Consider the following 228,558-nt stretch of genomic DNA (forward strand, 5'->3'; position numbering starts at 1 on the left):
CGCCACGCTGCTCGTCGACCAGAAGCCGGTCGTGGTCGACCGTTCCGGCGAGAAGGTGGCGCGCACGCACTGGGACATGCTGCTCGAGCGCCGCACCATCCCCGAGCTCGAGGAACTGCTCGAGGAGCGCCTGCAGTGGCTGCGCGCCCGTCGCGGACAGGCGCAGAAGACCGCTTCCTGACCTGACGTCAAACCGACGCCGGCTCGTCCCCCGACGGGCCGGCGTCTTCGTCGTCCGGAGTCGCGCGGCGTGCGCGGCGCCGCGCGAGCACGCCGGCCGCCACGAGACCACCGAGGGAGAGCACGAGGATCATCGCGGGCACCCACTCGCCGAGCACGACGGCCGGGGTCGCGCCGGTGCGCAACGGGACATCCGTCACCATCGCACCCGGCTCGTCGGCCGGCAACGAGTCGATGGTCGAACCGTCGGCCAGCATCACCTGGCTCGTGCCGACGGTCGAGATGTTGACCACCGACCGGCCGGTCTCGATGGCGCGCAGTCGCGCGATCGCGAGTTGCTGGAGGTTCTCGTCGGTGCCGCGGAAGTCGGCGTTGTTGGTCTGGAACAGGTAGAGTTCAGCGCCGTCACGCGCACCCTCCCAGATGACGTCGTCGTAGATGACGTCGAAGCAGATAGCGAGTCCCGCGATCGCATCACCGAGGTCGAACACCGGCGTCTCGGTGCCCGGCGAGTAGCCGCGCTGCACCAGCGAGATCAGGTCGGGCGCGAAGAGCATGTAGAAGTCGCGGTCGGGAATGTACTCGCCGAAGGGCACCGGATGCCGCTTCGAATACCGGTCGACGGCGCCCTCGCCCGCACGCCACAGCAGCGACGTGTTGAAGAAGCGCAGGTCGTCCTCCTGCGTGCCCTCGACGGTCACCGTGTTCACGACGAACGGGGCATCGTCGAGGCGCTCCGCGATGGAGTCGAGCAGCCGCGCGGTCGCCTCGTCTCTCGTCGGATCGATGTCGACCGAACCCTCGGGCCAGAGCAGCACGTCGACGCCCTCCTCGTCGAGGATCGGCACGGTCGCCTCGACCTGGCTCTCGAGCACCTCGCCGCGCTCGCGCTCATCGAAATACCCCGCCGGTCCGTTGCCCTGCACGCTCGCGACGCGCAGTTCGCCGGCGGCCTGCGTCGGCCACGCCGGCAGCACCACGGCCACGACGGTGACCACGACGACCGGCAGCAGGGTGCGCAGGTCGCGCCACCGGGCGAGGCGCACCCACTCGATGACCGCCGCCGTGATGAAGACCATCACGAAGCTGAGCCCGAGCTGGCCGACCCACGACACGGTCTCGGCGAACGGGCTCAGGGCCTGGCTGTGCGCGGCACGCGCCCACGGGAATCCGCCGTACGGAATGGTGCCGATCGCGATCTCGCGCGTGGTCCAGAGGCCCGCGACGAGGGCCGGGAGGGCGACGAGCCGCATCCAGCGCCCACCGACCCCCCGCGGCAGCCATCGGTACGCCAGCGTGATCGCGAGCCCGCCGACCGCGACGAAGAGGGCCTCGAACAACGAGAGCGCGAGCCACGGCACGGGCCCGAGGTACCGGCTCGTCCAGTCGACGTGCACGAGGTAGAAGGTCGCGCCGAAGAGGTAGCCGACCAGGAGTCCGCCCCACGCCGACCGGCCGACCTGCACGAGCAGCGCGAGCGCGATGCCGACGAAGGCGAGCGGCCAGATGCCGACATCGGGGAACGCCCAGTCGTAGACGAACCCGGCGAGCACCGCGGTCGGCACGGCCGCCCACCACGGCAGCAGCGGGCGGGCGTTCAGGGGCACGGAATCAGCCTAGGCGAGCCGCCGGATGCCGCCGACCACCCGGGTGCGAGGCATCCGCACCCGGGTGATCAGGCGACCGCGCCGTCGATGACCACGCCGCGCCGTACGGCGTCGATCGCCGCACGCGCGGCCGAACCGAGCGGGGCGTCCGCGACGATCGAGATCTGGTCGAGCAGGTCGATCACCTGCTTCGTCAGGCGCACGAAATCGCCGGCCGCCAGATCGGTGTCCTCCAGCACGCTGCCGAGTCCGGCGCCGCTCGCCCACGACCACATGGCCTGCGCGAGCGCGGGCGAGGGCGCCTCGCTGCCCGTCAGCCGGTGGTCGCGCTCGAGGTCGTCGAGCATCGACCACGCGTCGCCGGTCTTCTCGAGCGCGCCGCGGAAGCGGCCCTTCGGCAGCCGGTACTCGACGCCGCGGTCGTCGCGGCGCGGCTCGTAGACGAGGGAGGCGGCCATCGCCGCGAGGCCGGCGGCATCGAGTCCGTCCCAGAGGCCTCGGCGCAGGCACTCGGCGACGAGCAGGTCCCGTTCGCCGTAGATCCGCTTCAGCGTTCGGCCGGCCGCGGTGGAGACCAGCTCGCCCTTCGCGTCGCGCTCGAGGTAGCCGAGCTGCTCGAGCACCTCGGTCACCCGGTCGAACCGCTTCGCGACCTGTCCGGTTCGGCTGCGGATCTGGCCCTGCAGCTGGTCGTGCTCCTTCTTCAGCCGCCACCAGCGCTCGGCCCACCTGGCGTGCGCCTCGCGCTCCGCGCAGCCGTGGCACGGATGCGCGCGCATCGCCTTGCGGACGCCGTTCAGCTCGCGCTGGATCCGCTCGCGCTGCGCGTGCGTCGGGTTGCCCTTCGATGCCTGCCGCTCGAGCTCGCCGATGCGTCGGCGCAGGCCCGAGTACTCGCCGAAGTCGCCCAGGTGGCAGGTCATCGCCTGCTCGTACCCGGCCATCGACTCCTCCTGCTTGCGAAGGGTGCGGGCGAGGTCGACGACCGCGCGGTCGGCCTGGAACTGCGCGAACGAGAGCTCGAGGATCTGCCGCGTGCGCTCACGGCCGAACTGGTCGATCAGGTTCACGGCCATGTTGTAGGTCGGCTTGAAGCTCGAGTTCATCGGGTAGCTGCGCCGTGACGCGAGCGAGGCCACCGACTCGGGGTCGAGGCCGTCGACCCAGTGGATCACCGAGTGGCCCTCGACGTCGATGCCGCGCCGGCCGGCACGACCCGTGAGCTGGGTGTACTCCCCCGGCGTGATCGGCACGCGCGCTTCGCCGTTGAACTTCTCGAGCTTCTCGAGCACGACCGAACGGGCCGGCATGTTCACGCCGAGCGCGAGCGTCTCGGTCGCGAAGACGACCTTCAGCAGCTTCTCCTGGAAGAGCTCCTCGACGATCTCCTTGAACGCCGGCAGCATGCCGGCGTGGTGCGCGGCCACCCCGCGCTCGAGGCCTTCGAGCCACTCCCAGTAGCCGAGCACGGCGAGGTCCTCGTCGCGCAGGAGGCGCGCACGAGCCTCGACGATCTGCCGGATCGCGTCGCGTTCCGAGGCATCCGTCAACCGGATGCCGCTGCGCAGCACCTGGCGCACCGCCTGGTCGCAGCCGGCCCTCGAGAAGATGAAGACGATCGCGGGCAGCAGGTGCTTGGCCTGGAGCATGGCGATGACCTCGGGCCGGTCCATGCGCGCGCCCTGGTCGGGGCGGTGGAAGCGGCCGCGGTCGCCGCCGCGCCGGCCGCGCTGCGACCTCGCACCGATCGACCGGCCGCCACCGCCGGCGTTGCCGCGAGCGAGCTGGCGGAGCTCGGGGTTGACTCGGTGGGTCGCGGCCTGCCCGCTCGAGTCGAACAGGTCGATGAGCTTCTGCCGCACGAGCACGTGCTGCTCCAGCGGCACCGGGCGCTCCTCGGAGACGATGACGTCGGTGTCGCCGCGGACGGCCTGCAGCCAGTCGCCGAACTCCTCGGCGTTCGAGACGGTCGCGCTCAGCGAGACGAGCCGCACCTCCTCGGGGAGGTGGATGATGACTTCCTCCCACACCGCGCCGCGGAACCGGTCGGCGAGGTAGTGCACCTCGTCCATCACGACGAAGGCGAGCCGGTCGAGCAGCGGCGAGTCGGCGTAGAGCATGTTGCGCAGCACCTCGGTCGTCATGACGACGATGCGCGCGCTCGAGTTGATGTTGGTGTCGCCGGTGAGCAGGCCCACCTGGTCGGCACCCCAGCGCTCCGCGAACTCCTGGTACTTCTGGTTGGAGAGCGCCTTGATCGGTGTCGTGTAGAAGACCTTCTCGTCGGTCGACTGCATCGCGAGGTACACCGCGAACTCGGCGACGACGGTCTTGCCGGCACCCGTCGGCGCTGCGACCAGCACGCTGCGGCCCTCGTCGAGGGCGCCGCAGGACGCGAGCTGGAAGGGATCGAGATCGAAGCGCTGCACGGCGGCGAACTCCGCCAGCCTCGGCCGGTTCCGCTGCTGTCGCGAGAGGGCGTAGCGCTCCGCCGGACTGAGGCTCATGGGTCAAGCCTAGACACGCGGCACGACCGCGGCCGCCGAACGCCGCGCGGGCGAGCGCCGGCTAGGAGAACTCGGCGCCGAACTCCTCGCGCTGGCGCTTCGCCACGCGACGGTCGTGGGCGTGCGCGATCCCCCATGCGGCGAAGTAGAGCCCGATCATCGGCACGGCCAGCAGGAACATCGACACCACGTCGGCCGAGGGCGTCGCGAACGCCGTGAACAGCACGATCACGAGCACGGCGACGCGCCACGACTTGATGATCGACGCCGCGCTGAGAACGCCCATGACGTTCAGCAGCACGATGAACACCGGCACCACGAACGCCACGCCGATCGCGACTACGAGCTTCAGCACGAAATCGATGTACTCGCGCGCGGTGAGCAGCGACATCGACCCCTCGGGAACGAAGCTCGTGAGGATCTTCACGATGTTCGGCAGCACGAACCACGCGACCGCAGCCCCAGCGAAGAACAGCGGGATCGCGCTCACGAAGAACCACAGCGTGTAGCGGCGTTCGCGACGGTTCAGGCCGGGCACCAGGAACGCGAAGATCTGGTACAGCCACACCGGCGACGAGAGCAGGATGCCCAGGGTGAACGCGATCTGCAGCTTGAGGTCGAACGCGCTCGCGAGGGTGGGGAACACGAGCGCGGTCTCGACGTCGTCGCCGCGGGCCTCGGCGACCCGCGCCACCGGCTCCTGGATCGCGTCCCACACGAACAGCTCGTTCAGGATCCAGCCGGCGACCATGCCGACCACGAGCGCCGCCGCGGAGATGAACAGGCGCCGACGCAACTCGATGAGGTGCGCGGCGAGCGACATCCGCTTCTCGCGGTTCTTCTCGCCGCGCGGCTTCACGGCGGTCACGCGCGTCAGGCGGAGGAACCCGGGTCGGTGGTGCCCACCGACTTGGGCTTCTCCTCGGAGGCGACCGTCGTACCGGTCTTGCCCGAAGCCGCGGTGCGGTCGGCGTCGTCATCGGCGTCGGCCTTGCCGGCGTCGGGACGGACCTCGTTCTTGAGGATCTTCATCGACTGGCCGAGGCTGCGCGCGAGCGCGGGGAGCTTCGGCGCGCCGAACAGCAGCAGGATGACCACGAGGATGATCAGCGCGTGCCAACCGGTGAAGCCTTGCCACATGGGAATTCGTCCAATGCTCAGATGGGCGTTGTCGGCACAGTCTAACCCGTCGGGGTTGCGGGCCTCCGCTCGCGGCGGACGTCTGCCGGTCAGACCTCGTAGGCCGCGAGTCCGGCGGCCGCCCAGTCGGCCACCACGGCGCGCGCCTCGGGCGGCTCCACCACGGTGACGAGGCCGGGAAGCCCGGCCACGAGGCGCTTCAGCCCGTGGTGGTGCGCGACGCGCAACGTGACCCTGAGTCGGTCGCCGACCCGCTCTTCACGCGCATCGGCGAGGTAGTCGGCGATCAGCGGCAGCGCCTCGGGCGCCACATCGACGACCACATCGAGATCCGTGTCGGAGCCGTGGAAGAGCGTGTCGGAGAGCACCCGGTCGGAATGGTCGTCGACCGGTAGGTCGCTCACGACGAGCCCGCTCATGCGGTCGACCCGGAAGTTGCGCAGGTCGTCGCGCACGTGATCGAACGCCTGCAGGTACCAGTCGGGCCCGAGCGACGCGATCCTGAGGGGGTCGACCCGCCGCCGCGCCTGCTCACCGAGCGCGTTGCGGTAGTCGAACTCGAGCTGCCGCCCCTCGGCGACGGCCCTCCGGGCGACCTCGAGCGTGGCATCCGCCTCGGATTCGGCGACCGCGAGCCGCGTGGGCGTCGACGACGCGCCCGCGGTGAGCTTCGCGAGCAGCGAGTCGAGTTGTGCCCGGCCGGCGTTCTCGGGCGTGGCCGAGAGGTACTGGAGGCCGGCGATGAGCGCGGCCGCCTCGCGCGCCGAAAGGCGAGGCGCGTCGTCGATGGCCACGTGGTGCACGATCACGATGACGCCGTCGTCCTCGAAGGAGTCCCAGTCGATGTCGAAGAGGTCGTTGGCCTGGTACGTGCCGGTCGCGCCGGGCAGCCCCGACGTCGCGATCAGCCGCACCGCGTCGCGCACGTCGGACTCCGCGACGCCGAAGTGCTCGGCCGCGGTCGCCACGTCGACGACGCGCTGCTCGAGCAGGTACGGCACGAGCGAGAGCAGGAACACGAGCTGGTCGGGCGCCTTGCGTCCCTTCGAAGCAGCCATCAGCCCGCTCCCCCGCCGTGGGCGGCCGCGACCCGCGAGAGACGGTCGCGCACCGCGTCGGCCAGTTCGTCGGGCGCGAGGACGCGCACTTCGGGACCGTAGCTCGCGAGCTCGTCGGCGAACACGGCGGCGTCGGTGTAGTGCAGCCGGATGACGCCGGAATCGTCGTCGCGCAGCACCGCGCGGCGGCCGAGTCGCACCTCGGCGTCGCTGCCCGAGCTCACCGCGAGGTCGGCGACGTTCGCCTGGCGGAGCGCCTCGAGTTCGGCGAGGATGCGGTCCTGGATGTCGGGCTCCGGCGCCTCGACCACCGGGCCGGGCACGGGCTCGACCGGCGCGATGATGCGCGAGAGCAGGAAGGTGCGCGGCGCCTCGACGCCGTGGTCGAAGCCGTGCAGGTGCCAGCGCCCCTCGTGCAGGACGATCGCCCACGGGTCGACGGTGCGCTCGCGCGGCTCGGCGGATCCGGGCTTGAAGTAGCGGAACCGCACACGCTGGCGCCGGTCGAGGGCGCGCCGCAGGGGCTCGAACGCGGACTCGCGCACCCGCAGCCGAGGTGCGTACCCGATGACGGGGTCGCGCGGCTCGACGCCGAGGCCGCGGAGCTTCGTGAGCGCCCGCTGCGAGTCGTCGGAGAGGGATGCCTCGCGCCATACCTCGGCCGCGAGGCCGAGCAGGGCGAGTTCGTCGGGCGTGAAGCGCACGGATTCGGGCAGCTCGTAGCGGCCCTTCGGGATGCGGTAGCGCAGCGACTGGTTGTCGCCGGGCCGGTCGGGCGACTCGATGGTCTCGAGCGGGATGCCGCGGTCGCGGATGGCGTCCTTGTCGCGCTCGAACTGGCGCTCGAGGTTGTCGTTCGGGCCGCCGTCGACGTACTTCTCGGCGTAGCCGCGCACGGTCGAGAGGATGTCGCCCTTCAGCAGGCCCGACTCGGTCGCGACCAGCGCGAGCACGAGGCTGAACTGCCGGTCGACCGCAGGCACCGGCTTCGACCGGTGCTCCGTCGGCTCCCCCGCAGCGTTCACAGGTGCGATCCTACTGGGCGTCGAACCCGACGCCGACGGCGTCGCGACCCATTGCGCGGCCCGCGAACGGCGGGTCAGAGCACGCCCAGGATGTCGATGACGTAGAACAGCGTCGCGTCGCCGGCCGCCTCGCCACTGCCGCCGGCGCCGAAGCCGTCTTCGGGGGCGACGATGACGCCGACCTGCGAGCCGACCCGCTGGCCCTCGACGGCCTTGGAGAGGCCGGGGATCTGGCTGGAGCCGTCGCCGACGACGAAGGACGTCGGACCGCCGGTGGCCCAGGTCGAGCCGTTCGACAGCACCTCGCCGGTCTGCCAGTCGACGCCGGTGTACTGCACGAGCACCTCGTCGCCGTCTTCGACGACCGCGCCGGAGCCCTCGCGGAGCACCTCGACCTCGGTCTGCGCCGGCGGGTCGGACGAGGGCACCGTGATGCCGGGCCGCCCGTCGGGCGCGAGCACGACGGCCGGGAACCCGTCGCGCGTCAGGCGCGGGGTGCCGTTCGCCCGTGAGGGGAAGACATCCATGACGTCGAAGACGGCGACCGCGCCGGTGGCCGGCTCCTGCCCGGTCTGCGGGTTCGCGGCGTCGGCCGGCGGCACCGCGACCACGACGCGGGATCCCTCGTTGGCGCACGTGAGACCCGTGCGGAAGCCCGCGAGCGTCTTGCCCTCGTTGAGCGTCAGCAGCACCGCGTCGTCCTCGAAGCCGATGGTCTGGAGTTCCTCGCCCGACTCCGCGTCGTACAGCGAGGCGGCCACGCGCACGGTGTCGCCGTCGCGCACCGGCTCGCCGTCGCCCTCGATGACCACGGTGCACTGCGTCTCGTCGGGCGTGATGGGCGTCGGGAACTCGACCCGGGGCGGCTCGCCGAAGTCGCCCGTGACCTCGATGGCCTCGGACGAGGCACCGGGTGCCACGGCCGGTTCGGGCGCGGTCGCGCAACCGGTGAGCGCGACGGCGACCAGGCCTGCGGTGGCGATGAGCGCGAGAGACGAACGCACGGATCCTCGATTCGTGGGGAGGGACGCGGAACGGGCCTTGAAAGCCTACCCGGCTTCGCCGGACGGCTCGTCACGGGAGTCGACGGGCGCCGCCTCGACGGGCGCCGGGCCATCGGGCGCCGCGCCGTCGGGCTCGTCGCGCGCGAGCGCGGCCGACTTGCCCGCGACGCGAACGCGCTTGCGCAGGCTCTTGTCGCTGACCGACCGCTCGCCGAGCGCACCCGGCGTCCACGCCTCGACGTCCTCATCGCTGAACTCGGTCTTCGACGGGCGGCGCTTGAGCTCGGGCAGCACCGTGTCGGGTGCGAGCCGGCGTGCGGTCAGCAGGAAGCCGGTGTGCGCGATCATGCGGTGGTCGGGGCGGACGGCCAGGCCCTGCACGTGCCATCCGCGCACCATCGTCTCGTTCGCGATGGGCTCGGTGTACGAACCGCTCGCACGGAGCGCCTCGGCGACGCGGGAGAGTTGCGTCGCCGTGGCGACGTAGCAGAGCACGACGCCGCCGGGCCGCAGGGCCTCGCCGACGGCCGGCAGCACCTCCCAGGGCGCGAGCATGTCGAGCACGACCCGGTCGACGGATGCCGCTTCCACGGTGTCGGGCAGGGTGTCGGCGAGGTCGCCGAGCGTGATCGACCACTGGTCGGGCACGCGACCGTGGAAGGTCTCGACGTTGCCGCGCGCGACGTCGGCGAACTCGGCACGACGCTCGAAGGAGTACAGGCGACCGGCCTCGCCGATGGCCCGCAGCAGCCACAGCGACAGCGCGCCCGAGCCCACGCCCGCCTCGACGACGGTCGCGCCCGGGAAGATGTCGGCCTGCGCGAGGATCTGCGCCGCGTCCTTCGGGTACACGATGGCCGCGCCGCGCGGCATCGACATCACGAAGTCGCTGAGCAGCGGTCGCAGGGCGAGGTACTCGATGCCGACCTCGTTCGCGACGACCGAGCCGTCGGGCAGGCCGATGATCACGTCGTGCGCGATGCCGCCCTTGTGCGAGTGGAACACCTTGCCCGGCTCGAGCGTGATCGTGTGCAGCCGCCCCTTCGGACCGGTCAGCTGCACGCGGTCGCCCACACGGAACGGACCGCTGCGCTCGCCTCGTCCGCCGCTCACGCGGAGACCTCTCCCTCTCGTGCGGCGCGGGTGCGCTCTCGCGCGGTTCGGGTGCTCGCGAGCAGCTCCGCGAGGTCGGCCGGGGTGCGCCCGGCGAGCGTCGCCCAGAGCGCGTCGTGAGCGGTGCCGGAGAGGTCGACGATGTTCGGCACGCCGAGCGCGACGGCACCGGATGCCGCGGCCGAGGTCACCCCGGCCGGCGAGTCCTCGATCGCGACGCAGTCGGCGATGTCGACGCCGAGCCGCTCCGCGGCCGCCAGGTAGGGCTCGGGGTGCGGCTTGGGGTCGGCGACCTCGTCGCCGGCGACGATCACGTCGAACGCCTCGAACGGGATCGCCCGCGCCACGTCTTCAGCCATCGAGCGCACCGACATCGTCACGAGCGCGGTCGGCACGGATGCCTCGCGCAGCGCCTGGAGCAGCTCGCGGGCGCCGGGTCGCCACGGCAGGCCGTCGGCGACGAGGCGGGCGCGCACCCGATCGGTCAGCCCGTAGACGATCTCGTCGGGTTCGAGGTCGACGCCGCGGCGACGGAAGAGGTCGGCGGACTCCCAGAGCCCCATGCCGACCACCTGCCGCGCGTCGTCGTGCGTCCATTCGATGCCGAACGAGGCGAACATCTCGGTCTCGGCGTCCATCCAGTAGGGCTCGGTGTCGACGATCGTGCCGTCCATGTCCCAGAGAACGGCGGCCGGAAGGGGTGCGGTCACAACGGGCAAGTCTACGGGCACGGCCTATTGTGGGGGTGAGCCCCGGAGCCTCCGGGGCGGGAAGCAGGGCAGGGCGTGCAACAGCCGACCGGATTCGGGAGCGGCAGGCTCCTCGTCGTCGCCTTCGAAGGCTGGAACGACGCCGGCGAGGCGGCCTCGGGCGCTGCCCGCCTGCTGGTCGATCGGCTCGAGCTCGTGGAGATCACGGCCGTCGACCCCGAGCTCTACTACGACTACCAGTTCAATCGGCCCATGGTCGCCTCGGGCGACGACGGCCGCCGCCGCATCGAGTGGCCGGGTGCGGCCCTGATGGGCCCCGGCGCGATCGCGCCCGAACCCGACGGACCCGATTCGGTCACGGGCCCGGGTGCCGCCGCGCTCCACGTCATCATCGGCGCCGAGCCGGCCCGCAGCTGGAAGAGCTTCGCCGCCGAGCTCATCGACGCAGCCCTCGCGGCGGACGTCGAGGCCATCGTGTTCCTCGGTGCGATGCTCGCCGATGCCCCGCACACGCGACCGCTGATGGTGTTCGCGTCGAGCGACAACCCCGAGGTGCGCCAGTCGCTCGGCGTCGAGCGCTCGACGTACGAGGGGCCGGTCGGCATCCTGAGCGTGCTCGCCGATCAGGCCGAGCGCGTGGGCATCCCGACCGTCTCGCTCTGGGCTTCGGTGCCGCACTACGTGCACAACGCGCCGTCGCCGAAGGCCGTGCTCGCGCTCCTCGCGAAGCTCGAGGAGCTGACCGGCCTGTCGATCCCCCGCGGCAGCCTCGAGGCCGACGCCGCCGCCTGGGAGGCCGGCGTCGACGCGCTCGCCTCCGACGACGAGGAGATGGCCGGGTACATCGCCCAGCTCGAGCAGGCGCGCGACGCCGTGGACGCCCCCGAGGCCAGCGGCGAGGCGATCGCCAAGGAGTTCGAGCGCTACCTGCGCCGTCGCGGCGACGGCCGGGCCGACGGGCGGCCCGACGGCCGCGGCGGCGACGAGCCGTGGCGGCCGCCGACGGGCGGCTGACCCGGCCTACGGCTGGATGACGCCCGTCGCGAGCAACCACATCACCAGTCCGCCGAGCACGATCCGGTAGATCACGAACGGCAGGAAGCTCCGCTTGGAGATGTAGTTCATGAAGAACGCGATCACGAGCAGCGCGACGACGAACGCGACGAGCGTCGCGGCCCCGGTCTCGAGCGGGCCGTAAACCGACGGCTCGCCCCAGCTCTTGAACAGCTGGTAGAAGCCCGAGCCGAACACCGCGGGGATCGCGAGCAGGAACGCGTAGCGAGCCGCGGCGGCCCGCTCGTACCCGAGCAGCAGTCCGGCCGTGATCGACCCGCCCGACCGTGAAACGCCGGGTATCAGGGCGAGCGCCTGCGCGAAGCCGAACACCACGCCGTGGCCGATCGTGAGCTGGTCGAGCTTGCGGCGCTTGGCGCCGGCCCAGTCGGCGAGGCCGAGGATGATGCCGAACACGATGAGCATCGTCGCCACGATCCACAGCGAGCGGAACGTGGTCTCGATCTCGTCCTGGAACAGGATTCCGAGCACGACGATCGGGATCGAGCCGACGATGATGAGCCATCCCATGCGCGCATCGGGGTCGTTGCGGGGCACCCGCCCGGTGAACGAGCCGAACCAGTGCGAGATGATCCGCACGATGTCGCGCCAGAAGAAGACCACGACGGCCGCTTCGGTGCCGATCTGGGTGATCGCGGTGAACGCGGCCCCGGGGTCTTGGGCTCCGGGCAGGAACTCGCCGAGGATGCGCAGGTGCGCGCTCGAGGAGATCGGGAGGAACTCGGTGAGCCCCTGGACGAGGCCGAGGATCAGGGCTTCGATCACGTGCGGGTTCTGCCTTCCGCCTCCGCCGGGGCGGAGGACGCTCTCGGCCGCGAGCGCGGCTGGGCGATCAGTAGTCGAGGAGCAGGTCGCGCAGGACCCGCCTACCGAAGGATAGTGCGTCGAGCGGAACCCGCTCGTCGACGCCGTGGAACATGGCCGGGAAGTCGAGGTGGTCGGGCAGGCGCAGCGGCGCGAACCCGTAGCCGCGGATGCCGAGCCGGCTGAGCGACTTGTTGTCGGTGCCGCCCGAGAGCAGGTACGGGAACACCGGGGCGCCCGGGTCGTGCGCGCCGAGGGTGCGGCGGACCGCGTCGACGAGTGGCCCGGAGGTCGGCGATTCGAGGCCGACGTCGCGGTGCACGATCTCGATGTCGAGGTCGTCGCCGATGAGCCGGCGCACCTCGGCGAGCACGGCGTCCTCCTCGCCCGGCAGGGTGCGGATGTCGATGAGCGCCTCGGCGCGGTCGGGGATGACGTTGTGCTTGTAGCCCGCGGTGAGCCCCGTCGGATTGGTCGTCGTGCGAAGGGTCGCCGTGATGAACCCCGACGCGGAGCCGGTGGCGAGGGCGAGCTCGTCGGGCGAGGTCTCGGCGGGATCCCCCCCGAGCACCTTCGCGATCTCGCCGAGCAGCTCCTCGGTGGTGTCGGTCAGCCGGACCGGCCACTCGGCCTTGCCCAGGCGCGCGACGGCCGCCGCGAGCTTCGTGATCGCGTTGTCGCGGATGAGCCGCGACCCGTGTGCGGCGACGCCGCGGGCCACGAGCCGGATCCACAGCAGGGTCTTCTCGCCCGTCTGCAGCAGGTACGCGCGACGGCCGCCGACCGTGATCGAGTAGCCGCCGACCTCGCTGATCGCCTCGGTCGCGCCGGCGAACAGCTCGGGGTGCCGGTCGACGAGCCAGCTCGCGCCGTACGAGCCGCCCGCCTCCTCGTCCGCGAAGTACGCGACGACGATCTCGCGCTCGGGAAGCCGGCCCTCCCCCAGGATGTCGCCGAGCGCCGTGAGCATCATGGCGTCCATGTCCTTCATGTCGACGGCGCCGCGGCCCCACAGCATGCCATCGCGGATCTCGCCCGCGAACGGATCCACGCTCCAGTTGCGCGCGTCGGCCGGAACGACGTCGAGGTGGCCGTGCAGCACGAGGGCCGGCTTGTGGGGATCGCGCCCGGGCACCCGGGCGACGACGCTCGTGCGCCCCGGCTCGGATTCGAACATCGCAGGTGTCAGGCCGAGTCCGCGAAGTCGGGCCTCGACGTACTCGGCGGCCTCGCGTTCGCCGTTCGAGCGGCCCTCGCCGAAGTTCGAGGTGTCCATGCGGATGAGGTCGCGCGCGATCGCGGCGGTCTCCTCGAGTTCGGTCGGGTCGTGGGTGACGGATGCCTCGGCCATGCCCCCACGGTATCGTCAGCGCCGTCCGACCCGGGTGGTCCGAGTGCCTCCCGAAACCGTGCTAATGTCTTCTACGGCCGCTGAGAGATCAGCTGCCGGACACACGCGCGGGTGGCGGAAATGGCAGACGCGCTAGCTTGAGGTGCTAGTGCCCGTATAGGGCGTGGGGGTTCAAGTCCCCCCTCGCGCACGATGTGTCGAAAGGCCGGATCGGATGATCCGGCCTTTCGTGTTTCCGGGCGATCTGTCGGGCGGCCCCGTCCTGGCACGATACTCACCTTTCGGTGGCTACCGCACGGAATAGTGGGTACTTGCGGGCTCCGCAGTGCGATCGCAGGGTGGAGGCATGACCTCTCCTGTGACTGTGCTGGGGCTCGGCCCCATGGGGCAAGCCATCGCCCGTACGCTGCTCGCCGCCGGGCACGACGTGACCGTCTGGAACCGCACGCCCGAGAAGGGGGTGCAGCTCGCCGAGCTCGGCGCGCGCGTCGCGCCGAGCTCCGCCGCGGCGATCCGCCGCAGCGGCATCGTGCTGGTCTCGGTCCGCGGGAACGACGTCGCGCGAGACATCCTCGAGCGCGCCGATCTCGCCGACGCGCGCCCGCTCATCGTCAACCTCAGCTCCGACACCCCCGCGTCAGCCCGCCGGCTGGCCGCCTGGACGGCGAGCCAGGGCTCCGGATATCTCGGGGGGACGATGCTCACCCCGTCGGTGCTCGTGGGCCGGCCGGGGTCGACCGCGGTCGTCGGCGGCGACCGCGACGCCTACGAGGCGGCTCGGCCGACGCTCGAGGTCATCGCGCCCGAGCTCACCCTCGCCGGCGACGACCCGGGCGCCGTCGCGGCGCTCGACCTCGCGATCCTCGACGCGTTCTGGACGACGGTCGCGGGCTGGAGCCATGCCGTGGCGCTCGGCCGGGCCGAAGGCCTCGACCCGATCGCGCTCACCGATCGCCTCACCGCGATCGTGCACCTGGCCGCGCAGGTCGGTGCCGGGATCTCGCGCGACGCCGAGGCGGGCGAGTACCCCGGCGACGTCTCCACGATCGCCTCGGCGCGCACCTCGCTCGCGCACATCCTCGGCGCCAGTCGGGACTCGTCGATCGACACGGCCCTCCCCACCGCCATCGGAGGGCTGTTCCAGCGCGCGGTCGACGAGGGCCACCAGGCCGACGGACCATCGCGTCTCGTCGCGACCATCGAACAGGCGTCGACCGATGCCGGGCCTGCCGAGTCCTCGAGACCCGTGGACCTGCTCGCCCGCTGAGCACGGGCAGCCGGCGAGGGCGCCCGAGTGCGGGGACGTCTCCGCGCGGCCGGGCCACGGGACCGGGCGAGGTCCGCCGCTCGGACCGGAATGTGGACGGCTGGCCTGGCGGACTTGCCGCATTCGAACGAATGTTCGAAACTGGAGCGGTGACCCTCACCGCTCCGCAGTCCCCCGGCACCCGGCTCGACCGGGTCGGCGAACTGCAGTCGCGGATCCGCGGCATGGAGTCGCGGCGGCTCGACTCGAAGGCGGTGCCGACGCATCCCGCCCTCTCGAGCATCCTGCCCGGAGGCACCCTGCGCGAGGGCACGGTGGTGCAGGCCCCGGGTTCGACGAGCCTCGTGATGACCCTGCTCGCGGGTCCGTCGGCGGCCGGCCGCTGGGTCGCGGTGAGCGGCATCCCCGAGTTCGGGGTCGAGGCCGCGGCGCGCCTGGGCATCGCGCTCGAGCGGCTCGTGCTCGTCCCCGACCCCGGCCGGCAGTGGCTCACGGTCGCGGCCGCCCTCGCCGACGTCATCCCCGTCGTCGCGGTGCGCCCGGCTGCGCGGCTCTCCCCAGCCGAGGCAGCCCGGTTCCAGGCCCGGCTCCGCCAGCGCGGCACCGTGCTCGTCTCCGACGGCGAGTGGCCCGGCGCCGACACCGTGCTCGAGGTCGGCGCGAGCGCCTGGAGCGGGCTCGCGCTGGGCCACGGCGCCCTGGCCGAGCGCGAGCTGACCGTGCACACCGGGGGCCGCGGGTACGGGCGCTCCTCCGGCGCCCGGCTCCGACTACCCGACCGGACCCTCGGCGCCTCCCTCGCGCCGGTGCCGGTGAGCGGCGAACCGCTCGGCGAGGTCCGGCATGTCGACTTCCGGAGGGTCGGATGACCGATCCCGCCCGCACCATCGTCTTGTGGTGCCCCGACTGGCCGGTCTTCGCCGCGGCCCACGAGCTCGGCGTCGACCCCTCGGCTCCCATCGCGCTGACCGCGGGGGGCGCTGTGTTCGCGTGCTCGGCCGCGGCCCGGCGCGAGGGCGTGACGCGCGGCCTGCGACTGCGCGAGGCGCAGCTGCGGTGCCCCGCGCTCGTCGTGCTGCCCTACGACGCGGCGCTCGACGCACGGGCGTTCGAGCCCGTCGTGCGCCGTGTCGAAGAGGCCGTGCCCGGTGTCCAGCTGATCAGGCCGGGCACGCTCGCCACGCGCGCCCGCGGGCCCGTGCGGTACTACGGGGGCGAGCAGGAGGCCGCCGAGGCGCTGCTGGCCACCGTGGCATCCGCCGGCGTCGACCAAGCGCGGGTGGGCGTCGCCGACGGTCCGTTCGCGGCCGAGCAGGCCGCTCGCGGCACCCGCACCTCGCCGGTCGGCATCGTGGCGCCCGGGGCATCCGCGTCGTTCCTCGCGCCGCTGCCGGTGCGGCTGGTCGTCGAGCCGCGCATCGCGACCCTGTTGAAGCGACTGGGCGTCGCGACCCTCGGGGAGTTCGCGGCGCTGCCCGAAGCCGATGTCCGCCGCCGGTTCGGCGCCGCGGGCGCCTTCGCCCACGACCTCGCGTCGGGCCGCGAGGCGACCCGCGTCACGGCGCGCACGCCACCGCCCGAGTTCGCCGTCGAGCAGGAGTTCGAGCCGCCGCTCGACCGGGTCGACCAGCTCGCCTTCGCCGTCCGGGTACGGGCCGAGGAGTTCATCGACCGCATGCGGGCCGTGCGGCTCGTGTGCACGGCCATCCGGGTCGAGCTCGACGACGAGCGCGGGGGGCACGTCTCGCGCGAGTGGCTGCATCCGCGCTGGTTCACGGCGGCCGACGTGATCGACCGCATCCGCTGGCAGCTCCAGGGCACCGGTGATGCCACGACCGGCCTCGCCTCGCCGGTCGTGCGCGTGCGGGTCGTGCCCGAACGCGTCGACTCGACCGGCAACCACGAAGAGGGCCTCTGGGGCGGCGGCCCCGACGAACGGGTGCACCACGGGCTCACGCGCGTGCAGAGCATGCTCGGCCACGACGCCGTGGTCACACCCGCCATCGGCGGGGGCCGGCTGCTCGCCGACCGCCAGGTGCTCGTGCCGTGGGGCGATCGCGCCCCCGACCGGGTCGAAGCGCCGTGGCCGGGCAGCCTGCCGGCGCTCGCGCCCGCGAGCGTGTTCCGCGAGCGGCCGCCCGTGACGCTCGTCGACGCCGCGGGTGCGACGGTCGCCATCGACGAGCGCGGCGCGGTCACGGCGACGCCGGCCGCGTTCGCACCCGCGGGCGGCGCGCCCCGGGCCGTGCAGGCGTGGGCCGGCCCGTGGCCCGTCGTCGAGCGCTGGTGGGACGCCGAGCATGCCCGCCGCGTGCACCGGTTCCAGATCGTCGACGCCGACGGCTGCGCCTGGCTGCTCGTGCGCGACGCCGACGGCTGGCAGGCCGAGGCGAGGTACGACTGATGACGGTATCGAATGAGATCACGTCATCCGATGCATTGAATGCATCGATGCGATCGAGGCAACGATGAATCGAGCGCACTGATGGGCTGGAACAATCCCGAGATCCCATGGTCGGAGCTCGAACGGCAGCTCTCCGACCGCCGCCGACCGGGTCCAGGCACGGGTGCCGGCGGAGACGGAGCCGGATCGAAGCTCATCGCCGACGGCGGCGACAGTCCCGCATGGAGCCGCAAGCGCCATCCGTACAAGCCGTCGGCCGACCTGCCGCCGGTCGAAGGTCCGACCGTGCCCTACGCCGAACTGCACGCCCACTCGGCGTTCAGCTTCCTCGACGGCGCATCGATGCCCGAGCAGCTCGTCGAGGAGGCGCACCGGCTCGGCCTCTCGGGTCTCGCGGTCACCGATCACGACGGCTTCTACGGCATCGTGCGCTTCGCCGAGGCCGCCGAGAGCTTCCCCGAGCTCACCACGGTCTTCGGCGCCGAGCTCTCGCTCGGCCTCACCCGGCCCCAGATGGGCGCGGCCGACCCCGAGGGCGACCACCTGCTCGTGCTCGCCCGGCGCGAGGAGGGCTACCACCGGCTCGCGTCGGCGATCACGGCCGGCCAGCTGGCGGGCGGCGAGAAGGGCCGTCCGGTCTACGACCTCGAAGCGCTCGCCGAGCAGTCCGCCGGCGAATGGCTCATCCCGACCGGGTGCCGCAAGGGGCGGGTGCGGCGCGCGCTCGCCGCCGAGGGGCCCGACGGCGCGTGGCGCGAGCTCGACCGGCTGTCCGCCCTCTTCGGCCGCGACCGCGTGGTCGTCGAACTCTTCGACCACGGGCATCCGACCGACCAGCCCGACAACGACCTGCTCGACGAACTCGCCGCCAGGGCGGGCATCCCGGTGATCGCGACGAACGCCGTGCACTACGCGACGCCGCCCGAGCACCGGCTCGCGCAGGCGCTCGCGGCCGTGCGCGCCCGGCGCAGCCTCGACGAGCTCGACGGCTGGCTCCCGGCCTCCGACGGGCAGCACCTGCGATCGGGCGCCGAGATGGCCGCCCGGTTCGCGCGCTACCCCGGCGCCGTCTCCCGGACCGTCGGCATCGCCGAAGACCTCGGGTTCCGGCTGCGCAGCGCCCGGCCGAAGCTGCCGCGACAAGAGGTGCCCGAAGGGCACTCGCCCATGAGCTGGCTGCGCGAACTCGTCTGGCGCGGGGCATCCGAACTGTACCCGGGCGTGCCCGACCACGTGCGCGAGCGGCTCGAGCAGGAGCTCGCGGTGATCGAGCAGAAGGACTTCCCCGGCTACTTCCTCATCGTGCACGACCTCGTGCACGAGGCCCGGCGGCGGGGCATCCTGTGCCAGGGTCGCGGCTCAGCCGCGAACTCGGCCGTCTGCTACGTGCTGCGCATCACCGCGGTCGACTCGATCTTCTTCCGGCTGCCGTTCGAGCGATTCCTCTCGGCGCTTCGCGATGAAGAACCCGACATCGACGTCGACTTCGACTCCGACCGGCGCGAGGAGATCATCCAGTACGTCTACGGCAAGTACGGCCGCCGCAACGCCGCGCAGGTCGCGAACGTCATCAGCTACCGGCCGAAGGCCGCGGTGCGCGACATGGCGAAGGCGCTCGGCTACTCCACCGGCCAGCAGGACGCGTGGTCCCGCCAGGTCGAGCGCTGGGGCGCCGTCGTCGAGACCGACGACCACGACATCCCGGCGCCCGTGATCGAACTGGCCGAGCAGGTGCTCACCTTCCCCCGCCACCTCGGCATCCACTCGGGCGGCATGGTGCTCACCGACCGGCCCGTCGGCGAGGTCGTGCCGATCGAGCATGCGCGTATGGAGAACCGCACCGTGCTGCAATGGGACAAGGACGACTGCGCCTGGATGGGCCTCGTCAAGTTCGACCTGCTGGGCCTCGGCATGCTCGCCGCGCTGCAGTACACGTTCGACCTCATCCGCGACACGACCGGCGAGCAGTGGGAGCTCGCGAGCCTGCCGAAGGAGGAGGCGGCCGTCTACGACATGCTCTGCCGGGCCGACTCGATCGGCGTGTTCCAGGTCGAGTCGCGCGCGCAGATGGGCACGCTTCCCCGGCTGAAGCCCCGGTGCTTCTACGACCTCGTCGTCGAGATCGCGCTGATCCGCCCGGGGCCGGTGCAGGGCGGTGCGGTGCACCCCTACATCCGGCGGCGCACGGGCGAGGAGAAGGTCGGCTACCTGCATCCGAAGCTGGAGCCCGTGCTCGAGCGCACGCTCGGGGTGCCGCTGTTCCAGGAGCAGCTCATGCAGATGGCGGTCGCCGTCGGCGACTGCACGGCCGCCGACGCCGACCTGCTTCGCCGGGCGATGGGCTCCAAGCGCGGCGTCGAGCGCATCGAGAAGCTGAAGGACAAGCTCTACGCGGGCATGGCGAGCAACGGCATCGACCCCGAGACCGCCGACTCCATCTACGAGAAGATCCAGGCGTTCGCGAACTTCGGCTTCGCCGAGAGCCACGCCCTCAGCTTCGCGCTGCTCGTCTACGCGAGTTCGTGGCTGAAGCTGCATTACCCGGCGGCGTTCCTCGCGGCCCTGCTGCGCGCGCAGCCGATGGGGTTCTACTCGCCGCAGACGCTCACCGCCGACGCCAGGCGGCACGGCGTCGAGATCCGCCGCCCCGACATCCAGCGTTCGGGCGTGCACGCCCGCCTCGAGCCGGTCGACGGGCGGGCGGATGCCTCCGGCGCGGCCGCCGGGCCCAGCGGCATGCCCGGCTGCGCCGACGCCGTGCAGCCCCCGGTCGGCCCCTTCGACCGCGAGGCACCCGACCGCTCGGCCGAGCACCGCCGCGACGCCCGGTTCGCCGTGCGGCTCGGCCTCGCCGACGTCTCCCAGATCGGCACGTCGCTCGCCGAGTGCATCGTCGCCGAGCGCGGCCGCGGCGGGCCGTTCCGCGATATGGCCGACGTCTCCCGCCGGGTGGGGCTCGAGGCATCCCAGCTCGAGGCGCTCGCCGCGGCCGGCGCGTTCGCCTCGTTCGGGCTCGACCGGCGGCGCGCGCTGTGGATGGCGGGCGAGGCCGCCCAAGACCGTGCGGAGTATCTACCGGGCTCGGTGGTGGTCGTGCAGCCGCCGCTGCTGCCGATGCTGACGCCGACCGAGCAGGTGGTCTACGACCTCTGGGCGACCGGCATCTCCCCCGACGACCACCCGATCCGGCACATCCGCGACCGGCTCGACGAGCGCGGGGTGATCCGGGTCGACCTGCTGCGTGCGCACGAGCCGGGCCGGCGCATCGAGGTGGGCGGCGTCGTCACCCACCGCCAGCGGCCCGCGACCGCGTCGGGCATCACCTTCCTGAACCTCGAGGACGAGTCGGGCACGGTCAACGTGATCGCGGGCGTCGGGGTGTGGACCAGGTACCGGCGCGTCGCCCGCGAGGCGCCCGCGATGATCGTTCGCGGCATCCTCGAGCACAGCCGCGACGGCATCGTGAACCTCGTCGCCGACCGCTTCGAGTCGCTCACCGTGTCGGCACCGCACCGATCGCGGGACTTCCGTTAGCCTCGTGCGGTGCCCGCACCATTCGACTCCCCAGGCCCCGACCGCTACGGCAGCGACGTGCTCGCCGGTGACTGGCGCGCCCGTGGCCGAACGCAGATCCCCGAGGTGCCGGTCGAGCGCGACCTCGTCGTCGAGCTCGCGGCCGACGGCTACTGCGGGGCGGTCGTCGGGGTGGAGAAGGGGCACGTGGTGCTGGAGGACCGGTTCGGCAAGCGCCGCCTGTTCCCGCTCGGCCACGGCTTCCTCATCGACGGGCGCGCCGTGCGGCTCGTCGCGCCGGCGCCCGCGGCCCGGGCTGCCGGCGGGGCCGGAGGCGGTGCCGGCGGCGGTGCCGGCGGGGCGGCGGGCCCTGGTCGCGTGCGCACCGCGTCGGGGTCGTTCATGGTCGACGCCGGGCCCGCGAAGGTGGCTCTGCCGAGCCGCATCTTCGTCGAGGGACGGCACGACGCCGAGCTGGTCGAGAAGATCTGGGGCACCGACCTGCGGGTCGAGGGCGTCGTCGTCGAGTACCTCGAGGGTGTCGATCGGCTCGAGGAGATCCTCGATGAATTCCGTCCGGCCCGAGGCCGCCGCGTCGGCGTGCTCGTCGACCATCTCGTCCCCGGCTCGAAGGAGCAGCGCATCGCCGACCAGGTCGCCCGCGGCCGCCACGGCGCGCACGTGCTCGTCGTGGGGCATCCGTTCATCGACATCTGGCAGGCCGTGAAGCCCGCACGGCTCGGCCGCGAGGCGTGGCCCGTGATCCCCCGCGGCACCGAGTGGAAGCACGGCGTGTGCGAGGCGTTCGGCTGGCCGCACGCCGACCAGGCCGACATCGCACGCGCATGGCAGCGCATCCTCGGCCGCGTGCGCGGCTACGGCGACCTCGAACCCGCGCTGCTCGGCCGCGTCGAGGAACTCATCGACTTCGTCACCGAGCCGCAGGGCTGACTCGGAAGCCGGCGGCGCCGTCGCGCGAGCGATCGCCGCTCAGGCGATCGTGGTCCCGAAGGCGAGGCCCAGGCCGTAGGTCACCGCGGCGGCGCCGAGACCGATGCCCAGCTGGCGGAGGGCCCGCTTCAGGGGCGACGCCCCCGAGAGCACGCCGACGGTCGCGCCCGTGGCGAGCAGCGCGACGCCGACCAGTACCGCGGCGGTGAGGATGGCGGAGACCCCGGCCATGCCGAAGATCCACGGCAACACCGGGATGAGCGCACCGGCGGCGAAGAAGCAGAAGCTCGAGACCGCCGCCGAGAGCCCGGTGCCGAGCGCCTCGTCGTCGTGCTCGAACGTCGGGATCGCGTCGGTCGGGGCCACCGACGCGCCCGCCGCCTGCACGCGTGCGATCGACAGCGCGGCCTGCTCGATCGCCTCGTCGGAGTCCATGCCGCGCGCGCGATAGACCAGCGCGAGCTCGTTGGCGTCGATGTCGAGATCCGCGAGCGCCTCGCGAGCGGTCGGGTCGGGGGCGGATGCCTCGAGCAGCTCCCGCTGCGAGCGCACCGAGACGTACTCCCCCGCGCCCATCGAGAGGGCGCCCGCGAGGAGGCCGGCGATGCCGGTGAAGAGCACGACCGGGGCGGGCACCCCCGTCGCGCCGATGCCCAGCACGAGCGCGAGGTTCGAGACGAGTCCGTCATTGGCGCCGAACACGGCCGCGCGGAAGGTTCCGGCGAGCCGGCGCCGACCGCGTGCGGCGAGGCCGCGCACCACCTCGCCGTGGATGCGCTCGTCGGCGGCCATCGCCGGGGTCGCGTGGGGATCCGTCGAGTAGGGCGATCGCCCTTCGGCGCGCTGGGCGAGGGCGAGCACGAAGATCGAGCCGAAGCGGCGCGCGAGCGCCGCCAGCGTGCGGGTGCGGAGGTCGGCCCGCGGGATGCCGGCGTCGTCACCGCCGAGCAGCGCGAGCCAGTGCGCCTCGTGACGGCCTTCGGCGGCGGCGAGGGCGAGCAGGATCTCGCGCTCCTCGCCCTCCTTGCGGGCGGCGAGCTCGCGGTACACCGCACCCTCCGCCCGCTCGTCGGCGAGGTAGCGGCGCCACCTGGCGCGGTCGGCGTCGGTCGCGTTCGCCGGCGCCCCGCCGGGCGCGGATGCCCCGCCGTTCGTGCTTCCGTTGCTCATGGTGCTCCCATCGACGGGCGCTCCGGGAGTGGCCGGTGCGCCCGCTCCATCACGTGGTCGGCCGCGAACGGCCTCAGCCACGATAGCGACGGTACGGGCGCGGAACGGCTGGTTCGCCGCGATTGGCAGCATTTCGGAGCGCCGAACCGTTCCAGCCGAGTCGACCCGGTTCGCAATTCAGGTCGGGAGGCGTGTCGCGTCGGGTACCGGACCGCGTTCTCGCCCGTGACGGCACGACACGCCCGTACCGACCTGAATTGCGAACCGGTGCGGATGCCTGGGGCGCGGGGCGCCCGCGAGCCGTGCGGTCCGCCGAGCAGGCGGATCAGCCGATCAGGTGCTGCCAGCCGTCGCCCTCTGCGTGCTCGAAGATCAGGTTCGTCTCGGTGTGCGCGACGGCCGGGTGGCCGGTCAGGTGCGCGAGCACGAACTCGCGCAGCTCCTCGGCGTCGCGCGCGGCGACGTGCAGCAGGTAGTCGTCGGCGCCCGCCATGTGGAAGACGCCGAGCACGCCCGGCAGGTGCGGCACCGCCGACCGGAACGCGTCGATCTCGGATCGATCGTGCTTGACCAGACGCACGGCGATCAGGGCCTGCAGCGAGACCCCGACCGAGGCCAGGTCGACGTCGACGTGGTAGCCGCGGATGGTGCCGAGGCTCTGCAGGCGGCGCAGCCGCAGCGAGACGGTGGACTCGGCCACGCCGATCTCTGCGGCCAGCGCGGCTCCGGAGGCCCTGGCGTTCGACGAGAGCGCCGTGAGCAGCGCGCGGTCGACGCGATCGAGGTCGGGGGTCTGCGCCATTGAAGGGCCTTTCGGGTCGGCGTGGAGACGGTGAGGTCATCCTGCGTCACGATCGAAACGATCTGCAACACCGCTTGCGCATTGTTGCAGATCCTCTCGCTTCCGTCGCGACGGCCACGAGGCCGAGCGATGTCATGACGGGTGCGAACCCGAGGATCGCGACGGTCACCGGCCGGCACGGTCACCGGCCGGCAGGGTCATCGGCCGTCCGGCTCAGCGGCTGGCGAGGCGCTTGCGGAGCAGTTCGATGCGCGACTGGAGCTGGGTGACCGTCGCCTGCGCCACCGGCGGGCCGCCGCACACCCGGCGCAGTTCGGCGTGCACCTGCGAGTGCGGCTCCCCCGTGTGCCTGGCCCAGAGCCCGACGAGGCTGTTCAGCAGCGCGCGCTGCTCCTTCAGCGTGCGGTAGAGCGCGACCGGCTCGGCCGAGGGCTCGTCGTCGACCGTCTGCCGGCGCCGGTCGCTCGCGCGCCGTGCCTGGCGGGCCTGCCGATGCCGCAGCAGCTCGGCGACCTGTTCGGGTTCGAGCAGGCCAGGCAGGCCGATGAAGTCGAGCTCCTCGTCGCTGCCCGGCTCGGCGAACGTGCCGAAGTCGGTGCCGTCGAACACGACGCGGTCGAACGTGGCGTCGGAGGCGACGGCCTGCCAGGTGAACTCCCCCGCCTCGTCGGACGCCTTCTCTTCACGGTTCGCCGATTCGAGCAGCCCGTCGTCGAGGCCCGGGTCGTCGTCGCCGTCACCCGTGCGCCGATCGAGGGCGTGATCGCGCTCGCGCTCGAGCTCGCCCGCGAGTGCCATGAGCACGGGAACGTTGGGCAGGAACACCGAGGCCGTCTCACCGCGACGTCGTGCGCGCACGAATCGGCCGATCGCCTGCGCGAAGAAGAGTGGCGTGGCCGAACTCGTCGCGTAGACGCCGACCGCGAGGCGGGGCACATCGACGCCCTCCGACACCATGCGCACCGCGACCATCCAGCGGCTGGTGCCGGCGGAGAACTCCTCGATGCGCTCGCTCGCCTCCTTGTCGTCGGAGAGCACGACCGTGACCTTCTCGCCCGAGATGCCCTCGAGGATGTCGGCGTACGCACGGGCGACCGTCTGGTCGGTGGCGAGCACCAGTCCGCCGGCGTCGGGGATCCCGTGACGCACCTCGGTCAGGCGGCGGTCGGCGGCCTGGAGGACGGCGGGTATCCACTCGCCCGTCGGCTCGAGGGCGGTGCGCCACGCCGAACTCGTGATGTCCTTCGTGTTGTCCTCGCCGAGCCTCGCCTCCATCTCGTCGCCGGCCTTCGTGCGCCAGCGCATGTGGCCCGCGTAGACCATGAAGAGCACGGGTCGCACGACCCCGTCGGCGAGGGCGCGGCCGTAGCCGTAGTTGAAGTCGGTCTTCGAGAGCCGAACGCCGTGCGCGTCGGGCTCGTAGTGCACGAACGGGATGGGCGCCGTGTCGCTGCGGAACGGCGTGCCGGTGAGCGAGAGCCGCTTCTCGGCCGGCTCGAACGCCTCGCGGATGGCGTCGCCCCACGAGAGCGTGTCGCCGCCGTGGTGCACCTCGTCGAGGATCACGAGGGTGCGGCCCGAGAGGGTGAGCTCGCGGTGCAGTGCCGGCCGCATCGCGACCTGCGCGTAGGTGACCGCCACGCCGTGGTAGTGCCGGGCGCTGCGGCCGTGGGCGTTGCGGAAGCCGGGATCGAGCCGGATGCCCGCGCGCGCCGCGGCGTCCGCCCACTGCCGCTTCAGGTGGTCGGTGGGCGCGACCACGGTGATGCGGTCGACGATGCGCCTCGCGCGCAGTTCGGCCGCGATGCGCAGGGCGAAGGTCGTCTTGCCCGCGCCCGGCGTCGCCGCGGCGAGGAAGTCGCGGGGCAGCTCTTCGAGGTACTGCTCGAGCGCCTCGGCCTGCCAGGCGCGCAGCTTGCCTGCGGTGCCCCACGGCGCACGTGCGGGGAAGGCCGGTGAGAGATGCTCGGCGGCCGAGGTGCCCGGCTGATGGCCGGAGGGGGTCGCTGTGCTCACTGTCCAGCACTGTACCCGACCCGGCCGACACGACCGGGAGCGCCCGGGCGCGGCATCCGCCCGACGCGTTGCAGAATGGAGGGATGGTCACCCAGATGCATCCGTGGTCCCGCTACGTCGCACTCGGCGACTCGTTCACCGAGGGCATCGGCGACCCCGAGCCCTCGGTGCCCGGCGGGCACCGCGGCTGGGCCGACCGGGTCGCCGAGGTGCTTTCGCAGGGCACCGAGGACTTCGCGTACGCGAACCTGGCCGTGCGCGGCAAGCTGATCCAGCAGATCATCGACGAGCAGATGGAACCGGCGATGGCCCTGCGGCCCGACCTCATCACGATCTCTGCGGGCGGCAACGACGTGATCCGCCCGCGCACCGATCCCGACGAGATCTCGGCGCGCTTCGAGTACGCGATCGACCGGCTCTCGCGCGACCATGCGACCATCGTCATCTTCACGGGCGTCGATGTGGGCTTCTCCCCCGTCTTCCGCGGCATCCGCGGCAAGGTCGCGATCTACAACGAGAACCTGCGCGCGATCGCCGCGAAGCACGACCTGCTCGTCGCCGACCAGTGGGCGCTCACCGAGATCCAGGACCAGCGCTTCTGGGCCCCCGACCGGCTGCACCTGAACACGCTCGGCCACCACACCGTGGCGCGCATGGTGCTCGACGCGCTCAACGTCCAGAACTCGCTCGAGCCGCTGAAGCCCGAGCCGCTGCCCACGAGCACCTGGCGCCAAGCGCGCGTGGGCGACATCGCGTGGGCGCGCGAGTACCTCGTGCCGTGGGTCGTGCGGCGCATCCGCCACCAGTCCTCCGGCGACTTCGTCACGCCGAAGCGGCCGGATGCCGGCCCGTACGCAGTCGGCGCGGCACCGCGCGACTGAACCGCGCACCAGGCGGCGCGATGGTCACCGTGAGCGGCTGCGCCGCAGACGGCGCCTACCGCGCGTCCGCGCTGAGCGCGCCCGGGTTTCCGAGCCGCCACCACACGCCCGGGTCGACGACCGACTCGTCGAGCAGCAGTGGGACCTCGATCACCTGGCCGCCGGCGCGCACCGTCGCGGTGCCGACCTGCGCGCCGGCGTCGGCGAGGGCGACGGGATCCGCGACGACCTCCACGTCGACGGGCGTGTCGCTCCAGACCAGCACGGATGCCCCGTCGGCGGCGTGTGCCGTGACCGTCTGGCCCCACGCGCTGGTGTACTCGGCGAGGGTCGTGCCGGCCACCAGCGCCTCGACCTCGTGGAATCCGGGCGCGACGCTGTCGAGGAGCGACGCGACCTGGTCGCGCAGGCGCGCGTGGGTCTCCTGGCCGAGGACGACGCCGACGACCGTGACCGTCGAAGACCCGACCTGGTAGTCGGCGGAGAACAGCAGGTTGGCCGCGTCGTCGGTCGTGCCGGTCTTGATGCCGTCGACGCCGTGGCTGCCGAGCAGCTTGTTCGAGTTCTCGACACGGCCGACGCCGGGCAGGTCGACCGCCTGTTGCGCGACGATCCCGGCCAGGGTGGGGTTGGCGAGGGCGAGCTCGCCGAGCTCGACGAGGTCGCCGGGGGTGCCGACGTTGTCGAGCGAGAGTCCGCTGGCGTCGGCGATCACGATGCCGGTGAGGCCCTTCGCCGCGAGCCAGGCGTTGGCGGCCTCGGTGTAGGCGGCCTCCGAACCGAACGCCCAGTTCGCGATCGAGATGGCGTAGTTGTTGCCGGAGGGCAGCATCAGGGCCTCGAGGCTCTCGACGAGTGAGAGCGTGGTGCCGGGAGAGACCGGCGCGACCGAGCCGTTCTGCGCGACCATGTCCCAGTAGATGTCGACGTCGGCGTCGGTGTACTCGATCGCGGGGCCGCCTTCCCCGGGTGCGACCGGGTGCTGTTCGAGCACCACGAGTGCGGTGACGACCTTCGCGATGCTCGCGATGGCCATCGAGGCCTGCGACTCGCTGGCGGCGAGGAGCCCGTCGAACCCGACGGCGCCGACGGCGAACTCGCCGGTGCCCGGCAGCACGAGCGGTTGCACCGCCTGGGAGACTGGCGCAGGATCGGTGATCGTCGCGGCGATGGCGGGCACGGGCGCGCCGAGCGCGTTCGACACGTAGACCCCGCCGCTCACCAGGAGCGCGAGCACCACGGCGAGCACGCTGCCGACGACGATCCGGCGCCGCCGGTACATGCGTCGCCGAGCCTCCGACGCGGCAGCGCCGGCGCCGGTACCCGTACCGGTACCGGTCCCACCCGACGCGCGGGCGGGCCGGGCGGGCTCGGAGCCGGTCGGTGCGAAAGCGGTGGGGGCGGGCGGTTGCGACATCACTGCGAGCCTAGACGCGCTCGCCGAGTGCGTAGAGCACCACGGCCGCCGCGGCGGCCACGTTCAGCGAATCCACGCCGTGGGCCATGGGGATGGTGACGATGACATCGGCCGCCTGCAGCGCGTGCCGGCTCAGGCCGTCGCCCTCCGCGCCGAAGACGAGGGCGAGTCGCTCGGGCGCGCGCGCCGCGAGGTCGCGCAGCGAGACGGCGTCGTCGGCGAGGGCCAGCGCGGCGGTCGTGAAGCCGTGCTCGGCGAGCAGGGCCGACGTCTCGCGCCACTCGCCGACGCGGGTCCACGGCACCTGGAAGACGGTGCCCATGCTCACGCGCACGCTCCGCCGGTACAGCGGGTCGGCGCACCGCGGCGTGACGAGCACCGCGTCGGCCCCGAGCGCCGCGACGCTGCGGAAGATCGCGCCCACGTTCGTGTGGTCGACGATGTCCTCGAGCACGACCACCCGGCGGGCGGTCGCGAGGAGGTCGGCCGGGTCGGGTTCGGCTGGGCGCTCGAAGGCGGCGAGCGCACCGCGGTGCACGCGGTACCCGGTGATCGCCTCGAGCTGGTCGGCATCGGCGAGATGCACCGGGATGTCGAAGGGGGCGAGCACCGGCTCGAGCCCCGCGAGCCACTTCTCCTCCATGAGCACCGATCGCGGGCGATGGCCGGCGGCAATCGCCCGTGAGATCACCTTCGCCGATTCGGCGATGTACAGCCCGCGTTCCGCCTCGGTCGCTCGACGCAGCGAGACATCCGTCAACGCCGCGTAATCGGCCACCTCATCGGATGCCGCGTCGGCGACCCGTTCGATCCGCATGTCGTCCTCCCCCTCAAGCCTGCCAGTCCGCCGAAACATTCCGGTAAACCGCGACGTTTACACTCAGGGAATCGGCGATCGGAGGCGCGCGTGACGAACACCCTGACCGAGCAGGTCGCCGGCGACCTGCAGGCGGCCGTCGAGCTCATGACCGGCTCGCGCGTCGCCGTGCTCACGGGCGCCGGCGTGAGCACCGACTCCGGCATCCCCGACTACCGCGGCGAGGGCGCCCCGCAGCGCACGCCGATGACGTTCCAGACCTTCCTCGGCTCCGAGCGCGCCCGCAAGCGCTACTGGGCGGGCAGCCATCTCGGCTGGCGCACGTTCGGCACCGCCGTGCCGAACGACGGCCACCTCGCCCTCGCGGCGCTCGAACGCGCCGGCGTGGTCACCGGCGTCGTGACCCAGAACGTCGACGGCCTGCACCGCCGCGCCGGCAGCGCCCGGGTCGTCGAACTGCACGGCACCGTCGGCCGGGTCGTGTGCCTGACCTGCGGGCAGTTCTACGCGCGCGAGTCGATCGCCGACCGGCTCAGCGCCCTGAACCCCGAGATCGACCTCGACCAGGCGATCCGCCCGGCGCCCGACGGCGACGTCGAGGTCGACGACGTCGATGCGATGCGCCTGCCCGAGTGCACCGTGTGCGGAGGCATCCTGAAGCCCGACGTGGTGTTCTTCGGCGAGTTCGTGCCGGGCGAGACCTTCGAGCAGGCCGCTTCGATCGTCGGCGGCGCCGACGTGCTGCTCGTCGCGGGCTCCTCGCTGGTCGTGAACTCGGGGATGCGGCTGCTCGAGATCGCGCGACGCCGGCGCACGCCGATCGTGGTCGTGAACCGAGGGCTCACCAAGGGCGACAGCCGCGCCGCGGTGAAGATCGACGCGGGCGCGACCGAGACGCTGACCGCGATGGCGGCCGCGCTCGGCGCCTGAGCGCGCTCGCGCGCTCAGCCTCGCCGCGAGCGCCCGCGGCCGCGCTCGCCGACCGTGCGGCGCATGAGCTCGAGCAGCCGCTCGGCCGACGACGCCCACGTGTACCGTGAGGCCTGCGCGAGCGAGGCCTCGGAGCGGCGCTCCCACTCCCCCTCGGCCTCGAGCGCGGCGATGGCGCGCACGAGGGCGTTCGGCTGCTCGGCGTCGAAGTACAGTGCCGCGTCGCCGCCGATCTCGCGGAAGATCGGGATGTCGTTGACGATCACCGGTGTTCCCACCCGCATCGCCTCGACGAGGGGTATGCCGAACCCCTCGGCGCGGCTGCCGTGCACGAGCGCCGTCGCACCCGCGAGGAGCTTCGCGTACGCGGCATCCGTCACGCCGTCGTGGAAGACCAGGCGCGCCGTCGGCGCGAGCCGCGTGAGCCGGTCGCGCTCGACCTCGCTGATGCCACTGAGCAGGTGCAGCTCGTGATCGGGCAGGCTCGCGACCGCGCGCACGAGCGTGTCGACGTTCTTGTACGGCATGTACGAGCCCATGTAGACGAGGCGCCCACCCGTCGGACGGGTTCTCGGCAACGGGGGCACGGGGAGGTCGTCCGCCGCGTTCGGGATCACGGTGAGCGGGCGCTTCGTGAGCCGATGGTCGCGGATGAGCCCCGCGGTCGTCTCGGAGACGGTGACGACGGCGTCGGCGCGGTTCAGCAGGACGCGCTGCGGCCACCACGCGAGGTGGTAGAGCCGCCACAGCAGCCGCACCGGCGCGGGCAGGTCGCGCGGCGGCGTGCGGTTCTCGTAGTAGATCAGGTCGTGGAGCGTGAGCAGCAGCGCGTAGTCGCGCCCCCACGAGCCCATCGTCTGCATGGGCGAGAACACGATGTCGGGCCGCAGCTTGCGCACCTGGAGCGCGACGAACGGCTCGCGCGGGCTCGTGGGGCCGGTGACCAACTGCCACGGCAGGTCGGGCAGCAGCTCGAGCTGCCGGCGGTCGCTGATGAGCATCGTCACCGGATGCCGCTTCGCGAGCTCGCCCACGATGCCCGCCGTGAACCGGCTGATGCCGTCGTGCCGCCCGATGCGCGTGTACCGGCAGTCGACGACGACCTTCACGCCGTCGCCCCCGTCGCCTCGGCGTCGGCGCCCAGGAAGCCTCGGATGTGCTCCGCCGCCTCGACGGGCTTCTCGTAGTGGATCAGGTGGCCGACGCCGTCGATCTCGACGAGCCGCGCATCGGCGAACCGCCCGACGAGGGCCCGCTGGGCCTCGATCGGCGTGATGTCATCCTGCACCGCGGCGACCAGCAGGGTCGGAACCGGGATGTCGCTCGCGTACTGCCGCACGTCGTTGCCCACCGAGGCCCGGAACGCCTCCAGCAGCATGTCGCGATCTGCGAAGACCGAGAAGTAGCGGTCGTGCTGGTCGTGGATGAATCGCCGCAGATCGGCGTCGCGGGTCTTCGCCATCGTCGTGCTCATGACGCGCACGATGAGCCCGTTGCGCAGCAGCGCGAAGCCCGCCCGCGACGGCAGCGCCGCCGCGGAGCGGTAGTAGCCGACCGCAAGGCGGGTCATGATGCCGCGCGGGCCCTCGAGCGCCGGCGCGCCGATCGGGTTCACGAGGATCAACCGGTCGGGCCGCAGCCCGGACGCGACGGCCGCCGACGCCACGATCGACCCGAACGAGTGGCCGAGCAGCGTGAACGAGGCGCCGGCTCCGAGGCCGACCGCGTCGAGGAAGGCCGCGAGCCACTGCGCGTATCCGTCGATGTCGTGCGACCGTCCGCGCAGCGGATCGGACTCGCCGAACCCGGGCAGGTCGGGCGAGACGACGCGGAAGCCCCGCAGCTGCGCGACCACCGGCTCCAGGCCGTGGTGGTCGCCGCGGAACCCGTGCACGAGCACGATCACCGGTTCACCGGGTGTGCCGTACTCCCACCAGGCCGCCGACGAGCCGAGCACCTCGACGGTGCGCCGGTGCACGGGGATGCGCTCGAGCGCGGCGGCGTAGGGCGAGGCGGTCATCGATCCCAGTCTAGGCGGCGACCCCGCGTGCCTCGGCGTGCCCCGCGCGCCCATGACGGTGGCCGCTCATATGGTGACGACATGCACGAGACCCCCGCAGCCTCCTGGGCCGACACCCTCGCCGTCTTCGACCTCGAGACCACGGGCATCGACATCGACACGTGTCGCATCGTGACCGCCCATGTCGGCGTCATCGGCCCGAGGGGTGAGGTGCTCGAGCAGCGTCAGTGGCTCGTCGACCCCGGCGTCGAGATCCCGACGGCGGCGACGCTCATCCACGGCGTGTCGACCGAGCGCGCCCGTGCCGAGGGCCTCGCCGCCGCGCAGGCGGTCGCCGAGATCGGCGAGACGCTGGCGGATGCCACGCGCCGGGGCCTGCCGATCGTGGCGTACAACGCGAGCTACGATCTCTCGGTGCTGCGGCGCGAGGCCGAGCGCTACGGCCACGACCCGCTGGCCGGCCCCGAGCACGTCGTCGACCCCCTCGTCATCGACAAGGCCGTCGACCGGTACCGGCGCGGCAAGCGCACCCTCACCGCGGCGTGCGCCCACTACGGCGTGGAGCTCCTCGACGCGCACGACGCCGGCGCCGACGCGATCGCCGCCGGCCGCGTGGCGCAGGCGATCGCCCGTGCGTATCCCGAGCTCGCGGCCATCGCGGTCGCCGATCTGCACCGGCAGCAGGTCGAGTGGTGCCGCGACCAGGCGGTGCGCTACCAGGAGTGGCGCCGCATGAACGGCGAACCCGAGTTCACGACCTCGGGTGCATGGCCCGTGCGCTGAACCGTACCCGGGTACGACGAAGGGGCGGACGACCGGAGTCGTCCGCCCCTTCGCTGCGGCTTACTTGCCGAAGCTCTTGAAGCGCTGGTTGAACTTCTCGACGCGACCGGCCGAGTCCATGATGCGCTGCTTGCCCGTGTAGAACGGGTGCGACTCACTCGAGATCTCGACGTCGATCACCGGGTAGGTGACACCGTCGAGGTCGATGGTCTTCTCGCTCGTCACCGTCGAGCGGGTGAGGAACGTGGCGCCCGAGGCGAGGTCGCGGAAGACGACGGCGTTGTACTCGGGGTGGATGTCGGTCTTCATGGAGACTTCCTTGTTGATCGGATGGAGTGGTCGGCCCCGGTTCGGCGCGGGCGCCGCATGGGGAAGCTGGAGGCCGTCGGGCCAACAAACGAGTTTAGCAGATGTGCGCCGGTGGCACGTCAGGCGGCGCGGGCGACGTAGCGCCCGCCCTGCTCGCTGAGTTCGATCGACAGGCCGAACGTCTCGGTGAGGTTCTCGGACGTGAGCGCCTCGGCGAGGGGCCCGGCCGCGACGACGCCGCCCTGCTTCAGCAGCAGCGCGTGCGTGAAGCCGTGCGGGATCTCCTCGACGTGGTGCGTGACCATGACGATGGCCGGCGAGGCACTCGACGACGCGTAGCCGCCGAGCAGGGTCACGAGCTCCTCGCGCGCGCCGAGGTCGAGGCTCGCGGCCGGCTCGTCGAGCAGGAGCAGCTCGGGGTCGGTCATGACTGCCCGCGCGATCTGCACGCGCTTCTGCTCGCCGTCGGAGAGGCTGCCGAACCGGCGGTCGGCGAAGCCCTCGAGACCCCATTCCGAGAGCACGCGCTGCGCGCGGCGCTCGTCGATGGCCTCGTACTCCTCGTTCCACCGGCCCGTCACCGAGTACGCGGCGGTCAGCACGACGTCGATCACGGTCTCGTTGCGCGGGATCTTGCGCGCCATCGCGGTCGAGGCGAAGCCGATCATCGGGCGGAGCTCGAACACGTCGACCTTGCCGAGCGACTCGAGCAGCACCTCGGCCGAGCCCTTCGTGGGGTGCATCGCGGCCGCGGCGATCTGGAGCAGCGTCGTCTTGCCGGCGCCGTTCGGGCCGAGGATGACCCACCGCTCGTCTTCGGCCACGCTCCAGTCGACCCCGTCGAGGATCGTGTTGCCGTCGCGGACCACCGACACGTCGCGGAACTCCAGAACCGTACTCGCCATGCGTCCCATGCTATCTGGACGGGAAGACCGGTCCGGTTCACCCGGTCAGCGCGCGAGGACCCCGGAGTAGACCTCGAGGGTGCGGGCGGCGATCCGGTCCCAGGCGAAGAGCGCCTCGGCGCGCCGGCGTCCGGCCGCGCCCATCGCCGCCGCCCGTTGCGGGTCGGACACGACCTGCGTCAGTGCAGCGGCGAGGTCGGCGACGAACCGGTCGGGATCCAGCGGCGTCCCGGTGCCGTCGTCGGCCTGCTCGATCGGCACCAGCACGCCGGTGACGCCGTCGTCGACGACCTCGGGGATGCCGCCCGTGGCGGTGCCGACGACCGCGGCCCCGCAGGCCATCGCCTCGAGGTTGACGATGCCGAGCGGCTCGTAGACCGAGGGGCACACGAAGGCGGTGGCCGCGGTGAGCAGCGCGGTGAGTTCCGTCCGCGGCAGGTGCCGGTCGATCCAGACCACCCCGTCGCGGTCGGCGCCGAGCGCCTCGACGAGCGAGGTCACCTCGGCGAGGATCTCGGGGGTGTCGGGGGCGCCGGCGCAGAGCACGACCTGCACCTCGGGCGGCAGCAGCCGGGCGGCTCGCAGCAGGTACGGCAGGCCCTTCTGCCTCGTGATGCGTCCCACGAAGACGACCGAGGGCCGCCCGGGGTCGACCCCGAGCGCACGCACGGCATCGGCATCGTCGACCGGACGCCAGTCGTCGAGGTCGATGCCGTTGTAGACGACCTCGACCTTCGACGCGTCGATCGACGGGTACGAGCGAAGGATGTCGCGGCGCATGCCGTCGCTCACGGCGATGACCGCGTCCGCGTCCTCGAAGGCCGCCTGCTCGACCCACGAGGAGACCCGGTAGCCGCCACCCAGCTGCTCGGCCTTCCAGGGGCGCAGCGGCTCGAGGCTGTGCGCGGTCACGACGTGCGGGATCCCGTGCAGCCGCTTCGCGGTGAAGCCGGCGAAGTTGGCGTACCACGTGTGCGAGTGCACCAGGTCGGCGCCCGCGGCATCCTGCGCCATCTCGAGGTCGGTGCCGAGCGTCGCGATCGCGGCGTTCGCATCGGCGAGCCCACCCGGCGTCGCGTACGCGGTCGTGCCCGGCTCGTCGCGAGGGTCGCCGAAGCAGCGGACGGCGACGTCGATCTCGCGGCGCAGCGCGCGCACGAGCTCGGCGACGTGGACGCCGGCACCGCCGTAGACCTCGGGTGGATACTCGCGGGTGAGCAGGTCGACGCGCATGCCCTCAACCTAGCGCAGCGGCTCCCGCGTGGACGGTGCGCTACCACGGTCGTCATCGGGCGACAATGCGCCCCATCCGGTCCCCCGCGCTGACTACGCTTGGGGCCATGGTTGCGCGCAAGGTGTTCGGCATCGTCCTCGCCGGTGGAGAGGGAAAGCGCCTCATGCCGCTCACCGAGGATCGCGCGAAGCCCGCGGTGCCGTTCGGCGGCCAGTACCGGCTCGTCGACTTCGCGCTCTCGAACCTCGTGAACTCGGGGCTGCGCCAGATCGTCGTGCTGACCCAGTACAAGTCGCACTCGCTCGACCGGCACGTCTCGCAGACGTGGCGGCTGTCGGGCATGCTCAACGCCTACGTGGCATCCGTGCCGGCGCAGCAGCGACTCGGCAAGCGCTGGTTCTCGGGGTCGGCCGACGCGATCCTGCAGAGCCTGAACCTCATCTACGACGAGCAGCCCGACATCATCGTCGTCGTCGGCGCCGATCACGTGTACCGCATGGACTTCAGCCAGATGATCGACGCGCACATCGAGTCGGGCGCCGCCGCGACGGTCGCCGCGATCCGCCAGCCCATCGCGCTGGCCGACCAGTTCGGCGTGATCGAGGTCGACGAGAAGCGCCCCGACCGCATCGCCCGCTTCCTCGAGAAGCCCAAGGACCCGGTGGGCCTTCCCGACGCGCCCGGCGAGGTGCTCGCCTCGATGGGAAACTACGTGTTCGACGCCGACGCGCTGATCGACGCGGTGCTCCGCGACGGCGAGCAGACCTCGTCGAGCCACGACATGGGCGGCGACATCATCCCGTCGTTCGTGTCGCAGGGGGCCGCGGGCGTCTACGACCTCAAGCGCAACGACGTGCCGGGCTCGACCGACCGCGACCGGTACTACTGGCGTGACGTCGGAACGATCGACTCGTTCTTCGAGGCGCATCAAGACCTGATCTCGGTGCTGCCCGTCTTCAACCTGTACAACCGCGAGTGGCCGATCTTCAGCCAGCAACTGAACTCGCCGCCTGCGAAGTTCACGCGCGATGCGCGCGGCTCGCTCGGCACCGTGATCGATTCGATCGTGTCGCTGGGGTCGGTCATCTCGGGCGCGCACGTCGAGCGCAGCGTCCTGGGCCCGTGGGCGATCGTCGGATCGGGTGCGCACGTGGCCGACTCCATCCTGTTCGACCGGGCCCGCATCGAGGCCGGCGCGACCGTGCAGCGCGCGATCCTCGACAAGGAGGTCGTGGTCGAGGCGGGCGCCCGCATCGGCGTCGACCGCGCCGAAGACCTCGCCCGCGGGTTCATCGTCACCGACAGCGGCATCACGGTCGTCGGCAAGGGCTCGCGAGTGCGAGCCGGCGCGTGAGCGCCGGGTTCCCGGTCCGCGCCCGCGGACCGCTCGTCGTGCTGGACGCCGATTCGACGCTCATCCGCGAGGAGGCGATCGAGCTGCTCGCCGACGAGGCGGGCAGCCTCGAGCACGTCGCCGCCGTCACCGAGCGCGCGATGCGCGGCGAGCTCGACTTCGCGGCGAGCCTTCGCGAACGCGTCGCCACCCTGCGCGGCGTCGACATCGCGGTGTTGCCGAGGGTGCGCGAACGGATGACGCCGACGCCGGGCATCGAGGCGCTGGTGCGGGGCGTGCACGCGGCCGGCGGTCGCGTCGGCGTCGTCTCCGGCGGGTTCCACGAACTGCTCGATCCGCTCGCCGAGCGGCTGGGACTCGATTTCTGCCGGGCGAACCGGCTCGCCGTCGACGGCGATCGCCTCACCGGCGAGGTCGAGGGGCCGATCATCGACGCAGACGCGAAGGCGGCGGCGCTGGCCGAATGGGCCGAGGCGAGCGGCATCCCGCTCGCCAGCACCGTGGCAGTCGGCGACGGGGCGAACGACCTGCGCATGCTCGCGCGCGCCGCGCTCGGCGTCGCGTTCTGCGCGAAGCCCATCGTGCGGGCCGAGGCCGACCTGGCGATCGACCGACCCGACCTCTCGTCGGTGCTGCCGCTGCTGGGGCTGCCGCGGGGCTGAGCGCCGCTGCGAACGCAGGCGAGCGCCGCTGCGAGCGCCGGCGGTGGCGGCGGCTTAATGCCCCATGCCGAGGCCGCCGTCGACCGGGATGACGGCACCCGAGATGTAGCCCGCGTCATCGCCGGCGATCCAGGCGACGACCTTGGCGACCTCCGCCGGCTCCGCGTAGCGACCGGCGGGGATCGACTTGCGGTACTCCTCCTGCAGCTCCGGCGAGAGCTCGTCGGTCATGTCGGTGCGGATGAACCCGGGCGCGACGACGTTCGCGGTGATGCCGCGCGCACCGAGCTCGCGTGTGAGCGAGCGGGCCATGCCGACGAGGCCGGCCTTCGAGGCCGAGTAGTTGACCTGGCCGGGCGAGCCGTAGAGGCCCACGACGCTCGAGATCAGCACGACCCGGCCGAAACGCGCCTTGAGCATGCCCTTCGACGCGCGCTTGACGACGCGGAACGCGCCCGTGAGGTTCGTGTCGACGACCTGCTCGAAGTCATCCTCGCTCATGCGCATGAGCAGCGTGTCGCGCGTGATGCCCGCGTTCGCGACGACCACCTCGACGGGTCCGAGCTCGGCCTCGACCTCGGAGAAGGCGCGGTCGATGGATTCGGCGTCGGTGACGTCGGCGCGCACCGTGAGCGTGCCCGCAGGGCCTTCGCCCGATCGCGCGGTCACCGCGACGCGGTGCCCCTGCGCGACGAACTCCTCGGCGATCGCGTAGCCGATGCCGCGGTTGCCTCCGGTGACCAGAACGGTACGGCTCGTCGTCATGGCTGGGCTCCACTCACTCTCGGGATCTCGGCGGCCGGCGCGCGGCCCGTCCCAGTGTATGGGGTGTCCCGAAGGGGCATCCGTCGCGGCGAAGCCGACGTAGGCTTGATGGAGAGGAGCGCCGCACTGCCCCGGCGTCGACGATGAACCAGCACACCATCACCACGCTCCCGCCCTCGCCCGAGGACGAGCGTCGGTCGCGCATGATCAAGTACACGGTCGCCATGTCGATCCGCGTCGTGTGCATCTTCCTCATGCTGTTCGCGCAGGGCTGGTGGCTCGCGGTCTGCGCCGCGGGCGCGATCTTCCTGCCCTACGTCGCGGTGGTGCTGGCCAATGTGGGCGGCGGGCGCGGCCAGGCGGTCGAGCGGCCGGGTGCGATCGTCCCCGTGGCGCCGACTCCCGGCATCGGCGACGTGCGCGACGAGACGGCGGATGCCCCGGGCGCCGGGCCGCACTCCCCCGATGCCGGTGCAGCCGACGGCGGCGCCGACGACGGCTTCGGCGCCGACCCCGACGCCGGCGAGGGCACGCGATGATCGGACTGCCCGGCACCGCCCCCGAGGCGGACACCTGCTCGCGCGCCGGATGCCGCGAGTCCGCGACCTGGCGGGTCGACTGGCGCAACCCGCGCATCCACGACGAGACGCGGACGAAGACCTGGCTCGCGTGCGACGAGCATGTCGACTACCTCCGCGACTTCCTCGCCTCGCGCTCGTTCCCGGTGGCCGTGGAACGCTTCGGCGCCCAGGAGGCGGGCGCATGAGCCGCTGGGGATTCCTGCGCTCGCCGCGCTGGGCCGGCTACCTGGCTCTCGTCGTGGTCTTCGCCGTCGCGTGCTGCGCGCTCGGCACCTGGCAGCTCAACCGGCGCGCCGAGGCCCTCACCGAAGTCGCCCGCATCGACGCGAACTACGACGCCGAACCCGTTGCCGTCGCCGAGGCGCTGCCCGATCCCGCCGGCTTCGATCCCGACCAGCGCTGGCAGGTGGTGGCCCTGTCGGGCCGCTACCTCGCCGACGAGGAGGTCGTGATCCGCAACCGGCCGTTCGCGGGCAGCTCGGGCTTCGAGGTCGTCACCCCGCTCGAGCTCGACGACGGCACCGTGTTCTTCGTCGACCGCGGCTGGATCCCGCAGGATTCCGACGGGCGGCCGAGCGGGTACGCGGCACCAGAACCGGGGCACGTCGAGATCACGGCCCGGCTGAAGGCCGGCGAGGGCACGATCAACGGCCGCACCGCGTCGGGCGACGAGCTCGCGACCATCGACCTCGACGAGCTCGCCGAACGCGTCGGCGAACCGAGTTACACGGGCGCCTACGGCATCCTCGTGCAGACCGGTGCCGACGCCGAGGAGCCGCCCATGGCCGCCGCGCGGCCGATCCGCGACGAGGGACCGCACCTCTCGTACGCGCTCCAGTGGTTCGTGTTCGCCCTGCTCGCGTTCATCGGGCTCGGCTGGGCGGCCAACCAGGAGCGCAAGGCGCTCGCCGAGGCATCCGGTGCCGGTCACCCGGCCGAGCGCGCGCCGAAGCCGAAGCGGACGCCGCGCGAGCGCAGCGATGCCGACGTCGAGGACGAGATCCTCGACTCGCGCTGAGCGCGTCCGACGGGTCTGCGCCGGCGCTCGCGCCCCGGCGCGCGTCACGCGAGCTCGATGAGCTCCTGGTACTCCGCGCTCCAGTGGTCTTCCACGCCGTCGGGCATGATGAGCACGCGCTCGGGGTTCAGCGCCTCGACCGCGCCCGGGTCGTGCGAGACGAGTACGACGGCGCCCTCGAAGTGCGCGAGCGCGTCGAGGATCTCGCCGCGGCTGGCGGGGTCGAGGTTGTTGGTCGGCTCGTCGAGCAGCAGCACGTTGGCGCCCGAGACGACGATCATCGCGAGCGCGAGGCGCGTCTTCTCGCCGCCCGAGAGCACGCCGGCCGGCTTGTGCACGTCGTCGCCCGTGAACAGGAACGAGCCGAGCACCTTGCGCGCCTCGGTCTCGGTGAGGTTCGGCGACGAGCTCACCATGTTCTGCAGCACCGTGCGCGCGACGTCGATGGTCTCGTGCTCCTGCGCGAAGTAGCCGATGCGCAGCCCGTGGCCGGGCTCGATCCTGCCGGTGTCGGGCTGGTCGACGCCCGCGAGGATGCGCAGGAGCGTCGTCTTGCCCGCGCCGTTCAGCCCGATGATCACGACCTTCGAGCCGCGGTCGATGGCGAGGTCGACGGCCGTGAAGATCTCGAGCGAGCCGTAGCTCTTCGAGAGGTCGCTCGCGGCCAACGGCGTGCGACCGCACGCGGCGGGTGTCGGGAAGCGCAGCTTCGCGACCCGGTCGACGGCGCGAACCTCCTCGAGACCCGCGAGCAGCTTCTCGGCGCGCGCGACCATCTGGTGCGCCGCCGCGGCCTTCGACGCCTTCGCGCCGAACTTCGCCGCCTGCAGCTGCAGCGCGCCGGCCTTCTTCTCGGCGTTCGCGCGTTCCTTCTTGCGGCGCTCCTCGTCGGCGGCGCGCTGGCGCAGGTAGTGCTTCCAGCCCATGTTGTAGATGTCGATCACCGAGCGGTTCGCGTCGAGGTAGAAGACGCGGTTCACGACCTCGCCGACGAGTTCGACGTCGTGGCTGATCACGATGACGCCGCCCTTGGAGTTCTTCAGGAACTCGCGCAGCCACACGACCGAGTCGGCGTCGAGGTGGTTCGTCGGCTCGTCGAGGATCAGCGTGTCGGCGTCGGAGAACAGGATGCGCGCGAGCTCGATGCGTCGGCGCTGACCGCCGGAGAGCGTCTTCAGGGGCTGGTCGAGGATCCGGTCGGGCAGGTTCAGGTTCGAGGCGATCGACGCAGCCTCGGCCTCGGCGGCGTAGCCGCCCAACGCGGTGAAGCGGTCGGTGAGGTTGCCGTAGCGCTTCATCGCCTTCTCGGCGACCGCCTGGTCGGGCGAGCCCATCTGCTCGGACGCCTCGCGCATGCCGAGCACGAGGGAGCCGAGCCCGCGCGCATCGAGGATGCGCGTGCGAGCGAGCATCTCGGGGTCGCCCGAGCGCGGGTCCTGCGGCAGGTACCCGATCTCGCCCGAGCGGTCGATGCGCCCGCCGGTCGGCAGGGTCTCCCCCGCGAGGGTCTTCGTGAGCGTGGTCTTCCCGGCGCCGTTGCGGCCCACGAGGCCGATCTTGTCGCCCGGGGTCACCCGGAAGTTCACCTGCTCCATGAGCAGGCGGGCGCCCACGCGGATCTCGAGATCGTGGACGGCGAGCACGGTGGTCCTCCGGGGATTCGGTGGGGTCTGGGTTTCGTGCCGAGCGGCACAGCCTCCCAGTCTATCTTCCGCGCCGCCGGTTCGGCGCAGCCGCGCATGTCCGCGGCATCCGGCAGACTCGCAGCATGACGGATGCCTCCCCTGATGCGCCCGCCCCGGCGCTGCGCGCCGCTCGACTCGCCGCGCACGGCCTTCAGGGCGACGGGTTCGCCTCGCCGGCCGACGCCGTCGAGCGCCTCGTCTGCCTGCAGGCGCAGGATCTCGCCGCGGCGAAGTGGGTGCTCGGCGCACGCGTGCCGGGCACCGACGAGGCCTCGATCGACGCGGCGATCGAGTCTCGAGCCCTGCTGCGTTCATGGCCGATGCGGGGCACGCTCCACTTCGTCGCGCCGGCCATGCTGCGCCCGATCCTGCGCCTGACCTCGGCCCGGCTCTTCCAGCGGGCTGCGAAGACCCGCCGCGACGAGGGCATCGACGACGACGTACTCGCGGCCGCGCGGCGGGTCGCGGTGCGCGAGCTCGAGGGCGGCCGGGCGGCGACCCGCGATGAGCTGCAGGCCGCGTGGTCGGCCGCCGGCATCGAAGTGGCCGGCCAACGCGGCTACCACCTCATCTGGCACCTGGCCAACGAGGGCCTCATCTGCTGCGGACCGGTCGAGACGAGGGCCAGGCAGCGCTTCGTCCTGCTCGACGAGTGGTCGCCGGCCCGCACCGACGAGCCGGAAGACGTCGACGAGATCCTCGCTCGCCTCTTCACCGGCTACGCCCGCGGCCACGGTCCGGTCTCGGTGCGCGACTTCGCCTGGTGGTCCGGGCTCACGCTGACGCAGGCGCGCGCCGCCCGCGAGGCCGCCGGCGACGCCGTGGTCGAGTTCGACGCGGAACGCCTCGTCGCCGCCGACGCAGCGCCGCATCGGGGTGACCCGAGCGGTCGGTTCGTGCTCGCGCCGTTCGACGAGTACTTCCTCGGCTACGGCGATCGCAGCGCCTTCTGCTCCCCCGACGATGCGTTGCGGGTGGTGCCCGGCAAGAACGGGCTGTTCCTGCCGATCCTCGTGGCCGACGGCGAGGTGGTGGGCACGTGGCGCCGGTCGCCCGCACGGCGCGGTGCCACCGGCGTCGAGGTCGCGCCGTTCCGTACCGGCCTCGAGGTGGAGGAGTTCCGGCCCGCGTTCGAGCGCTGGGCGGAGTTCTGGCAGACCGGGCTCGGCGAGATCACGCGGGCGTGACGAAGGGCCGGATGCCCTGGGCCCACGGGCGCGGGGCATCCGGCCCTTCGATCATCGTCGCCGGACTACTGCTGGAGCGCCGCCTGCAGTTCGAGCGTGATGGTGACCTTGTCGCCGAGCAGCACGCCGCCGGTCTCCAGGGTCGAGTTCCAGGTGAGGCCGAAGTCCTCGCGGTTGATCTCGGCCTTGGCCGTCGCGCCGCCCTTGTAGTTGCCGTAGGGGTCGCCGCCGAAGCCACCGAACTCGAAGTCGAAGGTGACCGGCCTGGTGATGCCGCGGATCGTGAGATCGCCGTCGACCTTGAAGTCGCCGCCCTCGACGCGCACGCCGGTCGAGACGAAGTCGATGGTGGGGTAGGTCTCGGCGTCGAAGAAGTCGCCGGTGCGGAGGTGCCCGTCGCGGTTGGGCTCGTTGGTGTTCACCGACGCGACCTCGGCCGATGCGGTGACGCTCGACTCGAGCGGGTTCTCGGCGGTCGTGAACGTCGCGGTGAAACGCTCGAACTTGCCCTTGACCTTGCTGATCATGAGGTGGCGGATCTGGAAGCCGACCTCGCTGTGCGAGGGGTCGATGGTCCAGGTGCCGACGCGGTAGCCGGGGATCTCGATGGTCGAGGCGGTCGTGGTCATCGTGCGAACTCCAAAGGGTCGTGTCTGGTGGTCGTGGTCGGTGCGGCTGACGCCACACCCATGCAAACGCATGGAGACCTCCAGACTATTCCCGACCCGGCCGACGCGTTGCAACGCGAGGCAACACAGCCTCGCGTCGCATGGACAGCACCCGTGTCGCCGCCTCGTCCAGGCGCGCCTCGGGAATCCGCCCAGACCGCACGGCCTCGGCGATCGACGCCGACAGACCCGCGACCGAGATGCCGAACGTCGACGGGTCGGCCGGCAGCACGTACAGCAGCAGGTCGGTGCCGGCCGCGACCGCTCGCACGGCGTTCTCCCCCGGATCGGCGTACTCCGCCAGTCCGTTGTGCTGCAGCATGAGCATGTCGTCGGAGACCACGACGCCGTCGAAGCCGAGCTCCTCGCGCAGGATCCGGTGCCACTCGGCCGAGAGCGAGGCCGGTGCCGCGTCGACGGCCGGGTAGGCGAGGTGACCGGTCATCACGAGGTCGGCGCCGGCCTCGATGCCGGCTGAGAACGGAAGCGCCGGCCCGGCGCGCCACTCGTCGATCGTGAGCGGCGCGACCGGGACCGAGGCGTGCGAGTCGCCCGGCGCCGCACCGTGGCCGGGGAAGTGCTTGAGGGTCGAACCCGCGCGGCCGGCCTCCCCGGCCACCGCTGCGGCCACGCGGTCGGCGGCGGATGCCGGATCCGTGCCGAGCACGCGATCGGAGATGAACGAGTTCGCGTCCCCCGTCACGTCCGCCACGATGCCGAAGTTCACGTCGATGCCCGACTGGGCGAGCAGGTCGCCGCGGCGCGCGAACGCCGCCTCGGCATCGGCGGGCGCCAGCGCGCGCAGGTCGGGCGCCGCCGCGGCGTCGTCCCACGGCAGGCGCTGCACGATTCCGCCCTCCTCGTCGATGCCGATCAGCGTGCGAGCCTCGGGATCGACCTGCACGGCGCCGGTCAGCGCCGCGAGCTGCTCCGGCGATGCGGGGATGTTGTCGCCCATCAGGATGAGACCCGACACCCCCTGCTCGACGAGGGTGCGAAGCGGTGCGGGGTCCGTGCCCGGTGCGTGCACCATCAGCAGCGCGGCAGCCTTCTGCTCCAGCGTCATGGAGGCCAGCCGGGTCTCGACCCAGGCCGCGACGGGGTCCACGGGTGCCGGGGCGGGCGATGGCGTACGCGGCGAGGGCGCCGGGCTCGAGGCATCCGTGGCGCCCGAGGAGACGCCGCCGGCCGCGCACCCGGAGCCGGCGAGCACCGCCGCGACGACCACGGCGCCGAGGAAACGCTGCACCGACACGGGCGTCGAGTCTACGCTGCGTGTCCGCCCGGCGGCCGGGCATCCGCTGGGTAGACTCGCCGGGCCCGGGGAGGGGGTGCGCGATGCTGTTCGATCGACGGATGCCACGACCCCGCGCGCTCGCGGCCGGTCTCGCCGTCGCCGCCGCGCTCGGCCTCGTCGGCCCATGGTCGCCGCTGGTGGCGGGCAGTGCCGCGTTCGCCGAGGACTACCCGACCTGGGACCAGGTCGAGGCGGCGAAGGCGGACGTCGCGTCCCGCGAGGCGGAGGCCACCCGCATCGACGGCCTCATCCGAGGGCTCGAGGTCGAGGCCGCCCTGCTGGGCGACGCCGCCGTCGAATCGGCCGCTCGGGCCGCCGATGCCGAGCTCGCCCGACAGGCGGCGGCCGACGAGGCATCGCGGCTCACCGCCGCAGCAGACGCCGCGGCTGCGGCGGCAGAGGAGTCGTCGCGCCGCTTCGGACGCACGGCCGCCCTGCTCGCGCGGGCCGGCGGCGCGGACACCACACTCCAGCTGCTCTTCGCATCCGGCGACTCGCAGGAGGCGTCGGAGGACCCATCCGAGGTGCTGGCGGGGCTCGGGCTCGCGGCACGCGTCGCCGACCTCTACACGGGCGTCGCGCAACGCGCGGAGGTCGAGCGCGCGAACGCCGCCGCCCTGCGCGCCCAAGCCGACGTCGCGGCGGGCGAGCGCGATCGACTCGCGGTCGAGGCCGCAGATCGCGCCGTTGCGGCCGAGGCCGCCCACGAGGCCGCGGAGGCCCAGCTCGCGGGGCAGCGGCAGACGCTGGACACGCTGTACGCGCAGGTCGCGAGCCTGCGCGACCGCACGGTCGACCTCGAGCGCCGGTACCAGGTCGGCGAGCAGGCGCGGCAGGAGGCCGCCGCACGCGAGGCTGCCGCTCGCGAGGCCGAGGCCGCCGCCGCCGGCGCGATCGGCACGGCGCCCCCGCCCCCGGGGGTGATCGTCGATCCCGCCGGCGCCAAGGCGTATGCGCGCAGCGCGGTCGCCCGCTACGGCTGGGGCGACGGCGAGTACCAGTGCCTCGTCCTGCTCTGGACGCGCGAGTCGAGCTGGCGCGCCGACGCGTACAACGCGTCGAGCGGGGCCTACGGCATCCCGCAGTCGCTGCCGGGCAGCAAGATGGCGGCAGCGGGTGCCGACTGGCGCACCAACGCCGCCACGCAGATCGAATGGGGACTCTCGTACATCTCCGCGCGCTACGGCGCACCCTGCGGCGCGTGGGCGCACTCCGAGCGGGTCAACTGGTACTAGCGGTACAACTGGAACCGTGATGGATGCCGCCGGACCCGAGATGGATGCTGCTGAGCTCGCGGCCTTCCGCCGGCACGCGGGCGACGCGACGCTGCTCGCGGGCGGCGCCGCCGCCATCCTGCTCCAGCTCGCCGACCCGCGCGTCGCCCGCGGCGTCGCGCGGCACAGCGCGTTCCGATCCGACCCGCTCGCGCGACTGCGGGGAACGCTCGACTACGTGTACGCCGTCGGCTTCGGCGACGAGCCGCTCGTGCGCGCCGCGGTCGCGGAGGTCAACGCGCGCCACCGTCCCGTTCGCGGCCCGGCCGAGGCATCCGCACCGGCGTACTCGGCGTTCGACCGCGACGCGCAGCGCCACGTCGCCTCGACGATCCTCGCCGTCGCGCTCGACCTGGAGGAACGCGTCGGCGGCCCGCTCGAGCCGGCGACCGCCGACCTCCTCGTGCGCGGCTACGGCGCCCTCGGCGCCAACCTGCAGGCGAGCCCGGCCGGGTGGCCCGACTCCCGTGCCGCCTTCGATGCCTGGTGGCGGCCCCGTGTCCTCGAGCTCGAGGTGGGCCGTGAAGCGCGCGAGGTCGCGCGCGCCCTCCTGGTGACACCGAACCTGCCCCGCTGGATGCGTGCCGGGCTCCCGCCACTTCGGGTCGTGACCGCCGCCCTCCTGCCCGAGCCGGTGCGCAGCGCCTACGGCTTCCGGCTCACCGCCCGCGCTGAGCGGGTCGCCGACGGATGGTTCGACGCGCTCGCCGCGGCGAGGGCCGTCGTGCCCGCGCCGATCCGCCGCGCACCGATGCGGAATTCCCTCCGGCGGGTGCGCCGACGCACCCGGTACGCTGAGAGCGGGATCGGAACATGACCGAACACGCGCACCGGGGGGAACCGCTCGACCCGATCGATCGAAGAATCGTCGCGGAACTGAGCCGCGACGGTCGCCTCTCCGTGCGCACGCTCGCCGAGCGCGTGCACATCTCCCGCACGGCGGCACACAACCGGCTCTTGCACCTCCAGCAGCGCGGCGTGATCACCGGCTTCGGTGCCCAGATCGACCGTCGCGCCATCGGCCTCTCGATCTCGGCGCTCGTCGTGGTCAGGGTCGGCGACGTGCCCTGGGAGGGCCTCGCCCGGACGCTCGCCGCTCTGCCGTTCGTCGAGAAGGTCCAGGCGGTGTCGGGTGACCTCGACCTGATCCTGACCGTCAGCGCGCCCGACCACGAGCAGCTCAGCCAGGCGATTCTGCGGGACATCCAGGAACTGCCCGGCGTCGTGTCGACGCGGTCGCACCTGATCCTCGCCGAGGTACCCGGGCGTCCGCCGGCCCAGGCGCTCGACGTCTGGCGTAAATGAGGTCGGTGCCGGTCTGCAGCGGCGCTGCGACGGCGCGTCGCCGCGGCGAGCTGGGGACGCCGGCCTAGAAGAACTCGTCGGGCGTGCCCGCTGCGCGCTCGACATCGCGCGTGTCCTGACCGGCGCCCTTCAGCTTCGACACCGCCACCCGCAGGCCCGATTCCATCTGCGCCGCCCACGCGTCGGATTCGCGAGCGGTCACCTCGGCGGCACGTGCGCGAGCCTCGGCCGCCTCGGCGGCCTCGTGCGCGTCGCGCACCTGCCGCAGCGCGAGGCTGATGCCGTAGTAGGCCGCGACCATGGTCGCGATCGGGGCCGCGATGACCGCGAGGGCGCTGATCGCCGCGCCGGTCGGGCTGAATGCGATGAGCAGGGCGAACGCCAGGAAGAGCACGACGATCGCGACGAGCACCACGAGCATGAAGCGCAGGTCCCGGCTCCAGATCGACGGCGCAGCCTGGCGCGTGGTGGGTGCCGCCTCGGCGACCGGAGTCGGCTCGCCGTGCTCGGCCCCAGCGCCGGCCTCGGGTACGGTGCTGAAGATCTCCGTGGGATCCCCTGCCGTGGCACCCTGTGCCGTGGTGGACGGTCGAACCTGTGCGTCTGACATGAGCCTCCTGCTCCCCCGTGCTCGGACCACCCCATTCTGTGCCGCGTTCGGGGGACGGTCAAGCGGGCGCGCGGCGCGGCGCGAGTCGGCTCCGGTCGTATGCCGCCGGCGGAATCCGGCGACGTTCACGCTCGATCCGACGGGTGCCGGGGGTCTCCGGAGTGTCGGCGCGCGACGATACGCTCGAGCCCGTGCACCGTCCCCCGGCCCTCCCTCGACCTCGCCGCAGCCACTCCACCCGGGCGGTGTCCGTCCGATGATGGGCGTGAACCACGCGATCACCGGCGCCGCCGCCTGGATCGCGCTCACCGGCGCGGTGCCGTACCTCACGACTGGCGCGCTCCCCCTCGATCCGATCGGCGTCCTGGCCGGCGCCGCCGTCTGCGCCGGTGCGGCACTGCTGCCCGATGCCGATCACCACAGTGCGACGATCGCGCATTCGGTGCCCGTGCTCGGGCGCTTGGTCACCCGCGCGATCGGCGAGGTCTCCGGCGGCCACCGGCACGGCGCGCACTCGCTGCTCGCCGTCGGCGTGGCCGCGCTGCTGGCCTGGGCGCTGACCCTGCTCACGGTGCCGCTCGACGGGTTCGGCCCGGTCGCGATCGGCGCGGGCGTCGGGACGGCCGCGCTCGTGTGCTTCGGCCTCAAGGCGCGCGACTTCGTCGACCGATGGTCGACCGCCTGGCTGCTGGGCATCGCCATGGGGCTCTTCATCGTCGTCGTGGTGCCCGAGCAGATCGAGTGGTTCCCGGTCGCGGTCGCACTCGGCTACGCCGTGCACCTCGCGGGCGACGCCCTCACGACGGGCGGCCTCCCCGGCCCATGGTGGCCGTGGGTTCCCCGACCTCCGGCGGCGTTCGCCGAGGTCCCGGTGCTGAACCGCGTGTGGATGCGCAACGGCTACGTCGCCCTCCCCCTGCTCGGCGACACGGGTTCGCGTCGCGAACGCGCCTTCGGCGCGCTGCTCACGATCTACGTGAGCGTCGCCTCGGGCTACCAGTTGCTGCTCGGCATCGGCATCGACCCGCTCTCGATCGTCTGACGCGGATCCCCGCCGAAGGGTCGCGGTGCCCGCGCCGCGGTGTCAGGATCGACGCATGGACACGTGGAGTGACGACGAACTCGACCGCATCGGCACCGCGGAGGAACTGCGCATCTCCTCGCGGCGCAGCGACGGCAGCTTCAGCAAGCCGATCACCATCTGGGTCGTCAGGGTGGGCGACGACCTCTTCGTGCGCAGCGCCTATGGCGCCGACAACCCCTGGTTCGCCAACGCCCGCCGCCGCGGCGCCGGCCGCATCTCCGCGGTCGGCGTCGAACGCACGGTCGCCTTCGAGGATGCCTCGGATGCGTCGGCCGAGGCGATCGACGCGGCGTACCACGCGAAGTACGACCCGGTGAGCAGCCCGCGCATCGTCGCCACGGTCGTCGGCGAACGAGTGCACCCGCTCACCATCAGGCTGGTGCCGCGTTCGGAGTGAGCGCGGGCACCGGCGCCATCACGCGTCGGTCGACTGGTCCATGACGTAGATCGCCAGGCCTGCGGGGTCGCGATAGGTCGCTTGGAAGCCGCCCGGTATCTCCATCGGCGCCTCGATCACCTCGAGCGCCGCGGCGTGCTCCTCATGGAAGCGCGCGACGCTGTCGACGACGAAGACCGGCCCCGCCGGAGCATCCGGATCGTTGGCGTCGAGCATGAGCTGCACATCGCTGCCGGGAAGGCCCAACGCGACGGTCGTGTCACCCTCCCTCCAGATCTCCTCCGCGCCGAAGACGTCGCGGTAGAGCGAGAGCGAGGCCGGCAGGTCGGCCGTGGGCGCGAACAGGAACTCGAGCTTCATGACGGTTTCCTTCGTGTCGTAACGTGATTTCTTCTCAGCATAACGTCATTATGGAACCATGCGCGAGTGGATTCCGATATCGACCTCACCGAAAGGACGGCTCGTCCTGGAGGCCGCCCGGGCATTCGGGACGCGGCCCTACGACGAGGTCACCGTGACCGACCTGTCGCGTGCCGCCGAGGTCACCACCGGTGCGCTCTACCATCACTTCGAGGGCAAGCAGGGCCTCTACGGATTCGTGCGTGCCGACATCGAACGCCGCCTGCTGGACCGCATCGAGGGCGCCGCCGCCGCGATGGCCGACGACGATCCCTCCGCACGACTGTCGGCGGCGATGACGGTCGGCTTCGAGTACGCGGTGCGCGGCGGGTTCCTTCGCCTGCTCGCCGATCCACCGCGCACCGGCGACACCGACGAGCTCGCGGAGGCATTGGGAGGCCTGTGCGTGCCGGCCTCGGCCCAGCTCGGCGTCATCCTCGCTGCGGCGTGGCGGGCAGCTGTCGGCGCGGTCGCGGGCGGGACGGATGCCGACGCGGTTCGCGAGGCGCTCGAGCGCCTTCACGTCACTTGCGCGAGCGCCGACGACGGCCACCCGATCGGCGCAGACGAAGAAAGCCCCCGGCCGACGGCCAGGGGCTTTCAAGATGTCGGAGAACCGACGTGGTGGATCTGAGGGGACTCGAACCCCTGACCCCCTGCATGCCATGCAGGTGCGCTACCAGCTGCGCCACAGACCCGTTCGTTTCCGCTCTCGCGGCAACGGATTCAAGATTACACCAGCGGGAGCCGGGAAATGAAATCGAGGCGACCTCACTGCGAGGCGTCGGTGGCGGATGCCTGGACCATCGGCTCGACGGGGATGACGGGGCAGTCGAGCCACAGGCGTTCGAGGCCGTAGTACATGCGGTCCTCGCGGTGGAAGACGTGCACGACGAGGTCGCCGAAGTCCAGCAGCACCCAGCGGCCGTTCTCGCGGCCCTCACGGCGCGCCGCCTTGGCACCGGCCTCGACCAGGCGGTCCTGGACCTCGTCGGAGATGGCGAGCACCTGGCGTTCGCTCGTGCCGGTGACGAGCAGGAAGACATCGGCGAACGGCGTCGGCCCGGAGACGTCGAGGGCGACCAGGTCTTCGCCGCCCTTCGCATCGGCCGCGCGTGCGGCGACCGCGGTGAGTTCGAGGGCGTGCGAGGAGGCGGTCATGCGGTCCTTTCGGGACGGTGCGTGCGGCGCAGGACGGCCGCTCGAGTCGATGCGAGCGTGGCGCGCATCAGAAGAGTCCGAACACCGCGCCGGCGATGAGCGTGGCGACGACGCCGAGGGTGAGCACGCCGGCCGTGATGGCGAGCACGAGCGGAGTGTTCATGCCCTCCTTCTTCGGCGGGGTCATCATGGTGCGGGCCGGCGCCTGCGTGCTGATGGCGCGCGTGGCCGAGACGGGCGCGACACCGGTGCCCGCCGTGTCCTCGACCTGGTCGAAGAGCCGGTCGACGTCGCTCGAGTCGATCTGGCTCGGATGGATGCCGGTCGCACCGTAGCTGCGCGGGAGGTCGATCGAGCCCGTCACGATGATCTCGCTGGACGCACCGTTCGGCTGGCCGATGGGCCCCTGGTTGGGCAGGGTCGGCAGGATCAGCGCGTTCGTCGTGGTGGGCACGCCGTGGGCGGCGCCCCCGCCTCGCGAGAGGATCTGGTCGTAGGGCTCGGGGCGTTCCTCAGGCAGGTCGAGCTGGCTCGTCCAGTGGCCGACCGGCTTCGGAGCGGCGACGGGCTGATCGGCCCGCGCGGCTTCGGTCGCCGGGTGCGGGGCAGGCGCACGCACGGGCGCGGGCGGAAGCGACGCTCCGGGCACCGCCGGGCGGATGGGCTGGGGCTGGGGCTGGCCGGGGGCCTGCTGCGGCGTGCGCTGCGGGCCGGGCTGCTGAGATCCCGGCATCGGTGCGCCGGGCATCGGCGCGGCTGGAAGCGGCGATCCCTGTGCCGTGGCCGGTCGCGGCCCCGGAGCGGTCGGGTGCCCCGGTGAGCCGCCCTGCCCGGTGCCGCCGAAGACCGCGTCGACACCGTCTTCGTCGTCGTCGATCGCGTCGGCGCCGAGGCCGTGCGAATCGATGAGGGCGCGGAGTTCGCGCCGCGTCAGCGTGCGCTCGGGGGTCTTGCCGGTCTTGGGCGCCGGGTTCGGCTCGGCGGCGGCCTGGCGCGACGTCGGCTGCGGCGTGTCGCGCGGCACGAACGGCGAGGCGCCCTGCTGAGGAGCGGGAACCCCCTGTTGCGGCGCTGGTGCGGCGATCGGACCGCCGAACGGCGAACCCTGTGCGCCGGCTGCGCCGCCGGCCGACATCGGCGAGTACGCGGGCGCAGGCGCGGCGGCGGGCGTCGGAGCAGCGGAGGGCCGAGCGGGCGCGGCTGCCGGTGCCGCGAACGCGGGCGGCTGCGGGGCCGGCGCGACCGGGAAGCTCGGCGCAGGCGCGGGAGCCGGCGCGGGCTGGGCCTGCTGGGCGGGAGGGGTCGCCGAATCGGTCTGCAGCTCCTGCAGACGCTCGCGCTCTCGCATCTCGCGACGCGTGAGCGGCGGTTCCTGCGACGACGTCATTCGACACTCCGGTAGAGATGGTGCTTGGAGATGTACTGGACGACCCCATCGGGCACCAAGTACCACACCGGGAAACCCCGGCGCACCCTGCTCCGGCAATCGGTCGACGAGATCGCAAGCGCCGGAACTTCAAGCAAGCTTACGTGCTGCTCCGGCAAACCTGAAACGTTGAGCACATGTCCCGGTCGACTCACAGCCACGAAGTGCGCGAGCTCCCAGAGCTCCTCGACGTCGCGCCAGGAGAGGATCTGGGCGACCGCGTCGGCACCCGTGATGAAGAACAGGTCGGCATCGGGCCGCTGCCCGCGGATGTCGTTCAGCGTGTCGATCGTGTAGGTCGGCTTCGACCGGTCGATGTCGACGCGGCTGACCGTGAAACGGGGGTTCGACGCCGTCGCGATCACCGTCATGAGGTACCGGTGCTCGGCCGGCGTCACCACCTCCTTGTAGGAGGGGCGCCCCGTGGGCACGAACATCACCTCGTCGAGGTCGAACGACTGCGCGACCTCGCTCGCCGCCACGAGGTGGCCGTGGTGGATGGGATCGAACGTCCCGCCCATCACCCCGACCCGTGGCCGGCGAACTGCGCCCGTCATCGAACGAACTGCCGGCTCAGTGGCCCGCGTGCTCTTCCTCGCCGTGGCGCGCGGCGTACGCCTCGGACTTGAAGCGGTGCCGGTTGGCGACGTCGCGGTAGGACGCCGTGACGAACCCGAGCGCGATGAAGATGACCAGCGCCACGACGCCGTACAGCACGGGCTCCATCGGCAGTTCGCGTGCGTGCACCGTCTCGGTGAGGACTACGGTCGCCAGGCTCATTGAGCGGTTCCTTTCGTTCTCGCACCGGTATGGGGCTCGCGGCGCGCATCGGCCAGTCTAGCGAGGTCAGGCGCGCACGTGACCCGCGCCGCGCACGATCCACTTGGTGCTGGTCAGCTCGGGCAGCCCCATCGGCCCGCGCGCGTGCAGCTTCTGGGTGGAGATGCCGACCTCGGCGCCGAACCCGAACTCGGCGCCGTCGGTGAACCGGGTCGACGCGTTCACGATGACCGCGGCCGCGTCGACCTCGTTCAGGAAGCGCTCGGCGTTGCCGAGGTCGTTGGTGACGATCGACTCGGTGTGCCGGGTCGAGTACCGGCGGATGTGCGCCAGCGCGTCGTCGATCGAGTCGACGACCGCGACCGAGAGGTCGAGGCTCATGTGCTCCGTCGCCCAGTCTTCGTCGGTTACGGGCAGCGCCGTGGGTCGAAGTGCGCGCACCCGGTCGTCGCCGTGCACCGTCACGCCGGATGCCTCGAGCCGGTCGAGCACGGGAGGCAGCAGCCGATCGGCGGCGGCGCGGTGCACCAGCAGGGTCTCGAGCGCGTTGCAGACGCTCGGGCGCTGCACCTTGGCGTTGTGCACGAGGTCGACCGCCCAGTCCTCGCGCGCGCTCTCGTCGAGGAACATGTGCACGACGCCGGCCCCGGTCTCGATGACGGGCACCTTCGCCTCGTCGACCACGGCGCGGATGAGTCCCGCGCTGCCGCGCGGAATGAGCACGTCGACGTAGTCGCGCGCCTGCATGAGGTGCCGGGCACCGGCCCTGCCGTAGTCGTCGACGGTCTGCACCGCGTCGGCGGGGAGCCCGGCCGCCTCGAACGCGTCGCGCAGCACGGCGATGAGCACCTCGTTGGTGCGCTCGGCGGCGGTGCCGCCGCGCAGCACGACGGCGTTGCCGCTCTTGAGGGCGAGCGACGCGATGTCGATGGTGACGTTCGGGCGTGCCTCGTAGATCGCGCCCACGACCCCCAACGGCACGCGCACCTGGTCGATGCGCACTCCGCTCGGCAGCGACCGGCCCGAGACCGTCTCGCCGACCGGGTCGTCGAGGCCGACCACGTCGATCACGGCGTCGGCGAGGGCGCCGATGCGGCGTTCGTCGAGGGCGAGGCGGTCGAGCAGCCCGTCGCTGAGGCCGGCCTCGCGGCCGGCGGCGAGGTCGGCGGCGTTCGCGGCTTCGATGTCGGCGGCGCGCTCGCGCAGCAGCCGCGAGACGTGCCCGAGCGCGGCATCCTTCTGCGCGGTCGTCGCCGTGGCGAGCCGGTAGGAGGCCTCCTTCGCCGCGGCGAGCCGGGCATCGAGGACATCGGGGTCGAGGTCGGGGTGCGCCATGGCACCAGCTTAGGAGAGCGCCCTCGCCTCGCCGGCCGTGTGACGGCGGGCGGCGGGCTCGAACCACGTGCCGAGCTGCTCGCGCCCCTCGAGCGCGTCGGCGACGAGGGCCGTGGCGGTGATGAGCACGGCCGTGCCGGATGCCGCGGCGATGCGGGCGGCCGAGACCTTGGTCTCCGCTCCCCCGGTGCCGACCCCGGCGCGACCGACCGAGCCGATCTCGACGCCCGCGAGCGCGTCGCCGAACGCCACGTTCGCAATGCGCTCGGCGCCCGGCAGGTGCGGGGGCTTCGTGTAGAGGGCGTCGACGTCGGAGAGGAGCACGAGCAGGTCGGCGCCGATCAGCTCGGCCACGAGTGCCGCGAGCCGGTCGTTGTCGCCGAACCGGATCTCGTGCGTCGCGACCGTGTCGTTCTCGTTCACGATCGGGAGGATGCGAAGGCCGAGCAGGCGCTCCATGGCGCGCTGCGCGTTCTGCCGGGGCGTCTGGTTCTCGAGGTCGCCCGCGGTCAGCAGGACCTGCCCGGCGAGGATGCCGTGCCGGTCGAGGCTCGTCTGGTACCTCCACATGAGCACGTTCTGGCCGACCGCCGCCGCAGCCTGCTGCGTCGCGAGATCGGTCGGCCGGCCCTCGAGGTCGAGGAACGGGATCGCGGTCGCGATCGCCCCGGAGGAGACGAGCACGACCTCGGTGCCGCGGGCGTGGGCTGCGGCGAGGGCGTCGACCAGTGGGTCGATCTGCCCGGCGTTGTCGCCGCTGACCGACGAGGAGCCGACCTTGACCACGATGCGGTTCGCGGTGAGGATGTCTGCCGGCCTGCGCGGGGTCACTTCCCGGTCTCCTCCTGATCGGTCTCGTCGTCGGCCCAGATTCCGGCCTCGCGCTCGCGCTGGAGCTCGGCGCGCGCCTCGGCCTTGGCGTCCATGCGCTCGTGGTAGTCGACCTTGCGCTCGGCACGCGTCGCGCGACGGTTCTCGTCGAGCCGCGCGTCGGTGCCGCGCGGAGCGGTCATGAGTTCGGCGGTCGAGGTGAGGGTCGGCTCCCAGTCGAACACGACGCCCGACCCCGCGCCGATGACGACGGTGGACCCGGCCACCGCGCCGGCCCGCACGAGCTGGTCCTCGACGCCGAGGCGGGCGAGCCGGTCGGCGAGGTACCCGACGGCCTCGTCGTTGGTGAAGTCCGTCTGCGCGACCCAGCGCTCGGGCTTCGCGCCGAGCACGCGGTACAGCGTTCCGTAGCTGCCGCCCTCGGCACGCACGACGAAGCCCTGGTCGTTGACGGCCTTGGGCCGCATGACGATGCGCGGGGCGGCGGGAGCCGCGGCCTGCTCGAGCCGGGCCCGGTCGACGAGCTCGCCGAGCGCGAAGCCCAGCTGGCGAAGGCCCTCGTGCGACACCGTGGAGATCTCGAACACGCGGTACCCGCGCGACTCGAGTTCGGGTCGCACGAAGTCTGCGAGCTCGCGCGCCTCGGGAACGTCGATCTTGTTGAGCGCCACGAGCTGCGGTCGCTCGAGCAGCGGGACCTGGCCCTCGGGCACCGGGTAGGCCGCCAGCTCGCCGAGGATGACCTCGAGGTCGCTGATCGGGTCGCGTCCCGGTTCGAGCGTGGCGCAGTCGAGCACGTGCAGCAACGCCGAGCACCGCTCGACGTGGCGGAGGAACTCGAGGCCGAGGCCCTTGCCCTCGCTCGCGCCCTCGATGAGGCCGGGAACGTCGGCGACCGTGAACCGGTGGTCGCCGGCCTCGACGACGCCGAGGTTCGGGTGCAGGGTCGTGAACGGATAGTCGGCGATCTTGGGCCGTGCCGCCGACATCGCGGCGATGAGGCTCGACTTGCCGGCCGACGGGAACCCGACGAGGGCCACGTCGGCGATCGTCTTCAGCTCGAGCGTGACCTCGCCCTCGAACCCGGGCGTACCGAGCAGCGCGAAGCCGGGCGCCTTGCGCTTGGTCGACGCGAGCGCCGCGTTGCCGAGCCCGCCCTGGCCGCCGGGCGCGACGATGAAGCGCATGCCGGGTTCGGTCAGGTCGGCGAGTTCAACGCCGGTTTCGTCTTTGACGACCGTGCCGACCGGCACGGGCAGCTCGACGTCCTCACCCATCGCTCCCGACCGGTTGTCGCCCATGCCGGGCTGGCCGTTCGGCGACGTGCGGTGCGGGCGCCCGTGGTACGCGAGCAGGGTGGTGACCTGCGGGTCGGCGACCAGCACGATGTCACCGCCGTCGCCGCCGTTGCCGCCGTCGGGGCCGGCGAGCGGCTTGAACTTCTCACGCCGCACGGACACGCAGCCATTGCCTCCGTGTCCGGCCTTGACGAACAAGCGGACTTCATCCACGAAGCTGACCATGCCGTTGCCCTCCCCTCTGCACTGCTCGAATTGTCTGGAAAACACGTGAGGGCGAGCCGAAGCCCGCCCTCACGCGATCGATCGATCGGCTATTCGCCGGCCGCCACGATGTTGACGACCTTGCGGCCGCCCTTGGCGCCGAACTGGACGGAGCCGGCCTCGAGCGCGAACAGCGTGTCGTCGCCACCGCGACCGACACCCGCGCCGGGGTGGAAGTGGGTGCCGCGCTGGCGGACGATGATCTCGCCGGCCTTGACGACCTGGCCGCCGAAGCGCTTCACGCCGAGGCGCTGCGCGTTCGAGTCACGACCGTTGCGAGTGGAGCTCGCTCCCTTTTTGTGTGCCATGTCAGTCTCTCCTTGCCGAGGCGCGTTACTTGATGCCGGTGACCTTGACGCGCGTGAGCTCCTGACGGTGGCCCTGGCGCTTCTTGTAGCCCGACTTGTTCTTGAACTTCTGGATCACGATCTTCGGGCCACGGAGGTCGTTCAGAACCTCAGCCGTGACCGTGACCTTCGCGAGCGACTTGGCGTCGGAGGTGATCTTGTCGCCGTCGACGAGGAGGACGGGGACCAGCTGGACCGTTCCGTCCTTGTCGGCCTTGATGCGATCCATCGTCACGATGGTGCCGACCTCGACCTTCTCCTGCCGACCGCCGGCGCGCACTACTGCGTAAACCACTACTCGTACCTATCTCTGGGGAGCCGGGGCTCCGTCTGTCTGATGGGGATGTCACTGCGCGAGACCCCAGCGGGAAGGAGGGTCGTCTGCCAGAAAACTGTGCGTGCGCGCCGGGATAAGCGGCGGCACCAACGGTCGAGTTTACCGGATGCGGGGTACCCGGTCAAACGCGGGCCACCGGCGCGTCGCCACGCGGTCGTGCCTAGACTCGCGGTCATGACCGTGCTCATCGACCCGCCGCTCTGGCCGAACCACGGCACGGTGTGGGGACACCTCGTGAGCGATGCCTCACTCGACGAGCTGCACGCCTTCGCACGCCGCGTCGGCCTGCCGTCGCGCTCGTTCGACCTCGACCACTACGACGTCCCGGTCGAACGCTACGAGGAGCTCGTCGCCGCGGGCGCGACGCCGGTCGGAGCCCGGGAGCTCGTCCGTCGCCTCGCCCGCAGCGGCCTTCGCGTCACGCCGAAGCAGCGACGCGAGCGCTCAGGACTCGGATGACCCCGACGCCGGCTCGTCGGACCCTGCGGCCGCGCTGCGCTCGGCGTCGATGCGCAGGATCACGGGGGCACCGCCGGCGGTGCTGACCGCCGCGGTCGAGACGCGCCGGCTGCGCGCACGGCCCTCGCCGGGCTGCTTGGGCGCCGGAAGGGCGTCGAGCACCGACCCGAGCAGCGAGTCGGGGTCGACGACCGGCCGCTGCCGCTCGCGCGGTGCCGGCAGGTCGGGAAGCTCGGGCAGGTCGACCGCCGCCGGCTCGGCACCGGCCGCGCCGGCGACCTCACCGGAACCGCCGCGGTTCGCCGCGGCCGGCTCGCCGCTCGCGGCGGGCTGCGCCGGCGCGGCGCCGACGGCACCCGCGTCGTCGCCACCCTGATCGGATGCCTCGCGCGCCGTCGTCTCGAGGACGGTCACGGTCTGGCCCTTCGAGGCCCGACGGCGGCCGCGACGGCCGCTTCGCGGACCCGACTCGGTGGCCGCCGCGGCGGCCGGGGCATCCGTCGCCGGTGCGCCGCCCGCGTCTGCGGCGGGTGGGTGCGCGATCGTGGACGCCGCGATCTTGGCCAGTGCGTGCTTGACGTCCTCGGTGATCTCGTGGGCGCCGGGGTGCGGCGTCTTCTCGGGCTGGGCCTGCGGCTCGCGCTGCTGCGGCTGCTGCTGTCCGCCGCGGCCGCGACGACGCTCGGGCTGCTGCTGCGGGCGGTGGCGCAGGATCGGCTCGTGGTGCACGATGATGCCGCGACCGGCGCAGACCTCGCACGGCTCGCTGAACGACTCGAGGAGGCCCAGGCCGAGCTTCTTGCGGGTCATCTGGACGAGGCCCAGCGAGGTGACCTCGGCCACCTGGTGCTTCGTGCGGTCGCGCGAGAGGCACTCGACGAGCCGGCGCAGCACGAGGTCGCGGTTGGACTCGAGCACCATGTCGATGAAGTCCACCACGATGATGCCGCCGATGTCGCGCAGGCGCAGCTGGCGCACGATCTCTTCGGCGGCCTCGAGGTTGTTCTTCGTGACCGTCTCCTCGAGGTTGCCGCCCGATCCGACGAACTTGCCGGTGTTGACGTCGACCACGGTCATGGCCTCGGTGCGGTCGATGACGAGGGAGCCGCCCGAGGGAAGCCACACCTTGCGGTCGAGGGCCTTCTCGATCTGCTCCGAGATGCGGAACTCGTCGAACGAGTCGCGCTCGCCGGCGTACGCCTCGACGCGCTCGAGCAGGTCGGGCGCGACGGCGCGGAGGTAGCGCTCGATCGTCTGGCGCGCCTCGTCGCCCTCGATGATCATCTTCTGGAAGTCCTCGTTGAAGACGTCGCGGACGATCTTGACCAGCAGGTCGGGCTCGGAGTGCAGCAGCGCCGGAGCCTGCACCTTCTCGAGCTGTGCCGAGATGTCGGCCCACTGCGCGGTGAGGCGGTTCACGTCGAGGGTGAGCTGCTCGTCGGTGGCGCCCTCGGCGGCGGTGCGCACGATCACGCCGACGTTCTCGGGCAGCACCTCTTTCAGGATCTTCTTCAGCCGCGCGCGCTCGGTGTCGGGGAGCTTGCGGCTGATGCCGTTCATCGAGCCGTTCGGCACGTACACGAGGTAGCGGCCGGGCAGCGACACCTGGCTCGTGAGGCGGGCGCCCTTGTGGCCGACCGGGTCCTTCGTGACCTGCACGAGCACGCGGTCACCGGGCTTCAGCGCGAGCTCGATGCGACGCGGCTGGTTCTTTTCGCCGTTCTCGGCTGCGGCGTCCCAGTCGACCTCGCCCGAGTACAGCACGGCATTGCGGCCGCGGCCGATGTCGACGAACGCGGCCTCCATGCTCGGCAACACGTTCTGCACGCGGCCGAGGTACACGTTGCCGATGAGCGACGCGTCCTGGTTGCGGGCGACATAGTGCTCGACGAGCACGCCGTCCTCGAGCACGCCGATCTGGATGCGGCCGCCCTTCTGTCGCACGATCATCTGGCGGTCGACGGACTCGCGGCGAGCGAGGAACTCGGCCTCCGTGATGATCGCGCGCCGTCGGCCGGCGTCGCGGCCGTCGCGACGACGCTGCTTCTTCGCCTCGAGTCGAGTGGACCCCTTCACCTTCTGGGGCTCGGTGATGAGTTCGGGCTCGCGCGGCTTGCGCACGCGGACGACGGTGTTCGCCGGATCGTCGGACTGGCCGCGGGACTCCTCGCCGCTGCGGCGGCGCGTGCGGCGCCGCACGCTCGACGCCGACTCCTCGTCGTCATCGCCGGGCGCGTCGCGATCGGGGCGCGCGTCGCGCTCGGGCCGCTCGACGACCTTCAGGACGGGCGGCGCGCGGAAGATCAGCGAGGTCGTCGTGAGACCGTCGGGGATGGGCTCGAACTCGGGGCGGTCGGGCTCGGTCGCGGCTTCCGCCGCGTCGGCCTCGGCGCCCTCGGCGCTCGCGGGACGGTCGGCCTCGGTCGCGGCATCCGTCGCCGGGTCGGCCTCGGTCGCCGCACCCGCGCGCGGCTGCGTGGTCGCCTGCGTCGGCGAAGCGGATGCTCCGGCCGTCGCGTCATCGGCCGTCGACGCGGCCGCGGGGCTCGCGTCGGTCGGTGCGGGCTCCGGCGGATTCACCGGCTCCGGCGCGTTCGCGGCGCCTGCCGAGAGGTGCTTGCCGCGGGCGCGACGCCCGCCGAAGAGCCCGCCGCGCCGCTTGGGCGCCTGGCCCCCTTCGCCTGTCTCGTTCTTGTGCTGGTCGTTGCCTTCCACCATCTCTGGTGCACTCCTATGCCGGTCGCGACGGCCGCGCCGCCGGTCCCGGTACTCCTCGGAGCGGTTCCGTGCGTGGCGCGGTCCCGCCAAACTTCTCGTGAGCTCCCGGCCGTCGGCCGGGTCGCTTCTCTCTTCGCGGTGCGTTCACCGCCGGTGCGGATGCGGGGCATCCTTGAAAGCCTTCGTCGGCGTCGTGCCGGGCGCGGCCCGGACGACTCCTTCGATTATCGCACGATCGCACCGGGGTCACCGGAACCGCCATGCCCGCCGTGCCATAATCCGAGCATGGCCGACTCCCCCAGCCCCGCCGGCAAGCGCGCGCTCGGCGTGTTCCTCCTCATCGCGGGGGCCCTCGGCCTCCTGGCCGCGTGGGAGCTGTCGATCGAGAAGGTGCTCACGCTCGCCGACCCGTCGCACGTGCCCAACTGCAACGTCGGGGTGCTGGTCGGCTGCAGCACGAACCTCGCGTCGTGGCAGGGGTCCGTCTTCGGGTTCCCGAACCCGTTCGTCGGCATGATGGCGTGGCCGGTCGTGATCACCATCGCCGTCGCGCTGATCGGCGGGGTGCGCTTCCCGCGCTGGTTCTGGCTGGGCTTCAACGTCGGCGTCGCCGGAGCGCTCGCCTTCGTGGGGTGGCTGATCTTCCAGAGCATCTACGTGCTCGACGTGCTGTGCCCGTGGTGCATGCTCACGTGGGCGGTGACGATCCCGACCTTCTGGGCTGTGACGCTCGACAATCTCCGCGAGGGACGCATCCCCGCGAGCCCGCGCATCCGGCGCCTCGCAGCCGCCTGGTATGGCTGGATCCCGCTGATCACGGTGGTCTGCTACCTCGTGGTCATCCTGCTCGCCCAGGCGCAGATGAACGCCATCCCCCGGGTGCTGCTCGACCTGCAGAACCTCTGACCCGTCACGGCGGCCGAGGAGCGCAGCTCCCCGACCGCCGCGAGTCGGCCGTCGGATCAGGCGAACCAGAGCGCGAGCTCGCGCTCGGCCGACTCGACCGAGTCCGAGCCGTGCACGAGGTTCTGCTGGACCTTCAGGCCCCAGTCGCGACCGAAGTCGCCGCGGATGGTGCCGGGTGCCGCCGTGGTCGGGTCGGTCGTGCCCGCGAGCACGCGGAAGCCCTCGATGACGCGGTTGCCGGCGACGCGCATCGCGACCACCGGGCCCGACTCCATGAACTCCACGAGCGGCTCGTAGAAGGGCTTGCCTTCGTGCTCGGCGTAGTGCTTCGCGAGGAGTTCCCGGTCGGCCTGCACGAGGCGGATGTCGACGAGCGAGTAGCCCTTCGCCTCGATGCGGCGCAGGATCTCGCCGGTCAGGTTGCGGGCCACGCCGTCGGGCTTGACGAGGACGAGGGTCTCCTCGATCGCGGTGGTCATGGCGTTTCCTTCCCGGCCGCGTCGAACGCGGCCTTGTCTCGATCGATGCGGGCGCCCGTGATCATCGCGTACGCCCAGATGCCGCCGAAGAGTGCACCGACGAAGAACATCGCCGGATTGAGCAGCCCCGACAGCAGGATCAGCGCCTGGACGGCCCAGCCGAGGCCGTACGCCCAGGGAAACCGCAGCAAGCCGATGGTCGCGACCATCAGCACGATGCAGATGCCGCCGGCGACGAGGATCGCCCAGCGCGGCAGGTCGAACGGCGTCTCGCCGTCGACCGCGAGCCCCCACAGCACGAGCGCCGCGAGGAACACGACGATCAGCTCGAAGCCGAGCACGATCGACGCGAGGCTGCGGCGCACCGAGCGCGGCGCGGGCGGCGGCGTCGGGCCGGATGCGTCGGTCGCGCCGGTCGCGTCGGACCCGTCGCCGCTCATGCGCGGCCCCATCCGCGGTCATCGGCGTAGGCGAGCGCCTCGCCGACGAGCGTGATCGAGCCGGCCACGACGACGCCGCGGCCGGGTTCGGCGGCGGCCCAGTCGCGGGCGGTCTCGATCGCCTCCTCGAACCGGTCGACGACCTGCACCCGGTCGGGGCCGACGACGGATGCCGCGACGGCGCCGAGCTCGTCGGCGCCGACGGCGCGGTCGGACTCGCTCTGCGTGACGAGGAATCGCGCGCCGGTTCGGGCGAGCTCGCGGACGATGCCCGGCGCATCCTTGTCGGTGAGCACGCCCAGGACGATCACCAGCTCGGCGAAGTCGAAGTACTCCTCGAGCGAGGAGGCCAGCGACTCGGCGCCGTGCGGGTTGTGCGCGGCGTCGACGATGATCGTCGGGTCGCTCGCGATCCGCTGCAGGCGCCCGGGCGAGGTCGCCGCCGCGAGCCCGCCCTGCACGACCTCGTCGGCCAGCCGCACCGTGCCCGCGCCGAGGAACGACTCGACGGCGGCGATGGCGAGGGCCGCGTTGTCGGCCTGGTGACGGCCGGACAACGGCAGCGCCAGGTCGCGGTACTCCCCGGCGAGCCCGCGGACCGACACGACCTGCCCGCCCACGGCGACCTGGCTGTCGAGCACCGCGAATCCGCCGCCCTCGACCTCGAGGCTCGCGTCGCGCGACTCGGCGACCTCGGAAAGCACCTCGAGCGCCTCGGGGCGCTGGAACGCGGTGACGACGGATGCCCCGGGCTTGATGATGCCCGCCTTGGTGCGCGCGATCTCGGCCACGGTGGAGCCCAGCCGAGCGACGTGGTCGAGCGCGATGGGCGTGAAGACCGCGACCTGGCCGTCGGCGACGTTCGTCGAGTCCCACTCGCCGCCCATGCCCACCTCGAGCACGACCACGTCGACGGGGGCATCCGCGAAGACGGCGAACGCGAGCACGGTGAGCGCCTCGAAGAACGTCAGCGACGGCTCGCCGGCGGCCTCGAGCTCCGCGTCGACGATCGCGACGTAGGGCTCGATCTCCGACCAGATGCGGGCGACGTCGCCGTCGGAGACGGGCTGGCCGTCGACCCGGATGCGCTCGGTGAACCGCTCGAGGTGCGGGCTCGTCGAGAGGCCCGTGCGCAGCCCGCTCGCGCGCAGCAGGCTCTCGATGATGCGCGCGGTCGAGGTCTTGCCGTTGGTGCCGGTCAGGTGGATGACGGGCGCCGCCCGGTGCAGGTCGCCGAGCAGCTCGACGGCGCGGCGCGTGGCGCCGAGCCTCGGCTCGGGGGCCCGCTCGCCGATGCGGGCGAGCAGGTCGGCGTAGACGGCGTCGGCCGCCTCGCGGGCGTCGTCGTCGAACGTGTCGTCGGTCACACTGCCTCCAGGTCCACGAGCAGGCTCGATCCGTCGCCGACCGCCTTCGCCGCCGCGGCGCCGGCCACGTCGACCGACTCGGCGACCTCGAGCTCCGCGGCGAGGGTCTCGCCCGCGATCAGCTCGCGGTGCGCGTCGACGGCCGCGACGCCCGCGGCATCGAGCGTGAGACCCAGCCGGATGCGGTCGCCGACCGCGAGGCCGGCGGCCTTGCGCGCCTCCTGCACGGCGCGAACGACGTCTCGCGCGAGGCCCTCGGCCTCGAGTGCGGGGGTCGTGGCGGTGTCGAGGAGCACGAACCCGCCGTCGGCGAGGAGGCCGAGAGCGGTCTCGCCGTCGCCCGCTCCCCCGGCCTCGAGCACCAGGTCGTACTCGCCGGGCTCGAGCGCGATGCCGCCCGCGACGACGAGTTCGCCGTCGAGCGTCCAGTCGCCCGACCGGGCGCCCTGGATGGCCTGCTGCACCTGCTTGCCGAGACGCGGGCCGGCCGCGCGGGCGTTGACCGTGAGGCGCTTCGTGACCCCGTAACGGTCGGCGCTGCCCGCGTCGAGCGGCACGAAGGCGACCGACTTCACGTTGAGCTCGTCGCGCAGGATCGCCTCGAACGGCGCGAGGGCCGAGGCATCCGTGGCGACGACGGTGAGCTGCCCGAGCGGCAGTCGCACCCGGCGACCGGCCTGCTTGCGCAGCGCCAGCGCCGTGCTCGAGATCTCGCGCACCGCGTCCATGGCGCGGACGAGCGCCGGGTCCTCCGGGAACTCGGCGGCGTCGGGCCAATCGGTCAGGTGCACGCTGCGCCCGCCCGTGAGCCCGCGCCACACCTTCTCGGTGACCAGGGGCAGCAGCGGGGTGGCGAGCCGCGTGAGCGTCTCGAGCACGGTGTACAGCGTGTCGAAGGCCTCGGTGCCCGAGCCGTCTGCGGCGACGCCGGCCCAGAACCGGTCACGCGAGCGCCGCACGTACCAGTTCGTCAGCACGTCGGCGAAGTCGCGCAGCTTCTGCGCGGCGAGCGGCGAGTCGAACGCGTCGAGGTCGGCGGTGACGGCCACGACGAGGTCGCGCAGCTTCGCGAGGAGGTACCGGTCGAGCACGTCGGTCGACGTCGTCGATCGGGATGCCTCGTAGCCGCCCTCGCGCGCCGTGTTGGCGTAGAGCGAGAAGAAGTACCAGGTGCTCCACAGCGGCAGCATGAGCTGGCGCACGCCCTCGCGGATGCCCTCCTCGGTCACGATGAGGTTGCCGCCGCGCAGCACCGGGCTCGACATCAGGAACCAGCGCATCGCGTCGGAGCCGTCGCGGTCGAACACCTGGTTGACGTCGGGGTAGTTGCGCAGCGACTTCGACATCTTCTGGCCGTCGTTGCCGAGCACGATGCCGTGGCTGACGACGTTCCGGTAGGCCGGCCGGTCGAACAGCGCGGTGGAGAGCACGTGCATCACGTAGAACCAGCCGCGCGTCTGCCCGATGTACTCGACGATGAAGTCGGACGGATGATGCGTGTCGAACCACTCGCGGTTCTCGAACGGGTAGTGCACCTGCGCGAAGGGCATCGAGCCCGAGTCGAACCAGACGTCGAGCACGTCGGGGATGCGCCGCATGGTCGAGCGACCCGTGGGGTCGTCGGGATTCGGCCGCGTGAGCTCGTCGATGTAGGGCCGGTGCAGGTCGGGCTCGCCGGCGCCGTTGAGGGGCAGTCGCCCGAAGTCGCGCTCGATCTCCTCGAGCGACCCGTACACGTCGACGCGCGGGTACTCGGGGTCGTCGCTCTTCCACACCGGGATCGGAGACCCGAAGTAGCGGTTGCGACTGACCGACCAGTCGCGCGCACCCGCGACCCACTTGCCGAACTGGCCGTCCTTCACGTTCTCGGGCACCCAGGTGATCTCCTGGTTGAGCTCGCCCATGCGGTCGCGGAACTCGGGCACGCGCACGAACCAGCTGGACACGGCCTTGTAGATGAGGGGGTTCCGGCAGCGCCAGCAGTGCGGGTACGAGTGCTCGTAGCTCGCCTGCCGCAGCAGCCGCCCCTCGGCCTTCAGCACCTGCGTGAGCGGCTTGTTCGCGTCGCTCCAGAGCAGGCCCGCCACGTCGGTCACGACGGGCAGGAAGCGCCCGGCGTCGTCGAGCGAGAGGATCACCGGGATGCCCGCGGCCTCGCCGATGCGCTGGTCCTCCTCGCCGTAGGCGGGCGCCTGGTGCACGATGCCGGTGCCGTCTTCCGTGGTGACGTAGTCGGCGACGAGCACCTGCCACGCGTGCTGGAGGCCGTACGCCTCGACATCGGCGTAGTAGTCGAACAGGCGGTCGTAGGTGACGCCCTCGAGCTCGGCGCCGCGCACCGTGCGCGAGATCGCCGCGCGCGCGTCGTCGGCGGAGTCGTAGCCGAGTTCCTTCGCGTACCCGCCGACGAGGTCGCGCGCGAGCAGGTACTCGGCGCCGAGCACCTCGGTGTCGGATGCGGTGCCCGGGGTCTCCTCGCGCAGCACGGTCGCGTCGGGGGTGCCGTTCGGCCCGGCCGGCACGACGGCGTACTCGATGTCGGGACCGACGGCCAGCGCGAAGTTCGTCGGCAGCGTCCACGGCGTCGTCGTCCACGCGAGCGCGCGCACGGCGGTGAGGCCGAGCGACTCGGCCTTCGCACCCGTGAGCGGGAAGGTGACCGTGACGGTCTGGTCCTGGCGCATCTTGTAGACGTCGTCGTCCATGCGCAGCTCGTGGTTGGACAGCGGCGTCTGGTCGCGCCAGCAGTACGGCAGCACGCGGTGGCCCTCGTAGGCGAGGCCCTTCTCGTGCAGCGTCTTGAACGCCCAGATGACGCTCTCCATGAACGTCACGTCGAGCGTCTTGTAGTCGTGCTCGAAGTCGACCCAGCGCGCCTGCCGGGTGACGTACTCCTGCCATTCCTTCGTGTAGCGCAGGACCGCGTCGCGGGCGGCCTGGTTGAACGCCGCGATGCCCATCTGCTCGATCTCGCTCTTGTCGGTGATGCCGAGCTGGCGCTCGGCCTCGAGCTCGGCGGGCAGGCCGTGCGTGTCCCAGCCGAAGCGGCGGTGCACCTGCTTGCCGCGCATCGTCTGGTAGCGCGGGAAGAGGTCCTTCGCGTACCCGGTGAGGAGGTGCCCGTAGTGCGGCAGGCCGTTGGCGAACGGCGGACCGTCGTAGAACACCCACTCGGGCGCGCCCTCGCGCTGGTCGATCGAGGCCTGGAAGGTGCCGTCGGCCTTCCAGTGGCCGAGGACCTCCTGTTCGACCGCCGGGAAGTCCGGCGAGGGGACCACGCCGTGGTCGTCTGGGGTGCGCGGGTACACGCTCGCTCCTTGCGGGGACAGTTGCCGTGTACGAGGACGGCGACGGCTCCCTGAGCCGCGTCGCGGTACCACCTCGCTTGCCACGGGCATGCGCCCGCGACCCCTTGTTCTTCGGCGATGACGGGCCGGCCCCGTTCGGTTCTACTGGCGAGCGGATGCCTCGTGCCCTCGCGGACCCGCGACGCCGTTCGCGTTCTTCCGAAGACTCCCCGGTGATGGCCGGATCGCAGTCGTTGGCACCAGTGTACCGGGCGGCGGCTCAGCTCGTGGCGGGGCCCGTCGGCAGGGCGCGCTCGACGAGCGGGGCACGGTCGACGAGCGGGGCACGCTCGACGAGCGGGGCACGGTCGACGAGCGGGGCACGGTCGAGCATCGGGGCGAAGCCGCGGCACACCGGCGCGACCGCCCGGCGGACCTCCTCGGCGAGGTCGCCGCGCTCGACGCCCGACAGCGCCCACGTTCCGGCACCGGTCGCCGCGGCCGCAGCAACGGCGTTCGCCGCGGCCCGTACGAGCGCGGCGTCGATGCCGGGCGCCCGGCGGGCGAGGAAGTCGGCGAGCTCGCCGGCCACGCGAAGGAACCGGCCGAGCCCGGCTGCCAGGAACTCGTCGTAGGTCGCCATCGACTCGCGCTGGCTCAGCGCGATCGGCACGGCACCGCGCGGATGCCCCGCGGCGAGCGCGACCACGGCGTGCTCGAGCGCGGCCGAGGGTGCGAGATCGGCGGGGGTCGCGTCGAGCACCGGCGCCAGGAGCGCGAGCGTCTCGTCGACGTCGACCCAGAGCAGGTCGGACTTCGCGGCGAAGTAGTTGAAGAAGGTGTTGCGCCCGACACCCGCGCGCTGGGCGATCTGGTCGATCGTCGTCTGCCCGTAGCCCTGCTCGAGGAAGAGCTCGCTCGCGGCGTCCTCGAGGGTGCGTCGAGAGGAGGCGCGGGGGCGGCCGCCGCGAGGGCGATCGCCGGGCCGGTCGCCCCGCGAGCCGTCACGTGGGCCGCGGCCGCCGGAATCCGTCATAGGATCATTATGGACCGAGTACCGAAACCCTCCGGCCACCTCCCCCGCACCGATGGAGACCCACCCGCATGCCTGCTTCACGCTCCCGCCGCCGCTTGGCCGCACTGGCCGCCTCGTCGATCGCCGCGGTCGCGCTCGCCGCGCTCGCCGGCTGCACCGCCGCCGATCCGAGCACCTCGAGCGGCGCGCCGACCGAGGGCGGCACGCTCGTGTACGCGACGGGCGACGCCGAGCCGAGCTGCCTCGACCCGCACGTCGGCGGCAACTACCCGCAGGCGCTCATCGCCGGTCAGTACCTCGAGTCGCTCGTCTCGCTCGACGAATCCCGCGAGGTCGTGCCCTGGCTCGCGACGGGGTGGACCGTGAGCGACGACGGCCTGACCTGGGAGTTCACGCTGCGTGACGACGTGTCCTTCACCGACGGGACCCCGTTCGACGCCGCGGCCGTGAAGGCCAACATCGAGCACCTCCAGGATCCGGCGACCCAGTCGTCCACCGGTTACCTCGCGGTCGGCAAGATCGCGTCGGTCGAGGTCGTCTCCGACACCGTGGCGCGCCTGCACCTCACCGCGCCCGACAGCGCGCTGCTCGAGTCGTTCGCACAGCCGTGGACGGCGATCCAGTCCCCCGCCGGCATCGCTCGCGGCATGGACGCGAACTGCCAGGCCCCGATCGGCACCGGTCCGTTCGTCGTCGAGGAGTGGGTGGCGCAGGACCACGTGTCGCTCGTGCGCAACGACGACTACCACGGCGGCCCGGCCGACCGCGGCCGCGACGATGCCGCATACCTCGACGGCATCGAGTGGCGCTTCATCCCCGACTCGGCGTCGCGCTACGCCGCGCTGCAGGCGGGCGAGGTCGACATCATCGACAACGCGCAGCCCGACACGCTCGCCCAGGCCGATGAGGGCGGCGCCCTCGTCGAGATCGACGCGCCGCGACCGGGCGCCTCGAACCGGCTCGAGCTGAACGCCGGCCAGGCGCCGTTCGATGACGAGCGCGTGCGCGAGGCCTTCATCCGCGCGGTCGACGTGAACGACGGCATCGACAGCCTCTTCTTCGGCACGGCCGAGCGCTCGTACTCCGCGCTCTCGAGCGTCGAGCCGCTGGCCTACGCCGACGAGTCGCTCTTCGGCACCGACCTCGACGCCGCGAACGCCCTCCTCGACGAGGCCGGGTGGACCGAGCGCGATGCCGACGGCATCCGCTCGAAGGACGGCGTACCGCTCGTGCTGCGCTTCCCGGTCTCCACGAACCAGTCGATCCCGGCGGAGCAGTCGCTCTTCGAGCAGGTGCAGGCGACCGCGAAGGAAGCCGGCTTCGACGTGCGCATCGAACCCGTCGACCTCTCCAGCTGGTACGGGGCGCTCTTCGCGAACGAGTACGAGCTGGTCAGCGCGCCGTACACGAAGATCGGCCCCGACGTGCTGCGCATCCTCTACCACTCCGACAGCATCACGCCGGCCCCGAGCGGCTACTTCGCCAACCTCGCGCAGCTGAGCGACCCGCAGCTCGATGCGCTGCTCACCGAGGCCGCGTCCGAGTCGGAGCCCGCCGCGCGCGCCGCACTCTACGAGCAGGCGCAGCAGATCATCCTCGGCGGATTCCACGCGCTGCCCCTGTACGACCAGCAGAACCACTTCCTGCACTCGGCGGGGCTGCAGGGCGTGCGCGCGATGCCGACCGTGTCGACGCCGTGGTTCGCCGACGCCTGGCTCGCCGGCTGATCGCATGGCCCGCGCGTCGCGACCGCTCCGCACGTTCGCCCTCCGCCTCGGCGGTGCGGTGTTCGTGCTGTGGGCGGTCGCGACACTGACGTTCTTCGCCATCCACCTGGTGCCGGGCGACCCCGCGCAGGCCATCCTCGGCGGTCCGGGTTCGCAGGCCTCGCAGGAGGCTCTCGATCGCGTGCGCGCCGACTACGGCCTCGACCAGCCGCTGCTCGCGCAGTACGCCGCGATGCTGGGGCGCCTCGTGACGGGCGACCTGGGCACCTCGTACTCGCTGAAGACCCCCGTCGCCGCCGTGATCGGCGGGCAGCTGGTCGGGACGCTGACGCTCGCGCTGCTCGCCCTCGTCGTCGCGTGGGCCCTCGCGATCGGCCTGGCGCTCTGGTCGACCGCACCCGGGCGTACGGCCCGTGCGGTCTCGGGTGCGGTCGAACTGACCGCGGCCGCGCTGCCGCACTTCTGGCTCGCCACCGTGCTGATCGCGGTGTTCTCGACGGGTCTCGGCTGGCTGCCGCCGGTGGCCAACGGCGCGGCATCCGGTCTGGTGCTGCCCGTGATCACGCTCGCCGTGCCGCTCGCGGGGTTCCTCGCGCAGCTCATGCGCGAACACCTGCTCGACGCGCTGGAACAGCCGTTCACGGTGTCGGCGCTGGCCCGCGGCGAGACGGGCGCGGGCATCCGTCTGCGGCACGCCCTCCGGCACGCCGCGATCCCGGCAGTGCACCTGTCGGGGTGGGCGGTCGGCTACCTCATCTCGGGGGCCGTCGTCGTCGAGACGATCTTCGCCCGGCCGGGCCTCGGCCGCACGCTCCTGCGCGCGACCGAGCTGCGCGACGTGCCCGTCGTGATGGGCGTCGTGCTCGTCGTGGCCGTCGTCTACGTCGTGCTCACCGTCGTCACCGACGTCGTGGCCGGGGTGGCCGACCCGCGGTTGCGCCGGGGCGGGAGCACCGCATGAGCGACGTCGAACTGCGCAGCCGCGCCGCAGCCGTCGGCCCGGAGTGCGGCCGCGCGTCGGCCCTCGGCGCCGGCACCCGGCGGGTGCGGCCCGGCACGGTGCTCGCCCTGGCTTTCGCGGCGTTCCTGCTCGTGGCGACCGTCGCGCCCTCGTTGTTGCAGACCGCCGCGCCGAACGCCATCGCGCCTCGCGACGCGTTCTCGCCGCCATCGCTCGCCCACTGGTTCGGCACCGACGAGTCCGGTCGCGACGTGTACAGCCGCGTCGTGCAGGGCACGGGCGCCTCCCTCGCGATCGGCGCCTCGGCGACCGCGATCGGGCTGGCCATCGGGCTCATCCTGGGTGCCGTCGCCGCCCTCGGCGGCAGCGTGCTCGACTTCGTCGTCGGTCGCGTCAACGAGGTCCTCTTCGCGTTCCCCGGCATCCTGCTCGCCCTGCTCGTGATCGTGCTCTGGGGCCCGGGTCCGGTCACCGCCACCATCGCGGTCGGACTCTCGACGGCACCGGGCTACGCGCGCATCATCCGCGGCGAGCTGCTCTCGATCCGCGACTCGGGCTTCGTCGAGGCCGCGCGCGTGCTCGGCCACGGGCCGTTCCGCATCTTCGCGCGACATGTCCTGCCGAACGCACTGGTGCCGGTCGCGGCCCTCGCGACGCTCGGCATCGGGCAGGCCGTCGTGTGGGCCTCGTCGCTCAGCTACCTGGGCCTCGGCGCCCAGCCGCCCGCAGCCGAGTGGGGCGCCATGCTCGCCGCGGGCCGCACGTACATCACCACCGCATGGTGGCTCACCGTGTTCCCCGGGCTCATGATCGTCCTGACGACCCTCGCGACGACGGTGCTCGGTCGCGCGATCACCGCGAGAGACGGGCGCCGCCGATGACCGGCACGACGCAGGCTGCACCCGCGCCGACGGATGCCCCGGTCGCCGACGTGCTCGCGATCGAAGGGCTGCGGGTGACCTTCGGCGACGGCGGAGCGCCGGTCGAGGCGGTCCGCGGCATCGATCTGCGCGTCGGGCGCGGCGAGGTCGTCGCCCTCGTCGGCGAGTCGGGATCCGGCAAGTCGGTCACCGCCAGGGCCGCGCTCGGCCTCGCCGGCGCCGGTGCCCGTGTGCAGGCCGAACGGTTCGAACTCGACGGCTCCGACGTGCGCCGCGCGACACCCAGGCAGTGGCGACGCCTGCGGGGCGCGAAGGCCGGACTCGTGCTGCAGGACGCGCTCGTCTCGCTCGACCCGCTGCGCCCCATCGGCCGCGAGATCGGCGACGCGCTGCGCCTGCACCTCGGCCTCCGACCGGCTGCTGCGCGAGCCCGCGTGCTCGGGCTGCTCGAACTGGTCGGCATGCCGCACCCGGCCCTCACGATCGACCGCCGCTCGGGTGAACTCTCCGGCGGGATGCGCCAGCGCGCGCTGATCGCCTCCGCCCTCGCGCTCGATCCGCCGCTCGTGATCGCCGACGAGCCGACGACGGCGCTCGACGTCGGCGTGCAGGTGCGCGTGCTCGGCCTCCTCGCGGAGGCGGCCGCGCGCGGCGCCGGAGTCCTGCTCATCAGCCACGACCTGGCCGTCGTCTCACGAATCGCCGATCGGGTCGTCGTGCTCGCCGACGGCGTCGTCGTCGAAGCAGGCCCGACGGGCGAGGTGCTGGCGAGCCCGAGGCATCCGCGCACGCGTGAGCTCATCGCCGCGGTGCCCACCGACGTCCCCCGCGGCGTGCCGCTGCTCGGTGCGCCGGCGACGGCGGGGCCGTCGCAGCCCGCGGCGGCGCCGGCCGTGCGGCCGCCGGCCCCGACGGGCGCTCCGCCGGTCGTCGAGGCGCGCGGCCTCGTGAAGGCGTTCACGGTCGGGGGCTCGACCACCGTCGCGGTCGACGACGTCGATCTGCGGCTCGAGCGCGGCCGCACCCTCGGCCTCGTGGGCGAATCGGGCTCGGGCAAGACGACCGTCGCCCGGCTGCTGCTCGCGCTGACCCGGCCCGACGCCGGCACGGTCCGGCTCGACGGCGACGCATGGAGCGAGCTCCCCGAACGCGCGCGCCGGCCTCAGCGCCGGCGGATCGGCGCGATCTGGCAGGACCCGTTCGGATCCTTCGATCCGCGCTGGGGCGTCGAGCGCCTGCTGCGCGATGCGATCGCGGCCGGTGGGGGCGCGCCGGGGTCCGCAGCGGTGGCCGACCTGCTCGACCAGGTGCACCTCTCCCCAGACCTCGCGGCGCGGCATCCACTCGACCTGTCGGGCGGCCAACGGCAACGCGTCGCCATCGCGCGCGCGCTCGCGGCCCGGCCCGACGTGCTCATCTGCGACGAGCCGGTCTCCGCGCTCGACGTCACCGTGCAGGCTCGGGTCCTCGACCTCCTCGACGAGCTCCAGCGCGAGCACGGGCTCGCGCTCCTCGTGATCTCGCACGACCTCGGCGTCGTCCGGCACATGAGCGATGAACTGGCCGTCATGCGGCACGGGCGCATCCTCGAGCAGGGCCCCGCCGAACGCGTCTTCGACGCTCCGGAGCACGAGTACACCGCCGCGCTCATCAGGGATTCCCCGCGCCTCGCGGTGGGCCCCGATGCGCGCCGCGACCCGGCCGACCGGTAGGCTGGAGCGTCGCATACTCAGGCACCCCAACGACTCGGTGCCGTACATACCGAACCGGAGCATCATGACCGACACCTCGCGCATCCCCGACAAGCCGGCTCTCGAGGGCCTCGAAGCGAAGTGGGGCGGCTCATGGGAGCAGTCCGGCACCTACCGGTTCGACCGCGAGCACGCAACCCGCGACAGCGTCTACTCGATCGATACTCCGCCGCCCACCGCCTCGGGCTCGCTGCACATCGGCCACGTCTTCAGCTTCACCCACACCGACGTCGTCGCCCGCTACCAGCGCATGCGCGGCCGCAGCGTCTTCTACCCCATGGGCTGGGACGACAACGGCCTGCCGACCGAGCGCCGCGTGCAGAACTACTACGGCGTTCGCTGCGACCCGTCGCTGCCGTACGACCCCGACTTCGCGCCCCCGTTCGAGGGCGGCGACGGCAAGAGCACGAAGGCCGCCGACCAGGTGCCGATCTCGCGCCGCAACTTCATCGAGCTGTGCGAGCGACTCACCGTCGAAGACGAGCAGCAGTTCGAGGCGCTCTGGCGCACGCTCGGTCTCTCGGTCGACTGGACCCAGACCTACCGCACCATCGCCGACGAGGCGCTGTTCACCTCGCAGCTCGCGTTCATCCGCAACGTCGAGCGCGGTGAGGCGTACCAGGCGCTCGCGCCGACGCTGTGGGATGTCACCTTCCGCACGGCCGTGGCACAGGCCGAGCTCGAGGATCGCGAGCAGGCCGGCCACTACCACCGGGTTTCCTTCCACCGCCCCGACGGCGGCATCGTCGAGATCGAGACCAGCCGCCCCGAGCTCATCCCCGCGTGCGTGGCCCTCGTGGCGCACCCCGATGACGAGCGGTACCAGCCGCTCTTCGGCACGACGGTCACGAGCCCCGTCTTCGGCGTCGAGGTGCCGGTCGTCGCGCACCACCTCGCCCAGAAGGACAAAGGCACCGGCATCGCGATGATCTGCACCTTCGGCGACGTGACCGACGTGGTGTGGTGGCGCGAGCTCGACCTGCCCAATCGCGCGATCATCGGCTTCGACGGCCGAGTCATCGCCGAGGCGCCCGATGCGATCACCTCGGAGGCCGGCCTCGCCGCGTACGCGCAGCTCGCCGGCAAGACCACGTTCTCGGCGAAGCAGGCCGTCGTCGAGCTGCTGCGCGAGTCGGGCGACCTGCTCGCCGATCCGAAGGCGATCACCCACCCGGTCAAGTTCTTCGAGAAGGGCGACCGACCGCTCGAGATCGTCTCGACCCGGCAGTGGTACGTCGTCAACGGAGCGCGCGACGAGCAGCTGAAGGAACGCCTGCTCGAGCGCGGCCGGCAGATCTCGTGGCATCCCGACTTCATGCGCGTGCGCTACGAGAACTGGGTCGGCGGGCTCTCGGGCGACTGGCTCATCTCCCGCCAGCGCTTCTTCGGCGTGCCGATCCCCGTCTGGTACCCGCTCGACGCCGAGGGCAACCCCGTCTTCGACGAGCCGATCGTCGCGACGCGCGAGATGCTGCCGGTCGATCCGTCGTCGGCGCCCGCGCCCGGCTACGACGAGTCGCAGCGCGGCATCGCCGGCGGATTCATCGGCGAGCACGACGTCATGGACACCTGGGCGACGAGCTCGCTCACCCCGCAGCTCGCGGGCGGCTGGGAGCGCGATCCCGAGCTGTTCGACCTCGTCTTCCCCTATTCGCTGCGCCCGCAGGGCCAGGACATCATCCGCACGTGGCTGTTCTCCACGACGCTGCGCGCCGAGCTCGAGCACGGCGTCGCGCCGTGGTCGAACGCCGCGATCTCCGGCTTCATCGTCGACCCCGACCGCAAGAAGATGTCGAAGTCGAAGGGCAACGTCGTCACGCCCGCGGGCCTGCTCGAACAGCACGGCTCCGACGCGGTCCGCTACTGGGCGGCGTCCAGCCGCCTCGGCACGGATGCCGCGTTCGACCCGCAGAATCCGACGCAGGTCAAGATCGGCCGTCGCCTCGCGATCAAGGTGCTCAACGCCGCGAAGTTCATCCTGACGTTCGAGGGCGCCGCCGACGCGGAGGTCACTGCGCCGGTCGACCGCAGCATGCTGGCCGGTCTCGCGACCGTCGTGCAGCAGGCGACCCGCGCGCTCGACGCCTACGACCACGCGCGGGCCCTCGAGGTCGCCGAGACGTTCTTCTGGACGTTCTGCGACGACTACCTCGAGCTCGTCAAGGAGCGCGCCTACGGCGACCCGAGCCCCGAGCAGGCTTCGGCCGTCGCGGCACTGAAGACCGCCCTCAGCACGCTGCTGCGCCTGTTCGCGCCGGTCATCCCGTTCGCAGCCGAAGAGGCGTGGAGCTGGTCGAACGAGGGCTCGGTGCACGTGGCCGTCTGGCCGACCGTCGACGAACTGGCCGGCCGCGGCGAGGCCGGTGTCGAGCTGCTCGAGCTCGCGAGCCTCGCGCTCACCGGCATCCGGCGCGCGAAGACCGATGCGAAGGCCTCGCAGAAGACGCCGGTCGCCCGTGCGGTGATCGCCGGTCCGGCCGACGCCATCCGCCTGCTCGAGTCCGCTGCGGGCGACCTGCGCGCCGTGGGCCGCATCGCCGAGCTGTCGTTCGTCGAGGGCGAGGAACTCGCGGTCGTCGAAGTCGTGCTCGAGCAGGGTGAATAGAGGGGGAAGCATGACCACGCAGACCGAGATCCGGCCCGCCGGCGAAGACGACTTCTTCGGCTGGCTGCCGCTGTTCGAGGGGTACTGCCGGTTCTACGAGCGCGAGCTCGACGACGCGAAGGCGCTCATCGTCTGGAACTGGCTGCGCGACCCGGCGAACCCGCTCGAGGCCGCGCTCGCCGTCGACGATGAGGGGACGCCGATCGGCCTGGCCCACTTCCGGGCCGTGCCCGACACGCTCACCGGCACCACCGGATGCTTCATCGACGACCTGTTCGTCGCCGACGACCATCGACGCGACGGCATCGGCCGAGCCCTGATCGAGCACGTGCACGCCCGGGCGGCCGAGCTCGGCGGCGGCGTGAGCTGGATCACCGCGGCCGCCAACACCGAGGCGCAGGCGCTGTACGACTCGCTGGCTCGCCGCACGGACTGGGTGCTCTACGAGATGGACGCCTGATGCAGCTCGGCACCCGCTGGCCCTTCGGCGTCGAGCCGCCCGCGTCGGTCCCGGCCGAGATCCGCGGCCGCATCGCGGCCGTCGAGGCCGAGCACGCCGACGGCGGCGGCCGGCACTGGACGCTGACCTGGCTCGAGGGCCGGCCGATCGCCGAGCTCGACGACGGCACCGTGGTGCGCGACGTCATCGCCGACGTGCACGACTCCGACGAGGACTGGTGACGGTCCCCCGTCGCTGACCGGGGCGCCTCCGCCATGGGGCGGCGCCGCACCGCCGCAGGCAGTCGGCCCCGGTGAGCAGCCGCGCGCCGTCAGGCGCGCGCGACGATCTCGCCGTGCGGCATGAGGAACCAACCGTCGGGGTCGGCGACCCACGCGCGCCAGGCCGAGGCGATCTCCTCGAGTTCTCCGGGCGTCGCGTGCGCCGACTCGACGGCGTGCGTGGCGAACTGCGACCGCGTGGCGCGTTCGGCCCACGCCGTGCCCCACCACTCGCGCTCCGCGGGGCTCGCGAACAGCCAGAGCGAGGCACTCGCGTGGACGTCGTCGAATCCGGCCGTGCGCACCCAGTTCGTAAGGTGCCGGCCCGCGTTCGGCTCGCCGCCGTTCCATCGGTGCACGTCGTCGTAGAGTTCGAGCCATCGGGCGAGTCCACTCGCCGAGGGGTTCCAGATGACACCGCCGTAGTCGACCTCGCGGACGGCCAGCAGGCCGCCCGGCCTCAGCACGCGCCGCCACTCGCGCAGGGCCTCGATCGGCCTCGCGAGGTGCTGGAGCACCTGGTGGGCATGCACGACGTCGAAGCTGCCGTCGGGGTGGTCGAGGGCGTACGCGTCGCCGACGGCGAACCCGACCCCCTCGACGCCGCTCGTCGCGGCGAGCTCGCGGGCCTGCTCGACGATCGCCGCCGAGGCGTCGACGCCGAGCACCGACCCGCCCGGAGCCACGTGGCGGGCCAGGTCGACGGTGATCGATCCCGGGCCCGACCCGACGTCGAGCACGCGCAGTCCCGGCCGCAGGTGCGGGACGAGGTACGCCGCCGAGTTGGCCACGTCGCGGCTCGCATGCGTGCGCACCACGCTCTCGTGGTGGCCGTGGGTGTACGCGTCGCGGTCCGCCGGATCGGGCGCCTTCGGAGGAGTCATCCGCCGATCAGATCGCGAAGCCGAGCGCGCGCATCATGTCGCGGCCGTCGTCGGTGATGCGCTCGGGGCCCCACGGCGGCATCCACACCCAGTTGATGCGGAACTGGTCGACGACGCCGTCGAGTGCCTCGGCGGTCTGCTCTTCGAGCACGTCGGTGAGGGGGCATCCCGCACTGGTCAGCGTCATGTGGATGACGAGCGCGTCGTGCTCGTCGTCCCACCCGAGGTCGTAGATCAGGCCGAGGTCGACGACGTTGACCCCGAGCTCGGGGTCGACCACGTCCTTCAGGGCCTCGGTGACCTCGTCGAACTTCTCCGGGGCGAGTGAGGTGACCATGTCTCGAGTCTACGCGCCGCCTACTCGGCGGCGGCCTCGACGACGGCCGACTCGGCGACCTGGTAGCGGTCGTAGCCCTCTTCTTCCAAGCGATCGGCCAGCTCGGGGCCGCCCTGCTCGGCGATGCGGCCGGCCACGAACACGTGCACGAAGTCGGGCTTGATGTAGCGGAGGATGCGCGTGTAGTGCGTGATCAGCAGGATGCCGAGGCCGGTCGTCTGGTGCGCGCGGTTCACGCCCTCCGAGACGATCTTCAGCGCGTCGACGTCGAGACCCGAGTCGGTCTCGTCGAGCACGGCGAACTTCGGCTTCAGCAACTCGAGCTGGAGGATCTCGTTGCGCTTCTTCTCGCCGCCTGAGAACCCCTCGTTGACGTTGCGCTCGGCGAAGGCCTGGTCCATCTTGAGGTTCGACATCGCGCCGCGGACGTCCTTCAGCCACGTGCGGATCGCCGGCGCCTCCCCGTCGATCGCCGTCTTCGCCGTGCGCAGGAAGTTCGTGACCGTGACGCCCGGGATCTCGACGGGGTACTGCATCGCGAGGAAGAGGCCGGCGCGAGCGCGCTCGTCGACCGACATCTCGAGCACGTTCTCACCGTCGAGCAGGATCTCGCCGTCGACGACCGTGTACTTCGGGTGGCCGGCGATCGTGTAGGCGAGCGTCGACTTGCCGGAGCCGTTGGGCCCCATGATGGCGTGGATCTCGCCCTCGTTGATCACCAGGTCGACGCCGCGGAGGATCTCGCGGGTGCCCTGGTCGGTCTCGACGTTGACGTGCAGGTTCTTGATCTCGAGCACGGACATGAGGTGGTTCTTCCTTCGGTCGGATGCGGCCTGGTCGGCCGGAAGTATGGTTCGGGTCAGACGGCCAGGGTGACCGTCGGGTCGATCAGGACGTCGCCGCCCTCGACCTGGACCTGGTAGGCGGGAACCGGCTCGTAGGCCGGGAGGGTGAGCGGCTTGCCGGTACGGAGCGAGAACTGGGAACCGTGTGCCCAGCACTCGAGCGTGGGCCCGTCGGCGTTGCCGGCCGACGGGGACTCCTCGACGAAGCCCTCGGAGAGGGAGATGTCGCCGTGGGTGCACACGTCGCCGATCGCGAATATCTCGCCCGCGGCGTCTTTCACGACCGCGATGGGCACTCCCCCGACGACGAAGCGCGAGGCCTGGTTGACGGCGAGGTCGTCGACCCCGCAGACCCGAACGGATGCCACGTCAGCTCCCCTGGAGTTCGGCTTCGAGTGCGGCGATGAGGTGCTCCTCGAGCTCGGGCGAGCCGATCTGCTGCACGATCTCGGTGAGGAATCCGCGGACGACCAGGCGTCGCGCCTCCTCTTCGCGGATGCCGCGGGCCATGAGGTAGAACAACTGCTCGTCGTCGAACCGGCCGGTCGCCGACGCGTGGCCGGCGCCCTCGATGTCACCGGTCTCGATCTCGAGGTTCGGCACCGAGTCGGCGCGCGTGCCGTCGGTGAGCACGAGGTTGCGGTTCTGCTCGTAGCTGTCGGTGCCGACCGCGGCGTTGCCGATGAGCACGTCGCCGATCCACACGGTGCGCGCGCCCTCGCCCTGCAGCGCACCCTTGTAGGTGACCCGCGAGCGGGTGTGCGGGGCGTCGTGGTGCACGTACACCTGCTGCTCGAGGTGCTGGCCCGCGTCGGAGAAGTAGAGGCCGAGGGCCTCGACGTCGCCGCCCTGCTCGGCGAGGTGGGTCGACGGGTTCAGCCGCACGACCTTGCCGCCGAGCGAGACGACGATGTGCTTGAGCTTCGCGTCCCGGCCGACCCGGGCGAAGTGGCTCGCGAGGTGCACCGAGTCGTCGCTCCACTCCTGGAGCGAGACGACGGTGAGGTTCGCGCCCTCGCCCACGAGGATCTCGACGTTCTCGACGAGTCGCGCGTCGCCCGTGCCGCGCAGCACCACGAGGCCGCGGCTGTTCGGCGCCGCCTCGATGACGGTGTGCGCCGCGCGGGGCGCGGAACCGAGGGCCGTGCGCGTGACGCTCGCGGTCTTCTGCTCCTCACCGGTGACGGCGATCAGCATCGCCTCGCCGAACGAGGACCACGCGTTCGCCGAGCCTCGATCCTCCGGCAGGCCGGCGGTGCCGATGCGGACGTCGTCGCGACCGATCCACGAGACCGACACGCCCTCTGCCTCGACGGACTCGACCGGCGTGCGCGAGCCGTCGAGCTCGCCTCCGGTCAGGTCGGCGAAGGTCGCGACGGGCGAGAGCTTCCACTCGTGCTCGCGCCCGTTGACGGGTGCGAAGTCGGCGACGTCCGCCGAGCAGAAGCGCTCGGAACGGGTCTGCACGGGCACGACGGCGCCGGCTCCGTCGGAGTGCGCACGGATGCCGTGCTGTTCGGCTGTGGGCATGGCTGTGCTCTGCTGGGGGGCGGTCACCGTCAGCCCACCGATCCTTCCATGCCCATCTCGATGAGCTTGTTGAGTTCCATCGCGTATTCCATCGGCAGCTCGCGCGCGATCGGCTCGATGAAGCCGCGCACGATCATGGCCATCGCCTCGTCTTCGGGCATGCCGCGCGACATGAGGTAGAACAGCTGCTCTTCGCTCACCTTGGAGACCGTGGCCTCGTGGCCGAGCTGCACGTCGTCGACGCGGATGTCGATCGCCGGGTACGTGTCGGAGCGCGAGATGGTGTCGACGAGCAGGGCGTCGCAGCGCACGGTGTTGGCCGAGTGGTGCGCGTTCGCGTCGACGCGGACCTCGCCGCGGTAGCCGGCCCGGCCGCCCCCGCGCGCGATCGACTTCGACACGATCGAGGACTGCGTGTACGGCGCCATGTGGATCATCTTCGCGCCGGCGTCCTGGTGCTGGCCCGGCCCGGCGAAGGCGACCGAGAGGGTCTCGCCCTTGGCGTGCTCGCCCATGAGGAAGATCGACGGGTACTTCATCGTGACCTTCGAGCCGATGTTGCCGTCGATCCACTCCATGGTGGCGCCCTCGTGGGCGACCGCGCGCTTGGTGACGAGGTTGTAGACGTTGTTCGACCAGTTCTGGATCGTCGTGTAGCGCACGCGGGCGTTCTTCTTCACGATGATCTCGACCACGGCCGAGTGCAGCGAGTCCGACTTGTAGATCGGCGCGGTGCAGCCCTCGATGTAGTGGACGTAGGAGTCTTCGTCGGCGATGATCAGGGTCCGCTCGAACTGGCCCATGTTCTCGGTGTTGATCCGGAAGTAGGCCTGCAGCGGGATCTCGACGTGGACGCCCTTCGGGACGTAGACGAACGAGCCGCCCGACCACACCGCGGTGTTCAGCGCGGCGAACTTGTTGTCGCCGGCGGGGATCACCGTGCCGAAGTACTCCTCGAAGATCTCGGGGTGCTCCTTGAGCGCGGTGTCGGTGTCGAGGAAGATGACGCCCTGCTCCTCCAGGTCCTCGCGGATCTGGTGGTAGACGACCTCGGACTCGTACTGGGCGGCGACGCCCGCGACGAGGCGCTGGCGCTCGGCCTCGGGGATGCCGAGGCGCTCGTAGGTGTTGCGGATGTCCTCGGGCAGGTCCTCCCAGGTCTGGGCCTGCTTCTCGGTCGAGCGGACGAAGTACTTGATGTTGTCGAAGTCGATCTCCGAGAGGTCGGCCCCCCACGAGGGCATCGGCTTCCGCTCGAAGAGCTGCAGCGCGCGCAGGCGCCGCTGGAGCATCCATTCGGGCTCCTGCTTCAGCGCGGAGATGTCGGAGACGACCTCCGGCGAGATGCCGCGACGGGCGGATGCGCCGGCGCTGTCGGAGTCGGCCCAGCCGAACTCGTAGACGCCGAGGCCCTCCAGCTCGGGGCGGTCGATCAGTACGTCCGTCATGTGCTCCTCTTCTCCTCCCGTGCGACCGGCTATCAGTCCGGCTCACCGCCTCTCGCGCGTCGAGGTGCGGGCGATCAGCGGTGATGTGCGGGCGGCTCCAGTGCGAACCTAAGATGGCTGGGGAACCTGTTCGCCGCCGTTTCGCGTGCGACGACCGGATGCCTCAACCCATCAAGACTACAGGGTCGCGCGGCCCCCGGTGCCGGACTCACGGCACCGTCACAGCACGGCCCCAGTGAGGAACGATCCCCCCGTGCACCGCTTCGCCGCCTGGCTCCCCGACCGCGTCGACGGGCGCATCCGCTTCTTCGCGTGGCTCTCGTTCGTCGTCGAGACGGTCATCATCGCGACCGGCGGCGCGGTGCGCCTCACCGGGTCGGGTCTCGGATGCCCCACCTGGCCCACCTGCACGGCCGACTCGCTCATCCCGACCGAGGAACTGACGTACCACAGCCTGATCGAGTTCGGGAACCGGCTGATGACCGGCGTGGTCGGCATCGTCGCCGTGATCGTGGTCGTGCTGGTCTGGCGGCTGCGCCGCGAGCGTCGCGACCTCTGGACGCTCGCGCTCATCGTGCTGCTGGGCGTCGTGGCCCAGGCGATCGTCGGCGGCGTCACGGTGTGGACCGGCCTCAACCCGTTCATCGTCGGGTTCCACTACGTCTCGTCGCTCGCCCTCGTCTGCGTGACCGCCGCGTTCCTCGTTCGGATGCGCGAGGAGGCGGGCCCCCGTGAACGCGCCGTGCCCGGCTGGTACCAGGGCGTCACGCACGCCACGAGCGCGGTGCTGGCGCTCACGATCGTCTTCGGCGTCCTGACGACCGGGGCGGGTCCCCACTCGGGCGATGCGGCGGCCGGTCGCAACGGGTTCCACGCCGAGCTGCTCGAGCACGTGCACGCGTGGCCCGGGTACGCGCTGCTGGCCCTGACCCTCGCGCTCGTCATCGGCGCCTGGCGACTCGGACTCCCGACGCTGCGCTGGTCGCTGGTGCTGCTGCTGATCGAGCTCGTGCAGATCGCGGTCGGCCTCTACCAGGCGCGCAACGGACTTCCGCCGCTGCTCGTCGGCATCCACATGGTGCTCGCCGCGCTCACGGCGGCCACGATGACCGTGGTGATCCTCCGCCTCAAGCGTCCGGCCGCGGCCGAGCGCCCGGCCGAGGCATCCGTCGCGGCGTCGCGATGAGGATCGCGCACCGCGGCGCGGTGCCGCGCATCCATCCCGATGCGACGGTCGCACCCGGCGCGATCGTGTCGGGCGACGTGACGGTGGCGGCGGGCGCGCGGATCCTGCATGGCGCAGTCCTCACGGCCGAGGACGGCACGGTGGCGGTCGGCAAGGACACCGTCGTGCTCGAGCACGCCGTCGTGCGCGGCCGCGCGGGACATCCGGCGATCATCGGGGCTCACGTGATGATCGGACCCCACGCGCACGTGAACGGCGCGGCGATCGGCGACCGCGCGTTCATCGCGACGGGCGCCTCCGTCTTCCCCGGCGCGGTCGTCGGCGATGGAGCCGAGGTGCGCATCAACGCCGTCGTGCAGGTGAACACGACGCTGGATGCCGGTGCCGTCGTCCCGATCGGATGGGTAGCGGTCGGCGCACCCGCGGAGCTGTACAGCCCCGATCACCACGAGGAGATCTGGGCCGTCCAGCGCACCCTCGACTTCCCCGGCACGGTGTACGGCGTCGACCGCGACGCCGGCATGGCCGAGATCATGCGGCGCCAGTCCGCCTTCTACGCCCCGCACGACGACGACGAGATCCTCGGCTGAGCGCCGGCTCCCGCATTCGTGCGGCGGCGGCCGCCCTCGGTCGCGAGTCGGACCCGACTAGAACGGCAGCAGCGGGTCGATGCCGACCGCGAGGAACAGCAGCGACAGGTACATGATCGAGCCGTGGAAGACCCGCATCGGCGACACCTGCTCATGCCGGATCGCGAGGTTGTAGAGCCGGTGCGTCTCGTACACGAACCAGCCGCCCGCGACGAGCGCGGTGGCCGTGTACACGAGGCCCATGTCGGCGATCGGGATCAGCAGCAGCGAGCACGCGACCGTCGCCCACGCGTAGAGGATGACCTGCAGCCCGACCTGCGCGCGTCCGCGCACGACCGCGAGCATGGGCACGCCGGCGGCCGCGTAGTCGTCCTTGTACTTCATCGACAGCGGCCAGTAGTGCGGCGGCGTCCACAGGAAGATGATGAGGAACAGGATGAACGGCGCCCAGTCGAGGCTGCCGGTGACCGCTGCCCAGCCGATCAGCACGGGCATGCAGCCGGCGACGCCGCCCCAGACGATGTTCTGCGCCGTGCGGCGCTTGAGGATCAGGCTGTAGAAGACGACGTACAGCAGGATCGCGGCCAGCGAGAGCAGCGCGGCGACCCAGTTCGTGAAGATCCAGAGCCAGGCGATGGATGCCACGCCCAGGGCGTAGGCGAAGACGAGGGCCTGGCGATCGGTGAGTTCGCCGGTGACGAGCGGCCGGTTCTCGGTGCGCTTCATGACCCGGTCGATGTCGCGGTCGATGTAGCAGTTGAAGGCGCCGGCCGAGCCCGCGCTCATCGCGCCGCCGATCAGCGTCGCCACCATGAGCCAGAGGTTCGGCAGGCCCTGCTGCGCGAGGATCATCGTCGGCGCCGTGACGACGAGCAGCAGTTCGATCACGCGGGGCTTGGTGAGGGCGAGGTACGCTGCCGCCTTTCGACGGAGGGTCGCCGCCGGTCGGACCTCGTGGGTGTCTACTGCTGCCTGCATCGTTCCTCTTCCGGCTCGCGGGCGCGCTCGTACGTGCGCGCGAACCGTCTCCGATTCTAGGCCATCCGACTTCGACGGCGTGTCGAACACGTGTCGCGCCGCTCACGTCAACCCCCCGGACATGTGAGTCATGTCCCGTCACGCGGGGTCACGCACTCGTTATAGTGAACGGAGCGCGCCCGGTGGCGCGGATTCGGTGTGCCGTCCCCCTGACGCCACCTCCCGCACACAGTCGCCGGGCTCCACCGCGCCGAAGCGTATCCCGGCGGGTCCGGGGGCCCTCGGCTCCCCTGATGCCGCCACGATCGGAAGGAACACACACCTCGTGGCAACTCTGCACTGGGATCCCATCGACGACCGTGCGGTGGACACTGCGCGCGTGCTCGCCGCCGACGCGGTCGAGAAGGTCGGCAACGGGCACCCGGGTACGGCGATGAGCCTGGCTCCCGCCGCCTACCTCCTCTTCCAGAAGGTCATGCGGCGCGACCCGTCGGACACCCGCTGGCTCGGTCGCGACCGGTTCATCCTGTCGGCCGGCCACAGCTCGCTCACCCAGTACGTCCAGCTCTACCTCGAGGGCTCGGGGCTCGAGCTCGACGACCTGAAGGCGCTGCGCACGTGGGGTTCGAAGACCCCCGGCCACCCCGAGTACGGCCACACCGAGGGCGTGGAGATCACCACCGGCCCGCTCGGCCAGGGCCTCGCGTCCGCGGTGGGCTTCGCATACGCGTCGCGATTCGAGCGCGGCCTGTTCGACCCCGAGGCTCCCGCCGGCGAGAGCCCGTTCGACCACTTCGTGTACGTCATCGCCGGCGACGGCGACCTCCAGGAGGGCGTGACGAGCGAGGCATCCTCGCTGGCCGGTCACCAGCAGCTGGGCAACCTCGTCGTCATCTACGACTCGAACCAGATCTCGATCGAGGACGACACGAACATCGCCTTCACCGAGGACGTCGCCGCACGCTACGAGGCGTACGGCTGGCACGTGCAGACCGTCGACTGGAAGAAGACGGGCCAGTACGTCGAGGACGTCGCCGAGCTCCACGCGGCGCTCGAGGCTGCGAAGGGCGAGCAGGCGAAGCCCTCGATCATCATCCTGAAGACGATCATCGGCTGGCCATCCCCCGGCAAGCAGAACACCGGCAAGATCCACGGCTCGGCGCTCGGCGCGTCGGAGCTGGCCGCCACGAAGGAGGTGCTCGGCTTCGACCCCGAGCAGGCGTTCGTCGTCGCCGACGACGTGATCGCGCACACCCGCGCCGCACGCGAGCGCGGTGCCGCCGCGCATGCCGAGTGGCAGGTCGCGTTCGACGCCTGGGCCGCCGCGAATCCCGAGCGCAAGGCGCTGCTCGACCGGCTCGAGGCCGGCGAGCTGCCCGAGGGCATCGAGTCCGCCCTGCCCGTGTTCGAGGGCGGCACCGAGGTGTCGACCCGCGCGGCCTCGGGCAAGGTCATCAACGCCCTCGCCCCGCAGCTGCCCGAGTTCTGGGGCGGTTCGGCCGACCTGGCCGAGTCGAACCTCACGACGATCAACGGCGCGGCGTCGTTCATCCCCGAGCAGTGGTCGACCCACGAGTTCTCGGGCAACCCGTACGGGCGGGTGCTGCACTTCGGCATCCGCGAGCACGCCATGGGCGCGATCGTCAACGGCATCGTGCTGCACGGGCCCACGCGCGCCTTCGGCGGCACGTTCCTCATCTTCAGCGACTACATGCGGCCCGCGGTCCGCCTGGCTGCGCTCATGCAGGTGCCCTCGATCTTCGTCTGGACGCACGACTCGGTCGCGCTCGGCGAAGACGGCCCGACCCACCAGCCGATCGAGCAGCTCGCGACGCTGCGCGCGATCCCCGGTTTCACCGTCGTGCGCCCGGCCGACGCGAACGAGGTCTCGTACGCGTGGCTCGAGATCCTCAAGCGCCGCGACGCCCCCGCCGGCATCGCGCTCACCCGCCAGAACATCGCCGTGTTCGAGCGCGGCGACGGCGAGGCGTCGGGCGACGTGCTCGCCTCGGCCGCCAACGTCGCGAAGGGCGCATACGTGCTCGCCGAGGCGCCGTCGGGCTCGCCCGACGTCATCCTCATCGCGACCGGCTCCGAGGTGCAGCTCGCGGTCGCCGCGCGCGAGCAGCTCGCCGCTGAGGGCGTGCAGGCGCGCGTCGTCTCGGCACCGAGCCTCGAATGGTTCGAGGAGCAGGATGCCGCCTACCGCGAGTCCGTGCTCCCCGCCTCGGTCACGGCGCGGGTCTCCGTCGAGGCCGGCGTCTCCCTGAGCTGGCAGCGCTACGTGGGCCCCCGCGGTCGCAGCGTGTCGATCGAGCACTTCGGCGCCTCCGCCGACTACAAGACCCTGTTCCGCGAATTCGGCATCACGACCGAAGCCGTCGTCGCCGCCGCGAAGGAATCGCTCGCCTCCGCGTGAGCGAGCAGAAGGAGAACATCGCCATGAGCACCACCCCCACCGCCGCCCTCTCCGAGGCCGGCGTCAGCATCTGGCTCGACGACCTGTCGCGCCAGCGCCTCGCCACGGGCGACCTCGAGCGACTGATCGCCGAGCGCGACGTCGTCGGCGTCACGACGAACCCCACCATCTTCGCGGGCGCCCTCTCGAACGGCGCGGCGTACGCCGACCAGTTGCACCACCTCGCGGTGGGCGGCGTCGACGTCGACGAGGCGGTCTTCGAGATCACGACCGACGACGTGCGCGCCGCGTCCGACGTGTTCCGGCCCGTCTTCGACCGCAGCGGCGGATTCGACGGCCGGGTCTCGATCGAGGTCGCGCCCGATCTCGCGCACGACACGGCCGGCACGATCGCCTCGGCGAAGCAGCTCTGGGCGAAGGTCGACCGACCGAACGCGATGATCAAGATCCCCGCGACGGTCGAGGGCCTCGACGCCATCCGCGACACCATCGCCGCGGGCATCAGCGTCAACGTCACGCTCATCTTCAGCCTCGAGCGCTACCGCCAGGTGATCGAGTCCTACTTGGCCGGCCTCGAGCAGGCGAAGGCCGCGGGCATCGACCTGTCGACGATCCACTCGGTCGCCTCGTTCTTCGTCTCTCGGGTCGACACCGAGATCGACAAGCGCCTCGAGGCGATCGGCACCGACGAGGCCCTCGCCCTGAAGAGCAAGGCGGGCGTGGCCAACGCGCAGCTGGCCTATGAGCTGTTCGAGCAGGCCTTCGCGACCGAGCGCGCGACCGCGCTGCTCGAGGCCGGCGCCAACCGGCAGCGCCCGCTCTGGGCGTCGACGGGCGTCAAGGACCCGGCGCTGCCCGACACCCTCTACGTCACGCAGCTCGTCGCCCCGGGCGTCGTCAACACGATGCCCGAGAAGACGCTCGAGGCGACCTTCGACCACGGCGAGATCACGGGCGACACCGTGACCGGCTCGTACGCGGCCGCGGGCGAGGTGCTCGATGCCCTCGCGAACGCCGGCGTCGACTACGACGACGTGACCGCGCTCCTCGAGCGCGAGGGCGTCGAGAAGTTCATCGTCTCGTGGAACGAGCTGCTCGGCACGGTGCGCGAGGCGCTGGAGGCCGCACGATGAGCTTCCGCATCGCGGTCAGCGGGGCCGCCGCCGAGGCCGTCCGCCGCACGGTGCCCGCCCTCGTCGCCGACCGCGTCGCGTCGGGCATCACCGCTCAAGACCCGGCGCTCTGGGGCGGTGCGGCCGAGGCCGAGGCGTCCAAGCGCCTCGGCTGGACCGAGGCCGTCGCGGTCTCGCGCCCGCTCGTCGCCGAGATCGTCGCGCTGCGCGACGAGCTGCGCGCGGCCGGCGTCGACCACATCGTGCTCGGCGGCATGGGCGGATCCTCGCTCGCGCCCGAGGTGATCACGCGCACCGCGGGTGCCGCGCTCACCGTGCTCGACTCGACCGAGCCCGGCCAGGTCCGGGCGGCGCTCGCCGACCGGCTCGCCTCGTCGGCGCTCGTGGTGTCGTCGAAGTCGGGCTCCACGGTCGAGACCGACAGCCAGCGCCGCGCGTACGAACGAGCCTTCACCGAGGCCGGCATCGATCCCACGACGCGCATCGTCGTGGTGACCGACCCGGGCTCGCCGCTCGACGAATCGGCGCGGGCCGCGGGCTACCGCGTGTTCAACGCCGACCCGAACGTCGGAGGCCGCTACTCGGCGCTCACGGCATTCGGCCTGGTGCCCTCGGGGCTCGCGGGTGTCGACATCGCCGAGATCCTCGACGAGGCGGAGGCGATCGAGCTCTCGCTCGCGGTCGACGCCGACGACAACCCAGGCCTCATCCTCGGCGCCGCCATCGCCGCGACGGCTCCGCTTCGCGACAAGCTCGCGATCGTCGCCGACGGCACGCACGTCGTCGGCTTCGCCGACTGGGCCGAGCAGCTCATCGCGGAGTCCACCGGCAAGGAGGGCACCGGCCTGCTGCCGGTCGTGCTCGAGCCCGGCGCCCCCGAGCTGTCGGCGGGCCTTCCCGACGTCCAGGTCGTGCGCCTCGTCGCCGACGCGGGCGACCGCGTGTTCGACGGCGACTCGGGCGAGATCCTCGTCTCGGGAACGCTCGGAGCACAGCTGCTCGTCTGGGAGTACGCGACCGCGGTCGCCGGGCGCCTGCTCGGCATCAACCCGTTCGACCAGCCCGACGTCGAGTCGGCGAAGATCGCCGCTCGCGGCCTCCTCGACGCCCGCCCCGAACCCGCCCCGGCCGCGTTCGTGGCCGACGGCATCGAGGTCCGCGGCACGCCCGAGGTGATCGGCGCCGCCAGCGACCTCGTGTCGGCCATCGACGTGCTCCTCGAGGAGCTGCCCGCGAACGGCTACCTCTCGGTGCAGGCCTATGTCGACCGAGTTGCGCATCCCGAGTTCGCCGAGCTCCGCGACCTCCTCGCGGCGCGCGCCGGGCGTCCGGTGACGTTCGGCTGGGGCCCGCGGTTCCTCCACTCGACCGGGCAGTTCCACAAGGGCGGTCCGGCGGTGGGCGCGTTCCTGCAGCTCGCGCAGCGTCCGGTTGACGACCTCGACATCCCCGACCGGCCGTTCACGTTCGGCGAGCTGATCGCCGCGCAGGCGTCGGGTGACGCGAGCGTCCTGGCCGAGCACGGGCGTCCGGTGCTCACGCTCACCCTCACCGACCCGACCTCGCAGCTCGCGGTGGTCCGCGACGCGATCAGCTGATCGGCATCGGCATGCAACCCGCCACGATCACCGCGGGCGACAACCCGCTCCGGTCGCCCAAGGACTACCGCCTGAACCGCATCGCGGGTCCCTCGAGCCTCATCATCTTCGGCGTCACGGGCGACCTCGCCCGCAAGAAGCTGATGCCGGCGGTCTACGACCTCGCCAACCGCGGACTCCTGCCGCCCGGCTTCGCGCTCGTCGGGTTCGCCCGCCGCGACTGGGAGGACCAGGACTTCGAGCAGGTCGTCCACGACTCGGTCAAGCAGTACTCCCGGACCGAGTTCCGCGAAGACGTCTGGAAGCAGCTGGCGCGGGGCATCCGCTTCGTCCAGGGCGACTTCGACGACGACGCCGCCTTCGATCGCCTGCGCGAGGTCGTCGAGCGGCTCGACCGCGACCGGGGAACGATGGGCAACCACGCGTTCTACCTGTCGATCCCGCCGAAGTCCTTCCCGCTCGTGACCGAGCAGCTCAAGCGCTCGGGCCTCACGGAGCAGAAGGACGGCCAGTGGCGACGCGTCGTCATCGAGAAGCCGTTCGGCAGCGACCTGAAGACCGCACGCGAGCTGAACGACGTGGTCGCGTCGGTCTTCCCGCCCGACTCGGTCTTCCGCATCGACCACTACCTCGGCAAGGAGACGGTCCAGAACATCCTGGCGCTGCGCTTCGCGAATCAGCTGTACGAGCCGATCTGGAACGCCAACCACGTCGACCACGTGCAGATCACGATGGCCGAGGACATCGGCGTGGGCGGTCGCGCGGGCTACTACGACGGCATCGGCGCGGCTCGCGACGTCATCCAGAACCACCTGCTGCAGCTGCTCGCCCTCACGGCGATGGAGGAGCCGATCTCGTTCGACGCGGCCGACCTCCGCGCCGAGAAGGAGAAGATCCTCGCCGCCGTACGGCTCCCCGAGGATCTTGCGACCGGCACCGCGCGCGGGCAGTACGCGGGCGGATGGCAGGGCGGTGAGAAGGTCGTCGGGTTCCTCGACGAAGACGGCATGAACCCGGAGTCGACGACCGAGACGTACGCGGCCATGAAGCTGCTCATCGGCACCCGCCGCTGGGCGGGCGTGCCGTTCTACCTGCGCGCCGGCAAGCGCCTCGGGCGCCGCGTCACCGAGATCGCCGTGGTCTTCAAGCGTGCGCCGCAGCAGGTCTTCGCCGACAGCCAGACCTCGCAGCTCGGCCAGAACGCCCTCGTGATCCGGGTGCAGCCCGACGAAGGGGTCACGATCCGATTCGGGTCGAAGGTCCCCGGCGCCGGCATGCAGGTGCGCGACGTCACCATGGACTTCGGATACGGCCACGCCTTCACCGAGGCCAGCCCCGAGGCGTACGAACGACTCATCCTCGACGTGCTGCTCGGCGACCCGCCGCTGTTCCCGCGCCAGGAGGAGGTCGAACTCTCCTGGAAGATCCTCGACCCGATCGAGGAGTTCTGGGCGACGCAGGGGCAGCCCGAGCAGTATCGCCCCGGTACCTGGGGGCCGTCGAGTGCCGACGAGCTCCTCGCCCGCGACGGCCGAACCTGGAGGCGCCCGTGATCGTCGACCTGCCCGACACCACCACCAGCGCGATCTCGAAGGCGCTCGTCAAGATCCGCGAGGAGGGCGGCGCCGTCGCCCTCGGGCGCGTGCTGACGCTCGTCATCGCGACCCGCTCGGGCGCCGAGGAGGAAGCGATCGAGGCCGCGAACGACGCGTCGCGGGAGCATCCGATGCGCGTCATCGTGGTCTCGACGACCGCCGACGCCGAGGACGCGGGCGCACCGTCGCGACTCGACGCGGAGATCCGCGTCGGCGGCGACGCCGGCGCGAGCGAGGTCATCGTGCTGCGCGCGTGCGGGGCCGCCGCCGGCGACGAGGAGAGCCTCGTCATGGGCCTGCTGCTGCCGGATGCCCCCGTGGTCACCTGGTGGCCGGGCCAGGCGCCCGACCGCCCCGGCGAGTCGCCGCTCGGCCGCATCGCCCAGCGTCGCATCACGGATGCCTCGGCGCAGGTCGACCCGCAGGCGGCGCTGCGCGTCCTCGCGGCGAACTACTCCCCCGGCGATGCGGACTTCGCGTGGACCCGGCTGACCCTGTGGCGCGCCCAGCTGGCTGCGGTACTCGACCAGCCGCCCTACGAGTCGGTGACCGACGTCGAGGTGACCGGCTCGATCGACTCGCCGTCGACCACGCTGCTCGCGGCGTGGCTGCGCATGCAGCTCGGCGCGGAGACGCAGTATCGGCTCACGCCGGTCGAGGAGGGTTCGCACGGCATCCGCGGCGTCGTCCTCGACCGCCCGTCCGGCGCGATCGAGCTCGTCCGCGACCTCCCGGGTGTCGCGACGCTCCGCCAGCCCGGGCAGCCGACGCACGACCTGGCGCTGCCACGGCGGAACCTGCGCGACTGCCTGGCCGACGAGCTACGCCGACTGGACCCCGATGAGCTGTACGGTGAGGTGATCACCGTCGGTCTCGCCGAACTCATCGGCGTCGAGTCGGCCCCGGCCCCCCAGGAGGCGCTTCGATGACGAACGAGCGGCGAGTGCTGGTGCACCCCGACCAGGAATCACTCGCCGGGGCGGTCGCCGCGCGTTTCATCACGAAGACGCTCGACATCCTCGACGCCCAGGAGATCGCGCACCTCTCGCTGACCGGCGGGAGCATGGCTTCCGCCGTGCTCGATGCCGTCTGGGCCTCCCCCGCCCGCACCTCGCTCGATTGGAGCCGGGTGCACTTCTGGTGGAGCGACGAGCGCTGGCTGCCCGACGGCGATCCCGAGCGCAACGACCGGCAGGCGCGCGACGCGCTGCTCGACCGGCTCGAGATCCCGGCAGAGCAGGTGCACGCGATGCCGTCCGCCGACTCGGGGCTCGACCTCGACTCCGCCGCGGCGTCGTACGCCGAGGACCTCGCGCGGTTCGGCACCGACGGGCTCGCACACCCGGTGTTCGACATCGCGTTCCTCGGGGTCGGTCCCGATGGGCACATCGCGTCATTGTTCCCGCATCGGTCGGGCATCCGGGTGACCGACCGCACGGTGATCCCTGTTCGCAACTCCCCCAAGCCGCCGCCCGAGCGGTTGAGCCTCACGCGACCCGTGATCAACGGCTCGCAGCGCATCTGGCTCGTGCTCGCGGGCGCCGACAAGGCGTCGGCCTTGGGGCTGGCCCTCGCCGGCGCGAGCCGCGACGAGGTGCCCGTCGCGGGCATCAAGGGCCGCCGGCGCACGGTGTTCTTCATCGACCAGGCGGCCGCCTCGGAAGTGCCCGAGGAGCTCATCGCCCGCGAGTACTGAGCGGCGCGTTCCGTGCGTGCATCCGCACGCACGTGCTCACCCGCACCAGTGTCCGCATCCCATACGCGAGAGGCCGGCTCGAATGAGCCGGCCTCTCGCGTATCCGCCTGCGCCGCCGCGTCGACGGCAGCGGCTACTTGGGTGCGTTCGTGCCGCGACGCGCACGGAGCTGTTCGAGCGCCTCCTCGAGCAGCGTCTCGGCCTCGGCCTCGGTGCGGCGTTCCTTCACGTAGGCGAGGTGCGTCTTGTACGGCTCGGCCTTCGCGAGGGCGGGAGGGTTCTCGCGATCGCGGCCGGCCGGGAGCCCGGTCGACGGGCTGTCGATCACGTCGGGGATCTCTTCGGACGGCAGGTTCGCGGCGAAGTAGCGGACGGTCTCGTTGCCGAGGGCGTCCCAGTAGCTCACTGCGATGCGGTCGGCGTGGAAGCCGTGGTCCTGTTCGCCCATGGGGCCCGCGCCGACGCGCGACCCGCGGATGGCGCTGTTACCTGATGGCATGTCGCTCCCCCGTCAGAGTCCGGCGTCGAACTTGGTGATGAGACCCAGCACCACGATGCACGCGACCCAGATGAGGCCGAGGATGATCGTGATGCGGTTGAGGTTTCGCTCGGCGACACCGGAGGCGCCGAGGCTGGAGGTCACGCCGCCGCCGAACATGTCGGACAGGCCCCCGCCGCGGCCCTTGTGCAGCAGGATGAGCAGCGTCAGCAGGAGGCTCGTGAGGCCGAGCAGCACCTGCAGGACGACCTGGAGAATCTCCACGGTGAACCCTTTCCGGGCACGACGTGCTGCCGTGCCGACATTCGAGTATAACGAGTGGCCGCGGCCAGCCTCGCAGGCGGGCCGCGGCCGATACGGCTCAGGCGCCGACGTGCTTGGAGAAGCGCGCGATGCTCGAGAACTCGTCGATGTCGAGGCTCGCGCCGCCGACCAGCGCCCCGTCGACGTTCGGCTCGCGCATGAACGCCGCGATGTTCGCCGCCTTCACCGAGCCGCCGTACAGGATGCGAGTGGCCTTCGCGGTCTCGTCGTCGAAGACCTCGGCGACGACGCCGCGCAGCGCCGCCGCGACCTGCTCGGCCTGCGCGGGCGTCGCCGCCTGGCCGGAGCCGATCGCCCAGACGGGCTCGTAGGCGATGACGAGCTCCTTGGAGCCGTCGACGCCCTCGAGGGCCGCGCGGAGCTGGGCCACGGGCACCGCGCTCGCGCCGTGCGCCTCGAGATCTTCCGCCGTCTCACCGACGCAGAGCACCGGCACGATGCCGTGACGCTGGGCCGCGAGGACCTTGCGGTTGACGTCGGCGTCGGTCTCGTGGTGCAGCGTACGTCGCTCCGAGTGGCCGATGATGACGTACCGGCAGCCGAGCTGCGCGAGGAACGCCCCCGAGATCTCGCCGGTGTAGGCGCCGGAGTCGTGCGCCGAGACATCCTGCGCGCCATAGGCGACCGGCAGGGTGTCGGCGACGACGAGCGTCTGCACCGAACGGAGGTCGGTGAACGGCGGGAAGACCGCGACCTCGGCATCGGCGAAGTCGTGCTTCGCGTCGGCGAGCGACCACGCGAGCTTCTGCACGAAGGCGATCGCCTGCAGGTGGTCGAGGTTCATCTTCCAGTTTCCGGCGATGAACGGGGTACGTGCTACTGCCATCCGAGGACCTCCAGTCCGGGGAGCTGCTTGCCCTCGAGGAACTCGAGGCTCGCGCCCCCGCCCGTCGAGATGTGACCGAATGCGTCGTCGGCGAATCCGAGCTGACGCACGGCCGCGGCCGAGTCGCCGCCGCCGACCACGCTGAGGCCGTCGACCTCGGTCAGCGCCTGCGCGACCTGTCGCGTGCCCTCGGCGAAGGGCGCCAGCTCGAACACGCCCATGGGCCCGTTCCAGAAGACGGTCTTCGACGCGCGGATGCGCTCCGCGAACGCCGCCGCGGTGTCGGGGCCGATGTCGAGGCCGAGGCCCGATTCGCCGAACGGCGTCTGCTCGATCGCGTCGGCGGCGGTGACCACATGCTCCGCGTCGGCCGAGAACGACGCCGCGACCACGACGTCGGTCGGCAGCAGCAGTTCGACCCCGCGCTCCTCTGCCTCGGCCAGGTAGCGCCGCACGGTCTCGATCTGGTCGGCCTCGAGCAGGCTCGACCCCACGGGGTGGCCCTGGGCTGCGAGGAACGTGAACAGCATGCCGCCGCCGATGAGGAGCGAGTCCACGCGAGGCAGGAGGTGCTCGATCACGCCGAGCTTGTCGGAGACCTTCGAGCCGCCGAGGACGACCGCGTAGGGCCGCTCGGGCGACTCGGTGAGGCGGTCGAGCACGTCGAGCTCGGCGGCGATCAGCAGGCCGGCGGCACTGGGCCGCAGCTGCTCGAGGTCGTACACGCTCGCCTGCTTGCGGTGCACCACGCCGAAGCCGTCGGAGACGACCGCGTCGGCGAACGCCGCGAGCTGCTCGGCGAAGGCGCCGCGCTGGGCGTCGTCCTTCGCGGTCTCGCCCGCGTTGAAGCGCAGGTTCTCGAGCACGAGCACCTCGCCGTCGCCGAGCGACGCGGTCTTCGCCGCGGCGTCTTCGCCGACCGTGTCGGTCGCGAAGGCGACGGGCGCGCCGAGGAGCTCGCCGAGGCGCACGGCGACCGGCGCGAGGCTGTACTTCGGGTCGGGGGCTCCTTCGGGGCGCCCGAGGTGGGAGACCACGATGACGCGGGCGCCCTGGCCCGTGAGGGCCTGGATGGTCGGCACCGACGCCCGCACGCGGCCGTCGTCCGTAATGCTGCCGTCCTTCAGGGGGACGTTCAGGTCACAACGGACGACGACGCGCCTGCCGGCGAGCGGACCGAGGGAATCGATCGTTCGCAGGGTCACGATGCTCGATTCAGAGACGCTCGGCGACGTACTCGGTGAGGTCGACGAGGCGGTTGGAATAGCCCCACTCGTTGTCGTACCACGCCGAGAGCTTCACCTGGTCGCCGATGACGCGCACGAGGCCCGCATCGAAGATCGACGAGTGCGGGTCGGTCACGATGTCGCTCGAGACGATCTCGTCCTCGGTGTACTTCAGGATGCCCTTGAGCGGTCCCTCGGCGGCGGCCTTCTTGTAGGCGGCCTTGACCTCGTCGACCGTGACGGGGCGCGACGCGGTCACGGTGAGGTCGGTGATCGAGCCGGTGGGCACGGGCACGCGCAGCGCGAAGCCGTCGAGCTTGCCGATGAGCTCGGGCAGCACGAGGCCGATCGCCTTCGCGGCGCCGGTCGAGGTCGGCACGATGTTCAGCGCAGCTGCGCGAGCCCGGCGGAGGTCCTTGTGCGGGCCGTCCTGGAGGTTCTGGTCGGCCGTGTAGGCGTGCACCGTGGTCATCAGGCCGCGCTCGATGCCGAACTCGTCGTTGAAGACCTTCGCGAGCGGTGCGAGGCAGTTCGTCGTGCACGACGCGTTCGAGATGATGTGGTGCGAGGCCGGGTCGTACGAGTCCTCGTTCACGCCCATGACGAACGTGGCGTCCTCGTCGGTCGCGGGTGCCGAGATCAGGACCTTCTTCGCGCCGGCGTCGAGGTGCTTGCGCGCGTCGGCGGCCTTCGTGAAGAAGCCCGTCGACTCGATGACGATGTCGACGCCGAGCTCGCCCCAGGGCAGGTTGGCGGGGTCGCGCTCGGCGAACGCCTTGATGGCCTTGCCGTCGACGATGAGGTTCTCGTCGTCGTACTCGACCGACGCGTCGAGACGGCCCGTGATCGAGTCGTACTTGAGCAGGTGAGCGAGCGTCTTGTTGTCGGTGAGGTCGTTGACGGCGACGACCTCGAGGTCGGCGCCCTGGGCGAGCGCGGCACGGAAGTAGTTGCGGCCGATGCGGCCGAAGCCGTTGATGCCGATCTTTACGGACACGGAGTAACTCCTGTTGGACGTGCGCGAGCGCGCGGGTTCTCGATGTGTAGCCGGACGGCGGTGTCCCCGGACGGTGTCCGGGGACACCCATCCGCTATGACAGTAGCAGCAGCCCCGAGGTGCGCTCGCGGGCGACGTCAAAGCGCTGCTGGACGTTCGCCCAGTCGGCGATGTTCCAGAAGGCCTTCACGTAGTCGGCGCGGACGTTCTGGTAGTCGAGGTAGTACGCGTGCTCCCAGACGTCGAGCATGAGCAGCGGCACGATGCCCGCGGGCAGGTTGCCCTGCTGGTCGAAGAACTGCACGATGATCAGCCGCTGGCCGAGGGAATCCCACGCGAGCACCGCCCAGCCAGAGCCCTGCACGCCGAGCGCCGTCGCCGTGAAGTGCGCCTGGAACGCGTCGAACGAGCCGAACTGGTCGTCGATCGCCGCAGCGAGCTCGCCGGTCGGCTTGTCGCCGCCGTTCGGCGAGAGGTTGGTCCAGAAGATCGAGTGGTTGACGTGGCCGCCGAGGTTGAAGGCGAGGTCCTTCTCCAGCTTGTTCACGTTCGCGAGGTTGCCGGTCTCGCGCGCCTCGGCGAGCTGGGCGAGTGCGGTGTTCGCGCCCGTCACGTAGGCCTGGTGGTGCTTCGAGTGGTGCAGCTCCATGATGCGGCCGCTGATCGACGGCTCGAGCGCCGCGTAGTCGTAGGCGAGTTCGGGGAGGGTGTAGTCAGCCATTGCTTCTCCTTGTCAGATGCCGGGTTCCCGGGCCTCCGCTCGGGTGAACCGCAGCTCGTCCCACTCTATGCCCGGCGGGCGGGCACCTGCCCGGGGGTTGCGTCACACCGCGTCCAAGTGCGCGCGGCGGGGCGAGCGCCGGGGGTCAGACGACGTCGAAGTCGGCGGGCAGGCTCGCCTCGGTGCCCGGAATCCCGAGATCGGCCGCACGCTTGTCTGCCATCGCGAGCAGTCGCCGGATGCGGCCGGCGACCGCGTCCTTCGTCATCGGCGGGTCGGCGTGATGGCCGAGCTCGTCGAGGCTCGCCTCGCGGTGGGCCAGGCGCAGTTCACCGGCGTACTTGAGGTGCCCGGGGATGTCGTCGCCGAGGATCTCCATGGCCCGCTCGACCCGTGCGCACGCCGCGACGGCCGCCTGGGCCGAGCGCCGCAGGTTCGCATCGTCGAAGTTGACGAGGCGGTTCGCGGTCGCGCGCACCTCCCGCCGCTGGCGCAGCTCCTCCCAGTTGCGCACGGTGCCGGTCGCGCCCATGAGCGTGAGCATCGCGCTGATCGCCTCACCGTCGCGCACGACCACTCGATGCACGCCGCGGACCTCCCGCGCCTTCGCCGAGACGCCGAGGCGCCCGGCGGCACCCACGAGGGCCATCGCCGTCTCGTTGCCGGGGCAGGTGACCTCGAGCGCCGCCGAGCGGCCCGGGTCGGTCAGGCTGCCGTGCGCGAGGAACGCCCCGCGCCACACGGCGGCGACCTCGTCTCGGGAGCCGGTCGTCAATCGGTTCGGGAGTCCCCGAACCGGTCGGCGCCGAGCGTCGAGGAGCCCGGTCTGCCGGGCGAGCGTCTCGCCCCCCTCGAGCACGCGCACCAGGTACTGGTTCTGCCGGCGGATGCCGGAGGCCGAGATCACCGACACGTCGGGACGCACGCCGTAGAGTTCCCCGAGGTCGCGCGTCACGCGCTTCGCGACGGTCGCCGAGTCCAGCTCGGCCTCGATCGCGATGCGGCCCGAGATGAGGTGCAGTCCGCCGGCGAACCGGAGTACGGAGGCCAGCTCGGCCGCGCGGACGCTCGTCTTCGACACCTCGACCCGAGCGAGTTCTTCCTTCACGTCCGCGGTCAATGCCACCTGTGTTTCCAATCTGTCGTACTCATCGCGACGCCGGTCATTCCCGACCCAGGTCGCGGTCCTTCACGGCCACCGCGACGCCCGGCATCCGCTCGATCCGCGCCGCCAGCTCGCGCGCGAGCGCGACCGAGCGATGCTTGCCGCCGGTGCATCCGATCGCCACCGTGGCATGGCGCTTGTTCTCGCGCTGGTAGCCGGCGAAGATCGGCGCGAGCGCCGCCGCGTAGGCGTCGAGGAACTCGAGCGCGCCCTCCTGCTCGACCACGTAGTCGGACACGGCCGCGTCGGTGCCGGTCAGCGGACGCAGCTCGGGCAGCCAGAACGGATTCGGGAGGAACCGGGCGTCGACCACGAGGTCCGCGTCAGCCGGCAGCCCGTACTTGAAGCCGAAGCTCACGACGGTCACGCGAAGGCCCGCCGCGCCGGTCTCGGCGAAGCTCTCGGTCACCCGGTTGGCGAGCTGGTGGATGTTGAGGTCGGACGTGTCGATGAGGATGTCGCTCATCTCGCGGACCGCCTGCAGGCGGGTGCGCTCGGCCGTGATGCCGTCGAGGATCGTACCGTCGCCCTGCAGCGGGTGCGGTCGGCGCACCGATTCGAACCGCCGCACCAGCGCGGCGTCCGTCGCGTCGAGGAAGACCACTCGGACGCTCACGCCGGTGCGAAGCGCCTGGATGATGTCCTGCAGCTCGGCGAAGAAGTCGCGACCGCGGACGTCGACGACGGCGGCGATGCGCGGGAGGGTCGCGCCGGCTCGTTCGACGAGTTCGACGAGCGGGCGCAGCATCTGCGGCGGGAGGTTGTCGACCACGTACCAGCCGAGGTCCTCGAGCGCGTTCGCGACGGTCGAGCGGCCCGCCCCGGACATGCCGGTGACGATGAGCATCTCCTGACGCTCGGCCTCGTCTCCCATCGGCGGGCGCCCCCTCTCGTTCGCTCCCACCACCCTACCGGGGCCCCGGCGCCGCGTCGGCGTGGAGCGTCGAGCGGATCGTCGCCGCGAGGGTCGGCCCGATGCCCTTCACCTCGGCGATGTCGGCCTCGCTCGCGCCCTTCAGCCTGGCGACCGAGCCGAAGTGGCGGAGCAGTTCCTTCACGCGCGCCGGTCCGAGGCCCGGGATCTCGGAGAGCACCGTGCCGATGTCGCGCTTGCGCCGCTGGCGCTGGTGCGTGATGGCGAACCGATGCGCCTCGTCGCGGATGCGCTGGAACAGGAAGAGCGCGTCGGAGTTGCGCGGCAGGATCACGGGGTAGTCGGAGTCGGGCGTCCAGATCTCCTCGAGCCGCTTCGCGATGCCGCAGAGCGTGATGCCCTGGACGCCGGACTCCGCGAGCGCCCGTGCCGCGGCCTCGACCTGCGGCTGGCCGCCGTCGACGACCAGCAGGTTGGGCCGGTAGGCGAACTTCTTGCGACGCTCGGGCGCGACAGGTGCATCGGATGCCTCGGCGACGGCGTTCTCGACGGTCGCGGTCTCCGCGTGCGCGGCCGCGGTGGGCTCGTCGGCGCCGGTCGCTGCTGCTTCCTCGCCATCCCCGCCGCGTAGATACGCGAGCCGTCGCGTCAGCACCTGGTGGATCGAGTCGGTGTCGTCGCTCGAGGCGGGGATGGTGAACCGACGGTACTCGTCTTTGCGCGGCAGACCGTCTTCGAAGACGACCATCGACGCGACGATGTTCGTGCCCGAGAGATGCGACACGTCGTAGCACTCGATGCGGAGCGGGGCATCCGGCATGCCGAGCGCCTCCTGGATGTCTTCGAGGGCTCGCGATCGCGTCGTGAAGTCGGCGCTGCGACGGGTCTTGTAGAGCATGAGCGACTGCTTGGCGTTGCGCGTCGCCGTCTCGAGCAGCGACGCCTTGGCGCCGCGATGCGCGACGCGAAGCTCGACCCGACGACCCGCACGCTCGCCCAGCCACGATTCGAGCGCCTCGGCGTCGTCGGGCAGCTCGGGCACCACGACTTCGCGCGCCGGCACCAGGTCGTGTCCGTAGGCGTTCTGCACGACCGAGTCGACGAGTTCGCCGAGCGGCACGTCGAGCTCCTTGTCGACGGTCCAGGATCGCTCGCCGCGGATGCGGCCGCCGCGCACCATGAACAGGTGCACGGCCGCGGCGAGTTCGTCGTGCTCGATGCCGAACACGTCGAGGTCGACGCGATCGCCGAGCACGACCGCGCTCTTCTCGAAGAAGGCGGTGGCCGCCTGCAGCTCGTCGCGTTTGCGCGCGGCGGTCTCGTAGTCCTGCACCGCGGCGGCCTGCCGCATCTCGCGTTCGAGCTCGCGCATGATGCGCGGATCCTGGTTCTGCATGAAGGCGACGAACCGGTCGACGTTCTCACGGTGCTCCTCGATCGTCACCTTGCCCGAGCACGGCCCGAAGCAACGGCCGATCTGACCGGCGAAGCAGGGCTTGCCGGTCGCCATGGCCCGCCGGTAGTCGCTGTCCTTGCACGTGCGGATCGGGAAGATCCTCGTGAGGATCTCGAGCGTGTCGGTGACCGCCCACATCTTGGGGTACGGCCCGAAGTACCGGGCGCCCGGGATGCCCCGCTTGCGGGACACCATCGCACGCGGCGCCTCGTCGGCGAGCGTCACCACGAGGTACGGGTAGGACTTGTCGTCCTTGAACCGCACGTTGAAGGGCGGCTTCAGCTCGTTGATCCAGGTGATCTCGAGGTTCAGCGCCTCGACGTCGCTGGCCACCACCGTCCACTCGACGGATGCCGCGCTCAGCACCATCCGCCGCGTGCGCTCGTGCAGGGTGCGCAGCGGGGCGAAGTAGTTCGACAGGCGCGCCCTGAGGTTCTTCGCCTTGCCGACGTACAGCACCCGGCCGTCGGCGTCGCAGAACCGGTACACCCCGGGTGAGGTGGGGATCTCCCCCGGCTTCGGGCGATACGGCACGCCCGAAGCGATCGACGGTGCGATGCCCATCGCCTAGCTGGCGACCTGCGCGCGCTCGTGCGCGTCGAGGATCTCGCGGAGGAAGAAGCCGGTGTGGCTGTCGGGGTGATCGGCGATCTGCTCGGGAGTGCCCGTCGCCACGATGCGGCCGCCGCCCGACCCGCCCTCTGGGCCCAGGTCGATCAGCCAGTCGGCCGACTTGATCACGTCGAGGTTGTGCTCGATGACGATGACCGTGTTGCCCTTGTCGACGAGCTTGCCGAGCACCTTGAGCAACTTGCGCACGTCTTCGAAGTGCAGGCCCGTCGTCGGCTCGTCGAGCACGTACACGCTGCGGCCGTTCGAACGACGCTGCAACTCGGTCGCGAGCTTGACGCGCTGCGCCTCACCACCCGAGAGGGTCGTCGCGCTCTGACCGAGCTGCACGTAGCCGAGGCCGACGTCGACGAGCGTCTTCAGGTACCGGTGGATCGCGGAGATCGGTTCGAAGAAGTCGGCGGCCTCGCTGATCGGCATCTCGAGCACCTCGGCGATGTTCTTGCCCTTGTAGTGCACCTGCAGCGTCTCGCGGTTGTACCGCTTGCCGCCGCAGACCTCGCAGGCGACGTAGACGTCGGGGAGGAAGTTCATCTCGATCTTGATCGTGCCGTCGCCCGAACACGCCTCGCACCGGCCGCCCTTGACGTTGAAGCTGAACCGGCCGGGCAGGTACCCGCGGGCCTTGGCCTCGGTCGTCTCGGCGAACAGCGTGCGGATGCGATCGAACACGCCGGTGTACGTCGCCGGGTTCGAGCGCGGCGTGCGGCCGATCGGCGCCTGGTCGACGTGCACGACCTTGTCGAGCTGGTCGAGGCCGGAGACGCGGCGGTGCTTGCCCGGCACCTTGCGAGCCCCGTTCAACCGGTTGGCGAGCACGCGGTAGAGGATGTCGTTGACGAGCGACGACTTGCCGGAGCCCGAGACGCCGGTGACCGCCGTGAGCACCCCGAGCGGGAACTCGGCGTCGACGTTGCGCAAGTTGTTGGCCGCAGCACCCTCGACGGTGATCACGCGGTCGCGGTCGATCGGCCGACGATGTGCGGGCAGCGCGATCTCGCGGCGACCCGCGAGGTAGTCGCCCGTGAGCGACTCGGTGTTCTTCAGCAGGTCGGCGTAGGAGCCGGAGTGCACCACCGTGCCGCCGTTGACGCCGGCGCCGGGCCCGATGTCGACGATCCAGTCCGCCGTGCGGATGGTGTCTTCGTCATGCTCGACGACGATGAGGGTGTTGCCGAGGTCGCGCAGCGCCACGAGCGTGTCGATGAGGCGACGATTGTCGCGCTGGTGCAGCCCGATGCTCGGCTCGTCGAGCACGTAGAGCACGCCGGTGAGCCCCGAGCCGATCTGCGTCGCGAGCCGGATGCGCTGCGCCTCGCCGCCTGAGAGCGTCGCCGCCGCGCGCGCGAGGTCGAGGTAGGACAGGCCCACGCGGATCAGGAAGTCGAGCCGCACCTTGATCTCGCGCAGCACCTGCGCCGCGATCGCCTGCTCGCGGTCGGTCAGCTCGAGCCGATCCATGAAGGCGCGCGCGTCGGTCAGGCTGAGCAGCGCGACGTCGGCGATGCTCCGGTCGTGGATGAGCACCGAGAGCACCTCGGGCTTGAGCCGCTTGCCGCCGCACACGGGGCACGGCACCTCGCGCAGGTACTCGGCCCAGCGCGCACGCTGCACGTCGGTCTCGGCCTGCACGTACTGCCGCTCGATGTAGGGGACGACGCCCTCGAACCCCGAGGTGTAGCTCATCTCACGGCCGTAGCGGTTGCGCCACTTGACCTTGACCTCGAAGTTGTCGCCGCGCAGCACCGCGGCCTGCGCCGTCGGGTCGAGGGACTCCCACGGGGTGTCGAGCGAGAAGCCGAGGTCGCGCGAGAGCCCGTCGAGCAGCTTCTCGTAGTAGTTGTAGAGGCTCTTGCCCTGCGAGGTCCACGGCAGGATGACGCCTTCGCTGATGGACAGCGACGGGTCGCCGAGCAGGAGCTCTTCATCGACCGACATGCGCGTGCCGAGCCCCGAGCACTCGGGGCAGGCGCCGAACGGCGCGTTGAACGAGAACGTGCGCGGCTCGATCTCGGAGAGTTGGATGGGATGCTGGTTCGGGCACGACAGCTTCTCAGAGAAGGTCTGCCACGCGTCGTCGCCCTCGCGATCGACGTAGTTGATCTGCACCAACCCGTCGGTCAGTCGCAACGCCGTCTCGAGCGAGTCGGTGAGCCGGCCGAGGATGTCGGCGGATGCCACGAGCCGGTCGATCACGACCGAGATGTCGTGCTTGACCTGCTTCTTCAGCGTCGGCGGCTCGTCGAGCCGGATCAGCTCGCCGTCGACGACCGCGCGGGAATAGCCCTGCGCCGCGAGGTCGCGGAAGAGGTCGACGAACTCGCCCTTCTTCTTCGAGACGACCGGGCTCAACACCTGGAAGCGCGTGCCGTCGGGCAGCTCGATGAGCTGGTCGGCGATCTGCTGCACGGTCTGCTTCTGGATGCGCTCGCCGCACACGGGGCAGTGCGGCACGCCGATGCGGGCCCACAGCAGTCGCATGTAGTCGTAGATCTCGGTGATCGTGCCGACGGTCGACCGGGGGTTGCGGTTGGTCGACTTCTGGTCGATCGAGACCGCCGGGCTCAGGCCCTCGATGAAGTCGACGTCGGGACGGTCGACCTGGCCGAGGAATTGGCGCGCGTACGCCGACAGCGATTCGACGTATCGGCGCTGGCCCTCGGCGAAGATGGTGTCGAACGCGAGCGAGGACTTGCCCGAGCCGGAGAGGCCGGTGAACACGACCATCGCGTCACGCGGGACCTCGACGTCGACATTCCGCAGGTTGTGCACGCGTGCCCCGCGGACACTCAGGCGGGAATGGGCATCGAGACGTGAAACTGGCACCCTTCGAGTCTACGGAGGGCCACCGACACGGATGCCTCGAGCGCGAGCGCTCTCAGCGAACATACGTTCGATTCACAGTTCGGAAGCCGTTACCCGAGGTGGCCGGCCTTCTCCATCTGGCGCAGCTCGCGCTTGAGTTCCTGGACCTCGTCGCGCAACCGCGCGGCGAGCTCGAACTTGAGCTCGCCGGCGGCCTCGAGCATCTGGTCGTTGAGGTCGCGGATGAGGTCTTCGAGGTTGCTCGCGCCCTCGGCCGCGATGCCCTCGCGCCGCAGGTTCGGCACGGGCGACTTCTTGCGCTGGTCGCGCCCGGCGAGGAGCGCTGCGGTGTCGGCCTCCTCGCGGGCGAGGACCTGCGTGATGTCGGCGATGCGCTTGCGCAGCGGCTGCGGATCGATGCCGTTGACGCGGTTGTACTCGAGCTGCCGCTCGCGGCGCCGCGTGGTCTCGTCGATCGCGTTCGCCATCGAATCGGTGACCACGTCGGCGTACATGTGCACCTCGCCGGAGACGTTGCGCGCCGCGCGGCCGATGGTCTGGATGAGCGAGGTCGAGCTGCGCAGGAAGCCCTCCTTGTCGGCGTCGAGGATCGCGACGAGCGACACCTCGGGCAGGTCGAGGCCCTCGCGCAGGAGGTTGATGCCGACGAGCACGTCGTAGACGCCGGCACGCAGCTCGCTGAGGAGCTCGACGCGGCGGAGCGTGTCGACGTCGGAGTGCAGGTAGCGCACGCGCACGCCCGCCTCGGTGAGGAAGTCGGTGAGCTCTTCGGCCATGCGCTTGGTCAGCGTAGTGACCAGCACGCGCTCGTCGCGCTCGGCCCGGACGCGCACCTGCTCGAGCAGGTCGTCGATCTGCCCCTTGCTGGGCTTCACGACGATCTCGGGGTCGACGAGCCCGGTGGGGCGGATGATCTGCTCGACGACGCCGTCGGCAACGCCCATCTCGTACTTGCCGGGAGTCGCCGAGAGGTACACCGTCTGGCCGACGCGCGCCTTGAACTCGTTCCACCTCAGGGGCCGGTTGTCGAGCGCGCTCGGCAGACGGAAGCCATGCTCGACCAGGGTGCGCTTGCGCGACGAGTCGCCCTCGTACATGGCGCCGATCTGCGGCACGGTGACGTGCGACTCGTCGATGACCACGAGGAAGTCGTCGGCGAAGTAGTCGAGCAGGCAGTGCGGCGCCTCGCCCGGCGCGCGGCCGTCGATGTGCCGCGAGTAGTTCTCGATACCGGAGCAGAAGCCGATCTGCTCCATCATCTCGAGATCGAACGTCGTGCGCATGCGCAGCCGCTGCGCCTCGAGCAGCTTGCCTTCGCGCTCCAGCTCGGCGAGTCGCTCCTCGAGCTCGAGGCGGATGGTGCCGATCGCGCGCTGCATCACATCGGTGCTCGCGACGTAGTGCGAGCCCGGGAAGATCGGCACGGCGTCGAGCTTGGCGACCACCTCGCCGGTCAGCGGGTGGAGGCTGAACAGCGCCTCGATCTCGTCGCCGAACATCTCGATACGGATCGCCAGCTCTTCGTAGACGGGGATGATCTCGATCGTGTCGCCGCGTACGCGGAAGGTGCCTCGGGAGAAGTCGACGTCGTTGCGCTGGTACTGCATCGACACGAACTTGCGGATCAGCCAGTCGCGATCCACGCGCTGGCCGACCTGGAGCGGCATCATCGCCGCGAGGTATTCCTCGGGCGTGCCGAGGCCGTAGATGCACGACACGGTCGAGACCACGACGACGTCTCGTCGGCTGAGCAGCGAGTTCGTCGTCGAGTGGCGCAGACGCTCGACCTCCGCGTTGATCGAGCTGTCCTTCTCGATGAAGGTGTCGGTCTGCGGGACGTAGGCCTCGGGCTGGTAGTAGTCGTAGTACGAGACGAAGTACTCGACCGCATTGTTCGGCATGAGCTCGCGGAACTCGGTCGCCAGCTGCGCCGCGAGGGTCTTGTTGTGCGCCAGCACCAGCGTGGGACGCTGCACCTGCTCGATGAGCCACGCCGTGGTCGCCGACTTGCCCGTGCCGGTCGCGCCGAGCAGCACCACGTCGGTCTCACCGGCGTTGATGCGCCCCGCGAGTTCGGCGATGGCCTGCGGCTGGTCGCCGCTGGGACGGTACTCGCTCACGACCTCGAACGGACGGACGGAACGCGTGGCCTGCATGCGTTCCAGTCTAGGTTCGGCCACCGACACGCCGGCCGGTGTTCGCCGTGGGCGCGACCGCGACCGCGACCCCGACGGCGACGGCGACCCCGCGCGCGGCGCTCAGCTCGCGCGGCGGCGCCGCGTCGGGCTCAGCGCGCGCGGCGCTCCTCGACGATGCGCGCCCAGAGGGCGTCGGCCTGGCTCATCGTGTGGCCGAGGCTGCCCGACGTGTCGATGACCACGTCGGCGATCTTCCGGCGCTCCTCGTCGTCGACCTGGGCGTCGACCCTGGCCTCGGCGTGGTCTGGCTCGAGCCCGCGCTCCTCGACGAGGCGCTTGACCTGGACTCCCCGACCGGCGCTCGTCACGACGATGAGGTCGAACGGGTGGTCGACGGATGCCTCGACCAGGAGCGGCACGTCGTACACGACGACGGCATCGGGGTCCTCCTGCTCCGCCTTGACGATGAGCCGGCCCGAGAGCTCGCGGACCGCGGGGTGCACGATGCCGTTGAGCCGAGCGCGCGCCGCGTCGTCGGCGAACACGATCCCGCCGAGTCGTTCGCGGTCGAGGACGCCGTCGGCGCGCACGATGTCGGGACCGAACGCCTCGACGATCGAGGCGAACGCCGGCGTGCCGGGCTCGACGACCTTGCGCGCCAGCTGGTCGGCGTCGATGTGGATCGCACCGTGCTCGTAGAGCCGTCGGGCGACCGTGGACTTGCCCGACGCGATGCCGCCGGTGAGGCCGATCAGATACACGCTGCCCAGCCTAGCGGCGGCAGGCGGCAGGCGGCAGGCGGCAGGCGGCCGGCTGCTGACGCCTGACGGCTGACGACCCGCCTTCGCCCCGCTGCCCGCGATCGAGCCTCGCCCCGGTGGAACGCCGAAGGCCGGCCCCGCATGGGACCGGCCTTCGGAGGTTCGTCAGGAGACGATCAGTTGCTCGAGAGCTTCTCGCGCAGCGCCGCGAGCGACGCGTCGTCGGCGAGGGTGCCGCTGCCGGCCGAGTCGCTCGAGTACGACGCCGTGCCGCTCGCGAACGAGTCGTCGCTGGCCTGGGCGGCCTGCGAAGCAGCGACCTGCTTCTTGTGGGCCTCCCAGCGAGCCTGAGCCGCAGCGTACTGCTGCTCCCACTCTTCGCGCTGGGCCTCGAAGCCCTCGCGCCACTCGTTCGTCTCGGGGTCGAAGCCCTCCGGGAACTTGTAGTTGCCCTGCTCGTCGTACTCGGTGAGCATGCCGTAGAGCGCCGGGTCGAACTCGGTGCCCTCGGGGTCGACGCCGTCGTTCGCCTGCTTGAGCGAGAGCGAGATGCGGCGACGCTCGAGGTCGATGTCGATGACCTTGACGAAGACCTCTTCGCCGACCGACACGACCTGCTCGGCGAGCTCGACGTGCTTGGCCGAGAGCTCCGAGATGTGCACGAGGCCCTCGATGCCGTCTGCGACGCGCACGAACGCGCCGAAGGGGACGAGCTTCGTGACCTTGCCCGGTGCGACCTGGCCGATCGCGTGGGTGCGCGCGAAGACCTGCCACGGGTCCTCCTGCGTCGCCTTGAGCGACAGGGAGACGCGCTCGCGGTCGAGCTCGACGGAGAGCACCTCGACGGTGACCTCCTGGCCGACCTCGACGACCTCGCTGGCGTGCTCGATGTGCTTCCACGACAGCTCGGAGACGTGCACGAGGCCGTCGACGCCGCCGAGGTCCACGAACGCACCGAAGTTGACGATCGACGAGATGACGCCCTTGCGGATCTGGCCCGGGTGCAGGTTCGCGAGGAAGGTCGAGCGCGACTCGGACTGCGTCTGCTCGAGCAGGGCGCGGCGCGAGAGGACCACGTTGTTGCGGTTCTTGTCGAGCTCGAGGATCTTCGCCTCGATCTCCTGGCCGAGGTACGGCGTGAGGTCGCGAACGCGGCGGAGCTCGATGAGCGACGCCGGCAGGAAGCCACGGAGGCCGATGTCGACGATCAGGCCGCCCTTGACGACCTCGATGACCTGGCCGGTCACGACGCCGTCGGACTCCTTGATCTTCTCGACGTCGCCCCACGCGCGCTCGTACTGGGCGCGCTTCTTGGACAGGATCAGTCGGCCTTCCTTGTCCTCCTTCTGGAGAACGAGGGCCTCGACGGTGTCGCCGACGTTGACGACCTCGCTCGGGTCGACGTCGTGCTTGATGGAAAGCTCGCGGGAGGGGATGACACCCTCGGTCTTGTAGCCGACGTCGAGGAGGACCTCGTCGCGGTCGATCTTCACGACGGTGCCCTCGATCAGGTCGCCGTCGTTGAAGAACTTGAGCGTCTTCTCGACCGCGGCGAGGAAGTCGTCAGCAGATCCGATGTCGTTGATCGCGACCTGCTTGGGCGCCTTGGTCGTTGTGGTGGTCATGTAGTGGTTGCTCCGAAAGGACAGAATCAGGCCCACCGCGAAGTTCGAGCGTTCTTGGTTTCCGCGATGGGCATGCGGACAGTGATGCCACAAGAGTGACATTCCATCCTAACGGAACGACCGCTCCCCCGGCAACCGCAGCGCTCGCCGACGGCGTGGCACGATCCGCGCGCGTCGGCCGGCGACCTCACCCGAGCAGTGCCGAGCGCAGGGTGTCGAGCCCGACGCCGCCCAGGTCGAGGGCGTTGCGGTGGAACGCGCGGATGTCGAACTCCGATCCCTCGCGTCGTCGCGTCTCGTCGCGCAGCTGCTCCCAGATCCGCTGCCCCACCTTGTACGACGGCGCCTGGCCCGGCCATCCGAGATACCGGTTCACCTCGAACCGGACGAACTCGTCGCTCATGGCCACGTTCTCGCGGAGGAAGTCGAATGCGTAGTCGCCGGTCCACGCGCCCTCGCCGTCGGGACGCGCCTTGCCGAGGTGCACGCCGATGTCGAGCACCACGCGGGCCGCACGCATGCGCTGGCCGTCGAGCATGCCGAGCCGGTCGGCCGGGTCATCGAGATAGCCGAGCTCCTGCATGAGCCGCTCGGCGTACAGCGCCCAGCCCTCGGCATGGCCCGACGTGCCGGCGAGCTGGCGCCGCCACGTGTTGAGGGTGCCGCGGTTGACGACGGCCTGCCCGATCTGCAGGTGGTGCCCGGGCACGCCCTCGTGGTAGACGGTCGTGAGCTCGCGCCAGGTGTCGAACTCGGTCACGCCCTCGGGCACCGACCACCACATACGGCCCGGGCGCGAGAAGTCGTCGGTCGGCCCGGTGTAGTAGATGCCGCCCTCCTGCGTCGGCGCGATCAGGCACTCCAGCGTGCGGATCTCTTCAGGGATGTCGAACTGGGTCGCACCGAGCTCGGCGACGGCGCGGTCGCTGGTCTCCTGCATCCAGCGCTGCAGCTCATCGGTGCCGTGCAGCTTCCGCGACGGGTCTCGCTCGAGGTGCGCCACGGCCTCGGCGACCGAGGCGCCGGGCAGGATCTCGCGGGCGATCGACTCCTGCTCGGCCACCATGCGCGCGAGCTCCTCGATGCCCCACTCGTACGTCTCGTCGAGATCGACGGTCGCCCCGAGGAAGTGCCGCGACCGGAGCGCGTAGATCTCGCGGCCGACCGCGTCTTCGGTGCCGGCGCGCGGCGCGAGCTCACTGTCGAGGAACCCGGCGAGGCGTTCGTACGCGGATGCCGCGTCGGATGCCGCCCGCGCGAGGTCGGCGTCGAGCGCAGCGGGCAGGGCGGTGCCGCCGGCGGTGGCCTCGGCGGCGAACCTGGCGAAGAAGCCGTCGGCCCGGGCCTGGCGCCTCGCCTGGTCGGCCACCTCGTGCACCTGGCGGACCGCGGGCACGATGCCGCGCTCGGCGCCGAGGCGAAGGCTCTCGACGTGCCCCTCGATCGCGGTCGGCACCTGCCGGAGCCGGGCCGCGACGAGCGCCCAGTCGTCGACGGTGTCGGTCGGCATGAGGTCGAACACGTCGCGGATGTCTTGCGAGGGGCTCGCGATGACGTTCAGGTCGCGCAGGTGCAGCCCTGCCTCGTGCTCCTCGAGCCCGAGTGCCAGTTCGCCCCCGAGGTCGGTCGCCGTGACGAGGTCGACGGCGTCGACCGGCTCGGCGGCGCGGATGGCCGCGAGCGCCGCCCGACCGACCTCGGCCTGACGCTCGTGCCCGTCGGGCGAGTAGTCGGGCAGCCGGTCGTCGAACTCGCGCCGACCGATGTACGTGCCGACGGTCGGATGCAGCTCGACGAGGGTGTCGACCCACTCCTCGGCGATCCGGTCGATGTCCGTCGGGGTGCGCGGTTCTGCTGCCATCCTTCGACCCTAGCCCGCCGTGCTCAGTGCGCCGCGTCGTCCCAGCTCGCCCCGCGGCCGATCTGCACGTCGAGCGGTACCAGCAGGTCGGCGGCGTGCGCCATCGCGTCGCGCACGATCTGCTCGACCTGCTCGGACTCGCCCTCGGCGACCTCGAAGATGAGCTCGTCGTGGACCTGCAGCAGCATGCGCGACCGGAGTCCGGCGCCGGCCAACGCCTGCTCGGTCCGGCTCATCGCGAGCTTGATGAGGTCGGCCGCAGAGCCCTGGATCGGCGAGTTCAGCGCGGCGCGCTCGGCGTTCTCGCGGAGCACCCGGTTCGGACTGTTGAGGTCGGGGAACGGCCGGCGGCGGCCGAAGATCGTCTCGGTGTAGCCGTCGACCTTCGCCTGCTCCACGACGCCCCTGAGGTAGTCGCGCACCGCGCCGAAGCGCTCGAAGTAGTCCTTCATGAGCTGTGTGGCCTCGGCGCGGTCGATGCGCAGCTGCTTGGAGAGGCCGAACGCGCTGAGCCCGTACGCGAGCCCGTACGACATCGCCTTCACCTTGGTGCGCATGAGCGGGGACACGTCGGCGGGTTCGACGCCGAAGACCCTCGCGCCGACGAACCGGTGCAGGTCTTCCCCGGCGTTGAACGCCTCGATCAGGCCGGGGTCGCCTGACAGATGCGCCATGATGCGCATCTCGACCTGGGAGTAGTCGGCCGTGAGCAGTTCGGCGAAGTCCTCGCCGTGGCGGAACGCCTCGCGGATGCGCCGCCCCTCCTCGGTGCGGATGGGGATGTTCTGCAGGTTCGGGTCGTTGCTCGACATGCGGCCGGTCGCCGCGCCGATCTGGCCGTAGCTCGTGTGGATGCGACCGTCGGCGGCGATCGATTTGTCGAGCGCGTCGACGATCTGGCGGAGCTTGGTCGCGTCGCGGTGCTCGAGCAGGAGACCGAGGAACGGGTGCGGGTTCGAGTCCTGGAGGTCGGCCAGGGCGCTGGCGTCGGTCGAATAGCCGGTCTTCGTCGCCCGGGTCTTCGGCATGCCGAGCTGGTCGAACAGCACCTCCTGGAGCTGCTTGGGCGAACCGAGGTTCACCTCGCGCCCGATCTCGGCGTACGCGGAGGCGGCAAGGGCGGCGGCGCGCTCTCCGAGGCTCGTCGAGAGCTCGGCCAGCTGCGCATGGTCGACCGTGACGCCTCGCAACTCCATGGCCGCGAGCACCGGCACGAGCGGCATCTCGACGTCGGCGAGCACGCGGCGCGTGCCCTCGCTCATCGCGGCCAGCACGGCCGGCGCGAGCCGGGCGGAGAACCACGCGAGCTCGGGCGGGCCGGATGCCTCGTCTTCGGCGGGCACGAGCTGCGCCGGGTCGCCCTCGGGCACGCGTTCGCCCAGGTAGCGCTCGACCAGGTCGGAGAGGTTCTTCTCCTGGAGGTTCGGCCGGATCAGCCAGCCCGCGACGAGCGGGTCGACCACGAGGCCGTCGAACGCGAGTCCGGAGCGCTGGAGCGCCTTGAGCTGGCCCTTGGCGTCGGTGACGATCTTGGGCGCGGCGCTCGCGAGCCAGGCCTCGAACGGCGCGAGCTCGGCACGACCGGGCTGCCACTGCACCTCGAGGGTCTCGGTGCGCGTGGCCACGCCCGCACCGATGACCCGGCCGTCGAGGACCTCGAGGTGCAGCCCCAGTCCGGCCGGCTCGGCCGCGACGGCGCGTTCGAGCCACGCCGCGAGCTCGTCGCCCACGGCGCGCGCGGCCTTCGGCGCCTCAGGCGCCGGCTGGTCGGTCGCGACCGGGGGCACCGGCGCCGCTGCGGCCGCGGAGGCCTCGCCCGTGACGAGCTTGGTGATGCGCTCCATCAGGGTGCGGAACTCGAGCCGCTCGAAGATCGGGCGGATCGCCTCGAGGTCGATCGGCTTCGACTCGAGCGCGTCGAGTTCGACGTCGAGCGGCACATCGCGCACGAGGCGGTTGAGCTTGCGGTTGCGCACGGCGTGCTCGCGGTGGTCGCGCAGGTTCTGGCCGACGACGCCCTTGATCTCATCGGCGTGCTCGAGGATGCCGTCGAGGTCGCCGTAGAGCCCCAGCCACTTCACCGCGGTCTTCTCGCCGACCTTCGGGATGCCAGGCAGGTTGTCGCTCGTCTCGCCGACGAGCGCGGCGACGTCGGGGTACTGCTCGGGTCGGATCCCGTACCGCTCGATGACCGCCGCCGTGTCGTAGCGCTTGAGCTGCGACACGCCCTGCGAATTCGGGTAGAGCAGCGTGACCTCGTCGTCGACGAGCTGGATGGTGTCGCGGTCGCCCGAGACGAGAAGCACGCGGTAGCCGCTCGCCTCGCCGCGCGTCGCGAGCGTCGCGAGCAGGTCGTCGGCCTCGTAGTCGTCCTTCTCGAGCACCGTGATGCCCATGGCCTGCAGAGCCTCTTGGAGGATCGGCACCTGGCCCTTGAACTCGACCGGGGTCTCGCCGCGGTTGCCCTTGTACTCCTCGTACTCGCGCGTGCGGAACGAGACCCGCGACTTGTCGAACGCGACGGCGAGGTGGGTCGGCTTCTCGTTCGCCAGGAGCAGGAGCAGCATCGAGAGGAAGCCGTGGATGGCGTTCGTGTGCTGCCCGTCGCGGGTCGTGAAGCTGTCGACCGGGAGCGCGTAGAACGCCCGGAATGCGAGTGAGTGACCGTCGACGACGAGGAGGGTGGGCTTCATGGGGTCCGACACCATGTCAGCCTACAAGCGGCCGCCGACACCGCCCGACGGGCACGGATGCCTCGCAGACCGCGCGTGCTCCGAAGACGACGGATGCCGCGTCGGGCGAACCCGCGCGGCATCCGGTGAGGAAGGGAAGCCCCGGCTACTTCTTCGCCGAGAGCTGTTCGATGATGGCCTGCGAGACGTCGCGCATGGTGAGTCGACGATCCATCGACGCCTTCTGGATCCAGCGGAACGCCTCGGGCTCGGTGAGGCCCATCTTCTCGTTGAGCAGGCCCTTGGCGCGGTCGACGAGCTTGCGCGTCTCGAAGCGCTCGACCAGGTCGCCGACCTCGGCCTCGAGCGCGATGATCTGGGCGTGGCGGGCGAGGGCGATCTCGATCGCCGGCAGCAGGTCGTTCGGGGTGAACGGCTTCACGACGTAGGCGAGGGCGCCGGCCTCGCTGGCCCGCTCGACGAGCTCCTTCTGGCTGAACGCGGTGAGGAGCACGACCGGGGCGATGTGGCCCTTCGAGAGTCGCTCCGCGGCCGAGATGCCGTCGAGCTGGGGCATCTTCACGTCCATGATGACGAGGTCGGGGCGCAGTTCGGTCGCCAGGGCGACCGCGGTCTCGCCGTCTCCGGCCTCGCCGACGACCTCGAAGCCGTTGTCACGGAGGATCTCGACGATGTCGAGCCGGATGAGCGACTCGTCTTCCGCGACGACGACGCGCCGAGGCGCCGACTGGGTGGGTTCGCTGTCTGTCACGGCTGAAAGCCTACGGTATTCTGGCCGGGGCCTTTGGCCGGTGTGGCGGAATGGCAGACGCGGAGCACTCAAAATGCTTTGCCCGAAAGGGCGTGTGGGTTCGACCCCCACCACCGGCACCGAACGGCGTCACTCCGACTGCGGTGCACTCCCCCGCGCACCGCGATGGATCTCGACGATCCGCGCCGCTCCGGGCGACCCGGGCTCCACGACGAGCGGTCGATCGTCCATGAACAGGCCGATCACACGGGCGAGTTCGTCGGGGTGGCTGAAGTTGATCGCGTGCGCCGCGCCCTCGATGGTCACGACCACGACGCGGTTGTCGATGTGAGCGGCGACCTCGCGGATCCGTGCGGCCGAGGGCATCAGCGGGTCGCGGTCGCCGACGACGACGAGGGTCGGCGCGTCGAGGGCGAGCAGGCGCTCCAGCGTCGGATACCGCGTCAGCGAACGGAACATCCGAACCGTGCTGGGGACTCCGAACCGCAGGTAGTCGGGCGTCACCACGCGGATGAGCGACGTGGGTTCCCGGCGCCCGTCCTTCGCCAGCTGGCCGACGGCGCGAACCAGCGGCTGGTTGTGCAGGCCGCCCGCCGGCGAGACGAGCACGGCCCGCTCGAGCCGATCGGGGTAGTCGTGGGCGAACTCGCAGATGACGGGGCATCCCATCGAGTTGCCGACGAGCGTCGCCCGCTCGATGCCGAGCTCATCGAGGATCTCGACGGCGGACCGCGCGAGGTCGGGCACATCGAGCGCCCCGCGCCGTCGCCCGCTCCGGCCGAAGCCGGGCAGGTCGGGCACGATCGTGCGGAACCGCCCTGCGAGCCGCTCCGCCGTGGGCACGAGGTAGCGCCCCGAGAGGCCGAACCCGTGCACGTGCATCATGGCCCGCGCCGCATGCGAGGCCGGTTCGGCCGGTTCGGGCGACTCGCGGAGGAAGACGCGGACGCCGTCGACCCGGATCGATCGCTCCGCCAGCGCCGGTCGATGCTCGCCGCCGGCCGCTCCCCCGTCCGGTGCCGCCATGCCCGAATCCTCCCACGGAGCCGATGCGCGGGGAAGTCCCGCACGGGCGGACGGCGGAGGGCCCGACCGCCGCAGCGATCGGGCCCTCGTCGACTCAGGTCAGAGCACCTCGCCGACGCGGTGCACGCGCACGTCGTTCGTGGTGCCCGGAATCCCGGGAGGGGATCCGGAGATGATGACGACGGTGTCGCCGTCGGCCGCACGGCCCGATCGCTTGAGCACGTCGTCGACCTGGCCGACCATCTGGTCGGTGTGGGTCACGCGATCGACCACGAACGACTCGACGCCCCAGAACAGCGACATCCGGCGACGGATCGCCTGGTCGGGCGTGAACGCGAGGATCGGGATGCTCGAGCGCAGTCGCGACATCCGCCGGACCGACTCGCCCGACTCGGTGAACACGCAGAGGTACTTCGCGTCGACGAAGTCGCCGATGTCGACCGCGGCGGCCGTGATCGCGCCCGACTGCGTACGGGGCTTCGTGCCGAGCTTGGGCACGCGCTCGAGCCCGTGCTGCTCGGTCGAGCTCACGATGCGGGCCATCGTCTGCACGGTGATGACGGGGTACTCGCCCACGCTCGTCTCGCCCGAGAGCATGACCGCGTCGGCGCCGTCGAGCACCGCGTTGGCGACGTCCGAGGTCTCGGCGCGCGTGGGCACCGGGCTGTGGATCATCGACTCGAGCATCTGCGTCGCGACGATGACCGGCTTCGCGAGGCGACGTGCGATCTCGATCGCCTGCTTCTGCACGATGGGCACCGCCTCGAGCGGAAGCTCGACGCCGAGGTCGCCGCGGGCGACCATGATGGCGTCGAAGGCCTCGATGATCCCCTCGAGGTGGTCGACCGCCTGCGGCTTCTCGATCTTCGCGACGACCGGCACGCGGCGCCCGACCTCGTCCATGATCTCGTGCACGCGCGTGATGTCGTCGGCGTTGCGCACGAACGACAGCGCGATCAGGTCGGCGCCGAGCTCGAGGCCCCAGCGCAGGTCGGCCTCGTCCTTCTCGGAGAGCGCGGGCACGTTCACGGCGACGCCCGGCAGGTTGATGCCCTTGTTGTTCGACACCGGTCCGGCGACGATCACCTTCGTGGTCACCACGACGCCGTCGGTCTCGAGCACCTGGACGCGGACCTTGCCGTCGTCGATGAGCAGGAAGTCACCGGGCTTGACGTCGTTCGGCAGGCCCTTGAAGGTCGTGCCGACGAGCTCTTTCGTGCCGACCACGTCTTCGGTGGTGATCTTGAAGATGTCGCCCTCGGCGAGCTCGTAGGGTCCGCCCTCGAACTTGCCCAGGCGGATCTTCGGGCCCTGCAGGTCGACGAGCACCGCGATCGCCCGGCCCGAGTCGTTGGCCGCCTTGCGGACGTTCTGGTAGACGCCCTCGTGCACGTCGTAGCTGCCGTGGCTGAGGTTCATCCTCGCCACGTCGACGCCCGCGTCGATGATCGCGCGGATCTGCTCATAGCTCGACGTCGCCGGCCCGAGGGTGGCGACGATCTTCGCTCGTCTCATTTCGTTGTGTGCTCCCAGTTGTTCCGCGCCGGGGCGCGGGTCGGTGGTCGGCGCCGATCGGCGCCGGACCGGTCAGACGGCCAGCGCTCGCGCGCTCGCCGGGATCGGGCTCGGCAGTCGCGTCTCGCCCTCAAGGTACCGGTCGACGGCGGCTGCCGCAGCCCGGCCCTCGGCGATCGCCCAGACGATGAGGGACTGCCCGCGACCGGCGTCGCCGGCGATGAAGACGCCGGGCGTCGCGGTCGCGTACTGGTCGTCGCGCTCGAGATTGCCGCGCGATGTGACGGCGAGGCCGAGCTGGTCGTCGATCGCGGTGGTCTCGGGGCCGGTGAAGCCCAGCGCCAGCAGCACCAGGTCGGCCGGGATCTCGCGCTCGGTGCCCGCCTTGGGCACGCGACGGCCGTCGAGGTACTCGGTCTCCGCGACGCGGATCGCGCGCACCTCGCCGGCCTCGTTCGCGAGGAACTCGACCGTCGAGACGAGGTACTCGCGCGTGCCGCCCTCCTCGTGCGCCGACTGCACCTCGAACACGGTCGGATGCATCGGCCACGGCTGGTCGGTCGACCGAGCGGTTCCCGGCTGCCGGCCGATCGCGAGGTTGGTCACCGTGAGCGCGCCCTGGCGGTGCGCCGTGCCGATGCAGTCGGCACCGGTGTCGCCGCCGCCGAGGACCACGACGTGCTTGCCCTCGGCGGTGATCTGGTCGAAGACGTCGTCGCCCGCGACGACCCGGTTCGACTGCGTCAGGTACTCCATCGCGAAGTGCACGCCGGGCAGGTCGCGCCCGGGGATCGGCAGGTCACGCGGCACCAGCGCGCCCGTCGCGACCACGACCGCGTCGTAGCGCTCGCGCAGCTGCTCCCACGTGATGTCGACGCCGATGTTCACGCCAGCGCGGAACCGGGTGCCCTCGGCCGTCATCTGCGCGAGGCGCTGGTCGATGTGCTTCTTCTCCATCTTGAAGTCGGGGATGCCGTAGCGCAGGAGCCCGCCGATGCGGTCGTCGCGCTCGAACACGGCGACGGTGTGGCCGGCGCGCGTGAGCTGCTGCGCCGCGGCCAGGCCGGCGGGGCCCGAGCCGACGACGGCGACCGTCTTGCCGGTCAGGCGCCCGGGCGGCTGCGGCTGGACCCAGCCGCTCCCGAACGCCTGGTCGACGATGGACACCTCGACCTGCTTGATCGTGACGGCCGGCTGGTTGATGCCGAGCACGCACGCGGACTCGCACGGGGCCGGGCACAGCCGTCCGGTGAACTCCGGGAAGTTGTTGGTCGCGTGCAGTCGCTCGATGGCCGCGCGGCCCTCGCCGCGGTACATGAGGTCGTTCCACTCGGGGATCAGGTTGCCCAGCGGACAGCCCTGGTGGCAGAACGGCACGCCGCAGTCCATGCAACGGCCGGCCTGGCGCCGGAGCTGGGCGGAGTCGCCCGGCTCGTAGACCTCTTTCCAGTCCATGATGCGCACCGGCACGGGGCGCCGCTTGGGCAGCTCCCGCTCGGTGACCTTCAGAAAGCCCTTCGGGTCAGCCACCCGTCACCTCCAGAATTCGAGTCCAGACGACGTCGCCGTCGGGGTCGAGCCCCTCGTCGACCGCCGTCTGACGGGTGCGGAGCACCGCCGCGTAGTCGCGCGGCAGCACCTTCGTGAATCGGTCGAACGCGGCGTCGCCCTCGGCGAGCAGCTGCGAGGCGACCGTGGATGCGGTGTGCGCGACGTGCTGTTCCAACAGGTCGCGGACGATCTCGCGATCGGCGCTGCCGAGCGGCAGCAGCTCGAGCTCGCCGGCGGCGAGCGACTCGCGATTGACGCGTCCCTCGCGCAGGCCGAGCACGTAGGCGGTGCCGCCCGACATGCCGGCGCCGAGATTGCGGCCGGTCTCGCCGAGGATCAGCGCCAGGCCGCCGGTCATGTACTCGAGCGCATGGTCGCCCACGCCCTCGACGACCGCGGTCGCGCCGGAGTTGCGCACCAGGAACCGTTCGCCGACGATGCCGCGGATGAACATCGAGCCGCGCGTCGCCCCGTAGCCGATGACGTTGCCGGCGATGACGTTCCGCTCGGCGGCGAAACCCGCGTCGGCGGTGGGCTTGACGATGATCTGCCCGCCCGAGAGGCCCTTGCCGACGTAGTCGTTCGAGTCGCCCTCGAGGCGCAGGGTGACGCCGCTGGGCAGGAACGCGCCGAGCGACTGGCCGGCCGACCCGGTGAGCGTGATGTCGATCGAGCCCGCCGGCAGGCCCTGCTCGCCGTGCCGGAGGGTCACCTCGTGGCCGAGCATCGTTCCGACGGCTCGCTCGGTGTTCTTGATCGGCAGCGAGAGCTCGATCGAGCCTCCGCCTTCGAGCACCATCGCACTGCGCGAGATGAGCTCGTTGTCGAAGTGCTCGTCGAGCTCATGGTCTTGTGCGCGGGCGTTGCGCCGCGGCTCCGATTCCGAGAAGTCGGGGCCGACGAGCACGGGCTCGAGGTCGAGGCCGGAGGCCTTCCAGTGCGCGACGGCACGATCGGTGTCGAGCAGTTCGCGACGGCCGATGATCTCGTCGATCGAGCGATAGCCGAGTTCCGCGAGGTACTCGCGCACCTCCTGGGCGATGAACTCGAAGAAGTTCACGACGAACTCGGGCTTGCCCGTGAAGCGCTTGCGCAGTTCGGGGTTCTGCGTCGCGACGCCGACGGGGCACGTGTCGAGGTGGCAGACGCGCATCATGACGCATCCCTCGACGACGAGAGGAGCCGTCGCGAAGCCGAACTCCTCGGCGCCCAGCAGCGCGCCGATGACGACGTCGCGACCGGTCTTGAGCTGGCCGTCGACCTGCACCACCACGCGGTCGCGCATGCCGTTGAGCATGAGCGTCTGCTGCGTCTCGGCGAGGCCGAGCTCCCACGGGGTGCCCGCGTGCTTCAGCGAGTTCAGCGGGCTGGCACCCGTGCCGCCGTCGTGCCCCGAGACGAGGATGACGTCGGCGAGGGCCTTGGCGGTGCCGGCGGCCACCGCGCCGATGCCCGACTGGCTGACGAGCTTGACGTGGATGCGAGCCTTCGGGTTCGCGCGCTTGAGGTCGAAGATGAGCTGCTTGAGGTCTTCGATCGAGTAGATGTCGTGATGCGGCGGAGGCGAGATCAGGCCGACGCCGGCGGTGGCGTGCCGCGTGCGCGCCACCCAGGGATACACCTTGGTCGGCGGGAGCTGCCCGCCCTCGCCGGGCTTGGCACCCTGCGCGAGCTTGATCTGGATGTCGTCGGCGTGCGTGAGGTACATGCTCGTCACGCCGAACCGGCCCGAGGCGACCTGCTTGATCGCGCTGCGGCGCTCGGGGTCGAGCAGTCGGTCGAGGTCCTCGCCGCCCTCGCCCGTGTTCGACTTCGCGCCGAGCCGGTTCATCGCGATCGCGAGCGTCTCGTGCGCCTCCTTCGAGATCGAGCCGTAGCTCATCGCACCGGTGGAGAAGCGCTTCACGATCGACGCGACCGACTCGACCTCGTCGATCGGCACGGGCGGGCGAACGCCCGTGCGCAGCGAGAACATGCCGCGCAGGGTCATCAACTGCTCGGCCTGCGTGTCGACGAGCGACGTGTACTCGCGGAAGATGTCGTACCGCCGGGTGCGCGTCGAGTGCTGCAGGCGGAACACCGTGTCGGGGTTGAAGAGGTGGGGCGACCCGTCGCGGCGCCACTGGTACTCGCCGCCCGTGGCGAGGCGCTCGTGCGCGCGCACGGCCTCGTCGACGGGGAACGCGGCGGCGTGCCGGGCGAGGTTCTCGGCGGCGATGACGTCGAGGCCGACCCCGCCGAGCTTCGACGTGGTGCCCGTGAAGAACTCGGCGATGAAGCCCTGGTCGAGGCCGACGGCCTCGAAGGCCTGGGCGCCGGCGTACGACGAGATGGTCGAGATGCCCATCTTCGACATGATCTTCAGCACGCCCTTGCCGAGCGCCTTGATGACGTTGCGCACCGCCTGTTCGGCGGTGACGCCGGTGATGACGCCGGCGCGGACGAGGTCCTCGCAGCTCTCCATCGCGAGATACGGGTTCACGGCGGATGCCCCGTATCCGACGAGCAGGGCCACGTGGTGCACCTCGCGTACGTCGCCCGCCTCGACGACCAGGCCGACCTTCATGCGGTCGCCCGAGCGGATGAGGTGGTGGTGCACCGCCGACAGCATGAGCAGTGACGGGATGGGCGCGAGGTCCTTCGTCGAGTCGCGGTCGGAGAGCACGATGAACGCGGCGCCCTCGGCGATCGCCTCGTCGGCCTCGGTGCACAACTCGGCGAGACGCGCGCGCAACGCCTCGGGACCGGCGTCGACGCGGTACAGCCCGCGCAGCGTGCGGGTCGTGCTCGCGCCCGGCCGCGGGTCGATGTGGACGATCTTCGCGAGCTCGTCGTTGTCGATGACCGGGAAGTCGAGCGAGACCTGCCGGGCGTGCTCGGGGCCGGCGGTCAGTAGGTTGCGCTCGGGCCCGAGCGACGTGCCGAGCGAGGTGACGACCTGCTCGCGGATGGAGTCGAGCGGCGGGTTCGTGACCTGTGCGAACTGCTGCGTGAAGTAGTCGAACAGCAGCCGAGGACGCTCCGACAGCACCGCGACCGGCGTGTCGGAGCCCATCGCGCCGAGCGGTTCCATGCCCGTCTTGGCCATCGGGGTGAGGAGGATGCGCACCTCCTCCTCGGTGTAGCCGAACGTCTTCTGGCGGCGGTTCACCGAGGCCGGCGGGTGCACGATGTGCTCGCGCTCGGGTAGGTCGGCCAGGCGGATGCGGCCTTCCTCGAGCCACTCGCCCCAGGGCGCCGAGCCGGCGAGTTCCGCCTTGATCTCGTCGTCCTCGATGAGCCGGCCGGCTTCGGTGTCGACGAGGAACATGCGGCCCGGCTGGAGCCGGCCCTTCCGCACGATGCGCGACTGGTCGATGTCGAGCACGCCGATCTCGCTCGCGAGCACCACGAGGCCGTCGTCGGTGACGACGTAGCGCCCGGGGCGCAGGCCGTTCCGGTCGAGGGTCGCGCCCACCAGCGAGCCGTCGGTGAAGACGATCGCGGCCGGGCCGTCCCACGGCTCCATGAGCATCGAGTGGTACTCGTAGAACGCCCGGCGAGCCGGGTCGATCTCGGTCTGGTTCTCCCAGGCCTCGGGCACCATCATCATGATCGCGTGCGGGAGGCTGCGACCGGCGAGCGTCAGCAGCTCGACGATCTCGTCGAACGACGCCGAGTCGCTCGCGCCCTCGGTGACGATCGGCCACAGCGGCGACAGGTCGCCGAGGACCTCCGACTCGAGCTGCGACTGGCGCGCCCGCATCCAGTTGCGGTTGCCCTGGATCGTGTTGATCTCGCCGTTGTGCGCGATCATGCGGAACGGCTGGGCCAACGGCCACGACGGGAAGGTGTTGGTCGAGTAGCGCGAGTGCACGAGCGCGAGCTTCGACGCGAACCGCTCGTCGGAGAGGTCGGGATAGAACGGCTCGAGCTGGAGCGTGGTGACCATGCCCTTGTAGACGAGGGTGCGGCTCGACAGCGACGCGAAGTACAGCTCGAGCTCTCGCTCGGCGCGCTTGCGCAGCCGGAAGGTGAGGCGGTCGAGCGCGATGCCGGCGAGATGCACGCCGTCGCGTTCGGCGCTCGAGGCGACGTAGAGCTGCTGCACGACCGGCATGGCCGCGCGGGCCAGGGTGCCGAGCTCCTCGGGGCGCACGGGCACCTCGCGCCAGCCGAGGACCGTGAGGCCCTCGGCAGCCGCGATGCGGGCGAGCTGCTGCTTCACCCGGCTGCGCGCGGTCGGGTCGACGGGGAGGAACGCGTTGCCGACGGCGTACTGGTGCACGGGCGGCAGCGCGAAGCCGGCGACCTCGCGCAGGAACGCGTCGGGGATCTGGGTGATGATCCCCGCCCCGTCGCCGGTGCCCGCGTCGGAGCCGACGGCGCCGCGGTGCTCGAGGTGGCGCAGCGCGTCGAGCGCGGCCGTGATGATGTCATGCCCGGCCGACCCGCGAAGGGTCGCGACCATCGCGAGGCCGCAGGCATCCTTCTCGGCGGCAGGGTCGTACATGCCCTGGGCGGCCGGAACGGTACCGAACCTCGAGAAGGGTGGGGTGAGCGACACGGGAACCGTCCTCATCAACTAAGTGGCAGCGGGGGACGTCGTCGGCCCTTCGAAGGGGAAGTCGCGGCGCAAGGTGCGGCGTCGCGCGGAGAACGTGGGATCGCTACGCAGTGGCTGACCGGCCGGGGCTTGTGGCCGCCGTCGTGCCGGGTTCGTTCTCACCCTCGACGCCGTCGTCGAGAGAGTCGGAGTCGGACTCGATGTCGTCCGAGTCTACCTCAGCGTCGGGCCCGGCCCATTCACGGCCCGGGACGTACACGCTCGGCTCGGCGCCGGTGTGCCGGCGGCGCTGCACGAGCAGGATGACGATGCCGAGGACGACCGCCGCCCAAGCGGCCCAGACGTTCGAACGCACGCCCAGGAACATCTCGCTCGGGTCGACCCGGATGGACTCCAGGAAGGCGCGCCCGGTTCCGTACCAGATCAGGTAGATCGCGAACGCGCGACCCCAGCGCAGGTTCAGCCGACGCTCGAGGAAGAGGATGACGGCGACGCCCACGAGGTTCCAGACGATCTCGTAGAGGAACGTCGGATGGAACAGTGTGCCGGGCTCGAGGCCCTGCGGCCACGCGGGGTTGGAGGACTCGATCTCGAGGCCCCAGGGCAGGTCGGTGGGCAGGCCGAAGAGCTCGTGGTTGAACCAGTTGCCGAGGCGACCGGCCGCCTGCGCGACGAGCAGGCCGGGAGCCAGCGCGTCGGCGAACGACCAGAAGCGGATGCCCGTGGACCGGCACCCGATCCAGGCGCCGACAGCGCCGCCGATCAGCGCCCCGAAGATGGCGTTGCCGCCCTCCCAGATGTTCCAGATGGCACCCGGCTGGAAGGGGTTCCACACGTTGGCGCCCTCGTAGAAGTAGTCGCCGGGGTGGGTGAGCACGTGGTAGAGCCGGGCGCCGATGATGCCGAGAGGCACCGCCCAGAGCGCGATGTCGACGACGATGCCGGGCTCGGCGCCGCGCTTGGTCAGCCGGCGCGACGTGATGGCGACCGCGAGGATGATCCCCAGCAGGATGCAGAGCGCGTACGTGTGGATGTTCAGCGTCGTCCACCCGAAGATCGGGATCTCCCAGACCTGCCACGCGTAGTCGGGGCTCGGGATGCTGAGGGGTGCGATCACGCCTGGTGCGCCTTTCTCACGGATGCCGGGGGCCGCGAACGGCCTTCACGAGCGTACTTCACTCTCCGCGGGTGCCGCGCGCGAGTTCGGCGGCGAGGGCGCCGGCGCCCTCGACACCCCCTTCGGCCAGCGCGTGCACGAGCGCCGAACCGACGATCGCGCCCTCGGCGTACTCGAGGACCTCGGCGACCTGGGCGGCCGTCGAGATGCCGACGCCGACGCAACTGGCGGAGGCGCCCGCGGCCTGCAGCCGGCCGACGACCCGGCGCGCCGCCGCATCGACGTCGGCGCGCGCACCGGTGATGCCCATGGTCGACACCGCGTAGACGAAGCCGCGGCTTCGCTCGACGGCCTGTCGGATGCGGGCGTCGGTCGAGGTCGGCGCCGCGAGGAACACGCGGTCGAGTCCGGTGCGCTCGGAGGCGGCGATCCACTCGGATGCCTCGTCGGGGATGAGGTCGGGCGTGATGAGCCCGGCCCCGCCCGCGGCCGCGAGGTCGTCGGCGAACCGGTCGACGCCGTACTGCACGACGGGATTCCAGTAGGTCATGACCAGCACCGGCGCATCCACGCGCTCGGTGATGCGGCGCACCGCCTCGAACCCGTCGGCCAGGCGGAACCCGTTCGCCAGGGCCTGCTGCGTCGCCGCCTGGATGACCGGGCCGTCCATGACCGGATCGGAGTAGGGCAGGCCGAGTTCGAGCACGTCCACGCCGTTCTCGACGAGCGCGACCGCGGCGTCGATGCTCGTGTCGAGGTCGGGGAACCCGACCGGCAGATAGCCGATCAGGGCGCCGGCGGCCTCCTCGTTGCGGCGGCGGATGACCGGACCGACGACCCTCATGCCTGCTCCTCGTCGCCGTAGAGCCCGAACCAGCGGGCGGCGGTGTCCATGTCCTTGTCGCCGCGGCCCGAGAGGTTCACGAGGATCGTGGCCTCGGGGCCGAGCTCTCGGCCGAGCTCGATCGCGCCCGCGAGCGCGTGCGAGGACTCGATCGCGGGGATGATGCCCTCGGTGCGGGTGAGCAGGCGCAGCGCGTCCATCGCGGCGGCATCCGTCACCGGGCGGTACTGCGCCCGGCCGAGGCTCGCGAGCCACGAGTGCTCGGGGCCGACGCCGGGGTAGTCGAGTCCCGCGGAGATCGAGTGCGACTCGATCGTCTGGCCGTCCTCGTCCTGGAGCAGGTAGCTGCGCGCACCGTGCAGCACGCCCGGGCGACCCTTGGTGATCGTCGCGGCGTGGCGCGGCGTCTCGGCCCCCTCTCCCCCGGCCTCGAAGCCGTACAGGCCCACCTCGGCGTCGTCGAGGAAGGCGTGGAAGATTCCGATGGCGTTCGAACCGCCGCCCACGCACGCGGCGACCGCGGTCGGCAGGGCGCCGGTGAGGTCGAGCACCTGCTGCCGCGCCTCCTCGCCGATGATGACCTGGAAGTCGCGCACCATCTCGGGGAACGGGTGGGGCCCGGCCACGGTGCCGAAGATGTAGTTGGTCGTCTCGACGTTCGTCACCCAGTCGCGCATCGCCTCGTTGATCGCGTCTTTGAGGGTGCGCGAGCCGGCCTTCACGGCGATGACCTCGGCCCCGAGCAGTCGCATGCGAGCGACGTTCAGCGCCTGGCGCTCGGTGTCGACCTCGCCCATGTAGATCGTGCAGTCGAGGCCGAACAGGGCGGCCGCGGTCGCCGTCGCGACGCCGTGCTGTCCGGCGCCCGTCTCGGCGATCACGCGCTGCTTGCCGATGCGCTTGGTGAGCAGCGCCTGGCCCAGCACGTTGTTGATCTTGTGCGAGCCCGTGTGGTTGAGATCCTCGCGCTTGAGGATGACGCGTGCACCGCCGGCGTGCGCGGCGAACCGCGGCACCTCCGTGATGATCGAGGGTCGCCCGGTGTAGCTGCGCCCGAGCTCGGCGAGCTCGGCGCCGAACGCCGGGTCGAGCTTCGCGAGGTCGTACGCCTCGCCGAGTTCGTCGAGGGCCGCCACGAGCGACTCGGGCACGAAACGCCCGCCGAAGTCGCCGAAGTAGGGGCCGGTCTGGTCGCGTAGGGCCATGGTCACACCGCCAGGAATGCTGAGAGGTTCGCGATCGGGTCGCCTGTGACGAGCGCCTCGCCGACGAGGACGGCGTCGGCGCCGGCACGGCGGTAGTGGGCGACGTCGTCGGGCGAGAGCACCGCCGACTCCGCGACCCGGATCGCGTCCGCCGGGAACCGGTCGGCGAGGCGTCCGAAGAGGTCGCGGTCGAGTTCGAAGGTCGTGAGGTCGCGCGCGTTCACGCCGATGAGCTTCGCGCCGAGCGCGGCGGCGCGCTCGAGTTCGTCGGCGGAGTGCGCCTCGACGAGCGCGGTCATGCCGAGCTGCGTGATCAGCGCGTACAGCTCGCGGAGGGTCGCGTCGTCGAGGGCCGCGACGATGAGCAGCACGAGGTCGGCGCCTGCGGCACGAGCTTCGAACACCTGGTACGGCGTCGCGATGAAGTCCTTGCGGAGCACCGGCAGCGCGACCGCGGCGCGCACGGCCTCGAGGTCGGCGAGCGAGCCGCCGAATCGACGCCCCTCGGTGAGCACGCTGATCGCACTGGCGCCGCCGAGCTCGTAGCTGCGGGCGAGCGCGGCGGGATCGGTGATCTCGGCGAGCGCACCGCGCGACGGGCTCGACCGCTTGATCTCGGCGATCACCTTCACGCGCGCACCGGGCGCGAGCGCCGCGAGCGCGTCGAGAGCGGCCGGACGCACGAGCGCCGCGGCCTCGACCTCGGCGAGCGGGCGGTCGGCCTCACGGGCGCGCGCGTCCGCGACGGCGTTCGCCGTCAGTTCGGAGAGCACGTCGATCAGTGGGTGGACGGCGCGGACTTGGCCCCGCCGACGCCGTAGCCGGCGCGCGCGAGCAGCCAGCCGACGATGAGGCCGACGACGAGGAGCCCCGCCGATGCCCAGACGAGCCACTGCACGTCGAAGAAGAACGCCACGGTGCCGATCGAGAACGCGATGAGCATGATCGTGACGGAGGTCCATGCCGCGGGCGAGTGTCCGTGGCCGGGCTCTGCGGTCTCAGTGCTCATGTCGCTCCTTCGTTGCGGGGTCGGGTGCCAGTCTAGCGGTCGGTCGCGGGCGGGCTCGCGCCGACGACGGCGGATGTCGCGCGCCGCCGCGTCGCGGCGGTCAGTCGGTGGGATCGTCGCCGCGGCTGAGATCGTCCCAGTCGTCGATCGCACGGTCGGAGGCGGTGCGAGCCGGGCGCGAGGCATCCGATGGCGATGCCGGCGACGAGCCGCCCGACTCACGCGAGCCGCCCGATGCGGCGGACTGCGCCTCGGACGCAGGCGACGGCGAATCGGCCGGCTCGAAGGCCGCGCCCGCGTCGCGGTAGCGCCGCGACGACCTCGGCCACGCGGCGCCGGTGGCGAGCACGAGCACGCCGGCGGCGACCAGCAGCACGCCGCCGATCACGGCGACCACCGGCCAGAACGTCGCGACCGCCTCGGCGACGAGCTCGGCCGTCGGACCCTGCCCGGCGACGCCCGTGGCATCCGTCACCGCCGGCGAGACGGAACCGACCGGATCGCCCAGCGACAGCCCGGCGGCGAGCAGCACGCACCCGCCGAGCAGGGCGGCGAGGATGCCGAGCACGACGCGGATGCCCGGCCCGGCGATCGCCAGCGCGCCGGCGAGGGCGAGCCCGGCCAGGCCGAGGGCCGCGAGTGCCGGCGACGCGACCTGCCCCGGCACCTCGATGAGCGCACCGCCGCCGGCAGCGCCCTCGAGCACCAGGCCGAACCACGGCTGGCTCCACGAGAGCAGCGCCAGCCCGCCGCCGGCGATCGCGAGGAGGATCGACGGCAGCTTCATCCGCTCGCGTCGCATCAGCCGATCCTTCGCATCGCGTTCGCGACGGCGACCGCGCGAAGCGGCGCCGCGGCCTTGTTGCGCGACTCCTCGTACTCGGACTCGGGATCGGAATCGGCGACGAGCCCGCCGCCTGCCTGCACGCGCGCGACGCCGCCCGCGATGACCGCCGTGCGGATCGCGATCGCGAGGTCGGCGTCGCCGCCGAACCCGAAGTACCCGACGACGCCGCCGTACACGCCGCGCTGCGCCGGCTCCAGCTCGTCGATGATCTCGAGGGCGCGCGGCTTCGGCGCACCCGACAGCGTGCCGGCGGGGAACGTCGCACGGAACACGTCGATCGCGTTGCGGCCGGCGGCCAGGTCGCCCTCGACCGATGACACGAGGTGCATGATGTGGCTGAACCGCTCGACGCGCATGAACTCGGTCACCTCGACCGAACCGGCGGTGCAGACCTTCGCGAGGTCGTTGCGGGCGAGGTCGACGAGCATGAGGTGCTCGGCCTGCTCCTTGGGATCGCTCGTCAGCTCGGCCTGCAGGTCGGCATCGGCCTCGGGCGTCGCCCCGCGCGGCTTCGAGCCCGCGATCGGGTGCGTGTAGACCCGGCCGTCCTCGACCTTCACGAGCGCCTCGGGCGAGGAGCCCACGATCCAGTACGGCTCGCCGTCGACGCCCTCGAGGTGCAGCAGGTACATGTACGGGCTCGGGTTCAGCGTGCGCAGCACGCGGTACACGTCGACGGGGTGCGCGGTCGCCTCCTGCTCGAACCGCTGCGAGACGACGACCTGGAAGATGTCGCCCTCGCGGATGTACTCCTTCGAGCGATCGACCGCCGCGAGGAAATCGGCCTTCGCGGTGCGGTGCCGGGGGTCGGCGGCCGCGGTCAGGTCGATCTCGGCGAGGTGGGCCTCCGACGGCTGCGACAGCGCCGCCTGCATGCGGTCGAGGCGAGACTGCGCGTCGGCCCACAGCGCCGCCGCGTCGTCGACGCCGTCGTTCAGCACGGATGCCACGAGCTGCACGGTTCCCGTGCGGTGGTCGATGACCGCCAGCTCGGAGACGAACGAGAACGCCTGGCCGGGCACCGCGAACTCCGCGGGAGGGCGGTTCGGGAGGTGCTCGATCTGGCGGATCGCCTCCCAGCCGATGAATCCGACGAGGCCGCCGGTCAGCGGCGGTGCGCCCGGAACGTCTTCAGTCGCCCAGCGCTCGTGCAGCGCCTCGAGCGCGGCCAGCGGAGCGAGTCGGGCGGCGTCGCCGAGCGCCCGATCGGCGTCGAGGCCGTAGTCCTGCCAGGTCACCCGCCCCTCGTGCTCGGTGAGCACGCCGTACGAGGCCGCGCCGACGAACGAGTACCTCGACCAGATGCCGCCCTGTTCGGCCGACTCCAGCAGGAAGGTGCCCGGGCGTCCGCCGGCCAGCTTGCGATAGATGCCCACCGGCGTCTCGCCGTCGGCGAACAGCTCGCGCACGACGGGCACGACCCGTCGGCCCTCGAGCAGCCCGTCGAAGTCGTCGAACCGAGTCGTGGCGGACGCACTCGCGGTCATCGCTCCCCCACCTCGACCCGCAGCGGGTCGCCGTCGAAGCACGTGCGCGTGCCCGTGTGGCACGCAACGCCCACCTGGTCGACCTCGACCAGGAGCGTGTCGGCGTCGCAGTCGAACGCCGCCGACTTCACGTACTGGCGGTGCCCCGAGGTGTCGCCCTTGCGCCAGTACTCCTGCCGCGAGCGCGACCAGAAGGTCACCCGCCCCTCGGTCAGGGTGCGGCGCAGCGCCTCCCGGTCCATCCAGCCGAGCATGAGCACCTCGCGCGTGTCCCACTGCTGGATCACGGCGGGCAGCAGCCCGTCGCCGTTGAACGCGGCGCGGTCCAGCGCCGCCTCGAGCTCGGTCGTCGTCATCGGACGGTCCTCCCGTCGGCCCTGAGGGCCGCCTTCACCTCGTCGATCGTCACCTCGCCGTTGTGGAACACGGATGCCGCGAGCACCGCGTCGGCACCCGCCGCGACGGCGGGCGCGAAGTCGGCGGCCGCACCGGCACCGCCCGACGCGATCACGGGCACGCTCGACAGCTCGTGCATGAGCGCGGTCAGTTCGAGGTCGAATCCCTGCTTGGTGCCGTCGGCGTCGATCGAGTTGACCAGCAGCTCACCGGCGCCCAGCTCGATCGCCCGGCGCGCCCACTCGAGTGCATCGAGGTCGGTCTCGGTCCGGCCGCCGTGCGTGGTCACGACGAAGCCCGACTCCGTGGCATCCGATCGCTTGACGTCGAGCGAGAGCACGACGACCTGCGCGCCGAACCGGTCGGCGATCTCGGCGATCAGCTGGGGCCGGGCGATCGCGGCGCTGTTCACGCCGATCTTGTCGGCGCCGTGCCCGAGCAGGCGCGCGACGTCGTCGGCCGAGCGCACGCCGCCGCCGACCGTCAGCGGGATGAACACCTGCTCGGCCACCCGCTGCACCATGTCGTACGTGGTCGAGCGGTCGTCGACCGTCGCGGTCACGTCGAGGAAGGTCAGCTCGTCGGCACCCTGCGCCGAGTACCTCGCGGCGAGCTCGACGGGGTCGCCGGCGTCGCGGAGGTTCTGGAAGTTCACACCCTTGACGACGCGGCCGGCGGCCACGTCGAGGCACGGGATCACGCGGACGGCGAGGGTCATCGCGCTCACAGCCTCGCGGCGTGGATCGCCGACACGAGGATCGCCCGCGCGCCCACGGCGTACAGCTCGTCCATGACGTGGTTCATGTCGACACGCGGGATCATCACGCGCACGGCCACCCACTCGGGATCGTGCAGCGGCGAGACGGTCGGCGACTCGAAGCCGGGGGCGGCGGCGGTCGCCCGCTCGAGGTTCGCCACCGGAACGTCGTAGTCGAGCAGCACGTACTGGCGGGCCACGAGCACGCCCTGGAGCCGGCGGACGAGCGTCGCGGTGCCCGGCTGCTCGGTGCCGGAGGCGATGAGCACGGCCTCGGACTCGAGGATGACGGGGCCGAAGATCTCGAGGCCGGCCTGTCGGAGGGTCGACCCCGTCGAGACGACGTCGGCGACCGCGTCGGCCACGCCGAGGCGGACCGCCGACTCCACCGCGCCGTCGAGCTTGACGAGCTTCGCTGGCGTCACGCCCCTCGCCGCGAGGAAGTCGCCGACGAGGCCCGGGTAGCTGGTCGCCACGCGAACGCCGTCGAGGTCGGCGAGGTCGGTGAAGTCGCCGCCCGCCGGCGCGGCGAAGCGGAAGGTCGAGTCGCCGAAGCCGAGCGACGCGATCTCGGATGCCTCGGAGCCGGAGTCGAGCAGCAGGTCGCGGCCGGTGATGCCGACATCGAGGGCGCCCGAGCCGACGTACGTCGCGATGTCGCGCGGGCGCAGGTAGAAGAACTCGACCCCGTTGCGCGGATCGGCGGTGTGCAGGTCGCGCGGGTCGCGGCGGCCGGTGTATCCGGCCTCGTGGAGCATCTGGGCGGCGGTTTCGGACAGCGAGCCCTTGTTGGGCACGGCGATGCGGAGCATTCCCTGGCTTTCGTGTGGACGGAACGGATCGGTCATGGGATGGGCCGATCAGAGATGTCGGTACACGTCCGCGGGGGTGAGCCCCTTCGCGAGGAGCAGCACCTGCAGGTGGTACAGCAGCTGCGAGATCTCCTCGGCCGTCTCGTCGTCGCTCTGGTACTCGGCGGCCATCCAGACCTCGGCCGCCTCCTCGACGATCTTCTTGCCGATGGCGTGCACGCCGGCATCGAGCTCGCGCACCGTGCCGGAACCCTCGGGGCGGGTTCGGGCCTTGTCGCTGAGCTCGACGAACAGGTCGTCGAAGGTCTTCACGCTCCCAGACTACCGGTGCGCGCGGATGCGCCATGGCGGTGGCCGGCCACCGCCGCGCGGAGGGCGGCGATCTGCTCGGCAGGCTGGCCCCGGAAGACGGCCGACCCGGCGACGAACGTGTCGGCCCCCGCCTCGGCGGCGATGCCGATGGTGTCGACCGTGATGCCGCCGTCGACCTGCAGCCAGACGTCGAGGCCGGCCGCCCGGACCGCCTCGGCCGTGCGGCGGAGCTTCGGCATGGTCTCGGGCATGAACGACTGCCCGCCGAAGCCCGGCTCGACCGTCATGACGAGCACCTGGTCGAACTCGCCGAGCAGGTCGAGCCAGGGCTCGACCTCGGTGCCCGGCTTCAGCGCCAGCCCGGCCCGCGCGCCGATCTCGCGGAGCCGGCGCGCGAGGCGCACCGGGTCGGCGGCGGCCTCGACATGGAACGTCACACTCGCGGCCCCCGCCTCGGCGTAGCCCGGCGCCCACCGGTCGGGGTCGTCGATCATGAGGTGCACGTCGAGCGGCACGGGGCTGACCTGCGCGAGCCGCTCGACCATCGGCAGGCCGAAGGTCAGGTTCGGCACGAAGTGGTTGTCCATGATGTCGACGTGCACGAGGTCGGCCGACGAGATGCGCCCGAGCTCGTGCTCGAGGTTCGCGAAGTCGGCGGCGAGGATGCTCGGGTTGATGCGCGTCGTCATGGCCCCGAGCCTAGCGAGCGGCAGGGTGGCGAGCGCGTCACGGCAGGGCGACGAGCGCGTCGCGGCGGGGTGGCGAGCGCGTCGCCGTGGGCGGCTCAGCCGACCCGGCGCACCAGCGCGATGAACATCGCGTCGGTGCCGTGGCGGTGCGGCCAGAGCTGCACCGTCGGGCCCTCTCCCGCGAGGTCGAGCGGCTCGCGCACGACCGACTGCACGACCTCGCGCGCGTCGACCGCCTCGATGCGTCCGCCCCACCGCTCGAGCGCCGCGGTCAGCGTGCCGTGCGTCTCCGACGCGTGCGGCGAGCACGTGACGTAGGCGAGCAGGCCGTCGGGTGCGAGCAGCCGCACGGCGGCGTCGAACAGGTCGCCCTGCAGCGCGGTCAGCTCGGCGACATCGGACGGCGCCTTGCGCCACCTGGCCTCCGGCCGTCGGCGCAGCGCGCCGAGCCCCGTGCAGGGCGCGTCGAGCAGGATGCGGTCGAAGCCGTCTTCGGCGCCCAGGTCGGATGCCTCGGCCCGGCGTCCGTCGCCGACCACGACCCGCACGTCGAGCGGCACGCCCGCGACCGCACGCCGAACGAGCTCGGCACGGGCGGGCACGAGTTCGTTGCCGGTGAGGATCGCGTCGCCGGCGAGGGCCTCCGCGGCCAGCACCGCGGTCTTGCCGCCCGGGCCGGCGCACAGGTCGAGCCAGCGTTCCCCGGGGGTCACCGGGCGCGCGCGGCTGAGCGCGAGCGCCGCGAGCTGGGAACCCTCGTCCTGCACGCGGACCCGGCCCTCGTGCGCCGCCACGAGGTCGAGCGGCCGCGGTGCCGTGAGGCCGATCGGCGAGAAGCGGTTCGGATCGCCGAGGTCGTCGGGCGTCTCGTCGCCGAGGCCCGGGAGTGCGACGAGGTTGACGCGCGGCGACGCGTTGTCGGCGGCCAGCAGCGCGTCGAGCTCGTCGGCGCGGTCCTCGCGGGCAAGGGCCGCCCGCAGCGCGCGCACGATCCACTCGGGATGCGAGGTCACCGCGGCGAGCTTCGCGTCGGCACCGCCGCGCGTCTCCTGCTCGACCCAGCCGCGCCACTCCTCGGCCGTGGAGCGGGAGACGGTGCGCAGCACGCCGTTCACGAACCCGCTGGCGCCCGGAGAGATGCGCTTGGCGAGGACGACGGACTCGTTGACGGCGGCGTGCGTGGGCACGCGCGTGGCGAGCAACTGGTGCACGCCGAGCCGCAGGATGTCGAGGACCGGCGGGTCGATCCGGTCGGTCGGCCGGTCGGCCGCGAGCGCGATGACGGCGTCGTAGAACCCCTGCATGCGCAGGGTGCCATAGGTCAGCTCGGTCGCGAGCGCCGCGTCGGCCTCGCTGAGCTTCGACCGATCGATGCGGTTGGGCAGCAGCAGGTTCGCGTACGCCTCGTCGGCGCGCACGGCCTCGAGCACTTCATAGGCGACGATCCGCGAGGGCGAGACGCGCACCTGGCGCGGTTCGGCCTGTTGACGCGTCGAGCGAGGTGAGGTGCCGCGGCGCGGGCGGTCCTGGTGCGATGCCACCCGTCAACTGTACGGGCGTCGCCCGCCCGCCGGGCTCAGCCCAGTTCGCGGGAGCCCGCCGGCAGGCCCCGGCCCCAGTCGGCGGCGGCCATCGCCGCCTTGCCGGCCGGTTGCACGCGCACGAGTTCGACGGGATCGGTCGCGGTGCCCGCGAGCACCCGCCGTCGCTCGACGCGCAGCTCGCCGGGGCGCAGCGGCTCGCCGACCCCGTCGGCGGGCCGGGCCTCGAGCACCTTCACGCGGTCGCCGCCCACGGTTGTCCAGGCGCCGGGCTCGGGCGTCACACCGCGGTACCGGGCGAGGACCTCATGCGCCGGTGCGGTCCAGTCGAGCCGACCGTCGTGGATCGTGAGCTTCGGCGCGAATGAGGGCTCACCCGACTGCGGTGTCGCGCGGGCGGTGCCGGCGCCGATGGCGTCGACGACCTCGGCGAGGAGCACCCCTCCCTCGTGGGCGAGCTGCTCGAGCACCTCGCCTGCGGTCGAGACCTCGTCGGCGGGTCGGCGCAGCTCGCCGTAGACGTCGCCGGCGTCGAGCTCGGGCACGAGCCGGAACACGGCCGCGCCGATCTCGGCGTCGCCCGCGATCAGCGAATGCTGCACGGGTGCGGCGCCGCGCCAGGCCGGCAGCAGGGAGAAGTGCAGGTTGATCCATCCGTTCGCCGGCGCCGAGAGCAGCGGTTCGCGCACGAGGCCCCCGTACGCGACGATCACCCCGAGGTCGGGCGCGAGCGCGGTGATCGCGGTCGTCGCCTCCGCGTCGAGGCGTGCGGCGCGGATCACCGGCAGTCCCAGCCGCTCGGCCGCCTGCGCAACGGGCGACGGGGTGAGCGCGCGCTTTCGCCCGAGGGGCGCGTCGGGCCGCGTCACGACCGCGACGATGTCGTGGCCGGTCGCCGCGAGCCGCTCGAGGCTCGGGACCGCGGCGGCGGGGGTTCCGGCGAAGACGATGCGCAGGGAGGTCACCCTCCCAGTCTCCCGGATCGCACGGTCCCCCGGCGCGCGCATCCTCCGCGTCCGGCTCGGGTCACGGCAGCTCGGGGTCGTCCAACCGCACGCGCAGCGTCGGCGGCCGCCCGGGCCGGCGCCCGGCGACCGGGCGCCGGCGCTCGGTCGCGGCACGGATCGCCTCGGCCTTCAGGGTGGCGGCGACCCGGCTTCCGGCGGCGTATTCGAATCGTACGATGACGCGTTCGAGGCCGTCGTCGGCGGGCGCCGGCCCGATGACGCCGATTCCCGGCGCGGCCTCGCGCACCGCTTCCATCGCCTTCGCGAGGCGGTCGGATGCCGCGACCACGCTCGCCATGCGCACGGCAGGCGGGAAGCGCGTCTCCTGCCGGGTCGCGAGCTCGGTCGCCGCCCATTCGGTCTGGCGCCAGGTCGCGAACGCCCCGCCGAGCGCGCCGCCGACGCCGACGAGGAACACCGGAGCACGCGGCGCGGCGAGGGCGGCCGCATTCGACCACCAGCGCAGGCAGTCCTCGGCGACGCGCAAGGACTCGCGCAGGAGCATCCGATCGCCGTCGAGCAGCAGCACGGCCCGGTATCCGCCGTCGGCGACGGGTTCGGCGCCGCGTGTGGCGATGACCAGCGCGGGCTCCGCGCCGACCTTCGATACCTGCCGTTCGCCGTCGGAGAGGATGATCCGCGCGCGCGGGAAAGCCCGCCCGAGTTCCTCGGCGGTCCGCGTCGCACCGACCGTGGCGGCGCGCAGCTTCGTGCCCTCGCAGACCGCGCACCGCCAGCCGGTGGCGGCCGTGCCGCACCGGCTGCACTGCGGCTGCCCTCCGGCAGAGGGCACCGCGAGCGGCCCGCCGCACGCCGCGCAGCGCGCGGGTTCGCGACACCGGTCGCACACGAGCATCGGCGTGTGACCGGGGCGGGCCACCTGCACGAGCACGGGCCCCTGGGCCACCGCCTCTTGAGCCTGGCGCCACGCGGCGGAGGGGATGCGCGCGGAGCCCGGTTCGGGCGCGTCCTGCTGCTCGGTGAGGACGATGCGCGGCCGCACCTGGCGCGCCGGTGCGACCTCGTGCACCCAGCCGACCTCGACCAGGCGGGCGACCTCGACGCTGCGGGTGTGCCCGAGGAAGAGCAGGGCCGCGCCGGACTGCTCCTGGCGGATGAGCGCGGCATCGCGCGCGTGCACGCCAGGCGCCAGCGGTTCGGCGTGGAGCGGATCCCCGTCGTCCCACAGCGCGATGAGGCCGAGCCTCGCGGCGGGGGCGTAGACCGTCGAACGGTTGCCGACGAGGATCCGCGCGGCCTCGCCCGTCGCATCCAGGAAGGACCGGTACCGGTCGCCGCCCGACTGGCGCGCGTCGGTGCGCAGGATGCGCCGGGGGTCGACCTGCTCGGCGAGCGCCGCCTCGAGCTGCTCCTGGTCGCGGTGGTCGGGCACGACCAGCAGGCTCGATCGGTCGGCGGCGAGCACGGTGCGGGCGGCCTGCGCGAGGGTCACGGCCCACGCGCCGACCCAGGCGCCCGAGGCCAGCCGAACGGGTCGAGGGTCGGCGCCGAGCGCGAGCCGCTCCCCCGCGGCGATGCCCGCCGCCACTCGCCCGGCCTCGAATCCCTCGATCTCCGCTTCGTCGGGCAGCGCACCCGCCTCGACGGATGCCGCGTCGGCGTTCGCCTGCAGCCACGACCGCTCGACGCGCACGTATCGCGACGGGATCGCGATCCGCAGGATGTCGGAGGCGTTGCCCGCGGCGCGATCGGCCGCGGCGCGCACGAGCCGCCACACGTCGGAGGTCAGCAGCGGCACCTCGCCGACGACGTCCTCGAGTTCGCTGAGCCGGCCGCCGTAGTCGCTCTCGTCGACGAGCTCGACGAGCCAGCCGTTGGCGATGCGCCCGCCCGTGCGCAGCGGTGCGCGCACGCGCATGCCGGGGCGCGCGAACTCGCGCAGCCGTTCGGGTACTCGGTAGTCGAACAGCTGGTCGAGCTGCGGCAGCGGCGAGTCGATGAGGACCCGCGCGACCGGCCCCTCGGCCACGCTCAGAGGCCGGCGGCCTGGCGCAGGTCGTCGACGCGATCGAGCCGTTCCCACGTGAAGTCGGGCAGCTCGCGGCCGAAGTGGCCGTACGCCGAGGTCTGCGCGTAGATCGGCCGCAGCAGGTCGAGGTCGCGGATGATCGCCGCCGGGCGCAGGTCGAACACCTCGCGGATGGCCGCGATGATGCGCTCGTCGGGCAGGTGGCCGGTGCCGAAGGTCTCGACGTAGAGGCCGACGGGTGCCGCCTTGCCGATCGCGTACGCGACCTGCAGCTCGAGCCGGTCGGCCAGGCCCGCGGCGACGGCGTTCTTGGCCGCCCAGCGCATGGCGTACGCCGCGGAGCGGTCGACCTTCGACGGGTCCTTGCCGCTGAACGCGCCGCCGCCGTGGCGGCTCGCGCCGCCGTAGGTGTCGATGATGATCTTGCGACCGGTCAGGCCCGCGTCGCCCTGCGGTCCGCCGATCTCGAAGCGGCCGGTCGGATTGATCAGCACGTTCAGACCGCCCGTGGCGAGGTCGACGGTCTCGAGGACGGGGCGGATCACGAGCTCTTCCACCTCGGCCCGCAGCTGTTCGGTCGACACCTGGGGCGAGTGCTGCGTCGAGAGCACCACGGTCTCGACCGTACGCGGCGTCTGCCCGTCGTAGCCGACGGTGACCTGGGTCTTGCCGTCGGGGCGGAGGTAGTCGAGCTCGCCGGCCTTTCGCACCTGCGAGAGCCGCTCGGCCATCCGGTGCGCGAGCCAGATCGGCACGGGCATGAGTTCGGGCGTCTCGCGCACGGCGTAGCCGAACATGATGCCCTGGTCGCCGGCACCCTGCATGTCGAGCGCGTCGGCGCTCGAACCCTCGCGCGCCTCGAAGGCGTGGTCGACGCCCTGCGCGATGTCGGGCGACTGGCCGCCGATCGAGACGGAGACGCCGCACGAGCGGCCGTCGAACCACACATCCGACGAGTCGTACCCGATCGAGGTGATCTTCTGCCGCACGATCGCGGGGATCTCGACGTAGGTCGACGTCGTCACCTCGCCCGCGACGTGCACGAGCCCCGTGGTCACGAGCGTCTCGACCGCGACCCGGGCGTTCGGGTCGGCGGAGATGAGCGCGTCGAGGATCGTGTCGGAGATCTGGTCGCAGATCTTGTCGGGGTGGCCCTCGGTGACGGACTCCGAGGTGAACAGTCGCAGGTCGGTCATCGGGGGTTCGTCCTCACTCGCGGGTGGTCGTGGTGGTGCCGGTTCGACTCGGCAGCGGTGCCGGTCGATGCACGGCGACGGTCATCGTTCGGCTGCCGGCAATACCGAGGCAACCACGTCGAGGATGCCCTGCGCTACCGACACCTTGCTTCCGTGAAGCTCGGTGACGACGCGGCCGTCGTCGCCGATGACGCTCACGCGGTTCTCGTCGGCGGCGAATCCCTCGCTCCAGCCGACCCGGTTCACGACGAGCAGGTCCGCGCGCTTGGCCTCGCGCTTGGCGCGGGCGAGCTCGAGCAGTCGCTCGGGATCGGGCTCGGTCTCGGCGGCGAAGCCGACGAGGAGGGTGCCGTCGTGCGGCGCGCGGCCCAGTTCGGCGAGGATGTCGGGGTTGCGGACGAGCTCGAGCGTGAGCCCGCCGTCGCCGGCGTCCTTCTTGATCTTGCCCTGGCTGACCGCAGCCGGACGGTAGTCGGCCACGGCCGCGGCCATGACGACGACGTCGGCGTCGCGCGCGGCGACCTGCATCGCGTCGCGCAGTTCCAGCGCGGTCGACACGTGGCGGATGTCGCATCCGGCCGGTTCGGCGATCTCGAGGTTCGCGGCGACGAGCACCACGTCGGCGCCGCGCGCCCGTGCGGCCTCGGCGATCGCGACGCCCTGCTTGCCGCTCGAGCGGTTGCCGAGGAAGCGCACAGGGTCGAGCGGCTCGCGCGTGCCGCCCGCGGAGATCACGACGCGGCGACCGGCGAGGTCGAGTGCGGCGCCGTGCGCAGGGTCGGCGGCCGAGGCATCCGCCCGTCGTTCGAAGGCGGCCAGCGCGGCGCCCACGATGACCTCGGGTTCCTCCATGCGGCCGGGACCGGAGTCGGCGCCGGTCAGCTGCCCGACGGCGGGGCCGACGATCGTGACGCCGCGGGCGGCGAGCGTCGCGATGTTCGCCTGCGTGGCGGGATGCCGCCACATCTCGGTGTGCATCGCGGGCGCGATCACGAGCGGTGCCTCGCTCGCGAGCACCGTGTTGCCGAGCAGGTCGTCGGCGAGGCCCGTCGCGAGCTTCGCGATCGTGTTCGCCGTGGCCGGAGCGATGACGATCAAGTCGGCCGCCTGGCCGATGGCCACGTGACGCACCTCGGCGACGCCCTCGTAGAGGTCGGTGTGCACCGGGTTGCGCGAGATCGCCTCGAGCGTCGGCCGGCCGACGAAGCGCAGGGCCGCCTCGGTGGGCACGACGTGGACGTCGTGGCCCGCGAGCACGAGCGCACGGACCACCCCGACGGCCTTGTAGGCCGCGATGCCGCCGGCGATGCCGACGACGACGTTCAGCGGCACGGCGCGCCGGGCCTACTCGCCCAGCGGGCGGAGCCGGAGCTTGTCCTCGTTGATCTCGTGGAGGGCGACCGTGAGGGGCTTGTCGTCGATCGACGAGTCGACGAGCGGGCCGACGTTGTCGAACAGGCTGCCCTCGTGCAGGTCGGCGTAGTAGTCGTTGATCTGGCGCGCGCGCTTGGACGCGAAGATCACCAGCTGGTACTTCGAGTCGACCTTCGAGAGCAGGTCGTCGATGGGCGGGTCGATGATGCCGGACTGCTTCTCAGCCATGGGAGGTCTCCTCGTTCGATGGGCGCGCACCCCCGGTGCGCGGAAGTTCGTGGCGAACGGCGGCGGGTCGCCTGCCCGTTCGGGGCCGCATCAAGTCTACGACCTTTCTCGCGGCCTCGCCGACGTCGCGGTTGACGACGCGGTGGTCGAACTCGTCGACGGCCGCGAGCTCGACCTTCGCCGTCTCGAGCCGGCGCTGCTGCTCGGCGGGCGACTCGGTGCCGCGGCCGACGAGTCGGCGGACCAGTTCCTCCCACGACGGCGGCAGCAGGAACACGAGCGTCGCCTCGGGCATCGCCCGGCGCACCGACCGGGCGCCCTGGATGTCGATCTCGAGGAGGACGCTGTCGCCCTCGGCGATCGCCTGCTCGACGGGGCCGCGCGGCGTGCCGTACCGATAGGCGTTGTGCACGGTCGCCCACTCGAGCAGGTCGCCGCGCTCGATCATGCGGTCGAACTCGGCGTCGTCGACGAAGTAGTAGTGCTCGCCGTGCACCTCCCCGGGACGCGGCGACCGGGTCGTCGCCGAGATCGACAGCCGCACGTCGGGGTGGTTGGCGCGGATGTGCTGCGCGACGGTGCCCTTGCCGACGGCCGTCGGCCCGGCCAGCACGACGAGCCGGTCGCCGGTGCCACCGTGTGCGGCGACCCAGTCGGCGACGAACTCGCGCAGGCGACGACGCTGCAGGCGGCCGAGGCCTCCGACGCGCTTCGACGCCGCGATCTGCAGGTCGTCCATGATGCGCGCGGTCTTGGTCTCGCCGATGGCGGGGATCGAGCCGAGGAACTCGGTCACGCGCAGCCGCCCCTCGACGCCCTCGGGTTCCTCGAAGGCGGCGCGGAGCACGTCGAGCGGGCTGCGCTCGCCCGAGGCCACCGACTGCTTGACCGCGGCCCGGGCGCGCCGCGCGGCGACGGCCGCGCGGGACGCGGCGACGCGGTCGACCTCGGGCGGCGTGCGCACGGCCTCAGGCACCAGCGGTCACCGCCTCGTCGACGTGCCGAACGATGGTCTCGGCGATGCCGTCGGGGCCGGCGCCCAGGATGGAGCGCGACTCGCTCACGATCACGCCCCCCGAGTAGCCGCCGAAGATGGTGCGGAGATCCTTCACCTCGGCGCCCTGCGCCCCGAACCCGGGCGCGAGCACCGCGAGCCCCGGACGCGGCGGGTCGACGTCGCGATCGATGCCGGATGCCGCGAGATCCACCGTCGCGCCGACCACGACGCCCGCCGTGCCCATCGGGGAGTTCGAGACCTCGAGCCGGCCCGCATTCCAGGCCGCGACGCCCGACACGATGGCCCCGGCGATCGAGGACCCGGCGCGGCTCGACTGCTGCAGCACGGACCGCTGGATCGCCGTGGCCTCGGGGTTCGAGGTCGCGGCGAGCACGAACACGCCCTTGCCGTTCGTCTCGGCCAGGCGCATCGTGTCCTCGAGCGACCCGAGGCCGAGGTAGGGGCTCGCGGTGATCGCGTCGACCTCGAGCGTCGATCCGGGCGTGAGCCAGGGCTCCGCGTACGCGGCCATCGTCGAGCCGATGTCGCCGCGCTTGACGTCGCCGATGACCAGCAGGTCGGCGTCGCGCGCCTCCTGCAGCACGCGCTCGAGGGCGAGGTAGCCCGCGGCGCCGTGGCGTTCGAAGAACGCGACCTGGGGCTTCACGATGCCGGCTCGGTCGGCCGCGGCCTCGACGACGCGCAGCCCGAACTCGCGCACGCCCTCGGCTGAGTCGGGCAGGCCCCACCGGTCGAGCAGGCCCGCGTGGGGGTCGATGCCCACGCAGAGCCGGCCGTACGCGGCGAACACGGCCGCGAGCCGTTCGCCGAAGGGCACCACCTCGGTCATGCCACGCTCTCCCGTCGCGCCTGGTACTCCTGCAGGCTCGTCACCTCGAACCCGTCGGCACCGGCGTCGAGCGAGGCGACGGCCGCCGAGAGCTCGGCGATCGTCGTGAACAGGGGGATGTTCCCGGCCACGGCCGCCGCGCGGATCTCGTAGCCGTCGGCGCGCGACGAGCGGCCGCTCGGCGTGTTCACGACGACCTCGACCTCGCCGCGGTGGATGAGCTCGACGATGCTCGTCGAGTCCTCCGTCGGCTTGTCGTGGTACTTCAGCACCTCGTCGGCGCGGATGCCGTTGCGGCGGAGCACCTCGGCGGTGCCCTCGGTCGCGGTGATCCGGAAGCCGTGCTGCGCGAGGCGCAGTACGGGCAGGATGATCGCGCGCTTGTCGCGGTCGGACACCGAGACGAAGACGGTCCCCGAGGTCGGCATGCCGCCGTACGCCGCGAGCTGGCTCTTCGCGAACGCCGTCGGGAAGTCGCGGTCGATGCCCATGACCTCGCCCGTCGAGCGCATCTCGGGGCCGAGCACGGAGTCGACCATGATGCCCTCGCGCGTGCGGAAGCGATGGAAGGGCAGCACGGCCTCCTTCACGGCCACCGGCGCGTCGAGCGGCACGCGCGACCCGTCGGAGGCGGGCAGCATGCCCTCGTCGACGAGCTCGCGGATGGTCGCGCCGACCATGATGCGGCTCGCGGCCTTCGCGAGCGGAATCCCGAGCGCCTTCGACACGAACGGCACCGTGCGGCTCGCGCGCGGATTCGCCTCGAGCACGTAGAGCACGCCCGCGCCGATCGCGAACTGCACGTTCAGCAGGCCCCGTACGCCCACGCCCTCGGCGATCGCACGGGTCGCCTCGCGCACGCGGTCGACTTCGGCGCGGCCGAGCGTGACCGGCGGGAGGGTGCAGCTCGAGTCGCCCGAGTGCACGCCGGCCTCCTCGATGTGCTCCATGACGCCGCCGACGTAGAGCTCGGTTCCGTCGTAGAGCGCGTCGACGTCGATCTCGATCGCGTCGTCGAGGAACCGGTCGACGAGCAGCGGATGCGTCGGCCCGACGATGCCCTGGCCCTCGATGCGCGCGAAGTAGTCGACGAGGCTCGGCGTGTCGTAGACGATCTCCATACCGCGCCCGCCGAGCACGTAGCTCGGGCGCACGAGCACCGGGTAGCCGATGCCCTCGGCGACCTGCACGGCCCCCGCGACCTCGGTCGCGGTGCCGTTGCGCGGCGCGGTGAGGCCGGCCTGGTCGAGGATGCCCGAGAAGAGGCCGCGCTCCTCAGCGAGGTCGATCGCCGAGGGCGTCGTGCCGAGGATCGGCACGCCCGCGGCCTCGAGGCCCTTCGCGAGGCCGAGCGCGGTCTGGCCGCCCAGCTGCACGACCACCCCGACGAGCTCGCCCGACTGCGACTCGGCGTGGATGACCTCGAGCACGTCCTCGAGCGTGAGCGGCTCGAAGTAGAGCCGGTCGCTCGTGTCGTAGTCGGTCGAGACCGTCTCGGGGTTGCAGTTGATCATGATCGTCTCGAACCCTGCGGCCGAGAGCGCGAACGAGGCGTGCACGCACGAGTAGTCGAACTCGACGCCCTGCCCGATGCGGTTCGGGCCGGAGCCGAGGATGACCACCTTGCGGCGGTCGCTCGGCACGACCTCGGTCTCGAGGTCGTAGCTCGAGTAGTGGTACGGCGTGAGCGCCGGGAACTCCCCCGCGCACGTGTCGACGGTCTTGTACACCGGCCGGATGCCGAGGATGTGACGCACCTCGCGCGCGTCGGCCTCGCTGCCGAAGCCGCGCAGCTCGGCGATCTGCGCGTCGGAGAAGCCGTGGTCCTTCGCCAGCAGCAGCGTGTCGTGGTCGAGCGACTCGGCCGCGGCCACGTGCGCCGCGACGTCGTTGATCAGCACGATCTGGTCGAGGAACCACGGGTCGATCTTCGTGGCCTCGAAGGCCTGCTCGACCGTCGCGCCCTTGCGCAGCGCCTGCTGCACGAGGATGATCCGGCCGTCGGTCGGCACGGAGGCTCCCTCGAGCAGCTCCTCGACGGAGCGGGACTCCTCGCCCCAGTGGAACGACGAGCCGCGCTTCTCGAGCGAGCGCAGCGCCTTCTGCATCGCGGTCGCGAAGTTGCGACCGATCGCCATCGCCTCGCCGACCGACTTCATGGTCGTCGTCAGCGTCGGGTCGGCGGCCGGGAACTTCTCGAACGCGAAGCGCGGCACCTTCACGACGATGTAGTCGAGCGTCGGCTCGAACGACGCCGGCGTGACGCGCGTGATGTCGTTGGGGATCTCGTCGAGCCGGTAGCCGATGGCGAGCTTCGCGGCGATCTTCGCGATCGGGAACCCGGTGGCCTTCGACGCGAGCGCCGAGGAGCGCGAGACGCGCGGGTTCATCTCGATGACGATGACTCGTCCGTTCGACGGGTCGACGGCGAACTGGATGTTGCATCCACCGGTGTCGACGCCCACGGCGCGGATGATGTCGATGCCGATGTCGCGCAGGTTCTGGTACTCGCGGTCGGTCAGCGTGAGCGCGGGCGCGACCGTGATCGAGTCGCCCGTGTGCACGCCGACGGGGTCGACGTTCTCGATCGAGCAGACGACGACCGTGTTGTCGGCGGTGTCGCGCATGAGCTCGAGCTCGTACTCCTTCCAGCCGAGGATGGACTCCTCGAGGAGCACCTCGGTCGTCGGCGAGTCGTGCAAGCCCTGCGTGACGATGCGCACGAGGTCTTCCTCGGTGTACGCGAACCCCGAACCGAGGCCGCCCATCGTGAACGACGGACGCACGACGAGCGGGTAGCCGAGGTCGAGGGCGAACTCCTTCGCCTGCTCGAGCGTCTTCGCGACGTGCGAGCGGGCCACGTCGGCACCGGCGGCGATCACGAGGTCCTTGAAGAGCTGGCGATCCTCGCCCTTGCGGATCGCGTCGACCTTGGCGCCGATGAGCTCGACGCCGTGCTTGTCGAGGATGCCGGCGTCGTGCAGCGCGATCGCCGCGTTCAACGCGGTCTGGCCGCCCAGGGTCGGCAGCACCGCGTCGGGCTTCTCCTTGACGATGATCGACTCGATCACCTCGGGGGTGATCGGCTCGACATACGTCGCGTCGGCGAAGTCGGGGTCGGTCATGATGGTGGCCGGGTTCGGGTTCACCAGGATGACCCGCACGCCCTCGGCGCGGAGCACCCGGCAGGCCTGCGTGCCCGAGTAGTCGAACTCGGCCGCCTGGCCGATGACGATCGGGCCCGACCCGATGACGAGGACGGAATTGATGTCGGCGCGCTTGGGCATCAGGCCTTGGACTCCTTGCTGGCAGGGTTTCCTGCGCTCACGCCGCGCTGGTGCTCGCGCACCATCTCGGCGAAACGATCGAAGAGGTATTCGGCGTCGTGCGGGCCGGCCGCCGACTCTGGGTGGTACTGCACGCTGAACGCGGGGATGTCGAGGCAGTTCAGGCCCTCGACCACGTCGTCGTTCAGGTCGACGTGGCTGACCTCGACGCGCCCGAAGCCCGCGGTGGACTCGCTGACGCCCTCGAGCGGCGCGCGCACGGCGAAGCCGTGGTTGTGCGCCGTGATCTCGACCCGGCCGGTGGCGCGGTCGAGCACGGGCTGGTTGATGCCGCGGTGGCCGAACGGCAGCTTGTAGGTCTCGTACCCGAGGGCACGGCCGAGCAGCTGGTTGCCGAAGCAGATGCCGAAGTAGGGACGGCCGTCGCGCAGCGACTCGCGCAGGAGCTCGACGTGACGATCGGAGGCGGCCGGATCGCCCGGCCCGTTGGAGAAGAACAGGGCGTCGGGTTCGAGCGCGCGGATCTCGTCGATCGACACCGTCTGCGGCACGACGTGGACGTCGAAGCCGCGCTCGGCGAGGAAATTCAGGGTCGAGGTCTTCACCCCGAGGTCGAGCACCGCCACCGAGCCGACGCGCTCGCCCGCGGCGGGCAGCGTGTACGCCTCCGCCGTGGAGACCTCGCCGGACAGGTTCAGGCCGGACATCTCGGCACCGGCGCGGACGAGGTCGAGCTGCTCACCGGGCGTCAGCGAGGCATCCGGCCCCGAGAAGATGCCCGCGCGCATCGCGCCGGCCGAGCGGATGTGGCGCGTGACCGCGCGCGTGTCGATGCCCGCGATGCCGACGACGCCTGCCGCGGCGAGGTCGTCGTCGAGGCTGCGCTGCGAACGGAAGTTCGACACGACGCGTGCGGGGTCGCGCACGACGTAGCCGGCGACCCAGATGCGCGCGGATTCCATGTCCTCGTCGTTCATGCCCGTGATGCCGATGTGCGGCGCGGTCATGAGCACGATCTGCCCGGCGTACGACGGGTCGGTCAGCGTCTCCTGGTAGCCGGTCATACCGGTGGCGAAGACGGCCTCGCCGAGGGTGCGGCCGAGCGCGCCGTAGGCGCGTCCGTCGTACCGGGTGCCGTCTTCGAGGACGAGCACTGCGGGTGCGCCCGTCAGGGGCGTCGACTCACTCATGCTTCGGTCTCGCTCTCTGCGTCGGGCCGCAGCGTGATGTGCGCTGCGGCGATGTCGGTGACGGCCGCGATGATGCGGCCGGCGTCGCCCGGATACCGGGCGCGAAGGGTGCTGTCGACGTGGGTCGGCAGCTCGGCCGGCTCCGACTCGTCGACGATCCAGGTGATGGCGACGAGCCCCTCGGGCTCGACGCCGCGGTCGATGGCGAACGACGCCGTGCCCGCGCCGACCAGGCGGGCCGCGGGGAAGAAGCTCGGCTGCTCCCCGGCGATGCGGAGGACGACGCCCTCGGGGTGGACCTCGACGTGGCCCGAACCGCGGAACGCGAGGCCCTGGACCGCGAGCCGCTCGAGCGGTCGGCCGACCGGCGTCGTGGCCACGTAGAGCACCTCGGCGGAGACGACGGCCTCGCCGAGCCGCTCGGGCACGGGGTACGCCCGCATCACCGAGTCGCGTTCGGTGCGGCGCCGCCAGGAGCGCCACATCAGGAATCCCGCGCCGCCGACGATCACGACGGCGACCAGGATGCCGATGGCCTCAGCCACGCGCGCCTCCGTTCGACGCGGATGCCGCGAGCCCGGCGACCTCGTGGGCGTCGCGCACGACGCCGTCGAGCACGGTCGCGTAGCCCGAGTGCAGGGTCGCGACCACGCGTCCGGGGAGCCTTCGTCCGAGGTAGGGCGAGTTGGCGCTGCGCCCCGCCAGGCGGGCGACGTCGAACTCCCCCGCCGCCGACGGGTCGTACAGGGTGACCTCGGCGGGGGCGCCCGCGGCGAGCGCGGTGCCGTGCCCGGCGAGGCGGCCGATGCGCGCGGGGGTCTCGGACATGACGCGTGCGACGCCGGCCCAGTCGAGGAGGCCCGTCTCGACCATCGCCTGGTGCACGACCGAGAGGGCCGACTCGAGGCCGACCATGCCGTTGGCCGCGGCGTCCCACTCGCATTCCTTGGCCTCGACGGGGTGCGGCGCGTGGTCGGTCGCGACGATGTCGATGGTGCCGTCGGCGAGCGCAGCACGCAGCGCCTGCACGTCTTCGGCGCGGCGCAGCGGCGGGTTCACCTTGTAGCGGGCGTCGTAGGTGGCGACCAGCTCTTCGGTCAGGAGCAGGTGGTGGGGCGTGACCTCGGCGGTCACGTCGATGCCGCGGGCCTTGGCCCACCGCACGACCTCGACCGAGCCGGCCGTCGACAGGTGGCACACGTGCAGGCGCGAACCGACGTGCTCGGCCAGCAGCACGTCGCGCGCGATGATCGACTCCTCGGCGACCGCGGGCCAGCCCGCGAGGCCGAGCTCGCCCGAGAGGGCGCCCTCGTTCATCTGGGCGCCGACGGTGAGCCGGGGCTCCTGCGCGTGCTGGGCGATGACGCCGTCGAACGCCTTCACGTACTCGAGCGCGCGGCGCATGAGCTGGGGGTCGGCGACGCAGAATCCGTCGTCGGAGAAGACCCGCACGTTCGCCTGCGAGCGGGCCATCGCCCCGAGCTCGGCGAGCTGCTCGCCCTCGAGTCCGACGGTGACCGCGCCGATGGGCTGCACGGTCGCGTATCCGGCGGTGCGGCCGAGGCGCTGCTCCTGCTCGACGACGCCCGCGGTGTCGGCGACGGGGAACGTGTTCGCCATCGCGAACACGGCCGTGTACCCGCCGGCGGCGGCGGCCTGCGTGCCCGTGAGCACGGTCTCGCTCTGCTCGTAGCCGGGCTCGCGCAGGTGCGTGTGCAGGTCGACGAGGCCGGGCAGGGCGATGAGCCCGTCGGCGTCGATCACGTGGGCGCCCGGGGCATCCGCGATGCCGCCGATCTCGGCGATGACGCCGCCCTCGACGAGGAGGTCGGCGCGCTCGCCGCCCGGCAGGGTGGCGCCGCGGACCAGGATGCGGCCGCTCATGCGTCGCCCCGCTCTCCGGACAGCAGCAGGTAGAGGGCGGCCATTCTCACTGATACTCCGTTCGCGACCTGCTCGCGCACGGTGGACTGCGGTGAGTCGGCGGCGCGGGCGGCGATCTCGAGTCCGCGGTTCATCGGACCCGGATGCATGACCATCGTAGTCGGCGGCAACCGGTCGAACCGGGCGTCGTCGAGGCCCCAGGTGCGGGAATACTCCCGGCTGTTGGGGAAGAATGCAGCGTGCATGCGCTCGGCCTGCACGCGCAGCATCATCACGACGTCGGGCGCCGGCGCGAGCGCGGCGTCGAGGTCGTAGCCGATGCGGGCGGGCCATCCGCTCGGGTCGACGGGCAGCAGCGTCGGCGGGGCGACGAGCGTGACGTCGGCGCCGAGCGTGTCGAGCAGCCACACGTTCGAGCGCGCGACCCGCGAGTGCAGGATGTCGCCGACGATGACGATGCGCACGCCGTCGAGGTCGCGCCCTCGGGAGGCCGCGCCGTGGAGGCGGCGGCGCATGGTGAACGCGTCGAGCAGCGCCTGGGTGGGATGCTCGTGGGTGCCGTCGCCGGCGTTCACGACGCCCGCGTCGATCCAGCCGCTGGTGGCGAGCACCAGCGGCGCGCCCGAAGACGGGTGCCGGACGACGACGCCGTCGGCGCCCATGGCCTGCAGGGTCTGCGCGGTGTCCTTGAGGCTCTCGCCCTTGGACACGCTCGAGCCCTTGGCGCTGAAGTTGATCACGTCGGCGGAGAGCCGTTTCGCCGCCGCCTCGAACGAGATGCGGGTGCGCGTCGAGTCCTCGAAGAACAGGTTGACGACCGTCTTGCCGCGCAGGGTCGGGAGCTTCTTGACCTCGCGCTCCTGCACGGCCGCCATGTCCTCGGCGATGTCGAGCAGTTCGATCGCCTCGTCACGGCTGAGGTCGCGGGTCGCGAGCAGGTGCCTCACGCGTCGCCTCCCTCGATGGTCACGGCGTCTTCGCCGTCGATCTCGTCGAGCCGCACGTTGATGCGCTCGTGCTTGGCGCTCGGCAGGTTCTTGCCCACGAAGTCGGCCCGGATCGGGAACTCGCGGTGGCCGCGATCGACGAGCACCGCGAGGCGCACGGCGCGCGGGCGCCCGAGGTCGGCGAGCGCGTCGAGCGCGGCGCGGATGGTCCGGCCGGAGTAGAGCACATCGTCGACGAGCACCACGGTCATGCCGTCGATGCCGCCCGGCGGCAACTGGGTGGGTGCCGGCGTACGGGTTCGCGTGCGAGCGAGGTCATCGCGGTACATCGTCACGTCGAGCGACCCGGCGAGCTCGGCGGGCGGAGGCGCCTCCGCCTCGATGCGGGCGATGGTCTCGGCGATGCGACGCGCGAGGACGACGCCCCGGGTCGGGATGCCGAGGATCACGAGGTCGGATGCCCCGCGGTTGGACTCGAGGATCTCGTGCGAGATCCGCGTGAGCCCCCGCTGGATGTCAGCTCGGCTGAGCACGGCGCGTGCCATGTGCCGACTCCCTTCTCCGCCTCACGGGACGGCCTTAAAGGTGGTCGTTGGTTATCCCGACGATCCTAGCAGTCCGACGGCGCGTGCCCGCCGACGCGAGGGGCTCCTGCCGTCGGCAGGAGCCCCTCGGATGGTCCGGATACGGGCCGGATGCGGATCCGTCGCGGTCGGGCGCGGCTCACCGGCGGCCGATGGGCCGCTGCAGCGCCCTGGCCCCGATGACCATCGCCGCGGCCACGAGCACGATGTCCTTCAGGATGTACTGCGCCGTCAGCGTCGGGCCCACGGCCGTGAACAGGTCGCCGGTGAAGAACACGAGCGGCGAGAAGATGCCGACGAAGGTGCCCGCGAGCGCGACGAGCCCGATGCGCAGGAGGAAGCCGGTCACGAACGTGATGCCGACGAAGACCTCGAGGGTCGCGGTGATCGCCATCGCGGCGGTGCCGTCGACGAGGCCGAACGACAGCGTGCTCCAGGTGCGCTGCACGAGTCCCTCGACCGGGCTGAGGCCCGGGATGAACTTCAGCGCGCCGAAGACGAGGAAGACGAGGCCGAGCGAGACGCGCAGCGCCGGCACCGACGTGCGGGCGAGGAAGCGCTGGATGACGGCCTGCGCGCGGTTCGCCTGGTCGAGGACCGTATCGAGACCGACCGCTGTCGAGGTGCGACCGCTTCCGAGGGTGGTGGAGGACATGGAGGTGCCTTTCTGAACGATGGTTGGGACGGCAGCCGGATGCGGCGGCGAGGCCCATTCCATCGGAGCCGTCCCTCCGGTACGTCCGGACCGGCGCTGAATCCCGCTCCGGGCGCACCCGGAACCTCACCTCCGGGGTGCGCCGGAGCGAGCTGCCTCGTGGCGCACCCGGCGCACGCGGCACGCCGCCGGAGACGACCGAGCGGGCACCGGGAGATTCCCCGGTGCCCGCTCGTGGTCGATGCGGCGGCTGCCGTCAGCCCTTCGAGTGCGACACCGCCCCGAGCAGGCCGTTGACGAACCCGGCCGAGTCGTCGGTCGAGAGCACCGTCGCGGCCTCGACCGCCTCGGAGATCGCGACGCCGTCGGGCACCTGGTCGTTGTAGACGATCTCCCATACGCCGATGCGCAGCAGCGCCCGGTCGACGGCCGGCATGCGCTCGAGGGTCCACCCGCGCGAGTGCGTCGTGATCAGCTCGTCGATCTCGGTGCGGTGGTCGACGATGCCGTCGACGATCTCGCGCGCGTACAGCCAGGAGGCCTGGCGCTCGGGCTCCCCCACGGCGCGCTCGGCCTCGACGGCGAGCAACTGCTCGACCGGGACCTGGCGGACGTCGGCCGAGTACAACAGGTCGAGGGCGCGCTTGCGCGCCTTCGTACGGGCGCTCACTAGTCGTTCACGCGGCCGAGGTAGTCGCCCGTGCGGGTGTCGACCTTGACCTTCGTGCCGGTCTCGAGGAACAGCGGCACCTGGATCTCGTAGCCGGTCTCGACGGTCGCGGCCTTGGTGCCGCCGGTCGAGCGGTCTCCCTGCAGGCCCGGCTCGGTGTAGGTGATCTCGAGCACGACCGACGCGGGGAGCTCGACGTAGAGCGGGTTGCCGTTGTTCAGCGCGATGGTGACGGGCTGGTTCTCGAGCATGAAGTTCGCGGCGTCGCCGACGGTCGCGGCCAGCACCGTGAGCTGGTCGTAGTCGGTCGTGTCCATGAACACGAAGCCGTCGCCGTCGTTGTAGAGATAGGTGAAGTCGCGCCGGTCGACGTTCTCGATGTCGACCTTGGCACCCGCGTTGTAAGTGCGGTCGACGACCTTGCCGGTGACGACGTTCTTCAGCTTCGTGCGCACGAACGCCCCGCCCTTGCCCGGCTTGACGTGCTGGAACTCGATCACGCTCCAGAGCTGGCCGTCGATGCTGAGGACGACGCCGTTCTTGATGTCTGCGGTCGATGCCATGGCGAGGAGATCCGATCGTTGGTTGGGAAAGACTGGCGGGCACGCCGACGCGTGCGACTGATCGAGTGTAGTCGACTCAGGTGCCGGCTCGCAGAAGCCAGTCCACCGCGAGCCGGTACGAGTCCGCACCGAAGCCGGCGATGACGCCCGTCGCGACGCCCGAGATCACGCTGGTGTGGCGGAAGGCCTCGCGCGTGTGCGGGTTCGTGAGGTGGACCTCGATCAACGGGATGCCGGCGTGCTTGAGCATGGCCGCGGCGTCGCGGAGCCCGTAGCTGTAGTGCGTGAACGCCGCAGGGTTCAGCACCACGGGGGCGCGCCGGTCGACCGCCTCGTGCAGCCAGCCGATCAGCTCGCCCTCGTCGTCGGTCTGCCGCAGCTCGATCGCGACGTCGTCGGGCACGGATGCCACGAGCCGGGCGCCGATGTCGGCCAGGGAGTCGCTGCCGTACACCTCCGGCTCGCGCGAGCCGAGCCGGGCCAGGTTCGGGCCGTTGAGGACGAGGATCGTGGTCACCCGAGCAGCCTATCGGCGCGGCATCCGCCGTCGATCTCGCGTGCCCGGCCGCGCTCGGCGGCCCTCACGACGCGATCTCCTGGTACGCGGCGAACAGCAGCGACTGGTCGGGCGCGTGCATGACGGTGGGCTTCGCGAGGTCGTCGAGCACGATGAACCGCAGCTGACCCGCACGCGCCTTCTTGTCGCGCTGCATCGTCGCGAGAAGGGTGTTCCAGCGGCCGGCCGGATAACTCGTGGGCAGGCTGAGCAGGTCGAGCACGCGCTTGTGACGGTCGGCGACCTCGTCGGAGAGCCGGCCCGAGAGCCGCGCGAGTTCGGCCGCGAACGCCATGCCCACGGCCACCGCAGCGCCGTGGCGCCACTGGTAGCGCTCGGCGTGCTCGACGGCGTGGCCGAGGGTGTGCCCGTAGTTCAGGACCTCGCGCAGCCCCTGCTCGGTGAAGTCCTCGGAGACGACCTCGGCCTTCATGCGGATCGCGAGCTCGATCGCCCGGCGGAACTGCGGGGTGGTCGGATCGGTCGCGGCGTCGGGATCCGCCTCCACGAGATCGAGGATCTCGGGATACCGGATGAACCCCGCCTTCACGACCTCGGCGAACCCGGCGAGGATCTCGTTGCGCGGCAGCGTGTCGAGCAGGTCGAGGTCGCACAGCACCGCGGCCGGCGCGTGGAAGGCGCCTACCAGGTTCTTACCCTCGTTCGTGTTGATGCCGGTCTTGCCGCCCACGGCCGCGTCGACCATGCCGAGCACGGTGGTCGGAACCTGCACGATCCGCACACCGCGGAGCCAGGTGGCGGCGACGAACCCCGCGAGGTCGGTCGCCGCTCCCCCGCCGAGGCCGACGATCGCGTCGGAGCGGGTGAAGTCGGCCTGGCCGAGGATCTGCCAGCAGAACGCGGCCACCTCGACGCGCTTGCCCGCCTCGGCGTCGGGCACCTCGGCGAGCAGCACCTCGAAGCGGTCCTGCAGCGCCTCGCGGATCGCGTTGGCCCTGGCGCCCAGCGTCGACGGGTGCACCACGAGCACCTTGCGCACGTCGGAGCCGAGCGCGTCGCCGAGCTCGGCGAGCACGCCTCGCCCGATGACGACGTCGTAGCCGTCCTCGCCGCCGACGCGGATGACGGTTCGCTCGTGCGGTTCGGCGGTCATGCGAGTGCTCCCAGGCGCCCGGTGATCTCGGCGACGATCCTCGCGACCGGGCGGCGCGAGGTGTCGAGGTCGATGTCGGCGAGCGCCTCGTAGATCGGCAGTCGCTCGGCGAGGATGCCGCGCCAGCGGTCGAGGCCGCCGTCGGCGATGAGCGGACGGGTGCCGCCCGCGAGCCGCGGGGCGACCGCGGCCTCGTCGACGCGGAGCAGCACCACGGGCAGCGTCGCCAGGTCGTCCTGCGTGTCGGGGTCGAGCACGGCGCCGCCGCCGAGCGCGACGACCGCCTCCTCGCGAAGCGCCTCGGCGACCACCTCCCGCTCGATGACGCGGAAGTACGGCTCGCCCTCGCGCGCGAAGATCTCCTCGATCGGGCCGTAGCGCTCGACGATGCGCTGGTCGGTGTCGACGAAGGGGGCACCGACCTCGCGCGCCAGTCGGCTGCCGATGCGCGTCTTGCCCGCGCCCATCGGGCCGATCAGCACGACGGGCAGGCTCACGCGCGGGGCGTCCGCGCCCGGCTCAGCCACGGGGATCGGCGCCCGCCGTCTCGAGCGCGTCGGGGATGGCGTCGAGGTAGGCCTCGAGGTTGCGGCGGGTCTCGACGACCGAGTCGCCGCCGAACTTCTCGAGCACGGCATTCGCGAGCGTGAGGGCGACCATGGCCTCGGCCACGACGCCGGCCGCGGGCACCGCGCAGACATCCGAGCGCTGGTGGTGCGCCGGTGCGGGCTCGCCCGTTGCGACGTCGATCGTCGGCAGGGCGTGCGGGATCGTCGCGATCGGCTTCATGCCGGCGCGCACGCGCAGAACGGTGCCGGTCGACATGCCGCCCTCGGTGCCGCCCGCGCGATCGCTCGCCCGCACGATGCGGCCGTCGGCCATGTGCAGCTCGTCGTGCGCGGCCGATCCGCGACGCGTCGTCGTGAGGAACCCGTCGCCGACCTCGACGCCCTTGATGGCCTGGATGCCCATGAGCGCCGCGGCGAGCTGGGCGTCGAGCCGGCGATCCCAGTGCACGTGCGATCCGAGCCCGGGCGGCAGCCCGTACGCGAGCACCTCGACGACGCCGCCGAGCGTGTCGCCGGACTTGTGGGCGTCGTCGACCTCGGCCACCATGCGCGCCGACGTCTCGGCGTCGAAGCACCGCAACGGATCGGCATCGAGCCGGTCGACGTCGCCCGGCAGGGGCAGCTCGGCCCCCTCGGGCACCCGGACCGGCCCGATGGCGAGCGTGTGCGCGACGAGGCGGATGCCGAGCTCGGCGAGGAACGCCTTCGCGACCGCGCCGAGCGCCACGCGCGCGGCCGTCTCCCGCGCGCTGGCGCGCTCGAGCACCGGCCGGGCCTCGTCGAACCCGTACTTCTGCATGCCCACGAGGTCGGCGTGCCCAGGGCGCGGACGGGTCAGCGGCGCGCCGCGTCCACGGCCGAGCCGGTCGGGGTCGATGGGCTCGGGGCTCATCACCTCCTGCCACTTCGGCCACTCGGTGTTGCCCACGCGCAGCGCGACCGGGCTGCCGAGCGTCAGCCCGTGCCGCACGCCGCCCGAGATCGCGAGTTCGTCCTGTTCGAACTTCATGCGCGCGCCGCGGCCGTAGCCGAGCTTGCGGCGCGCGAGGTCGTCTCGAATCGCGTCGAGCGTGATGGGGATGCCGGCGGGGAGACCCTCGATGATCGCCACGAGCTCAGGGCCGTGGGATTCTCCGGCAGTGAGCCAACGGAGCATGAAGCCCATCCTTCCACAGGGCGGAGTGCGGGAACGCCGCGTGACGGACGCGGACCGCCGCCGGTCCGGCGGCGGCCGGTCAGGCGACGGCGGCCCGCATCACGTCGACGACCGCCGCCTCGTCGGGCAGCGGGGTTCCGGGGTCGCCCGTCACGAAGATGCGAACCTGGAGCACGGCCTGGTGCAGCAGCATCCCGATGCCCGGCACGACGCGCCCACCCGCGTCGAGCCAGCTCGTCGCGAGTCGCGAGGGCCACGGATCGTACGCGACGTCGAAGAGCGTCGCGGCACGTCGAAGGTCGACGGATGCCTCGTGCGGCAGCTCCGTACCGCCCGGAACGGTGCTGACGACGAGGTCGGCGGCACCCGCGCGCGCGAGCGCGGCGAGTCCGTCTTCGGCCACGCGCACCTCGACGTCGAGGGCACGGCCGAGGATCACCAGCGGCTCGGCACGCGCCGGCGTTCGTACGAACACGTCGACCTCGTGGCATCCGAGTTCGGCGATCGCGGCGAGCACCGACGCGGCGGTCGCACCGGCGCCGAGGATCGCGCCGCGCCCGACCCGGTCGACGCCGGCCTCGTGCAGCGCCCGCACGATACCGCCGACATCGGTGTTGAAGCCGAGCCGGCGGCCGTCGGCTTCGAAGAGGACGGTGTTGACGGCGCCGGTGAGTGAGGCCACGCGGTCGATGCGTTCGACGAGCGGGATGACGTCCTGCTTCAGCGGCATGGTGAGCGAGAGTCCGCGCCATGACGCGTCGAGTCCGGCGAGCAGCTCGGGCAGTCCGGCGCCGTCGACCTCGATCGAGGTGTACGTCCAGTCGAGGCCGAGCACCCCGTAGGCGGCGGCATGCAGCGCCGGGCTCTTCGAGTGCTCGATCGGCTTGCCCAGCACGGCGAGGCGGCGGGCGTCGCCCGCGAGGCGGCGGCGCTCACTGCCCATAGTCGGGGTGCTCCTCCAGCCACTGGTAGAACTGCTCGGCGGCCGCCTCGTGCTCCTCGATCGTCGACGTGAACACCGTCTCGCCGGTGTCGGGGTTCACGGTCACGAAGTACAACCAGGTGCCGTCGGCGGGGTTCAGCGCCGCCTGGATCGCCTCGGCGCCCGGGTTGCCGATCGGCCCCGGCGGCAGGCCCGCGTGCACGTACGTGTTGTACGGGTTGCCGGCGTCGGCCCGCTCGGCGTCGGTCGTCGTGACGACCGAGTTGTCACCTGTGCCGTAGTGCACGGTCGAGTCGAACTGCAGGAGCATGCCCTGGTCGAGGCGGTTCTGGATCACTCGCGAGACCTTGGCGAAGTCCTGCGGCAGGCCCTCGCGCTCGATCAGCGAGGCGATCGTGGCGACGCGGTACCGATCCTCGGGTGCGACGCCCGCCGCGTCGTAGGCGGCGAGGCTCTCGGCCACCATCGTCTGCACGACCTGGTCGGCCGTGACGCCGGGATCGAACGTGTACGTCGCCGGGAAGAGGAAGCCCTCGACGCTCGTCGCCTCGGCCGGCAGTCCGAGGGCCTGCGGGTTCGACGCCGCGGCCTGGAGCTCCTCGATCGGGATCTGGAGCACCGCCGAGGCCTCGGCGAGGGCATCGCGCGCCCACGTGCCCTCGGTGATCAGGACCGTGTTCTCGAGCTTGGTCGCGGGGTCCTCGAGGGCGGCCAGAGCGGCCGAGGCGCTCATGCGCTCGGCGAGCCGGTACACGCCCGGGTGGAACTCGGGTTCGGGCACCTGCTCGAGCAGCAGGTCGTAGAACGCGTCGTACGACGCCGTGACGCCCTCGGATTCGAGGTTCGTCGCGATGTCCGACCCGGTGTCGCCGTCGTGGATCTGGAAGAGCACCTCGCCGGTGCCGGTGCCCTCGTAGTCGGCAGCGGGCTGGAACCGCTCGATGATCGAGGTGATCGGGCCCTGGAGGAAGACGTAGGCGCCGACGCCGAGCGCGGCGACGATCAGCAGGCCGATGAGGCATCCCCACGGCCGCCGCCGTCGCGGCGCCGCGTTCGAGTGGCCGTCGTCGTAGGCGGTCGCCGCACGCCGTTCGGCACGGCTCGGGCGGCCGTGCGGCGCTGCAGCCTCCTCGGGCTCGTCGAGCCAGTGCGTCGGGGAGGGATCGAACTCCTGACCGTGGTCGGGGTACGCCGTCGTGGGCGAGTACGGGTCGGTCGGCGCCGCCGCGTCGAATGCGTCGTCGGTCGGCCCCGCCGAGGGATACGCGGGCTCCGAAACATCCTGCTGCTCGGCCAATCGCCGCTGCTCCGCCTCGCGGAGCTCGCGACGCGTCATCGGGCGGCCGGGATCCGCCGATGGGTCGGATGCCCCCGCACGCGGCGCGCCAGGGCCGTTCGCAGCCGCGTCGTTCGCGGCGACCTGGTACGCCGCGCCGCCGGGGGGCGGAGCGGCAGGCGTGCCCGTGCGCGGTCCGTCGAGCGCGGCGAACGGGTCGACCGGTCGGGCGGCGTTGGGGGGCGTCTCGCCGCGCAGCAGCGCATCCCAGGCTGCGCCGCCGTCGCGCGCATCGTGGGGCTCAGGGGGGAGCTGAGTCACAGGGGTGTTGACCCTTCGTCGGTGGGGATCACCCGGCCGGGTGCAGCCCCCGACGTCCGTTCGACGTCGAGCGCATGTTGCAGAATGATAACGGCCGCAGCTTGGTCGACGATGGGACGCTGCTGGCGCGCCTTCTTCCCGGAGGCGCGCAGGTGCTGCTGCGCCGTCACGGTCGAGAGCCGTTCGTCGACGAGCCGCACGGGTCGCGACTCCCCCCCTGCGGCCGCGAGCACGGTCGCGAAACCGACCGCGTCGTCGGTCGACGCCGTCGCACGGCCCGACATCGCCAGCGGATTTCCGACGACCAACTCGACGGCGCCGAACTCGTCGGCGATGGCCAGGATGCGTCGGACGTCGGCATCGCCGTCGGCACTGCGGGCGACGGTCTCGACCGGCACGGCGAGGACCGCGCCGGCATCGCACCTCGCGACGCCGATGCGGGCGCGGCCGACGTCGATGCCGAGCCGCACGCCGGGGCGCACGGTCAGCGTCCGAGCTCCACGCGCACCGCGTCGAGCGCCGCGGGGATCGCCCCGAGGTCGCTGCCGCCGCCCTGCGCGAGGTCGGGCTTGCCGCCCCCGCCGCCGCCGAGCGTCGACGCCATCTGCTTCGCGAGCGCTCCCGCGTTCGCTCCGGCGTCACGCGCGGCAGGCGAGGTCGCGACGATCGCGACCGGCCTGCCGCTCACCTCTGCCGTCAGCGCGACGACGGATGCCGCGTCGCCGAGCCGGCCGCGCACCGCGGTCGCGAGCGAACGCAGCTCGTCGCCGGAGGCGAGCGTGCCGACGTGCTCGGCGACCAGCAGGTACGCGCCGACACGGCCCGCGCGATCGGCCAGGGTCGGAACGCGTTCGCTGAGCGCCTTCGCCTCGTACGCCTGGATCTTCTTCTCGGCGGCCTTCAGGTTGGCCACGAGCTCGCCCACGCGGTCGACGAGCTGGTCGGGACGGGTCTTCAGGTTCGACGTCAGCTCGTTCACGAGCGCGCGCTCGGCCGCGAACTGCCGGAACGCCTCGATGCCGACGAGGGACTCGACGCGACGGCTCGTCGCACCCACCGAGGACTCGCCGATCAGGTTGATCATGCCGACCTCGGCGCTCGTCGACACGTGCGTGCCGGCGCAGAGCTCGCGCGACCAGGGCCCGCCGATGTCGACGACGCGCACGACGTCGCCGTACTTCTCGCCGAACAGGGCCATCGCGCCGAGCGCCTTCGCCTCGTCGAGCGGCATCTCGCGAGTGACGACCTCGAGGTTGTCGCGGATGGCGTTGTTGGCGATCTCCTCGATCTCGCTGCGGGTGTCGCCCGAGAGCGCCTTGTTCCAGCCGAAGTCCAGGCGGAGGTATCCGGCGCGGTTCAGCGAGCCGGCCTGGTGCGCGTCGGGGCCGAGCACCTGGCGGAGCGCCGCGTGCACGAGGTGGGTGCCCGAGTGCGCCTGCGTCGCGCCGCGCCGGTAGTCGGCGTCGACCTCGCTGCGCGCGGGCACACCCACGCCGACCTCGCCGCTGACGACCTTGACGGTGTGGCTGATCAGTCCGGGCACGGGCTTCTGCACGTCGAGCACGTCGAGCACGAAGCCGTCGCCCACGATGCGGCCCTTGTCGGGCATCTGGCCGCCCGATTCGGCGTAGAGCGAGGTCGCACCGAGGATGATCTCGGCCGTCTGCCCGGCCACCGCGGCCGGCACGGCGTGGCCGTCGACCAGGATGCCGAGGACGCTCGAGTCGGTGACGAGGTCGGTGTAGCCGGTGAAGACCGTCTCGCCGAGCGAACGGAACGGCGAGTACGCGGAGAGGTCGGCGAGCGTCTGCTTCTTCGACTTCGCGTCGGCCTTCGCGCGGGCACGCTGGTCGGACATCAGCGAGTCGAACGCGGGGCGGTCGACCTCGAGGCCGGCCTCCTCGGCCATCTCGAGCGTGAGGTCGATCGGGAAGCCGTACGTGTCGTGCAGCAGGAACGCGGTGTCGCCCGCGAGCTGCGGCGAACCGGCCTGCTTCGTCTTCGCGACCGCGAGGTCGAGGATCGTCGTGCCGGCGCTCAGCGTGTTGAGGAAGGTCTCCTCCTCGGCGATCGCGATCTGCGAGAGACGGGGGAATTCGGTCGCGACCTCGGGGTACCCCGACTGCATCGCGTCGCGCGACGCCGCGAACAGCTCGGCGAAGCTCGGGCCGTCGACGCCGAGCAGGCGCATCGAGCGGATGCTGCGGCGCAGCAGCCGGCGCAGGATGTAGCCGCGGCCCTCGTTCGACGGACGCACGCCGTCGGACATGAGCATGAGCGAGGAGCGCACGTGGTCGGCGATGATCCGCATGCGGACGTCGTCGTCGTGATCGGCGCCGTAGCGACGGCCCGACAGCTCGGACGCGCGGTCGAGCACCGGGCGCACCTGGTCGGTCTCGTACATGTTGTCGAGGCCCTGCTTGAGGAACGCGACGCGCTCGAGGCCCATGCCCGTGTCGATGTTCTTCTGCGGCAGCGGACCGACGACCCGGAAGTCCTCCTTGGAGCGGACTTCGGTGATGAGCTCCTGCATGAACACGAGGTTCCAAATCTCGGTGAAGCGGTTGTCGTCGACGATCGGCCCGCCGTCGCGACCGTACTGCGGCCCGCGGTCGACGTAGATCTCGGAGCACGGCCCTCCGGGGCCGGGCTGGCCCGTGTGCCAGTAGTTGTCGGCCTTGCCCATGCGCTGGATGCGCTCGTCGGGCAGCCCGGCGATGCGCTTCCACAGCGCGGCCGCCTCGTCGTCGGTCTCGTAGACCGTCACCCACAGGTCGCGCTCGGCGAACCCGAGGCCGCCGTCGGCCTCGGAGCGCGTGAGCAGGTCCCACGCGTAGGTGATGGCCCCCTCCTTGAAGTAGTCGCCGAACGACCAGTTGCCGAGCATCTGGAAGAAGGTGCCGTGGCGGGCGGTCTTGCCGACCTCCTCGATGTCGTTCGTCCGGATGCACTTCTGCACGTCGACGGCGCGCGGGTACGGCGCGGGAACGACGCCCGTGAGGTAGGGCACGAACGGCACCATGCCGGCGACCGTGAAGAGCAGGGTCGGGTCGTCGCTCACGAGTGAGGCGGACGGCACGACCGTGTGCCCGCGCTCGGCGAAGAAGTCGATGTAGCGACGGCTGATCTCGGCAGTCTGCATGGTTCCGTTCTCGGTCTCACGGCCCGGCTGGCGGGCGGGGGTGGTGCTCGGGAGAGCGCTTCGCGTCAGGCGCTCGATTCGATTCGGGTGGCTCGGTGTTCAGGATCCGACGGTCATCGCCCGTTCGGGGCGGCCCCGGCGTCGGCTGTGGCGTCGCCGCCCTCGGCGCGGAGCTCGGCGTCGCGCTCGTGGTAGCCCTCGGCGATCGCCTGGCCGAAGGCCCTGGCCTTCGCGTCGACGGCGGCGAAGAACTCGCGGCCCGGCTCGGTCCGGTTGACCTGGTGCGCGACGACGAACCCCGCCGCGATGCCGGCGGCGAACCACAGAATGCTCTTCACGACGGTGCTCCCTGATCGAATGCGCCCGGCGCTCGGCGCGGGCAGGCCTCGGGACAGTCTAGTCGTCACGGATGCCTCGTCGCCGGGCCGCACGCGGCGATGAGCAGGCCGGCGCGACCGGCGCACGTCGGCACGACCGGACGGCCGCCGGAGACGGCGAAGGGGCCGTGGGAGAACCCACGACCCCTTCGACTCCGGCGCGATGCGTCAGCGAGCCGCGTAGTACTCGACGACCAGCTGCACGTCACAGGTGACGGGCACCTCGGCGCGCTTGGGGCGACGCACGAGGGTGAACTGGAGCTTGTCGAGCTCGACCTCGAGGTAGCCCGGGAGCTTCGGGAGCACGTCGACGTGGCCGCCCGCCGCGGCGACCTGGAAGGGCTCGGTGCCCTCGGAACGCTGCTTGACGCCGATGACCTGGCCCGGCTTCACGCGGAACGAGGGACGGTCGACGATCTTGCCGTCGACGAGGATGTGGCGGTGCACCACGAACTGGCGCGCCTGCGCGATGGTGCGGGCGAAGCCCGAACGCAGCACGAGGGCGTCGAGGCGCATCTCGAGCAGCTCGACGAGGTTCTCACCCGTCTGGCCGTCGGTGCGCTTGGCCTCGTTGTAGGCGATGCGCAGCTGCTTCTCGCGGATGCCGTACTGGGCGCGCAGGCGCTGCTTCTCGCGGAGGCGGACGGCGTAGTCGCTGTCCTGCTTGCGCTTGGTGCGGCCGTGCTCACCGGGAGCGTACGGGCGCTTCTCCATGATGCGGGCGGCCTTCGGGGTGAGGGCGACGCCGAGCGCGCGGGAGAGGCGCGTCTTGCTGCGTGACTGGTTCGACACGAATGTCCTTTCGGAAGAATCTCAAGCGAATTCGCGGCGCTGTGGTGCGCCGGGAAGTGTGTCAGAGGGATTCGCCAAGGGTGGATCGGCTACAGATCGCACCCGTTCGCCGGTGACCCCCTCGCAGCCGCGCTCGAGGATCTGGCTTCAGGCCAGCGACCATGATATCACGGCCGGATGTCTCCGCCTTCGGCGACCCAGCTCCGAGCTCCGGGCATCGCGCGGCGTTCGGCAGCGTTGCACACCGAGTCACCGGTCGCCGCGCACGATACGCCGGATCTTGGCCAGGCGGGCGGAGACGTCGCGTTCGTTGCCGTGCTCGGTCGGCTCGTAGTACACCGCTCCGCGCAGGGTGTCTGGGAGGTACTGCTGCTCGACCACGCCGATCGCGTCGTCGTGCGGGTACCGGTAGCCCTTGCCGTGCGCGAGTCGCTTGGCACCCGGGTAGTGCGCGTCGCGCAGGTGCTTGGGCACGCGCCCGGCCTTGCCCTCGCGCACGTCGGCGATCGCACGGTTGATGCCCATGTAGGCCGCGTTCGACTTCGGCGCCGTCGCGAGGTGCACGGTCGCCTGCGCGAGCGGGATGCGCCCCTCGGGCATGCCGATGAACTGCACGGCGTCGGCGGCCGCGACCGCAACTCCGAGCGCCGACGGGTCGGCGAGGCCGATGTCCTCACTGGCGAGGACGATGATGCGCCGGGCGATGAACCTCGGGTCTTCGCCCGCTTCGATCATGCGGGCCAGGTAGTGGAGCGCAGCGTCGACATCGCTGCCGCGCACCGACTTGATGAAGGCGCTGATGACGTCGTAGTGCTCGTCGCCGTCGCGGTCGTAGCGCAGGAGCGCGCGGTCGACCGCGCGGGCCACGATCTCGGCGGTGATCGCCGGTCGCCGATCGTCGCCCGCGTCGTCGCCTTCGAGGTCGGTCACGGTCTCGGCCTGGATACCGGCCGCCGACACGGATGCCGCCTCGAGCGCCGTGAGCGCCCGTCGCGCGTCGCCCGAGGCGAGGCGGATGATCGCCGCGCGGGCGTCGGGTTCGAGCACGAAGCGATCGCCGAGTCCGCGCCCGTCGACGACGGCGCGATCGACGAGGACGCCCAGGTCGTCGTCGGAGAGGGTCTCGAGCGTCAGCAGCAACGACCGCGACAGCAGCGGGGAGATCACCGAGAACGACGGGTTCTCGGTCGTCGCGGCGACGAGGATCACCCATCCGTTCTCGACCCCGGGCAGCAGGGCATCTTGCTGGGCCTTCGTGAACCGATGGATCTCGTCGAGGAACAGGACCGTCGAGAGGCCGTAGAGGTCGCGACTGGCCTGCGCCTCCTCCATCACCTGGCGCACGTCGCGCACGCCCGCGGTGACGGCCGACAGTTCGACGAACTTGCGGCCCGACGACCGGGCGATCGCCTGGGCGATCGTGGTCTTGCCGGTGCCCGGCGGACCCCAGAGGATCACGGACACTGACCCGGACGTGCCCTGCCGGTCGCCAGCGAGCGCGCGCAACGGTGAACCCGGAGTCAGCAGGTGCCGCTGGCCGGCGACCTCGTCGAGGCTCGTCGGACGCATCCGCACTGCGAGGGGGGTCGCGCCGGAACGCAGCCCCGGTCCGGACTCCACCATGCCTCCAGCGTAACCGCGGCCTCCGACAGCGATTCCCCGGGGGAATTGGTGCGGCATCCCTCGCTTGCGTAGCATCTGGACGCAGGGACCCCCGAGAAGGAGCATGCGTGGCAGCGAACGACCGTCAGGCCCGTGAGGAACGAGCGCGTCTGCGCACCTACCGCGCTCGCCAGGAGGTGCACCAGCGCAAGCTCCGCCGGCGCACCCGCGACAACCTCGTCGCCGGCGCCGCGCTCGTGGTCGTCCTCGTGCTGGCCGTCGCGGCGCAGCTGTTCTACTTCAACGGCGGACCCGGCGCTCCCGAGGCCGAGCCGACGCCGTCGGCCTCGCCCACCGCGACACCGGCACCCGGCGAGAACCAGGGCGATGTTCCCTCGGCCGATCTCGCGGAGGGTCGCACCTGGACCGGCACGCTCACGGTGAACGGCATCCCGCTCGGCGTCGAGCTCGACGGCGCCGCCGCTCCCCAGGCCGTGGCGTCCGAGATCAGCCTCGCCCAGTCGGGCTTCTACGACGGCACCTCGTGCCACCGGCTCACGACGAGCGGCATCTACGTGCTCCAGTGCGGCGACCCCGCGGGCGACGGCACCGGCGGACCCGGCTACTCCTACGGCCCGGTCGAGAACGCCCCGGCCGACGACCTCTACCCCGCCGGCACCCTCGCGATGGCGCGCCAGTCCGGCAACGGCTCGAGCATGGGCAGCCAGTTCTTCATCGTCTACCAGGACTCGACGATCCCCTCGGACGCCGCGGGCGGCTACACCGTCGTCGGCCGCGTCACGAGCGGACTCGACCAGCTCCAGGCATCCGTCATCTCGGCCGGAACCGCCGACGGAGCCGGTGACGGCGCGCCCGCCGTACCCGTCACCATCGACTCGTTCACGGTGCAGTAGCGCGAACCGGGGCCGCCCCCGCGCAACGCCGACAGCCGGCGGGGGCGTGCAATAGGCTGTCTGCAGTGCGCCGCCGAGGGCGGCATCCGACCACGACAGGGTGAGGCCGTGACCGATTCAGACCAGCAACCGTGGGGCCGCGTCGACGAGACGGGTACCGTCTTCGTGCGGACGAACGACGGCGAGCGTGCCGTCGGCCAGTACCCCGACGGCACGGCTGAGGAGGCGCTGGCCTACTTCGAGCGCAAGTACACCGACCTCGCAGGGCAGGTGACGCTGCTCGAGCAGCGCGTGCGCCGCGGGGCGCCCGCCGCCGATGTGGCCAAGGCCGTCTCGCACCTGCAGGCCTCCGTCGCCGACGCCCACGCCGTCGGCGACCTCGACGCGCTCGCGAAGCGGCTCGAGGCCCTCTCGGGCACTGCAGCCGAACTCACCGAGCAGCAGCAGGCCGAGGCGCGCGCCGCCGTCGAGCAGGCGCTCGCCGAGCGCACCGCGATCGTCGAGCAGGCCGAGCGGCTGGCGGCGCAAGACCCGCAGAAGACGCAGTGGAAGCAGACCTCGGCCGAGCTCGACGCGCTCTTCACGAGCTGGCAGCGCCACCAGCAGGACGGCCCTCGCCTGCCGAAGAACGATGCGAACGAGCTGTGGAAGCGGTTCCGCACCGCTCGCTCGACGATCGAGACGCACCGCAAGGCGTTCTTCGCCGAACTCGACGCCGCCCACCGCGATGTGCGCGCCCGCAAGCAGGCGCTGATCGAACGCGCCGAGGCGCTCGCGCCGCGCGGCGCCGACGGCGTGGCCGACTACCGCAACCTCCTCGACGAGTGGAAGCAGGCGGGCCGCGCCGGCAAGAAGCTCGACGACGCCCTGTGGGCCAAGTTCAAAGCGGCGGGCGATGTGCTCTTCCAGGCCAAGGCCGAGGTCGACGCGCGCGACGACGAGGAGTTCCGGGTCAACCTCGACCAGAAGCTCGAACTGCTGACCGAGGCCGAGACGCTGCTCACCGCCACCGACCCCGCCGCGGCGCGGGCGACGCTCAGCCGGCTCCAGCGCCGGTGGGACGAGATCGGCAAGGTCCCCCGCGACCAGGTGCGCCCGGTCGAAGACCGCCTGCGCAAGGTCGAGCAGCACGTGCGCTCCCTCGAAGACGAGCGCTGGCAGCGCGAGGACCCCGAGAAGAAGGCGCGTTCCGAGGGCATGCTCGGCCAGCTGCAGGACGCCATCGCGAAGCTCGAGGCCGACCTGGCCGCAGCCGAGGCCTCGGGCGACCGCAAGGCGGCCGCCGAGGCGAAGGAAGCACTCGAGGCCCGCAAGGCCTGGCTGAAGGCCGTCGGCGGCTGACGCCGCGGCTCCTCCTCCACCGCTCGCGACGCCGCCGGCTGTCCACAGCCGGCGGCGTTCGCGCCCGGCGCCCGTTGGGCGGTGCGCCACGATGGTGCGCATGGCCCGACTCCCGAGCGTCCTCGGCACCACTGACCTCCCCCTCGCCGAGCTGTGCGCCGCACGCATCGACGGCGACGTCGTCGAGATCCGGGGCGGTTTCGTGCCGATCGACGAACCCGACCTGCCGTCACTGCGCGCGCTCCTGGTCGCGCTCGGCGCCGAGCCCGACCTGATCGTCGATCGCATGTCGGCCGCCTGGGTGCACGGCGCCGAGCTCGTGCCCCCCGCGCAGACCCAGTTCTGCATCGACGCGCGCACGCGGTCGACCGCGCACATCGGGCGCGGCCAGGTGCGGGAGGTGCTCTTCGAGCCCGGAGATGTGGACGAGATCGGCGGCGTCAGGTGCACGAGCAGGCTGCGCACGGTCTACGACCTGCTCCGCGACGTGGCCGCCCCCGACGACGCGGTGCTGCCGGTCGTGGGCGAGCTCCTCGACGCGCGACCAGGGCTCGCCGACGCCGTGCGCGAGCGATTCGACGGGTCGTTCCGGCTCCCCCACAAGAAGCGGGCGCTCGCCCGGCTCGACGAGGTGGTCGCCGCACTCGCCGTGCGGGCCGACTGACCTCGGGCTCAGCCGTCGGAGACGCGGTAGACGTCGTACACCGCGTCGATGCGCCGCACCGCGTTCAGCACGCGGTCGAGGTGCGTCGTGTCGCCCATCTCGAACACGAACCGGCTGAGCGCCAGGCGGTCCGTCGAGGTCGACACGTTCGCCGAGAGGATGTTGACGTGGTGCTCCGAGAGCACCCGCGTGACGTCGGAGAGCAGGCCCGCACGGTCGAGGGCCTCGATCTGGATCTGCACGAGGAACACGCTCTTCGAGCTGGGCGCCCACTCGACGTCGATCATGCGCTCGGGCTCGCGCAGCAGCGACTGCACGTTGTGGCACGACGCCTGGTGCACCGACACGCCCGAACCTCGGGTGATGAAGCCCACGATCTGGTCGCCGGGCACCGGGGTGCAGCAGCGGGCCAGCTTGACCAGGATGTCGGGCGCTCCGCGCACGAGTACGCCCGAGTCGCTCGAGCGCGGGATCGTGCGCGGCCTGGTCGAGATCGGCAGGTCGGGCTCGTCGTTGTCGTCGACCTCACGGACGAGCGCGACGACCTTCTCGAGCACCGACTGCGTCGAGATGTGCCCCTCTCCGACGGCGGCGTAGAGCGAAGAGACGTCGTCATAGCGCAGCTGCGCGGCGACCTCGGCGAATGACTCCTGGCTCATCAGCTTCTGCAGCGGCAGGTTCTGCTTGCGCATCGCACGGGCGATCGCATCGCGCCCGTGCTCGATCGCCTCGTCGCGACGCTCCTTGGTGAACCACTGCCGGATCTTGTTGCGGGCACGAGGGCTCTTGACGAACGAGAGCCAGTCCTTGCTGGGCCCCGAGTCGGGGTTCTTGGAGGTGAACACCTCGACGACATCACCGCTGACGAGTTCGCTCTCGAGCGGCACCAGTCTGCCGTTCACCTTCGCGCCCATGGTGCGGTGCCCGACCTCGGTGTGGACGGCGTAGGCGAAGTCGACCGGCGTGGCACCGGCGGGCAGCCCGATCACGCGACCCTTCGGCGTGAAGACGTAGACCTCCTTCGCGCCGATCTCGAAGCGCAGCGAGTCGAGGAACTCCCCCGGGTCGGCGGTCTCCGCCTGCCAGTCCGAGATGTGCGCCAACCAGGCCATGTCGGTCTCGGTCGCCGCGGGCTTGTCGGCCCGCCCGGACGCCATGCGCTCCTTGTACTTCCAGTGCGCCGCAACGCCGTACTCGGCACGCTGGTGCATGTCGTGCGTGCGGATCTGGATCTCGACCGCGCGACCCTTCGGGCCGATCACCGTCGTGTGCAGCGACTGGTAGAGGTTGAACTTCGGCGTCGCGATGTAGTCCTTGAACCGGCCGGGCAGCGGGGTCCACCTCGCGTGGATGGCGCCCAGCACGGCGTAGCAGTCGCGCACCGAATTCACGAGCACGCGGATACCGACGAGGTCGTAGATCTCGTCGAACTCGCGCCCGCGCACGATCATCTTCTGGTAGATCGAGTAGTACTGCTTCGGCCGGCCGACGACCTTGCCGCGGATGCGGGCGGCCTTCAGGTCGTCGCCGATCAGGTCGATGACCGACTGGACGAACTCCTCGCGCTGGGGCGTGCGCTGGCGCACGAGGCTCTCGATCTCGGCGTAGAGCTTGGGGTACAGCACCGCGAACGAGAGGTCCTCGAGCTCCCACTTGATGGTCTGGATGCCGAGCCGGTGCGCGAGCGGAGCGTAGATCTCGAGGGTCTCGGTCGCCTTGCGCGTCGCCGACGCGGCCGGCACGAAGCCCCACGTTCGCGCGTTGTGCAGGCGGTCGGCGAGCTTGATGATGAGGACCCTGATGTCTTTCGACATGGCCACGATCATCTTGCGGACGGTCTCGGCCTGCGTCGAGTCGCCGTACTTGACCTTGTCGAGCTTGGTCACGCCGTCGACGAGCATGGCGATCTCGTCGCCGAAGTCGTGGCGCACCTGCTCGAGCGTGTAGGCCGTGTCTTCGACTGTGTCGTGCAGGAGCGCCGCGGCGACGGTCTTCGAGCCGATGCCGAGGTCGGCGAGGATCTGCGCGACCGCGACCGGGTGCGTGATGTACGGCTCGCCGCTCTTGCGCTTCTGGCCCTCGTGCGCGCGTTCGGCGACCTGGTACGCGCGCTCGACCAGGCCGAGGTCGGCCTTCGGATGATGCATCCGGACCGTGCGCAGCAAGGTGTCGACCGCGCCGGTCGACTGCGCCCTCGAGAAGATCCTGGGCACGAGGCGGCGCAGCGACGCCGTCTGGTTGACCCCGGTCTCCGTCACGCTCGCCACCTCCAGACTTCGATTATCGCCTGACTGCGGCGATCATCGGGCCGGATGCGGGCATGCCCTCGGCGAACGTCATGCGGTGGCGACCGCCGCGACGTCGGCGGATGCCCCGCCCGCGCGCTCGCGCTCCTTGAGCACCTTGGCGTCGTGGCGCTTGATCGCGGGCTCCCCCTCGCGCAGCTGCGAGTACAGCGGCGCCGCGAGGAACACGGTCGACCAGGTGCCGACGAGGATGCCGACGAGGAGTGCGAGCGAGATGTCTCGCAGCGTGTCGGCGCCCAGTGCTCCGGCACCGATGAAGAGGATCGCGGCGACCGGCAAAGCCGCGACGACGGAGGTGTTGATCGAGCGGACGAGGGTCTGGTTCACCGCGAGGTTCACCGACTCGGCGAAGGTGCGCCGCGACTCCTCGCCCTCTTCAGCCGTGTTCTCGCGGATCTTGTCGAATACCACGACCGTGTCGTAGAGCGAGTAACTCAGGATCGTCAGGATGCCGATCATGGCGGCGGGCGAAATCTCGAAGCCCACGGAGACGTAGATGCCGACCGTGGCGATGAGGTCGGCGATCAGTGCGATGATCGCGGCGGCCGACATCTTCCAGGTGCGGAAGTAGAGCGCCATCACGATCGCCGCGAGGATCAGGAACGCCGCGAGGCCGACGAGGGTCTGCCGCGTCACGTCTTGACCCCAGGTCGGGCCGATGAACGACGAGGTCACCTCGGACTGCGGCACGTCGTACGCCTCGGCCAGGGCACCCGAGACCTCGAGCGACTCCGCCTGCGAGAGCTGCTCGGTCTGCACGCGCACGCCGTCGTCGCCGACGATGGTCACCTTGGGGACCGAATCGGGGACGACCGAGTGCACGGCGTCGACGCCCGGTTGCGCGGTGGCATCTTCGACGCCGGCGATCGAGAACTGCGAACCGCCGGTGAACTCGATGCTCAGGTTCACCCCGCGCAGCAGCGGGATCGCGACCGAGAGGATCAGGATCACGCCGACGATCAGGTACCACTTGCGGCGGCCGCCGACGAAGTTGAAGGAGCGCTTGCCGGTGTAGAGGTCGTTGCCGAACGTCGTCAATCGGTTGGCCATCAGGACTCCTTGCCCTCGTCGGAGCCGGCGCCGGTCATGACCGCGGCCTTCCGTTCGGCGATCGTCTGGCGCTTCTGCGCCTCCTTCGAGCTCGACGCGACCTTCCGTGCGGAGACGGCGACCGGCTTGCGGAATTCCGCGCGACCGCGGTACACCGCGCCGAGCGCGTTCGGATCGAGCCCCGACCACGGATTGCCACTCGAGAAGAACCGCGTCTGCGCGAGCAACTGCAGCATCGGGTGCGTGAACAGGATCACGACGATGACGTCGATGACCGTGGTCACGCCCAGCGTGAACGCGAAGCCCTTGACGCTGCCGACGGCGAGCACGAACAGCACGATCGCGGCCAGCAGGTTCACGCCCTTCGACGCGAGCACGGTGCGGAACGCGCGCTTCCAGCCGGCCTCGACCGCGCCGACGAGCGGGCGGCCGTCGCGCAGCTCGTCGCGCACGCGTTCGAAGTAGACGATGAACGAGTCGGCCGTGAAGCCGATCGCGACGATGAGGCCCGCGATGCCCGCGAGCGAGAGCCGCAGGCCCTCGCGCCACGAGAGGATCGTGATCACGAGGTAGGTGATGATCGCCGCGATGACCAGCGACGCGATCGTCACCGAACCGAGCGCGCGGTACTGGAACAGCGTGTAGATGACGACGAGGATGAGGCCGATCAGGCCCGCCACGAGGCCCGCCTGCAGCTGCGCCGAGCCGAGCGTCGGCGAGATCGTGTCGGACGACTGCACCGTGAAGCTGATCGGCAGTGCGCCGAACTTCAGCTGGTCGGCGAGCGCCTGCGAGTCGGCCTGGCCGAACTGCCCGGTGATCTGCGGCTTGCCGTCGGTGATGATGCCGTTCATCGACGGCGCGGAGAGCACGCCGCCGTCGAGCACGAACGCGAACTGGTCGCGCGGCGGCTGGTCCTTCAGGCCGAACAGCCGGGTGCTGACCGCGGCGAAGTCCTCGGTGCCCTCGGCGTCGAAGACGATGTTGACCGCCCACTGGCCGGTCGACGCGCCGCTGCTGGTCTGCACGAGGCCCGCCGAGGCATCGGTGATGTTCTCGCCGCTGACCTCCACCGGGCCGAGCAGGTACTTGACCGAGCGCGTGAGGTCGCAGGTCACGAGCGGCTCATCGGCCGGCGCGACGTTGGTCTCAGCCGAATCCATCTGCGAGCAGTCGAAGTCGTCGTACTCGGCCTGCAGGGCCGGGGTCACCCAGTTGAGGTCGCTGCCGTCGGTCGGCTCGACGGTCGGCGTCGAGGAGAGCTCCTCGGCCGGCTCGGTCGGCTCGGGCGCGGCGCTCGGGTCGGCGGCCGCCGTGCTGGGCGCTCCCGTGAGCAGGACCGGACGCAGCTCGAGCTTCGCCGAGGACTGGATGCGCGCACGCGTCTGCTCGTCGAGCTCGCCCGGAATGCGCACGACGAGGTTGTCGCCCTCGGTGTTGATCTCGGCCTCGGCGACGCCCGAGGCGTCGACGCGCTGGCGGATGATCGAGACCGCCTGGTCGAGCTGCTCCTGGGTGACAGATGCGCCGTCCTCGAGCTGCGGCTCGAGGATGATCTGGGTGCCGCCCTCGAGGTCGAGCGCCAGCTTCGGGGTCCAGGAGCCTCCGCCCCAGATGACCCCGGCGGCGTTGATCGCGAACAGGCCGACGATGATCACGCCGAGCCAGCTCAGCGAACGCCAGGCCTTTCGGACCGGCGCCGGTCGGGACGACCGCTTGGTTGGTGCAGCCACGTTGTGTGCCTTCTCTGCAGGCGCCCGCGCATCACCGCGCGAGCGGAGCGACGGTGGGTTGGCTCAGTCGTCCGACTTCTTGGTGTCGGGCGTCTCGTCGTTCGACGGCGCGTCGATGCGCTCGCCGAACTCGGGCTCGCCCTCGACCGCAGCGGCATCGGCTTCGACCGCGTCATCGGCCGCGACGACGGGGTCGATCACGCGCGCGACGGTCTGCCGGTGCACCGTGAGCACGGTGCCGGGCGCCGCTTCGAGCTGGATCTGGTTCTCGTCTTCGTCGATCGAGAGGATGGTGCCGTAGAGGCCGAAGTTCGTCATCACCTTCGCACCCGGAACGACCTTCGACTGCTGCTCGCGCTGCTCGGCCTGGCGCTTGCGCGAGTTGCGGAACATGAAGAAGATCAGCACCGCCAGGACGGCGAGCATGATGATGGTGAACGGATCGAAGACCATGGGGACGAATGAACCTTCCGGGTGCGTCACTGCGCACGAAGTCATGTGCAGGCGGGCTGAAGCCTCCTTGGATTATAGGTCATCGATCGGGAGGGCCGTCGCCGCATCGGGCGCCCGCTCGGAGAGCCCGAAATGCCGCCACGCCTCTGGCGTCGCCATGCGGCCGCGCGGCGTCCGGACGATGAGCCCGATGCGCACGAGGAAGGGCTCCACGACGGCCTCGATGGTCTCGGACTCTTCGCCCACCGAGACCGCCAGCGTGTTGAGCCCCACCGGCCCGCCCCCGAAGCGCGTGAGCACGGTCTGCATGACCGCGCGGTCGAGCCGATCGAGGCCGAGCTCGTCGACGTCGTAGAGGTCGAGCGCGGCGCGCACGGCTTCGAGGTCGGCACGCCCGGTGCGTCCGCCGGATCCGTCCGCCCGCCCGGAGCCGTGCACCAGCACGTAATCGCGCACGCGCCGGAGCAGCCGGTTGGCGATGCGGGGCGTGCCGCGGCAGCGGCCCGCGATCTCGGCCACGGCCTCGCCGTCGATCGGGAGGCCGAGCATGGCCGCGGCCCGCGCGAGCACCTGCTCGAGCTCGGCCTCGTCGTAGAACTCGAGGTGCGCGGTGAACCCGAAGCGATCGCGCAGCGGGTTGGGCAGCAGGCCCGCACGCGTCGTCGCACCGACGAGCGTGAACGGCGAGAGGTCGAGCGGGACCGAGGTCGCTCCGGCGCCCTTGCCGACCATGATGTCGATGCGGAAGTCCTCCATCGCGAGGTAGAGCATCTCTTCGGCCGAGCGCGCCATGCGGTGGATCTCGTCGATGAAGAGCACCTCGCCCGGAACCAGGGAGCTCAGGATCGCCGCGAGGTCGCCGGCGTGCTGGATGGCGGGGCCGCTCGACATGCGGAGCGGTCGCCCGCCCTCGTGCGCGACGATCATCGCGAGCGTGGTCTTGCCCAGGCCGGGAGGCCCCGCGAGCAGGATGTGGTCGGGCGTGCGCTGCTGCATCACCGCCGCGGTCAGCAGCAGTTGGAGCTGCCCGCGCACCCGGGTCTGGCCCACGAACTCCTCGAGGCTCTTCGGGCGCAGCGCCCCCTCGAACGCGAGCTCGGCCTCTGAGGCGAGCTCGGGGTCGGTGAGGTCGTCGCCGCTCATCGCGCCCGGCCGACCTGCTGGGCGGGCCCGAGCCGTGCCAGCGTCAGTCGCAGCAGCGTGGGCACGGATGCCGCGTCGACCTCGGATGCCTCGGCCACGGTCTCGTCGACGGCCTCGGCCGCGACCCGCTCGGACCAGCCGAGGCCCGTGAGTGCCGCGAGCACGTTCTCGGCCGCGCCGCCCGCCACCGCGGGTGCGGATGCGGGCCTCGCGGCAGGCGCCTGCAGCTTGCCGGCGAGCGAGACCGTGATGAGCTTCGCCGTCTTCGGGCCGATGCCGCTGACCTTGCGGAACACGGCGTCGTCTTCGCGGTGCACGGCCTCGGCGACCTGGTCGGGCGAGAGCGCCGAGAGCACTCCGAGCGCCGACTTCGGGCCCACGCCGGTCACGCCGATGAGCAGTTCGAAGACCTCGAGCTCGTCGCGCGTCGGGAACCCGAAGAGGGTCATGGCGTCTTCGCGGACGATGAGCGCCGTGTGCACGCTCGCCTCAGCGCCGTCGCGCGTGGCGAGGACGAACGCGGGCGTCGTGTGCACGTGGAAGCCCACGCCGCCGACGTCGAGGACGATCGAACTGCCGGCTGCGGCGATGACGCGGCCGCGGAGGGAGGAGATCACTCCTTCACCCTACGGGCGGCCCCCGACACGGCCGCGGAGCGCTCGGCGGCGAGCCACGCCCGCTGCGCCGGGGTCAGGCCCGGGGCATCCGAACCGCCCGCGTCGGCCGCCCGGGCGTCGCGGACCGCCTGCCCGGCGACCCCGCCGGTGCGCCACGCATGGCAGATCGCGAGCGCGAGCGCGTCGGCGGCGTCGGCCGGCTTCGGCACCGCGTCGAGGCCGAGGATCCGGGCGACCATCGCGCCGACCTGCTTCTTGTCGGCCCGGCCGTAGCCCGTGATCGACGCCTTGACCTCGGAGGGCGTGTGCAGCGCCACCGGCAGTTCGCGCCGGGCCGCGATCAGCATGGCCACACCCGAGATCTGCGCCGTGCCCATGATCGTCGACACGTCGGACCGGGCGAAGACCCGTTCGAGGGCGACCGCGTTCGGTCGGTGCTCCTCGAAGATCGCCTCGAGGCCGTCGGCGATGCGGGCGAGACGCCGTTCGATCGGCAGGTCGGTCGGCGAGCGCAGCACCACGACGTCGACGAGCCTCGCCTGCCGGTTGGGCTCCACGTCGACCACGCCCACGCCGCAGCGGGTCAGCCCGGGGTCGACGCCGAGCACCCGCATGGCGATCGGCTACTCCGCCTCGAGCTCGGCCTGGACCTCGGGGGTCAGGTCGAAGTTCGCGTACACGTTCTGCACGTCGTCGCTGTCTTCGAGGGCGTCGATGAGGCGGAACACCTTGCGGGCCGTCTCCGCGTCGACCTCGACCTTGAGGTTCGGCACGAACTCGATGTCGGCCGACTCGTAGTCGAGCCCGGCCTCCTGCAGTGCCTTGCGCACCTCGACCATGTCGGACGGGTCGGTGATGACCTCGTAGCCCAGCGCGTGCGGTTCGATCTCTTCAGCGCCGGCCTCGAGCGCCGCCATCATGACGTCGTCTTCGGTGGTGCCCTCGCCGGTGACGACGATGACGCCCTTGCGCGAGAAGTTGTACGCGACCGACCCGGGGTCGGCGAGGGTGCCGTTGTTGCGATTGAGGCCCGTGCGCACCTCGGCGGCGGCGCGGTTCTTGTTGTCGGTCAGCACCTCGATCATGAGGGCGACGCCCGAGGGGCCGTACGCCTCGTACGTGATGCTCTGGTACTCGACGGCCTCGCCGCCGATGCCGGCGCCGCGCTTGATCGCGCGTTCGATGTTGTCGTTGGGGACCGAGGTCTTCTTGGCCTTCTGAACGGCGTCGTAGAGGGTCGGGTTCCCCGCGAGGTCGGCACCGCCCATCTTGGCTGCGACTTCGATGTTCTTGATGAGCTTGGCGAACGACTTGGCACGACGTGCGTCGATGACGGCCTTCTTGTGCTTGGTCGTCGCCCATTTGGAGTGGCCGGACATGGTGACCAGTCTACGGAATCGGCAACTCGGTTCCGGTCAGTTCCTCGATCTCGTCGAGGTCGACTTCCGCGCCCCAGTCGGCGAAGTAGGTCATCGAGGTCTCGGAGGGAAGGCCGGGCATCGTCGCGGTGGTCTTCATCGCGACGAGCGGTACGGTCTCGTCACCGTAGAAGACCATCTCGTCGATCGTGTACACGCCGTCGACGTCGATCGGCGCGTCCATCGCGATCGGCGTCAGGCTGCGGCTGAGTCCGTCGGGGAGCCCCAATTCCTCCGGCTCGCCCACCGTGAACGCCGAGCCTGCGGTCGCGAAGCCCCCGATCGCGGCGGGCATGGCGAGCCCGCGAGCCGCTTCGACGACCTGATCCGCGATGATCTCCTCGACCGAGCCGTTCGGATCCGCGCGGATCCACACCCCGTCGGACTCGGACCAGCCGGCGTCCGGGGTGATCGCGATCTTCCCCCCGTCGAGCCGGTCGTGCAGCACGTAGGCGCCGGCGTCGACGACCAGCCAGCGCTGTTCGCTCGGAAGGGCGTGCTCGAGCCGCGCCGAGCCGGTGCGCGCGGCCTCGATGAACGCCTGCAGGCACTGCGCGAGTGCGGCACCGGCCACCGACGCGCCCGCCGTGTGCAGCTCCAGCCCCGAGCATTCCGCGAGAGCCGCCGTGACCGGTACGGCCGCTTCGGCCGGAGCCGTCGCTCCGCCGACCGCGGGCGCCGGAGTCTCGGTCGACGTCGCGGCGGTCGGCACGGGCGCACACCCGATGAGCAGGGCGGGAACGATCGTCGCGGGCAGCAGCAGGCGTCGGAGGCTCACTCCCCCATTCTGGTGCTTCCGAGCGTGCAGGTCCGTCGTCGCCGGAACCCTGTGGACGCTCGAATCGATCGTTCCCCGCCCGCCGCTCAGCCGACCATCTTCCGCAGGGTACGCAGGTTGCGGTTGGTCGTGGACGGCTTGACCTTCGCCTTCGCCAGCAGCTTCGCGAACGGGGTGACGGTGGTCGTGCCCTTGATCGGGTTCCAGTAGACGACTCCGTCGCCGCGGGCGACCGGGTCGGCGTCGGGGTCGAGGTCGGCCGCGGCCGCCTCGAGCTCGTCGAGCACCTGCTCGTCGGAACCGAAGATCACCCACGGCTGCCGCGTCGCATCGTCGGCGTCGAACGGGAACGCGTCGATCACGCGCGCCACGTGGTCCACCGTCGACAGCACGATCCAGGCGTCGTAGCCGAACCGCTCGCCGAGCGCCCGTTCGATCCGCGACTTCAGCGCCGAGGCATCCGCAGCATCGCGATCGGATGCCTCGAACACGACGTTGCCGGTCGCGAGCACCGTGCGCACGCCCTCGAAGCCGAGATCGACGAAGAGGTCGCGGAGGTCGGCCGACTTGACGGTGATGCCGCCGACGTTCACGCCGCGCAGCAGGGCGATGCAGGTGCTCATACCGACGACGGTACTCGCCCGTCGGCCGTGGCGGGACCGGCCGGCCCCTGGCGCATGACCCGCCACGCCGCGAACGCGATGGCCGACGTCGTCGCGAGCTGGATCGCCCCGCCGGCAGGAGTCTGCGGCGGAAACAGCGAGAGCGCGACGTTCACCGCCAGATGGGCGACGATCGCGGACCAGACGCCTCCGCGGAGTCGTTCCGACAGGAACAGGAACGTCATCGACAGGGGAATCACCATCAGCAGGAACATCAGTCCGTTCGCAGTGAACAGCCCCATCTCGTGCTGACCGGTGCCCGGAAGGAGGAACAGGGGAAGATGCCAGACGCTCCACGCGGCGCCGACGATCACCGCCGTGGCAAGCGGGCCGTACCGCATGCGCAGTCGCGGCTGGAGATAGCCCCGCCAGCCGAACTCCTCGGCGAGGGGACCCGCGACCAGGTAGGTCAGGAGGAACGGCAGGGTGCCCCCTGCAGCGGCGACGACGCCGGATGCCTCCGCCCCGAACGAACCGAGTCCGAGCACGATCTCCGCCACCACGGGCGGAAGCGCGCCGAGCACGACGGCCAGGGGAAGCCATACCCACGGCGCCCGCACGCGGACGCGGACCGCCGCGCTCCGGCGGACGGCGAGGAACGCGATCAACGCGGCGAGGCTGGGCCCGCAGGTACCGACCACGAACAGCCAGTAGGACAGCGAGGTCGACATCACGGCCACGTCGAGCAGGCCCGCCGCGGTCCAGCTCCCGGCGCTCACGACGGCGCAGGCGACACCGAACACGACGAGGCCCCTTCGCGTCGACGCGGGCAGGCGTGAGGCGGTCGGGTGTGCGGCGGACGGGGCTGCCATGACCATGTCCCGAGCGTGACGCCGCGCGCAGCGTGTCGACAGGGGGCCAGCCCCCCGAACACCGACTGCAGGGAGTCGGAGCGCCTCAGCTGCGGGCGCGCACCTTGCCGAGGAAGTACTCGTGGAATCGGTACTCGCCGTTCATCTCGGGATGGAAGCTCGTGCCGACGAGGTTGCCCTGCTCGACGGCGACCACACGCCCGTCGTCGAGCGACGCGAGCGCCGTGGCATCCGCACCGACCGATTCGACGACGGGTCCGCGGATGAACACCGCGTGCACGGGCGGTTCGCCGAGCGCCGGAACGCCGAGGTCGGTCTCGAACGACTGGTTCTGCGAGCCGAACGCGTTGCGGCGCACGACCACGTCGAGCCCGCCGAGCGACTCCTGGCCGGCGATGGCGTCGAGCACGGTGTCGGCGAGCATGATGAGCCCCGCGCACGTGCCGTACACCGGCAGTCCGTCGGCGATCGCCGCCTTGAGCGGCTCGGCGAGTCCGTACGCTCGCGCGAGCTTGTCCATCACGGTCGATTCGCCGCCGGGGATCACGAGTCCCTCCACGTCGGCGAGTTCGTCGGGCCGGCGCACGAGCGAGACTCGCGCGCCGAGCTGCGCGAGCACGCGCGCGTGCTCGCGGAAGTCGCCCTGCAGGGCCAGCACGCCGACTCGAGGGCCGGATGCCTCGCCAGCGACCTCCCCCGCCGCGAGCGACTCGCTGCGGAGCGTCGTCACCAGCCGCGCTCGGCGAGCCGGTGCGGCGCCGCGAGGTCGCCGACGTTGATGCCCACCATGGCCTCGCCCAGGCCGCGCGAGACGTCGGCGATGACGGCGGGGTCGTCGTAGAACGTCGTCGCCTTGACCACGGCCGCCGCTCGCGCCTCGGGATTGCCCGACTTGAAGATGCCCGAGCCGACGAAGACGCCGTCGGCGCCGAGCTGCATCATCATCGCGGCGTCCGCCGGCGTTGCGACGCCGCCGGCCGTGAACAGCACGACCGGGAGCTTGCCGGTCTCGGCGACCTCGACGACCAGGTCGTAGGGCGCCTGCAGCTCCTTGGCCGCGACGTAGAGCTCGTCCTTCGTCATCGAGCGCAGCACGTTGATCTCGGACGTGATCTTGCGGATGTGCTTGGTCGCCTCGGAGACGTCGCCGGTGCCGGCCTCGCCCTTGGAGCGGATCATCGCGGCGCCCTCGTTGATGCGGCGCAGCGCTTCGCCGAGGTTGGTGGCGCCGCAGACGAACGGCGTCTCGAACGACCACTTGTCGATGTGGTTCACGTAGTCGGCGGGCGAGAGCACCTCGGACTCGTCGATGTAGTCGACGTCGAGCGCCTGCAGCACCTGCGCCTCGACGAAGTGGCCGATGCGCGCCTTCGCCATGACGGGGATCGAGACCTCGGCGATGATCGCCTCGATGAGATCGGGGTCGCTCATGCGGGCGACGCCGCCCTGGGCGCGGATGTCGGCAGGCACGCGCTCGAGCGCCATGACGGCGACGGCCCCGGCGTCCTCGGCGATGCGGGCCTGCTCGGGCGTGACGACGTCCATGATGACGCCGCCCTTCAGCATCTCGGCGAGTCCGCGCTTCACGCGGCTGGAACCGGTCTGGCCAGTGCTCATCGGGGGCTTCCCTTCGGGTGGCTGCCGCGCGCTCGCGCGACTCGCGGACAGAATGATCGTTTGACTTAGGCCAAAAGATAGCATGGGCCGGGACCACGTGACGGAAGGCGACGGAGCGACCCATGACCCTCGAGATCACCGGCCGCTCCGCGGCCGACATCGCCGTGAGCGTGCGCCGGCTCATCGAGCAGGGCGCGCTCGGCCCCGGCGACGCCCTGCCGCCCGTGCGCACCCTCGCCGACAGCCTGGGCGTGAACCGCAACACGGCCGTCGCGGCGTACCGGCAGCTCACGCAAGCGGGCGTCGTCGTGACGCGTGGCCGCGGCGGCACGCACGTCGCCGACCGGTCCCCGGTCGCCCAGGAAGGATTCGCGGTCGACAGCGTGCTCCGCGACATCGCCACGGGCAACCCCGATCCCGCGCTCATCCCCGATCCGTCGCGCGCGCTCGCGAACGTCGTGGGCGCTCCCGTGCTGTACGGCGAGCCGGTCATCGATCGCCGCTTGGAGCAGTGGGCGCGCGAGTGGATGGGGGCCGACCTCGCGCCCGAGCGGATCGAACTGACGATCACGAGCGGCGCCGGCGATGCCGTCGAGCGCCTCCTCGCGCAGGCGCTCGTCCGCGACGACGCCGTCGCGCTCGAGGACCCGTGCTTCCTGACGAGCATCCACACCGTCCGGGTCGGCGGCTATCGTCCCGTGCCCGTTCCCATCGACGACGAGGGCATGACGGTCGACGGGCTCCGCGCCGCGCTCGACCAGGGCGTCCGCGCGGTCGTGTGCACCCCGCGCGCGCAGAACCCGACCGGCGCCGGGCTGTCGGCGCAACGCGCCGCCGACCTGCGCGCGGTGCTGCTCGAGCATCCGTACGTGCTCGTCATCGAGGACGACCACTTCTCGATGCTCTCGCGCCGGCCGTTCCACTCGATCATCGGGCCCGAGCATCGGCGGTGGGCGCTCGTGCGATCGGTCTCGAAGTTCCTCGGGCCCGACATGTGCCTCGCGGTCACGGCGTCGGATCCCGACACCGCCGAACGGCTCGCGATGCGGCTCACGCCGGGCACGACCTGGGTCAGCCACCTCCTGCAGCGGCTCGCCCTGGCCCTCGTGACCGACCCCGACGTGATCGCCGACATCGAGGCGGCGGGCGCCCACTACGCCGAGCGCAACCGCGCCTTCGCCGCCCGGCTGACCGCCGCGGGCGTTCCGGTCACGGCCGGCGACGGCCTCAACCTCTGGGTCCAGCTTCCGGTGCCCGCGCGCGATGTGTCGGAACAGCTCATGCGCCGCGGCTGGCTCGCACGCCCCGGTGAGGAATTCGCCCTCGCGCAGACACCCGCGGCCCGAGGGCTGCGGCTCACCGTGCACGACCTCGACGAGCCCGATGCGGAGCGACTGGCGACCGACCTCGCGGCAGCGGTTCGCGCCGCCGGCGGCAGGCTCGTGCCCGCGGGCAGCGACTGAGCGCGGCGCCCGGGCCGAGCCGCGCCGCGCCGCGCCGCGCCGAGCCGCGCCGCGCCGCCGATGCTCAGCTCGGCCAGGCCTCCGCGACCTCGCGACGCACGTCGCCGAGCAGGCGCGGCACCGCCTTGGTCTTCGCGATGATCGGGAAGAAGTTCGAGTCGAGCGCCCAGCGCGGAACGATGTGCTGGTGCAGGTGCTCGGAGATGCCGGCCCCGGCGATGCGGCCCTGGTTCATGCCGAGGTTGAAGCCGTCGCAGCGCGACACCTCGGTGAGCACCCGCATCGCCGTCTGCGTCATCGAGCCGATCTCGGCGACCTCTTCGGGCGACGCCTGGTCGTACGTCGCGATGTGCCGATAGGGGCACACGAGCAGGTGCCCGCTGTTGTACGGGTAGAGGTTGAGCAGCACGTACGCGTGGTCGCCGCGCGCCACGATGAAGCTCGTCTCGTCGTCGAACTCGGGCGCACGGCAGAACGGGCAGGCGTGTTCGCTCGGATCCTGCCCGTTCTCGATGTAGACCATGCGATGCGGCGTCCACAGCCGCTGGAACGCATCGGGCACCGCCGCGAGGTCGCCCGACCGCTGGGTCGGGACGCTGTCGAACTCGTCGGGCCCGTAGTTGCTCATGCGAACAGGTCGTCCCTCGTCGTGATCTGCCGGCGATCGGCGATCGCGCCTCGGATGCGCTCGATGGCGTCGGCGACGGCGACCCCGTTCTCCTGGCTGCCGTCGCGGAAGCGGAAGCTCACGGTCTCGCCCGACCGGTCGTTCTCGCCGGCGATCAGCTGGAACGGCACCTTCTGGGTCGTGTGGGTGCGGATCTTCTTCTGCATGCGGTCGTCGCTCGTGTCGAGCTCGGCCCGCACGCCGGCACCGCGCAGCTGCTCGATGATCGCGCCGAGGTAGGGCGCGTACTCGTCGGCGACGGGGATGCCGATCACCTGCACGGGTGACAGCCACACCGGGAACGCGCCGGCGTAGTGCTCGGTCAGCACGCCGAAGAACCGCTCGATCGAGCCGAACTTCGCCGAGTGGATCATGACCGGCTGCTGATGGGTGCCGTCGGCCGCCGTGTACTCGAGCCCGAAGCCCTCGGGTTGGTTGAAGTCGTACTGGATCGTCGACATCTGCCAGGTGCGCCCGATCGCGTCGCGCGCCTGCACCGAGATCTTCGGGCCGTAGAACGCGGCCCCGCCCGGGTCGGGCACGAGCTCGAGGCCGGATGCCTCGGCGACCTCGCGCAGCACGCCGGTCGCGACCTCCCACTGCTCGTCGGTGCCCTTGAACTTGTCGGAGTTCGCGTCACGCGTCGAGAGCTCGAGGTAGAAGTCGTCGAGGCCGAAGTCGCGCAGCAGGCCCAGCACGAAGTCGAGCAGGTGCTTGACCTCGCCGGGCGCCTGCTCGGGCGTGACGTAGCTGTGCGAGTCGTCCTGCGTGAGCCCGCGCACGCGCGTGAGCCCCTGCACGACGCCCGACTTCTCGTAGCGGTACACGGTGCCGAACTCGAAGAACCGCAGGGGCAGCTCGCGGTAGGAGCGCCCGCGCGAGCGGTAGATGAGGTTCTGCATCGGGCAGTTCATCGCCTTGAGATAGTACTCGGAGTTCTCGAACTCCATCGGCGGGAACATCGTGTCCTTGTAGTACGGCAGGTGGCCCGACAGCTCGAAGACGTGCGCCTTCGTGATGTGCGGAGTCGAGACGTACTGGAACCCCTCCTCGATGTGGCGGCAGCGGACGTAGTCCTCCATCTCGCGCTTGATGACGCCGCCCTTGGGGTGGAAGACGGGCAGCCCCGAGCCGATCTCGTCGGGGAAGCTGAACAGGTCGAGCTCGGCGCCGAGCTTGCGATGGTCGCGGCGCGCCGCCTCCTCGAGCCGGTGCTGGTAGGCGCGGAGTTCGTCTTTCGTGGGCCAGGCGGTGCCGTACACGCGCTGCAGCTGCGGGTTCTTCTCGGAGCCGCGCCAGTAGGCGGCGGCCACCCGCATGAGCGACCAACCGTTGCCGATCATGCGCGTGTTCGGCAGGTGCGGCCCGCGACAGAGGTCCTTCCAGGCGACCTCGCCGGTCTTCGGGTCGACGTTGTCGTAGATCGTGAGCTCGGCGCCGCCGACCTCGACGTTCTCGCCGGACTCGCCATCGGCCGCGCCGCCCTTGAGGCCGATGAGCTCGAGCTTGTACGGCTCGTCGGCGAGCTCGACCCGCGCCTCGTCGTCGGTGACGACGCGCCGCACGAATCGCTGCCCCGCGCGGATGATGCGCGCCATCTCCTTGTCGAGGGCCTTCAGATCTTCGGGAGTGAAGGGCTCGGCCACGTCGAAGTCGTAGTAGAAGCCGTCGGTCACGGGCGGGCCGATGCCGAGCTTCGCCTCGGGGTTGATCGTCTGCACGGCCTGCGCGAGCACGTGCGCGGCCGAGTGGCGCAGGATGTTCAGGCCGTCGGCGGAGTCGATCGTCACCGGCTCGACGACGTCGTCGTCCGTCACCGTGGCCGCGAGGTCCTTCAACTCGCCGTTGACGCGCATCGCGACAACGGATCGGTCGGTGAACAGTGCGAAACCGTCGACCACGTGATCCACTCCTCGGGGTTCTGTGCTGGAACCCTTCAACCTTAGTCGCGAGCGGCCTCCCGCTCCGGTCGGCGCGGCGATCAGCGGATGCCACAGCTCGCGTTCGTCGGCGGCGACTTGCGGCACGCGATGCAAGCAACGTGCGGCCCCACGCCGCCGCTTGCGCAAGCCTGTCGCCCGGTTCGCAAGAAGTCGACAGTTGCACGGCAATTCGCTCGCGTGCCTTGTGGCTCGCTCGTCGCGAGGCATACGTTCGCCGTGTCCGGCCCATCGACGCGCCGCCGCATCGCGGGCGTCTCCTGAACGAAACGAGTCGACGATGATTCGCCCTTCCCTCACCCCCATCGCCGCGGCGGTCGCCGCGACGCTGGCGATCATGACGCTCGGCGCGACCGGCGCCGCAGCCGCGCCCCCCGGCGACGCACCGTCGCCGACGGTCACCCGCGCCGCGCTCGACCCGGCGCTCGTCGCCGGTCGCGGCGCCGACGTGCCGTTCCTCGAACAGGAGGCCGAGCACGCGGCGGCGACCACCGGCACCCTCCTACCCGAGAGCCGTGACGCCTACACGCTCGCGGCCGAGGCATCCGGTCGCAGCGCCGTGCAACTGGCGCGCGGCGAGTGGATCGAGTTCACGCTGCCCGCGCGCACGAACGCGATCACGGTGCGCTACAGCGTCCCCGATTCCGCCGCGGGCGGCGGCATCCGCTCCGCGCTCGACGTGAGCGTCGACCGGGGCTTCCGCCGCACGATGACGCTCACGTCGGAGTACTCGTGGCTGTACAACCAGTACTCGTTCACCAACGACCCGAACGCCGGACTGCTGCACCCCGACTGGTGGGTCGTCGAGCGCGACGGACCGGAGCCGACGGGCATCTCGACGCCCTTCCGCCCGATGCACTTCTACGACGAGCAGCGCCTGCTCCTCGGGCGCACGTTTCCGGCGGGTGCGACGCTGCGACTCGCCGTCCCCTCGGATGCCGCGGCCGAGGTCACGACGATCGACCTGGTCGACACGGAGCTGGTCGGGCTCCCCCACGTGCGGCTCAAGGCGGCGAACGTGCTCGCGTTCGGAGCCGACCCGTTCGGCAAGCGCGATGCCGCGCCCGCGATCGAGCGTGCGATCGAGCTCGCGAAGCGCAAGGGGCTGCCCGTGTACCTTCCGCCCGGAGTATTCCGGGTCGACCGCCACATCGTGGTCGACGACGTGACGATCGAGGGAGCCGGCAGCTGGTACACCCTGATCCAGGGCCGCGAGGTCGCGCTCGACGAGCCGGCGCCCGACGGTTCGGTGCACACGGGAGTGGGATTCTACGGTCGGCCCGCCGCCGAGGGCGGGAGCCGAAACGTCCACCTCTCGGGCTTCGCGATCCGCGGCGACGTGCGCGAGCGCATCGACACCGACCAGGTGAACGGCATCGGCGGCGCGTTCAGCGACTCGACCATCGAGGGCCTGCACATCCAGCACACCAAGGTGGGCATCTGGCTCGACGGGCCGATGTCGAACGTGCAGATCCGCGACACCATGATCGTCGACCAGATCGCCGACGCCGTGAACTTCCACACGGGCGTCACCGGCTCGGTCGTCGAGCACACGTTCGTGCGCAACACCGGCGACGACGGACTCGCGATGTGGGCGGAGGGCACGACGAACGCCGACAACGCGTTCCGCCGCAACACCGTGCAGACGCCGACGCTCGCGAACGGCATCGCGATCTACGGCGGCACCGACATCACGGTCGAGGGCAACCTCGTCGCCGACCCGATCCGCGAGGGCAGCGGCCTGCACGCCGGCTCGCGGTTCGGCGCCGAGCCGTTCGCCGGAACCCTGCGGTTCACCGACAACACCGTCGTCCGCGCGGGAACGTTCGAGCTGAACTGGCGGATCGGGCTCGGGGCGATCTGGCTGTACGCGCTCGACCGGTCGATCGACTCCCGCATCGAGGTGACCGCCGACCACTACCTCGACAGCACCTACAACGCGATCATGCTGGTCTCCGACTGGGGCGTGAAGGACCAGGTGCGCATCGACGACGTGGCCTTCCGCGACATCCGCGTCGACGGCACCGGCACGTCGGTCGTGAGCGCCCGCGTCGCGGGCGGCGCATCCTTCGAGAACGTCGATGCGCGCAACGTCGGCGCCGTCGGCATCAACAATTGCGGGTCGTTCAACTTCCCGCCGACCGGTTCGGAGTTCACCGTGACCGACCTGGGCGGCAACGACGGCGGCGGCACCACCGGGCCGTGGATGGCGCCGTGGGAGCTGCCGAACACCATCACGTGCGATGACCGGCCCCCGCGGGTCGCTCCCCCGGCGCCGTCGCCCTGGGTGCAGCCGTGAGCGCGGGCGTCACTGCGCAGTCGCGACGAAGTCGTCGACGGCGACGACATACGGCAGCCCCGTCGCACTCCCCGAGAGGTAACCGGCAACGCCGACATGGCCCGGTGCCTGCAGCGCAGGAGTGGCATCCGTCGCCGAACGCTGCCACGCGGCCGGTTCCGGCTGGCCCACCTCCCACGCCTTCGCACGGATCGTCGTCGGCCCGGTGCCGAGCACCTGCACGCGGACGCGCAACCGGTCGCCCGCCCCGAACCCCGACGGGATGACCGTCGTCGACCCCTGGATGGTGACGTCGGCGGCATTCGACGAGTTGACCCGTACGAGCGAGAGGTCGACCTGCCCTGACGGCAGCAGCCGCACCTTCGCCTGGTAGGCGCCGACCGCCGGCACCCGCCGGCCGCTCAGGTGCAGGTACATCCCGCTCCCGCTCGACGCGCGATCGGGGCTCAGCGTCGCCTGCACGTCGGTCGCTGTGGACGAGACGGACTGCAGGTTCGCATTCAACGTGATGCCCGCGGTCGGGTAGTGCAGGCGCGCTTGACCGCCCGAGACCGAGTAGCGCGATGCCGTGCCCGCCGTCGTCCACGCACCGCCCGCGTCGGCCGTTCCGAAGCCGTTCGCCACCGTTCGCCCGAACGCGTCGGCGGCCAGCGGTGCGGCGCCGCCGCCCGTCACCGTGACGGCGCGCTGCACGGTGCCCTGGCCGCCGTCGTCGTCGGTCACCGTGAGCGAGACCTGGTAGGTGCCGGATGCCCCGTAGGTGTGCGTCGCCGTCGCCCCGGTCCCGGTCGCACCGTCGCCGAAGGCCCACGCGTAGGACGTGATGGTGCCGTCGGGGTCGGTGCTCGCGGCTGCATCGAACGAGCATGCCAGCGCGGTGCACGCCTCGGCGAACGCCGCCGTCGGCGGGGTGTTCGGCGGCGCACCGCTCGCATCGATCCGGAATGCGTCGGTGAAGGTGCCGTTCGCCGGCCGGAATTCGGCATCGAGTGCGTCGGGTGTCACCGTCACGAGGAGGTTGCCCCATGACGGGGTCGCATTCAGTCCCGACCAACGAGCATGGAACGGCGCATCCGGATCCGAGGTGTTCACGTCTCGCAGCCCGACGCCGCCGGTGCCGACGGTCGCGAACACGGTACCCGCACTGCGCACGAGCGCATCGTCGGCATCGGCGATGCATGCGGCGGTCGCTTGCCCCGGTACGAGCGAGGGGCATCCTGAGCGCAGCGCGAGCTGCTTGGTGCGCTGATAGAGGTGCTCGTGACCGGTGAGGACCAGGTCGACCGCCTTCTCAGCCAGCAGGTTCACGATGTCGGCCCCGGGATCGCACCCGTACACGCCGAGCGAGAGGCAGGGCTTGTGCATGCCGACGACGACCCACGGGATCTCGGCGGCCCGTGCGCCGTCGATCGCGGCCTCGGTCCACGCATAGTGCGCGCTTCCGGCAGCGTACGACCAGGTGCCCGAGGGGAAGGGCAGGTCGGGCGAGATCATGACGAACCGCACGAGCGGCGCATCCTGCGGGACATCCACGTAGTACTCGCGCCCGTACGTGCCGACGACACCCGGCAGTTGATTGGGCAGGCATGCGGAGAAGTCGTTGATGTTGCCGTTCTGCCCGTTCGATTCGTGGTTGCCCGACACGAGTTCGAACGGGAATCCGTCGCCCACGCGCGTGGTGACGAAGTCGCACCAGCTCTCCTCCGCGCCGGTCGCACCGTATGAGAGGTCACCGAGCGCGAGGTGCAACTCGGATCCCAGCGTCGGGATCTGACTCAGCACGGCGGCGGAGTTCTGGCCCGCGCCGATGTCACCGGACGCGGTGAATGTCAAGGTGCCGGCGACGGCGGTCACGTCCGCCGGCACCGCGGCCGGCGCGGATGGCCGCGCCTGGGGAACGATGGCCATGCCGGCGAGCACGATCGCTCCGGTGGCGAGCGTCAGAGTGGTCCTGCCTGCGGTCATCGGAGGCTCCTTGCGCGTCGGGTGTGGCAAGGCGGGCTTCGGATGCGCTCGGCACGCGCATCGTCGCGCGTCTGGCGTGCAGACTAGCCCCGACCCCGATCGGCGGCTACACCCAGAACGGGGCGGATTGGACCATCGAGGCGGCGCACGGCAAGGGCACGAGTGGTTGCAACCTGCGGCAGATGTTGCCCGTACGTTGCACGGCCTGGTGCGGCGGGCTCCGGAGACGCGAAAACCCCCGGCGAACCGGGGGTTTCTGTGTGGTGGGCGATACTGGGATCGAACCAGTGACCTCTTCCGTGTCAGGGAAGCGCGCTACCGCTGCGCCAATCGCCCATGTGAACTGACCAACCCTAACAGGCGATCAGATTGTGGAGGTGGATACGGGATTCGAACCCGTGTATACGGCTTTGCAGGCCGCTGCCTCGCCACTCGGCCAATCCACCGTGAAATCGCCGCCTCGGCGGTGTTGCCACCTCAGAGCGAAGCCGAGCATTACTGCTCGGCTTCGATCAGAGCGGATGACGAGATTCGAACTCGCGACCCTCACCTTGGCAAGGTGATGCGCTACCACTGCGCCACATCCGCGTTGTCACCGTTTCCGGCGACAGAGAGACTCTAACCGATCGGGTGAACGACTCGCAAACTGAGGCAAGCTCCCCCAGCGTTTCCGCAGGTCGCCGGATGAATCCCGCCGAGAATCCCGGGCGTGTCGCGTGCCTGCGGGCCGCCCGAGGCACTTCTGGACCACCCCCGGATGCGCCGCAGCATCCGCGGCTGGGCGCCGATGTGCAATCGCCCCCGATCGTCGGCTAGTATCGAATCCGCGGCCGACGGGTTCGGCCGCGAATCCTGATGGGCGATTGGCGCAGCTGGTAGCGCGCTTCCTTCACACGGAAGAGGTCGTCGGTTCGAGCCCGGCATCGCCCACCACGGAAACCCCCGGTCACCCGGGGGTTTTTTGTTTCCCCGGATGGCCGCCCGTGAGCGCGGGGACAGAACCGGGGGCCGCGCGCTACGCGATAGCGCCACCCGCCTCAGCGCCAGCCGTACCGTGCCTCGAGCGCCTCGGTGAGCCGCGCGAACCGCACCGCGTCGAGCGTCGCGCCCTCGCGCCGCATCCCGCCGGTGCGCACGCGGAACACGCGGTCGATCCGCGCCCAGCTCGGCCGGCCCGACGCATCCCAGTCGCCCGTGCCGAGCGCGACGTGGTCGGCGTCGCCGTCGTGCGCCTTGCTGGTCAGCTGCACGGCGAGGAACTCCCCCGCCGCCCCCGCCGCCACGATCGCGACCGGGCGGTCCTTGCCTCGTCCGTCGCGTTCCTCGTACGGCACCCAGGTCCAGACGATCTCGCCGGGGTCGGGATCACCGTCGCGATCGGGCGCGTAGGCGAAGCGCACCGGGCCGATCCGCGACGGATCGAGTTCGATGGTCGCGTCCTCACCGGCCTGTCCAGGCGACGCCTCGAGGAGCGCCGTCGCGCGTCGCGAGGCATCCGTTTGCGGCGAGGCATCCGTTCGCGCGCGCGATGGGGCTTCGGCGGCTCGCGAGGTGCCGGTCACCGACCGGATGACACGCCGAAGGGCGGTGAGGAAGCGGCTGGTGCTCGGCACACCCGCACACTACCCCACCGCCCTCGGGAGCCCTTCGAGAGGCTCAGGCCGTGGGTCGGCCTCAGACGGTCTCGAGCTTGTAGCCCTCCTCGCCGTGCACGACGGTGTCGATGCCGGCGATCTCGTCCTCGTCCTTCACGCGGAAGCCGATCGTCTTCTGGATCGCGAAGCCGATGACGTAGGCCAGCACGAACGAGTAGGCGAGCACGGCCAGCGCGGCGATGGCCTGGACCAGCAGCTGCGTCGGGTCGCCGCTGTAGATGAGGCCCGTGCCGTTGGCGAAGAAGCCCAGGTAGAGCGTGCCGATGAGGCCGCCGACGAGGTGGATGCCCACGACGTCGAGCGAGTCGTCGAAGCCCCACTTGAACTTCAGGTCGATCGCGAGCGCGCACACCGCACCGGCGACGACACCGAGCACGATCGCCCAGATCGGGGTGAGCGAGGCGCAGGCCGGCGTGATCGCGACGAGGCCGGCGACCGCGCCCGACGCGGCGCCCACCGAGGTCGGCTTGCCGTCCTTCAGCTTCTCCACGAGGAGCCAGGCGAGCAGCGCCGCGGCCGGCGCCGCGATCGTGTTCACGAAGGCGAGGGCGGCGGTGCCGTCGGCGGCGAGCTCGGAGCCCGCGTTGAAGCCGAACCAGCCGAACCACAGGAGGCCGGCGCCGAGGAGGACGAACGGCGGGTTGTGGGGCACGTGGGCGCCCTTCGAGAACCCGACGCGCTTGCCGAGCACCAGGGCGAGGGCGAGGGCGGCCGCACCGGCGTTGATGTGCACCGCGGTGCCGCCTGCGAAGTCGATGGCACCGACGCCGAAGAACTCCTGCATGCCGTACGTGATCCAGCCGCCGTAGGCGAAGCTGCCGTCTTCGGCGAGCCCGAAGTTGAACACCCAGCTCGCGACCGGGAAGTACACGACCGTCGCCCAGACCGCGGCGAAGATCATCCACGCGCCGAACTTCGCGCGGTCGGCGATCGCGCCCGAGACCAGCGCGACCGTGAGGATCGCGAAGGTCGCCTGGAAGGCGACGAAGGCCAGCGGCGGGTACGCGGCGTCTTCGGGGGTCTCGAGGAGGCTCGACAGGCCGATGGCCGACCAGTCGATCGACCACGGGGCGATCAGGCCCTCAGCGCCGGGGAACGCGATCGCGTAGCCGTAGACGACCCACAGGACGCCGATGAGACCCAGTGCGCCGAAGCTGAGCATCATCATGCTGATGACGCTCTTCGCCTTGACCAGACCGCCGTAGAAGAACGCCAGTCCAGGGGTCATCAGCAACACGAGGGCTGCCGCGATCAGCATGAACGCGGTGTTGCCTTGATCCATGTCGAACCTCTCTTGTGAAATCAGGGGTGGCTTGCGTGGCCCAGTTTCATGAGTCGAGGTTTCAGGCGGCGTCGGCGATTGTTTCGCCGTGGTTACGAGCGGCGGCCGGATGTAAACAGCGCGTTTCAGCCACCGAGGGATCGGCCGGGAATCGACCGTGCGGGACTTGCGTACCCGTCGTGCGGATTCAGTCGTGCGGCGGGAGTTCGCCCGAGGTGAGCGCGGTCATCCGGCTCATCGAGCGCAGGTACTTCTTGCGGTACCCGCCGGCCATCATCTCGTCGTCGAAGACCCGGTCGAGCGGCGTGCCGCTCGCGATGACGGGCACTTCGGCGTCGTAGACGCGGTCGATGAAAGCGACGAGGCGCAGGGCCGCGTTCTGGTCGTGCAGTTCGTGCACGCCGCGCAGGCCGATGGTGTCGAGACCGGCGACGAGCTTCACGTACTTCGACGGATGCACCGTCGCGAGGTGCGCGACGAGCGCGTCGAAGTCGTCGAGCGAGACGGCGTGCCCGCGGGCGTGCAGCGCGTTCGCGATCTCGTCGACCCGCGCGTCGCCGCCGATCGCGACGGCGTGCCCGTCGGTGTCGCGGCGGCGGAAGTCGAGGCCGTCGATGCGCAACGTCTCGAAGTTCGACGACAACGCGTGGATCTCGCGCAGGAAGTCGGCGGCCGCGAAGCGGCCCTCGCCGAGGGCGTTCGGCGGGGTGTTGCTCGTGGCGGCCACGCGCGTGCCGGTCGCCATGAGCTCGCCGAGGAACCGAGTCATCAGCATCGTGTCGCCCGGGTCGTCGAGTTCGAACTCGTCGATGCAGATCAGCTTGGCGCCGCGGAGCAGTTCGAGCGCCTGCGCGTAGCCGAGCGCGCCCACGAGGGCCGTGTACTCGATGAACGTTCCGAAGTACTTGGGCCCGTGCGCGACGTGCCAGAGGGCCGCGAGCAGGTGGGTCTTGCCGACGCCGAACCCGCCGTCGAGGTAGACGCCCGGCAGTTCGATGCGCGCCGGGCGCTTGCGCGAGAAGAAGCCGCCCGGCCGCTGCGCGGCGCGCCACGCGCCCGCGAACTGCTTCAGCCGGTCGAGGGCCGCCTGCTGCGAGGGGAAGTCGGGATCGGGCCGGTACGACTCGAACGACGCGTGCTCGAACTGCGGCGGGGGCACGAGGTCGCCCGCGATCTCCGCGCCCGTGATCGACGGGTTGCGGTCGATGAGTCGGATGAGTCCGGACGTGGTTGCCGAGGTCATGGAGAGGACGCTTTCGTGTTGCACCGGATGACGGGTCCCGTGCTTTCGACCGGCACGCCGCGTAGATTCGGGGAGGACAGCTCAACAGCCTAGTCCGCACGCAACGACGCCCGGCTCCCACGCGATCCCCGTGCGCCCGGGAGATCCCAGGAGGCCTCATGTCCGTCGAGTTCGATCCCGCCGAGCGGTTCACCGCCTACGCCCACCCCGAACGACTCGTCAGCACCGAGTGGCTCGCGGAGCACCTGGGCGAGCCGGGCCTCGCCGTCGTCGAGTCCGATGAAGACGTCCTCCTCTACGAGACCGGCCACATCCCCGGCGCCGTGAAGGTCGACTGGCACACCGACCTGAACGACCCGGTCGTGCGCGACTACGTCGATCCCGAGCGATTCGCCGCCCTCCTGGGCTCCAAGGGCATCGCCCGCGACAGCACGGTCGTGATCTACGGCGACAAGAACAACTGGTGGGCCGCCTACGCGCTCTGGGTGTTCACGCTGTTCGGCCACGAAGACGTACGCCTGCTCGACGGCGGCCGCGACCTGTGGATCGACGAGGGTCGCGAGATCACGACGGAGCCGACCACGGTGACGCCGGTCGAGTACCCGGTCGTCGAGCGCGACGACGCCGCGATCCGCGCCTTCAAGGAGGACGTGCTCGCCCACTTCGGCAACCCGCTGATCGACGTGCGCTCCCCCGAGGAGTACTCGGGCGAGCGCACCACCGCGCCGGCCTACCCCGAGGAGGGCGCGCTCCGCGCGGGCCACATCCCCACCGCCGCATCCGTGCCGTGGGCGCGCGCCGCGGCATCCGACGGCCGGTTCAAGAGCCGCGACGAACTCGACGCGATCTATCGCGACGAGGTCGGCCTCGCCGACGGCGACGAGATCATCGCGTACTGCCGCATCGGCGAGCGGTCGAGCCACACCTGGTTCGTGCTCACGCACCTGCTGGGCTTCGAGCACGTGCGCAACTACGACGGCTCGTGGACCGAGTGGGGCAGCGCCGTGCGCGTTCCGATCGTGTCGGGCAGCGAGCGCGGCGAGGTCCCCGCGCGCTGACCGTCGGGCGGGCGCCCCGCCGCCGTCGCGTGGGAGAATCGAAGCGATGGATGCCACGCTCCTGCCCGCTGCGCTCGCCGACACGCGCGACGACTTCCTCGCGCTCGCCGTGCGCGATCGCCTCCAGTTGCTGCTCGACTTCTCGAACGAACTGCCCGAACTCCCCCAGCATTTCCGCGACCACCCCGACCTGCTCGAACGGGTCGAGGAGTGCCAGTCGCCGGTGTACCTCTTCGTGGAGGTCGTCGACGGCGTCGTGCGCCTGCACGCGACCGCACCGGCCGAGTCGCCGACCACGCGCGGGTTCGCGTCGATCCTCGTGCAGGGACTCGACGGGCTCACGGTCGACGAGGTGCTGGCGGTTCCCGCCGACTACCCGCAGTCGCTCGGCCTCGGCGAGGCGGTCTCGCCGTTGCGCGTGCGCGGCATGACCGGCATGCTGGGCCGCGTGAAGCGCCAGGTCCGCGAGCGCGTCGCCGCCTGACCACCACCCGCGATCGCGGCGCCCCTGACGAGGTCGGCAGGGGCGCGCGACCGGATGCCTCAGCCGGCGACCTCCGCCTCGCCGAGCGCCGGCGCACCCGACACGGCGCGCCGCACCAGCCACGCCTCGATGAGCCCACTCCAGCGTTCGGGCTCGGCGTTCCAGAGCTTGGTGTGGCGGGCGTCGTGGAAGACCTCGAACTCGACGAGGTCGGGCCGGGCCTCGGCGAATCGGCGCGCTCCGGCGATCGGCACGAAGCCGTCGTCCTCGCTCGCGAGCAGGAGCATCGGCACGTCGAACTCGTGCGCGCGCGCCACGGCGTCGAGGCTCTCGAGGTCGATCGGGGCCGCCAGCCCGGTCACGCCGACGGCGACAGGTGCACTGAGGATCCGGGTGACGAGGTCGCTGACGTCGTTCGGCAGGCCGTAGGTCGAGCCCTGGAAGCGCAGGATGTCCGCCCAGTCGATGGCCGGCGACTCGAGGATCACGCCCGTGAGCGCGGCGCGGACCTCCTCCGAGCGGAGCACCGACTGCAGCACGATGGAGCCGCCCATCGACCAGCCCATGAGCACGACCTCGCGGGCGCCGTGCGCCCGGGCGTAGGCGACGGCGGCGACCACGTCCTCCCACTCGGTGCCGCCGAGCCCGTACCGCCGGTCGACGCTCTCGGGAGCCTCGCCGTCGTTGCGGTAGGAGACGAGCAGCGAGTCCCAGCCCGCTTCACGCGCGGGAAGCACAGCACGCAGCGCCTCCTGGCGCTTCGCCCCGCGGCCGTGCACCTGCACGACCCAGCGACCCGACGGTTCCGCCGCCGGCACGTGCCAGGCCGGGGCGGGGCCGAGCGAGGTCTGCACGACGACGTTCTCGTAGTCCACGCCGACCTCCCAAGGGCCGAGCATCAGCCAGCCGTCCATGCGTGCGTGCCGTGCCCGTTCGAGCCGGCCGAAGTCGACGCCCTCGAGCACGCGGGTGACGAGTCGGCCGTTGGTCGTGACGACCTCGCCGAGCCTCGCGTGCCCGGCGCCGCGCTCGAACCAGAGGCCGTACCGTCCGGGCATGTCGACTTCGACGCCCTCGAGCACGACGCGCGCGGCGGGCAGGTCGACCGAGACGACCCGCACGTCCTCCTCGCGCTCACGGGGCGGGGTGACCACCTTCCGGGCGAAGACGACGGCCACGACGCCGACCACGACCGCGGCGACCGCGGCGACCGCGGCGAGCAGTCCGACGGCGGCGACGAACCCCCCGACGACCGTTCCCGCACTGACCCGACGACGTTGCATGCGACCCGTTCCCCTCCTCGACCGGCGATGGTCGGGGCTCGCGGCGCGCCGCGGCCTCCCGTCCCGGTCCAGACTCTAGTCTGCACACGTGCCCGACCGAGCGACGCCAGCGCCTGCCGAGTTCGAGGCTGCACTCGCCTCGATGAAGGCGGCGGAACCGCGCGATGAACTGCGCATCGAGGAGTTCCCCGCGCCGGGTTCCCTCGCGCCCTTCGCGGCCGCGCTCGCCGCCGACGTCGCGCCCGACCGCCACGCCGACGACTCCGATCTCGGCACGGGCCGGTTCGTCCTCCTGTACGACCCCGACGAGCCCGAGGCCTGGGGCGGCCGGTTCCGCGTCGTCTGCTTCGCCCAGGCTCCGCTCGAGACCGACATCGGGCTCGACCCGTTTGTCGCCGACGTGGCGTGGTCGTGGCTGGTCGATGCCCTCGATGCCCGCGGGGCGAAATACGTCGCCGCGAGCGGCACCGCGACGAAGATCCTCTCGACCGGCTACGGCGAGCTCGCCCACCGGGGCGATGGCGCGCAGCTCGAGCTGCGCGCGTCCTGGACCCCGCTCGACGCGCAGATCGCACCGCATGTGGAAAGCTGGGGAGAACTGTTGTGCATGCTCGCCGGGCTGCCGCCCCGTTCCGAAGGGGTGACCGCCCTGCCCCGTCGGAGGAACCGTGGTTGAATTCCGGGTCGTCGAAGGCCCCGAGGCGTTCGACGCCGCCGTGCGAGCGCTGGGCGACGGCGAGGGGCCGATCGCCGTCGATGCCGAGCGGGCGAGCGGATTCCGGTACTCGCAGCGCGCCTATCTCATCCAGATGTACCGCCGCGGCGCCGGCACCTTCCTCTTCGACCCGCCGACGATCCCCGACTTCTCCCCCCTCCAGGGCGTGATCGCCGATGAGGAGTGGGTCCTCCACGCGGCGAGCCAGGACCTCGCCTGCCTGCGGGAGGTGGGCCTCGACCCGTCGCACATCTTCGACACCGAGCTCGGCGCCCGCCTGCTCGGGATGCCGCGGGTGGGCCTCGCGTCGGTCGTCGAGGAACTCCTCGGCATCAAGCTCGCCAAGGAGCACTCGGCCGCCGACTGGTCGACGAGGCCGCTGCCCGACTCCTGGCTGACGTACGCCGCGCTCGACGTCGAACTGCTCGTCGACGTGCGCGACCGCCTCGGCGAACGGCTCGCCGAGGCGTCCAAGGCGGAGATCGCGACGCAGGAGTTCGACGCGGTGCTGCACAAGGACGCGAAGCCGCCGGCCGCCGAACCTTGGCGGCGGCTCTCGGGGCTGCACTCCATCCGTCACGCCCGGAACCTCGCGGTCGCGAGGGCGCTGTGGATCGCCCGCGACTCGCACGCATCCCAGATCGACGTCGCGCCGGGCCGCCTGGTGCCCGACGCCTCGCTCGTGGCCGCCGCGAAGGCGCTCCCGCGCACGAAGCGCGCCCTCGCCGACCTCCGCGAGTTCACCGGTCGCGCGAGCCGCTCGGAGATCGACCGATGGTGGGCGGCGATCGAGGAGGGCCTCGCCACCGACGACCTGCCGGCGCTGCGCGTGCCCAGCGACGCTCCCCCGCCTCCGCGCGGCTGGGCGTCGCGGCATCCCGATGCCGATGCGCGGTTGCGGCTCGCGAAGGCGGCCGTCGGCGAGGTCGCCGAGCAGATGGACATGCCCGTGGAGAACCTGCTGACGCCCGACCACCTGCGCCGGCTCGCGTGGAGACCCCCGGCCGACGCCTCCTCCGCCGGCATCCGCGACGCGCTCGCCAAACTCGGCGCGCGCCCGTGGCAGCTTGACGCGACCGCACAGATTATCGCCGACGCCTTTGTGAAGGCCGCACAATCGGTGGAAGACGCCTCCGCCGAGGCTTCGTAGGTTCCGTCAACCGATTCGAGGCCTCAGGCGGCCCTTCATAGGATCGGAGCATCCTGATCGAAAGGGAGCTGCAGCGTGGCTGAACGAGCTGATGTCGTGTTCGTCGACGGGGTCCGAACCCCGTTCGGACGAGCCGGTGAAAAGGGCATGTACTGGAACACCCGGGCCGACGACCTCGCGGTCAAGGCGATCACCGGGCTGCTCGAGCGCAACCCGAACCTGCCGAAGGAGCGCGTCGACGACGTCGCGATCGCGGCGACCACCCAGCAGGGCGACCAGGGGCTCACGCTCGGTCGCACCGCGGCGATCCTCGCCGGCCTGCCGATGACCGTGCCCGGATTCGCGATCGACCGCATGTGCGCCGGCGCGATGACCGCGGTCACGACGACCGGCTCCGGCATCGGCTTCGGCCAGTACGACGTCGTCATCGCCGGCGGCGTCGAGCACATGGGGCGTCACCCGATGGGCCTCGATGCCGACCCGAACCCGCGGTTCCTCACCGAGAAGCTCGTCGCGGCCGATGCGCTGAACATGGGCAACACCGCCGAGCGCCTGCACGACCGGTTCCCGCAGCTCACCAAGGAGCGCTCCGACCGCTTCGGCATGCTGAGCCAGCAGAAGGTGCAGGCCGCGTACGACGCCGGCCACCTCCAACCCGACCTCGTCCCCGTCGCGATCCGCACGAACGAGGGCTGGGGTCTCGCGACCGAAGACGAGGGCCGCCGCCCCGAGACGACCATGGAGGGGCTCGCGACGCTGAAGACCCCGTTCCGCCCCCACGGCCGGGTCAGCGCGGGCAACGCGTCGCCGCTCACCGACGGCGCGACCGCCGCGATCCTCGCCTCGGGCGACGCGGTCAAGGAGCTCGGTCTCACGGCGAAGATGCGCATGGTGAGCTTCGGCTTCGCCGGTGTCGAGCCCGAGGTCATGGGCATCGGCCCGATCCCCTCGACCGAGAAGGCGCTCAAGCGCGCCGGGCTGAAGATCGAGGACATCGGGCTCTTCGAGCTCAACGAGGCGTTCGCCGTACAGGTGCTGAGCTTCCTCGACCACTTCGGCATCGCCGACGACGACGAGCGTGTCAACCCGTGGGGCGGGGCGATCGCGATCGGCCACCCGCTCGCGGCATCCGGCGTGCGCCTCATGCTGCAGCTGGCCCGCCAGTTCGAACAGCACCCCGAGGTGCGCTACGGCCTCACCGCGATGTGCGTCGGACTCGGCCAGGGCGGCAGCGTCATCTGGGAGAACCCGCACCACAAGAAGTACGGAAAGGGACGCTGAACGCGATGACCGACTACTCGAAGATCGACTTCTCCGAGCTCGCTGCGGCGTTCGCCGACGATGAGGTCGTCACGCACTCGTACGTCCGGGACATCCGTCTCGCGTCGGGCCGCGTGCTCGCCCTGATCACGCTCGACAACGGCCGCGACCACACGCGGCCGTCGACCCTCGGGCCGGTGACGCTGCTCGAGCTGAACGACCGGCTCGACGAGCTCAAGGTCCGCGCGGCCGCGGGCGAGATCCAGGCCGTCGCGATCACCGGCAAGCCCTACTTCCTCGCCGCGGGTGCCGACCTCTCCAAGGTCGGCGAGATCCCGAGCCGCGAGATCGCCCTGCAGATGGGCCAGCTCGGCCACTTCGTGCTCGGCAAGCTCGGCGAGCTGGGCGTGCCGTCGTTCTGCTTCATCAACGGCCTCGCCCTCGGCGGCGGCGTCGAGATCGCGCTCAACAGCGACTACCGCACACTGGATGCCTCGGCGCCGGCGATCGCGCTGCCCGAGGTGTTCCTCGGCATCATCCCGGGCTGGGGCGGCGCGTACCTGTTGCCGAACCTGATCGGCATCGAGAACGCCCTCAAGGTCGTCGTCGAGAACCCGCTCAAGAACAACCGCATGCTGAAGGCGCCCGAGGCGTTCGGGCTCGGCATGGCCGACGCGATGTTCCCGACCGTGAACTTCCTCGAGGACTCGCTGAAGTGGGCCGACGGCGTGCTGGGCGGAACCGTCCAGGTGAAGCGACCCAACGTGCCCGGCAAGCTCGAGAAGCTCGCCAAGTGGGACATCGCGATCGGCATCGCCCGCAAGACGCTCGAGGCCAAGCTCGGCACCGTCGCGAAGTCGCCGTACCGCGCACTCGACCTGCTCAAGGCCGCGAAGAGCGGCACGAAGGCCGAGGGCTTCGAGCGTGAAGATGAGGCGCTGGCCGACCTCGTCGCGGGCGACCAGTTCGTCGCGTCGATCTACGCCTTCAACCTCGTGCAGAAGCGCGCGAAGCGACCCGCAGGGGCGCCCGACAAGTCGCTCGCCCGCAAGGTCACGAAGGTCGGCATCATCGGTGCGGGCCTCATGGCCAGCCAGTTCGCCCTGCTCTTCGTCCGTCGCCTCCAGGTGCCCGTGGTCATCACCGACCTCGACCAGGCCCGCGTCGACAAGGGGCTCGCGTACATCACCGACGAGATCGGCAAGCTCGAGCAGAAGGGCCGCATCGACGGCGACGAGGCGAACCGCCTGCGGGCCCTCGTCTCCGGCACGACCGACAAGGCCGACTTCGCCGACTGCGACTGGGTCATCGAGGCGGTGTTCGAGGACCTCGCGGTCAAGCAGCAGGTCTTCGCCGATGTCGAGCAGTACGTCTCGGAGACCGCGGTGCTCGCGACCAACACGTCGTCGCTGTCGGTCGAACAGATCGGCGCGAACCTGGCGCACCCCGAGCGGGTCGTCGGGTTCCACTTCTTCAACCCGGTCGCGGTCATGCCGCTGCTCGAGATCGTGAAGGCGCCGGCGACCGACGACGAGACCCTGGCCACCGCGTTCGCGGTCGCCGCGAAGCTGCGGAAGTCGGCCGTGCTCACGGCCGACGCGCCCGGCTTCGTCGTCAACCGCCTGCTCGCGAAGGTCATGGGCGAAGCCGCCCGAGCCGTCGACGAGGGCACGCCCGTGCCCGTGGTCGAGAAGGCGCTCGCGCCGATCGGCCTGCCGATGGGCCCGTTCGAGCTCATCGACCTCGTCGGCTGGGCCGTCGCCGCGCACGTGCAGGACACGATGATGCGCGAGTTCCCCGACCGCTTCTACGCGTCGGAGAACATGCACGTGCTCTCCAAGCTCGGCGAGGTCGTCGAGAAGGACAAGAACGGCAAGGTCGTCGACCTGACCAAGGAGGCCAAGAAGGCCATCACGGTCGGCAAGACGCCCGTCGACGAAGCCACCATCCTGCGCCGCGTCGAAGACGAGCTCGCGCGCGAGATCAAGCTCATGCTCGACGAGAAGGTCGTCGCCGCGGCCGAGGACATCGACCTCTGCCTCATCCTCGGCGCCGGCTGGCCCTTCCAGGCCGGCGGGGCGACGCCCTACCTCGACCGCGTGGGCGCCTCCGAGCGCGTCTTCGGCGACACGTTCCACCACCCGCCGATCCTCGGCGTCGGCGCGTAGGCACCGAGACGGTACGACGAAGGGCTCCGGCGTGATCGCCGGAGCCCTTCGTCGTCGCAGTTGCGTAGTCGTGGCGTTGCGCGGCCCGCTCCGATGCGCAGCTTGCGCGGTCGCGCAGACCGCGCGTCGCCCAACCGCGGCCGCGCAGCCCGCGCCTCGCGCGCTCAGACCCGCCGCTGCGCCCCCGTGTCGCTCGAGACCTGCTCGAGGCCGGCGCCGCGGGCATGCGGCAACTTCGAGCCGAGCACCATCGCCGTCACGTCACGGGCGATCTGCTGCGGCGTGAGGCCGACCTGTTCGAGGATCTCGCTCCGCGAGGCGTGATCGAGGAACTCGTCGGGCAGCCCGAGCTCGGTGACCGCCGTGTCGACGCCGGCCTCGCGCAGGTCCTGGCGGATACGGGTTCCGATGCCGCCGACGCGGATGCCGTCTTCGAGACTCACGAGGATCCGGTAGTCGGCGGCCAGCTCGATGACGCTGCGGGGCACGGGAACGACCCAGCGCGGGTCGACGACCGTCGCGCCGATGCCCTGGGCCTCGAGCCGGGCCGCGACGTCGAGCGCGATGCCCGCCATCGGGCCCACGGCGACGATCAGCACGTCACGTCGCTCGGACTCCACGAGCACGTCGACGCCGTCGGGCGTGCGGCGGACGGCGTCGTACTGGACGCCGACCGTGCCCTTCGGGAAGCGCAGCACGGTCGGGGCGTCGCGCACGGCCACGGCCTCGCCGAGCTCCTCGGCCAGGCGAACCGCATCGCGCGGCGCCGCCAGCCGGATGCCGGGCACGACCTGGAGGATCGACAGGTCCCACACACCGTGATGGCTGGGGCCATCGGGGCCCGTGACCCCGGCACGATCGAGCACGAACGTGACGCCGGCGCGGTGCAACGCGACATCCATCAGCAGTTGGTCGAACGCGCGGTTCATGAACGTCGCGTACACCGCGACGACCGGGTGCAGCCCGCCGAAGGCGAGGCCGGCGGCCGAGGTCACCGCGTGCTGTTCGGCGATGCCGACGTCGAAGACCCGGTTCGGGAACCGCTCGGCCATACGATGCAGGCCCGTCGGACGGAGCATGGCGGCCGTGATGCCCACGAGGCTCGGATCGCGTTCGGCGAGGCGCACCAGCTCGTCGGCGAAGGCGCTGGTCCACGAGGGGCCAGCCGCCGCCTCGAGGGACTCCCCCGTGTCGGGATCGATCTGCCCGACCGCGTGGAACTGGTCGGCGACATCGCGCAGCGCGGGCTCGTAGCCGCGGCCCTTCTCGGTGATGGCATGCACGATGACGGGGGCGCCGTAGTTCTTGGCCTGCCGGAGCGCCGCCTCCATGGCATGCTCGTCATGGCCGTCGACGGGGCCGACGTACTTGATGTCGAGGTTCGAGTAGAGCGCCTCGTTGTTGGTGAACCGGGCGAGGAAGCCGTGCAGGCCGCCGCGAACGCCGCGGTAGAACGCGCGCGCCGGGCCGCCCAGCCGATCGAAGGCACGGCGGCTCGAGATGTGCAGGGTGCGGTAGGTGCGCTTCGTGCGCACCGAGTTCAGGAAGCGGGCCATGCCGCCGATGGTCGGCGCGTACGACCGGCCGTTGTCGTTCACGACGATGACGAGGTTGCGCGTGTTGTCGTCGGAGATGTTGTTCAGCGCCTCCCACGTCATGCCGCCGGTGAGGGCGCCGTCGCCCACCACCGCCACCACGTGGCGATCGGACTGGCCCGTCATCTCGAACGCCTTCGAGATGCCGTCGGCCCAGCTCAGCGAACTCGACGCGTGCGAGCTCTCGACGATGTCGTGCTCGGACTCCGAGCGCTGCGGGTAGCCCGCGAGCCCGCCCCGCTGGCGGAGCGTCGAGAAGTCCTGGCGCCCGGTGAGGAGCTTGTGCACGTACGACTGGTGGCCCGTGTCGAAGACGATGGCGTCTTTGGGCGAGTCGAACACCCGGTGGATCGCGATCGTCATCTCGACGACGCCGAGGTTCGGCCCGAGGTGCCCGCCGGTCTTCGCGACGTTCTCGACGAGGTACGCGCGGACCTCGGCGGCGAGTGCCGCGAGCTCCGCCTGCGAGAGCGCGTCGAGGTCGCGAGGGCCTCCGATCTGCTCGAGCAGGGTCATCCGGTACCGCCTTTCCCGACGCGACGGCCGTGCCGCCCGACGTCGGATCGAGTCTACGCGTCCGGGTTCGGGGACGCCTGAACACGCGCTGCAGGGCGTGCGTGCACGTCAGAACGCCCGCTCCGCGGCATCCATCGGAACGGATGCCGCGGAGCGGGCGATCGCTGCGGGTGGGTCGTCAGGCGACGAGCGAACGGAGCACGTACTGCAGGATGCCGCCGTTGCGGTAGTAATCGGCCTCACCCGGGGTGTCGATGCGCACGACCGCGTCGAACTCGACGGTCTGCTTGCCCTCGGGCGAGAACTCGCTCGGCTCGGCGACCACGCGCACGGTCTTCGGCGTCACGCCCTCGTTCAGCTGCTCGAGGCCGGTGATCGAGACCACCTCGGTGCCGTCGAGGCCGAGCGACTCCCAGCTCTGGCCGGCCGGGAACTGCAGCGGGACCACGCCCATGCCGATGAGGTTCGAGCGGTGGATTCGCTCGAAGCTCTCGGTGATGACCGCCTTCACGCCGAGCAGGCTCGTGCCCTTGGCCGCCCAGTCGCGCGACGAGCCGGAGCCGTACTCCTTGCCGCCGAAGACGACGAGCGGCGTGCCCTGCGCCTGGTAGTTCATGCACGCGTCGTAGATGTACGACTGCGGGCCGCCCGGCTGCGTGAAGTCGCGCGTGTACCCGCCCTCGACGACGGCGCCGTCGTTGACCGCGCTCACCAGCGCGTTCTTCAGGCGAATGTTCGCGAAGGTACCGCGGATCATGACCTCGTGGTTGCCGCGGCGCGAGCCGTAGGAGTTGAAGTCCTTCTGCGCCACGCCGTGCTCGGTCAGGTACTGCGCAGCCGGGGTGCCGGCCTTGATGTTGCCCGCGGGGCTGATGTGGTCGGTGGTGACCGAGTCGCCGAGGGTGGCCATGACCCGCGCGCCGTGGATGTCGGCGACCGGGGTGAGCTCCATCTGCATGCCGTCGAAGTACGGCGCCTTGCGCACGTACGTCGAGTCCTGGTCCCACTCGAACACGGGACCGGTCGGTGTCGGGAGGTTCTTCCAGCGGTCGTCGCCGTCGAAGACGGTGGCGTACTGCTTGATGAACTGTTCGCGCGAGATCGACGAGTCGATGATCTCCTGGACCTCGTCGGTGGCGGGCCAGATGTCCTTCAGGAACACGTCGTTGCCCTCGGTGTCCTGGCCGAGCGGGTCGGTCTCGAAGTCGAAGTTCATCGAGCCGGCGAGGGCGTACGCCACGACGAGGGGCGGCGACGCGAGGTAGTTCATCTTCACGTCGGGGCTGATGCGGCCCTCGAAGTTGCGGTTGCCCGAGAGCACCGCCGTGACGGCCAGGTCGTGGTCGTTGATCGCGGTGGAGACCTCTTCGATCAGCGGGCCGGAGTTGCCGATGCAGATCGTGCAGCCGTAGCCGACGGTGTAGAAGCCGACGCTCTCGAGGTCTTTGTCGAGGCCTGACTTCTCGTAGTAGTCAGTGACGACCTTCGAACCCGGCCCGAGCGTGGTCTTCACCCACGGCTTGCGGGTGAGGCCCTTCTCGACGGCCTTGCGGGCGAGCAGGCCAGCCGCGATCATGACCGACGGGTTCGAGGTGTTGGTGCACGACGTGATGGCGGCGAGGGTGACCGCGCCGTTGTCGAGGATGTACGGGTCACCCGAGGGCGGCATGACCTTGACCGGCTTCGACGCCGACGCCGGGGCGCCGCTGTTGATGTGCACCTCACGGGTCGCCGGCTCCTCTTCGCCGGGCACGGCGCCCGGGTCGGATGCCGGGAACGAGTGCTTCGACTCGAGGTCGACGATGTCGTGCGAGCTCGACGGCGAGGCGTAGCCGACGATGTCCTTCTCGAACTGCGCCTTCGACTCGGAGAGCAGGATGCGGTCCTGAGGACGCTTCGGACCGGCGATGGAGGGGACGACGGTCGAGAGGTCGAGCTCAAGGTACTCGCTGAACTCGGGCTCCTTCGACGCGTCGTGCCAGAGCGTCTGCTCCTTGGCGTAGGCCTCGACGAGGGCGACCGCCTGCTCGTCGCGGCCGGTGAGGCGCAGGTAGTCGAGGGTGACGTCGTCGATCGGGAAGATGGCCGCGGTCGAGCCGAACTCGGGGCTCATGTTGCCGATGGTCGCGCGGTTCGCGAGCGGGACCGAGGCGACGCCCGCACCGTAGAACTCGACGAACTTGCCGACCACGCCGTGCTGGCGGAGCATGTCGGTGATGGTGAGCACGACGTCGGTCGCGGTGACGCCGGCGGGGATCTCGCCGGTCAGCTTGAAGCCGACCACGCGCGGGATCAGCATGGAGACGGGCTGGCCGAGCATCGCGGCCTCGGCCTCGATGCCGCCGACGCCCCAGCCGAGCACGCCCAGGCCGTTCACCATGGTGGTGTGCGAGTCGGTGCCGACGCAGGTGTCGGGGTAGGCGCGCAGCACGCCGTCGACGGTGCGGTCGTAGACGACCTTGGCCAGGTGCTCGATGTTCACCTGGTGCACGATGCCGGTGCCCGGGGGCACGACCTTGAAGTCGTCGAAGGCGGTCTGGCCCCAGCGCAGGAACTGGTAGCGCTCGCCGTTGCGCTCGTACTCGATCTCGACGTTGCGCTCGAGCGCGTTCTCGGTGCCGAAGAGGTCGGCGATGACCGAGTGGTCGATGACCATCTCGGCGGGCGAGAGCGGGTTGATCCGGCTCGGGTCGCCGCCGAGCGCGGTGACGGCCTCGCGCATCGTGGCGAGGTCGACGATGCAGGGCACGCCCGTGAAGTCCTGCATCACGACGCGAGCCGGCGTGAACTGGATCTCGGTGTCGGGGTCGGCGCTGGGCACCCACGAGCCGAGCGCCTCGATCTGCTCCTTGGTGACGTTGGCGCCGTCTTCGGTGCGCAGCAGGTTCTCGAGCAGCACCTTGAGGCTGAACGGGAGCTTGTCGTACCCGGGCACCGTGTCGATGCGGAAGATCTCGTAGGACTGATCACCGACGCGGAGCGTGTCCTTCGCCCCGAAACTGTTCACTGCAGACACGATGTCCTCTCCTTCGCGGATGCCGCGCGCGTGAGGCACCGGCATCTCGATCATGCTCGTCGGACAGGGGCTTCTCCAGCAAGGGTAACCTAAGCCGGATGCCCGCCGCCGGGCGCTTCGCAACCCGGAAATTTATCTCGACGTCGAGATAACTGTATCACCTGGCGGCAGGCTTCGACGCCCACGCGGCGCGCACCACGAGCCACGTGAACACGAGCATCAGCGCGTAGAGCGGAACGCCCATGAGCAGGCGCGTGAGGCCGAGGGCCTGCACGTTGTCGACGAGGTACAGCGGCACCTGCACGACGAGGCGCAGCACGAAGAACCCGACCCACGCGAGCGTGAGGAACTGGGCCAGCCGCACCTTCCGACGTTCGGCGCGCCACGCCGTGCCGTCGCCGACGAGGAAGCCGACGATGAGCCCGATGGCCGGCCAGCGCACGAACACCGACACGAGCAGGGCGAGCGCGTAGCCGGCGTTCGTGAAGAATCCGAGCACGTAGTTGTCTCGCGCGTCACCGCTCCACAGGGCGAGCGCGGCCGACAGCAGGACGCCGACGAGTCCGGCGATGGCCTGCGTCGGCTGTCCCTTCGCGATCACGCGGGCCGCCGTGAACACGATCGCGAGACCCACGGATGCCACGAGCGCGGGGACGAGCGCGGCTTGCGCCCCCTGGCCGGCGAAGCTCGTGAGCACCGAGTACACGACGAGGAACACGAGGCCGGGCAGGAGCGCCTCGAGGATGCCGCGGACTCCCCCGACCGCCGCGAGCACGTCGCGCCCGGTCAACTGCTCGTCGCGCGCGAGCGCGCCGAGGCCGCTGCGCTCGGCGGCCTGGGAGAACTGCCGGGCGAACTCGGCCTTCAGGTCGGGCTCGGCGTCGTTCGCAGCATCATCGGTCACGGCATCGCCGGTCGCGGCGGCATCGGTCGCGTCCTCGGCGTGGTCGTCGTGCGGCGTCTCCGCACCCGACGGCGAGGTCACCGGGTCGGGGCGCCGGCGCCGGTGGCCGGCATCCGGAGCGGGATGAGATCGCGCGGCGGCATCGGCGTCGTGCCGCGCACGACGACGATGGACCGGAAGAGGTCTTCGACCTGCGCCGCGGCGTTCGGCTCGACCGCGGCCTCGCCGGCGATGACGCCGCGCAGGAACCAGCGGGGGCCGTCGACCCCGATGAAGCGCGCGAGACGCGTGTGTGCGGGCTGGTCGGCGGTCGCGGCGACCGGGATCTGCGCGAGCAGCTCGGGACCGAACGCGCCGTCGCGAACGGTCGTCGTGCCGCCCTGGCGGGCGATCTGCTCGGAGATCTGCCCGCGGATCTCGTGCCAGAGTCCGCTGGACCGCGGCGCCGCGAAGGGCTGGACCTGCAGGGTCGAGTTCGCGTAGTCGAGGCCGATGGCGACGACCCGCTTGGAGCCCTCCTCGATCTCGAGCCGCAGGTGCAGGCCCTCGCGGGGCAGCACCTTGACCCCGCCCAGGTCGACGTAGGGCCGGACCGGGTTGGCCTCGGACTCGTCGAGCGGACCCGTCGTCTCGCGGTCGGCAGGGGCCGACTTGGGCTGGTCGACGGGGGTCTCGCCGATGTTCTCGATGTCGCTCACGCGTTCACTCCTTGCTTGTGCTCCCCGAACCCGGTCGAGCCGAATCCCCCCTCGCCGCGATGGCTGCCCGGCAGCCGCTCGACCTCGATGAACCGGGCGCGGCTCACCGGCATGACCACGACCTGGGCGATGCGGTCGCCCGCCTCGATGCGGTACGACTCGCTCCGGTCGGTGTTCAGCAGCGCGACCTTGATCTCGCCCCGATAGCCCGCGTCGACGGTGCCGGGCGCGTTCACGATCGTGATGCCGTGCTTGAACGCAAGTCCCGAGCGCGGTACGACGAAGGCCACGTATCCGTCGGGCAGTGCGATCGAGACGCCGGTGCCGACGGTCGCCCGCTCGCCGGGCCCGAGCACGAGCGACTCGGCGGCGTGCAGGTCGGCTCCGGCATCGCCCGGGTGGGCGTATTCGGGCAGGCGCGCTGCGGTGATCAGCACATCGACGGAATCGGTCACCGTTCGAGGGTAGTGCAGAAGTCTGGTCGAATAGACCCATGTCCGACTACCGCGAGCGCATGTGGCCGTCCCCCTGGATCTGGGTCGCGTGCCTGCTGCTCATCCCCTCGAGCATCCTCGTGCTCGCCCCCGTGTCGGTGCCCGCCGGGGTCGTGACCGGCATCGTGCTGTACGCGGGCGTGCTCGGCGCGCTCTCGTTCACCGCGCCGGTCGTCGAGGTCTCGGCGGGGAGGTTGCGAGCCGGTCGTGCGGAGATCCCGCTCGAGCAGACCGGCGAGGCGGTCGCCGTCGATGCGGATGCCTCGCGTGCCGAGCTCGGCACGCGCCTCGACGCGCGCGCGTTCCTCGTGATCCGAGGGTGGATCCGGCCGCTCGTGCGAGTGCCGATCGTCGACGATGCCGACCCGACCCCGTACTGGCTGGTCTCCAGCCGTCGCGCAGACGAACTGGCCGCCGCGATCAATCGATCGCGACGGCCCGATGCCCAGTGACCGAGGAGGTCAGGAGGCGCACTCCAGGCAGATCGCCCCGAGCTTGGTCTCGTGATCGATCTGCGAGCGGTGCTTCACGAGGAAGCAGCTCACGCACGTGAACTCGTCAGCCTGCGGCGGAAGCACGACGACGTCGAGTTCGACGTCGGACAGATCGGCTCCGGCCAGGTCGAAGCTCCCCGGGTTGTCGGCGTCTTCGACGTCGACGGCACCGGAAAGCTTGTCGGGAACGCGCTCCTTGAGGGCCTCGATCGACTCGGAGTCGTCTTCGGTCTTCCGCGGTGCGTCGTAATCCGTTGCCATGCCCATCCATTCTTCGTTCGCCGAGAATTCGGCGGCCATAGTTTGCACGAAATCCCGGTCATTGGCAAACTTCCGCGAGGGCCTGCCCCGACCGGTCACTCATGCAACTTCCGGCGCGCCCGCGCTATTCCCGATATCCGGCGTCGCTCGTGGCATCCTTGGGCGGAGACGAAAGCACGGAAGGGCTTGTCGCAATGCAAGAACTCAAGGTGATCGGCGTGGAGAACGGCGCACTCGTCGCCGCCTCCGATGATGGTGCCCGCTTCCGGATCGAGATCGACGAGGTCCTGCAGTCCAGGATCCGTCAGGCGCAACCCGAGGTGCACCAGGGCCCCAAGCTCTCCCCCCGCGAGGTCCAGGCGCACATCCGCTCCGGGCTGTCGTCGGAGGAGGTGGCCCGGTTGACCGGGGCGTCGGTCGACTACATCCGCCGCTTCGAGGGCCCGGTGATCGCCGAGCGCGAGCACATCGTCACCTCGGCGCTCGCGGTGCCGGTGCACGTGGCCGGCGAGGTCGACCCCTCCGATGAGCCGCTTTCGTTCGGCACGGTGATCCGGGAGCGACTCGCGAAGCTCGACGCCCACGGCGAACGATGGGCCAGCTGGAAGGACGAGGAGCGCGGCTGGATCGTCAAGCTCGAGTTCACCGCCGACACCATCGACCACGACGCCCGCTGGGGCTTCGATCCGCGTCGCCGTGCGCTCGCGCCGATCAACTCCGAGGCGATCACGCTGTCGCAGCAGGGCGACCTCAAGGAGGGGCTGATCCCGCGCCTCCGGGCCGTCGGCGGCGACCCCGACCAGTCGCGGTTCGACAGCGGCGCCTTCACGTTCGAGGAGCCCGAGCCGCCCGCCGAGAACGACACCGCCCCGCAACTCGAACCGCTGCCCTACGGCCGGCCGACACCGCTCGCCCCGCAGCCGTCGAGCCCGGCGGTGGCACGCGCCGCCATCAAGCGCGCCGACGAGCCTGCGCAGGCACAGGGCGAGACCGCCGACCTCTTGGAAGCGCTGCGGCGCCGTCGTGGCGAACGCGAGGCGGCCACCGGCGAGCTCCCGCCGATCGTTCCCGCGACGCCCCTCACGCCCGCGCAGCAGCCGGCTCACGTGCCGGCGCAGGCAGCGCCGGCCGCTGAGACGCCCGAGTCCCCCGCATCCGACGAGAAGCCCGGATCGGCGGCTCGCTCGCTCTGGGGCAAGACCTCGGCGAGCCCCTCGCGCAACGCCAAGAAGGGCCGCGCCTCGATGCCGAGCTGGGACGAGATCGTCTTCGGTGCCCGCACCGACGACGACCTCGCCTGATCGTCAGGCGGCCCATTCGGGCGTGCCCGGCCGGGCACGGATGTCGCTCGCCGGTGGTACTCTTCGAACATCTGTTCGAAGGGAGCGACCCGGTGCCGCAGCTGCAGGAGTTCGTCGAGATCTGGACCGGCGAGTCCGGTGAACCCCAGCGGCTCGTGTGGCGCGCCCGCCGGTTCCGGGTCACCGACCGACCGACACCGCGCGTCGGCCCGGCCGAATGGTGGCAGCCGTTCGCCGCGCACGACGTGTCGCCCGGCCGCGAGCCGCTCGCGATCGCCGGGTGGCGGTTCCAGGCCAGCACCGACGACGGCGAGACCCACGTGTTCGACGTGGATCACGACGGAACGCGGTGGCTGCTGCTGAAGGTCTTCGACTGAGGCGTTCGCCCTAGGCCGACTTCTCGGCCCGGCGCGGCTTCTGCGGCACGATGGTCGGCGCGGCGTTGTCGAGGACGGCCGCGCGTGTCACGACCACCCTTGCGACGCCGGTCGAGCTCGGCACCTCGAACATGATCGGGCCGAGCACCTCCTCCATGATGGCGCGAAGGCCGCGGGCGCCGGTCTGGCGGAGCACCGCGAGGTCGGCGATCGCCTCGAGCGCCTCGCCCTCGAAGTCCAGCTGAACGCCGTCGAGTTCGAACATGCGCTGGTACTGCTTGACGAGCGCGTTACGCGGCTCGGTCAGGATCTCCATCAGCGCGTCGCGGTCGAGCGGCGAGACCGTCGTGACGACCGGCAGTCGTCCGATGAACTCGGGGATGAGTCCGAACTTGTGCAGGTCTTCGGGCAGCACCTCGCTGAAGATGTCGGCTTCGTCCTGCTTGCTGTGCAGCGGGGCGCCGAACCCGATGCCGCGCTTGCCGGCACGCGACGAGATGATGTCTTCGAGGCCCGCGAAGGCGCCCGCCACGATGAACAGCACGTTCGTCGTGTCGATCTGGATGAACTCCTGGTGCGGGTGCTTGCGCCCGCCCTGCGGCGGCACCGAGGCCACCGTGCCCTCGAGGATCTTGAGCAGCGCCTGCTGCACGCCCTCGCCCGAGACATCCCGCGTGATCGACGGGTTCTCGGCCTTGCGCGCGATCTTGTCGACTTCGTCGATGTAGATGATGCCGGTCTCCGCCCGCTTGACGTCGTAGTCGGCGGCCTGGATGAGCTTCAGCAGGATGTTCTCGACGTCTTCGCCGACGTAGCCCGCCTCGGTGAGCGCGGTCGCGTCGGCGACCGCGAACGGCACGTTCAGCTGCTTCGCGAGGGTCTGCGCGAGATAGGTCTTGCCGCAGCCGGTGGGCCCGATCAGCAGGATGTTCGACTTCGCGAGCTCGACGTCGTCTCGGTGATCGGCCGACGTGATCGCCTGCTTCGCGCGGACGCGCTTGTAGTGGTTGTACACCGCGACCGCGAGCGCGCGCTTCGCCGCCTCCTGGCCGATGACGTACTCCTCGAGGAAGGCGAAGATCTCCTTCGGCTTCGGCAGCTCGAAGTCGCCCGACTCGGACTCCGTCGCCTCGGCGAGCCGCTCCTCGATGATCTCGTTGCAGAGCTCGACGCATTCATCGCAGATGTAGACGCCGGGACCGGCGATGAGCTGCTGGACCTGCTTCTGGCTCTTTCCGCAGAACGAGCACTTCAACAGGTCGGCGCTCTCCCCGATGCGTGCCATCGCATCCTCCCTCTCGCGTCTGTTCCGAGCCTAACCCGTGCCGGAGGACTTCTGGCGGAGCGGCGCACATTCGTGGGCGTGGCGGGTTCGCCGTGGGCGAATCACCCGAGCAGGTGCCGCAGGTAGCGCCCCGGCTCGGCCAGGTAGGAGCGCCAATGGTCGACGAGCTCGAGGTCCTGCCACTCGGCGCGACGGATGCCCCACTCCCCGAGTTCGAGGATCGTCGCGCCCGGCACGGCCGCCAGCACGGGCGAGTGCGTCGCGCACACGACCTGCGCGCCGCGCCGGACCATCTCGTCGAGCGAGGAGATCCAGCGCAGGAGCGAAGAGAACGACAGTGCGGCCTCGGGCTCGTCGAGGCAGACGAACCCGGCGGGATAGTCGGGGTGATTCAACTGCTCGTCGAGCAGCGAGTTGAACGACTCGCCGTGGCTCAGCTCGTGCAGTCCGCCGCTCGGCCCGCCGAGCTCGTCGAGGTAGCTGTAGTAGCCGTGCATGGTCTCGGCCCGGAGGAAGAAGCCGCGCCGCGGTGCTCCGGCGCGGCGCTCGAGGCGCAGCCAGGAGCCGAGCGGGGATTCCGTCGGCTGCGTGCGGCGACCGCCGTTGGAGCTGCCGCCCTCGGGAGGGAGGCCGTAGGCCATCGCGATGCCCTCGAGCAGCGTCGACTTGCCGCTGCCGTTCTCGCCGACGAGGAAGGTGAGCCCCGGAGCGAGCTCGAGCGCGCCCGCTCGGAGGAGCTGCGCCACGGCCGGCACGGTCGCGGGCCAGGTGCCTCGCTCGATCGAGGCGTCGTCGGAGACGACGACGCGGCGGACGACTCGGCTGTCTTGGAGCCAGTCGTCCGCCGCGTGCACGGTGGGTGTCAGCGCGCGAGCGCCGGCAGGGTCTTGCGCGAGCTCAGCACCTGGTCGATCAGGCCGTACTCGAGCGCCTCATTCGCGGAGAGGATCTTGTCGCGGTCGATGTCGGTGTTGACCTGTTCCTGCGTGCGGTTCGAGTGCTTCGAGAGCGTCTCCTCGAGCCACGTGCGCATGCGCAGTATCTCGGCCGCCTGGATCTCGATGTCGGAGGCCTGGCCGTGACCGGCCTCCCCCATCGCCGGCTGGTGGATCAGGATCCGCGCGTTCGGCAGTGCGAGGCGACGGCCCGGCGTTCCGGCCGCGGCGATGACCGCGGCCGCGGAGGCGGCCTGGCCGAGCACGACCGTCTGGATCTGCGGACGGATGTACTGCATCGTGTCGTAGATCGCCGTCATCGCGGTGAACGAGCCACCGGGCGAGTTGATGTACATCATGATGTCGCGGTCGGGGTCCATCGACTCGAGCACGAGCAGCTGGGCCATGATGTCGTCGGCCGACGCGTCGTCGACCTGCACGCCGAGGAAGATGATGCGGTCCTCGAAGAGCTTCGCGTACGGATCTTGCCGCTTGAAGCCGTAGGCCGTGCGCTCCTCGAAGCTCGGGAGGATGTAGCGCGAGCCGGGCGCCTGGGTGCCCGTGAAGGCGGTACCGCCGAAAGCAGGGCCACCGAAAGTAGGTACAGTCATTCGCTCGTTCTCTCTCTTCCTCACGCCTGGTTGGTGCCGCCGCCGCCGGCCACGTCGAGCGCCGACTCGCGGATGGCGTCCACGAAGCCGTACTCGAGCGCCTCTTCGGCCGAGAACCAGCGGTCGCGGTCGCCGTCGCGGTTGATCTGCTCGACGGTCTTGCCGGTCTGCGCCGCGGTGATCTCGGCGAGGCGCTTCTTCATGTCGAGGATCAGCTGCGCCTGGGTCTGGATGTCGCTCGCCGTGCCGCCGAAGCCGCCGTGCGGCTGGTGCAGCAGCACGCGGGCGTTCGGCGTGATGTACCGCTTGCCCTTGGTGCCGGCGGTGAGCAGCAGCTGCCCCATCGAGGCGGCCATGCCGATGCCGACCGTCACGATGTCGTTCGGGACGAACTGCATGGTGTCGTAGATCGCCATGCCGGCGGTGATCGATCCACCGGGCGAGTTGACGTAGAGGTAGATGTCCTTCTTGGGGTCTTCGGCGGCGAGCAGGAGCAGCTTGGCTGCGATCTCGTTCGCGTTGTCGTCGCGGACCTCAGAGCCGAGCCAGATGATGCGGTCCTTCAGCAGACGATCGAACACACCGGGCTGCAGTGACGGTTCGGCCATGGAATTCGCTCCGTTTCGTTGTCGCGTTCACTCGAATCTATCCGGTGCAACACCGCGGAACGGGGCTGTTCGCCCTAGGCGGATGACGCGGCGCCGGAAGCGTTCGACGCGGCATCCGTCTCGTCGTCGGCGACGAGCATCGCCGCGTACGCCGTCATCGATCGCGTGTACCGGCGCAGGTGAGGCGCGAGCGCCGTGAGCGCGACGGATGCCCCGCGCCGCGCGTCGCCCGTGCTCACGAGCGCGAGGGCGAGGAAGGCGGCGACCTCATCGCGATAGGGCGCGTCGGGGTGCTCGCGGTGCTCCTCCTCGATGAGCCGGAGGGCCTCGGCCGCGTCGCCGAGGTTGCGGATGCTGCTGGCCAGCTGTACGACCGCCTGCGGTCGGTGCTCGGCGTCGAGGCCGAGCTCGAGGGCGCGGCGGTACAGCGGCACCGCCTCGTCGGGACGGCCGGCGGAGTCGCGGGCGCCGGCGCGCTCGAACACGGCACGCGCGTCGTCGTCGCCGCGCTCGGCGGCGATGGCGTCGATCCGGGCGATCACCTCGTCATCGACGAGCGAGCCGGCCGCGAGGGTCCAGACCTCGTCGATGCGCCGCTCCCAGCCGTCGGCCTCGGCGTCGGTCTCGCGGGTGTTCGTCTCAGGGGCGTCGGTCATGGGTTCCTCCGGGAACGCGGAAGGGGCCGGACGCCAGGCGGCATCCGGCCCCTTCCGGAGCGATCATTCGGCTGCGGCGGCCTTCTTGGACGCGCGCTTCTTGGGAGCGGGCTTCTCGTCGGCGGCGGCCTCGGCCTCCTCGACGACCTGCTCGGCCTCCTCGACGACTTCGGCCTCAGTCTCCGCCTCGTCCTCATCGGCCGGAGCCTCGGCGACGGCCGTGAACTCGGAGAGGTCGACGGCGTTGCCCGAGGCATCCGTCACCTTCGCCTTGCCGAGCGCGATCGCGAGCGCCTTGTTGCGCGCGACCTCGCCGACCATCGCGGGGATCTGGCCCTGCTGGCTCAGGATCTGCACGAACTCGTTGGGCTCCATGCCGTACTGCGCGGCGCCCTGCACGAGGTACTGCGTGAGCTCCTCCTGGCTGACCTGGACCTTCTCGGTCTCGGCGATCTTGTCGAGCACGATCTGGGTCTGGAACGCCTTGGTGCTCGCCTCGGTGACCTCGGCGCGGTGCTCGTCGTCTTCGAGCCGGCCCTCGGACTCGAGGTGACGGTGCACCTCGTCCTCGATGACGCTGTCGGCGATCGGCACCTCGGTCAGCTCGAGGAGCTTGTCGACGAGGAGGTCGCGGGCCTGCGAGCCCTGGCCGAACGACTTGTTGCGGCCGACCTGCTCCTTGAGCGACTCGGTCAGCTCGGCGAGGGTGTCGAACTCGCTCGCGATCTGCGCGAAGTCGTCGTCGGCCTCGGGAAGCTCGCGCTCCTTGACCGCCGTGACGGTGACGGTGATCTCGGCGGTCTCGCCCTCGTGCTCGCCGCCGAGCAGCTTCGACTCGAAGGTCGTGGTCTCACCGGCGGTGAGCGAGTCGAGCGCCTCGTCGATGCCGGCGAGCAGTTCGCCCGAGCCGACCTCGTACGAGATGCCGCTCGCGGTGTCGACCTCGAGGTCGCCGATCTTGGCGACGAGGTCGAGGGTCACGAAGTCGCCCGTCTTGGCGGGGCGCTCGACGGTGACGAGCGTGCCGAAGCGGCTGCGGAGCCGCTCGAGCTCCTGCTCGACCTCGTCATCGGCGACCTCGACGTCGTCGACGACGATCTCGAGGCCGTCGTAGGCGGGCAGCTCGATCTCGGGACGCACGTCGACCTCGATCGCGAGGAGCAGGTCGCCCGAGAAGTCCTTCTCGTCGGGCCACTCGACGATGTCGGCGGCCGGGCGGCCGAGCGGGCGCAGCTCGTGCTCGGCGACGGCCGCGCGGTAGAACCCGTCGAGGCCCTCGTTGACCGCGTGCTCGAGCACGGCGGCCTTGCCGACGCGCTGGTCGATGATGGGCGGCGGCACCTTGCCCTTGCGGAAGCCGGGCACGTTGACCTGCTCGGCGATGTGCTCGTACGCGTGGGCGATGCTGGGCTTCAGCTCCTCGGGCGTCACCGAAATGGTGAGCTTGGCGCGCGTCGGGCTCAGCTTCTCAACCGAAGTGGTCGGCATGGGGAGGATCTCCTGTTGTGTGGAAGTTCGTGTCGAGCCTGGACGACTCGTCGGGGCGACAGGATTCGAACCTGCGACCTCCCGCTCCCAAAGCGGGCGCTCTAGCCAAGCTGAGCTACGCCCCGAGTCGCTACTCAACTCGTCAGTCCGCCGGTGCAGGCATGCCGGAACACGCGTGAGCGCAGGCGAACCCCCGAAAGTCTACTGCACCGCGATGCCCGCGTTCGGCCCGGCCCGGGTCCGGGGCATCCGCCGCCCGCGAACGCGAGCGACCGGATGCCGCGGCGACGGCGTGCACGCGCAGCGCCGGAGCGTGCACTACGATGTTCCAAGTGCCCGCACGCGGGCGCTCGGGGATGTAGCTCAATGGTAGAGCCTCAGTCTTCCAAACTGATTACGCGGGTTCGATTCCCGTCATCCCCTCCACGAAATGCCGTTCCATCAGGCGCTTAGGCCAGCCTGTCCTCCCTTGAAATACCTGGGCATCCGCGTAGCGTTGATGATGACATCGACCAGGGAAGGCGGCACCAGATGACCGACACCATTGCTCCGAAGACCGGTTCGAACGCCGAGGTCGCCTCGGGAGTGGCGCAGTTCTTCACGCCGATCGTGCACCACCTCGTCGCGCTCGCCGTCAACGGCAAGCAGGCGCACTGGCACGTGCGCGGCCACAACTTCATCGAGGTGCACGAGTTCCTCGACACGGTGGTCGAGCACGCGCAGGGTTGGGCCGACGAGGCCGCCGAGCGCGTGATCGCGCTGGGCCTGCCGATCGACGCGCGCCTCGAGACGGTCGCGAAGCACTCGGGTGCGGTGAACCCCAAGGCCGGCTTCAAGCAGTCGGATGACACGATCGCCGACGTGATCGCGCAGATCGACCTCGCGACCGAGCAGGTGAACGCCGCGATCGAGGGGCTCGCCGAGCTCGACCCGTCGAGCCAGGACATCGCGATCTCGATCCGCCAGGGGCTCGACAAGGACCGCTGGTTCCTCGCCGCGCACCTCAGCGTGAGCTGACGGCGGCGCGCCCCCTTCTCGTGGGGGTGCGGTGCATCGGGCCCGGGAGCAGAATGCCGCTATGGCGGCAGACGCTCCCGGGCCCGACCCGTCTCCGGACCGCTCCGAGGCCCACGACGCCGCCGACCGCGAGGCGGAGTCCCTCACCGACGCGCAGCGCGCCGTGCGCGCCCAGTTGCTCGCGACCGAGCACTGGAGTCTCCTCGCCTCGAGGTCGACGACCCAGAGCGAGGTGCTGACGCGGATCGCGATCCTGCTCACCCTCGTCTCGGCCGGGCTCGTGACACTCGGGGTGCTCGGCAACGCGACCGGGTTCCGCGGCTGGTTCGGCATCGCGGCACTCGGGGTGCTCTTCCTCCTGGTCCTGCTCGGATTCGTCACGCAGCTGAGGGTGCTCAACGCCGCGACCGACGATCTCGCCTACGTGCTCGCGATGAACCGCCTGCGCGGCGCGTATCTCGACCTGGACCCCGGCCTCGAGCGGTACTTCCTCACCGGCACCGCCGACGACTTCGACGGCGTCGCCCGAACCTACTACCCCTTCGCCGACCGCGACCGCACGCAGGTGATGGGCAGTTCTATGATGATCGTCGTGATCGTGGATACCGCGCTGTCGGGGCTGTTCGCCGGGGCGCTCGTCTCCTCGATCACGACGTCGGTCGGCTGGTCGGTGGGCGTCGGGGTGGCGGTCGCCGTGCTGGTGTTCGGCGGTTCGATCGCCCAGGGGTATCGCAGCTATCGCCACGTGCAGCGTGTGCACGTGCCGCTCAGGGGCTCCCGCGCCGGCTGACCGCCGCGCACCAGGCCCGCCGTGAGCGGTGCGTCCGGTGCGACCGGTGCGTCCGGTGCGTCCGATGCGACAGGTCCGGCGTCAGCGCTGCAGCCAGGCGAGCACCGCGAGCACACGGCGGTGGTCGCTGCCCGAGTCCTCGAGGCCGAGCTTCTGGAAGATCGCGGTGACGTTCTTCTCGACCGCGCCGACGCCGATGAACAGCTGCGCGGCGATGGCGCCGTTGGTGCGCCCCTCGGCCATCAGCTGCAGCACCTCGCGTTCGCGCGCGGTGAGGCTCGCCAGCGGGTCCGACCGCCGGGAGAGCAGTTCCTTCACCACCTGGGGGTCGAGCACGGTGCCGCCGGCGCTGACCCGTTCGACCGCGTCCTCGAGCTCCTCGAGCGAGGCGACGCGGTCCTTCAGCAGGTACCCCATGCCGCCCTCCCCCGACGAGAGCAACTCGTGCGCATAGGTGCCCTCGACGTACTGGCTGAGCAGCAGGATGCCGAGCTTCGGCGCGCGCCGGCGCAGTTCGATCGCCGCTCGCACCCCCTCGTCGCGGAACGTCGGCGGCATCCGCACGTCGAGCACCGCGAGGTCGACCGCGTCGGTGTCGATCGCGGCGAGGAGCGCCTCGGCGTCGCCGTAGGCGGCGACGGTCTCGAACCCGGCCTCGTCGAAGAGCCGCACGAGTCCCTCGCGCAACAACATGGAGTCTTCGGCGAGCACGATGCGCAGCGGCCGGGAGGCGTCGGTCATGCCCTCAGCGTAGCGACGGCGACGGATGCCCCGGGCGGGGCATCCGTCGCCGTGTTCATGCCGCCGTCAGCGGCGTGTACGGGATGTGCGCGCCGATCGAGGTCGGCCCGCCGGCCGGGCTGTCGACGACCAGCACGCCCTGGAGGCCCTGGACGCGCTCCTGCAGCCCCGCGAGCCCGTGCCCGGCGGTCAGTGAGGCGCCGCCCCGACCGTTGTCGGTGACCCACAGGTCGAGCCACCGGCCCGTCACGCCCGTGTCGCGCATGCCGACCCGAAGGCGCGCCGCCGAGGCATCCGAATGCTTGGCGACGTTCGTGAGCAACTCGGCGGCGATGAAGTACGCGTTGCGCTCGATCGCGGCCGGCAGGGCCGCGTCGGCGGGGAGCAGGTCCTCGAACGCGACCGTGACGGGGCTTCGCGCCGCGAGCGAGGAGAGCGCGCTGGCGAGGCCGCGGTCCTGCAGCAGCGGCGGCGCGAAGCCGCGCGAGAGGGCGCGGAGTTCGTCGAGCGCCTCGCGGGCGGTCTCGCGGGCCTCCCCCACGAGCGCACGGGCCCGCTCCGGGTCCTGGTCCAGCCGTCGCTCGATCGTCGCGAGGTCCATCTGCAGCCGCACGAGCCGCTGCTGCGGCCCGTCGTGGATGTCGCGCTCGAGCCGTCGGAGCGATGCGTCTTCGGCCTGTACGGCGGCACCGCGCGACGCCGCGAGCGAGGCGACCTCGCGCTCGAGCGCCTCCGAGCGCCACGCGCCGAGCATGCCGCGCGCGATGAGGTCGTGCAGCACCGTCAGGCCGCGGAACACGAACGGCAGCGTCAGCAGGAACACGACGCCGAGGACGAACTCGAGGATGCGCTCGCCCACCACGACGTCGTAGGAGAGGTCGTTGCCGGGCACGACGCGGTCGACGAGCCATTCGTTCAGCCAGAACGAGCGGCCCTGCTCGGGGATGAACGGCTGCCAGAGCCAGTTGGTGACCCCGCCGAGCCCGACGGAGAGCCACACGATGGTGACGGTCCACGTGACGACGCTCACGATGGGGTTCACGATCATGGTGTGCAGCACGTACAGCCAGTAGTGGCCGTCGACGAAGGGCATGAACGTCGCCCGCCAGAAGCCCTGCTCGCGGTCGTCGCGCGACCAGTCGGGACGGCGGATCTCGGGACGACCCGCCCACCGCAGGCGCACGAGTTCGAGCGTGCCGAACGCGCGGGCGATGTAGAACGCGGCGACCATGAGGAAGATGCCGACGACGATCGCGATGAGGCCGAGGCCGGTGAAGAACACGGTCCAGAGGACCGAGAGGCCGACGATCGCGATCGGCATCGTCAGGATCAGGAAGCCGAGCTCGCGCGGCACGCCGGCCCAGAGGGCGCCGTAACCCGGCCTGCGGCGCGAGGCCCCGGTGTCGGCGGGCGTGCCGTCGGCGGCCGTCGCTGCGCCCGCGGATGCGTCAGTGGTGGTCATGGTCGGTCTCCTCGGTCATCGTCGCACGCTGACCCGGCTCGACGACGGCGAACTGGCCCATCATCCCCTGATCCTCGTGCCACAGCAGATGGCAGTGGTACATGTACGGCGTGTCGGGATCGGCGTAGTCCTCGAACCGCATGAGCAGCTCGTACTCCGTCTCGGGATCGGCGAAGATCGTGTCCTTCCAGCCCGCGAGCTCGGGTGGCGGAGCCTGCCCGTCGATGGACGCGATGCGGAACTGCACGTCGTGCACGTGGAAGCTGTGCGGCAGCGAGGTGTCGTTGACCACCGTCCAGCGCTCGAGCGTTCCGACCGTGACGGTCTCGTCGATGCGGCCCATCTCCATGGCGTGCCCGTTGATCTCGAAGCTGTCGCCGAGCACGAACCGGCGATCGGCGGCGACCTCGGACGGGTCGAGGTCCGGCACGTCGACGAGGGTCGCGGGCGGCGCCGGCGACGGATCGAGCTGCTCGGCGGCGCGCACCTCGAGCACGTCGAACTCGTCGGTTCCGCCGTTCATCACGGCGACCGGCCCGTCGAGCGCGGCGATCTCGGGCGTCATCCGCGACTGCAGCACGACGCGTTCGCCGGGCGCAACGCGAAGCAGCACCTCGGCGCGCTCGCCGGGCGAGAGGCGCACGTGGTCCAGCGAGGCGGATGCCTCGAGCAGGCCGCCGTCCGTGCCGATCAGTTCGACCGGACGCCCGTCGCCCCAGGCGAACGCGTACGAGCGCGCGGTCGAGGCGTTGAGCAGCCGGAGCCGCACGAGTTCGTCGGAGACCTCGACGAACGGGCCGCGCGTGCCGTTGACGAGCAGCTCGTCCCCGAGCCCGCCCGCGTAGCCGCGCTGCGTGTCCTCCTTGCGCCCGTCGGCCGAGAATCCGGCGTCCTGCACGATCACCGGGAGGTCGTCGACGCCGTACTCCGACGGCAGCCCGAGCGCGCGCTCGGCCTCGTCGTGCAGGAGGAACATCCCCGCGAGGCCGCGTGCGACGTGCGACTCGGTCTCGCCGTGCGGGTGCGGGTGGTACCAGAGCGTCGTCGCGGGCTGGTCGATCGCCCACTCGGGCGACCACGTGCCCCCGGGCTCGACCATCTGGTGCGGACCGCCGTCCATCTCGGGCGGCAGGTGCATGCCGTGCCAGTGGACGGTCGTCGACTCGTCGAGCGCATTGGCGACGTCGACCCGAACGCGCTCGCCGCGGTCGGCGACGAGGGTCGGGCCGAGGTAGGAGCCGTCGAAGCCCCAGGTCTCGCTCGCGACGCCCGGGGCGAACTCGGTGGTTCCGGCCCGCGCCTCGAGCGAGAAGACCCGGGTGCCGTCGGCATCGACGGTCGATTCTGCCAGCGGCGGGATCGCGAGCGGCGTCTCGAACGCGACCTTGCCGACGGTCGACACGGTTCCCGGCCCGGCGATGCCGCAGCCGGCGAGGACGAAGGCGGTGGCGCCGATCACGGCGGTGAGGACGGCCGTCGACGCGATGGTCGCGCGCGGCCGGCGCGGGGTGGTGCGAAGCATGGTTCCAGCCTCGCGACGCGCGCCGTCGGGCTGCATCCGGCGGGCGTCCGGATTCGTACGGGGGTTCTCCCCCGTCGGGCTAGGCGGTGAACGTCGAGTGGGTGGCCACTCCCGCGAGGAACGTCGCCGCGACCGGCATGGTGCGCAGCTCCTCGACGGATGCCCCGTACGGGTCGAGCTCGAGCACCGCGAGGTCGGCGACGCCGCCCGACCGCACCTCGGCGCCGGCGCCGTTCGTCGACGCGGGGAGCGCGGCGCGCACGTCGATCGCCTGCTCGGGATGCCAGGGCTCGCGGCCGTCGCGGGCGCGGCCGACGGCGGCGGCCATCGCGACCCAGGGGTCGAGCGGGGCGACCGGCGCGTCGGAGCCGAGCGCCAGCTCGACCCCGGCGGCCTGGAGCTCCGCGAGCATGAACGCGCGGTCGGTGCGCCCCGCCCAGTACCGGTCGGCGACATCGCGGTCGTCCATGGCGTGCTCGGGCTGCACGCTCGCGACCACGCCGAGCCGGGCGAACCGCGCGACGTCGTCGCGCCGCAGCAGCTGGGCGTGCTCGATCGACCCGCGGCAGCCGACCGCCTCGAAGGCGTCGAGCACGCGCGCATTCGCGCGATCGCCGATGGCGTGCACGGCGGGGGCCAGTCCAGCGGCGTGCGCGCGGCGCATGAGCGGGACGAGCTCCTCGTGGGGCACGGTCGCGAGGCCGGCGGGATGTGCGTGGCCCTCGAGGCCCGGGTACGGGTCGAAGCACCACGCGGTGCGGGTGTTCAACGACCCGTCGGTGATGACCTTCGCGCCGCCGACCGTGACCTTGCCGCCGGTGCCCTCGACGACCTCGCCGGTGCGCAGCCCCTCGGCGATCGCGCGGTCGAGGTGCTGCGGGTAGACGCCGAAGGCCACTCGCAGCGGCATCCCGCCGCCGCGCGCGCGTCGCGCCCAGTCGTCGCGGTTCCAGCGCATCTCGTAGTCGACGACGCCGACGACGCCGCGCGCGGCGGCACGAACGGATGCCTCGGCGACCCAGGCGTCGAGCACGTCGTCGGCGACCTCGTCGAGCTCGCGGACGAGCGCGAAGCACGCCTGTTCGCGGAGGATGCCGTCGGCGGGCAACTCGACGCCGTGCCGGCGGGCCGCGGCGCGGTTGAGCCAGCAGGCGTGCAGGTCGGCCGCCACGAGCACGACGGGCACGTCGCCGGATGCCCCGTCGAGCAGGTCGGCGCTCGGGGCGTCCGGCCACAGCGCGTCGCGGTAGCCGAAGCCGGCGACCTCGGTCTCGCCGCGCGCGACGGCGTCGCCGACGAGCGCTGCGGCGGCCGCGGCCGACTCGGCTCCCGCCAGGTCGAGCCGACGCGAGACCATCGCCCACTGCGAGAGGTGCACGTGCCGATCGTGCAGGCCCGGCACGACGAACCGGCCGTCGAGCTCCACGCGCTCGGCGCCCGCCGGCGCCGAGACGGATGCCTCGGCCCGCGGCGCGATCTCCGCGACCCGGCCGTCGACGATGACGAGGTCCACGGACCGCCCGGTTCCCGGCAGCCGGGCACCGGCGAGCACGAGCGTGCTCATGCCTGCGACCGCGCCTTCGCCGCGCGGAGCGTCTCGTGCGTCCGGCGCATCTCCGCGGCGAGCGCGGGGCTCGCGTACGGGCCATCGCCCTCGAGCTCGCCGATGATGCGGTCGACGGTCTCGTCGGGCTTGTTCTGGCTCATCTTGTTCTTCGCCGTGAAGCGCGTGATGCGGATGCGCAGGCCGACCGTGCCCGAGGCGATGCGGTCGGCGTAGGCCGAGTTCTCGGCCGTCCCGCGCATGCGGCGCGGCTCGGGCATCGCGTCCTCGAAGTGGTCGACGAGCGCCTCGAGCACCCGCAGGTTCTCGGCGTCGTCGAGGAGTTCGGGAGTGCCGTGCAGGTGGGCGGCGACGAAGTTCCAGGTCGGCACCGCCGGCTTCGCGTCGTACCAGCCGGGCGAGATGTAGCCGTGCGGCCCCTGCACGATGACGAGCACCTCGTGGCGTCCGAGTTCGTGCAGCACCTCGTCGGGACGACCGACGTGCGTGAGCAGCACGATGCCGTCGGCGTCCTCGTCGAGCAGCACCGGGTAGTGCGAGGCGACGAGGCCCGAGGCATCCGTGTCGCTCACGATCGTCATCCACGGATGCTCGCGGATGACGCGCTTGACGCCCTCCTCGCTCGCGAGGGTGAAGCTGGGGTTCTGTCGCATGGTGGCTCCTGGTCTCGATACGCTGCGCTCCTCGCCCGACGGGTCGCGGGTCACGCCTGGCAGTAGGGGCACCAGTAGAGCTTGCGGGCACCCATCTCCTCGAGCGCGATGTTCGTGCCGCACACCCGGCACGGCAGCCCCTCGCGCTTGTAGACCCAGTGCCGATCGGCGCGATTGGCCATGGCCAGCCGGTACGCCTCGGGGTCGAGGTCGTCCATCGTCATCATCTGGCCGGTCTCGACGCCGATGCGCAGCAGCTTCGCCCAGTCGGCCCAGAGGTGTCGCACGTGCTCCTCGGGAACCTGCCTGCCCGGCGTGTGCGGGTTCTGCCGGGCGCGGAAGAGCATCTCGGCCCGGTACACGTTGCCGATGCCGGAGACCACCGACTGGTCCATGAGCAGCAGCCCGATCGGCGTGCCCCGCTTGCGCACGGCCCGCGTGAAGCGCTCCTCGGCCTCGGGGCCCTCGTCGATGAGGGGGTCGGGACCGAGCTTCGCGACGACCTGTTCAACCTGCGCGGGGTCGAGCACCTCGCACGCGGTCGGTCCGCGCAGGTCGGCGCACACCGTGTCGGTGAGCAGCCGCACGCGGACCTGGCCGACCGGCTCGGGCGGGAAGACGTCGAGCCCGCCGCCGTCCTTCTCGGACTCCGACATGCGCAGTCGCGCGCGCCGCGGGGCCCCGATCGAGGTCAGCGAGTTCTCGCCGGCCGCGTCGAAGACGACCGCGTCGGGATTCGGCCCCTCGAGGAAGGTGCCGCGCTGGTTGGTCTGTCCCATGCGCCCGTTCGCCGACGCGATCGTGGCATCCATCAGGATCTCGCCCGCGAAGTCCCACGCGCCGTACATGCCGAGGTGCACGCGCAGCCACACGTCGCCCTCGAAGCCGAGGAACATCTGCTTGCCGACGGCCCGGGCGTCGGTCATGCGTCGGCCGTCGAGCTGCGCGGCGCCCGCGGCGAACCGGCCCTGCGGACTCGAGGCGTGCACGACGTGCCCGACGAAGTTGCGCTCGAACTGCCGGGTGATGCGGTGGACGGAGTGGCCCTCTGGCATGTCAGGCCTGCGCGTCGACGCCCTTGCCGGCGATGTCGCCGGTCTGCTCGTACTCGGCGAGCTGCGCGATGCGCCGGGCGTGGCGCTCGTCACCCGAGAACGGCTCGGCGATGAACGCGTCGATGTAGCGGATCGCCTCCTCGACGGTGTGCTGGCGGGCGCCGATCGAGATGACGTTCGCGTCGTTGTGCTGGCGCGCGAGGATCGCCGTGTCCATGCTCCACACGAGTGCCGCGCGGATGCCCCGCACCTTGTTCGCGGCGATCTGCTCGCCGTTGCCCGAGCCGCCGAACACGACGCCGAGGGCTCGGACGCCCTCGGCCTGGTCGCGCGCGACCGCGAGGGCGGCGTTGATGCAGAACGCGGGGTAGTCGTCGAGCGCGTCGTACTCGGCAGGGCCGTGGTCGTGCACCTCGTGGCCGGCGTTGGTGAGGTGGTCGACGAGCGTGCGGCTGAACTCGAGGCCGGCGTGGTCGGTCGCGATGTGGATGCGCATGTCGCCCAGTCTAGGGATCGGCGCGACGCCGGCACCGCCGTCGAAGCCCGCGGGGCTGCCGCCCGCGAGCGGGCCACGGCTAGGCTGGATCGCGTTGCCCACGGCCACGAGCCGCGGGCGTGGCATCCGTTCGACGCAGATGGAGACATGCACGTGCCTGGAGACAACCTCACCCGCCTCGAAGCCGAAGAGCGTGCCGCGCTCGTCACGGTGCACGACTACGACGTCGTCCTCGACGTGACGACCGGCCCCGACGTGTTCCGCACGACGACGACGGTGCGGTTCTCCGCGTCGGCGGGCGCCTCGACGTTCATCGACGCGATCACGGCGGCGGTGCACTCCGTCACGCTGAACGGGCGCGAGCTCGACCCGGCCGAGGTGAGCGACGGAGTGCGCATCCAGCTGCCCGACCTCGCCGACGAGAACGTGCTCGTCGTCGACGCCGACGGCCGCTACATGCGCACCGGCGAGGGACTGCACCGGTTCGTCGACCCCGTCGACGGCGAGGCGTACCTCTACACCCAGTTCGAGGTGCCCGACTCGCGCCGCATGTTCGCGGTGTTCGAGCAGCCCGACCTGAAGGCCGCGTTCCGCTTCACGGTCACGGCGCCCGCGCACTGGGAGGTCGTGTCGAACCAGCCCACGCCCGAGCCCGTCGACGCGACCGCGGGCGACGGCGGCGACGCCGCCGTCAAGACCTGGGCGTTCGAGCCCACGCCGCGCATCTCGAGCTACATCACGGCGCTCATCGCCGGGCCCTACGACGTCGTCCGCGACGAGCTCACGAGCGCCGACGGCCGCACCATCCCCCTCGGCGTGTTCGTGCGCAAGAGCCTCGCGCAGTACCTCGACGCCGACTACATCTTCGAGAAGACCAAGCAGGGCTTCGAGTACTTCGAGCGCAAGTTCGGCGTGCCCTACCCGTTCGCCAAGTACGACCAGCTGTTCGTGCCCGAGTACAACGCGGGCGCGATGGAGAACGCCGGGGCCGTCACGTTCACCGAGGTGTACGTCTTCCGCTCGAAGGTGACCGACGCGATCCGCGAGCGCCGGGTCGTCACGATCCTGCACGAGCTCGCCCACATGTGGTTCGGCGACCTCGTCACGATGAAGTGGTGGAACGACCTCTGGCTGAACGAGTCGTTCGCCGAGTGGGCGTCGACGATCGCGACGGCCGAGGCCACCGAGTGGCACCACGCTTGGACCACGTTCAACTCGATGGAGAAGAGCTGGGCGTACCGCCAGGACCAGCTGCCCTCGACCCACCCGATCGTCGCCGAGATCCGCGACCTCGAAGACGTTCTCGTCAACTTCGACGGCATCACCTACGCCAAGGGCGGGTCGGTCCTCAAGCAGCTGGCCGCCTGGGTCGGCATCGACGCGTTCTTCACGGGCGTCGGCGCGTACTTCCGCAAGCACGCGTGGGGCAACACCACCCTCGCCGACCTGCTCGCCGAGCTCGAGGCGGCCTCGGGTCGCGACCTTTCGGCGTGGTCGGGTCTCTGGCTCGAGACGGCGGGCGTCAACACCCTGCGCCCCGAGATCGAGACGGATGCCTCGGGCGTCATCACCTCGTTCGCGGTGCTGCAGTCGGCGCCGGCCGACTACCCGACCATCCGCCCGCACCGGCTCGCGATCGGGTTCTACGACCTGAACGAGGGCGAGCTCGTCCGCGAGCACCGCGTCGAGCTCGACGTCGACGGCGAGCGCACCGAGGTCGCCGAGCTGGTCGGCCTCGCCCGGCCCGACCTCATCCTGCTGAACGACGACGACCTCGCCTACGCGAAGATCCGCCTCGACGAGGACTCGCACCGCGTCGCCCTCGCGAACCTCTCGGGCTTCCAGGACCCGCTCGCGCGGGCCCTCGTCTGGAGCTCGGTGTGGGATGCCACGCGCGACCGCGAGTCGACCGCGAGCGACTATCTCGAGCTCGTGCTCGGCAACATCGCCGCGGAGACCGAGTCGACGACGCTGCGCATCGTGCTCGCCAACGCGCAGCTCGCCGCGAGCTCGTACGTCGCCCCAGCGAAGCGCGCCGACGCCCGCCGGCGCCTGGCCGACGGATTCTGGGCCCTCGCGCAGTCGGCGGTGCCCGGAAGCGACGCGCAGTTCCAGTTCGTGAAGGCGTTCGCCGCCATCGCCGAGTCGGGTTCGCACGTCGACCAGTTGCAGGCCCTGTTCACCGGCGAGCTCGCGCTCGACGGACTCGACATCGACACCGACCTCGGCTGGGAGCTGCTCATCGCGCTCGTCGCCGCCGGTCGCGCAGGCGACGACGACATCGACGCGCGCCTGGCCGAGGACCCGACCGTGACGGGCCAGGAGTCGGCCGCGCACGCGCGCGCCGCCATCCCGACCGCCGAGGCGAAGGAGCGCGCCTGGGCGTCGCTCATCGACGTCGACACGGCGACGAACTCGGTCGTGCGCACGACCGCCGCGGGCTTCGTGCGCGCCGGCGACCAGTCGCTGCTCGCCCCGTTCGTCGACCGCTACTTCGCGATGATCGGCGACGTGTGGGAGCAGCGCAGCTACGCGATCGCCGAGAAGCTGGTCGAGCTGCTCTACCCGGCCCCGCTCGCGAACCGCGAGCTCGTCGACGCCAGCCGCGCCTGGCTGGAGCGCAACGCCGACGCCGCACCCGCGCTTCGCCGCCTCGTCATCGAGAACGTCGCCGGCGTCGAGCGGGCCGTCGCCGCGCAGGAGCGCGACGCACAGGGCTGACGCCACGCGAGCGGCCGGCGGGCGTGGTACCCCGGTACCACTCCGGCCGGCCCATCACCATCCCGAGGGCCGATGCCACGGTGCGCCGCGATCCGTAGCGTCGAGGGCATGATCACCGCAGAAGGTCTCAGCAAGCGGTTCGGCGCGAAGACCGCCGTCCACGACATCAGTTTCACCGTCCGCCCGGGCCAGGTCACCGGATTCCTCGGCCCCAACGGCGCCGGCAAGTCGACGACGATGCGCATGATCGTCGGCCTCGACCGTCCGACCGAGGGGCGGGTCACGGTCAACGGCAAGCGATACGCCGAACTCCGCGCACCACTGCACGAGGTCGGGGCGCTCCTCGACGCGAAGGCGGTGCACACCGGCCGCACGGCCTACAACCACCTCCTGGCCATGGCCGCGACGCACGGCATCGGCAAGAGCCGCGTCCGCGAGGTCATCGAGCTCACGGGCCTCGAGTCGGTCGCGGGCAAGCGGGTCGGCGGATTCTCGCTGGGCATGGGCCAGCGCCTCGGCATCGCGGCCGCGATGCTGGGCGACCCGTCGACGCTCATCCTCGACGAACCGGTCAACGGCCTCGACCCCGAGGGCGTGCTGTGGGTGCGCCAGTTCGTGCGCCACCTCGCCGCCGAGGGCCGCACCGTCTTCCTCTCCTCGCACCTGATGAGCGAGATGGCGCTCACCGCCGACCACCTCATCGTGCTCGGACGCGGCGAGATCCTCGTCGACGCTCCGGTCTCCGACGTGATCTCGGGCGGCACTCGCGCGCGGGTCCTGGTCCGCTCACCGCAGGCGTCGACCCTCGCCGACCTGCTCGCCGCCCCGGAGGTGGCCGTCGTCCGCTCCGAGGCCGGCGTGCTGGAGGTCACCGGGGTCGAGGCATCCGGCATCGGCGACCTGGCGGCCCGGCACGGACTCGCCATCCACGAACTCACCCCGCTCAGCGCGTCGCTCGAGGAGGCCTACATGGCCCTCACCGCCGACGCGGTCGAATACCGTACGGAGGCCGTCCGATGACCACCATCACCTCACCCGTGGCGCGCACCGCGCGCCCCGCACCCCGCACCGAGTTGAGCTTCGGCGGCGTGCTGCACTCCGAGTGGATCAAGCTCCGCACCCTCCGCTCGACCGTGTGGTCGTTCGCGGTGGTCATCGCCCTGTCGGTCGGCATCGCCGTCATCATGGCGTTCAGCATGCGCGACGGCATGGTCAGCGGGGATCTGAGCGCGGCACCCGCCGACCTGCAGACGCAGGCCGTGCTGCAGTCGTCGATGATCGGCATCTACCTCGGGCAGCTCGTCATGGCCGTGCTCGGGGTCATCGCCATCAGCGGCGAATACACGACCGGGATGATCCGCTCGACGCTGACCGCCGTGCCTCGCCGCCTCCCCGCACTGTGGGCGAAGGCCGTCGTGCTCTTCGCGGCGACGTTCGTGGTGGGCGTCGCCTCGCTCGGCGCCGCCTTCGCGGCCTCGTCGATCGTGCTCGCGGGCGCCGACGTCGCCGCGGACCTCGCCGACCCCGACGTCGCCGTCACGATCCTCGGAGGCGGGCTGTACCTCGGCCTCGTCGCGGTCTTCGCGCTCGGAATCGGAGCCATGCTGCGTTCGAGCGCGGGCGGCATCGCCGCCGTGCTCGGCCTGATGATGCTCCTGCCGACGGTGATGCAGCTCATCCCCGCCCAGTGGGTGCAGGACCTCGCGCCCTACGCGTTCTCGACCGCGGGCTTCGCGATCTTCAGCGGGCCGCTCAACCCGGGGGCCGTCGTCACGACCGGCCCCGACGCCTGGCAGAGCCTCGCCATCGTGCTGGCGTGGGTCGCGGCATCCATCGCGGGCGCCGCGGTGCTGCTGAAGCGGCGGGACGCGTAGAGTCCCGTCCATGACGGAAGCGCCGTTCTCCCCCGATCGCCCGGTGTCGGCGGTCGGGGGAGAACTCCGTCTCCCCAAGCCGCCGGGCGTGATCCGGCAGTTCTGGGCGCGGCATCCGTGGCTCACCGACTCACTGATCACGGCGATCTACTTCCTGCCGACCTTCGTCGGCATGATCGTCTCCGCGACCGTGACCGACCGGCTGCCTCCGGCCGTCGCGGTGGCCCAGCTCGGCGCCGTCGTGGTCGCGGGCGCCGCGATCCTGCTGTTCCGGCGTCGCCGACCGTGGCTGCTGCTGATCGTCGCCGCGAGCGTGTGCCTGCTCGTCTACCCGTTCGGGACGACCGACGTGCT

The 228,558-nt window shown here is 71.4% G+C and carries 207 protein-coding genes and 9 tRNA genes (2 of these 216 cut by a window edge); 63 read left to right on the forward strand and 153 right to left on the reverse strand.

Annotated features, from left to right (window positions below; genetic code table 11):
* On the forward strand, positions 1-181 hold the 3' portion of the coding sequence (locus GE115_RS00795; protein ID WP_153682937.1) for an RNA polymerase-binding protein RbpA. It extends 188 nt beyond the left edge of the window; only the last 181 of its 369 coding nucleotides appear in the window; its start codon lies off the left edge, out of view; it ends in the stop codon at positions 179-181.
* Between the two features lie 7 nt (positions 182-188).
* On the opposite strand, the gene lnt is transcribed toward GE115_RS00795, so the two are convergent.
* From lnt to GE115_RS00840, 9 genes are all read right to left on the reverse strand, one after another.
* Positions 189-1,787, reverse strand: a complete 1,599-nt coding sequence (gene lnt / locus GE115_RS00800; protein ID WP_312854743.1) for an apolipoprotein N-acyltransferase — start codon at positions 1,785-1,787, stop codon at positions 189-191.
* Between the two features lie 68 nt (positions 1,788-1,855).
* Positions 1,856-4,294: a DEAD/DEAH box helicase gene (locus tag GE115_RS00805; protein ID WP_153682938.1), complete on the reverse strand. Its 2,439-nt coding sequence runs from the start codon at positions 4,292-4,294 to the stop codon at positions 1,856-1,858.
* Between the two features lie 61 nt (positions 4,295-4,355).
* Positions 4,356-5,117: a twin-arginine translocase subunit TatC gene (gene tatC / locus GE115_RS00810; protein WP_153683298.1), complete on the reverse strand. Its 762-nt coding sequence runs from the start codon at positions 5,115-5,117 to the stop codon at positions 4,356-4,358.
* A 50-nt stretch (positions 5,118-5,167) separates the two neighbouring features.
* Complete coding sequence (tatA, locus tag GE115_RS00815; protein ID WP_153682939.1) at positions 5,168-5,434, reverse strand: twin-arginine translocase TatA/TatE family subunit; 267 nt, start codon at positions 5,432-5,434, stop codon at positions 5,168-5,170.
* 89 nt (positions 5,435-5,523) lie between these two features.
* A complete protein-coding gene (locus tag GE115_RS00820; protein ID WP_153682940.1) occupies positions 5,524-6,492 on the reverse strand; it encodes a helix-turn-helix transcriptional regulator in 969 nt (322 codons plus the stop codon).
* A complete protein-coding gene (locus tag GE115_RS00825) occupies positions 6,492-7,517 on the reverse strand; it encodes a helix-turn-helix transcriptional regulator (protein ID WP_312854744.1) in 1,026 nt (341 codons plus the stop codon). The genes GE115_RS00820 and GE115_RS00825 overlap by 1 nt, the downstream gene beginning before the upstream one ends.
* A 74-nt stretch (positions 7,518-7,591) precedes the next feature.
* Positions 7,592-8,521 carry an FKBP-type peptidyl-prolyl cis-trans isomerase gene (locus tag GE115_RS19180; protein WP_153682941.1) on the reverse strand — a complete coding sequence of 310 codons (930 nt, stop codon included), beginning with the start codon at positions 8,519-8,521 and terminating at the stop codon, positions 7,592-7,594.
* A 45-nt stretch (positions 8,522-8,566) separates the two neighbouring features.
* Positions 8,567-9,634 carry a tRNA (adenine-N1)-methyltransferase gene (locus GE115_RS00835; RefSeq protein ID WP_312854745.1) on the reverse strand — a complete coding sequence of 356 codons (1,068 nt, stop codon included), beginning with the start codon at positions 9,632-9,634 and terminating at the stop codon, positions 8,567-8,569.
* Positions 9,631-10,344 (reverse strand): HAD family hydrolase, encoded by a 714-nt coding sequence (locus GE115_RS00840; protein ID WP_312854746.1) that lies wholly within the window; start codon positions 10,342-10,344, stop codon positions 9,631-9,633. The genes GE115_RS00835 and GE115_RS00840 overlap by 4 nt, the downstream gene beginning before the upstream one ends.
* A gap of 75 nt (positions 10,345-10,419) precedes the next feature.
* Here GE115_RS00840 and GE115_RS00845 point away from each other — a divergent pair, with 75 nt between their 5' ends.
* Complete coding sequence (locus tag GE115_RS00845) at positions 10,420-11,358, forward strand: PAC2 family protein (RefSeq protein WP_312854747.1); 939 nt, start codon at positions 10,420-10,422, stop codon at positions 11,356-11,358.
* A gap of 6 nt (positions 11,359-11,364) precedes the next feature.
* On the opposite strand, the gene GE115_RS00850 is transcribed toward GE115_RS00845, so the two are convergent.
* On the reverse strand, positions 11,365-12,183 hold the full coding sequence (locus tag GE115_RS00850; protein ID WP_312854748.1) for an undecaprenyl-diphosphate phosphatase: 819 nt from the start codon (positions 12,181-12,183) through the stop codon (positions 11,365-11,367).
* A gap of 67 nt (positions 12,184-12,250) precedes the next feature.
* On the reverse strand, positions 12,251-13,573 hold the full coding sequence (locus tag GE115_RS00855; protein ID WP_153682943.1) for a M20/M25/M40 family metallo-hydrolase: 1,323 nt from the start codon (positions 13,571-13,573) through the stop codon (positions 12,251-12,253).
* Positions 13,574-13,678: 105 nt separating this feature from the next.
* Here GE115_RS00855 and GE115_RS00860 point away from each other — a divergent pair.
* The 6 genes from GE115_RS00860 (at position 13,679) to GE115_RS00885 (ending at position 21,708) form a co-directional block, all read left to right on the forward strand.
* A tRNA-Leu gene (locus GE115_RS00860) sits at positions 13,679-13,763 on the forward strand.
* A gap of 156 nt (positions 13,764-13,919) precedes the next feature.
* Positions 13,920-14,840 (forward strand): NAD(P)-dependent oxidoreductase, encoded by a 921-nt coding sequence (locus GE115_RS00865; RefSeq protein ID WP_153682944.1) that lies wholly within the window; start codon positions 13,920-13,922, stop codon positions 14,838-14,840.
* Positions 14,841-14,989: 149 nt separating this feature from the next.
* A complete protein-coding gene (gene imuA' / locus GE115_RS00870) occupies positions 14,990-15,709 on the forward strand; it encodes a DnaE2-dependent mutagenesis accessory factor ImuA' (RefSeq protein WP_153682945.1) in 720 nt (239 codons plus the stop codon).
* Positions 15,706-17,244, forward strand: a complete 1,539-nt coding sequence (locus GE115_RS00875; protein ID WP_153682946.1) for a DNA polymerase Y family protein — start codon at positions 15,706-15,708, stop codon at positions 17,242-17,244. Before imuA' ends, GE115_RS00875 begins: the two co-directional genes overlap by 4 nt.
* Before the next feature lie 81 nt (positions 17,245-17,325).
* A complete protein-coding gene (locus GE115_RS00880; RefSeq protein ID WP_153682947.1) occupies positions 17,326-20,778 on the forward strand; it encodes an error-prone DNA polymerase in 3,453 nt (1,150 codons plus the stop codon).
* Positions 20,779-20,787: 9 nt separating this feature from the next.
* The gene (locus GE115_RS00885; RefSeq protein ID WP_312854749.1) at positions 20,788-21,708 is read left to right on the forward strand and encodes a DUF3097 domain-containing protein; all 921 of its coding nucleotides are present in this window, start codon (positions 20,788-20,790) and stop codon (positions 21,706-21,708) included.
* Positions 21,709-21,747: 39 nt separating this feature from the next.
* On the opposite strand, the gene GE115_RS00890 is transcribed toward GE115_RS00885, so the two are convergent.
* The 3 genes from GE115_RS00890 to GE115_RS00900 form a co-directional block, all read right to left on the reverse strand.
* Positions 21,748-22,878: a VIT1/CCC1 transporter family protein gene (locus GE115_RS00890; protein ID WP_153682948.1), complete on the reverse strand. Its 1,131-nt coding sequence runs from the start codon at positions 22,876-22,878 to the stop codon at positions 21,748-21,750.
* Positions 22,879-23,203: 325 nt separating this feature from the next.
* Positions 23,204-23,680, reverse strand: coding sequence for an Lrp/AsnC family transcriptional regulator (locus GE115_RS00895; protein ID WP_153682949.1), 477 nt, complete (start codon positions 23,678-23,680; stop codon positions 23,204-23,206).
* Between the two features lie 213 nt (positions 23,681-23,893).
* Entirely contained in the window at positions 23,894-25,696 is a 1,803-nt protein-coding gene (locus GE115_RS00900) for a DEAD/DEAH box helicase (RefSeq protein ID WP_312854750.1), read from the reverse strand.
* An 83-nt stretch (positions 25,697-25,779) separates the two neighbouring features.
* Between GE115_RS00900 and GE115_RS00905 the strand changes: the two genes are divergently transcribed.
* Positions 25,780-26,577 carry an SGNH/GDSL hydrolase family protein gene (locus GE115_RS00905; protein ID WP_153682950.1) on the forward strand — a complete coding sequence of 266 codons (798 nt, stop codon included), beginning with the start codon at positions 25,780-25,782 and terminating at the stop codon, positions 26,575-26,577.
* A gap of 55 nt (positions 26,578-26,632) precedes the next feature.
* On the opposite strand, the gene GE115_RS00910 is transcribed toward GE115_RS00905, so the two are convergent.
* Entirely contained in the window at positions 26,633-27,859 is a 1,227-nt protein-coding gene (locus GE115_RS00910; protein WP_172979627.1) for a D-alanyl-D-alanine carboxypeptidase family protein, read from the reverse strand.
* Between the two features lie 145 nt (positions 27,860-28,004).
* Positions 28,005-28,811, reverse strand: coding sequence for a TrmH family RNA methyltransferase (locus GE115_RS00915; protein WP_153682952.1), 807 nt, complete (start codon positions 28,809-28,811; stop codon positions 28,005-28,007).
* 147 nt (positions 28,812-28,958) lie between these two features.
* Between GE115_RS00915 and GE115_RS00920 the strand changes: the two genes are divergently transcribed.
* Positions 28,959-29,741, forward strand: a complete 783-nt coding sequence (locus GE115_RS00920) for a Sir2 family NAD-dependent protein deacetylase (RefSeq protein WP_153683303.1) — start codon at positions 28,959-28,961, stop codon at positions 29,739-29,741.
* A 14-nt stretch (positions 29,742-29,755) separates the two neighbouring features.
* Here the strand turns inward: GE115_RS00920 and GE115_RS00925 are convergent, their stop codons facing one another.
* Together GE115_RS00925 and GE115_RS00930 are read right to left on the reverse strand one after the other, a co-directional pair.
* Complete coding sequence (locus tag GE115_RS00925) at positions 29,756-30,850, reverse strand: glycosyltransferase family 4 protein (protein ID WP_312854752.1); 1,095 nt, start codon at positions 30,848-30,850, stop codon at positions 29,756-29,758.
* The gene (locus tag GE115_RS00930) at positions 30,847-31,761 is read right to left on the reverse strand and encodes an alpha/beta fold hydrolase (protein ID WP_153682953.1); all 915 of its coding nucleotides are present in this window, start codon (positions 31,759-31,761) and stop codon (positions 30,847-30,849) included. Before GE115_RS00930 ends, GE115_RS00925 begins: the two co-directional genes overlap by 4 nt.
* 81 nt (positions 31,762-31,842) lie before the next feature.
* Here GE115_RS00930 and GE115_RS00935 point away from each other — a divergent pair, with 81 nt between their 5' ends.
* On the forward strand, positions 31,843-32,544 hold the full coding sequence (locus GE115_RS00935; RefSeq protein WP_153682954.1) for an exonuclease domain-containing protein: 702 nt from the start codon (positions 31,843-31,845) through the stop codon (positions 32,542-32,544).
* Positions 32,545-32,604: 60 nt separating this feature from the next.
* Here GE115_RS00935 and GE115_RS00940 read toward each other — a convergent pair whose 3' ends face one another.
* The 3 genes from GE115_RS00940 to glgA all read right to left on the reverse strand — a co-directional run bounded on the left by GE115_RS00940 (position 32,605) and on the right by glgA (position 34,991).
* Positions 32,605-32,853: a type B 50S ribosomal protein L31 gene (locus GE115_RS00940; protein WP_153682955.1), complete on the reverse strand. Its 249-nt coding sequence runs from the start codon at positions 32,851-32,853 to the stop codon at positions 32,605-32,607.
* 119 nt (positions 32,854-32,972) lie between these two features.
* The gene (locus tag GE115_RS00945; protein WP_153682956.1) at positions 32,973-33,758 is read right to left on the reverse strand and encodes an ABC transporter ATP-binding protein; all 786 of its coding nucleotides are present in this window, start codon (positions 33,756-33,758) and stop codon (positions 32,973-32,975) included.
* A 45-nt stretch (positions 33,759-33,803) separates the two neighbouring features.
* Positions 33,804-34,991 carry a glycogen synthase gene (gene glgA, locus GE115_RS00950; protein WP_153682957.1) on the reverse strand — a complete coding sequence of 396 codons (1,188 nt, stop codon included), beginning with the start codon at positions 34,989-34,991 and terminating at the stop codon, positions 33,804-33,806.
* Positions 34,992-35,098: 107 nt separating this feature from the next.
* Between glgA and glgC the strand changes: the two genes are divergently transcribed.
* Positions 35,099-36,346, forward strand: coding sequence for a glucose-1-phosphate adenylyltransferase (glgC, locus tag GE115_RS00955; protein WP_153682958.1), 1,248 nt, complete (start codon positions 35,099-35,101; stop codon positions 36,344-36,346).
* Complete coding sequence (serB, locus tag GE115_RS00960) at positions 36,343-37,008, forward strand: phosphoserine phosphatase SerB (protein WP_312854753.1); 666 nt, start codon at positions 36,343-36,345, stop codon at positions 37,006-37,008. The genes glgC and serB overlap by 4 nt, the downstream gene beginning before the upstream one ends.
* Before the next feature lie 54 nt (positions 37,009-37,062).
* On the opposite strand, the gene GE115_RS00965 is transcribed toward serB, so the two are convergent.
* Positions 37,063-37,773: a beta-ketoacyl-ACP reductase gene (locus GE115_RS00965; protein WP_153682959.1), complete on the reverse strand. Its 711-nt coding sequence runs from the start codon at positions 37,771-37,773 to the stop codon at positions 37,063-37,065.
* A gap of 143 nt (positions 37,774-37,916) precedes the next feature.
* On the opposite strand from GE115_RS00965, the gene GE115_RS00970 reads away from it, so the two are divergent.
* The 3 genes from GE115_RS00970 to GE115_RS00980 are packed head-to-tail and all read left to right on the forward strand — an operon-like array spanning position 37,917 to position 39,372.
* The gene (locus GE115_RS00970; protein WP_153682960.1) at positions 37,917-38,312 is read left to right on the forward strand and encodes a DUF3099 domain-containing protein; all 396 of its coding nucleotides are present in this window, start codon (positions 37,917-37,919) and stop codon (positions 38,310-38,312) included.
* A complete protein-coding gene (locus GE115_RS00975; protein ID WP_153682961.1) occupies positions 38,309-38,539 on the forward strand; it encodes a hypothetical protein in 231 nt (76 codons plus the stop codon). Before GE115_RS00970 ends, GE115_RS00975 begins: the two co-directional genes overlap by 4 nt.
* The gene (locus GE115_RS00980) at positions 38,536-39,372 is read left to right on the forward strand and encodes an SURF1 family cytochrome oxidase biogenesis protein (protein ID WP_153682962.1); all 837 of its coding nucleotides are present in this window, start codon (positions 38,536-38,538) and stop codon (positions 39,370-39,372) included. The genes GE115_RS00975 and GE115_RS00980 overlap by 4 nt, the downstream gene beginning before the upstream one ends.
* 44 nt (positions 39,373-39,416) lie before the next feature.
* Here GE115_RS00980 and GE115_RS00985 read toward each other — a convergent pair whose 3' ends face one another.
* Complete coding sequence (locus GE115_RS00985; RefSeq protein ID WP_312854754.1) at positions 39,417-41,015, reverse strand: ABC-F family ATP-binding cassette domain-containing protein; 1,599 nt, start codon at positions 41,013-41,015, stop codon at positions 39,417-39,419.
* A gap of 125 nt (positions 41,016-41,140) precedes the next feature.
* Between GE115_RS00985 and GE115_RS00990 the strand changes: the two genes are divergently transcribed.
* Positions 41,141-42,244, forward strand: coding sequence for a winged helix DNA-binding domain-containing protein (locus GE115_RS00990; RefSeq protein WP_153682963.1), 1,104 nt, complete (start codon positions 41,141-41,143; stop codon positions 42,242-42,244).
* A 65-nt stretch (positions 42,245-42,309) separates the two neighbouring features.
* Here GE115_RS00990 and GE115_RS00995 read toward each other — a convergent pair whose 3' ends face one another.
* Both GE115_RS00995 and GE115_RS01000 read right to left on the reverse strand, forming a co-directional pair.
* Entirely contained in the window at positions 42,310-42,873 is a 564-nt protein-coding gene (locus GE115_RS00995; protein ID WP_153682964.1) for a YceI family protein, read from the reverse strand.
* Between the two features lie 85 nt (positions 42,874-42,958).
* On the reverse strand, positions 42,959-44,167 hold the full coding sequence (locus GE115_RS01000) for a glycoside hydrolase family 3 N-terminal domain-containing protein (protein ID WP_312854755.1): 1,209 nt from the start codon (positions 44,165-44,167) through the stop codon (positions 42,959-42,961).
* A 101-nt stretch (positions 44,168-44,268) separates the two neighbouring features.
* Between GE115_RS01000 and GE115_RS01005 the strand changes: the two genes are divergently transcribed.
* Genes GE115_RS01005 through GE115_RS01015 form a run of 3 tightly spaced genes read left to right on the forward strand, consistent with a single transcriptional unit; the run spans position 44,269 to position 46,788 of the window.
* Positions 44,269-45,444 carry an aggregation-promoting factor C-terminal-like domain-containing protein gene (locus tag GE115_RS01005; RefSeq protein ID WP_153682966.1) on the forward strand — a complete coding sequence of 392 codons (1,176 nt, stop codon included), beginning with the start codon at positions 44,269-44,271 and terminating at the stop codon, positions 45,442-45,444.
* Between the two features lie 19 nt (positions 45,445-45,463).
* Positions 45,464-46,300: an oxygenase MpaB family protein gene (locus GE115_RS01010; protein ID WP_246190488.1), complete on the forward strand. Its 837-nt coding sequence runs from the start codon at positions 45,464-45,466 to the stop codon at positions 46,298-46,300.
* Entirely contained in the window at positions 46,297-46,788 is a 492-nt protein-coding gene (locus tag GE115_RS01015) for an Lrp/AsnC family transcriptional regulator (RefSeq protein WP_153682968.1), read from the forward strand. The genes GE115_RS01010 and GE115_RS01015 overlap by 4 nt, the downstream gene beginning before the upstream one ends.
* Positions 46,789-46,852: 64 nt before the next feature.
* Here GE115_RS01015 and GE115_RS18275 read toward each other — a convergent pair whose 3' ends face one another.
* A complete protein-coding gene (locus GE115_RS18275) occupies positions 46,853-47,398 on the reverse strand; it encodes a hypothetical protein (protein WP_172979629.1) in 546 nt (181 codons plus the stop codon).
* A gap of 265 nt (positions 47,399-47,663) precedes the next feature.
* Between GE115_RS18275 and GE115_RS18280 the strand changes: the two genes are divergently transcribed.
* Together GE115_RS18280 and GE115_RS01030 are read left to right on the forward strand one after the other, a co-directional pair.
* Positions 47,664-48,440, forward strand: coding sequence for a metal-dependent hydrolase (locus tag GE115_RS18280; protein ID WP_172979630.1), 777 nt, complete (start codon positions 47,664-47,666; stop codon positions 48,438-48,440).
* Between the two features lie 55 nt (positions 48,441-48,495).
* Complete coding sequence (locus GE115_RS01030) at positions 48,496-48,879, forward strand: DUF2255 family protein (RefSeq protein WP_153682971.1); 384 nt, start codon at positions 48,496-48,498, stop codon at positions 48,877-48,879.
* An 18-nt stretch (positions 48,880-48,897) separates the two neighbouring features.
* Here the strand turns inward: GE115_RS01030 and GE115_RS01035 are convergent, their stop codons facing one another.
* A complete protein-coding gene (locus GE115_RS01035) occupies positions 48,898-49,239 on the reverse strand; it encodes a VOC family protein (RefSeq protein ID WP_153682972.1) in 342 nt (113 codons plus the stop codon).
* 58 nt (positions 49,240-49,297) lie between these two features.
* On the opposite strand from GE115_RS01035, the gene GE115_RS01040 reads away from it, so the two are divergent.
* Positions 49,298-49,912, forward strand: coding sequence for a TetR/AcrR family transcriptional regulator (locus GE115_RS01040; RefSeq protein ID WP_153682973.1), 615 nt, complete (start codon positions 49,298-49,300; stop codon positions 49,910-49,912).
* Here the strand turns inward: GE115_RS01040 and GE115_RS01045 are convergent.
* The 10 genes from GE115_RS01045 to rplU all read right to left on the reverse strand — a co-directional run bounded on the left by GE115_RS01045 (position 49,901) and on the right by rplU (position 57,015).
* Positions 49,901-49,976, reverse strand: a tRNA-Ala gene (locus tag GE115_RS01045). The genes GE115_RS01040 and GE115_RS01045 overlap by 12 nt on opposite strands.
* A 73-nt stretch (positions 49,977-50,049) precedes the next feature.
* Positions 50,050-50,439, reverse strand: coding sequence for a ribosome silencing factor (gene rsfS / locus GE115_RS01050; RefSeq protein WP_153682974.1), 390 nt, complete (start codon positions 50,437-50,439; stop codon positions 50,050-50,052).
* Between the two features lie 67 nt (positions 50,440-50,506).
* Complete coding sequence (locus GE115_RS01055; protein WP_153682975.1) at positions 50,507-51,826, reverse strand: hypothetical protein; 1,320 nt, start codon at positions 51,824-51,826, stop codon at positions 50,507-50,509.
* Positions 51,823-52,422 carry a nicotinate-nucleotide adenylyltransferase gene (gene nadD / locus GE115_RS01060; protein ID WP_153682976.1) on the reverse strand — a complete coding sequence of 200 codons (600 nt, stop codon included), beginning with the start codon at positions 52,420-52,422 and terminating at the stop codon, positions 51,823-51,825. The genes GE115_RS01055 and nadD overlap by 4 nt, the downstream gene beginning before the upstream one ends.
* 16 nt (positions 52,423-52,438) lie before the next feature.
* Entirely contained in the window at positions 52,439-52,645 is a 207-nt protein-coding gene (locus GE115_RS01065) for a hypothetical protein (RefSeq protein ID WP_153682977.1), read from the reverse strand.
* Positions 52,646-52,711: 66 nt separating this feature from the next.
* On the reverse strand, positions 52,712-53,980 hold the full coding sequence (locus tag GE115_RS01070; RefSeq protein ID WP_153682978.1) for a glutamate-5-semialdehyde dehydrogenase: 1,269 nt from the start codon (positions 53,978-53,980) through the stop codon (positions 52,712-52,714).
* A 9-nt stretch (positions 53,981-53,989) separates the two neighbouring features.
* Positions 53,990-54,811 carry a glutamate 5-kinase gene (proB, locus tag GE115_RS01075; protein ID WP_312854756.1) on the reverse strand — a complete coding sequence of 274 codons (822 nt, stop codon included), beginning with the start codon at positions 54,809-54,811 and terminating at the stop codon, positions 53,990-53,992.
* Positions 54,808-56,334, reverse strand: a complete 1,527-nt coding sequence (obgE, locus tag GE115_RS01080; RefSeq protein ID WP_153682979.1) for a GTPase ObgE — start codon at positions 56,332-56,334, stop codon at positions 54,808-54,810. The genes proB and obgE overlap by 4 nt, the downstream gene beginning before the upstream one ends.
* A gap of 89 nt (positions 56,335-56,423) precedes the next feature.
* Positions 56,424-56,681, reverse strand: coding sequence for a 50S ribosomal protein L27 (rpmA, locus tag GE115_RS01085; RefSeq protein ID WP_153682980.1), 258 nt, complete (start codon positions 56,679-56,681; stop codon positions 56,424-56,426).
* Between the two features lie 25 nt (positions 56,682-56,706).
* Positions 56,707-57,015 carry a 50S ribosomal protein L21 gene (gene rplU / locus GE115_RS01090; protein WP_312854757.1) on the reverse strand — a complete coding sequence of 103 codons (309 nt, stop codon included), beginning with the start codon at positions 57,013-57,015 and terminating at the stop codon, positions 56,707-56,709.
* 216 nt (positions 57,016-57,231) lie between these two features.
* On the opposite strand from rplU, the gene GE115_RS01095 reads away from it, so the two are divergent.
* Positions 57,232-57,516, forward strand: a complete 285-nt coding sequence (locus GE115_RS01095) for a DUF4031 domain-containing protein (protein ID WP_153682981.1) — start codon at positions 57,232-57,234, stop codon at positions 57,514-57,516.
* Here GE115_RS01095 and GE115_RS01100 read toward each other — a convergent pair.
* Positions 57,502-60,234 carry an Rne/Rng family ribonuclease gene (locus tag GE115_RS01100; protein WP_153682982.1) on the reverse strand — a complete coding sequence of 911 codons (2,733 nt, stop codon included), beginning with the start codon at positions 60,232-60,234 and terminating at the stop codon, positions 57,502-57,504. The two genes, GE115_RS01095 and GE115_RS01100, sit on opposite strands and share 15 nt — an antisense overlap.
* Before the next feature lie 285 nt (positions 60,235-60,519).
* Here GE115_RS01100 and GE115_RS01105 point away from each other — a divergent pair, with 285 nt between their 5' ends.
* A complete protein-coding gene (locus GE115_RS01105) occupies positions 60,520-61,140 on the forward strand; it encodes a vitamin K epoxide reductase family protein (RefSeq protein WP_153682983.1) in 621 nt (206 codons plus the stop codon).
* Between the two features lie 56 nt (positions 61,141-61,196).
* Here the strand turns inward: GE115_RS01105 and ndk are convergent, their stop codons facing one another.
* From ndk to GE115_RS01130, 5 genes are all read right to left on the reverse strand, one after another.
* The gene (gene ndk, locus GE115_RS01110; protein ID WP_153682984.1) at positions 61,197-61,619 is read right to left on the reverse strand and encodes a nucleoside-diphosphate kinase; all 423 of its coding nucleotides are present in this window, start codon (positions 61,617-61,619) and stop codon (positions 61,197-61,199) included.
* Positions 61,616-62,059, reverse strand: a complete 444-nt coding sequence (locus GE115_RS01115) for a DUF4233 domain-containing protein (RefSeq protein ID WP_172979632.1) — start codon at positions 62,057-62,059, stop codon at positions 61,616-61,618. The genes ndk and GE115_RS01115 overlap by 4 nt, the downstream gene beginning before the upstream one ends.
* Positions 62,056-63,426, reverse strand: a complete 1,371-nt coding sequence (locus GE115_RS01120) for a bifunctional folylpolyglutamate synthase/dihydrofolate synthase (protein ID WP_312854758.1) — start codon at positions 63,424-63,426, stop codon at positions 62,056-62,058. The genes GE115_RS01115 and GE115_RS01120 overlap by 4 nt, the downstream gene beginning before the upstream one ends.
* A complete protein-coding gene (gene ileS / locus GE115_RS01125; protein WP_153682986.1) occupies positions 63,423-66,824 on the reverse strand; it encodes an isoleucine--tRNA ligase in 3,402 nt (1,133 codons plus the stop codon). Before ileS ends, GE115_RS01120 begins: the two co-directional genes overlap by 4 nt.
* A gap of 169 nt (positions 66,825-66,993) precedes the next feature.
* On the reverse strand, positions 66,994-67,749 hold the full coding sequence (locus tag GE115_RS01130; protein WP_153682987.1) for a TetR/AcrR family transcriptional regulator: 756 nt from the start codon (positions 67,747-67,749) through the stop codon (positions 66,994-66,996).
* Positions 67,750-67,817: 68 nt separating this feature from the next.
* Between GE115_RS01130 and GE115_RS01135 the strand changes: the two genes are divergently transcribed.
* The 7 genes from GE115_RS01135 (at position 67,818) to GE115_RS01165 (ending at position 76,355) form a co-directional block, all read left to right on the forward strand.
* A complete protein-coding gene (locus tag GE115_RS01135; protein ID WP_153682988.1) occupies positions 67,818-69,476 on the forward strand; it encodes an ABC transporter substrate-binding protein in 1,659 nt (552 codons plus the stop codon).
* A gap of 4 nt (positions 69,477-69,480) precedes the next feature.
* Positions 69,481-70,437, forward strand: a complete 957-nt coding sequence (locus GE115_RS01140; RefSeq protein ID WP_153682989.1) for an ABC transporter permease — start codon at positions 69,481-69,483, stop codon at positions 70,435-70,437.
* Positions 70,434-71,318 (forward strand): ABC transporter permease, encoded by an 885-nt coding sequence (locus GE115_RS01145; RefSeq protein ID WP_153682990.1) that lies wholly within the window; start codon positions 70,434-70,436, stop codon positions 71,316-71,318. The genes GE115_RS01140 and GE115_RS01145 overlap by 4 nt, the downstream gene beginning before the upstream one ends.
* The gene (locus GE115_RS01150) at positions 71,315-73,030 is read left to right on the forward strand and encodes an ATP-binding cassette domain-containing protein (protein WP_153682991.1); all 1,716 of its coding nucleotides are present in this window, start codon (positions 71,315-71,317) and stop codon (positions 73,028-73,030) included. The genes GE115_RS01145 and GE115_RS01150 overlap by 4 nt, the downstream gene beginning before the upstream one ends.
* 64 nt (positions 73,031-73,094) lie before the next feature.
* Positions 73,095-75,674 (forward strand): valine--tRNA ligase, encoded by a 2,580-nt coding sequence (valS, locus tag GE115_RS01155; protein ID WP_153682992.1) that lies wholly within the window; start codon positions 73,095-73,097, stop codon positions 75,672-75,674.
* 10 nt (positions 75,675-75,684) lie between these two features.
* On the forward strand, positions 75,685-76,134 hold the full coding sequence (locus GE115_RS01160; RefSeq protein WP_153682993.1) for a GNAT family N-acetyltransferase: 450 nt from the start codon (positions 75,685-75,687) through the stop codon (positions 76,132-76,134).
* The gene (locus tag GE115_RS01165; RefSeq protein ID WP_153682994.1) at positions 76,134-76,355 is read left to right on the forward strand and encodes a hypothetical protein; all 222 of its coding nucleotides are present in this window, start codon (positions 76,134-76,136) and stop codon (positions 76,353-76,355) included. Before GE115_RS01160 ends, GE115_RS01165 begins: the two co-directional genes overlap by 1 nt.
* 89 nt (positions 76,356-76,444) lie before the next feature.
* Here GE115_RS01165 and GE115_RS01170 read toward each other — a convergent pair whose 3' ends face one another.
* The 6 genes from GE115_RS01170 to sufB are packed head-to-tail and all read right to left on the reverse strand — an operon-like array spanning position 76,445 to position 81,438.
* Positions 76,445-77,278, reverse strand: coding sequence for a methyltransferase domain-containing protein (locus tag GE115_RS01170; protein ID WP_153682995.1), 834 nt, complete (start codon positions 77,276-77,278; stop codon positions 76,445-76,447).
* A 7-nt stretch (positions 77,279-77,285) separates the two neighbouring features.
* Positions 77,286-77,615: a metal-sulfur cluster assembly factor gene (locus GE115_RS01175; RefSeq protein WP_127793508.1), complete on the reverse strand. Its 330-nt coding sequence runs from the start codon at positions 77,613-77,615 to the stop codon at positions 77,286-77,288.
* Positions 77,616-77,635: 20 nt separating this feature from the next.
* The gene (gene sufC, locus GE115_RS01180) at positions 77,636-78,418 is read right to left on the reverse strand and encodes a Fe-S cluster assembly ATPase SufC (protein WP_153682996.1); all 783 of its coding nucleotides are present in this window, start codon (positions 78,416-78,418) and stop codon (positions 77,636-77,638) included.
* Positions 78,419-78,474: 56 nt separating this feature from the next.
* Complete coding sequence (locus GE115_RS01185) at positions 78,475-78,828, reverse strand: non-heme iron oxygenase ferredoxin subunit (protein WP_312854760.1); 354 nt, start codon at positions 78,826-78,828, stop codon at positions 78,475-78,477.
* Position 78,829: 1 nt separating this feature from the next.
* Positions 78,830-79,990, reverse strand: a complete 1,161-nt coding sequence (gene sufD / locus GE115_RS01190; RefSeq protein ID WP_153682997.1) for a Fe-S cluster assembly protein SufD — start codon at positions 79,988-79,990, stop codon at positions 78,830-78,832.
* 29 nt (positions 79,991-80,019) lie between these two features.
* On the reverse strand, positions 80,020-81,438 hold the full coding sequence (gene sufB / locus GE115_RS01195) for a Fe-S cluster assembly protein SufB (protein WP_153682998.1): 1,419 nt from the start codon (positions 81,436-81,438) through the stop codon (positions 80,020-80,022).
* A 253-nt stretch (positions 81,439-81,691) separates the two neighbouring features.
* Here sufB and GE115_RS01200 point away from each other — a divergent pair, with 253 nt between their 5' ends.
* Both GE115_RS01200 and GE115_RS01205 read left to right on the forward strand, forming a co-directional pair.
* Complete coding sequence (locus tag GE115_RS01200; RefSeq protein WP_312854761.1) at positions 81,692-82,624, forward strand: COX15/CtaA family protein; 933 nt, start codon at positions 81,692-81,694, stop codon at positions 82,622-82,624.
* Positions 82,621-83,214: a gamma carbonic anhydrase family protein gene (locus GE115_RS01205; RefSeq protein WP_153682999.1), complete on the forward strand. Its 594-nt coding sequence runs from the start codon at positions 82,621-82,623 to the stop codon at positions 83,212-83,214. Before GE115_RS01200 ends, GE115_RS01205 begins: the two co-directional genes overlap by 4 nt.
* Positions 83,215-83,271: 57 nt before the next feature.
* Here GE115_RS01205 and GE115_RS01210 read toward each other — a convergent pair whose 3' ends face one another.
* Positions 83,272-84,192, reverse strand: a complete 921-nt coding sequence (locus tag GE115_RS01210; protein WP_153683000.1) for a heme o synthase — start codon at positions 84,190-84,192, stop codon at positions 83,272-83,274.
* A gap of 325 nt (positions 84,193-84,517) precedes the next feature.
* On the opposite strand from GE115_RS01210, the gene tkt reads away from it, so the two are divergent.
* The 6 genes from tkt to pgl are packed head-to-tail and all read left to right on the forward strand — an operon-like array spanning position 84,518 to position 92,633.
* Complete coding sequence (tkt, locus tag GE115_RS01215; RefSeq protein WP_312854762.1) at positions 84,518-86,611, forward strand: transketolase; 2,094 nt, start codon at positions 84,518-84,520, stop codon at positions 86,609-86,611.
* A 23-nt stretch (positions 86,612-86,634) separates the two neighbouring features.
* A complete protein-coding gene (gene tal / locus GE115_RS01220; protein WP_153683001.1) occupies positions 86,635-87,744 on the forward strand; it encodes a transaldolase in 1,110 nt (369 codons plus the stop codon).
* Positions 87,741-89,342, forward strand: a complete 1,602-nt coding sequence (locus GE115_RS01225) for a glucose-6-phosphate isomerase (RefSeq protein WP_153683002.1) — start codon at positions 87,741-87,743, stop codon at positions 89,340-89,342. Before tal ends, GE115_RS01225 begins: the two co-directional genes overlap by 4 nt.
* An 11-nt stretch (positions 89,343-89,353) precedes the next feature.
* Positions 89,354-90,895: a glucose-6-phosphate dehydrogenase gene (zwf, locus tag GE115_RS01230; protein WP_153683003.1), complete on the forward strand. Its 1,542-nt coding sequence runs from the start codon at positions 89,354-89,356 to the stop codon at positions 90,893-90,895.
* The gene (locus GE115_RS01235; RefSeq protein ID WP_312854763.1) at positions 90,892-91,866 is read left to right on the forward strand and encodes a glucose-6-phosphate dehydrogenase assembly protein OpcA; all 975 of its coding nucleotides are present in this window, start codon (positions 90,892-90,894) and stop codon (positions 91,864-91,866) included. The genes zwf and GE115_RS01235 overlap by 4 nt, the downstream gene beginning before the upstream one ends.
* The gene (gene pgl, locus GE115_RS01240) at positions 91,863-92,633 is read left to right on the forward strand and encodes a 6-phosphogluconolactonase (RefSeq protein ID WP_153683005.1); all 771 of its coding nucleotides are present in this window, start codon (positions 91,863-91,865) and stop codon (positions 92,631-92,633) included. The genes GE115_RS01235 and pgl overlap by 4 nt, the downstream gene beginning before the upstream one ends.
* 133 nt (positions 92,634-92,766) lie before the next feature.
* Here the strand turns inward: pgl and GE115_RS01245 are convergent, their stop codons facing one another.
* The 16 genes from GE115_RS01245 to GE115_RS01320 form a co-directional block, all read right to left on the reverse strand.
* The gene (locus GE115_RS01245) at positions 92,767-93,132 is read right to left on the reverse strand and encodes an RNA polymerase-binding protein RbpA (RefSeq protein WP_153683006.1); all 366 of its coding nucleotides are present in this window, start codon (positions 93,130-93,132) and stop codon (positions 92,767-92,769) included.
* A gap of 12 nt (positions 93,133-93,144) precedes the next feature.
* A complete protein-coding gene (secG, locus tag GE115_RS01250) occupies positions 93,145-93,396 on the reverse strand; it encodes a preprotein translocase subunit SecG (RefSeq protein ID WP_312854764.1) in 252 nt (83 codons plus the stop codon).
* A 97-nt stretch (positions 93,397-93,493) separates the two neighbouring features.
* Positions 93,494-94,282, reverse strand: a complete 789-nt coding sequence (gene tpiA / locus GE115_RS01255; protein WP_153683007.1) for a triose-phosphate isomerase — start codon at positions 94,280-94,282, stop codon at positions 93,494-93,496.
* Complete coding sequence (locus GE115_RS01260; RefSeq protein ID WP_312854765.1) at positions 94,273-95,487, reverse strand: phosphoglycerate kinase; 1,215 nt, start codon at positions 95,485-95,487, stop codon at positions 94,273-94,275. Before GE115_RS01260 ends, tpiA begins: the two co-directional genes overlap by 10 nt.
* A gap of 10 nt (positions 95,488-95,497) precedes the next feature.
* Positions 95,498-96,505, reverse strand: a complete 1,008-nt coding sequence (gene gap / locus GE115_RS01265; RefSeq protein ID WP_312854766.1) for a type I glyceraldehyde-3-phosphate dehydrogenase — start codon at positions 96,503-96,505, stop codon at positions 95,498-95,500.
* Between the two features lie 94 nt (positions 96,506-96,599).
* Positions 96,600-97,226: a superoxide dismutase gene (locus GE115_RS01270; protein WP_153683009.1), complete on the reverse strand. Its 627-nt coding sequence runs from the start codon at positions 97,224-97,226 to the stop codon at positions 96,600-96,602.
* Positions 97,227-97,371: 145 nt separating this feature from the next.
* Positions 97,372-98,352, reverse strand: coding sequence for a DNA-binding protein WhiA (gene whiA / locus GE115_RS01275; protein WP_312854767.1), 981 nt, complete (start codon positions 98,350-98,352; stop codon positions 97,372-97,374).
* A gap of 37 nt (positions 98,353-98,389) precedes the next feature.
* The gene (gene rapZ, locus GE115_RS01280) at positions 98,390-99,265 is read right to left on the reverse strand and encodes an RNase adapter RapZ (RefSeq protein WP_153683011.1); all 876 of its coding nucleotides are present in this window, start codon (positions 99,263-99,265) and stop codon (positions 98,390-98,392) included.
* 34 nt (positions 99,266-99,299) lie between these two features.
* Positions 99,300-101,285 (reverse strand): excinuclease ABC subunit UvrC, encoded by a 1,986-nt coding sequence (gene uvrC, locus GE115_RS01285; RefSeq protein ID WP_153683012.1) that lies wholly within the window; start codon positions 101,283-101,285, stop codon positions 99,300-99,302.
* Between the two features lie 3 nt (positions 101,286-101,288).
* Entirely contained in the window at positions 101,289-104,177 is a 2,889-nt protein-coding gene (gene uvrA, locus GE115_RS01290) for an excinuclease ABC subunit UvrA (protein WP_312854768.1), read from the reverse strand.
* A gap of 89 nt (positions 104,178-104,266) precedes the next feature.
* A complete protein-coding gene (gene uvrB / locus GE115_RS01295; protein ID WP_153683013.1) occupies positions 104,267-106,333 on the reverse strand; it encodes an excinuclease ABC subunit UvrB in 2,067 nt (688 codons plus the stop codon).
* Between the two features lie 131 nt (positions 106,334-106,464).
* Complete coding sequence (gene coaE, locus GE115_RS01300; RefSeq protein WP_312854769.1) at positions 106,465-107,076, reverse strand: dephospho-CoA kinase; 612 nt, start codon at positions 107,074-107,076, stop codon at positions 106,465-106,467.
* 176 nt (positions 107,077-107,252) lie between these two features.
* Positions 107,253-108,701 carry a 30S ribosomal protein S1 gene (rpsA, locus tag GE115_RS01305; protein ID WP_153683015.1) on the reverse strand — a complete coding sequence of 483 codons (1,449 nt, stop codon included), beginning with the start codon at positions 108,699-108,701 and terminating at the stop codon, positions 107,253-107,255.
* 187 nt (positions 108,702-108,888) lie between these two features.
* Positions 108,889-110,562 carry a DUF885 domain-containing protein gene (locus tag GE115_RS01310; protein WP_153683016.1) on the reverse strand — a complete coding sequence of 558 codons (1,674 nt, stop codon included), beginning with the start codon at positions 110,560-110,562 and terminating at the stop codon, positions 108,889-108,891.
* Between the two features lie 23 nt (positions 110,563-110,585).
* The gene (polA, locus tag GE115_RS01315) at positions 110,586-113,267 is read right to left on the reverse strand and encodes a DNA polymerase I (protein WP_312854770.1); all 2,682 of its coding nucleotides are present in this window, start codon (positions 113,265-113,267) and stop codon (positions 110,586-110,588) included.
* Between the two features lie 133 nt (positions 113,268-113,400).
* On the reverse strand, positions 113,401-114,006 hold the full coding sequence (locus GE115_RS01320) for an ANTAR domain-containing response regulator (RefSeq protein WP_312854771.1): 606 nt from the start codon (positions 114,004-114,006) through the stop codon (positions 113,401-113,403).
* 36 nt (positions 114,007-114,042) lie between these two features.
* Between GE115_RS01320 and GE115_RS01325 the strand changes: the two genes are divergently transcribed.
* Positions 114,043-114,125: transfer RNA gene (locus tag GE115_RS01325), tRNA-Leu, on the forward strand.
* Between the two features lie 10 nt (positions 114,126-114,135).
* Here GE115_RS01325 and GE115_RS01330 read toward each other — a convergent pair.
* The 44 genes from GE115_RS01330 to GE115_RS01545 all read right to left on the reverse strand — a co-directional run bounded on the left by GE115_RS01330 (position 114,136) and on the right by GE115_RS01545 (position 162,951).
* A complete protein-coding gene (locus tag GE115_RS01330) occupies positions 114,136-115,032 on the reverse strand; it encodes an alpha/beta fold hydrolase (RefSeq protein ID WP_153683018.1) in 897 nt (298 codons plus the stop codon).
* 99 nt (positions 115,033-115,131) lie between these two features.
* On the reverse strand, positions 115,132-116,547 hold the full coding sequence (pyk, locus tag GE115_RS01335) for a pyruvate kinase (protein ID WP_153683019.1): 1,416 nt from the start codon (positions 116,545-116,547) through the stop codon (positions 115,132-115,134).
* Positions 116,548-116,619: 72 nt separating this feature from the next.
* A complete protein-coding gene (locus GE115_RS01340) occupies positions 116,620-118,077 on the reverse strand; it encodes a glutamate synthase subunit beta (RefSeq protein WP_312854772.1) in 1,458 nt (485 codons plus the stop codon).
* Entirely contained in the window at positions 118,070-122,659 is a 4,590-nt protein-coding gene (gene gltB, locus GE115_RS01345; RefSeq protein WP_153683020.1) for a glutamate synthase large subunit, read from the reverse strand. Before gltB ends, GE115_RS01340 begins: the two co-directional genes overlap by 8 nt.
* An 88-nt stretch (positions 122,660-122,747) precedes the next feature.
* Positions 122,748-123,761: a prolipoprotein diacylglyceryl transferase gene (gene lgt / locus GE115_RS01350; protein WP_376765679.1), complete on the reverse strand. Its 1,014-nt coding sequence runs from the start codon at positions 123,759-123,761 to the stop codon at positions 122,748-122,750.
* Positions 123,762-123,819: 58 nt separating this feature from the next.
* Entirely contained in the window at positions 123,820-124,605 is a 786-nt protein-coding gene (gene trpA, locus GE115_RS01355; protein ID WP_153683021.1) for a tryptophan synthase subunit alpha, read from the reverse strand.
* The gene (gene trpB / locus GE115_RS01360) at positions 124,602-125,810 is read right to left on the reverse strand and encodes a tryptophan synthase subunit beta (protein ID WP_153683022.1); all 1,209 of its coding nucleotides are present in this window, start codon (positions 125,808-125,810) and stop codon (positions 124,602-124,604) included. The genes trpA and trpB overlap by 4 nt, the downstream gene beginning before the upstream one ends.
* Before the next feature lie 2 nt (positions 125,811-125,812).
* Positions 125,813-126,583 (reverse strand): indole-3-glycerol phosphate synthase TrpC, encoded by a 771-nt coding sequence (trpC, locus tag GE115_RS01365; RefSeq protein ID WP_312854773.1) that lies wholly within the window; start codon positions 126,581-126,583, stop codon positions 125,813-125,815.
* A gap of 5 nt (positions 126,584-126,588) precedes the next feature.
* On the reverse strand, positions 126,589-126,819 hold the full coding sequence (locus tag GE115_RS01370) for a DUF6704 family protein (RefSeq protein ID WP_153683023.1): 231 nt from the start codon (positions 126,817-126,819) through the stop codon (positions 126,589-126,591).
* Between the two features lie 100 nt (positions 126,820-126,919).
* A complete protein-coding gene (locus GE115_RS01375; protein WP_153683024.1) occupies positions 126,920-127,621 on the reverse strand; it encodes a Trp biosynthesis-associated membrane protein in 702 nt (233 codons plus the stop codon).
* Positions 127,621-129,153 (reverse strand): anthranilate synthase component I, encoded by a 1,533-nt coding sequence (locus GE115_RS01380; RefSeq protein ID WP_153683025.1) that lies wholly within the window; start codon positions 129,151-129,153, stop codon positions 127,621-127,623. The genes GE115_RS01375 and GE115_RS01380 overlap by 1 nt, the downstream gene beginning before the upstream one ends.
* On the reverse strand, positions 129,150-129,509 hold the full coding sequence (gene hisI / locus GE115_RS01385; protein ID WP_153683026.1) for a phosphoribosyl-AMP cyclohydrolase: 360 nt from the start codon (positions 129,507-129,509) through the stop codon (positions 129,150-129,152). Before hisI ends, GE115_RS01380 begins: the two co-directional genes overlap by 4 nt.
* Positions 129,506-130,267: an imidazole glycerol phosphate synthase subunit HisF gene (hisF, locus tag GE115_RS01390; RefSeq protein ID WP_153683027.1), complete on the reverse strand. Its 762-nt coding sequence runs from the start codon at positions 130,265-130,267 to the stop codon at positions 129,506-129,508. Before hisF ends, hisI begins: the two co-directional genes overlap by 4 nt.
* Positions 130,268-130,272: 5 nt before the next feature.
* The gene (gene hisG, locus GE115_RS01395; RefSeq protein ID WP_153683028.1) at positions 130,273-131,118 is read right to left on the reverse strand and encodes an ATP phosphoribosyltransferase; all 846 of its coding nucleotides are present in this window, start codon (positions 131,116-131,118) and stop codon (positions 130,273-130,275) included.
* 48 nt (positions 131,119-131,166) lie between these two features.
* Positions 131,167-131,430, reverse strand: a complete 264-nt coding sequence (locus GE115_RS01400; protein WP_312854774.1) for a phosphoribosyl-ATP diphosphatase — start codon at positions 131,428-131,430, stop codon at positions 131,167-131,169.
* Positions 131,427-132,119 (reverse strand): ribulose-phosphate 3-epimerase, encoded by a 693-nt coding sequence (gene rpe, locus GE115_RS01405; RefSeq protein ID WP_153683029.1) that lies wholly within the window; start codon positions 132,117-132,119, stop codon positions 131,427-131,429. The genes GE115_RS01400 and rpe overlap by 4 nt, the downstream gene beginning before the upstream one ends.
* Positions 132,120-132,214: 95 nt before the next feature.
* Positions 132,215-133,585, reverse strand: coding sequence for an RsmB/NOP family class I SAM-dependent RNA methyltransferase (locus GE115_RS01410; RefSeq protein ID WP_312854852.1), 1,371 nt, complete (start codon positions 133,583-133,585; stop codon positions 132,215-132,217).
* A 110-nt stretch (positions 133,586-133,695) separates the two neighbouring features.
* Complete coding sequence (gene fmt, locus GE115_RS01415; RefSeq protein ID WP_153683317.1) at positions 133,696-134,616, reverse strand: methionyl-tRNA formyltransferase; 921 nt, start codon at positions 134,614-134,616, stop codon at positions 133,696-133,698.
* Positions 134,617-134,686: 70 nt separating this feature from the next.
* Positions 134,687-136,657, reverse strand: coding sequence for a primosomal protein N' family DNA-binding protein (locus GE115_RS01420; RefSeq protein ID WP_312854775.1), 1,971 nt, complete (start codon positions 136,655-136,657; stop codon positions 134,687-134,689).
* 2 nt (positions 136,658-136,659) lie between these two features.
* Positions 136,660-137,853, reverse strand: coding sequence for a methionine adenosyltransferase (metK, locus tag GE115_RS01425; protein WP_153683030.1), 1,194 nt, complete (start codon positions 137,851-137,853; stop codon positions 136,660-136,662).
* 81 nt (positions 137,854-137,934) lie between these two features.
* Positions 137,935-139,179 carry a bifunctional phosphopantothenoylcysteine decarboxylase/phosphopantothenate--cysteine ligase CoaBC gene (gene coaBC / locus GE115_RS01430; RefSeq protein ID WP_153683319.1) on the reverse strand — a complete coding sequence of 415 codons (1,245 nt, stop codon included), beginning with the start codon at positions 139,177-139,179 and terminating at the stop codon, positions 137,935-137,937.
* A gap of 18 nt (positions 139,180-139,197) precedes the next feature.
* Positions 139,198-139,455, reverse strand: a complete 258-nt coding sequence (gene rpoZ / locus GE115_RS01435) for a DNA-directed RNA polymerase subunit omega (RefSeq protein ID WP_127793552.1) — start codon at positions 139,453-139,455, stop codon at positions 139,198-139,200.
* Positions 139,448-140,431 carry a guanylate kinase gene (gene gmk, locus GE115_RS01440; RefSeq protein WP_312854776.1) on the reverse strand — a complete coding sequence of 328 codons (984 nt, stop codon included), beginning with the start codon at positions 140,429-140,431 and terminating at the stop codon, positions 139,448-139,450. The genes rpoZ and gmk overlap by 8 nt, the downstream gene beginning before the upstream one ends.
* Positions 140,424-141,302 carry an orotidine-5'-phosphate decarboxylase gene (gene pyrF, locus GE115_RS01445; protein WP_153683032.1) on the reverse strand — a complete coding sequence of 293 codons (879 nt, stop codon included), beginning with the start codon at positions 141,300-141,302 and terminating at the stop codon, positions 140,424-140,426. The genes gmk and pyrF overlap by 8 nt, the downstream gene beginning before the upstream one ends.
* Positions 141,299-144,589: a carbamoyl-phosphate synthase large subunit gene (gene carB / locus GE115_RS01450; protein WP_153683033.1), complete on the reverse strand. Its 3,291-nt coding sequence runs from the start codon at positions 144,587-144,589 to the stop codon at positions 141,299-141,301. Before carB ends, pyrF begins: the two co-directional genes overlap by 4 nt.
* The gene (gene carA, locus GE115_RS01455; RefSeq protein WP_153683034.1) at positions 144,589-145,779 is read right to left on the reverse strand and encodes a glutamine-hydrolyzing carbamoyl-phosphate synthase small subunit; all 1,191 of its coding nucleotides are present in this window, start codon (positions 145,777-145,779) and stop codon (positions 144,589-144,591) included. The genes carB and carA overlap by 1 nt, the downstream gene beginning before the upstream one ends.
* Positions 145,776-146,324, reverse strand: a complete 549-nt coding sequence (locus tag GE115_RS01460; RefSeq protein WP_153683035.1) for a PH-like domain-containing protein — start codon at positions 146,322-146,324, stop codon at positions 145,776-145,778. The genes carA and GE115_RS01460 overlap by 4 nt, the downstream gene beginning before the upstream one ends.
* Complete coding sequence (locus GE115_RS01465) at positions 146,317-147,663, reverse strand: dihydroorotase (RefSeq protein ID WP_153683036.1); 1,347 nt, start codon at positions 147,661-147,663, stop codon at positions 146,317-146,319. The genes GE115_RS01460 and GE115_RS01465 overlap by 8 nt, the downstream gene beginning before the upstream one ends.
* Complete coding sequence (locus GE115_RS01470) at positions 147,660-148,610, reverse strand: aspartate carbamoyltransferase catalytic subunit (RefSeq protein ID WP_312854777.1); 951 nt, start codon at positions 148,608-148,610, stop codon at positions 147,660-147,662. Before GE115_RS01470 ends, GE115_RS01465 begins: the two co-directional genes overlap by 4 nt.
* A complete protein-coding gene (gene pyrR, locus GE115_RS01475) occupies positions 148,607-149,155 on the reverse strand; it encodes a bifunctional pyr operon transcriptional regulator/uracil phosphoribosyltransferase PyrR (RefSeq protein ID WP_153683037.1) in 549 nt (182 codons plus the stop codon). The genes GE115_RS01470 and pyrR overlap by 4 nt, the downstream gene beginning before the upstream one ends.
* Positions 149,156-149,333: 178 nt before the next feature.
* Complete coding sequence (locus GE115_RS01480; protein WP_153683038.1) at positions 149,334-149,849, reverse strand: DoxX family membrane protein; 516 nt, start codon at positions 149,847-149,849, stop codon at positions 149,334-149,336.
* 256 nt (positions 149,850-150,105) lie between these two features.
* Positions 150,106-150,519, reverse strand: coding sequence for a transcription antitermination factor NusB (gene nusB / locus GE115_RS01485; protein WP_312854778.1), 414 nt, complete (start codon positions 150,517-150,519; stop codon positions 150,106-150,108).
* Positions 150,519-151,082 carry an elongation factor P gene (gene efp / locus GE115_RS01490; RefSeq protein WP_153683039.1) on the reverse strand — a complete coding sequence of 188 codons (564 nt, stop codon included), beginning with the start codon at positions 151,080-151,082 and terminating at the stop codon, positions 150,519-150,521. Before efp ends, nusB begins: the two co-directional genes overlap by 1 nt.
* Positions 151,083-151,158: 76 nt before the next feature.
* Complete coding sequence (locus GE115_RS01495) at positions 151,159-151,599, reverse strand: type II 3-dehydroquinate dehydratase (RefSeq protein ID WP_312854779.1); 441 nt, start codon at positions 151,597-151,599, stop codon at positions 151,159-151,161.
* 64 nt (positions 151,600-151,663) lie between these two features.
* Positions 151,664-152,752: a 3-dehydroquinate synthase gene (aroB, locus tag GE115_RS01500; protein WP_153683040.1), complete on the reverse strand. Its 1,089-nt coding sequence runs from the start codon at positions 152,750-152,752 to the stop codon at positions 151,664-151,666.
* Positions 152,749-153,249 carry a shikimate kinase gene (locus tag GE115_RS01505; RefSeq protein WP_312854780.1) on the reverse strand — a complete coding sequence of 167 codons (501 nt, stop codon included), beginning with the start codon at positions 153,247-153,249 and terminating at the stop codon, positions 152,749-152,751. Before GE115_RS01505 ends, aroB begins: the two co-directional genes overlap by 4 nt.
* 22 nt (positions 153,250-153,271) lie before the next feature.
* Positions 153,272-154,477: a chorismate synthase gene (aroC, locus tag GE115_RS01510; protein WP_153683041.1), complete on the reverse strand. Its 1,206-nt coding sequence runs from the start codon at positions 154,475-154,477 to the stop codon at positions 153,272-153,274.
* A gap of 79 nt (positions 154,478-154,556) precedes the next feature.
* Positions 154,557-155,420, reverse strand: coding sequence for a shikimate dehydrogenase (locus GE115_RS01515; RefSeq protein WP_153683042.1), 864 nt, complete (start codon positions 155,418-155,420; stop codon positions 154,557-154,559).
* Positions 155,410-157,017, reverse strand: a complete 1,608-nt coding sequence (gene mltG / locus GE115_RS01520; protein ID WP_312854781.1) for an endolytic transglycosylase MltG — start codon at positions 157,015-157,017, stop codon at positions 155,410-155,412. The genes GE115_RS01515 and mltG overlap by 11 nt, the downstream gene beginning before the upstream one ends.
* Positions 157,014-157,499, reverse strand: a complete 486-nt coding sequence (ruvX, locus tag GE115_RS01525; protein ID WP_312854782.1) for a Holliday junction resolvase RuvX — start codon at positions 157,497-157,499, stop codon at positions 157,014-157,016. The genes mltG and ruvX overlap by 4 nt, the downstream gene beginning before the upstream one ends.
* Positions 157,500-157,501: 2 nt before the next feature.
* The gene (gene alaS, locus GE115_RS01530) at positions 157,502-160,159 is read right to left on the reverse strand and encodes an alanine--tRNA ligase (protein ID WP_153683044.1); all 2,658 of its coding nucleotides are present in this window, start codon (positions 160,157-160,159) and stop codon (positions 157,502-157,504) included.
* Positions 160,160-160,272: 113 nt separating this feature from the next.
* Positions 160,273-160,497: a hypothetical protein gene (locus tag GE115_RS01535; protein ID WP_312854783.1), complete on the reverse strand. Its 225-nt coding sequence runs from the start codon at positions 160,495-160,497 to the stop codon at positions 160,273-160,275.
* Positions 160,498-160,704: 207 nt separating this feature from the next.
* Complete coding sequence (rpsD, locus tag GE115_RS01540; RefSeq protein WP_312854784.1) at positions 160,705-161,328, reverse strand: 30S ribosomal protein S4; 624 nt, start codon at positions 161,326-161,328, stop codon at positions 160,705-160,707.
* Between the two features lie 249 nt (positions 161,329-161,577).
* Positions 161,578-162,951, reverse strand: coding sequence for a replication-associated recombination protein A (locus GE115_RS01545; RefSeq protein ID WP_153683045.1), 1,374 nt, complete (start codon positions 162,949-162,951; stop codon positions 161,578-161,580).
* A 107-nt stretch (positions 162,952-163,058) separates the two neighbouring features.
* Here GE115_RS01545 and GE115_RS01550 point away from each other — a divergent pair, with 107 nt between their 5' ends.
* From GE115_RS01550 to GE115_RS01560, 3 genes are all read left to right on the forward strand, one after another.
* On the forward strand, positions 163,059-163,844 hold the full coding sequence (locus tag GE115_RS01550; protein ID WP_312854785.1) for a peptidylprolyl isomerase: 786 nt from the start codon (positions 163,059-163,061) through the stop codon (positions 163,842-163,844).
* A 108-nt stretch (positions 163,845-163,952) separates the two neighbouring features.
* Positions 163,953-165,185 (forward strand): DUF349 domain-containing protein, encoded by a 1,233-nt coding sequence (locus GE115_RS01555; RefSeq protein WP_312854786.1) that lies wholly within the window; start codon positions 163,953-163,955, stop codon positions 165,183-165,185.
* A gap of 100 nt (positions 165,186-165,285) precedes the next feature.
* Positions 165,286-165,849 (forward strand): hypothetical protein, encoded by a 564-nt coding sequence (locus GE115_RS01560; RefSeq protein ID WP_153683047.1) that lies wholly within the window; start codon positions 165,286-165,288, stop codon positions 165,847-165,849.
* 8 nt (positions 165,850-165,857) lie between these two features.
* Here the strand turns inward: GE115_RS01560 and GE115_RS01565 are convergent, their stop codons facing one another.
* The 13 genes from GE115_RS01565 to pdxS all read right to left on the reverse strand — a co-directional run bounded on the left by GE115_RS01565 (position 165,858) and on the right by pdxS (position 178,438).
* Positions 165,858-168,107, reverse strand: coding sequence for a RelA/SpoT family protein (locus GE115_RS01565; RefSeq protein ID WP_312854787.1), 2,250 nt, complete (start codon positions 168,105-168,107; stop codon positions 165,858-165,860).
* Positions 168,108-168,185: 78 nt separating this feature from the next.
* Positions 168,186-169,205, reverse strand: coding sequence for a protein translocase subunit SecF (gene secF / locus GE115_RS01570; RefSeq protein ID WP_153683049.1), 1,020 nt, complete (start codon positions 169,203-169,205; stop codon positions 168,186-168,188).
* Positions 169,205-170,938 carry a protein translocase subunit SecD gene (gene secD / locus GE115_RS01575; protein ID WP_312854788.1) on the reverse strand — a complete coding sequence of 578 codons (1,734 nt, stop codon included), beginning with the start codon at positions 170,936-170,938 and terminating at the stop codon, positions 169,205-169,207. The genes secF and secD overlap by 1 nt, the downstream gene beginning before the upstream one ends.
* 63 nt (positions 170,939-171,001) lie before the next feature.
* The gene (gene yajC / locus GE115_RS01580; protein ID WP_153683050.1) at positions 171,002-171,391 is read right to left on the reverse strand and encodes a preprotein translocase subunit YajC; all 390 of its coding nucleotides are present in this window, start codon (positions 171,389-171,391) and stop codon (positions 171,002-171,004) included.
* A gap of 72 nt (positions 171,392-171,463) precedes the next feature.
* Positions 171,464-172,534 (reverse strand): Holliday junction branch migration DNA helicase RuvB, encoded by a 1,071-nt coding sequence (ruvB, locus tag GE115_RS01585; protein ID WP_153683051.1) that lies wholly within the window; start codon positions 172,532-172,534, stop codon positions 171,464-171,466.
* Positions 172,531-173,151, reverse strand: coding sequence for a Holliday junction branch migration protein RuvA (gene ruvA, locus GE115_RS01590; RefSeq protein WP_312854789.1), 621 nt, complete (start codon positions 173,149-173,151; stop codon positions 172,531-172,533). The genes ruvB and ruvA overlap by 4 nt, the downstream gene beginning before the upstream one ends.
* Positions 173,148-173,765 carry a crossover junction endodeoxyribonuclease RuvC gene (ruvC, locus tag GE115_RS01595; RefSeq protein WP_153683052.1) on the reverse strand — a complete coding sequence of 206 codons (618 nt, stop codon included), beginning with the start codon at positions 173,763-173,765 and terminating at the stop codon, positions 173,148-173,150. The genes ruvA and ruvC overlap by 4 nt, the downstream gene beginning before the upstream one ends.
* Before the next feature lie 9 nt (positions 173,766-173,774).
* Positions 173,775-174,530, reverse strand: coding sequence for a YebC/PmpR family DNA-binding transcriptional regulator (locus GE115_RS01600; RefSeq protein WP_153683053.1), 756 nt, complete (start codon positions 174,528-174,530; stop codon positions 173,775-173,777).
* Between the two features lie 10 nt (positions 174,531-174,540).
* Positions 174,541-175,347 (reverse strand): hypothetical protein, encoded by an 807-nt coding sequence (locus GE115_RS01605; RefSeq protein WP_153683054.1) that lies wholly within the window; start codon positions 175,345-175,347, stop codon positions 174,541-174,543.
* 86 nt (positions 175,348-175,433) lie between these two features.
* Complete coding sequence (locus GE115_RS01610; protein ID WP_153683055.1) at positions 175,434-175,970, reverse strand: DUF1697 domain-containing protein; 537 nt, start codon at positions 175,968-175,970, stop codon at positions 175,434-175,436.
* Positions 175,967-176,827, reverse strand: coding sequence for a CPBP family intramembrane glutamic endopeptidase (locus GE115_RS01615; RefSeq protein ID WP_153683056.1), 861 nt, complete (start codon positions 176,825-176,827; stop codon positions 175,967-175,969). Before GE115_RS01615 ends, GE115_RS01610 begins: the two co-directional genes overlap by 4 nt.
* A 79-nt stretch (positions 176,828-176,906) precedes the next feature.
* Positions 176,907-177,551, reverse strand: a complete 645-nt coding sequence (gene pdxT / locus GE115_RS18445) for a pyridoxal 5'-phosphate synthase glutaminase subunit PdxT (protein ID WP_312854790.1) — start codon at positions 177,549-177,551, stop codon at positions 176,907-176,909.
* Entirely contained in the window at positions 177,548-178,438 is an 891-nt protein-coding gene (pdxS, locus tag GE115_RS18450) for a pyridoxal 5'-phosphate synthase lyase subunit PdxS (RefSeq protein ID WP_216648729.1), read from the reverse strand. Before pdxS ends, pdxT begins: the two co-directional genes overlap by 4 nt.
* Before the next feature lie 122 nt (positions 178,439-178,560).
* Between pdxS and GE115_RS01625 the strand changes: the two genes are divergently transcribed.
* On the forward strand, positions 178,561-179,901 hold the full coding sequence (locus GE115_RS01625) for an aminotransferase class I/II-fold pyridoxal phosphate-dependent enzyme (protein WP_153683057.1): 1,341 nt from the start codon (positions 178,561-178,563) through the stop codon (positions 179,899-179,901).
* Between the two features lie 64 nt (positions 179,902-179,965).
* On the opposite strand, the gene GE115_RS01630 is transcribed toward GE115_RS01625, so the two are convergent.
* Together GE115_RS01630 and thrS are read right to left on the reverse strand one after the other, a co-directional pair.
* The gene (locus tag GE115_RS01630) at positions 179,966-180,529 is read right to left on the reverse strand and encodes an HIT family protein (RefSeq protein WP_153683058.1); all 564 of its coding nucleotides are present in this window, start codon (positions 180,527-180,529) and stop codon (positions 179,966-179,968) included.
* A complete protein-coding gene (thrS, locus tag GE115_RS01635; protein ID WP_246190500.1) occupies positions 180,526-182,424 on the reverse strand; it encodes a threonine--tRNA ligase in 1,899 nt (632 codons plus the stop codon). The genes GE115_RS01630 and thrS overlap by 4 nt, the downstream gene beginning before the upstream one ends.
* A gap of 364 nt (positions 182,425-182,788) precedes the next feature.
* Here thrS and GE115_RS01640 point away from each other — a divergent pair, with 364 nt between their 5' ends.
* Positions 182,789-184,807 (forward strand): glycosyl hydrolase family 28-related protein, encoded by a 2,019-nt coding sequence (locus GE115_RS01640; RefSeq protein ID WP_153683060.1) that lies wholly within the window; start codon positions 182,789-182,791, stop codon positions 184,805-184,807.
* Between the two features lie 9 nt (positions 184,808-184,816).
* Here the strand turns inward: GE115_RS01640 and GE115_RS18675 are convergent, their stop codons facing one another.
* From GE115_RS18675 to GE115_RS01660, 4 genes are all read right to left on the reverse strand, one after another.
* Complete coding sequence (locus GE115_RS18675) at positions 184,817-186,772, reverse strand: PKD domain-containing protein (RefSeq protein WP_246190459.1); 1,956 nt, start codon at positions 186,770-186,772, stop codon at positions 184,817-184,819.
* 261 nt (positions 186,773-187,033) lie between these two features.
* Positions 187,034-187,108, reverse strand: a tRNA-Val gene (locus tag GE115_RS01650).
* A 36-nt stretch (positions 187,109-187,144) separates the two neighbouring features.
* Positions 187,145-187,218 (reverse strand) — tRNA-Cys (locus GE115_RS01655).
* 70 nt (positions 187,219-187,288) lie between these two features.
* A tRNA-Gly gene (locus GE115_RS01660) sits at positions 187,289-187,360 on the reverse strand.
* Between the two features lie 269 nt (positions 187,361-187,629).
* Between GE115_RS01660 and GE115_RS01665 the strand changes: the two genes are divergently transcribed.
* Positions 187,630-187,705 (forward strand) — tRNA-Val (locus GE115_RS01665).
* Between the two features lie 104 nt (positions 187,706-187,809).
* Here the strand turns inward: GE115_RS01665 and GE115_RS19185 are convergent.
* From GE115_RS19185 to zapE, 3 genes are all read right to left on the reverse strand, one after another.
* Positions 187,810-188,385: a type II toxin-antitoxin system PemK/MazF family toxin gene (locus GE115_RS19185; protein ID WP_312854791.1), complete on the reverse strand. Its 576-nt coding sequence runs from the start codon at positions 188,383-188,385 to the stop codon at positions 187,810-187,812.
* Positions 188,386-188,446: 61 nt separating this feature from the next.
* A complete protein-coding gene (locus GE115_RS01675) occupies positions 188,447-189,709 on the reverse strand; it encodes an ammonium transporter (protein ID WP_153683061.1) in 1,263 nt (420 codons plus the stop codon).
* A gap of 187 nt (positions 189,710-189,896) precedes the next feature.
* Positions 189,897-190,952, reverse strand: coding sequence for a cell division protein ZapE (zapE, locus tag GE115_RS01680; protein ID WP_153683062.1), 1,056 nt, complete (start codon positions 190,950-190,952; stop codon positions 189,897-189,899).
* 158 nt (positions 190,953-191,110) lie between these two features.
* On the opposite strand from zapE, the gene GE115_RS01685 reads away from it, so the two are divergent.
* Both GE115_RS01685 and GE115_RS01690 read left to right on the forward strand, forming a co-directional pair.
* The gene (locus tag GE115_RS01685; protein WP_153683063.1) at positions 191,111-192,010 is read left to right on the forward strand and encodes a sulfurtransferase; all 900 of its coding nucleotides are present in this window, start codon (positions 191,111-191,113) and stop codon (positions 192,008-192,010) included.
* Positions 192,011-192,056: 46 nt separating this feature from the next.
* Entirely contained in the window at positions 192,057-192,494 is a 438-nt protein-coding gene (locus tag GE115_RS01690) for a SufE family protein (protein WP_153683064.1), read from the forward strand.
* 59 nt (positions 192,495-192,553) lie between these two features.
* Here GE115_RS01690 and GE115_RS01695 read toward each other — a convergent pair whose 3' ends face one another.
* The gene (locus GE115_RS01695; protein ID WP_153683065.1) at positions 192,554-193,777 is read right to left on the reverse strand and encodes an alpha/beta hydrolase family protein; all 1,224 of its coding nucleotides are present in this window, start codon (positions 193,775-193,777) and stop codon (positions 192,554-192,556) included.
* A 142-nt stretch (positions 193,778-193,919) separates the two neighbouring features.
* On the opposite strand from GE115_RS01695, the gene GE115_RS01700 reads away from it, so the two are divergent.
* The 4 genes from GE115_RS01700 to GE115_RS01715 all read left to right on the forward strand — a co-directional run bounded on the left by GE115_RS01700 (position 193,920) and on the right by GE115_RS01715 (position 199,070).
* The gene (locus GE115_RS01700; protein WP_153683330.1) at positions 193,920-194,453 is read left to right on the forward strand and encodes a DUF3000 family protein; all 534 of its coding nucleotides are present in this window, start codon (positions 193,920-193,922) and stop codon (positions 194,451-194,453) included.
* A complete protein-coding gene (locus GE115_RS01705; RefSeq protein WP_312854793.1) occupies positions 194,446-195,642 on the forward strand; it encodes a ribonuclease D in 1,197 nt (398 codons plus the stop codon). The genes GE115_RS01700 and GE115_RS01705 overlap by 8 nt, the downstream gene beginning before the upstream one ends.
* Before the next feature lie 75 nt (positions 195,643-195,717).
* Positions 195,718-196,923 (forward strand): thiolase family protein, encoded by a 1,206-nt coding sequence (locus GE115_RS01710; protein WP_312854794.1) that lies wholly within the window; start codon positions 195,718-195,720, stop codon positions 196,921-196,923.
* 5 nt (positions 196,924-196,928) lie between these two features.
* Positions 196,929-199,070: a 3-hydroxyacyl-CoA dehydrogenase NAD-binding domain-containing protein gene (locus GE115_RS01715; RefSeq protein ID WP_153683066.1), complete on the forward strand. Its 2,142-nt coding sequence runs from the start codon at positions 196,929-196,931 to the stop codon at positions 199,068-199,070.
* A 164-nt stretch (positions 199,071-199,234) separates the two neighbouring features.
* Here GE115_RS01715 and dxs read toward each other — a convergent pair whose 3' ends face one another.
* The 5 genes from dxs to dut form a co-directional block, all read right to left on the reverse strand.
* A complete protein-coding gene (dxs, locus tag GE115_RS01720; protein ID WP_153683067.1) occupies positions 199,235-201,181 on the reverse strand; it encodes a 1-deoxy-D-xylulose-5-phosphate synthase in 1,947 nt (648 codons plus the stop codon).
* A 178-nt stretch (positions 201,182-201,359) separates the two neighbouring features.
* On the reverse strand, positions 201,360-204,197 hold the full coding sequence (acnA, locus tag GE115_RS01725; RefSeq protein ID WP_376765680.1) for an aconitate hydratase AcnA: 2,838 nt from the start codon (positions 204,195-204,197) through the stop codon (positions 201,360-201,362).
* 157 nt (positions 204,198-204,354) lie between these two features.
* Positions 204,355-205,182 (reverse strand): DUF3159 domain-containing protein, encoded by an 828-nt coding sequence (locus GE115_RS01730; protein ID WP_153683069.1) that lies wholly within the window; start codon positions 205,180-205,182, stop codon positions 204,355-204,357.
* Positions 205,179-205,790, reverse strand: a complete 612-nt coding sequence (locus GE115_RS01735; RefSeq protein ID WP_376765686.1) for a DUF3710 domain-containing protein — start codon at positions 205,788-205,790, stop codon at positions 205,179-205,181. Before GE115_RS01735 ends, GE115_RS01730 begins: the two co-directional genes overlap by 4 nt.
* Before the next feature lie 5 nt (positions 205,791-205,795).
* Positions 205,796-206,254: a dUTP diphosphatase gene (dut, locus tag GE115_RS01740; protein WP_312854796.1), complete on the reverse strand. Its 459-nt coding sequence runs from the start codon at positions 206,252-206,254 to the stop codon at positions 205,796-205,798.
* 38 nt (positions 206,255-206,292) lie between these two features.
* On the opposite strand from dut, the gene GE115_RS01745 reads away from it, so the two are divergent.
* Positions 206,293-206,745: a DUF3093 domain-containing protein gene (locus tag GE115_RS01745; RefSeq protein ID WP_153683070.1), complete on the forward strand. Its 453-nt coding sequence runs from the start codon at positions 206,293-206,295 to the stop codon at positions 206,743-206,745.
* A gap of 9 nt (positions 206,746-206,754) precedes the next feature.
* Here the strand turns inward: GE115_RS01745 and GE115_RS01750 are convergent, their stop codons facing one another.
* The gene (locus GE115_RS01750) at positions 206,755-207,048 is read right to left on the reverse strand and encodes a DUF4193 domain-containing protein (RefSeq protein WP_127795250.1); all 294 of its coding nucleotides are present in this window, start codon (positions 207,046-207,048) and stop codon (positions 206,755-206,757) included.
* Between the two features lie 194 nt (positions 207,049-207,242).
* Between GE115_RS01750 and sepH the strand changes: the two genes are divergently transcribed.
* Both sepH and GE115_RS01760 read left to right on the forward strand, forming a co-directional pair.
* Complete coding sequence (sepH, locus tag GE115_RS01755; protein WP_153683071.1) at positions 207,243-208,349, forward strand: septation protein SepH; 1,107 nt, start codon at positions 207,243-207,245, stop codon at positions 208,347-208,349.
* 92 nt (positions 208,350-208,441) lie between these two features.
* Positions 208,442-208,726, forward strand: coding sequence for a hypothetical protein (locus tag GE115_RS01760; protein ID WP_312854797.1), 285 nt, complete (start codon positions 208,442-208,444; stop codon positions 208,724-208,726).
* A gap of 10 nt (positions 208,727-208,736) precedes the next feature.
* On the opposite strand, the gene clpX is transcribed toward GE115_RS01760, so the two are convergent.
* From clpX to GE115_RS01795, 7 genes are all read right to left on the reverse strand, one after another.
* The gene (gene clpX / locus GE115_RS01765; protein WP_153683072.1) at positions 208,737-210,011 is read right to left on the reverse strand and encodes an ATP-dependent Clp protease ATP-binding subunit ClpX; all 1,275 of its coding nucleotides are present in this window, start codon (positions 210,009-210,011) and stop codon (positions 208,737-208,739) included.
* A 101-nt stretch (positions 210,012-210,112) separates the two neighbouring features.
* Positions 210,113-210,865, reverse strand: a complete 753-nt coding sequence (locus GE115_RS01770) for an AAA family ATPase (protein ID WP_312854798.1) — start codon at positions 210,863-210,865, stop codon at positions 210,113-210,115.
* 8 nt (positions 210,866-210,873) lie between these two features.
* Positions 210,874-211,557, reverse strand: coding sequence for an ATP-dependent Clp protease proteolytic subunit (locus GE115_RS01775; RefSeq protein ID WP_153683074.1), 684 nt, complete (start codon positions 211,555-211,557; stop codon positions 210,874-210,876).
* 20 nt (positions 211,558-211,577) lie between these two features.
* Positions 211,578-212,165 (reverse strand): ATP-dependent Clp protease proteolytic subunit, encoded by a 588-nt coding sequence (locus tag GE115_RS01780; protein ID WP_153683075.1) that lies wholly within the window; start codon positions 212,163-212,165, stop codon positions 211,578-211,580.
* A 74-nt stretch (positions 212,166-212,239) separates the two neighbouring features.
* On the reverse strand, positions 212,240-212,821 hold the full coding sequence (locus GE115_RS01785; RefSeq protein WP_153683076.1) for a tetratricopeptide repeat protein: 582 nt from the start codon (positions 212,819-212,821) through the stop codon (positions 212,240-212,242).
* Positions 212,822-212,884: 63 nt separating this feature from the next.
* Positions 212,885-214,309, reverse strand: coding sequence for a trigger factor (gene tig / locus GE115_RS01790; protein WP_153683077.1), 1,425 nt, complete (start codon positions 214,307-214,309; stop codon positions 212,885-212,887).
* 50 nt (positions 214,310-214,359) lie between these two features.
* A tRNA-Pro gene (locus tag GE115_RS01795) sits at positions 214,360-214,434 on the reverse strand.
* 227 nt (positions 214,435-214,661) lie between these two features.
* Between GE115_RS01795 and GE115_RS01800 the strand changes: the two genes are divergently transcribed.
* The 3 genes from GE115_RS01800 (at position 214,662) to GE115_RS01810 (ending at position 216,116) form a co-directional block, all read left to right on the forward strand.
* Positions 214,662-214,735: transfer RNA gene (locus GE115_RS01800), tRNA-Gly, on the forward strand.
* A 105-nt stretch (positions 214,736-214,840) separates the two neighbouring features.
* Positions 214,841-215,326 carry a Dps family protein gene (locus GE115_RS01805; RefSeq protein WP_153683078.1) on the forward strand — a complete coding sequence of 162 codons (486 nt, stop codon included), beginning with the start codon at positions 214,841-214,843 and terminating at the stop codon, positions 215,324-215,326.
* Positions 215,327-215,387: 61 nt separating this feature from the next.
* A complete protein-coding gene (locus GE115_RS01810) occupies positions 215,388-216,116 on the forward strand; it encodes a hypothetical protein (RefSeq protein ID WP_153683079.1) in 729 nt (242 codons plus the stop codon).
* Positions 216,117-216,197: 81 nt separating this feature from the next.
* On the opposite strand, the gene GE115_RS01815 is transcribed toward GE115_RS01810, so the two are convergent.
* From GE115_RS01815 to GE115_RS01845, 7 genes are all read right to left on the reverse strand, one after another.
* On the reverse strand, positions 216,198-216,857 hold the full coding sequence (locus GE115_RS01815) for a response regulator transcription factor (protein WP_153683080.1): 660 nt from the start codon (positions 216,855-216,857) through the stop codon (positions 216,198-216,200).
* Between the two features lie 55 nt (positions 216,858-216,912).
* Positions 216,913-218,319, reverse strand: a complete 1,407-nt coding sequence (locus tag GE115_RS01820; protein ID WP_153683081.1) for a sensor histidine kinase — start codon at positions 218,317-218,319, stop codon at positions 216,913-216,915.
* Entirely contained in the window at positions 218,306-219,841 is a 1,536-nt protein-coding gene (locus GE115_RS01825; protein ID WP_153683082.1) for a multicopper oxidase family protein, read from the reverse strand. The genes GE115_RS01820 and GE115_RS01825 overlap by 14 nt, the downstream gene beginning before the upstream one ends.
* 79 nt (positions 219,842-219,920) lie before the next feature.
* Positions 219,921-221,405, reverse strand: a complete 1,485-nt coding sequence (locus GE115_RS01830) for an amidohydrolase (RefSeq protein ID WP_153683083.1) — start codon at positions 221,403-221,405, stop codon at positions 219,921-219,923.
* The gene (locus GE115_RS01835) at positions 221,402-222,058 is read right to left on the reverse strand and encodes an FMN-binding negative transcriptional regulator (protein ID WP_153683084.1); all 657 of its coding nucleotides are present in this window, start codon (positions 222,056-222,058) and stop codon (positions 221,402-221,404) included. The genes GE115_RS01830 and GE115_RS01835 overlap by 4 nt, the downstream gene beginning before the upstream one ends.
* A gap of 50 nt (positions 222,059-222,108) precedes the next feature.
* Positions 222,109-223,113, reverse strand: coding sequence for an Fpg/Nei family DNA glycosylase (locus GE115_RS01840; RefSeq protein ID WP_153683085.1), 1,005 nt, complete (start codon positions 223,111-223,113; stop codon positions 222,109-222,111).
* Position 223,114: 1 nt separating this feature from the next.
* A complete protein-coding gene (locus GE115_RS01845; protein WP_153683334.1) occupies positions 223,115-223,609 on the reverse strand; it encodes a ribose-5-phosphate isomerase in 495 nt (164 codons plus the stop codon).
* Between the two features lie 153 nt (positions 223,610-223,762).
* On the opposite strand from GE115_RS01845, the gene pepN reads away from it, so the two are divergent.
* The 4 genes from pepN to GE115_RS01865 all read left to right on the forward strand — a co-directional run.
* Complete coding sequence (pepN, locus tag GE115_RS01850) at positions 223,763-226,330, forward strand: aminopeptidase N (protein WP_312854799.1); 2,568 nt, start codon at positions 223,763-223,765, stop codon at positions 226,328-226,330.
* Between the two features lie 108 nt (positions 226,331-226,438).
* Complete coding sequence (locus tag GE115_RS01855; protein ID WP_153683087.1) at positions 226,439-227,350, forward strand: ATP-binding cassette domain-containing protein; 912 nt, start codon at positions 226,439-226,441, stop codon at positions 227,348-227,350.
* Positions 227,347-228,204 carry an ABC transporter permease subunit gene (locus GE115_RS01860; RefSeq protein WP_153683088.1) on the forward strand — a complete coding sequence of 286 codons (858 nt, stop codon included), beginning with the start codon at positions 227,347-227,349 and terminating at the stop codon, positions 228,202-228,204. The genes GE115_RS01855 and GE115_RS01860 overlap by 4 nt, the downstream gene beginning before the upstream one ends.
* 10 nt (positions 228,205-228,214) lie before the next feature.
* On the forward strand, positions 228,215-228,558 hold the beginning of the coding sequence (locus GE115_RS01865; protein WP_246190460.1) for a sensor histidine kinase. 1,036 nt of this gene lie beyond the right edge of the window; the window shows 344 of its 1,380 coding nt (coding positions 1-344); the start codon lies at positions 228,215-228,217; its stop codon lies beyond the right edge, outside the window.

It is taken from the genome of Agromyces agglutinans, from assembly GCF_009647605.1.
Taxonomy (GTDB): Bacteria; Actinomycetota; Actinomycetes; order Actinomycetales; family Microbacteriaceae; genus Agromyces; species Agromyces agglutinans.

Bases quoted from the DNA above. Each gene is read 5' to 3' on its own strand.
- GE115_RS01845 (WP_153683334.1), bottom strand. From the start codon at position 223,609: ATGCGCATCCACATCGCGACCGACCACGCCGGCCTCGAGTTCAGCCGC.
- GE115_RS01480 (WP_153683038.1), bottom strand. From the start codon at position 149,849: ATGTCCTCCACCACCCTCGGAAGCGGTCGCACCTCGACAGCGGTCGGT.
- GE115_RS01700 (WP_153683330.1), top strand. From the start codon at position 193,920: ATGAAGGCGGCGGAACCGCGCGATGAACTGCGCATCGAGGAGTTCCCC.
- GE115_RS01225 (WP_153683002.1), top strand. From the start codon at position 87,741: ATGAGCTTCCGCATCGCGGTCAGCGGGGCCGCCGCCGAGGCCGTCCGC.
- GE115_RS01035 (WP_153682972.1), bottom strand. From the start codon at position 49,239: ATGAAGCTCGAGTTCCTGTTCGCGCCCACGGCCGACCTGCCGGCCTCG.
- GE115_RS01825 (WP_153683082.1), bottom strand. From the start codon at position 219,841: ATGCTTCGCACCACCCCGCGCCGGCCGCGCGCGACCATCGCGTCGACG.
- tatC (WP_153683298.1), bottom strand. From the start codon at position 5,117: ATGTCGCTCGCCGCGCACCTCATCGAGTTGCGTCGGCGCCTGTTCATC.
- GE115_RS01745 (WP_153683070.1), top strand. From the start codon at position 206,293: ATGTCCGACTACCGCGAGCGCATGTGGCCGTCCCCCTGGATCTGGGTC.
- GE115_RS01835 (WP_153683084.1), bottom strand. From the start codon at position 222,058: ATGCGACAGAACCCCAGCTTCACCCTCGCGAGCGAGGAGGGCGTCAAG.
- rsfS (WP_153682974.1), bottom strand. From the start codon at position 50,439: ATGACCGCCTCCTCGCACGCCCTCGAACTCACCGCGGTCGCCGCACGC.
- GE115_RS01610 (WP_153683055.1), bottom strand. From the start codon at position 175,970: ATGAGCACCTGCATCGCCCTGCTGCGCGGCGTGAACGTCGGCGGCATC.
- hisG (WP_153683028.1), bottom strand. From the start codon at position 131,118: ATGCTCCGCATCGCCGTGCCCAACAAGGGCTCGCTGTCCGAAACCGCC.
- GE115_RS00905 (WP_153682950.1), top strand. From the start codon at position 25,780: ATGGTCACCCAGATGCATCCGTGGTCCCGCTACGTCGCACTCGGCGAC.
- rpsA (WP_153683015.1), bottom strand. From the start codon at position 108,701: ATGACCACCACAACGACCAAGGCGCCCAAGCAGGTCGCGATCAACGAC.
- GE115_RS01810 (WP_153683079.1), top strand. From the start codon at position 215,388: ATGGCGGCAGACGCTCCCGGGCCCGACCCGTCTCCGGACCGCTCCGAG.
- GE115_RS01010 (WP_246190488.1), top strand. From the start codon at position 45,464: ATGGATGCCGCCGGACCCGAGATGGATGCTGCTGAGCTCGCGGCCTTC.
- ileS (WP_153682986.1), bottom strand. From the start codon at position 66,824: ATGCCCGTGGCAAGCGAGGTGGTACCGCGACGCGGCTCAGGGAGCCGT.
- alaS (WP_153683044.1), bottom strand. From the start codon at position 160,159: ATGCAGACTGCCGAGATCAGCCGTCGCTACATCGACTTCTTCGCCGAG.
- GE115_RS01815 (WP_153683080.1), bottom strand. From the start codon at position 216,857: ATGACCGACGCCTCCCGGCCGCTGCGCATCGTGCTCGCCGAAGACTCC.
- sufB (WP_153682998.1), bottom strand. From the start codon at position 81,438: ATGACGGACGTACTGATCGACCGCCCCGAGCTGGAGGGCCTCGGCGTC.
- GE115_RS01100 (WP_153682982.1), bottom strand. From the start codon at position 60,234: ATGGTGGAAGGCAACGACCAGCACAAGAACGAGACAGGCGAAGGGGGC.
- GE115_RS01030 (WP_153682971.1), top strand. From the start codon at position 48,496: ATGGACACGTGGAGTGACGACGAACTCGACCGCATCGGCACCGCGGAG.
- rpe (WP_153683029.1), bottom strand. From the start codon at position 132,119: ATGACGACGCGCATCAACCCGAGCATCCTCGCCGCCGACTTCGCGAAC.
- trpB (WP_153683022.1), bottom strand. From the start codon at position 125,810: ATGGCCCTACGCGACCAGACCGGCCCCTACTTCGGCGACTTCGGCGGG.
- GE115_RS01855 (WP_153683087.1), top strand. From the start codon at position 226,439: ATGATCACCGCAGAAGGTCTCAGCAAGCGGTTCGGCGCGAAGACCGCC.
- GE115_RS01640 (WP_153683060.1), top strand. From the start codon at position 182,789: ATGATTCGCCCTTCCCTCACCCCCATCGCCGCGGCGGTCGCCGCGACG.
- GE115_RS01715 (WP_153683066.1), top strand. From the start codon at position 196,929: ATGACCGACTACTCGAAGATCGACTTCTCCGAGCTCGCTGCGGCGTTC.
- GE115_RS01055 (WP_153682975.1), bottom strand. From the start codon at position 51,826: ATGACGTCGTCGCAGGAACCGCCGCTCACGCGTCGCGAGATGCGAGAG.
- GE115_RS00820 (WP_153682940.1), bottom strand. From the start codon at position 6,492: ATGGCTGCTTCGAAGGGACGCAAGGCGCCCGACCAGCTCGTGTTCCTG.
- pyrF (WP_153683032.1), bottom strand. From the start codon at position 141,302: ATGACCGAGGTGGTGCCCTTCGGCGAACGGCTCGCGGCCGTGTTCGCC.
- aroC (WP_153683041.1), bottom strand. From the start codon at position 154,477: ATGCTCCGTTGGCTCACTGCCGGAGAATCCCACGGCCCTGAGCTCGTG.
- tatA (WP_153682939.1), bottom strand. From the start codon at position 5,434: ATGTGGCAAGGCTTCACCGGTTGGCACGCGCTGATCATCCTCGTGGTC.
- clpX (WP_153683072.1), bottom strand. From the start codon at position 210,011: ATGGCACGCATCGGGGAGAGCGCCGACCTGTTGAAGTGCTCGTTCTGC.
- GE115_RS01270 (WP_153683009.1), bottom strand. From the start codon at position 97,226: ATGGCTGACTACACCCTCCCCGAACTCGCCTACGACTACGCGGCGCTC.
- GE115_RS00855 (WP_153682943.1), bottom strand. From the start codon at position 13,573: ATGGCCGAGGCATCCGTCACCCACGACCCGACCGAACTCGAGGAGACC.
- GE115_RS01805 (WP_153683078.1), top strand. From the start codon at position 214,841: ATGACCGACACCATTGCTCCGAAGACCGGTTCGAACGCCGAGGTCGCC.
- GE115_RS18275 (WP_172979629.1), bottom strand. From the start codon at position 47,398: ATGTCAGACGCACAGGTTCGACCGTCCACCACGGCACAGGGTGCCACG.
- GE115_RS01600 (WP_153683053.1), bottom strand. From the start codon at position 174,530: ATGTCCGGCCACTCCAAATGGGCGACGACCAAGCACAAGAAGGCCGTC.
- GE115_RS18675 (WP_246190459.1), bottom strand. From the start codon at position 186,772: ATGACCGCAGGCAGGACCACTCTGACGCTCGCCACCGGAGCGATCGTG.
- GE115_RS00920 (WP_153683303.1), top strand. From the start codon at position 28,959: ATGACCGGCTCGCGCGTCGCCGTGCTCACGGGCGCCGGCGTGAGCACC.
- carB (WP_153683033.1), bottom strand. From the start codon at position 144,589: ATGCCCAAGCGCGCCGACATCAATTCCGTCCTCGTCATCGGGTCGGGC.
- GE115_RS01105 (WP_153682983.1), top strand. From the start codon at position 60,520: ATGGCCGACTCCCCCAGCCCCGCCGGCAAGCGCGCGCTCGGCGTGTTC.
- GE115_RS01615 (WP_153683056.1), bottom strand. From the start codon at position 176,827: ATGGTCATGGCAGCCCCGTCCGCCGCACACCCGACCGCCTCACGCCTG.
- GE115_RS01310 (WP_153683016.1), bottom strand. From the start codon at position 110,562: ATGGCAGCAGAACCGCGCACCCCGACGGACATCGACCGGATCGCCGAG.
- GE115_RS01690 (WP_153683064.1), top strand. From the start codon at position 192,057: ATGGATGCCACGCTCCTGCCCGCTGCGCTCGCCGACACGCGCGACGAC.
- ruvB (WP_153683051.1), bottom strand. From the start codon at position 172,534: ATGAGCGGCGACGACCTCACCGACCCCGAGCTCGCCTCAGAGGCCGAG.
- rpmA (WP_153682980.1), bottom strand. From the start codon at position 56,681: ATGGCACACAAAAAGGGAGCGAGCTCCACTCGCAACGGTCGTGACTCG.
- zapE (WP_153683062.1), bottom strand. From the start codon at position 190,952: ATGACCTCGGCAACCACGTCCGGACTCATCCGACTCATCGACCGCAAC.
- efp (WP_153683039.1), bottom strand. From the start codon at position 151,082: ATGGCATCGACCGCAGACATCAAGAACGGCGTCGTCCTCAGCATCGAC.
- GE115_RS01675 (WP_153683061.1), bottom strand. From the start codon at position 189,709: ATGGATCAAGGCAACACCGCGTTCATGCTGATCGCGGCAGCCCTCGTG.
- thrS (WP_246190500.1), bottom strand. From the start codon at position 182,424: ATGCGCGTCAACGGCGAGTTGAAGGACCTCGCGGCCACGGTGACGGAC.
- GE115_RS01160 (WP_153682993.1), top strand. From the start codon at position 75,685: ATGACCACGCAGACCGAGATCCGGCCCGCCGGCGAAGACGACTTCTTC.
- GE115_RS01625 (WP_153683057.1), top strand. From the start codon at position 178,561: ATGACCCTCGAGATCACCGGCCGCTCCGCGGCCGACATCGCCGTGAGC.
- GE115_RS00995 (WP_153682964.1), bottom strand. From the start codon at position 42,873: ATGACCACGACCGCCTCGACCATCGAGATCCCCGGCTACCGCGTCGGC.
- GE115_RS00975 (WP_153682961.1), top strand. From the start codon at position 38,309: ATGATCGGACTGCCCGGCACCGCCCCCGAGGCGGACACCTGCTCGCGC.
- GE115_RS01515 (WP_153683042.1), bottom strand. From the start codon at position 155,420: ATGGGCAGTGAGCGCCGCCGCCTCGCGGGCGACGCCCGCCGCCTCGCC.
- GE115_RS01040 (WP_153682973.1), top strand. From the start codon at position 49,298: ATGCGCGAGTGGATTCCGATATCGACCTCACCGAAAGGACGGCTCGTC.
- GE115_RS00915 (WP_153682952.1), bottom strand. From the start codon at position 28,811: ATGCGGATCGAACGGGTCGCCGACGCGGCATCCGATGAGGTGGCCGAT.
- GE115_RS01820 (WP_153683081.1), bottom strand. From the start codon at position 218,319: ATGACCACCACTGACGCATCCGCGGGCGCAGCGACGGCCGCCGACGGC.
- GE115_RS01330 (WP_153683018.1), bottom strand. From the start codon at position 115,032: ATGGCGGCACCGGACGGGGGAGCGGCCGGCGGCGAGCATCGACCGGCG.
- GE115_RS01830 (WP_153683083.1), bottom strand. From the start codon at position 221,405: ATGAGCACGCTCGTGCTCGCCGGTGCCCGGCTGCCGGGAACCGGGCGG.
- pyrR (WP_153683037.1), bottom strand. From the start codon at position 149,155: ATGGCACGCGCCGTGCTCAGCCGAGCTGACATCCAGCGGGGGCTCACG.
- GE115_RS01245 (WP_153683006.1), bottom strand. From the start codon at position 93,132: ATGCCATCAGGTAACAGCGCCATCCGCGGGTCGCGCGTCGGCGCGGGC.
- GE115_RS01015 (WP_153682968.1), top strand. From the start codon at position 46,297: ATGACCGAACACGCGCACCGGGGGGAACCGCTCGACCCGATCGATCGA.
- GE115_RS00940 (WP_153682955.1), bottom strand. From the start codon at position 32,853: ATGAAGACCGACATCCACCCCGAGTACAACGCCGTCGTCTTCCGCGAC.
- sepH (WP_153683071.1), top strand. From the start codon at position 207,243: ATGCAAGAACTCAAGGTGATCGGCGTGGAGAACGGCGCACTCGTCGCC.
- GE115_RS01375 (WP_153683024.1), bottom strand. From the start codon at position 127,621: ATGCGACGCGAGCGGATGAAGCTGCCGTCGATCCTCCTCGCGATCGCC.
- tig (WP_153683077.1), bottom strand. From the start codon at position 214,309: ATGCCGACCACTTCGGTTGAGAAGCTGAGCCCGACGCGCGCCAAGCTC.
- GE115_RS01685 (WP_153683063.1), top strand. From the start codon at position 191,111: ATGTCCGTCGAGTTCGATCCCGCCGAGCGGTTCACCGCCTACGCCCAC.
- gltB (WP_153683020.1), bottom strand. From the start codon at position 122,659: ATGAGGACGGTTCCCGTGTCGCTCACCCCACCCTTCTCGAGGTTCGGT.
- pyk (WP_153683019.1), bottom strand. From the start codon at position 116,547: ATGAGACGAGCGAAGATCGTCGCCACCCTCGGGCCGGCGACGTCGAGC.
- pdxS (WP_216648729.1), bottom strand. From the start codon at position 178,438: ATGAGCACTGGCCAGACCGGTTCCAGCCGCGTGAAGCGCGGACTCGCC.
- hisF (WP_153683027.1), bottom strand. From the start codon at position 130,267: ATGACCCTCGCCGTCCGCGTGATCCCGTGCCTCGACGTGGCCGCCGGC.
- GE115_RS01380 (WP_153683025.1), bottom strand. From the start codon at position 129,153: ATGACCGCGAGTGCGTCCGCCACGACTCGGTTCGACGACTTCGACGGG.
- pgl (WP_153683005.1), top strand. From the start codon at position 91,863: ATGACGAACGAGCGGCGAGTGCTGGTGCACCCCGACCAGGAATCACTC.
- tpiA (WP_153683007.1), bottom strand. From the start codon at position 94,282: ATGGCAGTAGCACGTACCCCGTTCATCGCCGGAAACTGGAAGATGAAC.
- GE115_RS01695 (WP_153683065.1), bottom strand. From the start codon at position 193,777: ATGCAACGTCGTCGGGTCAGTGCGGGAACGGTCGTCGGGGGGTTCGTC.
- GE115_RS01465 (WP_153683036.1), bottom strand. From the start codon at position 147,663: ATGAGCGGCCGCATCCTGGTCCGCGGCGCCACCCTGCCGGGCGGCGAG.
- carA (WP_153683034.1), bottom strand. From the start codon at position 145,779: ATGAGTGAGTCGACGCCCCTGACGGGCGCACCCGCAGTGCTCGTCCTC.
- GE115_RS00935 (WP_153682954.1), top strand. From the start codon at position 31,843: ATGCACGAGACCCCCGCAGCCTCCTGGGCCGACACCCTCGCCGTCTTC.
- hisI (WP_153683026.1), bottom strand. From the start codon at position 129,509: ATGACGACGACCGAGCTCGAGGCGGCGCTGGACCGCGCCGCGTTCAAC.
- GE115_RS01545 (WP_153683045.1), bottom strand. From the start codon at position 162,951: ATGGTGGAGTCCGGACCGGGGCTGCGTTCCGGCGCGACCCCCCTCGCA.
- GE115_RS01860 (WP_153683088.1), top strand. From the start codon at position 227,347: ATGACCACCATCACCTCACCCGTGGCGCGCACCGCGCGCCCCGCACCC.
- valS (WP_153682992.1), top strand. From the start codon at position 73,095: ATGACCGACACCTCGCGCATCCCCGACAAGCCGGCTCTCGAGGGCCTC.
- nadD (WP_153682976.1), bottom strand. From the start codon at position 52,422: ATGACGGGCGCAGTTCGCCGGCCACGGGTCGGGGTGATGGGCGGGACG.
- GE115_RS00880 (WP_153682947.1), top strand. From the start codon at position 17,326: ATGGGCTGGAACAATCCCGAGATCCCATGGTCGGAGCTCGAACGGCAG.
- GE115_RS01140 (WP_153682989.1), top strand. From the start codon at position 69,481: ATGGCCCGCGCGTCGCGACCGCTCCGCACGTTCGCCCTCCGCCTCGGC.
- GE115_RS01785 (WP_153683076.1), bottom strand. From the start codon at position 212,821: ATGACCGACGCCCCTGAGACGAACACCCGCGAGACCGACGCCGAGGCC.
- glgA (WP_153682957.1), bottom strand. From the start codon at position 34,991: ATGCGCGTCGACCTGCTCACCCGCGAGTATCCACCCGAGGTCTACGGC.
- GE115_RS00895 (WP_153682949.1), bottom strand. From the start codon at position 23,680: ATGGCGCAGACCCCCGACCTCGATCGCGTCGACCGCGCGCTGCTCACG.
- GE115_RS01165 (WP_153682994.1), top strand. From the start codon at position 76,134: ATGCAGCTCGGCACCCGCTGGCCCTTCGGCGTCGAGCCGCCCGCGTCG.
- GE115_RS00980 (WP_153682962.1), top strand. From the start codon at position 38,536: ATGAGCCGCTGGGGATTCCTGCGCTCGCCGCGCTGGGCCGGCTACCTG.
- GE115_RS01065 (WP_153682977.1), bottom strand. From the start codon at position 52,645: ATGAGCCTGGCGACCGTAGTCCTCACCGAGACGGTGCACGCACGCGAA.
- ruvC (WP_153683052.1), bottom strand. From the start codon at position 173,765: ATGCGGGTGCTCGGCGTCGACCCCGGGCTGACCCGCTGCGGCGTGGGC.
- GE115_RS01150 (WP_153682991.1), top strand. From the start codon at position 71,315: ATGACCGGCACGACGCAGGCTGCACCCGCGCCGACGGATGCCCCGGTC.
- GE115_RS01175 (WP_127793508.1), bottom strand. From the start codon at position 77,615: ATGGTCACCTCACTCGCCCCGGAGAAGTTCGACGAGGTCACCGAGGCC.
- GE115_RS00890 (WP_153682948.1), bottom strand. From the start codon at position 22,878: ATGAGCAACGGAAGCACGAACGGCGGGGCATCCGCGCCCGGCGGGGCG.
- GE115_RS00805 (WP_153682938.1), bottom strand. From the start codon at position 4,294: ATGAGCCTCAGTCCGGCGGAGCGCTACGCCCTCTCGCGACAGCAGCGG.
- GE115_RS01370 (WP_153683023.1), bottom strand. From the start codon at position 126,819: ATGAGCACTGAGACCGCAGAGCCCGGCCACGGACACTCGCCCGCGGCA.
- GE115_RS01135 (WP_153682988.1), top strand. From the start codon at position 67,818: ATGCCTGCTTCACGCTCCCGCCGCCGCTTGGCCGCACTGGCCGCCTCG.
- GE115_RS01005 (WP_153682966.1), top strand. From the start codon at position 44,269: ATGCCACGACCCCGCGCGCTCGCGGCCGGTCTCGCCGTCGCCGCCGCG.
- uvrC (WP_153683012.1), bottom strand. From the start codon at position 101,285: ATGGGCATCGCACCGTCGATCGCTTCGGGCGTGCCGTATCGCCCGAAG.
- GE115_RS00865 (WP_153682944.1), top strand. From the start codon at position 13,920: ATGACCTCTCCTGTGACTGTGCTGGGGCTCGGCCCCATGGGGCAAGCC.
- GE115_RS01780 (WP_153683075.1), bottom strand. From the start codon at position 212,165: ATGGCCGAACCGTCACTGCAGCCCGGTGTGTTCGATCGTCTGCTGAAG.
- GE115_RS01840 (WP_153683085.1), bottom strand. From the start codon at position 223,113: ATGCCAGAGGGCCACTCCGTCCACCGCATCACCCGGCAGTTCGAGCGC.
- GE115_RS00875 (WP_153682946.1), top strand. From the start codon at position 15,706: ATGACCGATCCCGCCCGCACCATCGTCTTGTGGTGCCCCGACTGGCCG.
- GE115_RS01130 (WP_153682987.1), bottom strand. From the start codon at position 67,749: ATGACGGATTCCGGCGGCCGCGGCCCACGTGACGGCTCGCGGGGCGAC.
- GE115_RS01630 (WP_153683058.1), bottom strand. From the start codon at position 180,529: ATGAGCAACTACGGGCCCGACGAGTTCGACAGCGTCCCGACCCAGCGG.
- ndk (WP_153682984.1), bottom strand. From the start codon at position 61,619: ATGACCACCGCGATCGAGGAGACCCTCGTCCTCGTCAAGCCCGACGGC.
- GE115_RS01205 (WP_153682999.1), top strand. From the start codon at position 82,621: ATGAGGATCGCGCACCGCGGCGCGGTGCCGCGCATCCATCCCGATGCG.
- sufC (WP_153682996.1), bottom strand. From the start codon at position 78,418: ATGTCCGTGCTCGAGATCAAGAACCTGCACGTCAACGTCGAGACCGAC.
- GE115_RS00965 (WP_153682959.1), bottom strand. From the start codon at position 37,773: ATGACGACGAGCCGTACCGTTCTGGTCACCGGAGGCAACCGCGGCATC.
- GE115_RS00945 (WP_153682956.1), bottom strand. From the start codon at position 33,758: ATGGCGAGTACGGTTCTGGAGTTCCGCGACGTGTCGGTGGTCCGCGAC.
- rapZ (WP_153683011.1), bottom strand. From the start codon at position 99,265: ATGGGAGACGAGGCCGAGCGTCAGGAGATGCTCATCGTCACCGGCATG.
- rpoZ (WP_127793552.1), bottom strand. From the start codon at position 139,455: ATGGCTGAGAAGCAGTCCGGCATCATCGACCCGCCCATCGACGACCTG.
- obgE (WP_153682979.1), bottom strand. From the start codon at position 56,334: ATGGTCAGCTTCGTGGATGAAGTCCGCTTGTTCGTCAAGGCCGGACAC.
- GE115_RS01115 (WP_172979632.1), bottom strand. From the start codon at position 62,059: ATGAGCGGCGACGGGTCCGACGCGACCGGCGCGACCGACGCATCCGGC.
- secF (WP_153683049.1), bottom strand. From the start codon at position 169,205: ATGGCCAACCGATTGACGACGTTCGGCAACGACCTCTACACCGGCAAG.
- glgC (WP_153682958.1), top strand. From the start codon at position 35,099: ATGGTTGCGCGCAAGGTGTTCGGCATCGTCCTCGCCGGTGGAGAGGGA.
- GE115_RS01170 (WP_153682995.1), bottom strand. From the start codon at position 77,278: ATGACTCCTCCGAAGGCGCCCGATCCGGCGGACCGCGACGCGTACACC.
- GE115_RS01070 (WP_153682978.1), bottom strand. From the start codon at position 53,980: ATGGCGCACCCCGACCTCGACCCCGATGTCCTCGATGCCCGGCTCGCC.
- zwf (WP_153683003.1), top strand. From the start codon at position 89,354: ATGCAACCCGCCACGATCACCGCGGGCGACAACCCGCTCCGGTCGCCC.
- uvrB (WP_153683013.1), bottom strand. From the start codon at position 106,333: ATGCAGGCCACGCGTTCCGTCCGTCCGTTCGAGGTCGTGAGCGAGTAC.
- GE115_RS00930 (WP_153682953.1), bottom strand. From the start codon at position 31,761: ATGACCGCCTCGCCCTACGCCGCCGCGCTCGAGCGCATCCCCGTGCAC.
- yajC (WP_153683050.1), bottom strand. From the start codon at position 171,391: ATGGTCTTCGATCCGTTCACCATCATCATGCTCGCCGTCCTGGCGGTG.
- GE115_RS00990 (WP_153682963.1), top strand. From the start codon at position 41,141: ATGACGGATGCCTCCCCTGATGCGCCCGCCCCGGCGCTGCGCGCCGCT.
- aroB (WP_153683040.1), bottom strand. From the start codon at position 152,752: ATGACCGCCGAACCGCACGAGCGAACCGTCATCCGCGTCGGCGGCGAG.
- GE115_RS01750 (WP_127795250.1), bottom strand. From the start codon at position 207,048: ATGGCAACGGATTACGACGCACCGCGGAAGACCGAAGACGACTCCGAG.
- sufD (WP_153682997.1), bottom strand. From the start codon at position 79,990: ATGCCCACAGCCGAACAGCACGGCATCCGTGCGCACTCCGACGGAGCC.
- trpA (WP_153683021.1), bottom strand. From the start codon at position 124,605: ATGAGGGTCGTCGGTCCGGTCATCCGCCGCCGCAACGAGGAGGCCGCC.
- metK (WP_153683030.1), bottom strand. From the start codon at position 137,853: ATGACCGACCTGCGACTGTTCACCTCGGAGTCCGTCACCGAGGGCCAC.
- tal (WP_153683001.1), top strand. From the start codon at position 86,635: ATGAGCACCACCCCCACCGCCGCCCTCTCCGAGGCCGGCGTCAGCATC.
- GE115_RS00970 (WP_153682960.1), top strand. From the start codon at position 37,917: ATGAACCAGCACACCATCACCACGCTCCCGCCCTCGCCCGAGGACGAG.
- GE115_RS00910 (WP_172979627.1), bottom strand. From the start codon at position 27,859: ATGTACCGGCGGCGCCGGATCGTCGTCGGCAGCGTGCTCGCCGTGGTG.
- GE115_RS01210 (WP_153683000.1), bottom strand. From the start codon at position 84,192: ATGCAGGCAGCAGTAGACACCCACGAGGTCCGACCGGCGGCGACCCTC.
- GE115_RS01095 (WP_153682981.1), top strand. From the start codon at position 57,232: ATGACCGTGCTCATCGACCCGCCGCTCTGGCCGAACCACGGCACGGTG.
- GE115_RS01775 (WP_153683074.1), bottom strand. From the start codon at position 211,557: ATGACTGTACCTACTTTCGGTGGCCCTGCTTTCGGCGGTACCGCCTTC.
- GE115_RS01560 (WP_153683047.1), top strand. From the start codon at position 165,286: ATGGCCCGACTCCCGAGCGTCCTCGGCACCACTGACCTCCCCCTCGCC.
- GE115_RS01145 (WP_153682990.1), top strand. From the start codon at position 70,434: ATGAGCGACGTCGAACTGCGCAGCCGCGCCGCAGCCGTCGGCCCGGAG.
- dxs (WP_153683067.1), bottom strand. From the start codon at position 201,181: ATGACCCTGCTCGAGCAGATCGGAGGCCCTCGCGACCTCGACGCGCTC.